Origin of the sequence: Chitinophaga hostae (genome assembly GCF_018224885.1) — a bacterium.
Taxonomy (GTDB): Bacteria; Bacteroidota; Bacteroidia; order Chitinophagales; family Chitinophagaceae; genus Chitinophaga; species Chitinophaga hostae.
On the sequence record NZ_JAGTXB010000016.1, the window covers coordinates 1 to 181989 of the forward strand.

A 181989-nucleotide genomic window follows, 5' to 3' on the forward strand; every position below is an offset into this window, starting at 1 on the left:
GCTTTTTTCGGCTATCTGATCAATGTAATCGTTCCTTTAAATTCAAAGCTTTCCCCGCTTTCGCAAATCGTTTTGAGAGAATAGATGTAAGTGCCAATAGGCGCTACTTTGCCCCTGTTTTTTCCATCCCAGCCGGATACCGGTGCATTGACAGGGAAGTGCAGATTTTCAAACACCAGCGTACCCCAGCGATCATATATTCTCAGGTATTCAATTTCTTTCACGCCCCTGCCTTTGGGATAACAATACTCATTTTGTCCGTCGCCATTGGGTGTAAAGGCATTGGGCATAAATACTGCACCCTGGTTGCAGGTAACATGAATAATAACATCATCGCTGGCTTTGCAGCCGAAGCGGTTCTCTACCTCCAGCACATAACGGGTGGTGAGGTTAGGAATTGCTTTTACAGACGGACAGGTACTGCAATCCAGGTATTCCACCGGCGACCAGTTCCAGCGTATCACATCATTGCTGACAGCTGCGCCAAGCGATACCGGCACACTGGCCATGGCCTGCAAATCGGCGCCCAGCTGCACTGTTGGCAGTGGATTTACCTGCACCTGCAGGCTGGCATTATCAGAAAAACATCCATCCTTATCATACCCGGTAACCTTGTAAGTGTAATTGCCTGCATTTGTCAATGTAGCGGTTGGCCTGGCAATGTTTGTATTATCCAGCCCGGGGCCATCCCATACATAGCTGTCCGTTCCTGTTACCCACAGCGGCAGTTTATCATTTATACAAAGCCCGGTGTCGGGTGTAGCGCTAATAGTGAAGGGTTGTACCACCCTGATGTTGACGTCGCCGGTGTTAATGCAGCCGTTGTTATCGGTCACCTTTACCTGGTAGGTAGTAGTAGTCGTCGGGGTAGCCTGCGGACTGGCAGCAGAAGGATTGTTAAGTCCTCCGACCGGTGTCCATTCATATTTAACACCGCCACTGGCCTGCAATACAGTGGTATTATGCAAACATACAAAATCACTGAGGGCGGTAGCCTTTGTATCGGGCAAAGGCAGGATATTAATGGGATGATGTGCCGTATCTGTACAACCTTCCCTGTTGGTTACTGCAAGCGTTACATCTACCATACCCGGTGTGGTAAACGCCTGTTCGGCTGGTTGCTGTTTATTATCGGTGCCCTGGCTGCCAAAGTTCCATTTCCAGGAAACCACGTCGCTGCCGGATGTGCTTCCGCTAAAAGCTACCGGCACATCCTTACAGGCTTTATCCGGACCGCTGATCGTTGCCGGCGCCACAGGCAGCACCACCACGGTGGATGATACTGTTTTTTCACAATTATAGGCCGTTGTAGTCGTTAATGTAAACTCGTAGGTGCCTGGTTTAGTGACGTGGAATTTAGGTTTAGCCGTATTAGTTCCTGTGGCTATTACGGAGGGATCATAAGTCCATTTATAGGTAGCCGGCATTCCCCGGCTCATAGAATAGCTGGTGAATTCCGGGGCAAAGGTAACATCGCCTTCACCGCATAACTGTGTGGCAGACGGATTCATTTTTACCTCCAGTTTATCTATAATGATAGGATCTTTGAGGAAGGCCACTCCCCGGCAACCCAGGTTATCGGTCAGCAATAAACGCGGGTTGTATATTCCCGGTGTTTTAAATGTATGTGTGATCACCGGATCTTTGGTTTCCTGCACAATACCATCCGTAAAGTCCCAGCTGAATGTGGCCGCTTTTGCAGCGCTAATATTAAATACTACCTCCTGTTCCTGGCAGCCTCCCTGCGTGTTAGGTGTTATTGCAGCAAAAGGCCCGGTTACAGAAATGATTTCTTCTACCTGGTCTTCCGTGCCGTCACTTCCTTTTACTTTTAAGGTCACTTTATACTGACCGGATAACGTGTAGGTGTGTACGGGGTTGGTCTGGTCTGAGGTACTTCCGTCGCCAAAGTCCCAGGAAGAACTGATATAGTTGAAGGACTTATTGGTAAAGCGGAACAACATCGGCGCACAATTGCTGCCATCCACGAAGGACGAAGTATAGCTGAATGCGGCGCCGGTTTTGGTCACCTTGATCTCCTTTTTAGCGGTGTCTTTACAGCCATTGTTGTCCGTAATCTGTAATTGCACCGTATATAAGCCCAATGCAGCGTAATTAACAACGGCGTTAGCCGGGTTTGAAGAAGCCGTACCATTACCAAAGTCCCAGCGTACGGTTGCTATGGTACCGCCAATATCAGTAGACTTATTGGTAAAAGTTACGTTGCTGCCAGGTTTCACCACGTATTTATCGGCAATGAAATCTGCGTTGGGACCATTTACCTGCAGGGTTTTGCCGGAGTACACGTTCGCGCATCCGTCTTTATCCGTGACCTTTAATACCGGTTTGAAACTTCCGGCGGTATCATAGGTATGTGTAAATGGTTTTGCAGTGAAGGTTTGCGATGGTGTACCATCGCCGAAGTCCCACTCCCATTTTGCCACGCCGCTGCTATACGTCAGGTCAGTGGCATCTGTGAGGGTTACTACCGTGCCGCGGCACTGTGCATTTGCCGGAATATTAAAACCGGCTAAGGGGCCGCGTACCGCCACGTTTACCACGTTGCTGCTGTCGGCGCAGCCAACATTGTTAGTGGCCACCAGTTGTAAAGCCTGTTTACCGGGAGCCAGGTTGGTAAAACGGTAGCTGGTGAGCGTGCTGTCCGGCCAGGCGTTGCCGTTAGCCTGCCAGGAGTAGCTGCTGGCGCCGTAAATGTCCGGATTGTACTTACTTATTTTTGTAACAACAGTATCGCTGCTGCACAAGGTATTTTTATCTGCCGTAATTACCACGGGTGAAGCGGCAATTACCTCCACTATCCTGACTAAATTGGTAGTACAGCTGCCATCGGAAACGGTGAGGCTTACCTTGTATTTTCCTGTTTTAGGATACACATGCGTAAGGGTGGCGCTCCGGGTGGTGTAAGCCGTATCTTTACCGTCGCCCCACTCCCATTTCCAGGATTTCACCTTGGTAGAGTTTTCCATAAATGTGACCTTCAGCCGGTTGTTACAATCTGCATTGGCCACGCTGAAACGCGGGAAAGGATCGGTTGCTTCTATGTATTGCTTTTTAGTAAGCACATTACTACAGGTACCGTTCCATACCTTCAGGGTAATATCATATATAGCCGGGGCGCTGTAGCTGTGTTTGGGCGCAGGGCTGTTATCCTGGCTGGTGGTATGATCACCGAAATCCCACTCCCATCTATCGCCAACGTCCGACAGGTCTTTGAAACTTACCGTGGTATTACCGCAAACTTTCGGGATATCCGGTGAAGAAAAATCTACTGTGGGTTTGCGGTACACTGTTACATCCTGCTGGCATTTTACCGTGCCTTTGCAGCCGCTGACAGTAGTATAGGTAAGTGTAACCGGGTACCGTCCTTCTTTGGGATAGGTATGCGTAGGACTGGCCTGCGTTGATTTAGCAGTGCCATCTCCGAAATCCCAGCTATAGGTGGCGATCAGATCGCTGCTGTTGCTGGTAGCCACAAAGCCGGGGGCAATTCCTTCACATCCGCTGGCGCCGCGTGCAGTGGCAGTAATAATTGTTTGCACTATGGGAACATCGGCCTTGCCTACGGCAATACAGCCGGCGGCGTTGGTAGCTACCATGGTAACCTTATAAGTGCCGGCAGCGGTATAGCTATGTGCTGGATTTTGTTCCGTAGAAGTTTGCTGATCACCGAAATTCCATTGCCAGCTGATAGCGCCAGAGGAGTTGCTGTTATAATTAATAGCAGCGGGCAGCGCGCAAACGGGTTTATTGTTACTGCTGATAGCGGCTGTTGGTGAAACGTTTACTGTCAGCTGTTTTTCCACCACCTGCGTACAGCTTCCATAGGTAGCCGTCAGCTTTACGGTGAGCGGACCTGCAGCAGCAGGTGTATAAGCAATAGCTGCATCGTTTCCGCCAAAAGGCTGCCCGTTGATTTCCCAGGTATATTTATCCGGTTTGGTACTCGTAGTAACGGCTGCAAATTTGTGAGGAACGCCAGCGCAGCTCAGTGGCGGCACCTCCATGCCTGTGCTGAAATTGGCCACATTAATGTCGCTGACCGTTTTCGTTCCGGAGCAACCCAGGTCATTACTCACGGTGAGTGTGATCCTGTGTTTACCGGGTGTGGTAAACGTATGTTTGCCGGGATCTTTTGCTGTGGAAGTGGAACCATCATCAAACTCCCATAGATAGCTGAGGTTACCGCTGCCGGTAGATGTATTGGTAAAAACAACATCTGCCGGCGCCTGGCAGAGTGTTTTACTGGCAATAGTGAAATCGGCTTTAATCGCCTCCAGCGCTTCCACTGCTTTTTCCAGCCGCAGGAAATTCGTGCAGCCATGACTGTTAGTAACGGTTAACGTTACCGCATAAGCTCCGGGCCTGTTAAAAGTGTGGGTAATGCTGCTGCCGCTGCCATCAAAACCATCCCCGAAATCCCATGCAGCTTTAGCCATAGTGCCACTTACCGGGTCCGATTTATCCGTAAGGGTGGTTGTAAAAGGTGCGCAGCCACTGGGCGGGGTAGCGCTGAATTTCACATTAGGCTTGCTCCATACATTGATGTAGTTGGTCTTTGTAATAGTATTGGTTCCACCGGCAGCGTCCGTTACGGTAAGTTTTATGGTGTAACTGCCTGCGGTGACATAAGAAGCATTTGGATTTTGTTCGGTAGAAGTAAAACCATTGCCCAGGTCCCATTTCCATGATACAGGATTACCTGTGGAATGATCAGTAAAAGTAGTGACCAGCAGCCCGCAATCACTGGTATTGCTGGCCGTAAAATCAGCTTTCACCTGTGCACCGGCGGTAAAAGCCATAAGGCAACAGGATAGCATACACGTAAAAAACAAAGCAATAATATTGCTTCTGACAGTTACAATTAGGTTCATGTTTCTCAGATACGGATACGGATAGATATTGACTCTCGATACGGTTGTGACAACCAAAGTACAACCTTTTTGGGGAAATATGGGTAATAACTTTAAACAAAGTGTCCGTAATACACAAAGGAGGGCACTTCATGAATGAAATGCCCTCTTTCCTGAGATGCTTTATGTATAGCCGATCCGGCTGCTAATTATACTTCAGTTTGATGGTCACTTTCCAGACTCCCTCCTTGAGTATCGACATATCGAACCAATAGTTGAAATAGTCCCCGTTAATATCCCCGTTATTATACATATCAATTCTCAGCACCTGCCCGGAAACAAAGGGTAGCGGGAAGCCCGCTATTTCCAGTTCCAGGTGATCCGGGAATTCGGTATATTTTGTAGGATTATTCAGTCCGAGGTTATGCCAGTCTTTCAGATCCGTAACGCCGGGCGTACTGGAATAATCATATCCCAGCAGCGTTTTCGGGTCTACCGGCGAACCATCTTTTTTCAGCACATATACCAGGATTTTGTTACCGGTGTTTACCTGCCGGTCAAAGGTAACGTCCAGGCCGGTGATGTTGCCATCCAAGCCTGAAAGCCTGTAGGTATATGGCAGGGCATAACTTACATCAATGGTCAGGGCTCCTTTCAGCAGTCTTTCTCCCCCGCTGTTTTTTACCCTTACGTCGATGATATACTTTCCTTTGGTAAATATAGTGGTATCAGTAGCTTCCGGGTAAATCAGGATGTTTCCATTCTCCGGGTTGATGTCAACCGCGGGGCGATTCACTTTTGTACGTTTCTTGTTAAGCTCCTCCACTGTTTTTTCCTTCGACGTATATTCCGCCTGCCAGAAATAGGTATCTACCTTATAGTTCATCAGCTTATCAGCAATTTTCCCATCTTCATAATGTATCGCGTCGATGGTAAATTCCAATGGCTTGGTGGATTCATCGGTTACCACTGCACCCGACTGGATGAGGGAAGCCCCCACTGCTATTTTAATAGAGGGGTTGGTATATTTGAGCGCAGGACTTAAAAAGCCATCCGCACTGTCTTTCTTACACGAAAACATAAACAGCGTCAGGGACAGCCATGACATCCATTTTATGGTCAATGATTTTTTCATGGTAAAATGATTTAGACTATCTGTTATATTTTTGTTTCAAACCTGCCGCAAAGCTGGATCCGTTGGTTAGTACATGCACAATAGCATTGGCAGTAATAAGGTTATGTGTTTGAATGCTGGCAGAATATGCAATTGTATCTACACCGGGTATTTTTAAATGTGTATATACGATTCTATAGGCAGATGTTTGTAATGAACTGCTGGCGCTGGTACCTCCGTCAACACCGCTAATTTGCAGACTGTCCTTGTTGGCAGCAAAGTAATATCGCTGTTTATCCTTCACCGCTGTTTCCAGGTCTACTTTAGCATTGGGAACTATAAACCGGCCAAGCAAAGCTGCCAGGGTATCTTTTCCGATATCGGCCAACGGCTTTGGCGTTTGCCTGTCGTCCGGATTATAATTCATCTGCAAACGCAGCACCGCATTATTGGGCGCTGCAAAAAAAGTGATGTTAGCGGTATTGACAGCGGCTTTGGCGTTCGTGAGGTCAATGATCTTAACCAGGGAATCGAACATATGATTTGGTCTGCTCTTCAGGAAATCATATACCGTCATTCTTTTTTCTTCCTCTGATTGTTTAGACAGACCACCATCCATGTAATAGTTATCTTTCCGGCATGCTGAAAATATCAGCATACCAACTGCTGCCAGGAGCGCTGTTTTCTTCAGTGAAATATTTTTCTTCATACAATAAGTTATTTCCAGTATTCATTCTGAGTGATCAAAAAATTGCTTTTCGCGATAATACCCTGATCTATTGGCAGCAGATATGCGCCTTTCTGGTACCAGTCGGCCGCTGTAATTTTTGAATCTTTGTCCAGCTTTCGTGTTCTTACCAGGTCAAAGAAGTATTGTCCTTCCCCGATCAGTTCTTTTCTGCGTTCGAGCAAAATGGTATCCTGAATATTTCCGCCGCCGGCATAAGGGGTGGCAAATGCGCGCGCTCTTACTTTATTCAGTAATACAGCAGCTTCTCCTGCCCTGCCTACAGAGGTGCTGGCGAGTGCTTCTGCTCTTAACAGCATGATGTCTGCCAAGCGGGTAATAATGATATTTGATTCGTTGATATTCTGTGAAGCAGTATCTCCTTTCAGCTGCAGCGTCCTGTATTTTCCCAGGAAAATACGGTCATCGTTTACGCCTTTGAGATAGGTTTCGCGTACAAACCAGGTAAACAGGCGGGCATCCACTGCGCTTGGCGGGAACATATTGTTGAGCTGTGGTCTGCTGGGGCAAAGTATAAACTTGTCCGTACCGCCACCACCATCTGACTGGTCTTTATACCAGGGGCGGCCCAGCGTCCTGTTAAAAACGCGGTTCCGCTGCACTTCTCTCAGGTTGGCATCAAAATTTAATTCAAAGATGCCTTCATTAGATTTACCCACGAAGATGCTGATGAGGTTTAAAGTATCTGTAACAAGACTGTACGGTCCCTTGGTGATCACACTATCACACAATTTTTCACATCCTGCGTAATCCTGCAACCATCCCAGCACATGCGCTTTAATAGCCCATGCCGCTCCTTTGGTGGCTCTTACCGCCTTATCGCCATCACCGTAGTCAAACTGCAGGTCTGCAATAGCCACATCCAGATCCGCTCTGATCTGTTTAAAAACATCTTCCTGCGGGGCTCTTGACAGGTTATCAATATTTACGCTCTTTAAGTTCATCGGTACATCACCCCAGAAACGCACCAGGTAAAAGTAGGTGAGCGCCCTGATGAAACTGGCTTCGCCGATATGGCGTTTTTTGAGTGTTTCATCGTAATTGGGGATAGATGGAATTTTTTCGAGTACCAGGTTGCACTGCGCGATGACCGTGTAAAACTGGTTCCAGTTACCTCCCCCGTTGTTGATCAGAGCTGACGCCGTATTGGTAGCGATAGGCGTTTCAGGGCGAACGTTGGAACTCTGGGAATAGCTGGAAAACACGTCTGCACGAACATCTCCCATCAGGAACACTTTATCCGGCACTACTGCACGCAGGTAAGAATAGGCGGCCGCCAATCCTTTTTCTATATCGGCAGATGTGGAAAACGCATTATCCGCAGTAGGCAATTCAATAATTTCAGGATCCAGTATTTTTTTGCAGGAAAATAACAATGCGATGCATACCAGCAGCAGGCACATTTTGTATTTCCATTCAGTTATTATCTTCATAATCTTAGAATTCAAAGTTAAAGCCGCAGTTAAATTTATAGGGAATGGGATACCCATTACCCAGGTCATAACCATAAGAGTCCACATTTTCGGGATCTACACCGGTGTATTTGGTAAGAATAAATACGTTACTCATACCCGCATACACCCGGAGTCTCCTGATGTTGTAGCGGTTGAGTCCTGCCGGTGAAAAATCGTAGCTCAGGTTCACGTTATTTAACCTTATGAAGCTGCCGCTTTCCAGGAAGAGATCTGTATTGGTTTCGTAGTTACCGATAAAATCATAGCTGGAAGTGCCATAGTATCTCCATGGATTGAGCACAGGATATTTGGCGTTGGTATGTGTAGGTGTCCAGAAATCCAGGTCAGATACATCCAGCAGGTTTCTTTGTCCGCCGGGATAATTCACGTTTTCACTGGCGGTCCAGCTTACGCCTTTGATACGGTCAGCCAATACCTTATTCATCACCTTATTCCCAATAGAATAGTTGAAAAACATATCCAACTGCAGTGCCGCGTTGTTTTTAAAGCGGTAGCTAAAGGAGTGGGAAATACTTCCTGTAAATTTAGGATTGGGATCTCCGGAGTACACCCTGTCGGTATTATCGATTACACCAATGCGGCCATCACCGTTTACATCCAGCAGCATAATATCACCGGCCCTGTATGGGTCCTGGGATGTAAACCCGCTGGTATTGGGGTAAAGACGCTTACCGGTGTATTTATTTACCGGAACAGATTCGTCTGTTGGATATACGCCGAGATATTTCATCAGGTAAAAGCCGTTCAGCGGACGGCCTATCTGCAGGTATGGCTGTCCTACTGCATAACCACCCCTGGAAACGCTTCTGCCAAAATCGGGCAGCCTGGTGAGTTCATTACGGTTGATGGCGCCGATAAATGTAACGGAGTATTGAAAGTTTTTACCTGGTTTGGTAATGTAGCCGGTAATGGCGGCTTCGTAGCCGTGATTGCGCACCGCGCCGCTGTTAATGTAGCGGGAAGTATACCCGCTGGTGCCATTGAGTGCATCCGGGAACAGGAAGCCATCGGTGTTTTTATTATAGTAGTCCAGCGCCATGGTCAGGCGGCTGTTAAAAAATTCGAGGTCTAGTCCCACACCCTGATCTTTTGTGGTTTGCCAGGTGAGGTTAGGTAAAGCCATACCATTGCCGCCGGCATAATTCGGGGCCAGCAGGGGTATGCCGTTATAGGTAGCATTATCGCCGCTTTTGGTCTGATAAGCACCCACAGCGAGGTAGTTGTCTTCGTACTGCGTACCGGATTTACCTGTACTTGCGCGGATCTTACCGAAGTTCAGCCAGCTGCCAATGTGATTATGGATAAATTTTTCTTCGGTGAATACCCATCCGGCAGACAGCGACGGGAAGTAACCCCATTGATTGTCTTTACCAAATTTGGAAGATCCGTCTGCGCGTACCACACCCTGGAGCAGGTATTTTTTATTGAAGTTGTACGACAACCTTGAGTAGTAAGATAACAGACCGTACTTGATGTTATGTGTTTCCAGCTGGAGGTTGGCCTGCGGATACCCGAGGATCACCTGTTGTGCATCACTGGGGCCGCCATATGCGCCACCGAAGATGCTGTTGTTTTCGCTGGTGTTGATCGTATTACCTAACACCAGGTCGAAAGAGTGTTTGGAAGCAAATGTGTGGTATAAACGAAGAAAGGTTTCACTTAACAGGTTCACCTTTTCCTGTGAGTAATAGGAAGCCGCCGCTTTTTGATCTGTCCTGGTAGCAGATGGTTCGAAGGTGCGGGTACGATAAAACTCATAGTTGCCAGATGCCCTGGATGTGAGGTTCAGATACGGAGTAAGATCGTAGCTGAGTTCCAGCTGGGCCAGGGCTCTTCTTGTCAGGTCTGTGCTTACGCCTTTGCTGTAGGAAGCCAGGAAGGCATCATAGAAACCGCTGTTGGGTCCCGGACGAAAGGAGGATGAGAAATTGTTACCAACTACCGCAGCATTGTAGGTGTCGCCTCTTTTCTGGCTGGCATCCGTCTGGCTTAAATTTGCGCGGCCGGTGATGGTCAGTTTGGAAGTAGGTTTAAAAACGCCGTTGTAGGTTAGTGAAAACCTGGTAAACCCGGAACCGAGTACAATACCTTTTTCGTTATAATAATCCACGCCCAGGCGATAGCTGGCAGTTTCCGTAGCGCCGCTGATACCGAGGTTGACATTCTTCAGGTCTGCATCACGGAAGTACAGTTTTTGCCAGTCGGTGGAGTTGTTATAAAAACTATTCAAACTGTCGCTCAGTTCAATAGGCATATCGGTATAACCGCCGCCTACTTTGGAAGACTTATACTGGTTATATAGATCAATTTTAAAATCGCGCTCCGCTTTACCGCCAAGCGTTTTACGTAATGATGGGTAATAACTCAATCCATATTGTGTATTTAAAGTAACGATTGGTTTTCCTATTTTGCCTCGTTTGGTGTTGATGATGATAACGCCGTTGGCGCCTCTTGAACCATAGATAGCCGTAGCGGATGCATCTTTCAATACATCCACAGATTCCAGGTCGAAGGGACTGAACCCGGCCAGTACGCTGGTAATGGCCTGGCGCGGATCGGAAGGATTGAATACATCCTGTTCCAGCGGTACGCCGTCGATGATGAACAAGGGTGTGCTCACCACGTTAGAGTTGGCGGAGTTGGAAAAGGAGGCCAGCCCTCTGATCTGCACCATGCTGCGGGCTCCCGGCATACCGGAATTATTCTGTACTACCAGCCCGGGCGCCAATCCCTGGAGTAATCCTTCGATAGAGGCGGCTGGTTTATTCTGCAGTTGTGAAGCTTTAATGGAGGATATCGCCGCGGTGGTTTCCCTTCTTTTCTGGGTACCATACCCTACGGTTACATTTACTTCCTGGAGTTGTGAAGCAGAAGGCTGCAGCGTTACCAGGATGTTCTGTAAGGTATTTCTGACCAGTTGGTTTTTAAACTCCCGGGCTGCCACAGTTAATACACCATTATTTAAATGGAGCATCAGTGAATTAAAACCGATGGAAGTGATGAGAATGTTGGCGTCTTCCGGTACACCCGTAAGGGTGAACCTTCCGTTCTCATCTGCGGTAGCGCCCTGGCGGGATCCCTGCACAATGATGGTAGCACCGATGATGGCCTGGTTATCCGGGCTGACGATTCTTCCGGACAAAGTAACTACCGCTGCATTTGTTTTAGCGGATGCCAGTACAGTTACAATTTTGTCGTTCACTTCATAGGTAAAGGGTTGTCCTTTGAATACCTGCGGCAATGCGGTTTCCAGCGGTTCGTCTTTCAGGTTAACGGTCACCGGTTTTGCGCTTTTAGCATAGCGGGCATCAAAGATAAAGGAGTACCCCGTCTGGGTTCTGATGGACTCGAGCACCTGCTCCAACTTTGCATCGCTTACACGCAGCGTTACCTGTTGTGAGAAGCCGATAGCAGATGTTGCCAGGTAATGGAAGACCGTAAGCGTTATGCAGCAGACATAGCGCTTCCAATGGCCCAGACGATGGCCATACTTAATACTCATAAGTGTAGTTTTTACTAGTGTGAAATGATCTGGTTGATAAATTCCGGTACTATTGCTCTACATATAGCCGGTTGTTGCTCAGTTTTAATTTTATATTGGTTGTTTTCTCAATTACTTTCAAAAGCTGCGGCAGTGGTGTGCTGCGCGGTAGCTGGCCATAAAGCTTCTCTGCCGGAAGCGTTGAAAAATCTACTTCAATATCATACCAGCGTTGCAGCTGGTAGCCGACATCGCGCAGATCGGTATTGGAAAAATAAAACAGATCGGATTTCCATGCTACATCTTCCCGGGTATCCACAGCTTTTACCTGCAGCCTGTTTCCATCCAGTATGGCTTGTTCCCCCGGTTTTAAAATACTGGTGTTGTTTCCGTCCGGTGATGCCAGTTTTATGCGTCCTTCAATCAACGTAGTTTTAATATAGGGCTCATCCGTATATGCCTTTACGTTAAAGGCAGTGCCAAGTACAGCAATGGTTTGTTTTCCCGCTACTACTGTAAACGGTTTACGGTCATCTTTTACAATGTCAAAGTAAGCTTCTCCTGATAGTTCCACTTTTCTTTCTCCGTCAGGAAAACGGGTTGGATAATGAAGGGAGGAGGCGGCATTCAGCCAAACCTGGCTTCCGTCCGGCAATACCACTTTATATTGTTTCCCCCTCGGTATGGTAAGGGTATTAAAAACAATGTCGGCTTTCCCCGCAGGTTCTTCAGCGGGCGCCGAATAACTAAGCATACCTTTTTCATTGTTCACTGCACTGGATCCTTTTTGTTCGAATGTTTCCCCTTTCTTTGCGCTGTCCAGGGCCACTTGCCGGCCATCGGCCAACGTAAGCATGATGCTTGCTGACGGCCTGGTGGCAGGCATTGCCTTCGCTATTGTTCCCTGCGACGTTTCCCGTTCGCGGAGAATAAAAAAACGATAGGAAAGCAGCGATACCAATAACAGCATACAGGCGGCAGCCCAGGTTATTACGGGCTTCCATCTGAATATTTTGGGGCTAACAACCGGGCTTTGTACCCTGATTTCTTCATTAATTTGCCGGAGCAAACCAGCCGCTTCCTGCGGCGAAAAAATATCTTTACCCTCAACAGATTGCTCCGCCAGTTGCTCAAACAGGTCATCATATAATGGCCTCGCTTCCGGCGTTGACAAAAGTGCAAACAACTCCTGCCGCTCTTCGGGAGCGATGGTGCCATCAATGGCTTTGTTCATTAAATCATTTAACCGGTTTGGCAGTTGCATCATCTGGCGACTTAAAAAGTGCTTCTATATATAAAGACAGTGGAGGGGGTAAAAAAGGAGATATGCGCTGAAAAAAAATTTTATTTAAGAAAATGGAGGGTCGCCAAAGTAAAGAGAACGGTTACACGCACTTTTATAAAGCGGTGGATAGATTTGATTGCGAGTTGGTTGTATTTTTTTACCGAATCCGTGGACAGATTCATACGGGTGGCTATTTCGGGGTTTCGGTATCCTTGTGCGCGGAGCAGGAATACCGTTTTTTGTTGCAAAGGCAGTGCGTCTATCGCTTTATCGAATACTTCCAGGCGCTTGTCGGGTTGTTCGTCGCCCTGCTCCTGCCGCATCAATTCGAAACGGGTATACTGTTCCTCTTTTTTCCTGTTTGCCACCATGGTGGTCAGGTAATTGAGGGTATGATTACGCAGGAGAATAAAAAAGTAGGCATTAAAATCTTTGATATCGGTCAGCTTCTCCCTGTCTTTCCAGAGTTTTACAAACAGGTCCTGCAGGATCTCTTCGGTTAGTTCCCGGGAACCGATAATGGTAAACACAATCCGGCCAGCCTGATTTAAATAACCATGAAAAAGCTCCGAGAATGCATGTTGGCAGCCACCAGCGACGAGCTCCAGTATTTCACGTTCATTATCAATACGCTTTAACGCCATAATGCATTAAAAATTTGGTTGACAGATACCACGACAGGTTGGTACACTTGGAGTAATGATAGCAATATTAAATATACTTATCAATATTTCCTTATAAAATTTTAGCAAAATACTATAGTAAGTTAACAAAAAAACTATTTGCCGGCGATGATCCAGAGGTCGGTGATGGTGGTGCCATCCGGCCCCGGGTATACTTTGCGATCCATTGCAATAACGTGGAAATGATGTGCTGCGAGCATTGCGGTTAAATCGGCTGCTTCATAGTAATACATGTAGAGCTGATTACCGGCGGCTGTTTGCTGCAAGCCTGATTTGCTGTAATGATCTTCCATGGTACTCATATAAAATATTCCGTTTGCAGTAAGTATACTGCAGGCATCGGCTATTAATTTGTTTAGTTCTTCTTTTGAGAGATAAGGTAAGCAAAAGCCACACATGATCGCGTCATACATTTTCCCGATGCTGCCAATATCTTTGGCATCCATCAGCCGGAAAGCGGCGGCAGGATTATTGAGCGCTGCCAACCGGAGCATATTGGGCGACAGGTCAATGCCCAGGAGCTGAAAGTCGGGGCGCTTTTCCAGGAGGTACTTTGTAATGTTGCCGGGACCACAGGCGATTTCCAGGATGGCTGCACCGGGCCTGACATTACTGCAAAAAAGATCGAAGGAATCTTTATACAGGCTAATATCCATAAACTTATCCTGGTATTGGGCGGCGCATCTGTCGAATACTTCAACGGCCATTTGGGTGATGTCTGTCATGGTGCTGTTCAATTTTAGGATCAATCAAATTACCACATTTTCTAAAAAGGGCCGGTCGCTATTGCAGCGCCGGCACGATGTATTTACCAATAAGGTCTATAGACTTCAATAATTTTTCATGGGAAAGCCCTGCATTATCCATCTGGAAGGTAACCCTGGCAATACCTCCCAGCGACTCGCTGTGACGGCGTATTTTCTCAGCCACTTCCTGCGGATCGCCCACCAGTAATGCTCCACGGGGCCCTGCCTGCGCATCAAACTGGGGCCTGGTAACAGGAGGCCATCCGCGCTCCCTGCCTATTTTAGTAAACGTTGCTGCATAGCCGGGGTAATAATCTTCCATTGCCTGCTCCCTGGTTTCGGCTACATAACCCAGTGAATGCAGCCCTACCCTGAGCTTTTCAGGGGCATGGCCTGCCTTCTCCCCGGCTTCGCGGTACAGGTCTACCAGCGGCCGGAAACGATGGGTTTCACCCCCTATGATCGCTACCATGAGGGGCAGCCCCAATGTACCGGCCCTGACGAAAGACTGCGGCGTACCGCCTACTCCGAGCCAAACAGGTAACGGATCCTGTACGGGCCGCGGATAAATAGCCACGTTATTCAGCGCAGGACGGAACTTCCCTTTCCACTGCACCACTTCCTGCGCCCTTATCTGCAAAAACAGGTCGAGCTTTTCTATAAACAGTGCGTCATAGTCTTCCAGCTTATAACCAAAGAGCGGGTATGCTTCTATAAATGATCCACGTCCTACCACTACTTCCGCCCTGCCCCGGGAAATAATATCCAGTGTGGCAAAGTTCTGGAATACGCGTACGGGATCAGCCGCGCTGAGCACTGTTACCGCGCTGGTTAACCGGATCTGTTTAGTGCGGGCTGCAGCTGCTGCCAGTATCACGGCAGGCGCCGAGTCCAGGAACTCTTTCCGGTGGTGTTCCCCGATGCCAAATACGTGCAGACCTGCCTGGTCTGCAGCTTCTATCCTCGCCAGGAGGTTGGCCATTTCATTCATATTATCCTTTGCATCCAACCGGGTATCCCCGGCGCCGGTGGCGGCAAAGCTGTCGATTCCTACTTCCATAAAATGTTGTTTTATATCCCTGTAAGATATCCAATTTTCCGTTGGTGTTGGAAAGTCGAAAATAAATCCTAATTTAATCAATATCGATCCAAAACGATCATAAACGATCATTTAAAAAAATGAATTTTATGAAAAAACAAATGCTGACGGTATTAATTGCCGGCCCCTACCGCTCAGGCACCAACGATGATCCGGTACTGATGGAACAGAATTTAAGAAAACTGGAAGACGTGGCCCTGCCCATATTCAGAGCAGGACATATTCCGGTGATCGGTGAATGGTTTGCGTTGCCGCTGTTAAGAGCAGGCGGATCCACCCGGCCCGGCGACGCCGTATATGAAGAAATATTATACCCGGTAGCCGGTCGGCTGATTACAAAATGTGATGCCATACTAAGGATAGCCGGCGCTTCCAAAGGGGCCGACGAAGATGTTAGGATTGCCAAGGAACTGGGGCTGCCGGTATACTACCGTCTTGAAGATCTGCTCATGGAAAAGAGTACCGCCGGTTAAATCATCAATCGGTATATTGTAGAAAATTGGCGCAATGAAATTTTTTATCAACGAAGTAGATCAGATTGTAAATGAAGCCATAGACGGATTACTCACCAACCCTGATCTGGCCAGGCTGGACGCAGCTGCCGGCATCAGGGTGGTGATCCGTAAGGACTGGGACAAATCAAAAGTGGCGATTATTTCAGGTGGCGGATCGGGGCATGAACCGGCCCATGCAGGCTTTGTAGGCAAAGGGATGCTGACCGCCGCAGTATGCGGTGATGTTTTTGCTTCTCCTACCGTAGATGCTGTGCTATCCGCTATACTGGCGGCAACGGGCCCTGAAGGCTGTCTCCTGATCATAAAAAACTATACCGGCGACCGGCTTAATTTTGGTCTTGCTGCCGAACAGGCCCGTACCCTGGGTTACCGCGTAAAAACGGTTACCGTAGATGATGACATTGCCCTTGGCGCTGATGTAAAAAAACGGGGAGTAGCAGGTACGCTCTTTGTTCATAAAGTAGCCGGGCAACTGGCAGAAGAAGGAAAATCACTGGATGAAGTAACAGCTGCTGCCCAAACGGTGATTGACCGCACGGTATCTATCGGTCTTTCGCTGACTTCCTGCCGTCACCTGGGACAGCCCTACGTTCCCCGCCTGAACGACCAGCAGGTGGAGCTGGGGTTAGGCATTCATGGCGAACCCGGTTTGAGGGTGATTGCATACGACAAAGCCAACGAGCTAATGAACATCGCGATGACGCAACTGGCCGGCAGTTTGCCGGATACAAACGGGCGCTATGCTATGCTCTTTAACAATATGGGCAGTGTGAGTCCTATTGAAATGAATATCCTGGTACAATCATTCTGCAAAACATCCCTGGGAGATAAGGTAGATTATATGATAGGTCCGGCCGCGTTGATGTCGTCTATTAACATGAATGGGTTTTCGGTATCGCTGTTGTTGCTCAACGAATCCATAAAACGGGCGTTGCTGGCGCCGGCAGCACCTGCAGCATGGCAACTGCAGGCATTTAAAAAACCCGCCACCGTTGCCGCCCCGGTATTGCCTGCAACCATGCCGTTTGCGCCATCGGCTAACGTATACGTACAAACGCTGTTGGAAGAAACAGGCAGATTACTGGTTGCTATTGAAAAAGAAATCAATGACCTCGATGCGAAGGTGGGCGATGGCGACGCCGGCTCTACGTTTGCACTCACAGGCAAACGTATCCTGGCTGTAAATGGCCAGCTGCCGCTCGACAATACCGGGCATTTGCTGCTCACCCTGGGGCGGTTGCTGGCCAGAGAGGCCGGGGGATCCAGCGGTGTGTTGTTGTCCATCCTCTTCACTGCCGCGGGTAACGCTTACGCCCATACGCCGGAATTGGGCGGCGCCTTGCTCAGCGGATTGCAAACGGTAAAAGCTCATGGCGGGGCGCAGGTGGGCGACAGAACCATGATCGATGCGCTGCAACCTGCGTTCGAAGCACTGGCAGCAGGAGCACCTATTGCGGTGGCGGCGGCAGCGGCGCGCAAGGGCGCAGATAATACCAAACATATTATCCGCACAAAATTTGGCCGCTCCTCTTACCTCCCCGAAGAGGTACTAAAAAATATTCCCGACCCCGGTGCTGAAGTAATTGCCAGGGTGTTGGAAAATATGGCCACGCTGAAATAAAGGCAAAGCGGCTTATTCAGTGTCGGTCTTAAATGTGATGGTTTTAGTAAGGGAAGAGGTTACTACTTTTTTACGTCCGGCTGTTTCCAGTCTAATTGTAAGGTTTTACTTGTCCATGTTCTTACCTGGTAACACAGTTCCGGATCATCTTCCAGGTGTGTGCCATATGACGGGATCATGGTCTTCAACTTCTCTTTCCAAACTCCTTTTACCTGTTGAGGGAAGCAGGTGTTAAGCAGATCCAGCATGATGGATACCGCGGTTGATGCACCTGGTGAAGCTCCCAGCAAGGCCGAGATGCTGCCATCTTTTCCGGCTACTATTTCTGTCCCGAAACGCAACGTGCCTCCTTCTCCGGGATCATTATAGATCACCTGTACACGCTGGCCTGCTTCCTGTAATTCCCAGTCATCGCCTTTGGCATTTGGATAAAATACCTGCAGGGCTTCTATCCTGTCTTCAAATGATAAACTTAATTGTTCTACCAGGTATCTTTCCAGGCCAAAATTCTCCAGACCCACCCGCATCAGCGGTAAGATATTCCAATATTTAATGGATTCGAACAAATCAAGGAAAGATCCTTCCTTCAGGAATTTGGTGGAGAAGGTGGCAAAAGGTCCGAACAAAATAGCTTTTTGTCCGTCGATGATCCTGGTGTCGAGATGGGGAACGCTCATGGGTGGAGCGCCTACTGATGCCTGCCCGTATACCTTTGCATGATGCCGGTTTACGATCTCTTCTTTTTTGCAGACCAGCCATTCGCCTCCCACGGGAAAGCCGCCATACTGCCGGCCTTCGGGGATACCTGATTTTTGCAACAGTTGGAGCGATCCGCCGCCGGCGCCTATAAATACAAAATCTGCTGTTACATAAGAGGTTTCGTTGGTCAGCCGGTTTTCTACTTTTACTTCCCATTTGCCATCCCGTAATTGTTCCAGGGTTTCCACTTCGTGTGCCAGGTGCAACTTAAAGTTGGGCTGCTCCTGCAACTGTTCGATCAGGGCTCTTGTCAATGCGCCATAGTTCACATCCGTGCCCAGTTCCATATGTGTGGCCGCCGTTTTCGCGGCAGGCTCCCGGCCTTCCATGACCAGGGGAATCCAGTCCTGCAGCACCGCAGGATCTTCAGAATATTTCATACCCTGGTAAAGCCGGTATTGCTGAAGTGCGTCAAATCGTTTACGGAGGTAGGCCACATCATTATCGCCATGCACAAAACTCATGTGCGGCGTGCTTCTTATAAAGCCGGATGGATTGCCCAGGTGGCCCTGTTCCACCAGGTACGACCAAAATTGTTTGGATACTTCAAACTGCTCAATGATATGAATAGCCCTAGAGGTATCGATACTGCCATCTTCCCGTTCAGGCGTATAATTCAGTTCGCATAACGCAGAGTGACCGGTACCTGCATTATTCCAGGCATCGGAGCTTTCGCCCGCCACCCGGTCCAGCCGTTCGTAAACATGTATAGACCAGGCAGGTGACAGGCGTTTGAGCAATGTTGCCAGCGTTGCGCTCATAATGCCCGCCCCTATCAGTAATACATCGGTATGTAACGTTTGCTTTTGCATGATGATGTCCGGTTTAAAGGTTATCACCAGATAAAATAAACTTTCTTACCAAATGTTTACTGACATGCTATAAATTTTAAGGATTTATTAATTTATAATAAATGAAAAACAAACAGCCCGGGCCAGCAGGTAATCAGCTTCTTTTCCGGGCTGTTCTACTTAATCACTACGATATACTACCTTCCTCTTTTATCTTTGTCAGTTGCGCCAGGGTGTAGGCGCCTATTGCCATTACCAGGTCCCTTACCGCCACATCGAGATAATGGCCTGTCAGCAATAACTGCAGCGCAATACATATCAGCCAGGCCATCACCACGTACGCCCCGATCCGGGGCCGCAGCAATACCAGTACGCCGGCTACAATTTCGATGACACCCACAATTTTCATAAATGTGTCGGGGGCAAACGGGATCAAAGCCGCGTTACTGCCCAGGTAGTCTGCCCAGTGGGTCAGCAGATTCGTGAATTTGTCCAACCCGGCTACGATAGGTACAATACCAAACGTCAGCTGCAGGGTGCTTTGAAGTTGTTTTACTGTTGCCATAATACATTATTTTAATTATGATGGTTAGAGCGGACAGTCAAAAAAAGGTTACAAAAAAGCACAAAAAAGCAGGGGCAGAAATATTACCACAAAATTGTAACCAATTCCATCCTGTTTCATCTAATTAATATGACCACACAACAGGAAGAAATAGTCAACCACATTACCAATGAAGAGCTCATCCGGCTGATACTGGCGGGTGACAAAGCAATGTTCGGCGTACTCATCAGGCGATATAACCAACGGCTGTACCGGATCGGGATGTCTATACTGGAAAATAGCGCAGAAACAGAAGATGCAATGCAGAATACTTATCTCAATGCCTATCATCATCTTTCGCAGTTTGAACATCGCGCTTCCTGGGAAACCTGGCTAACGAGGATTATGCTTAACCAATGCTACGAGTTGAAGCGAAAAAATAAATCTGCCCTTACCCATCTACCAGCACCAGATAAATTTATTGACATGAACACCCCCGCCAGAGATTTAGCCAACAAGGAGTTAAGCCAGGTATTGGAACGCGCCATCGGCGTGCTGCCAGACAAATACCGGCTGGTTTTTGTGCTACGCGAAGTAGAAGAAATGTCGGTTCGTGAAACAGCGGAAGTGCTTGAGATAGGAGAAAGTAATGTAAAAGTGCGGCTCAACAGGGCCAAGGCTATGCTCAGGGAGCACTTAAACGACTATATGAAAGATCATGTTTATCATTTCCATTTAACCCGCTGCGACAGGATCGTTCAGGCTGTTTTCCAACAGCTGGAAGATGAAGAATAAGTTTTACATGACCAGGTGCTTTTTGAATTCACCGGGCGTCTTTCCCTTGATCTCTTTAAAAAAACGGTTGAAGTTTGAAACACTATTGAAACCGCTTTTATTGGCGATAATATGAATATTTTCTTCGGAGCTTAGTAACCGTTTGCAGGCATGTCCGATGCAGACCTGTGGCGCCTTGAGTTTAAATATTCCCTCCATATGACGGCTTCACCGGATGGTTTGGCGCCGCCAAACCATCCACCCCAATAAGGATAACATGTTCATACCTTACAATTTGCCAATATCTGCATCATTTTAGCAAAAGGCAGGCATTTCTATAAAATAATCTTTATATTAATAAACAAATCCCGGGTAGCATTTGGTGGGTATCACACTTTTGAATTTTAATATCAACAACCAATGAAGAACTTATTATCTGTATTTTTCCTGCTATGGTCCTGCACATTGCCGGCACAATCGGATACCAGCACTCTCCAAAAGCAGGATGCAGTAACGGCTTTGAAAAAAATCGGCATTAAAGCATCTGTGGAAAGTGTAAAAAAGTTGACGGAAGAAAGGATTACCAGCAAACAACGGATTACCCTGGATCATATGCGCACTGTTAACCAGCAGGCAAAAATATTTTTAAAGAGAGGCATAGATACCCTTTCCTTCAATAAATTTCTGGCAAGCGCCAAATATTCGCTGGAAACCGTGAAGGATGGTATCCTGATCAACAAAGGCACCAACCAAACACAACGCAACCTCGATGTTTCGGCCGCAATACTGAATGAACTGAGCACACGGATCGCCGCGAAAAAACTGCTGCTCCAAACCTATGCTGCTAAAGTAACTGCGCTGAACCTCCTGATCGATTCACTTTCCAGCGATCCTTCGCTCTTTACTTTTCCTGAAGACTCGGCCGACGTTATAAAACATGCCAAACGCATGATAGTAACCGCTATGGAAGTTTCCCCCATAGACAGCGCCCTCGATAAAGCCACCACGCTGATTGAAGAACAGGAGTTAAAAACAGATCTGCTGTTATTCGATATTAACTCCACCCGGGAAGATATTGACATCTACAGCAATCACCTGGCCAGCCAATCGCTCGAAAAGGAATTTCCTTATATATGGCAGGCGCCCACCTATTCAAGACCCTTACCGGATATAGCCAGGTTTTCTATCGCCAAAGAAATGATCCTGCTGCGGTTTTATGCAGAAGATCATCTTATCTGGATTCTCTTTATGCTGCTGTTGCTGTCCGGGGCGTGGTACTTTTGTAAATCGTTGAAGAAACAACTGCAGGCTGCTGCGCCGGCAGCTGATCCCGAAGTAAGGAATCTTGTCAGCATTCATCCGCTGGCGGTTTCGATCGTTATTACGTTTTCTGTTTTCCAGTTTCTGTTTGCGGCGCCTCCTTTTATTTTTAGTTTCTTTCTCTGGCTGGCTACGGCCATCAGCCTGTACATTATCTTCAAAAATCACATCAGTACCTACTGGCGGAGATTCTGGTTGTTTACCACCCTTCTTTTTATTTTAGCCGGCATCGACAACATGATCCTGCAGGCTTCCCGACCGGAACGGTATTACATGCTATTGATTGCTGTTACCGGCAGCATTTACATGACCATTGTGCTCATCACCAAAAAGAAGGCAGAACTGAAAGAAAAAAAGATCCTGTATTTTATTTCTATCGTCCTGTTGTTCGAAGTCAGTTCTACCCTGCTGAACCTTTTTGGCCGTTTTAATATGGCCAAATCCCTGATGGTAGCCGGGTATGTAAGTTTGATCATGGGCATCGTTTTTCTCTGGACGATCCGGCTTATCGACGAAGGCCTGACGCTGGCTTCCAGTGTATACAAGCAGCCCAGCCGCCGGCTATTCTACCTCAATTTCAACAGGGTAGGAAAACAAACGCCGGTCATCTTCTATATTATACTGGTAGTAGGCTGGATACTGATAGTTGCCAGGAACTTTTATCACCTGCGGATCTACTCTGCTTCGGTCAATAATTTCGTGACAATGGAAAGAACCATTGGAGATTATAAATATTCCATTACCAGTCTTTTCGTTTTCGTATTTGTAATATTCTGCTCCCTGCTGCTTTCCAAACTGGTATCCTATTTTTCCGCAGAACATGAGCCGGTAAATGCAACCGGTACCACCGGTAAAAGATTTTCCTTCGGCAGCTGGCTGTTGGTGATCAGAATCGTGATCATTACTGCCGGATTACTGATTGCCTGCGCCGCGGCGGGCATCCCCCTCGACAAATTCACCATTATTATCGGAGCCTTGAGCGTAGGTGCTGGTCTTGGTTTGCAGGGCCTGGTCAACAACCTCGTCAGCGGCCTGATTATCTCCTTTGAGAAACCGCTGAATGTCGGCGACATCATCGAAATCAACGGAGGCTTTGCCACCGTTAAATCAATCGGGTTCAGAAGCAGCGTTGCCAGAAGTGTAGACGGCGCCAACCTGGTTATTCCCAATGGCGATTTGCTAAGCCGGCAGGTAACTAACTGGACGATGAACAATCATTTCAGAAGATGCCACCTGGCGGTGGGTGTGAGCTATGACACGGATATAGAACATGCTAAAATATTATTGCTCGAAATATTGAAAGCAGATGAAAGGATACTCAACTACCCCGCGCCGGATGTATTCTTCCAGGCGTTTGGCGACAGTGCTATTGAGATAGAATTGATTTACTGGATAAGGGATATCAAAGAGTTTCTCGCGGTGAAGAGCGATCTTATAGCTAAAATATTCACTGTTTTCAAAAAGGAAAATATTACTATTCCGTTTCCCCAGCAGGACCTGCATATCAAAAGAACATAGAAATCAGTAATTTTGACGCAAATAATCATATATTATGCTGTACCGTTTTTCTCTTAAACCAGTATTCCTATTGCTGTTCACTGTTGCATGTTACGTGACCTCATTCGGACAAGTAGAAAAAAAACACGATGTTATCTTAAAATTAAATGGCGATCAACTCAGTGGGGATGTACTTGAAATCACTGATAGCACGATCCGGTTTACCTATACCGGCGAAAAGCTAGTTTATAATATTAAAAAATCTGAGATCCAAAAGATTACCTTTGCCAGTGGAAGGGTTGAAACGATCAATGCAGCAGCGCCTGCACAAAGCGCCCCGGCAAATAATGCGGCGACCCCTCAAAAGAGCGCAGAAGAACGGCGTAACAAAGTAGCTGTTCTGCCATTTGCATTTGTAAAAGATGGTCAAAATGCGGCGCAGGAAGTAAGCGACGAAATACAAAATGAGCTGTACGCCATGTTGAGTAAACACTCCGGCGTATATACCGTTGTTAGTCCCCGTGCTACAAATGTATTACTCAATAAGGCGGGCATCACCAAAGCCACCATGCTCAACTATACCATGGCTGAAATATGCCAGGCGCTTGGTGTAGAATATATTGTAGACGGTATGATCACCCAAAACCGCACCACCCAAACCAGCTACGGGAATACTTCCTACAATGAAAAGACAAAGCAAAAGGAAAATTCCGACGATAAAAAATCCAGTGGCTATAGCAGCAGCTCTTCTACGAGCGTTCAAAACTACCAGACCACGATGGATATGAAGATTTACAACGACAAAAGTGAAATTATCTATAACCAGAACAGGAAAGCTTTCTGGAATACTGCCGACGCCTACAAGAATACCATGGAATACCTGGTAAAACGCTGTCCGCTTTATACTAAATAATCCTGTCGTCTTTGCCCGAATGCAACAACAACCGTTGCGTTCGGGTCTACACCCTCAACCAGCCACGGAAGCCCCTGGCAGCGTAATAGGATTGCACGCCATTGTGATAGGTGAAGACCGTATCATAGCGGCGATCGCCAAACAATGCACCGCCAAGTTCCCTGATTTCGGCCGGTGTTTTCAGCCAGCTCGAGGTTTTAAGATCATATTCACCCAGCTGCTGCAACTCCTGGTATTGCGCCGCTGTTAAAAGCTCTATGCCGATGGCGTTTGCCATATCAATGGCATTATGCTCCGGGCGGTGTTCCTTCCTCGCCTGCTGTGCTTCGTAATCGTAACAGGTATTTCTGCGGCCCTTGGGGGTTTCTGCAGAGCAATCGTAAAAAATATATTCACCTGTCTTCTTATCATATCCAACCACATCCGGTTCTCCCCCGCTTGCCTCCATTTCATTGAGCGACCAGCATTTTTCAGTATTATCATCCAGCCTGGCTTGGACTTTAGCCCAATCAAGCCCTTTGTGGCGTTGCATATTTTTCTCAAAACGGATCTTCAATACGCGAAGCAATGCTTCCCGTTGATCTGACGACAACTTTTTTTTGGTGCTGTTAGCGGCTTTCATACGTTGATGTTTAAGGTGCTATGGGCTGTTGGCAGCCCGTTATTCATCTTACTAAATTTAACCCAATTGATTAAAATTAACTAAAATGATTTGAATAGCTGTTACCACGCAAGCGCATGGTAACAGCTATTGGCACATTAATATCCTTTTGTGGGTACCAGGTTAGGATTGTTTCTCAGCTCCCTGCTGGGTATTGGAAATAACAATTCTCTTTCTTTTAAAACCGGTCCGTAAGAAAACTGATGACCTACATAATTATCAAAGCCTTTGGTAGCCAGGTTAAATGCTTTACGAAGACGTACCATATCAAACCAGGTAACGTTTTCAAAACATAGCTCATACCAGCGCTCCCGCCATATAGCTTCCCGCAGTTGTTCTTTGGTGAGCCCGGTTAGTGCCGGCAACTTTGCCCTTGTCCTTACCTGGTTTACCGCATCGTATGCTTTTGCACCCGGGCCGCTTACTTCGTTGACGGCTTCTGCATATACAAGCAGTATATCGGCGTAACGGATAAGCGACCAGTTCAGATCGCTGTTCGCAGTGGTTGTTTGTGCAGTTACGTCAAAAAGTTTGTATAAAAAATATCCTCCGAGGTCCACTTCCAGGTTCCTGTTATCCTGGTTAGTGAATTTGGTAAAAAAGAACTGGCCTTCTTTTGCGCGCAGATCTCCTGCTGCATATGATTTTACAAAGTTGGCGGTGGCATAGATCCCGCCTGTTTCTGCAGAGTAAGCAGAAATATTTTTATTGTAAGGAATGATAAGCGATTGCCAGCTGCCGGGAATCACCTGCGTTTTATATTGGATCATAAAAATATTCTCCTCTATATTTTTCTTTGCCGGGTTATGCAAGTCGCCATAAGTATCAAATAATTTAAATTGTTTTGAATCCAATACTTCTGCCGCCTTTTTTGCGGCCAGGTCAAAATAGGCATTTCCTTTTTGCAAAGGATATCCTGCCATGGTCAGGTAAACCTTAGCCAGCAATGATTTCACGGCGCCCAGGCTTGCTTTTCCGCCGGCGTCCGTCCAGGGGAGCCCGGATTGTTCTGCGGTTGTTAAATCATCCACAATCAGTTTGTATATCTCTTCCGGCGCTGCCTGTTTGGGTCTTAACTGTTCCGATTTCAAATCGACCGGGTCCGTAATCAGCGGGATATTGCCGAACATCTGCACCAGGTTGAAGTAATACCAGGCCCTCAAAAAGCGGGCTTCTCCCAACAGTCTTTTAGCCTCTGCTCCATCCATCACAATACCGGGTATTTTGGCTAAAGACAAATTAGCGTTGCTGATGCCCTTGTAATAGTTTTTCCAGTAATTTTCTCCATACACATTATCGGCTGTGTTATGCAGATCTTTTATAAAGTAGCTGTTAACGGCCTGGCCCAGATCTGTGGCCGCCTGCCCTGTAGCAAATTCCGTCATTGTCCAGGCGGCGCCGTTAAAATCGCCGGACATAGGATCCCGCAAGCTTGCATAGATGGCATTTACAGAACTCCTTGCATGTTCCGGTTTGGTGAAATAGGTATCTTCCGTATAATTGCTGGGATCTGATTCATCCAGGAATTTACGGCAGCCTGTTGTTAATAGTGCACCGGTTGCTACTATCAGCAGTCCATATTTTATAATTAATGCTTTCATAATTTTCAATTAAAAATTTGCACAATATTATAACCCAACATTAAGTCCCAGCATGAACACCCTTGGCTTTGGATAATCGTACAAGGTGAGTCCCTGATCGAACGGTGAACTGGAATTGGATACTTCCGGATCATATCCTTTAAACTTCGTGACCAGGAAAAAATTCTGCACGGAGGCATACACTCTCAAGCGGCTGAGTTTTAAAGCAGACACTGTTTTTGATGGGAATACGTATGCCAGCAACAAATTACGTCCGCGGATAAATGATCCATCTGTTACTTTATGGCTGTCGTTATTAGTTGTGTAGTACGCATTAATCGGGCGTATCTGTGCGATAGGTGTATGCTGATTGGTTTCTGTCCAGGCGTTGAGTACCGTTTTATAACTGTTGGCAATGCCTTGTCTGTCTTCCGCTGAGTGGATGCTTCTGTCGAGTACGTCATTTCCGTACATAAACTGCAGATCTACCGTCAGCGACCAGGCTTTATACTGGAAGGTATTCAGGAAGGTACCGTATCCATCGGGGATACCTTTCCCGATAATCACCCTGTCGAGGTCGTTTATTACGCCATCGCTGTTGATGTCTTTATATTTTACATCTCCCGGAAGCATGTTATACTTCTTTGCTTCATCTGCTTCCTTGCTGCCCCAGGTGCCCAGATGCACTCTTCCAAAGAAGGAACCAACCGGTTCTCCCACCCGGATGATACCGTTTCCGGAGGTGATATCACCGTTCGCTAAAGCAAGCACCTTGTTCTTATTGATGGAAATGTTGAAGGTGGTGTTCCATGAAAAATTATCGGTTTTGATGTTGGTGGAGTTAATCGCAAATTCCACCCCTTTGTTCTCCATGCTTCCCACGTTGGAGAAAATCTTCTCACGGCCGCTGGTGTAGGGTAATGGCGCGTCGAGCAGCATCCCATCCACCTTTCTCCGGTACAGATCGAACTCCAGGTTGAGCCGGTTGGAAAATAAACCGAGCTCCAGTCCGAAATCGACCTGCTTTGTTTTTTCCCACTGCAAACCGGGATTGGCGATACGATCGATACCAACACCGGAATTGCGGGCGCCATTAAATACAACCGTATAATTGCCCAAACCAGCAAGCGCCCTGTAAGCCGGGATTTCAGAGTTACCGGTAGCGCCATAACTGGCGCGTACTTTCAGGTTTGAAATAACCGCGATGCTCTTCATAAAATTCTCTTCTGTTACTCTCCAGGCAAGAGCGGTAGAAGGGAAAAATGCATACTGGTTATCTTCCCCGAATTTCGAAGATCCATCCAAACGACCGGTGAAGGTGACTAAATACTTGTTCCGAAAACCGTAGTTGATACGGCCAAAATAAGAGTTCAATCCATTTGCCGTTCCTACTGAAGAGGGTGGCTGGGGACTGGATCCGGCGCCAAGATTGTAATATTTATAGTAAGAATCGGTGAAGCCTTCTGTACTTGCCTGGTTTTCAAAACGGTCGATATGCTGCCAGGAAACCCCTGCCATGGCATTTAAAGCATGCACCTTTGCAAACTGCCGGGTATAGGTCAGGTAGTTTTCAAACTGCCAGGAGTTGTACCTGTTATTATTAATATAGGCATTACCGTTATCTGAAATATATTGCATTCCTTTTGCGGCAAAATAATCTTCCCGTTGATTGATGATGTTGACACCAATGGTCGATTTCATTTCCAACCCGGGCGCCAGGTGAATATTTGCATACATGTTGCCCAGCAGGGTTTGGGTATGCAAAATAGAGATCCTGTCGGCGGCTACCCTTAAAGGATTGTCGCCGCCTTCCATTCCGGGATAGTCCCTGTTGCTGGCCCATGATCCGTCTGCATACTTCACCGGGATAATAGGCAACGCTTCCAGCACCTGGCGCATCATGGTAATGCCGCCGCCATCCAGCTGATCTACCTGTTTCTCGCGCTGATCGGTATAGCTCATCGTACCACCCACCTTTAACCAATCTTTTACCTGGCTGTCGTACACCAGCCGACCGGCATAGCGGTCCTGCCAGGAACCCCGTGCCAGTCCATCCTGGCTGCGATAATTTAAGAAAGCGCCCATGCTTCTTTTTTCATCTCCATCCGTAAACCCAAGCTGGTGGTTTTGTGTGAAAGCTTTCTGAAAGGTTTCGTCCTGCCAGTCGGTATCGTATAAAGGATTGCCCTGCGAATCGAACAGTTTGGGGTTGGTGCGTTTGGTTCTGGGGTCTGTATATTTTGTTCCTGTTGCCCATCCAACGGGGTCATATTTCTGCGCGTTTGCATAAGCCAGGTCTTCCACGGCTAAAAACTCTTTTGCATTGAGTAATTCCAGTTTCTTAGGCAGTACGCCTATACTAAAGTCCGGATCGTAGGTGACCCTGCCCCCGCCGGCATTCCCTCTTTTAGTGGTAACAAGGATCACACCATTTGCTCCTCTTGCGCCGTAAATGGCGGTGGAAGAAGCATCCTTCAACACTTCAATGGAAGCAATATCATTAGGATTGAGGTAATCAATCGGCGTGCTGCCGTTTCTCAGGTCCACGGGATTCAGTATCACACCATCTATTACGTACAGTGGATTATTGGAAACGCTCAGGGAGCTTGATCCGCGGATACGGATATTGGTTCTGCCACCAGGGCGTCCCGAGTTGGAGGACACATTCACGCCGGATACCCGGCCGGATAAACTTTGGTTTAAGGAAGAAGCAGGGCGTTCCTGTAACGTTTCTGCTTTAACCGTACCAACGGCGCCGGTAAGATCTGATTTTTTTGTAGTACCATAACCCACTACCACCACTTCATCTATCTTTTTCACCTGTGGTACCAGCTTAATCAGCATATCGGCAGCAGTAACATTAACTTCCTGTGTAACATAACCTATATAAGAAATAATCAACACCGCATCATTATCAACACCTTTGATGCTAAAGTTTCCGTCTCCATCTGTTGTTGTTGCCTTATTGGCATTTTTTACTTTGATGCTCACCCCTGGTACTCCAACACCGTTTTCTTCCAGCACCTTACCCCGCACATCCATGAGTACTGTGGCGTGCGGGGAGCCGGCTATCACCGGATTTTTCGCCTGGAGCTGCATTGTTATTCCCATAAATAATACGAGGGCAGCATAAATGATTTTTTGGCGCAAGGCCGGCATTTTAGAATTCACCGTGGAAAAATGTTTCATAGTAAAATAATTATCAGGTTAAAGATGATCGTATACCATTACTCCGGACATATTTATTAAGCAGCAGATTTTAAGGACAGGAAAAGTGGGCGCTGACGGCACAGAAAGTGGCGACCACCGGCAATAAGGGGCCAGTACCCAGGCATGGATCGGGTGGCAACAATGGCATGCTGTACTCCCGTACAGCAGCATACCCCGATATGATTTGTTTATTATTTAAAAATCAGCACAGTATTTTGGTTGATATTTACATATTAAATATTAATTAGGTTCCCTAACAATATTAATCATATCAACTGAAATTTCCTTGTAATATTTTACCCAAGTGATATAGTAAATTCTCTTTAGTACCTGTCGTTAAATAAATGACCGGGCGTTTATCATTTTTTCTCCATAGGATGTTCTTTCAGCAGTTGCTCAGGGGAATAGAAATCCTTTTTACTTTCTATGGACTTTCTTATTTGTTTTACTTTTTCGGGAGAAATGGCCTTTCCTTTGTTGCCGAATGAATTCCGGACATAGGTCAATACCGCGGCGATTTCATCATCTTTTAACAGCCCGTCAAAAGGTGTCATGGGAACCTGGCCGGGATACTTTTTATTATTTACCTCTATAGGGCCCAGCATTCCTTTCATTACCACTTTGATCAGCCGTTCATCGCTTCCTGTTACCCAGTTGGAGCCGGCAAGGGGCGGAAAACCGGAATCAGGAAGTCCTTTACCGTCTGCCTGGTGGCATGTTTTACAATATCCTTCTATCGAATAAATTTTCTTTCCCTGGTTAAACAATGCCAGTTCAGCACCTTTCAGATGGGTACGGTCATTTTCTTCTTTTCCCATTTTCACATTTTCACCATTCAGGTGAGCTACTGCGGTCTCATATGCATGGATCATCCATTCGTCGAGCGGCATTTTCTTTGCCGCTGCTAAAACGGGCAATCCTTTTTCCTTACCGATCCACGATGCGGCCACAATAGCCATCAGGCGCACACGGCTATTTTCATCCTGTGCCGCCTGCATCAATAGGGCGGCCTGATCGGGCACCTGGTGCCCGGTATAGCGCACTACCTCTACTGCTGCTGCTCTCGCATGATAGTCGCGGGCTTTCAGCACCTGTTTTAAAAGGTCCTGGTCTACTTTATTCATTCCCCAGCTTACCCAAAGGCCTTCGAGCAGGTGATGTTCGTAACGCGGGTCGTTTTTATCCAGGTGGGCTACCCAGGTTTTCAATTTTGACAGTACTTGTGAAACATCGCGCCCTCTCAGCTCGCGGCGTGTTCTGTAGCGGGTTCTGTACTCGGGCAATTTCAGGTTGTCCAGGAGTTCTTCAATAGTGGCGCCTGCTATATGTGCCGGTTTTACCAACGGCCTGGACGGATAAGTAATACGGTATATTCTTCCATGAGAGTGATCGCGCAGCGGATCCCTTGCATTATGTTGCATGTGTCCGATCAGGATGTTGTGCCAATCGATCACGTACAGCGATCCGTCGGGTGCGAACTCCAGGTCTACCGGCCGGAAGTTGGGATCTCCGCTTACCAGCAGATCCATGCGATGGTGGCTTTTATAACCGGTGCCGTCATCCTCCAGGGTATGCTCCTTGGTACCCAGGAACCCGATGGTATTGTTGATCAGGAAGTCGCCCTGCACTTCATCCGGGAAGTGGCGGCTGGAAACAAATTCCAGTCCTGATGTTGGCCGTACCTTATGTTTTTCTTCAATCAGCTGAATCGACTTATGCGTTGCCTGCCCGTACCTGGGCAGTACTGTTCCGGGAAGCATCCATCGCATATCCGGGCTGGATGTTTCTGCAAAGAACGGCTGTCCCCAGTCGTCGAACGCAATACCCCATGGATTTGGAATAGACAGTTGTGCTGTACGTTCCAGTTTCTTGCGTCGCGGGTCGTACCTGTAAAATCCGCCGTTGGTGGCACGAACGGTTCCGTAGGATGTTTCCACATTTGTATGAAGGAAAACGCCTTCGCCCGAATAGATAGCCCCGGAAGGATCTGCTGTAAATGCGTGACTGCTGTGGTGTGTATCATGATCATCGAATCCGCTGAGCAGGATCTCCACTTTGTCGGCTTTATCATCCCCGTTGGTATCTGTAAACAATTTAAGATTGGTGCCCTGGGCTACATATACTCCTTCTGCTGCAATTTCGAAGCCGATTGGCAGGTGCAGGCTATCTGCGAAAACAGTTTCTTTGTCGGCCTTACCATCGTTGTCGGTATCTTCCAGGATAATAATTTTATCATTAGGCTTGGCATCCCCCGGCTTATAATGCGGATAGCTTGGCATTACTGCCACCCATAGCCGGCCTTTGTTATCGAACGACATCTGCATCGGCTTAGCCAGGTCTTTGAACTGCTCTTCCGAAGCAAAAAGTTCTACCTTATATCCCGGTGGCACTTTTAGCTTGGTCACTGCTTCCTCACCGCTGAGATACCGGAGACTGCCATTTTTTGCGGGGTTATAGTTGGTTTTAACAATGGGTAATACTTTGGTATGTTTATCTGCTTCCGCAACATCCATTTTCGTTCCTTTCGAGGCCGCCAGCCACACCGCGGTGTCCCTGATAGCCGTCATCTCCCGGATCTTTTCTATTTCAGCGGGATAATTATCCGGTCCGTAAGGATCGTACCGGCGCCCGTATACATGTACGCCATTTGGAATTTTGTAATCATTCAGCCACATCCAGTTCTTTTCCATTACGGCGGCGTGTACCAGGTTACGGTTGGTTTCAGCCTTGGCTGGTGCTTCCCCAAAAATTTTGTTTACCAGTAAAGTTCCCAGCTTTTTATATCCTTCTTCATTCAGCTGGGAGCCGTCGATGGTCAGTGGTTCCTTCGTATCCTTATACCATTTTTGTGAAGGGGTAAATGCATCTACAAAAAGTACGTTATTATGACCGGCCACTTCTTTCATAGCTTCTGTATACATGGCCAGGTTTTCATTTTCTTTACGGCCATCGGGCAGATCATATTTATCAGACAGATCTTCGAAGGCAATGGGTGAAACGATGGCCAGTTGCGGCGCTGAGGTACCGTTATATTTTTGCTGCAGCGTCCATTTTATAAAAGCGTCCAGCTCTGCTTTATAGTTGGCTAATCCTTCTTTTCCCGCGAAGGATTCATTATAGCCAAAAAAGGAAATGATCACATCTGTTTTGAGCCTGGTGAGCCATTGATCAGGTGTTTCAAAGCGGCCCTGGCTGGGATTATCCATCGCCTGCACCTCGCTTGCCAGTTCCGGGCAGAATTTTTCTGCGCCCGGAAATGCCCAGGGAGAATTCCTGCTGGCATGCGGCCGGAAGCCGGGAGTTTCGCCTCCATCGCACATATTGCGGATGTTGAGTTTATACTCCGGGTAACGGACGAACAGTTCCGTTTCAAAATTGTCGTAATTTATCATTCTCGACCCCAGGTTATTACCGATCAGGGAAATATGTGATGTTGCGGTAATCGTAAGCGGGGCGGGTCCTTTGGGTTGGCAGGCATTTAGCAATACTATGGGAATAAGGATAGCATAAATGCCAATTTTTAATAGTTTGGACATCTTTGATAAATTTAGCTGAATCAGGAAACGTTATATATTTATTTCGCTACGCGATAGGGCACCTGTATGTTTATTTTACCTTTCCACTTTTGCGGAATTTTGAGTCCGAGTTCATAATGTACCGCGTTGATCACCAGGCGCTGAAAGGGTTCCTGGGTGAAGTCTTCCGGGTGGCCCATGGTGGTCATAAACACCCGTCCGCCGAAAGTGTTGGTGCCGGTCCAGGCAACGGGATTTTCGATGGCTTCTTTATCAGGATTTACTGCTTTCCCCATGAGCAACCAGGTAGACCCTTTCACGGGATAATCCGGTAGTACACGGTACAGCCATGAGCGAACGTGAAAGTTGCCGGCTACGCCTGTGAGTATGGGATTGGCTGCCTGTTCAGGGATGATGCTTACATCTGTGCTGCTTTCATGACCATAGTGGGTATGCTTTGCAGCACCGCCCCATCCGGGAGGAGCATTCAACGCAAATTCGCCGAAGGCATTCCATTTTTCACTGGCATGTCCTTCAGGAAAGTGAAAGGCATGTGTAGTGGTACGGAAACCCATCACAGGTTTACCGGATTTCAGATAAGCGTCGATATAAGCCAGTTGCCCAGGTGGCAGGCGACGCCAGCGTAAAAAGAAGACTGCCAGGTCGGCCTTTTCCAGTGCCTCGAGGCCGGGAATATTTTCTTCGCTGTTATAATCAGGAGATGCTTTGAGCACGATCGTTTTCATGCCATAGTCTTTCTCCAGTGCAGCAGCTATTAAAGGCATGGTTTCCTCACTGCTGTATTCATGATCGCCGGTTACGAACACCACCAGCGGTTTTTTATTTTTTTTTGACGACTGCGCAAAGAGGGAGCTGGCACTTGTGACGCTGGCAATTACCAGGCACAATAAATAGGCAAAAAATTTTTTCATTTGAACAATGATTTTTGATGACCGTTTTTATATACGATACAACCTGCCACATTTCGTGAAGCATGACGGGTAACATTAAAGCAGGCGATGGCATACCTTCGTTTTGGTGTGGCATCACCGTATTGAATCGGACAATGCAGCTTCATTCCTGAAAGATCAACAGTAGCAATTATTGAAGCGCACTGCGGTTATATATGCTGTTTGGTTCCGGTTGTTTATCCGTCAGCACTGCCACTACATTGTTGATAGTAAGCAGGCATATTTGCCGGTAGGTAGCTGTGGTAAGGCTACCGGAGTGCGGCGTAACGATTGCCCGCGGATGCTCTACAATCGCGCGACTCTGCACCGGTGGTTCATCCGGCAATACGTCTGCCGCAAAACCTGCAATCGACTTTGAATTCAGCGCCTCCAACAACGCCGCATGATCAACAAGTGCGCCTCTCGCCGTATTAATCAACAGCGCGCCTGTTTTCATCAGCCCCAGTTGTTTTTCTCCGATGATCCTGTCTGTTTCGGTATTAAAGGGAAGATGAAGACTCACTACATCTGCATATTGCAGAACATCTTCCAGTGCCATGTATTTATAAGGCAGGTCCTGGGCAGATTTACTCCAATACAGCACTTCCATTCCAAAAGCTTCTCCCAGGCGGGCAACCCGTTTTCCTATATTTCCCATTCCCAGCACGCCAAGGGTTTTGCCATTCAGTTCATCTCCTGCGTATTGATTCCGCCAGTTCCAGTTATCCTGCTTCACCTGTGAAACAGATTCGTACATATTGCGCATGCCCATCAGCATCAGGGCCAGGGTGTGCTCCGCAATAGTGGCGGCATTGCTGCCGGGTGCGTTGATCACTTTGATCTTTCTTTCGGTGGCACGGGCCACATCTACGTTATCCAGTCCAACGCCGCAGCGGGCTACTGCCTGCAGATGCGGGCACGCATCTATCAACGGTTTATTGATCAGCCCCTTCCCTCTCGTGATGATGGCATGGATATTTTCATTGTTTAAAACGTTTTTTAAACTGGCTTCATCATATCCTGTGAATACATTCACATTCTCGTGGAGAATGGCTAATGCTTCCTCTGCAACGGTTTCGAGCAGTAATACGTTTTTTCTCATCTGTTATTTATGATATAAGGTGGCATCATCCGATCTGTATCCTCTGAAATCATTTCTATTTGATACATACAAGCCTTCCTCATAGAGTTCATCTGCAAATATCCGCGGATCTATTTCAGCGCCGGGTATGGAAGATATTTCCACCAGGTTACCGGCAGGATCGCGTACAAACATCTGCATGGCGCCATCTGGCAGCTTCCTCACCTTTCCCCAGGGATGGATATCAATAATATTCAGTTCTTTCATGCGGAAGAAGAGACTGTTAAAATCATCTACCTGCACACAGATATGTCCACGGAAAGAGGTTTTGTCTTCCCATTCGGAAATATGCAGTTGTTCCTGTTCGTTGAATTTGAAAAACATGACGGGATAATCAAACCGGAAGGCGGCGAGCGGCTCCAGGCCTAATTCATGTTGATAAAACTGACCTGCTTTTTCCAGGTTGTCTACAATCAATGTTACGTGATTAATTTTTAGTGCTTTGGCCATAGATAATTATTTACAAATATCACGTTTAAACTTTTTGTTTATAGTCCCGTACAAAATCCCAATCCGGTGTAACTCCTAATCCGGGAGCCGTGGGCGCCGGGATCACTCCATTCGTAACGGTTATCTGTTCTTTCACCAGTTCATACATCATAGGGTTTCCGCCCAACGAAAATTCAATAATGGTTGCCGAAGGTGATGCAAATGCTACGTTTAGTCCGGCCATAAAAGAAAAAGCAGAGCCCCAGCAATGCGGCGCCAGTTCCAGCTGATGCACCGTAGCCAGATGTGCTACCCGCATTGTTTCTGAGATACCGCCAATGATGGCAGCATCCGGCTGTATCACATCAATAGCCCGTTTCTCCAGCAGTTCATTAATATCGAAGCTGGTATATTCGCTTTCACCAGCCGCGATGGGAATATACGTCGAAGCCCTTACTTCTGCAGTACCCTGTTTATTATCCGGGCTGATGGGCTCCTCAAACCAATACAGGTTACAGTCTTCCACTCCCCGGCAAAATTGTTTGGCCTCCGGCACACTAAAGGTGCCATGCGCGTCGGTCATCAATTTAATATCAGCACCCAGCGCGGCTCTTGCCGCTTTCACTCTTTCGATGCTGTTTTGTACTGTTTTATCCATTACACCAACACGCATCTTAACGCTTCCAAATCCTTTGTCTACATACCCTTTCAGTTGCGCTCCGATATTGTCAACATCTGCCCAGCCGCCGCTCGCGTAAGCCGGCATTATATCCCTGCAGGCGCCACCGAGCAAATCCATCACCGGCACATTCAGCATTTTGCCTTTCAGGTCCCAGAGGGCGGTATCAATACCACTCATGGCTGATACCGAGAGTCCTCTTCTGCCGAGGACCGGAAATTTCCGTCCTCTTGATAAAGCGTAATGATCGCGTGTACCATTATACATTTCTTCCCAGAGGCGGGTGATATCTTTCACCTGTTTACCCAGTAAAACAGGCTTTAATTCATTTTCGATGCAATTTACGATGGAGGCGCATACGCCCGAAGATCCAACTGCAGCTTTAGCTTCTCCAAATCCCTGAAGACCATCTTCTGTGGTGATCACAACAAGCGTCATATCAAAATTGGCCAGTAATCCATAGTCAGAAGTATGTTGTTTCTCTTTAGGAACGGGACAGCGTAACCAAAATGCCTCTACATTAGCTATTTTCATCTGTTAGCAGTTGACTCTTTAAATAAGTTTTGATAAGGTATTAAATGATTTAGTGGTGAGCATCGTATAAAACTCTTCCGTTACCGAGCTGCTGCCATGGTCTACCAGGAACTTCTCCTGCTCGGGCGACAGGTTTTCCGGGTTGGCGTCAATCGCATCCGGGTAAGGATTGGCCGGCGTACGATCCAGCGGGGCACAGAACTCCACGGAGAGTACGTCGTTATAGTTTATCTCTTTTAATGTATCTATAATCTTTTTCCAATCGAGGTTGCCCATTCCCGGCGCCATCCTGTTGTTGTCAGCCACATGAAAGCCTCTGAGTTTCCCTTTGGCTTTTTTAATCGCCTCAAACATATCGGTTTCCTCGATATTCATATGAAAGGTATCGAGGCAAACGCCGCAATTGGGTCCTACCGCTTCCGCCAGCGCCAGTGCCTGATCGGCCCGGTTGATGAAATAGGTTTCAAAACGGTTGATCGGTTCAATGCCTATCAATATGCCCGCAGCCTCGCTATAGTCATATATTTCTTTCAGGGCGCCTACGGCCCATTGCCATTCTTCATCCGGCCGGCCGTCGGGTGCAATTTTCCCTACGGTGCCTGGTACTACAGATACCATATGTCCCTCCAGTTCCTTTACCATTTTTATGATGTCTTTCACATACTGTACTGATTTTGCCCGCTGCGCCTCATCCCTGGCGAGTAGGTTGCGGTCGCCCAGCATCAGCGTTACAGATCCCCAGCAGGACAAGCCGTGGTCTTTCATGAGTTTCCTTATACTTTTCGTGTCGTATTGCTCCGGGCTGCCGGCGATTTCGAGTTTGGTATATCCCAGCGCAGCTACCCTTTTTATAGTAGTTTCAATAGTTTCGGACCTCATCCAGTTGTGTATCCCTAATTCCATAACGCATTAATATATAAAAGTGGTTTAATATTTCTTGTTCATCCTGGAAGCGAAGCAGCTGTTGACTTCATAACGGGAAGCTGTCATCATATCATTGTCTTACAAACTTATTCAGACTTCCATTGAAATAAAAGTACTTCATTTGCAATATATCAATACTATATTTACCATAATTCTACATTTCCGCGTCATAAAATAAATAGTGTACCAAAAACAATATTATGAAAGTCTCCTACCGACATATATCCACTCCGGAAGATGCCAGCTTTGTAGTGAAAGAGTTCTGCCAGCCTAAATTCACCAATACCTTCCACTTTCACCACGGGCATGAACTGATCCTGATGGTAAAAAGCTCCGGGAAGGTATACGCCGGCAAGAAAGTGATGAACTACAACGAAGGAGAGGTTTATATGTTTGGGCCAGGCCTGGTACATTGTTTCTGCAACGACAATGCTCCCATAGACCCCAACGAAACAGTACACGCCATCATTGTACAGTTTACAGAAGACTTTCTTGGTAAAGATTTTTTCGATAAACTGGAATTGAGGAAGATAAGAGAACTGATGCAGCTATCTGAACAAGGGATCAAATTCAGCAAACTACCTGCCGCTATCAGCAACCTGTTTTTCCAGTTCCAGGTAAATCAGCAGATGAAAAACCTGATCATCCTGCTGCAGCTGCTGGATGAATTGTCGCATCAGGGCAAGGAAAACGCGCTGCTGCTGACGGACGATCCACGAAAAATACATTACAAAGACGTAGATTCTAAAAAGCTGGAATCTATATTTAAATATGTACTGGAGAATTACCATCAGCAGGTAGACAGTAAATCTGCCGCCTCACTGGCATGCATGAACGAAGCTGCATTTTGCCGGTATTTTAAGAGAAGGACACATAAAACGTTTTCACAGTTTGTAAATGAAACCAGGATTAGTCATGCTACTAAATTGCTGATCGGCACGGAGGATGGCATCTCTGAAATATGCTATGCCTGTGGCTTTGATAACATTTCTTACTTTAACAGGCAGTTTAAGATTTACCAGGGGAAGTCGCCCCGGGACTACAGGAAGGCGTTTGTGGAGAGTAATGTGGCGTCGCCGAGTTTGAGAGAAGTTGGGGAGTGAGTTTCATCGCTGTCACCTATCCATTTCTTCACATATTCTTAATATTTACTTCATACTGCGGAAATATTACAAGTTGATCTTGCCGGAAATTTGATAAGCATGTACTTATATTCTGTAGCACTCCGCGTTTGCCCGCTGTTGGCCGGCGTAATGTTAGTAGCGTCTTGTAACAAAGATAAAAATGAAGACACGAATCAACCTCAAACTGGCATTGAATTAAAGACCAGGTCTGTGACCCCTTCCCTGATAAAACCCCTGGAAGGATTTAATGGTTTAAACATTTATCCGCTTATCAGCAGTGATGATAAGCTGGCCGGCAGCCCTGCATTTGTGTATGGCGCGCAACCTGATGGAGCCGGCATCATCAAAAATGAGGCAGGCAGTGGTTACATTATGATCAACAACCACGAGATCCTTTGCTCTGTATCCCGGGTATATCTCGACAACAACCTGCAACCACTGAAAGGAGAATACATTGTAGATAAAGTAGGCGGCGCCAAAAAACGGCTTTGTTCTGCTACAATGGCCACTGTACAGGAACATGGTTTTGGTCCGCTGTTCCTCACTGCCGGTGAGTCTGGCGAAGAGTCTATGATCCATGGTATTGATCCCTTAGGAGATGTTAATCTGAAACAAACAGACCGGACCCTGGCAGCATTAGGTAAATGTAGTGCAGAAAATGCAGTGCCTTTAAACAAAAATGCCTACCCGGGTAAAACAGCTATCTTCATCGGCGAAGATGATACCCCCGGCCAGGTAAACCTGTATCTCTCCAATACTGTGGGAGATGTGAAAGGCGGTAAGCTGTATATGCTGCGTAGAACTGATGGCAGCACCATTGAAACAGATATGAAAGTTGGTACTTCCTACGACGTAGAGTTTGTGGAATATGATAATGTTGCCGGCAGCACCGGTAAACAGCTGGCAGTACAGACCGTAGAAAAAAAGGCGATCCAGTTTGCCCGCGTGGAAGACCTGGATTATGGCAAAGGGTCAGCAGAAAATAACCGCAAACTTTATTTCACTGCCACCGGTATCAGCCAGACCGATAAAGTGACACCCGTAGACGGCTATACGATGTGGGGACGTGTATACCAGCTGGTACTGGACCCTGCCAGTCCACTCAAAGGAAAACTCACGCCACTGATAGATGGTATCGTTGATCCGGGTAACAGCATCGTGAATCCGGATAACCTCTGTGTAACAGAAAATTTTGTGTATATCCAGGAAGATGGAGATTCCTACTACAAAAACAATAAACACGATGGCCGCATCTGGCAGTACAGTCTTGCCACCAAAGGACTGAAACCAATGCTGGAAATGAACCATCGCCGTAATGACGCCGATTTCAACAAAAAATACAATCCGGATAATGACCTGCGTACCAGCAGCTGGGAATTTGGTGCGATGTATGACATTTCTGACCTCATTGGAAAGCCCAACACTTTTGTGGTAAATATCCATCCACATACCTGGAAAGATGAGAAATTCAAAAATGCCGATGGTAGTGGTCTGAATGACAATATCGAAGGCGGACAAACCGTGATCATCACCGGTGTTGAAAAATAATCCGGCTTATTCTCTTTACATAAAAGATAAAAGTTACCCCTTCGGGAAAAGGGGTAACTTTTTGCATATACTGATGGCTTATGATGAAGCATGACTGGAAGATATGGGTAGCCGTTATACTGAGCGGCCTCGTTACCTGGATCTCTTGCCACAATACCCCAAACAATAGCACCTTTGACCAAGCAGTCCATCAATGGTTGGAAGCGCATACGGATTCGCTGGAAGCCAGCGCCGGCAGGTTGTTGGCAGTGGCTTCGGGGAATGATAGCACCGCCTTACAACAGGCTTTTGAAGATTGCAGAAAACGATATAAGCAGTTGGAATGGTGCAGCGAATATTATGCGCCTGCGACCTCACGATTGCTCAACGGTCCTCCCCTGCCGGAAATAGAAGTCGCGGAACACCAGGCCAGCGAACCATCCGGCCTGCAGGTAATAGAAACATTTTTATATCCTTATGATACCGCCAGCAATGCGAGTCTCCGAAAAGAGATCAGGTCTTTTACGGCCAGTGTCACCGCTTTAAGACAAGTGATTGCCCATACCCGGTTTGACACCGCACATGTATTTGATGCCTGTAAGCTGGAAGTGTTCCGCGTGGTAACATTGGGTATCAGCGGTTTTGATACACCGCTTTCAGGACTGGCCATACAGGAATCGACCATATCGCTGGGAGCAGTACAGGACCTTTGCCGGCTGATGGCCGCACCGCCAGCACTGCTCACCACTTTCGACAATGCTATCGCAGTAGGTCATATGTCCGTTGATACCAATGGTTTTGACTATGCCGGCTTTATTACCGGTCACCTGAACCCACTCACCAAAGCGATGATGCACTGGTACCGCCAGGAAGGGCTGCCACTCGTGAAAGAACAAACGGCTTTAAAACAAGATGCCGCCACACTGTTTGACACCGCTGTATTGAATATCCGCCATTTCATAACATCGCCGGAAGCCTTTCCCACACCGGAAAAGGTAGCATTAGGTCAGGAGCTGTTTGGCAACACCCAATTGGCAGGGAATGGAAAACGGAGTTGCAAAAGTTGTCATCAACCGGAAAAAGCATTTACAGATGGACTGAATCAAAGTCTTACTATCAGTGGCAGATCCCGCGTATTGCGCAACGCGCCTACTATGCTGTACGCCGGATTGCAACTGTCGCAGTTCTACGACATGCGTTCACCTACCCTTGAAAACCAGGTATTGGATGTATTGAATAATAAAGATGAAATGCACTCCTCCCCTGTAGCCGTGGCCAGCTGGCTAAACAAAATACCAGCAATGCAACAACGTTTTCGCAAAGCATTTCCCCAGATGCCGGACACCATCCGGGCAAGAGAAGTGATGATGGCAATTGCCAGCTACATCCGGGAACTGCGTCCTTTTAATGCCTCTTTTGACCGTTATATGAGAGGAGATAAACAGGCTATGGATGCCATGGCCGTCAAAGGATTCAACCTGTTTATGGGTAAAGGGCGTTGTGCCACCTGTCATTTTATACCATTGTTTAATGGCACCTCCGCCCCGGATTTCTCTACCACTGAATCAGAAGTACTGGGGGTATTACAGCAACCCGGGGTCCCGGTATTGGATAGTGATTTAGGGAGATTTATCCATACAGAGATGGAAGAATTGAAATATGCTTTTAAAACGCCCACATTGCGGAATGTTGCATTAACGGCTCCCTACATGCATAATGGCGCCTATCGTACCCTGGAGGAAGTGATAGACTTTTATGACAAAGGTGGTGGGGTTGGATATGGGATACACTTACCTAATCAAACCCTTGCACCTGATGCGTTGCATCTTCTAGAGGCGGAGAAACAGGCGCTGATTGCATTCATGGGGGCGCTGAGCGATGAGCGGTAGATAAATGAGTGGGGAAACCTTGATAAGGGAGCGATTGCCAGGGGAAGCTGCCAACAGTAATACATTTAAAGATCCAGCCATGTTGCAGCGCCTTAATGAGATCAGCTCATTACCTGATGTACTCATTTATGATACTTCTACTAACGTTATTAATCCAGTCAAGGAAAGTAAATATGCAATAAACTAACTTGCGGCTTAATAATAATTTAAGCCACCCTACATGTCATCTTTTTATCGTAGTTATCATTCCGACCTGAAAATCCAATATGCCAACGGCAAACTACATTCCGATATTACCCGTTCAATTCCGCGATCTACAAAACAGAGATGGAAAGGAAAAAATATACAATCCTTCTGGGCACCATATCCTTTGAAGGAGAATCTACCAGATGAAAACCAACTCCAAAAATTGAGAAAAGAAAATGCACGTTTAAAGGTGCTGATAAAATCGCTTTTTTATCTGGTCTCTATCTATAGGGAATTAGTTATTCTATCTCCCGTCAAATCTGCCCATGTTTTAACAGTTAAAAGAAATATTGAAGTGCTTCTGCACTTCTGCAATAAAAATGAATTAGAAAGGGTTATTTGGAGATATCTTCCTTTTTCCTTTAAACAATGGAAATCCTGGAGCCATCAAAAGTATTGTTTCAACTCACTACAGGGGCATTGCCGCAGACAAAATCCACAACAGCTTTCTATCAGAGAACAGGAAATGATTAAGACACAATGCGCCAAAAGGGAATATGATAATTGGCCACTCAGCGGCATTTACTATCAGCTACTACGGGATAGGAAAATTAATTGTAGTCTTAGCACATTCTATAAATATTGCAGGTTACTGAACATTACGAAAAAACATCTCAAAATATCCAGGAAATATACTCCATACCGTGCAAACAAGGCGTTGAAAGTTTTGCATCAGGATATTACATTATTCAAAACCATCAATGGCGTAAAACATTACATTTATGTCATCCGCGATAATTTCAGTAGAGCGATTCTCGCATGTAAGGTAGCCAATGAATACAGTAGCAATATGGCCCGGCAAACATTGGAAGAAGTATTACAAAGATTTAGCCTGATGCGGGAGGAAGGCAAACTCATTACAGATGATGGCATGGAGAATAAAGGAAAATTAGAGGATTGGCTGAATAAGCCTGGTTTACTTTGGAAGAAACTAATAGCCCAGCTCGATATCATACAAAGTAATAGCATGGTAGAAGCCGCGAACAAAATACTTAAGTATCGGTTTCTATATACCAAACCTATTGCTGATACCAGGGAACTGATTATCGCGATTGAGCAGGCAGTAAAAAGTTATAACCAAATGCCTAATAGCCAGTTATATGGTTTTACCCCAAATGAAGTTTTAGCAGGAGCAATACCAGATAAATGTCATTTCAGAACTCAAATTTCTTTGGGCCAAAAGCAACGACTAAAATTAAATCAGGACTTTCCTTGTAAAATGGTTTGTCAAATATAAGTCGCTAATATCAAAAGTTCTTTTACATATCTGTTTTCCAACCTGAATCATGTGAAGGATAACTATGCGTGAACAGGTTCAACTATCTTAGATTTGAACGCTTCCCTGTTTGTAAAATGTACGCAAATGGGTACATATTATGGCGAAATCTCCGTGGAGTATGCACGGCTTACCAGTATCTTAACTGCATCTCCTCCGTTAAAACTATCTCCATTGTCGGAACCCGGATATGCTTTTGATGGGAGATTTAGTTTGAGGAATTGCGAAGCTACTTTTAATAAGGGGCTGATAGGCCCCCCTTCATTACCGAGTTTATCGATACCCTTCAATTTTACCCAAATCGTTTTACCTCCATTAAAAAAGCCATATCCAGCACTGGCATCCAACCTGGCATAACAGGGAACATACTCATTTCCACTACCAAATTTATCAGTAGGCATTTTAACGGACAGGCGGAAGTACAATTTTTCTATACCGTCCAGGTACCTGGAAAGCACCTCTGCATTGGATTTTACCGCGTAAGGTACATTAATGGCCACATACATATAATCCCGTGCCGGGGTATAACCATAAAGCTCATTGGTTACATCCGTAAGCGCCGTAGGCTTTGCGCCGCTGAAACCTGCAATGCTGCACATGGACATAGCACGTTTGTTTTGTACATATGCGTAGTCATCGCTTTCATAATTGATTTTGATACGCCCTCCTGCCGGGAGTAAAATCGAGTCAAGCGCCCAGGCTGCAGCATTGGTAGCCGCAAGCGTGCTATCCTGCACAGGGTAAGGATAATCCGAATTTGTAACTCCACCGGGATTCTGCGCAAAATCTTTATAATTACCCCATCCATCATATTTTTTAGAAGAATAAGCCGGATTCAATTTATTGTAATTGAATACATACGCATTCTTCCTGCCTTTCTCATTCCCATTATAGCTGAACCAAATCTTTTTTAATGTCAGTTTACCGTTTGCATTTGGCTTTCCCGTCATATCATTTACACCGGGACAAAGCTCGTAGGTATAATCAAAGTGAACTGATTTTACCGGCCTGGCGCGGGCGCTGTCTTTCAAGAAATCAGCCTTGCTATACAAATCAATCTCCACAAGACGTTTGGCGCCACCATCGCTCTTGTTTCCTTTGGCGTCGATCTGCAGCAGGTCTTCCCGCTTATCCAGCCTGAATACAGCAATCATATTCCTGGATTCAACAGAGTTGAGATACCATAGTTCTTTCGCTCCTGATACATAACTACCTTTATCATCCCGGTCGTCTGTTTTCAATCCTTCGTTATAAGTCGCCTTTTCATTATAAGGGATTTTCCATAAAAAAGGATTTGCGATACCTGCCGTCTTCGTGTAATTAAACCTGATGGCATTACCAGGGTCATCATCAGTAATCCCATTTCCGGTAAGATCGGTATAGTCTGGTGACAGGATACCTGTTAGCAGATAGGAATGCGCATAGGCAGGGAATAGCTCTCCATTATAATAACGGTCACGCCCTTTCGTATTCGTAAGACTGTCATCTACCCCGGGAACATAACCCGTCAATCCCTCTGCAATATTTCCGTCGCTTTTATTTACGGAGAAACTAGCTTCCTTTTGTTTTAAATTGTATACCGGGATACCATACACATATCTTCTGCCATCAGCATTGAGCACGTCTATTTCAGAAATGTGATCGGCTTTCCGGAAAGTATTTATTCGTTTTTCATAAGATACCTGGTCCACTAAAAAAGAGTCAACGTCTTTTTTCAGGTAAAATTTATTACCCGGAATCAGTTCGTAGTCCGGATTAGGCCCTAATGCAGCAGACTGCCAATTCATAAATAATCTTGCATCTTTTCCCGCGTTAAAATATTTTACGCGGACATCATATTCTCTTCCTCCTTCGATATTTACTTTTACTACACTGGAGCCATTTTGTCGGTAGTCCATATTACCGTAGATGTATTCATCGTTCAGGTAAAATTCATATCCGTCATCTTTATCAAACCGGAAATAGTACACACCCGACTGTGGGATCCGCAGTTTCCCGGAATAGATACCGGAAAAGTTTTCATTCAGGGGTATCTGTCCGGCCTGTTGGCCATTATTAAAAGACTGGTTATCCGGGAAATTAATAGCAGGTACCACCCTGTTAAATGCACGGTCCGTAAAATATTTATCTGAGAAATAGGTAGCCATTAACCCATCTCCGGCGCCTATATACTCACTATTGAATTTTACGGCGCCCTTCTTTACCGGGTATTTATTCAATCCATAACTCTCAATATATTTAGACAAACCTGCTTCGCTGGCTTCCCGGGCAGTAAGGTAGGTAATAACCTGTGTGCGTTTTTCACGCGCAGGTTTCATCGTATTCGTGGTATTCAGGCTGATATCGTTTAGCGGCGACCCGCTTTTATAGGGCGTTAGTTTGTTGGTAGTACTGATAATACTGCTGGTTTTGCTTGCCTGAAATAACTTCGGCGTCACCACATTATCTCCGCCTATTGCATCATAGAACGACTTTGCATTGATCGTCATTTCTGATGGATTTCTGAAATAGGCTGCTTCGAATGCATTATTCGTATTCCGGAATGATACCAGGTCTGCCAATGGGTTTTCGTCTCTCCATACAGCAGAACGAGTAAAAGAACGTACACTGGTAACATCGACTCCTCCATGGGCTACAGCGCCATATCCTAATTCTCCCCCAAGACTAAGCGATTTATCACGAGTGGTCATCTGGTGATCAAAAACATATCCGATATCATTGCGGTAAGCTCTGAAATTGCCGCCGGTTCCTTCGCCGGAAATAGAAAACACATCATATGTATAGGACGGTATTGCTATATTAGGTACGGCAGGTTTTTCCCGAAAGATGATTTCTTTTTCACGGTTAAAATCCAGCAGGGCGCTTTCGTTATTGGCTCCTGACTGGAAATTCAAATAACCGAATGCAGGTAAACTCAGTATCTTGTCCTTGGGCGCTATATACTGCCTGGCAACATAACCGCTCACAAACGCGTTGGCATAGATCGTATAGAATTCACCTCCCAGCTTAAAAGCTACAGAAGTCATTTCATTGGTATAGGGAATGTTTATAGTGGGTGTATATCCGGGAAATGCGAAGGAAATACCAGCTCCGTCGCCACCGGATGTTCCTTGCATTTTGAATTTTTTGTCTTTATCTGTTAAATTCGTCTGCCGGTATAGCGCAATCCCGGTTGACATCTGCAGCCCTTTTAAACCTCCCCGCGAATTATATGAGGTTCCCATTGAGACACTACCCGCAAAGCCTCCGTTTTCGCTTGCCGTTTTACCTGCATACTGATATGAAAGCGTAGGACTGAGCGTAACTCCTTCCTGGGAGTTGTTGGAAAGGGATAGGCCTGCAGTGAGCGGACCACGGGTTTTACCACTCGAAGATATTCCTGCAGCAACGGTAGTTTCCATTCCCCATCCCCGGTACGTATTCTTGAAAACCCCGAGGCTGGCAGACAGGTCAATCGTCTTGCCCGCTATTTTGGTGACTTTCCCCGCAAGCTCCAATCCTGCACCAATAGTTCCTCCCACCGTCTTATTTTCATTTATTGTCAGTTCTTTCGTAATAGAATCCTTCCCGTTAAAATCGTCCGGAATACCACGCAGGTTACGCGTGATAGTACCCGGATTAATGTTCCATCCAAACCCTACCCAACTGGCTTCCTGGTCCATGGTTCCCCCGCTGTTATAACCGATGGTAATCGGGTACCCGCCAACATCCAATAACGGTACATTATAGGTCATATCTCCTGTAAACAGATCTACCATATCTACATTGCCTGCAGAGTGGAATGCCTGCATTTCCGGTTGGCTGGGGCCTCCAAAATCAGGATGTTCTTCCTTTAAACCGGTGGTTTTTAATAACCGAACCTTATTGTTAGCCTTTACTGTGGCCGTAATAGGTAATGATGATATAAGTCCTCCGGAAGCTACTGTCAGCGGAATATTCCGCGACAACAACTTCTCTGGGGTAAAATGAGCATACACCGGAATAGGGGCTCCAAACAGGTTTAATGGTACTATTATTTCAAGATAGACAACTGCAAGCATCAGGCTTGCAAATATTTTCTTTCCTCTCGCTGCTAAGGCCAGTATCATGTAAAATATATTTGATAAAGTAAGGGATCGGTTAAGGTCAGGGATAATTTATGGCGCCGGGTGATAAACAAATTTGATTTCCCAGTTCTCAGATCGGCCGTTATGTAATCTGAACATATATAGTTTTCCGGCAGACAAACGACTCCCGCGGCTCAGCGATAACTCAATCATATTAGTGCCTGGCTGCAGGGAAATATTCCCCTGCCGGACAATATGGTTATCATTCTCCAGTGATGTTATTTCGTATTTCACCTGCTCGTCTCCCGCATCATTTACATAGCTGCATTTCAGCACATCGCCACAATTCATTACATCATTACTATTTCTTTTCAACTGAACGTAGGCCGACAGATCTTCCTGCGACACCATCCCGGATTGCTTCATACGAAAAGTCCAGGTGTTCGTTTGCGCGGCAAACTGTCGCCCGTTATTGGCAGTAACCATCCAGGCATAAGTAATGCCTGTATCCAGCGCGGGCGCTCCTGCCGGATAATTCATAAATGGCTGCCGCAAATTGGAGACGCGGTATACAGGTATATTTACCTGTACTGCTTCCTCGGCAGATTGATCGACCCCCATTTCCACTAATACCAGGTCGTAATTCAGGTCGCTGAACAAATTCAACGGCGCTGGCGGAATCCATGTAAATTGCGGCAATAATGCATCCAGTAAAGCCTCATTCACGGGAGTATTCAACATGGGAGGACTTACAGGTTCGACGGTGAAATTCCGGCAATCTTCTGTTGCGGGCTGGCCGGACTTATCACCACTTACTATTACGCTGTAACAAACGCTGTAATTTCCGGGCATTAACAATGCATTTTCCCGTCGGTCCGCCACAGGCGATAAATACTCATAGGATACCGGGATCAGATCTTTCAGCTGAATTTGTTTGGCGCCTGCCGGCAGCTCTATTTCGTTGGAAAATCCTGTTAGTATACCCTGACCGGTATTGACTTCCGACAAGCGCATGATCACGCTCACCCTCACCGAACCAGGATACAGGTTGGTCAGTACCATATTCCACAGCTGCGATTGCTGTATAATACCTGCCGGAGGTACCTGGGCGGCCATCACCACCTGGGCGTGCAGTTTCATAGATGCAAGCAGACAAAATAAAAAGCCTCCTGCCAATAGGGATCTGAACTTGTTCATATAATTAAAATATCCTTGTATAGGTTAATCTTCCTGTATTATTGGACACCAGCTGCCGGCCAGCACCCGGCAAATAAATTTTCTCTCCACGCAGCTGGATCTCCCCTACGTGAGGAATGTTTACCCTGGAATTAAGGCCATATCCCCACTGACGGATATGATACACCGTTTGTTCGTTATACTTTAATGAGCCACCGGCCTCCAGCCAGGGCAATGCTCTCCAGTTTACATCTCCTGACAATCCATACAGGGCATAGTCCTCTGTAATTGCAGCAGAAGCCTGAGATCCCAATGTGAATTTTTTCAGGAAAACAGTATGGCTGGCCATGATGTTCCGGCTGTTAAAATAAACGAAGGCGGTATCGGTTTGCCTGTTATAAAACCGGGAATAAGTCAACATACTGTTCATCATAATCCCCCTGTACTTATAGGCATAGGTGGCGGTGCCTGTGAGCATATTAAAAAGCTGCTCCGTAAAATGGTCATCATTCAATTTTACCAGTTGAGAAGATGGCTGATAGCCAAGACTCACTACCGGCCAATGGGGTATTCGCAGCGATACCTGCAAACTTTTAAAAACCGTGTTGCTTTCATAGTTAGACGGCTGGTAAAAAGTAGCAAAGGTGTTTTTCTGTATGGCGCCTGTAACCAACAACTGTTGCCGGAAAAATGGCTGCTCCGCCTGGATGCTCCACGCCGTCTGCCGCGAACCGGTGGTATAAAGACTGAAAGACTGAAAATCGCTTCCCATCAATTTATACATACTCCTCAAACGGGTTTTGCTGCTACTGATCACTGTATTAAAAGACGCGGTATAGGCTTCATTTGTATGCCCTGTAAAATTGAGCATACTATTAAAATTGGTTTCGCCATGAACTTTTCTTGTATTATATGGTGACGATGATTTTGCCGCTTCTGCTACCAGGTAGGTATTCTTCCCCAGTCTCCATTGTGCTTCCAATGCCAGGCCCATAAGATGGTTATCTACAGGTTCCTGTCCCTGCGGCATTGCATTAGCGCCATATAATTGTTTTTTCCCTGTGTAATAGGTAAGAAAAACATGGTTATCTTCTTTCATACCTATACCAGCCCGTACCAGGTTTATATATTGCGGTGACCTGTTTTCTTTAACTATAAAATTGCGAAACCGATAATCCACTACCCCGCTTGCCACTGCCAGATAATAAGAAGGGTTATACTCCACCTGTACGCCGGTAATACTTATATTCTTTGCCGTTAATTCAGAATAATCAGCCATTGTTCTGCCGATTCCAAAGCTACGGATGGCCAGCAAGGTCCGGAAACCTTTGGGAAGAATACTATCAGGCAGATTCATGCCATCCAGGGCGTCAGACAGTTCCCTATTATTCCTGCTATGCTGCAGTACATCCATTAGATTGGCTTTCTGCCGGTCCAGCTTCTGCGTCAATACCAGGTATCGTTGCTGCACCTTATCTGAAATCCGCTGCAGGGAGTCAATTGTTTGTTTGCCTGCTTCTGTTTTCGCTACAAGATCATTATATAACGAATCCACGCTCCCAGGAACTGTTATGTTGCCTGCTATTGAATCCCTCTGCCGTTTCAGTATCATCTCCCTCGCCTCAATCAACCGTTGCATATAGGAAGGTGTATTCATCAACGATCTCAAATCCGCTATTTTCTCCTCCAGTCTTTGCTTGTAGGCCCTGAGCGTATCCAGTTCATGTTGCTGTTTTAATTTCAGGGCGCCCCAGTTTCTGGCATTCGCCAACAGTTGTTGTTTAAAATCACGGTTAGTATAATATAGTCTCGCCCCGGTTAGATTTCTGAACAACGACGAATTTCCTGCCTGGGTGCTAAATGAAAAGCGAAGCGGGTACTTGTTTCTAACGGTAATACTTAAATTGGTTTGTACCGTATGCTGATAAATATCTTTCTCGGTGTAAGGGGTATCGATATTTGACTGGTAATAATAATCATACATTACGTTTCCATGTATGGTGAGGAAAGGTACCTTTGCCGGAGGTATATATGCCACGGGCTTTTTCCTCGCCCAAACCCGTACTGCCTTAACATCTGCAGAATCAGGCCTGTCATAAAGTGCTACCGATATTCTTATTAGTTGTTTACAGCCTCCGTGAATATAAAAGTATCCTGTGTCATTTACATTGCGCTCTCCCATGGACAAACGCTGCCCTATGACAGTTTTCGCCGCAAAAAGTGTAACAACTAAAATATAAAGGGATATTTTCACAAAGTGATTATTAAAAAGGTAACAACGCTGGTATAGCACATGATTGCTTCCCGTTTCAGTTCCTGCATTTGTCTATATCCCTCATCTATCCGGCTTGACTCCAGAAAATGAGTTAGCAATAAAGCAATACAGACGACCTGCCTTAACAGGAATTTGCGGGATGGCTCAAACCCGATTGCTGAATAACGAAGGCTTTATTTCCGGCATTAGCGACATCTCCAGTGGTACCGATAACAACCTACAGAAAATGTTATTTGAAGCGCGACTTAAAAGGATTAACAATAAATATTTCATAGTACTTCACTTATACAGGGTCCTTAATTTTCCATTGTGACTCTTCCAGGTAAAAAATATATTAATAACTATTATGGCTACACCCGAACAATGACAACACAACATTGCTACATACTCTTTCCAGAAATTGGCTGCAAGATATATCTACAGACAGATAATTTCTATAACACTTAGGTGTAATTTTCATTGATAATCAAATCTAATCACGCCATACGCATTCTATCTGCGTAACAATAAATAAGGCTGCAAAGACTCCAACTATTCAAGTAGGCCATATTTCCCCCAGGGCTTTCGTGTATTAAGATACACCTCCATAGTCTTCCCGCCTTCATTCCTGTTTTAAATTTCTATTACCAATAGCCTCTACCTCTTCTATCAACAACTGCATCAACACCCCGGCTTTCCTATGCTTTAATATCGGCGCAATTTGTCCGCCCCAAAACAATATCATATCCCATTTCTCCTTGTCCAGTGCTGCTTTCCTTAAGGAAGACATCAACTGCGACTGTAACGGAAATGGCAGCAACTGTGCATCCTTTCCTTCCAGGTCTTTTATCATTTGAGAAGACAACCCTCTTCCCAACCGGCCGGTAAAAGCGCTTGTGAGTGCAGTATATTTTGCGCGGTCAGAAAACAACATTTCGCGATGAACGGGCAGCAGGTTGGATTCTTCACAGGCGAGAAAGGCGGTCCCTATCTGTACCGCATCTGCCCCCAAAGTCAACGCAGCAGCAATACCCGCTCCCGTTGCGATACCTCCGGCAGCAATAACGGGTATTTTCACTTTTTCCCTGATCAGCTGTAATAAAACAAAAGTTCCTGCTGTGACGACTCTGCCGCATCCAGGAATGATGGCCGGTGACCTCCTGCTTCAAAGCCCGATGCGACGATCATATCTGTTCCCGATGCTTCCAGAACTATCGCCTCATCAAGCGTAGTGGCGGCGCCGATAGTGACGATCCCCCGCCTGCGGCATTGCTCCAAAACATCCTGCGACAGCGTACCAAACAGGTAACTGAATACCTTTGGCCGTAGGTCCAGCACCGCCTGCAACTGGTTTCCGAACCTGGAATGGAACGGGAGCGGTTCTCCCGGTAATGGAATGCCCAGTTCATCAAAATAAGGCTTGAACAATTTTGCAGTTCGTTCGTATTGTTCCCTGGTAACAGTTCCGCTGCCCCCGGGAATATCGGTATCCGACACCCAGAGATTAAGATTGTATGGTTTGCTGGTAGCTGCTTTTATCTGCCTGTCTGTTGCTGCAATTTCCTGAGCCGTATGGGTGTAAGCGCCGTAACCACCCAACCCGCCTGCATTAGAAACTGTTGCTACCAATGCCACAGAGGACAGGTTTCCGCCAAATGGTCCCTGTAAAATAGGATACTCAATTCCCAGCAGTGCTGTTGACTTTGTATTGTTCCACATGTTTGAAATATTTGTTTGCTATACAAAGTAACGACAGGATCCGGGAAGATCAGGTGACCTGCATCACATTTTTCAGGCTCACTGAATATATGAAAGAAAGGCAAAAAACAATACAAGCAACAGCATGATCGCCAGGAAAGCAGGGATCATCAACAGCTTCTTCCTGCCGGAAATAAGTGTTGTCTTCACCAATCCTATTAGCCCAACTGCCACATGTGCCCCCCTACTTATTATACACCGGGCTCCTCTTCAGCATATAAAACAGCGCATCATGATACGAGCCCTCATCACTTAAAAAAGCTGTCCTCCGGTTCGCAAATATCTTTTCATTCCGTTGATTGAAAATCCCCAATGTAACTTCATTCTCATACTGGTTTTCAACGGTAGTGCTACTGGAATTATCATGCTTTTTTTTATTACCCTCATATTGGGTAGTACCGGAATTGGAAGAGTTAACACTTTCTTTTACACTGCGGGATAAAGTACCCTGTAATACAAATTCAGCCCCTAATATCCCGCAAAGTTCGTCATAGGTATATCCCTTAATCGTGTTGTTGTCGATACCTTTTTTATACAACAGCGCATTGGTGGTGTTAGGTTCCTGGAACTTATACTGCCCGTTTCTTTTGCTCAGGTACACATAAGCATCATTCTGTAACTTCTCCCCTTTTTCATTGACTTGTTGCAAGGGTTCATTTATGGAAATATATTTAAACGGCAGGATAGCTACTAAACCGGGCTCAATGGGGCGACCACTTTCCACAGGCTGCTTGCCTGTGTTACCGGAGGGAGCGCTGATCACCTCTACCCTTCCGCTGGAGAAGGTAATTTTGTTGATGTCTGACTTTTTCAGGTCATATACAAGTGTTTCCCCGGTATGGATAAATTTAATGGTGTTTGCCTGCATCTCGGTAATCTTACCATGTTTTTCTTCTCCGTTCAGCATGAGTATCACATCCTCTTTACCCGGAGACGCTTTACCTGTTTGCGCTTGTAAAAAAGAAGCACAGCTCAGCGATGCCAATAAAATGGCGACTAAAAATTTTATTGCTTTGGTCATGATAAAAATTATTTTACTTTTTTTCTGTTTTAACCCTTTGTTGTTCTGCGGTTGCACCGCTCTCACGTTTATCCGTTGCATCTTTCTTATCGTTTTTATTAAAGCGATAGGTGAACGCCAGCTTCAATACCTGTGATTGCCATTGTCCGCGGATATGAATATCAATGTTCTGATAGCGGCTCACCCCATTATACCTGTTCCAGCCGAAGATATCAGAGGCACTCAAACGGAGAGCACCCTGTTTGCCCAATATATCTTTTTGTATGCCTGCGTGCAGTGTGCCGACAGGCTGTTGCAGGAAGGTACCATCTATGCTCCGGGAAGACCAGGTACCCATAAACTGGAGGCCCCAGCCGTCTTTCAGCTTCACCTGTTGCATCAGCTGGCCCGTAAAAACACCTGCTTTCAGCTGAAAGGGTTCGTTGTTGATCGTACCTGAATAATCATAATGATTATAATCGACGTAGATAATGGTCGTCAGGTTATCGTTGATCGGTAGCTGGGCATTTATATTGGCGCCGAGTACTTTCCGGGTGTTCAGGTTTTCCGGACGCTGATACGTTTCATTCCGCACGGCGTCCTGCAGTATTACTTCCTGGATAATATCTGTTGTCCGGTTATACACCAACGTGGTGGTTAACGCACCCTCCCAGATACTGTAGCTCAGCTCTACGTTATGGCTGTATTGCGGGTTCAGGTACGGATTTCCTTCATCATAGGTATACTGATCCAGGTAAAAACGGAATGGATTCATACTGCGGTAGTCCGGTCTTTCTATCCTGCGTCCGTAAGTCAGCGTCACTTTACTCTCCTTATCCAGGTCATAGGCCAGGAAGGCAGTGGGGAAAAACTGCAGGTAGCTGCGGGAAAATGTTTGCCCGCTACTTTTTTGTTCTCCTTTCAGCCAGGTTTGTTCTGCACGAAGGCCCGCCTGAAACTCCCAATGATGAAGCTTATGGCGGAGATTCACATAGGCTGCATTGATATTTTCTTTATACAGAAAATGATTACTCAGGGTATCATTCTTTATCCAGCCACTATTCACACCGTCGTAATACTGTGCATTATTATCGGTATTTACAAATGAGGTTTTCGCACCGAGTTCCAGGCGTGTATTTTCAGAAAACGGATGGGTATAATCCGCTTTCAGACTGTAGATATTAATTTTCCCGGGCAGATCTGCCAGGAATAGCTTGTGCGGCGCCGCTTCACTGCTGTCTGGTTTATAATAGCGATTATCAAAATACTGCTCGCTGGTACTGTTGTAAGATAAATAATCAGCATTGATCAGCAGTTCATGCTCTGCGGCATTAAATACATGTTTCAGGCTAACATTCGCTTCTATATTGTCCCATTTACCTTTTGTGGTGGCAGGCGCGTCTACCCTGGTGGTCATCACGCCTTCACCGGTTTTCAATAACGTGTTATTGGTACTAAAGGATTCTGAAGGATTATGAAAACCACCCAATGCAACGCCTACAGTTGTTTTAGCGCTCGCGTAATAATCCAATCCCAGTTTTCCGGTGATACTTTGTCCGGTTGTTTTGGTATAAGTATGCTGATCGTAAATACTGGAAATTTCCTTGCCGCCGTTACGGAAGTTGCGGATAATATAATAATCTTCAAAACTCTTCCGGTAGCTGTAACCTGCATTACCATAGAAATTAATATGCTTATTGCTATAATTAAAATTGAGGTTCTGCGCAGTACCGGGGTATCTTCCCTGCAGGGCCGTGACAACAATATTCCCGTTGAAACCACCGGTTTTCAGTTTCTTTCTTTTGATATTAATAACCCCATTGCCGGCGGCATCATATTTTGCCGGCGGGTTAGACATGATCTCTATCTGGTCCAACTGCGAAGCGGGCATATTCCGCAGGAAAGCGGTCAGCTCACCACCGGAGAGATAGGCAGGCCTGTCGTCTATCATCACCTTTACCCCTTGTTTACCTTTTATGGAGATGTTACCATTTTTATCGACTAACACACCGGGCAGTTTTTCCATTACTTCCATCGCGCTGCCGCCCGCCGCCATAATAGATGATTCCACGTTTACCACGGTACGATCCAGCTGTTGCTCTATAAAAGGTTTTTTAGCCGCTACCGTCACCCCTTTCAGGTTATTGGCGTCTGTTTGCAGGATGGCGTTTTCCAACGGCGCCAGGGACTGATCCAGATTAAAAACCGGGCTATTCCATTCTTTGTATCCTATATAGGTAACGGTGATAAAATAACGGCTGAAAGGGATGTTATCCAGCTGCCAGCCGCCGGTAGTATCAGATAGTGCTACCTTCACCAGGGAAGAATCTGTCGCTTTTTTAAGCAGCACGGTGGCGGCAACAACGGGTTGTTGCGCTTCATCGCGTATCTGGCCGGTTACTTTACCGGTTTGCGCTTTCACGGTGGCCGATAAAATCAGCAACACCAACAGCAGCATCCATTGTTTCGTCGGGCACTTCCGGGAACTGGGTCTCATAATAGTGTTTTCTATAATGGTATACATCTTATAAAAAGGATTATTTTCAGCTATGCTGCGGGGTTAACGCGGCCTCACGGATGAGCATAGCTATTTTTTGAAATTGATGGAGAATAAAGAAATGATTTCCCGGATAACGAAGTATACGGATCTCTTTATCTGTTTCCTCCGCCCATCCCGCTACCTGGTTGGGAGCGATTTCTTCCGCAGCCCCGGTGATAGCGGTAATGCCGGTGCTATACCTGCCCAATGACTGGTACTGATAACCCTCCACTGCCCTCATATCTTCCCGGATCACCGGTAGAAAAAATTCCATCATGTCCAGGTCTGCCAGCAAAGCGTCGGGCATCCCACCCATATTCTTCAGTTCTGCTATCAGCTGGTCGTCAGGCAAAAGGTGCAGCTGCCGGCGTTGGTCATTAAAAACAGGCGCAGCGCAACCGGTAACAAAGAAATGCAAAGGAAGCGCCTTCCCCTCCTTTTTCAGCCGGTGTATCAGGAGGTTGCCGAGCACGGCACCCATAGAATGACCATACACCAGGTAGGGAGATCTTATATGCGGCAATAGCTGCTGGTAAAGATCATCTGCCATCGCATGCATATCAGACAACAACGGATCTGCAATTCTCTTGCCGCGGCCCGGCAACTCCAGCGTAACAATATCCATATGCCGGCCCAAAAAAGGCTGCAGATCGCGGAAAGAGTAACTATTCCCGCCTGCATACGGGATACATATCAGTTTGGTTTTCTGTAACATCTCCAATACTTTTTTGACGTTATTTTCTTATTTAGCATAGTACAGATCACTGGCTGCATTTACAAGCGTATCACTGACAATATTGCCGTAATCGAATTTTATCAATCGCTCCCCGCAATCAAAATAGGTATCATCATGTGTTACCACGATAACTGTTTTACCCATCTGTTTTAATTCAGGAATAATTTTCTTGTAGAAGTAGGCCCTGAATACGGGATCCTGTTCTGCAGCCCACTCATCAAGCACAATTACATCCTTGTTCTCCAGCATGATATAGATCAGCGCCAACCGCTTTTGTTGCCCCTTCGACAAATCGGCTTTGATAGATTTCTTTTCGTTATCAAAAGTGACAATATTGTCCAGTTCCATTTTGCGGAGCCAGAACATTAACCGTTCATTATCCGGTTCCAGATCCAGACCATTATAGTTTTCGCTAAAAAGCCCGCTATCCGTGAAAATGGCGGCAATTCGGTTACGATAACCGGGATAGGTTTTTTCCGTTATCACCCGGTCGTTCAATGCTATAGTGCCGCTATGCGGTACATATAATCCTGTGAGCAGGTTCACAAAAGTACTTTTACCACTGCCATTACCACCAGTAATAAAAATGCTTTCTCCTTTCTTGATATCGAGGGTAAGCGGTTTTAAACGGAAGGTTTCTGCCCTTCTTTCATCATAATATTCAAACGTAACATTTTCAAAACGTATGCCTTCGAACACTCCGCTGGTGGCCGCCAGATCGCCATGCCCGATAGCGATAGCCCTGGAGGCATTGATCTTATCATGGAATTGTTCCAGGCGGTCCACCGCAATCTGCATCTGCGTAAACTCACTGATGTGGGCTACTACAATTCCTACTGGTCCCATCAGGTATAACAGCGTTACTACGAACTGGTTATTGACCACGTTTGTCATGTGCAGGATCACCGGCAACAGGAACACGATAATGCCGATTAACAGGTACCACAAATAACTTCCCATGAGCTCATTACCCATAAATTTGATCAGGGTTTTGATGGTTAGCTCCTTTACCCGGTTCCTGTTTTGTGAAATATATTTATGGAAGATATTATCGCTTCTTGTGATACTCATTTTCACATCTTTGAATCCACGCAGAAAATCGTTGACGTTTTGCTGGTATACATTGGCCAGATCACGTACGGTATTCAGATCACGGCTGATAGACAAATTCCTGATGAAGTATACAACTGCCAGCGAAGTGAGTATACCCAATATCAGTAAGGCGCTCAGCCAATTGGTGTAAAACAGGTAACCTAACCCGATAGACACCATGACCATGGCGTTAAACACTTCTATAAAAACATTCGGGAAACGCTGCAGCGTAGTTACATCCGCGGTAGCGGTGCGTACTTTTTCTTCTCCCAGTTTTATATATTCTTCATAATCGGCAAACCGCAGTTTTTCAAAAACAGATAATCCAAGGTCATTACCCAGTTCATAGGTAAGGCGGATCGTGTAGGATTGAAATGCCCTGGCAGTAAAGAACGATACAAGGATCAGCACCGCATATATCTGCCAGTCATATCCCTGTACAAACGGAAGGGAAGTGCCGGCAATCCTGTTGTTGATCAGCAACAGCAGCCCCATGGACCAAATGCTATTAATGAGTCCAAGCAATAGCAACAGGACATAAAACAACTTCGATTTTTTCTGAAGCAAACTTATTAGTCTCATACGATCCCGGGTTCTAAAATTTAGTTGAATAATACATATCAAAAAGGAATGCTGCCCGGGCCGTAGCCCGAGGCAGCGTATTCCGCCTAGTGTGATAACTGTTCGGCGAGATATTGTGCCACTGCTACGGCATTGTCCTCCGTTAACATGGAGTGGTGATCGCCTGGTGCGGTAAACAGTTTTACCGTTTTTCCATGAGCGGCCCAACCAAGCTCGTTTGATTCACCGGGCCATTTGGAGGAGGCAGCTTTTATAATATGAAAATCTGCCTTCACCTGTCCTTCCACCTGGTAGCTGTTCAGCACTTCAATATTACTCACCTTGATATCGGTTAACCGCATGATAAAATCTACATGCGCCTGCTTATCCACACTCATCCTTCCTTTCAGATAACCGGAAATAAACGGCACTACTGCGGTCACCTCCAATGGCAGCACCAATGGTTTTAATTCCGTTACCCATGCAGGTGGTGCGGTGGTGATAACATTAATTTCCTCCAGTACTTCTACTACCGACTGATAGTAGATCTCCTGGTAGCTGAGTGTACCGCCATTCAACACATCTATGTGTTCCGGATGTGCATATGCATCCAGTATGGCGGCAAAGGCAACCGTCTCTCCTGCCGCTTCGAGCTGCTTCGTCATTTCATACAATACATACCCGCCAAAGGAATGCGCGACGAGATAATACGGACCATCAGGCTGCTGCTCTTTCATCCAGCGGATATTTTGTGCAGCGATACCGGCCATCGTGTAAAGCGGTCTTTCTCCTTCAAATACACCCGGCATTTGTATACCATATACAGCGGCGGTATCTGTCAGTGCTTTGGCCAGTTCATCATAACCATCACTCAAACCATCCTGTCCGGGTATGATGAATACAGCAGTTTGATGCTTGCTCTTATTCAGCGGTATGATATGATGCACTCCGGCGGCAGCTGTTTGTTCACTGTTATCCGATGTCAACAAACTGGCGGCCAATCCTGCAATGGTAGGTGCATCGAAGATGTTAGTGAGGGCTATTTCCTTACCCAGCTTCTTACGGATAGCGGCTATCAGGCGGATAGATAACAGGGAGTGACCACCCAATGCAAAGAAGTCGTCATGAATGCCTACCTGGTCTATTTCCAGCAACTGCTGCCAGATCTCTGCCAATGCGGCTTCCATTTCATTACGGGGAGCGGTATACGTAGTTTCCGACAGTGTGCCGGCGTCCGGATCAGGTAATGCTTTCCGGTCTACTTTACCATTAGGCGTTACCGGTATTTTATCAATTTTTATAAACAGGGACGGCACCATATAATCCGGGAGTTTACCTTCCAGGTAGGTACTGATCGCCTGCCGGTCGAACGTTCCATCCGGTAAGATGTAAGCGATCAGCGACTTGTTATCGGTGGTGCCTTTCGCCACTACTACCGCCTGGCTTACGCCTTCAAGCTGCTCGAGCGCATTTTCTATTTCGCCCAGCTCAATGCGGTAACCGCGTATTTTCACCTGGTCATCGATTCGTCCCAGGTATTCAATGCTGCCATCGGGTAACCAGCGACCCAGGTCACCGGTTCTGTAAAGGCGCGCCTCCGCTTTACCGCCGAAATGATCCGGTATAAATTTCTCTGCTGTCAGTTCAGGGCGGTACAGGTAACCACGCGCTACCCCTTCACCACCGGCACATATTTCCCCGGTTACGCCTACCGGGCACAGCTCCCCGTGCTGATCCAGTATGTATACCTGTACCTGTCCGATCGGACTTCCTATCACAATGGTGTCGCCGCGAAGCGGGTCATCGGTAAGACTGGTACAAACGGTATTCTCCGTAGGGCCGTAGGCGTTAATAACGCGGATACCTTTCGACTGGAAGTATCTGGCATCTTCCCGGTTCAATGGCTCTCCTGCAGAAACAATTGTTTTGATGGTACCCAGCTCTTCGCGGATGGTGTGTTGGTAAGACGGCGGCAATACCACTAATTCTACCTGTTGCTTCCGCACCATATCCCCGAATTTATCAGCTGCCAGCAGGTCTTCTTTCCGGGGGAGTACCAGGCAACCGCCACTTAACAGGGTATTAAAGATCTCGTAACAGGATGCATCAAAGCCGAAAGCTGCAAACTGCAATGTTCTCATACCAGGTATCAATCTTAGGGATGCTGCCTGACTGAATGCCAGGTTTACTACACTTTTGTGTTCAATCATTACGCCCTTGGGGTTGCCTGTACTGCCGGATGTATAAATAACGTATGCGAGGTGATGCGGAGCAGGCGTAACTGTCGGCGCCTCTGCCGGCTGCTGGCTGATCACCCTGCGCTCTGCATCTGTTCTGATGATATGAATATCCGCAGGAATATCCAGTTCGGCTATCAGCGAATGGCTGCTGATCAGCATCGTAGCGTGACTGTCTTCCAGCAGGTAAGTAATTCTTGCCGCCGGGTAGGATGGATCGATAGGAAGATAAGCCCCTCCTGCTTTCAGGATGCCTAATATCGCAATGATCATTTCCGGTGAACGTTCCAGGCAAACAGGTACCAGCATTTCCTGCTGTACTCCTTTACTGCGCAGGTAATGCGCCAGCTGGTTGGAGCGGATGTCCAGTTCCTGGTAGGTTAGTTCCTGTTCTTCAAATACCAGCGCAATATCATCCGGTGCTGCGGTGACCCTTTCTTTGAACTGGTCAATAATAGTTTTGCCGGTGGTGCTGTAATCTGCCGGTGCATCGTTGAAGTCAACAGCTATATGTTCCCGCTCCTGTTCAGTCAGCAGTATAATATCGCTTGTTTTAGCCGCCGGATGCGCGACAATAAATTCCAGCACCTGCTGGAAATGTCCGCGCAATGCGGTGATATAAGCGCGGTCCAGCAAAGCAGTATTATATTTAAGTCTCACTGCTACCGATTCGCCTACTACTGCCGCAATCCCTAATGGATAGTTGGCGTGATCGCGCATCTCAATGTTATCCATCTGCAACTTCCATTGGTGGGTGTTCAGCAGATCACTTACCGGGTAGTTTTCAAATGCCAGGAAGTTATCGAACAGATCGCCCGGAATTTCCATCCAGCGTTGCATATCATTAAGCGATGTATACTGATGTTCACGGCTCTGCACCTGTTGCTGCTGTATTTGCTGCAGCCATGCGGAAATGCCCTGTTCTCTGTCTATCGTGGTATGGAAAGGCAGTGTATTGATATACATCCCTACCCTTTTTTCCACACCCGGCAGATCGTCCGGACGACCGGAAACCGTTACGCCGTAAGTCACCTGTTGCTGACCGGTGTACCGGTATAACAGGTACGCCCATACGCCCTGGATCACCGTGTTCACCGTGATGCGATGCTGCTGTGCGTATGACAACAGCTGCTTCGCTTTGGCGCCTGTGAGCTGCATTTCCTGTACTTCGTAGGTTCCCTTTCCTTTGGTACGTTCTGCGGTGGCGCTGATGAAAGGTAACAATGTTCCACCGCTTACTGATGCCAGGTAGCCTTTCCAGTACAACATATCTTCCTCCGGATCACGACGTTCCAGGTAGCGGATATAATCTTCGTATTTCTCTTCTTCCGCAACGGCCGGTTTTTTGCCTGCCAGCAGCAGCTCGTATGTTTGTAACAATTCTTCCACCACTACTGATCCGGACCATCCATCCAGCAAAAGATGGTGGAAAGTCCATACCATGCGGTATTGCTCATCCGTTAACCGTATCAGGGCAATACGCATCAGCGGAGGCGTGTTAAAATCAAAACCCTTTACCAGGTCGGCCGCTTCATAAGCCGTCCATGCTTCCTCCTGCGCGGTGGCACTTAAGTGGCGATAGTCCAGTTCTTCAAACGGAATGGTCACCTGCGCATGCACACACTGTACCGGTATACGGAATACATTGGCAAAGAAACTGCTGCGCAATACACTGCGATGTTGCAGCAACTGCTGCCAGCTGTCTTTTAATACCGCAATATCCGGAGCATCCAATGCACAGCAGAGCTGCTGCATATAAACACCCGTGTTGCCATCATACAATCCGTGGAACAACATTCCTTCCTGCAGGCTGCTTAACCTATACAAGCCGGTGATATGATCCCTGCGGGTGCCGCCGCCAGCATATGGCGCATCCAGGAACTGATCCAGTTCCGCATTGGCAACTATCTCTCCCAGGCCATAATCAGATGGTGTAAATACCGGCTGCAGGCCTGCCTGGGCTACGGCATGGGTAATCAGTTGCTGCAGCTGTGCCAGGTAATTTCCTGCCAGTTCCTGTATAGTGTCTGCGTTGTAATGAAGGGTGCTATAACTCCAGTTCAATACCAGCTCCCCGTTTTCCACGGAGCCGTTCACGGAAATCTTATGGCGGATCTTAACATCTGTAACAGCGCCTGTACCTGCCGCTTCCGGAGCGCCGCTGAACCATTTACTGCTTCTTCTTGCAGCATCTACCTGGCCGAGGTAGTTAAAGGTAATATCCCATGGATCCCTGCCCTGTAGTGCTTCTTCTTTATTGATATACTTTAATACGCCATAGCCGATGCCCTTAGCAGGCAGCTGTCTCAGTTGTTCTTTTACTGCTTTTAATAAAGCAGGTGCAGCTGTGTCTGCGCTGTTGTTCAGCCATACCGGGTAAAGACTGGTAAACCAACCAATGGTATTGCTGATATCAATGTTGGCGGCAATGTCTTCACGTCCGTGTCCTTCCAGTCCAACTACCACACCGGAGCCATTCCAGGCATGCAGTGCTGCTGATAGTGCAGCCAGCAATACATCGTTGATCTCTGTATGATATGCCCTGGGTACTTCCTGTAACAATAGTTGTGTTAAGTCAGCGTTCAGGTGTATTTCATGCGTATCAATATCCTTGTCGGTCAATGCACCGTTGTACACTTTATCCACTTTCAGCGGATGATACCACTGCACGATATTTTGCCAGTATTCACGTTGCTGCAGCAACTGTTTACGCTGACCATAATCTACCAGCGCCTGTTGCCATTCGCGGTAAGAGCTGGTTTTATGCGTCGGTGCTACCGCTGCGTTTTGCTGCAGGTTATCCACCATTGTTTCCAGGTCGTCCTGTATAATCTGCCATGACACGCCATCTACCGCCAGGTGATGCACAACGATGAGCAGGCGGTTGGCTGCTTCCGCAGCAGGTGTTAAGAACAACACAGCGCGCACCAATATCCCTTCTTCCGGTCGCAGGCTCGCCTGGTACCGGTCGCAATAAGCGGCGAGTGAACCGGCATAATATGCGCTGTTGATCTCGCGCAGATCTACTACTTCCAGGTCGCCAGCGTAGCTGCCATAATGTTGTTGCCAGCTGTCACCGGTACGGGTATACGTAAACCGGAGACTATCATGCCGTACCAGCAATTGCTGTACTGCTGTTGTTAATACAGCAGCGCTGACTTGTTTATCTATGCCAACAAAGAGTTGCTGAAAGAACTGTTTCGGGATGGTTTCGTCTTCCAGGTACCAGTGCTGAATAGGCGTCAACCCGCTGTTCCCGGTCAACGTTCCCTGTTCGCTGACAACCACCTTTTCTTTCCTGGCTGCGAGCGATGCTGCCAGTCCGGCGATGGTCTGATGTACGAACAGGTCTTTAGGCTTCAGATTGTATCCGAAGCGTTTAGCCCTGCCTACCACCTGGATGGTGATAATAGAATCTCCGCCGAGTTCGAAGAAGTTATCGTTTCTGCCGATATTTTTAACGCCCAGTAATTCTTCCCAGATAACTGCCAGTGTTTGTTCCACTTCGCCGTTTAGGATAGCGCGTGTATTGGCAGATAAGGTGTATGGTTCCGGCAATGCGGCTTTGTCTACCTTTCCGTTGGCGGTTACCGGTATTTTTTCCAGTGATACCAGTAAGGCTGGCACCATATATGGCGGCAGTTTGTCTTTCAGCGAGCCCAGTATCTGGTCTTTTTCGAAAGCTCCCTGGGGCACTACGTAAGCGACTAAACGTTTATGTCCGTTATCATCCGCTTTCACCAGCACCACTGCCTGGCTTACAAAGCCGCTCTGCAGTAAGGCGTTTTCAATTTCCCCAGGTTCAATACGGTAGCCACGGATCTTCACCTGGTCATCTATTCTTCCCAGGTATTCAATGCTGCCATCCGGCAGCCAGCGACCAAGATCGCCGGTGCGGTACAGGCGGGCGCCTGGTTCTCCACTGAAATGATCCGGTATAAATTTCTCTGTTGTCAGTGTTGGACGGTACAGGTAGCCGCGTGCCACTCCTGTGCCGCCGGCGCAAATTTCGCCGGCTACACCTACCGGGGCAAGTTCGCCCTGCTGATCAAGGATATATACCTGGATGTTTGCCAGCGGTTTACCAATCACCACGGTATCGTCCTGTAAAGGCTGATCGGTAATACTGGTGATCACGCTGTTCTCCGTAGGTCCGTATGCGTTAAATACGCGGATACCTTTAGCCTGGAAATACCTGGTATCTTCCCGGTTCAGTGCTTCACCGCCGGAAATAATTGTTTTGATAGTACCCAGTTCTTCCCGGATCGTATGCTGATAGGAAGGCGGCAGTAACAGCAGTTCCACCTGGTGTTGCCTTACCATCTCACCAAATTTTTCTGCTGACAGCAGGTCTTCCTTATGCGGAATCACCAGGCAGCCGCCACTTAATAAGGTGCTGAAGATTTCGAAGCAGGATGCATCGAAACCAAATGCGGAGAACTGTAATACGCGCGTGCCCTGTTTCAACGGCAACACGGTTTCCATATTCAGCGCCAGGTTCACCAATCCTTTGTGCTCAATCATTACACCTTTCGGATGGCCTGTACTACCGGATGTATAGATCACATAGGCCAGGTCATTGGGTGCAGGAGTAGTACTGAGTATAATAGCAGGCTGTTCTGTAATGGCCTTCCGGTCATCATCTGTTTTTATGAGATGAATATGAGCGGGTATATCCAGCAATTTCACCACATCCTGGCTGCTGATCATCATGGTAGCGCGACTGTCTTCCAACAGGTAGCTGATACGTGCGGCCGGGTAGGAAGGATCAATCGGAAGATAACCTCCGCCTGCCTTCAGGATGCCCAGTATCGCAATAACCATCTCCGGTGAACGTTCCAGGCAAACAGGTACCAGTGTTTCTTTCTGTACGCCTTTTTCTACCAGGTAAAGCGCCAGCTGATCAGAGCGTTTATCCAGTTCCCGGTAGGTAAGCTCCTGCGTTTCAAATACGAGTGCCGTAGCATACGGTGCGATGGCTACCCGTTCTTTAAACAGGTCTACAGCAGATTTACCGGTAGTGGTTTGCGGCAAAGCAGGGGTATTAAACGTAACGGCTATACGTTCGTGTTCTTCTGCATTCAGCAATACAATATCGCTTGTTTTTGCTGCAGGATGCTGGGCGATATATTCCAGCACCTGTAAAAAATGCTCACTGATCTGTGTAATATAAGCAGGCGACAACAATGCCGTATTATATTGCAGCAGGATGGTGATTTCTTCTCCCACTCCTATGGCAATGCTCAGCGGGTAATTGGTATGTTCCTCTACATGCAGTTGTTCTATCTGCAGTTTCCATGGATAGGCAAGTGCTTCCTCATCCACGGGATAGTTTTCATATACCATCAGGGTATCGAACAGATCACCGGCGATGCCTGCATAGCGCTGGCTTTCGCGCAGCGGCGTATATTGGTATTTACGGCTTTGTACCTGTGCTGCCTGAATCTCGCGCAACCAGTCGGTAATAGGCTGCTCCGGTGTTATTGTTATATGCACCGGCAAGGTATTAATATACATACCCACTTTTCTTTCTATGCCTGGCATATCGTCCGGACGACCGGATACAATGGCACCGTAAGCCACCTGCTGATTACCGGTATAGCGATATAAGAGGTATCCCCACACGCCCTGCATCAGTGTATTGACTGTAAAACGTTGCTGTTGTGCGTAGGCGGTAATGATGCGTGTTTTGGCAGCATCCAGTACCACCGGCGTAGTTTTATACAGCCCCTGGCCTTTTGTTCTGTCCGTAGTGCTGATAAAAGGCAATAATGTGCTGTTGCTGATACCCGCAAGATGCGCTTTCCAGTAAGCACTTTCTTCCTCCTTATCCCTGCGTTCCAGGTAACGGATATATTCTTCGTAGTGATCTGTGGCTGTTTCTTCCGGTTGCTTTCCTGATGCCAGCAACTCATAGGTACGCAGCAATTCTTCAAATAATACCGGCATTGACCAGCCATCGAGCAACAGGTGATGATAAGTCCATACCATACGGTAGGTGTCGTCCTGCAGCTGCAGGAGACTCATTCTCATTAACGGCGGCGCTGTAAAATCAACGCCCTGCTGCAATACTTCCGCTTCATGTGCCGTCCATGCAGCTTCCTGTTCCGCCTCATTCAGATGACGGTAGTCCAGTATGGTTACCGGTAGTTCCACATTCCGGTATACACACTGTACCGGTACATGGAAGGCATCGTGATAAAAGGCACTGCGCAAAATGGTATGTTGCTGCAACAGGTGCTGCCAGCTGGCGATGAATGCTTTAATATCGGTTTGATGCAACAGGTAGGTAAACTGCTCTGTATAAGCGTCCACGGCATTGTCGTACAAACCGTGGAACAGCATTCCTTCCTGTAGTCCGCTCAGTCTGTACATCGCCGTAATTTCCTGCCTGCGGGTGGTGTTACCTGGCAGCGGCGTATCCAGGAAGTGATCCAGTTCCGTATTGCTTACCAGTCCGCCCAGTCCATAATCCGATGGCGTAAGCAGCGGTTGTTTGGCTGCCTGGGCAACGGTATGCAGGATGATATTTTCCAGCGCTGCAATGTATTGCTGCGCCAGCGCCGCGATGGTGGCGCCATTGTAATGTTTATTACTATAGCCCCAGTCCAGTACCAGCTCTCCGCCTGTCACCATACCGTTCACCGCTATTTTACGACGTACGGTGTAATCATCACCGGCTTCTGCACCGGCTGTTTCATCGGTGATAGCAAACCACTTGCCTCCGCGGGTTACCGTATCAAACTGCCCGAGATAGTTGAAGGTGATATCCCAAGGATCATTGCCCTGCAACTCCGCCAGCTTATTAATATATTTCAATACGCCGAAACCAATTCCTTTATCGGGGATCTGGCGTAACTGTTCTTTGATGTTACGCAATAACGCGCCGGTATCTCCCGTAATATTTCCTGGCAACAGCACCGGGTAAAGACTGGTAAACCAACCAACGGTGTTACCTACATCGGTTCCTTTATCGATATCTTCCCTGCCATGTCCTTCCAGGCCAATCAGCACATCCCCGCTGGTCCAGCCATTCAGTGCCAGGGCAAGTGCAGTCAGCAGTATATCGTTTATTTCTGTACGATAGGCTGCCGGCACTTCCTGTAACAACTTTTGTGTAAAGAACGGTCCCAGTTTCACCTGACAGCTCTCCATATCGTTTATCCGCAGTACACCGTCATACTGTTTATCCGCAGGCAAAGGCCGGTATTGCTGCACCATTCCGGACCAGTAATCTGCCTGTTTCAACAAACGGTTTGTTTGACCGTATCTTACCAATGCCTCATACCATTGTTTGTAAGAACTGCTTTTATGGCCCAGTGCTACCGGTTCATTGCGATGTAGTCCATCCGTTAAACGTTCCAGGTCTTCCAGCAGAATACGCCATGACACGCCATCTACAGCCAGGTGATGGATGGCCAGCAGCAAACGGTTATGTGTATCACCGGCTGGCGTCAAAAATAATACGGCGCTGATGCAATTACCTTTTGTTACATCAATGCTGCGTTGATAGCTATTACCATAAGTGTTCAGCATATCCGGCAGCTCATGCAATGATTCCGTTTGCAGATTCACTACATTCAGCATGCCCTCCGTAGTGCTGTATGCCTGTTCCCATCCACCAGGTCCATATGTATATTTGAAACGCAGGCTATCGTGGTACTGCACCAGTTGCATCAGGGCGGCAGACAAAGTAGAAGAATGGATACGCTTATCTACTGTGAACAACATGCTCTGGTTAAAATGAGAGGGCGTATTGCCTTCTTTCTCAAAATACCATTGCTGTACCGGCAACAGGCCGCAGCTGCCGGTTTGCATTTCCTGGTCTGCCGACAGGGCCGTAGCGGCGCCTTTACGGGCAGACATCACTGCATACAACATCGCGATGGTCTGGTAGTCGAACAAATCGCCTACCTGCAGTTCATAACCACTTCTTCTTACCCTGCTCACTACCTGGATGGTGATAATGGAATCGCCTCCCAGTGCAAAGAAGTTATCGTTGATACCTACTCTTTCCACACCCAGCAACGTTTCCCAGATACCTGCCAGTGTACGCTCCACTTCATTGCGGGGCGCTACGTAACTATCTGTTTCCAGGTTTTGTCCGTCCGGATCCGGTAATGCTTTTTTATCGATCTTACCATTTGCCAGCAATGGGAAATAATCCAATACCATCAACAGGGAAGGCACCATATAATCCGGCAGCTGTGCGGTAAGCTGTTGCAATATCTCATCTTTATCTACATCCTCTTCCGCTACTACATAGGCTATCAGCCGTTTATTGTCGAGATGATCTTTTTTGACAACCACCACGGCCTGTTTTACTGTAGCGCAGCTGTTCAGCGCCCTTTCTATTTCTCCCAGCTCAATACGATAACCACGGATTTTCACCTGGTCATCCACACGACCCATGAACAGGATATTTCCATCAGGAAGATATTTCACCATATCACCCGTGCTGTATAACCTGGCGTTGCTATTAAAAGGATCTGTTATAAATTTAGCAGCGGTTAGTGCGTCATTGTTCAGGTATCCTTTGGCTACCCCTTCCCCACCAATATACAGCGCTCCCGGAACACCTGCCGGGCATAATTGCAACTCTTTGCTGAGTACATATACCTGCGTAGCAGAGAAGGGCTTACCAACTGGAATGCTCTCGCCATAACTGGCTTCTCTATCGACAATATGTAACAATTTACCGATCGTGGTTTCAGTAGGCCCGTAGTGATTCACCACGGTGCAGGCAGTACCCGTTGCATAAATGGATTTTACTACGGTCGTTTCCAGTGCTTCTCCACCAAAGATCAGCAGCTTTTCAGGCAACAATAACCTGTCTGGTAAACACAATGCTCTCCAGTGGGAAGGCACTATTTTTATGCAGTCTATCGGATGCTTGTCCAGGTAGCTATACAATATATCCGTATCCTGTACCGCCTCTTTTGAGAAGATATGTAAAGTACCACCATTGGCCAGTGCGCCAAAGATCACGGTATTACCAAGATCAGTTGCCATACTGGACACAAGTCCGAAAGAGCGGCAATCCCTTACAGGCAGGGTATTTGTCAACCCTGCAATATAATCCGCCAGGTTGCTGTGTGTTACCACTACACCTTTAGGCTGACCGGTACTACCAGAGGTATAAATCACGTATACCGGTTGATCGGCGCGGGTAACGCCCGGTACATTATCTTTTCCGTTTACTTTGATATCGTTCCAGTCGTCATCCAGCAGGATAATATCCGCAGGGTTTGCGTTCAATCTGTCGGCATACTTGCTGAGTGTAATGATATTGGAGGCATTGATGTCTTCCAGCATAAACCGGATGCGTTCTTCCGGGAAATCCGGTTCTACCGGTACATAGGCGCCACCTGCTTTCAGGATACCCATAATACTGACCATCATATCCAGGGAGCGTTCCATGCAAACCGGCACCAGGGATCCCGTCATTACTCTTCTGCCTCTTAAATAGTGGGCCAGGCAATTGGCGCGTTCATTGAGTTCCCGGTAAGTGAGCGAGTCGTTTTCAAATACGATCGCGGCAGCATCCGGTGAACGGTTTGCCTGTGCTTCAAACAGGTCTACAAAAGTGATCTGTTTGGTATATTCTTTTTCGTATATGCCTTTTACAGACAGCAGTTGTTGTTCTTCCGCCGGTGTGAGCATCTGCAGCAGCGCAATATGTTGCGCCGGCGATGCAACTACCGCCTGCAGCAATTGCTGGAAATGCGCGATCATCCGTACAACGGTCGCTTCTTTAAACAGGTCGGCACAGTATACCACCGTTCCATTCAAACCATCATCGTCTTCATCCATGCTGAATACGAGGTCAAACTTGGCAGACGTATGTGTTATGGTTTCTTCAGATAACACAATATCACCAAACTGAAGATCCGGTTGGTTTACATTATTCTGCAACCCAAACACCACCTGGAATACAGGTCGGTGGCTCCTGTCGTTATCCGCTACCACCTGGTCTACTATTTTTTCAAATGGTACTTCCTGGTGTTCAAATGCGTTCAGAGTAGTTTGTTTTACCTGGTGCAGGAGGGTACGGAAAGAAGGATTATCCCGCAGATCCACCCGCAGCGCGAGCATATTGATGAAGAAACCGATGAGGCCCTCTATTTCCTGTTGTGTTCTGCCGGCTATCGGGCTGCCTACACAGATATCTTCCTGGCCACTGTAACGGTACAGCATTACATTGAATGCGGTGAACAGTGTCATGAACAGGCTCACGCCTTCCTGCCGGCTAAACTGCTGCAATTGGGCGGTAAGGTCAGCTGGTAACTGGAAGCCAAGGGCGCCTCCTTTTGTGCTTATTACCGGCGGTCTTGGATAGTCCAGCGGCAGGTTCAATGGGGTAATGCCGGACAGGTTGTCTTTCCAATAAGCCAGTTGTTTATCCAATATATCACCGGTGATATAAGTTCTTTGCCAGATCGCATAGTCTGCATACTGGATATCCATTTTATCGAGATGCGCCTCGCCGCCGGTGGATGCTGCCACATAAAAAGCGACAAGCTCTTTTACCAGGATGCCGGTAGACCAGGCATCGGAGGCGATGTGGTGTGTGGTGATGATCAGGATATGTTCATTGACGCCCTGTACTACCAGGTCGGCACGCAGCATATGATCTGTTGATAAATCAAACGGTGTATCGGTAATGGTTTTTATAAAAGCATGCAAAGCGGAGACATCTCCTTTATAAGCCGGATGATCAGTAATATTCAATGTCCATTTGTCCTGATCCATGATGTATTGATAGCCGCGGCCATCGTTCTGGCGGATCACGGTTCTTAATACTTCATGACGGTTTACCACGCTGCGAAGGGCGGTTGACAAAGCGTCCACATCCAGTGCCCCGCGAAGGCGTAATACGGCAGGTATATGGTACTGCACACTGCCTTCCAGCTGATCAATAAACCAGAGACGTTCCTGGCTGAAAGAGAGCGGAATACGTGCGGGCCTTTTAACCGCTTTTACTTCAGGTAAGAATATTTGCTGCGCTTCTCCCTGTAAAAAGGCTGCGAGCTGATCGATCACCGGGTACAGGAATATAGACCTGACTGTTGCTTCCACGGCTATTTTGTTCCGCAGGGCCGCTACCATGCGCATCGACAACAGGGAGTGTCCTCCCAATTCAAAAAAGTTATCGTAAACGCCTACACGCGGCAGTTGCAATAATTCCTGCCATACGTCCACCAGTATCTGCTCCATTTCATTGCGTGGTGCTACATATGCTCTCTGCGGCGCCAGGTCTGTAGGTAACGCCTGCAATGCTTTCCGGTCTGCTTTTCCATTCGCCGTTAACGGTATCTTATTGATTTCAGAGAAGAAAGACGGAATCATGTATTCGGGTAATCTGCTGCGGAGATAAGCGATGATCTCCCCGCGCTCAAAGCTGCCATCCGGTATAATATACCCAATGAGCGATTTGTTACCATCAGGTCCTGTTTTGGTTAATACAACCGCCTCCTTTACCTGTGGGGATTGCCTCAGCACATTTTCTATTTCTCCTAATTCTATGCGGAAGCCACGTATTTTTACCTGGTCATCAATGCGTCCAAGGTATTCAAGCGTTCCGTCCGGTAACCATCTGCATATATCTCCTGTACGATATAATCTTCCCCCGGTTAATGAAAACAAAGGATGATGGATAAACTTTTCTGCTGTCAGCTCAGGACGGTTCAGGTAGCCCCGTGCCACCTGTATACCACCAATATGCAGTTCTCCCGGTATGCCTGCCGGCGCTAAATTTCCGGCTTTATCAAGGATATAGAGCGGTGTATTGGCCACCGGCTTACCAATGGGTACAATGCCACTTGCCGGTAAACCATGTGGGGCATGCCAACAGGTAACATCAATGGCTGCTTCTGTAGGGCCATATAAATTATATAATTCTGCTGTCTGGAACTTCTCATGAAAACGCACTACCTGATGAGGCTTCAGTGCTTCCCCACTACAAAGCACCCTGCGCAACGATTCGCCCGTATTTACCGGTATATCCTCCAAAAATGCATCTAACATAGACGGCACAAAATGGATGGTAGTGATATGATGCGCTGCAATTACCTCTCGTAAATATCCGGCTTCTTTGTGTCCACCCGGCTTTGCAAACACCAGCCTGGCACCTGCAATCAATGGCCATAGCAATTCCCAAACGGATACATCAAAGCAGAAAGTAGTCTTCTGCAGTACCGCATCACCTTCATCCAGTTTGAAATATTCCTGTGTCCATAACAAGCGGTTAACTACACCACCATGTTCATTCATCACACCTTTAGGCTGGCCGGTAGAACCGGAAGTATAAATCATGTAAGCCAGGTGCTGAGGAGTTAATGCTGTTTTAACGGGCTTTACTGGTTCCTTCGAAATGATATCCCATTCTGCATCCAATGAAACAAGTGAAATATTATCTGTAATGGCCGTCAATTTGCCGGCGCTGGCGGTATCAGTCAACAGGATATCTGCCTGAATATCGGTCAGCATAAACCGGATCCTTTCTTCCGGATATTCAGGATCAATAGGAACATAGGCGCCGCCGGCCTTCTGGATACCCAATATAGCAATGATCATTTCCGCACTACGTTCCAGGCATACAGGGACCAACCTATCTTCCCGGACTCCCTTCTTTCTCAAATAATGACCCAGCTGGTTCGTTTTCTCATTGAGTTCGCGATAGGTTAACTGCGTAGCTTCAGCTACCACGGCCACTGCATCGGGTGTCAGCAATACCTGTTTATTGAACAGATCAATAACTGTTTTATCCCTTGGATAATCGGCAACGTGGTTATTAAATGCTGCCTGTAACTGCTCGTCTTCTGCCGTAGTGGTAATACGCAGGGTATTGATTTTCGTGGCCGGCGCAGATACAATGGAACGCAGCAGCTGCTCAAAATGCTTCATCATTTGCTTAATCCTCTCGGCAGTAAACAAATCAGTGCAATACTCGGCATAACCACGGATACCATCTCCCTGTTCTTCCAGAGAAACAGTGATGTCAAACAAGGTAGTTTTATGCTGCAGTTCTTCATATGAGAGGTGCAGATCACCTAATAATAATTCCGGTACCGGAGGTGTATTCTGCAAAATGAACATCGTCTGGAACAGCGCACTGCGGCTCATATCGCGATCTTTCACCAGCTGCTCTACAATTTTCTCAAAAGGAACCTGCTGGTGTTCGTATGCATTCAGCGTTGTATTTTTCACCTGTTGCAACAGGGAGGTAAAAGAAGGATTGTCGCTCAGGTCTGTTCTTAATGCGATGGTATTCAGGAAGAAACCGATCAATCCTTCTATTTCCAGTTGCGTTCTTCCGGACACTGGTGAACCTACACAAATATCATCCTGACCACTATAGCGTTGCAGCAATACGTTGAAGGCGGTGAGCAGCGTCATAAACAGGGTAACGCCCTGGTCGTTCGACAGCTGCTGCAATTGTTTAGTTAATTCCTGATCAATATGGAACCAGCTGATAGCGCCATTGAACTGCTGCACTGCAGGGCGGGTGTAATCAGTAGGGAGGTCTAACGCAGGTACGTTGCTCAGTTGCTGACTCCAGTATGCCATTTTTTCATCGAGGATAGCACCGTCAAAACTATTACGCTGCCAAAGTGCATAGTCAGCATATTGAATTTCCGGTGTTTCCAGTATGGGGCTGCGTTTTTCTGTGTATGCACAGTACAGTTCCACCAGTTCCGTCACCAATATGGATATGGACCATCCATCACAGGCAATGTGATGGATATTGAGCACCAGTATATGTACATTCTCTGACAACATCAGCAAGTGCGCGCGCAACATATGGTCCTTGCTCAGGTCAAATGGCATGTCTGCCAGGTCGGCTATAAACTGCTGTAGTGTTGCCTCATCAGATAAATCAGTGGCCGGTGGCACAATAGTTAGTTGCCATTGATCCTTGTCCATAATATGCTGCCAGGGCACACCATCTTTTGGCGCAATGACTGTACGCAACACTTCATGTCCGTTTACAATGTTGCGAATTGCATATTCCAGGCCCTGTATATCCAGTTTACCTTGTAATCGCAATATTACCGGCATATGGTAAGGCACGGTTCCCTGCAGCTGATCAATGAACCATAAACGCTCCTGACCAAACGACAGCGGGATGTTGGCGGGTCTGGGTCCTGCAACCACCGGTGGCAAATGCGCACCTTTCTCCTGTTTTTGCAGGCATCCTGCCAACAACGCAATGGTGGGATAAATGAAGAAGTCTTTTACTGACAACTCTACATCCAGTTCTTTACGAACTGCGGACACCACACGTGTAGCTAATAATGAGTGACCACCTAATTCAAAAAAGTTATCCTGAATGCCCACGCGATCCATACCCAGCAGATGCTGCCAGATTTCAGCCAGTCGCGCTTCCGTTTCGTTGGTCGGAGCTACGTAATTGATCAATCGTTTACGCTGTATATCTTCCCATGCTGACAGGAATTTACGGTCTACCTTGCCATTACCGGTTAACGGCAGCAGCTGCAATGCTACGAAAGCGGAAGGTACCATGTATTCCGGCAAGCGCTGTTGTAACTGTACACGGATGTCTTTTTCCAGTACTTCGCAGATATCGGGGAACAGGGGAATATTTGTTTTCACCCTGTCGGTATACTCCGTCACCTGGCTGTAAGATGATTTCACAAAGCCATTAAACGGCGTTTGTTCCAACAGCAGGTTTATTTTAAACGGATCTTCATTCAGCAGGAAGCGGCAATGATAACCGGCAGCTTTTGCAGCAGCCAGTAATTCATTCACAGCCAGGGTATCGTTGTCCGGTGTCAGAATATATTCTGACAGATCTCCCACCTGGTTGATGGTCCTGTCAGAAAGTGCCTGTTCCAGCAATCTTTCTTTCCATAATCTTGGATTCGGTACATGCTGCAATGCTATTCTGGGATTGCCGGCAGACAAACGGGATAGTATGCTGCTCTTATCGGCAATATCATCCCATGATTGCCATTGTGGTTGCAACACCGGTTTTTCGATATCTAAAGATAATACTACCGTGTAGCGGTAGAGGGTAAGCTCATTGATGTAGTCGCCCTGTTTCCACTGGATTTCCACATGGGTAATTTCAGGATACAGCGATTGCAGCCGGAAGAAATAAGCAGGTGAGAAACACAATTCTTCTTCTTTCCATACCTCCTGGTCTACATTCCATTCAAACTCCCGGAGACTGGTTTTGCTTTGCAATTTGTCCAGCTGGAGCCGGCGTTTGAAAGAAGGGAGCAAACGGAGGTCTCTCACGTCGCCAATTACAATATGACCTTTTCCTTTGAGCAGGGAAATGGCGTTAGCCAGTACATCAGACATATATTGCGCGCCGGGGAAATACTGCACGATAGAATTTAAGATCACCGTATCGATGGTTTCCCCTTCCTCCAACGTTACTTCATGTGCAGCGCAAATGTTCAATTTGGTTTCCGGATAGCGGCGCAATCCTTTATTGATATGTTGCTGCAGCTGCCGGGTAGATACCTGCGAAAAGTCGGTACCAATATATTTTTCGATATGGCCGACCAGTTGAAAATAGATCAAACCTGTACCAGCTCCTATTTCCAGTACATTGCGCGGTTTGGTAGCTAACACTACGCTGGTAATATCCTCCAGCCAGTCGCGCATATTTTCGGCGAGTAGTGCTTCGCCCGTGAAGCTATCGTTCCAACCCGTGATGTTAAACTCTTCGTCCAGGTCTTTTACTTCATCTGCTTTGCTATACGCTGTTTCATACAGTTCTTTCCAGGTGGCTACCTGTCGTAGGTACAGCTCCTGTTCTATGCGTAATACCGCCTGCTGATCCGGCACATAATAGCTCACCAGTCTCTTTTCTGCTGCCTGTTGTTCCTTTACCACTACACAACTGGCCGCTACTGCTTCCAGGTTGTTCAGCGCTCTTTCTATTTCTCCGGGTTCTATTCTGTAGCCACGCAGCTTGATCTGGTCATCCATGCGGCCCAGGTATTCCACGGTACCATCCGGCAGCCATCTTGCGCGGTCGCCGGTACGGTACAGCTTTGCACCACGCAGCTCACTGAATGGATCGGTTACAAATTTCTCTGCCGTTAATTCCGGTTGATTCAGATAACCACGGGATACGCCGTCACCACCTACATACAGTTCTCCGGGTGTACCAAGGGGTAGTAACTGCATGGCGTTATCCAGGATGTAGGCAGTGCGGTTGCCTAATGGACGGCCAATAGGAATACTTCTGCCGGGAACTACCGCCGTAATATTCCAGGTGAGAGAGAAAGTAGTATTTTCCGTAGGGCCATAACCGTTAATAATCTGCGTAGCAGGATAAGCGGCACGGAATTTACGGACATGTTCTTCCGATAATTTTTCCCCACCAGCCATCACGGCGGTTAAGCCTTCAAAAATAGTAATATCATCATCTACCAGCTGATTAAACCAGCTGGCAGTAAACCACATTTTGGTAACACCTCTCTGGCGGATTTCCCGTTTCAGCAACTGGTTGTCCAGCAACTTTTTTTCCGGACATAGTACCAGCTGACCTCCATTTAGTAACATGCCCCAGTATTCAATGGTAGTGGCATCAAAAGAAGGGGAACCGGTAGATAATAAAGTGTCTCCGGCGCTCAGTTCCACAAAGTTTCCGCCCCGCGCCAGGCTGGTAACGTTGCGGTGGATTACCATCGCGCCTTTAGGCCGGCCGGTAGAACCGGAAGTATAAATAACATATGCCAGCGAATCCCGATCAGTGGTTACCGCCAAAGGATGTGCAGGCATAGCTGCAAGTAAGTCCGGGATGTTGTCTATAAAGATCAGGGTAGCATGCTCAGCTTCCACCGCCAGCAATGCCTGCTGATCGGTAGTGGTTAATACCAGCTTACTACCGGTATCCTGCAGCATATAAGCAATACGATCTTTAGGATAGGCCGGGTCTACAGGCACATAAGCACCTCCTGCCTTCAGAATGCCCAGGATACTCACCATCAGTTGAAGTGAACGCTCCATACATAAAGGGACCATTACGCCTTCCTTTACGCCCTGTTTACGCAGGTAATGGGCAACACGGTTCGATTGTTCCTCCAGCTCCCTGTAAGTGAGCTGCTGCTCTCCAAATGAGACGGCAATTGAATTAGGTGCATGGGCTACTGTTTCTTCAAACAGTGCCGTGATGGTTTTATTCAGCGGATAAGGTACCGCAGTATCATTAAAGGTTACCAGCAGCTGATGTGTTTCTTCTGCACTGAGAATATTCAGTGACCCGATTGATTCCGCCGGATTATCCACAGCAGATTGCAGCAATACCAGGAAATGCTGCACCATACGCTGTATGGTATCCTCCCTGAAAATATCCATGTAATACTCCACATCTACATCAATACCATCCGGACCCTGCTCCATTGACCAGTGAAGGTCAAACAGACTGGTGGTGCGCACGACTTTTTCGTCCTGCATCACCACGTCTCCCATCGTCAGCTCTTTTGCGGGCGGCACGTTCTGCAATACAAAAATCACCTGGAATAAAGGATTTTTACTGATATCCCGTTCTCCCATTAACGCTTCTACCACTTTTTCAAAAGGGACTTCCTGGTGCTCATAAGCATCCAGCATTGTATTTTTCACCTGCTGCAGGAAATTCACAAAAGTAGGATTGCCACCCAGGTCAGTACGTAATACCAGTGTATTAACAAAGAAACCGATGAGACGTTCCATTTCTGTTCGCATCCTGCCGGCTACCACGCCGCCAATACTGATATCTTCCTGGCCACTATACCGGTATAACAATACTTTGAAAGCTGCCAGCAAAGTCATGTATAAGGTAGCACCATGCTCCTGTGATAATTTCTCCAGCTGTGCTGTCAGTTTCTGATTGATATGAAAAGAAACCAAAGCGCCGCGGGTACTTTTAACAGCCGGGCGTTCATAATCTGTAGGGAGATTCAATAAGGAAGCACCATCCAGCTGCTTTTTCCAGTAGGCCAGCTTTTTTTCCAGCATACCTCCAGCGAGGTATTTACGTTGCCATACAGCATAGTCGGCAAACTGGATATCAAGATCATCCAGTACCGGCTCACGTTTGGTAGCGGCAGCAGTGTACAATTCATTCAACTCATTTACCAGGATGGCCGTAGACCAGCCATCGGAGGCAATATGGTGCATTACCAGCACCAGCAGGTATTCATCTGCTTTCAGTTTTATGAGGTGCGTACGCAGCATATGATCCTCAAACAGGTCAAATGGGATCTGCACCAACTCTTCTATAAAGGTTTGTAAGGCAGCGGGATCTTCATAACCGGAAGTGCCGTCGATGATATCCAGTTCCCACTTATCTTTTTCCAGCACGCGCTGCCAGGCCTGTCCGTTTTCGAGTTGTATAACTGTACGCAATACTTCGTGACGGTTTACTACCGTACGCAAGGCATAGTTCAATGCCGCAATATCCAGCTTTCCTTTCAGTCGCATTGCCGCCGGAATATGATATTGTACACTACCTTCCAGCTGATCAATAAACCATAGACGTTCCTGGCTGAATGACAGTGGTATTGGCCCATCGTCATTGTTGCGGGCTTCCTGTATGCTACCGGAGAAATGTTTCTCCTGCACGCCGGATTTATGTTTCTTAAAATATTCTATCAGGTAATGCTTGTTGTCTCTTAATTTATCCAGGAAAAAGGCATCAATCTCTTTATCTTCATCCGCCTCTACCAATAAACTATCATTATCATAGGATACTTTTATTCCGCTATCGCTGGCTTCTTCTAACAGATCAATTATTTCGTTCAGATTAAAATCAAACATCTGGAATGGTTTAAAAAAGTTGGATTATAAAATAATTTTTCTTTGTTTGGAAGTGGGGGTAACAACCTCCGTTTTATTGATGGCGATATACTTTGCTAATGCTGCGATGGTGGTCAGCTGAAAGAACGTCCGCACGGATACCTGCAAACCGAACTCCTCATGCACAGTGGCAGCCAGCCGCATAATCAGCAAAGAATGCATGCCAATTTCAAAGAGGTTATCGTATATGCTTACACGTTCGGCTTCCAGTAGTTTGGCACAAATAGCTGCCAACCGTTCTTCCCGTTCATTGGTAGGGGCTACATACATATCTTTCGATACCGGTGCCATATCTGATTCCGGCAATGCCTTCCTGTTAATCTTTCCATTGGCGGAAAGCGGCATCTCCGGTAATATCATCCACTGCATCGGGATCATGTATTCCGGCAGTTTTGTTTTCAGGTATGCCAACAGTTCATCTTTATCAAAATTCTCCTGTCCTACTACATAACCTACCAGTTGCTGTTGGTGATGATGATCTGCTTTAGTGATCGCCACCACTTGTTTTATCATGTCGCTTTTCTCTATCACTCTTTCAATTTCACCCAGCTCAATACGGTAACCGCGGATCTTCACCTGATCATCTATTCTTCCAAGGTGTACGATAGTGCCATCCGGCAGCCATTTGCCCAAATCGCCGGTACGATACATTGGCACAAGACCGTTTTCGCTGTAGGGATCTTTCACAAATTTCTCCGCCGTTAATTCCGCCCGGTTAAGATAGCCCCGGCCTACGCCAATACCGGACACACAAATCTCTCCGGCCACACCCAAGGGACATAGCTGCAGGGAAGTATCCAGAATATGTATATGCAGGTTTTGTATGGGCTTACCTAAAGGAACATTGCTATGCTCCGGCGTTTCATACATGAAATGATGGGTAATATCATCGGAGGCTTCGGTAGGACCGTAGGCATTTACTACGGGAATGGTCCGATAATTTTTGTGATGGAACCATTCCGCCAGTAACTGCCGGGGCACCGTTTCACCGGTTACCAGCAGGTACTGCAAGTGTTGCAGTGCTACTCCCTTTACGGTAGCCAGGATAGCGGAAAGATAAGAAGGTACTACCTCCAGGATCGTTACCTTATGCTTTTCCACCGCCTGCATCAGGGCGCCTGGTTCTAAAATGGTATCTGTTGGGTAAATAATCGTATAGCCACCGCATAACAACGCGGAAAACATCTGCCATACAGAAATATCAAAAGTAAAGGCAGCGGTGAAAGCAACAATAGTATCTGCATTCATCCTGAGATCATTTACTTTGGCAAACAAATGATTCAGCATACCGGCATGTTCTATCATAGCGCCTTTAGGCAAACCGGTAGAACCGGAAGTATAGATCACATAAGCCAGCTGCGATGGCACCGGTAAATTTATCAAAGCAGTAACAGGATACCCACTGATAATAGCACGTTCCTCATCCAGGGAAATAATACGCACAGTATCGCCATTTTGCAGCTTTTGTTTATCAACGCTGCTGCTGCTGATCACAATATTTGCCTTACTATCGTTCAGCATATATGCGACCCTTTCTTCCGGATAACCCGGATCGATGGGCAGGTAGGCGCCGCCGGCTTTCATAATACCCAAAATAGCGATGACCATCTCAGGAGAGCGGTCTATGCAAACAGGTACCAGCGAAGTATTATTCACACCAGCCCCCCGCAGGTAGTGCGCCAGTTGATTGGAACGCTCATCCAGGGAGGCATAGGTAAATAGCTGGTCTTCCATTACCAGTGCAGTGGCTCCCGGGGTACGGCGGGCCTGACTGGTAAACAGGTCAATCAATGTGCTATCGTGAGGGAAATCTACGCTTGTATTGTTAAAGGTAACCAGCTGCTGATACTTTTCCCTATCGGTCAGCAAAGGCAAAGTGTTAATTCGTGTATCCGGTAACGTGATAACCGTTTTAAGCAATTGCGTAAAATGCGTCATCAGCTGTGAGATAGTTTCTTCCCGGAAGATTTCCGTTCCATATTCCACATAACCGGTAAGTCCGTCCGGTCCTTCCTCCATAGACACTACCAGGTCAAACTGGGCAGTATTATATTTTACGTCTTCTTTGGTAACGGTCAGGGAACCCAGTTGTACACTATCCACGGCCGGAGTGTTCTGTAATTCGAATAACACCTGGAACAGCGGCGTTCTGCTCAGATCCCGATCGGTATTCACTGCCTCTACTATTTTTTCAAATGGTACATCCTGGTGATCATAGGCGGCCAGCGTAGTTTGCTTCACCTGTTGTAACAAGGTGATAAACGAAGGGTGCTGACTCAGGTCACTGCGAAGCGCCAGGGTATTGACAAAGAAGCCTATCACCCCTGCTACTTCTTCCGTTGTTCTGCCGGCAATGGAAGAACCTACACAAATATCTTCCTGGCCACTGTAACGGTAAAGCAATACTTTAAATGCTGTTAGCAGCGTCATAAACAAGGTAACATCCTGTTGCAGCGAAAACTGCTGTAACTGCTGCGACAATGCAATATCCAGCGTAAACCGCTTTACGGCCCCTTTTGTGCTCTGGATAACAGGCCTGGAAAAATCAGCCGGAAGCTGCAATACTTCCACCCCTTCCAGTTGTTTTTCCCAGTAAGCCAGTTGCTTGCGCAACCGGTCGCTTTCTGCGATGCTACGTTGCCATATTGCAAAATCCGCAAACTGAAGGGTTAACGGCTCGAGTACAGCAGGTCGTTTTTGAGTGTAAGCATTGTATAACTCAGCGATGTCGTTGATGAGCAGGGTAACAGACCAGCCATCAGTAGAAATGTGATGCTGGGTGATCAGCAGTACATGTTCATCTGCCGACAGGCGGATTAAATTCGCACGTAACATATGATCCCGGGCCAGATCAAAAGGTGCATTTACCAGTTCTATCAACCGGGCATGCAACAGTTCCGGATCTTTATATTTTTCTCCTGCAATAATATTGAGTTGCCAGCCATCTTCTTCCATTACCTGCTGATAGGGGACGCCATGCTCCTGCCGGATCACAGTACGCAGCGCTTCATGCCTGTTCACCACAGTACTCAGTGCATAAGACAATGCGCCTTCATCCAATGATCCATTTAACCTGATGACTAATGGAATATGATAAGCAACGCTGCCATTCAGCTGGTCAATGAACCACAAGCGTTCCTGGCTAAATGCCAGCGGAATACGTGATGGCCGGTTACCGGCGGCAATAGCCGGCAACAAATTTTCTTTATCCTTACCGATAAGATAGTCTGCCATTTTGGCGATAGTAGGATTTCGGAAGAAAGCCGTAATACTCAATTCTATACTCAGCGTACCGCGAATAGCTGTTACCACACGGGAGGCCAGCAATGAATGGCCTCCGAGTTCAAAGAAGTTGCTGTTGGTACTGATCTGTTTTCTTTGTAAAAACCTTTCCCAAATATTTGCCAGTTGTTGTTCTGTTTCATTGGCGGGGGCTACATAAGCCATCACTTCCAGGCTATCACCCTCCAGTGCCCGCAGTGCTTTTTTATCTGCCTTACCATTGGAGGTGAGCGGAATTTTTTCCAGGGATACCAATTGAGAGGGTATCATGTATGCCGGCAACCTGCTTTTCAGATAATCTGTCAACGCTGCTTTATCAAAAGCACCCTGCGGTACAATGTATGCTACCAGGTACTTATCGTCCGTTGCTTTTAGCTGCATTAATACCACTGCCTGTTTTACATCGGGGTATTGCAGCAATATGCTTTCTATTTCGCCTGGCTCAATACGGTGGCCATGTATTTTCACTTGGTCATCAATACGGCCCACGTATACCACTGCGCCATCCGGCTGCCGACGTGCAAGGTCGCCTGTACGGTATAGCCTCGCACCAGGCGTATTACTGAAAGGATCCGGAACAAATTTTTCGACGGTTAAAGCCGGCTTATTCAGATAGCCAAGGGCTACGCCTGCACCGCCTACATACAGTTCTCCGATTACGCCTGCCGGCAATAATTGCCCCTCACTGCTGAGGATATATGCGGTACGGTTTCCCAAAGGGTGGCCGATAGGAATGGTACTGCCGGGTTCCACGGTAATTATATTCCACCTGAGGGAAAAACCGGTATTCTCCGTAGGGCCGTATACGTTAAGAATCTTCGTAGCCGGATATGCTGCCTTGAATTTTTGAATATGTTCTTCAGATATTTTTTCCCCGCCTACCATCAGCGCATTTAATCCTTTAAATACGCCTATCTCATCATCGACCAACTGGTTAAACCAACTGGTGGTAAAAAACATTTTGGTGACACCCCGCTGCCAGATTTCCTGTTTAAGTAACTGGTTATCCAACATTTTTTTCTCCGGGTATAGTACCAGTTGTCCGCCATTCAGCAACATACCCCAATACTCAACAGTGGTAGCATCGAAGGATGGAGAACCGGTAGACAATATAACATCAGCGGCACTCAATTCCACGTAATCACCTCCCATGGCCAGACTGGTAACATTACGATGCGTCACCATCACTCCTTTGGGCTGACCGGTAGAACCTGAGGTATAAATAATATAAGCAAGAGATTCCGGATTGGTGGAAATGACGAGTTTGGGAATGGGTGTAGCTGTCAGCAGCTCCATCATTTCATCCACACACACCAGTTCCGTAGCAGGCACTTCTTCCCGCAGCATTAATAATTGTGCGCTGTTAGTGAGTATCAGCTCAGACCTGGTATCTTCCAGCATATACCGGATGCGGTCTTGGGGATAAGCCGGATCTACAGGTACATACGCGCCTCCGGCCTTTAGTATAGCCAGTATGCTGACGATCAGCTGTACAGAACGTTCCATACACAGTGGTACCATGGTACCTTCCTTCACGCCTTTGCTCCGCAGGTACCAGGCCAGCTTATCCGATTGCTCGTGCAGCTCCCGGTAACTGAGTTGTTCTTCTTCGAAAAGAAGTGCAGTCGCTTCCGGCCTCTGCAATACCTGTTCTTCAAATAAGGCAGTGATGGTTTTATCCGCAGGATAAGGCACATCGGTCGCATTGAAACTTAACAGCTGCTCTTTTTCACTGCGGCCCAGGATTTCCAATATCCCTACCGGTTGTGCAGGGTTTTTCACGATAGCTGCCAGCAACGTTTCGTAATGCGAAAACATTTTCCGGACAGTGCTTTCCATGAACAGGTCCGTACTGTATTCCAGGTAGATACTGATCCCTTCCGGGGATTCTTCTGCAATCCACGTAAGATCAAAAAGACTTGCATTACGGTTCGCCGGTTCTTCAGTGATAACCACATCGCCTATACGAAGTAACGGCATAGCCGGTACATTCTGCAATACAAATATTGACTGAAACAATGGGTTTTTATTCATATCCCGTTCTTTCACTACCGCTTCCACTACTTTTTCAAAAGGAGCATCCTCATATTCATATGCATCCAATAACGTATTCTTAACACGTTGTAGTAAGGTGATGAAAGAAGGATTACCACTCACATCGGTGCGCAACGCCAGTGTATTGACAAAAAAGCCGATCAATGGCTCCAGTTCTGTGCGCATCCTTCCCGCTACCACGCCACCCACACAAATATCTTCCTGTCCGCTGTAGCGGTATAACAATACTTTAAACGCCGTTAGCAACACCATGTACAGTGTTGCCTCTTCCTGCTGCGCCAGTTGTCGCAGCGAGGAAGAGAGTACATGATCGATCTTAAATTCCACAAAGCCGCCTTTGGTACCGGCCGTAGCAGGACGTTCAAAGTCGGCGGGTATTTCCGCCACCGTTACGCCTTCCAGTTTACTTTTCCAGTGAGCGATCTTTTGATCCATTGCTGCACCGGTCAGGTAATTACGCTGCCATACCGCATAGTCTGCATATTGGATGTCCAGCGGCGTATAAACGGCGTCGCGCTTTTCCACAAAAGCGCTGTAGCCTTCCATCAGCTCATTGATTAATATGGAGGAAGACCATCCATCGGACGCGATATGGTGCATTGTCAGCACCAGTATATATTCTTCTTTTGTGAGCGTGATCAGTTGTGCACGTAACATATAATCTCCGGCCAGATCAAATGGTTTGTCGATCAGTGCTCCAATACGTGCCGGCAAAGCGGCAGGGTCGTTCACGTAGTCGGCGCCGGTTATTCTTTCCAGCTTCCAGTTATCACCGGGCACGGTTTGCTGCCAGGTTCCTTCCTGATCGGCGCTGATGACAGTACGCAATATTTCATGGCGGTGTACAATGCTGCGCAGTGCATGTTCCAGGGCTGCCACATTGGGAATACCCTTCAATCTTAACACAGCGGGTATATGGTACTGAACAGAACCATGCATCGCATCAATAAACCACAAACGTTCCTGGCTAAACGACAGCGGGATACGGGTGCCGTCATTTTTTTCCGCTACACGGATATTTTCCGTGGCAGGCGTAAAGACGGTGGGTCCTGCAGACGATTTAAAGTAGGCAATCAGCTGCGCTTTATTTTCCTTCAGGGTTTGCAGGAAAGAAGATGCGAATTGCTTTTCCTGGCTTGTTTTCAACAGCAATTCTTCTCCGTCCAGGGAGAGGCTTATTCCCAAATCCTGTGCTTGTTCCAATATCAGTACTACCTCTGACAAATTAAAACCTGGCATATACTTAAATAGTTAAATGATGAGAGAAAAAAGAGCCGTTACAATCTCATTTCCTGCAATCCTTCCGACGTTTCCAACACCGCGGCCTGGCTGATCTTAATATAAGCTGCCAATGCTTTGATGGTAGTCAGTTTGAAGAATGTTCTAACAGGTAAATGCAATCTGAATTTTTCCTGCACCGCTGCTGATAAACGCATCACCAGCAGGGAGTGCATTCCTAATTCAAAAAGATTATCATTCATGCCGATCCGGTCTGTTTCCAGTAACTTTTTGCAGATATCTTCCAATACTTGTTCTGTTTCATTGCCAGGCGCTTCATACCGGGTTAACAATACCTGGTTATCTGCTTCCGGCAATGCTTTTTTATCCACTTTGCCGTTAGCTGTCAGTGGTATTTCATCCAGTGTAATGAGTTGCTCCGGCACCATATATTCCGGTAACCGCTCTTTCAGATAAGCTACTACCGCATCACGGCTGTAGCCATTTCCGGCTACGATGTAGCCTACCAGGCGACGATTGCTGTTATCTTCCTTATCATCACCTTTGGCCAGTACCACTGCCGCTTTCACACTATGGAACTGTTGCAGTACGTTTTCAATTTCGCCCAGTTCAATTCTGTATCCACGAATCTTCACCTGCTCATCTATTCTGCTCAGCATTTCAATGCTGCCATCAGGCAACCATCTACCCAGATCACCAGTGCAATACATGCGTATGGCGCCATCTGCCTGGAAAGGATCCTTGATGAATTTAGCCGCTGTTCTTTCCGGATCATTCAGGTAACCTCTGGACACGCCAATACCGGAAACACATATTTCACCGGCTACGCCAACAGGACATAACTGACGCGCGGCATCCAGTATATAAATGCGGAGGTTTTGTATGGGTTTACCCAACGGCACATTGTTGCGGACAGGTGCTACATGCATGAAATGATGGGTAACATCATCAGAGGCCTCCGTTGGTCCGTATGCATTTACCACCGGAATGCTGCCATATTCCGGATGACTGAACCATTTCGATAACAAAGTCTGGCTTACTGGTTCTCCGGTCACCAGCAGGTATTGCAGGCTTTCCAGCGGAATATTACCATCTTCCCGCAGTATAGCCGCGAGATAAGAAGGCACCAGCTCCAGTACAGTAATACCATTGCTGCTGATGCTGCGTAGTAATGCAGCCGGATTGTAGATATGCGCGTCTGTATAAACAACAGTACGTCCGCCGCTCAGTAACGCTGCAAACATCTGCCATACAGATATATCAAATGTATAAGAAGCGGTATAAGCCAGGATGGTATTGGCATCCATTTTCAAATCATTTACTTTGGCAAATAAATGATTAAGCATGCCGGCATGTTCTACCATCACGCCTTTGGGCTTACCTGTTGATCCGGATGTATAGATCACGTATGCCAGCTGATGAGGGGTTGGTGGTATTGCAGGTGATTGTACCGGCAGACTGCCCAGCAACTCCTGGTCAGTATCGAGTAAGATCACGGATATATCCGCTGCGCCGGCGATCTTTTCACTGCCATAGCTACTGCTGACTACTAACTTTGCCTGGGTATCTTCCAGGATGTACCGGATGCGTTCTGCAGGATACTCAGGGTCTACGGGCACATAGGCACCACCGGCCTTCAATATACCGAGTATACCCACAATCATTTCCAGCGACCGCTCTATACAAACTGGTACCAGTGTATCTGCTGTCACTCCCTTGCTGATGAGATAATAAGCCAGCTGATTGGCCTGTTCATTCAGTTCCTGGTAAGTCAGGAAGGTATCTTCCAGCACCAGCGCAATAGCAGCAGGGGTAAGCGCCGCCTGTTCCTCAAAGAGGTCTACCAGTGTATGGCTCTGCGGATAACTAGTTGTTGTATCGTTAAAGGTGATCAGCAATTCCTGCTGCTCTGTAGCACTCAGCATCATCAACGCACCGATATGAGTGGCCGGGGATTTGACAACCGCATACAACAGCTGCTCAAAGTGTGCCATCATACGCGTAATGGTCTCTTCGCTGAACAGATCTACACTGTACTCTGCATACCATTTTAACCCATCCGCACTTTCCTCCATGGAAACAGTCAGATCAAACTGGGTAGTCGTGTGCGACATTTCTTCATTTACTAACTGCACATCGCCAAGGTCTATGCTCGGTACTTCAGGTGTATTTTGCAACTCAAACATTACCTGGAAGAGCGGGTGCCTGCTAATGTCACGGGTTTTCACAACGGCTTCCACCACTTTCTCAAAAGGTACATCCTGGTGCTCATAAGCGCCCAGCGTAGTCCGTTTTACCTGTTGAAGTAAGGAGATGAAAGAAAGCTGACTATTCAGATCACTGCGCAGGGCAAGTGTGTTCACAAAAAATCCGATCAGTCCTTCTACTTCTTCCCGGGTTCTGCCGGCAATGGAAGTACCTACACAAATATCTTCCTGGCCGGTATAACGGTATAACAGCACTTTGAAAGTAGCAAGTAAGGTCATGAACAACGTAGTACCCTGCTGTTGTGACAGTTGCTGCAACTGGCGTAACAATGCCTTGTCAATGGAAAACCACTTCATTGCACCGTGCGTACTTTGAACAGGGGGCCGGCCATAGTCGACAGGCAGGTTCAATACTTCGGTGCCCGATAGTTGTTCTTTCCAGTATGCCAGTTGTTTATCAAGCACATCTCCGTGTAGCCAGCGACGTTGCCATACAGCATAGTCGGCATACTGCACGGGCAATGGCTCCAGTACAGGTTCCCTGTTGTTGATCCGGGCGCGATATCCTTCTACCAGTTCTTTCACGAGAACGGATACTGACCAGCCATCAGAAGCAATATGATGCATGATGATGATCAATATATATTCTTCGGCAGACAAGCGGATCAGGTGCGCCCGCAGCATATGTTCTTTCGAAAGATCGAAAGGGGTATGGACCAGGGTGGAAATATAAGTTTGTAATGCAAAAGGATCTGTCTTATAGATATCTTCTTCCGTGGTCACTAATTGCCAGGTATCTTCGGTCAGCACGCGCTGATAGGCAGCACCCTGCTCCTGTTCCAGCACAGTACGCAATATCTCATGCCTTTGCACGATGCTTTGCAATGCATGCTGCAAAGCGGAAACATCCAATGTGCCCTTCAAACGGAACACTGCAGGCATATGGTATTGCACACTTCCCTCCAGCTGATCAATGAACCATAACCGTTCCTGACTATAAGACAAGGGGATCAGTGCAGGTCTTTCTTCTGCTGTAATGGCCGGTAATATCAGTCCTTTCCTTTGTGCAGCAAGGTAGGCCGCCAGTTGACCTACGGTCGGGTAAACAAAAAAGTCCTTCACACTTATTTCTACTTCAAGCTCTTTACGCACCGATGATACTACCCTTGTGGCCAACAAAGAATGTCCACCCAGCTCGAAGAAATTATCATGCAATCCCACCCGCTCTATGCCGATCAGACGCTGCCAGATAGCGGCCATCTGTTGCTCCGCCTGGGTAACGGGGGCTTCATAATTAATCAGCCGCTTCCGTTGTATATCTTCCCAGTCACTCAGGAACTTCTTGTCCACTTTTCCATTACTGGTCAGTGGCAGATATTCCAAGGCTACTAAGTCGGCAGGGATCATATAGTCCGGCAGGCGCTCCTTTAACAGGAAACGGATGTCTTTCTGCAGATGGGTACATATATCGGGAAACAATGGGATATTAGTCTTGCTGCCAGCGGGAAGCTCTCCATCGCTGTAAGCCTGCTCTACAAAACCGGCAAACGGCGTACGTTCCAGCAACAGGTTGATCTTTAACGGATCCTCATCCAGCAGGAAGCGGTATTGGTAACCATTACGGGTTGCTTCTGCCAGCAGTTCATTCACCGCGCGGGTGCCATGATCAGGCGTGACTATATAGTCGACCAGGTCTCCCACGGTATTAATAGACACAGGCTTCTCGGCCAGGGCCTGGGCAAGCAGGCGCTCTCTCCATAATCTTGGGTTAGGTACATCTTTCAGCGCTATCCTGTCATGATTTTTACTCAGTTGCTGGAAGATATTGCTCTTATCAGCGATTTCGTCCCAGGCATGCCAGCCAGGATGCAGCACAGATTGCTCCATACCTACATATATCACCACGGTATAGCGATACATGGTCAGTTCGTTGATATAGTCTCCCTTCTTCCATTGAATATCTACATGTGTAATTTCCGGATACCGGGATTTCAATTGGTAGAACCAGGCCGGAGAGATACAAAGCTCTTCTTCTTTCATCACCTCCTGGTCTACATTCCACTCGAATTCACGAATCCGGGTTCTGTCCTGCAACTTGCTCAGCTGCAAACGGCCCTTGAAGGACGAAAGCAATCGCAGGTCACGTACGTCACCAATTATAATGCGTCCATGGCCATTCAACAAATGCATGCATTTTTCCACTACAGCAGATAAATACTGCTCTCCGGGGAAATATTGTACAATAGAATTCAGGATAATATGATCGATTGTTTCATTAGCATCGAGCACCACTTCATGTGCGGCACACAACTTTAGATCGGTATCCGGATAGTCCCGCTCTTTCCTGTTGATCCGTTGTTGCAACTGCCCCATAGATACCCGCGAAAAGTCGGTACCGGTGTACTTCTGAATATGCCCCACCAGTTGATAGTAGATCAGACCTGTACCACTTCCGATCTCCAATACCCGCTGCGGTTGTCCGGACAGGATCACCTGACGAATATCATCCAGCCATTCCCGCATTTGTTCTGCCGGGATAGCACCACCTGTGAAGCTGTCGTTCCACCCGGTAATATTAAATTCCTCATCCAGGTTTTCTACTTCCTCCGCTTTACTGTAAGCAGTTTCGTACAGCTCATTCCAGGTTTCTACCTGCTGCAGGTAAAGTGCCTCTTCCCGCTGCCGGATCACTGTCGCTTCAGGAATAAAGTAACCCATCAGTTTTTTACCTGTGCCTGGTTGCTCTTTCACCAATACACAACTGGTGGCTACTTCGTTCAGGCTGTTGAGCGCCCGCTCTATCTCTCCGGGTTCTATACGGTAACCGCGGATCTTTACCTGGTCATCTATACGGCCCAGGTATTCGATCGTGCCATCAGGCAGCCAACGGGTACGGTCGCCGGTACGGTATAACCGCGCACCGGGAATTTCACTGAACGGATCGGCTATGAACCGTTCGCTGGTCAGTGTATCCTGGTGAAGGTACCCCCTCGATACACCAGCGCCTCCTACATACAGCTCACCGGGGATGCCGATCGGCATCAACTGCTGCTGACTGTTCAGCACGTATGCGGTACGGTTGGCCAGCGGACGTCCGATAGGAATCCGCTGCCCTTCTTCCAGGCTATGAATGGGATGTGTAAGAGAGAAAGTAGTATTCTCCGTAGGGCCGTAGCCGTTAATCACGGTAATCTCCGGATGGATACTCAAAAATTTACGTATATGCGTTTCAGAGAGTTTCTCCCCTCCTACCAGTATCGCCTTCAATCCTTCAAATATGGTGACGTCGTCATCTGTCAGCTGATTGAACCAGCTGGCAGTAAACCACATCCTGGTCACACCCCGCAGACGGATTTCCTGTTTCAGCAATACAGGGTCCAGTAATTGCTGCTCCGGTAAAAGCACCAGCTGACCGCCATTCAGTAACATACCCCAATACTCAAATGTGGTCGCATCAAAGGACGGAGAGCCTGTAGACAGGATCACATCACTGGAACTTAATGCAACAAAGTTGCCGCCCGTTGCCAGGCTGGTCACATTCCGGTGCGTTACCAACGTACCCTTCGGCAGGCCGGTAGAACCGGAAGTATAAATGACATAAGCCAGTGAATCCGGACCCGGCTGTTGACCTATAGCCGTCAACGGTTGACCGGCCTTCCATCCGGCATCGTCAATGCAGACCAGCTCTACATCTGGCATAGCTTCCTGCAGCAACGTGGCATGTGTGCGATGTATAACCGCCACGGTACCTCCTGTGTCCTGCAACATATAGGCGATACGGTCTTTCGGATAACCGGGATCTATGGGCACATACACACCGCCGGCTTTCAGTATACCCAGTATGCTGACCAGCAGACTGGCAGACCGGTCTACGCACAGTGGAACCAACACCTCTTCCCGCACGCCGCTGGCACGCAGGTAATGAGCCAGCTGATTGGATTGTTCATCAAGTGCTTTATAGGTCAGTTGTTCCTCTCCAAATGCAAGTGCAATGGCATGCGGTGTACGGGCCACCTGCGACTCAAACAACGATACAATGCTATCTGAGGCCGGATACGCCAGTGCTGTATCATTAAAGGATATCAGCAACTGTTGTTCTTCTTCGGGGCTCAGCATACTGAGATTGCCTACCGTCTGTTCAGGCTCTTTCACCACCGCCTTCAGCAACGCCACATAGTGCTCGAACATCCGGATAATAGTACGCTCATGGAACAGGTCTACACAATATTCTATTTCTACCTCTATATGACCCGGGCGCTCACGGATAGACCAGAACAGATCAAACAGGCTGGTGGTATGCAGCACCGGCTCATGCACCATCAATACTTCACCTATCCTCAACTCAGGTATCGGCGGTGTATTCTGCAAAGCAAACATTACCTGGAACAACGGATTCTTGCTGACATCACGCTCACCTACTACCGCTTCTACCACCTTTTCAAAAGGTACTTCCTGGTGCTCATAGGCGTCCAGGGTAGTATTACGGACTTGTTGCAGTAAAGAGATAAAGGAAGGATTACCACTCAGGTCACTGCGCAAAACCAATGCATTCACAAAAAATCCAATCAGCAACTCCACCTCTACCTGCATTCTTCCCGCAATAGCGCCGCCCACACACACATCTTCCTGCCCGCTGTAACGGTACAATAATATTTTAAAGACAGACAGTAATGTCATGAACAACGTTGCGCCCTGCTGCTGCGATAGCTGTTGCAGCGAGGTAGCAAGTGTCTTGTCTATGGTAAATGTTAATAATGCACCTTTGGTGCTCTTCACCAATGGCCGCTCAAAATCGGTTGGCAGACTTAACAACGTGGCGCCTTCCAGTTGTTTCTTCCAGTAGGCCAGCTTCTTGTCCAGCAGGGTGCCGGAAAGATATTTACGTTGCCAGATAGCATAATCCGCGTATTGTATCTCCAATGGATCGAGCACCACTTCCCGCTTGCCGGTATGGGCACTGTACAGCTCTATCAGCTCGCGGACAAGCACCGACAAAGACCATCCGTCAGAAACGATATGGTGCATCATCAGCAACAGCATATGCTCCTCATCAGTCAGGCGGATCAGGTAAGCACGCAGCATATGATCTTTTGACAGCTCAAAAGGAGTATGGATCAGGGTAGACAGGAAACTTTCCAATGCTTCCTGTTCAGCAAAACCGGATCCATCTACTATTGTCATCTGCCACTGATCGGGCTCCAGTATACGCTGGTACACCGGACCATCTTCCTGTTCCATCACCGTTCTTAATACTTCATGACGATTCACGATAGATTTCAGGGCATAGGCCAGTGCCTCTTCATCGAGTTTTCCTTTGAGTCTTAATGGAGCAGGCACGTGATATTGTACGCTTCCTTCCAGCTGATCGATAAACCACAGCCGCTCCTGGCTGAAAGACAAAGGAATCCTGGTGGGCCTTGGACCTGCTTCTATGGCAGGCATCAACAGGCTCTTATCCTGCACCTGCAGATAAAGGGCCAACCGCCCTATCGTAGGATAAAGGAAGAAATCTTTTACAGTCAGCTCTGCTTTCAATTCCTTTCGGATAGCAGATACTACCCGGATGGCCAACAGTGAGTGACCACCTATTTCAAAGAAGTTATCGCGCACGCCTATACGCTCCAGGCCGAGTAGCCCCTGCCAGATATTGGCTAACTGCTGTTCCATTACCGTTACCGGCAACTGGTAATTCAGCAGCCCCTTACGTTGTACATCCTCCCGTTGCAGCAGGAACTTACGATCCACCTTGCCGTTGTTCGTCAGTGGCAAATGTTGCAACGCTGTAAAGTCGGCAGGGATCATATAATCCGGCAATCCTCCCTGTAAATACCGGCGTATATCCTGCTGCAGCAGTTCGCAGATATCTGCATACAGCGGAATATTGGAAGTAACCGGGCTTAAGTTCGCCTGTTCACTAAACACGTCCCCGATGAAGCCCTCAAATGGCGTCAGTTCCAACAGCAAATTAATTTTTAACGGGTCTTCGTCCAACAGGAACCTGCATTCATATCCGTTGGCGCTGGCAGCGGCCAGCAATCTATCCACCTGTGCTGTTTCCATATCCTGGTGTGCAATGTAATCTGACAGATCACCTACGGAGATAACAGCAGTATCTTTTAATCCATTCTCCAGTAATCTTTCTTTCCACAACCTCGGGTTGGGTACATCTTTCAGGGCAATGATAGCCGTACGCTGCCGGACCTGCTCCAGCAACACCTGCTTATCGGCAATATTATCCCAATATTGCCATTCAGGTTGCAACACCGGCTGTGTGATACCCACAAACACCACAACGGTATAACGATACAGTGTCAGTTCATTAATATAATCACCCTTCTTCCACTGAATATCCACGTGGGTCACTTCAGGATACAACTCTTTCAGCCGATAGAAGTAGGCAGGTGTCAATAACAACTCTTCTTCTTTCAGCATTTCCTGATCCACTCCCCAGCTAAATTCTTTTATACTCGCCCGTTCCTGGAATTTTGCCAGGCATAACCGGCTCTTGAATAATTTTAACAACCGCTGATCACGGATATCACCGAGCAAAAACTTCCCTCCTTTCCGCAACATCGGTATGCATTTAGAAAAGATATCGGACAGGTACTTTTCTCCCGGGAAATATTGTGCTACAGAGTTCACGATCACCATATCGATTTCTTCGTCAGCTACCAGTTCGATTTCATGCGCTGCACCCACCTGTAAGATGGTCTTAGGATAAATACGCTCTGCTTTGCTGATCTTCTTACGGATCTCACCAATGGAAACACTGGAGAAGTCAATCCCCACATACTTCTGTAGTTGGTCTGCCAGTTGATAGTACAATAACCCTGCACCGCATCCCAGCTCCAGCACCTGGCGGGGTTTTTCTGTGCGGATAACTTTTATGGTTTCTTCCAGCCAGCTACGCATCTGTTCCTGAGGTATCGCTTTACCCGTAAAACTATCATTCCAGCCGGTCAGGTTGAATTCATCTTCCGACACGCCTTCTTCCTGTGTCCTGGTATACTCTGTTTCCCATAGCTCATGCCAGTTTTCACGCTGTTGACTATAAAGTTCTTCTTCTTTTCTTCTCACCTTCTGCTGATCTGGTACATAAAAACTAACCAGCCGTTTGGTGTCACCTCCATCCGATTTAGCCAGTACCACTGCCTGACTAACTAACTCACTCTGTAGTAATACACTCTCTATTTCACCCAGCTCAATACGGTAACCTCTTACTTTTACCTGATCATCTATCCTCCCCAGGCACTCTATCGTGCCATCAGGAAGCCACCGGCCAAGGTCACCGGTACGATACATGCGTACCGCCATTTCCGGCTGGAACGGATCCTGTAAGAACCGTTCTGCAGTGAGTGCAGGACGTTTCAGATAACCACGTCCAACTCCCACGCCGGATACACAGATTTCCCCGGCCACGCCAACCGGACATAATTGCTGTGATTGATCCAGTATATAGATCCGTAGATTCTGTACTGGTTTACCCAATGGTACATTCTTCCGGGTAGGTGCTTCATACATGAAATAATGGGTGATATCATCTGATGCCTCAGTAGGGCCATAGGCATTTACCACCGGGATCGCACGATAGTCACGATGATTAAACCATTGCGTCAGCACACGCTGGCTTACTACTTCTCCGGTCACCAGCAGATAACGCAGGTGGTTTAGCTTTACACCCGTTTCTTCCTGCAGTAAAGAGGCCAGGTAAGAAGGCACCAGCTCCAGTATTGTCACCTGATCGCGGTCTATTGTTCCAAGCAAGGATATCGGATCAAATATCAGATGTTCAGCATAGATGACCGTACGCCCTCCGCATAACAAAGCAGAAAACATCTGCCATACAGAAATATCAAAAGTATAGGCAGCTGTATAGGCCAATACGGTGTGCTGGTCCATCTTCAGGTCGCGGATCTTGGCATACAGGTGATTCAGCATCCCCGCATGTTCTATCATAGCGCCCTTCGGCTTGCCGGTAGAACCGGAAGTATAAATTATATAAGCCAGGTGTGCGGGCAAAGGCCGTATAGCCGGCGCCGTTACCGGCTGCATGTCAATTTGCTCCGCATTTATATCCAGTAATACTGTTATTACACCATCAATAACGCCGGTTTTCTGACGGGCAAAACCAGTGGTCACCAGCAATTTGGCATCACAGTCTTCCAGCATATAATTGATCCTGTCAATTGGGTATTCCGGATCTATAGGAATGTAGGCACCGCCTGCTTTCATGACACCCAGTATACCGGTGATCATTTCAGGCGACCGTTCTATACAAACAGGTACCAATGTTTCCGTTGCCACCCCTTTGCTGCGCAGGTAATGCGCAATCTGGTTGGAACGTTCATCCACCTCCCGGTAGCTCAGTTGTTGTCCGTTGAATACAATCGCGGGGGCATCGGGTGTACTTGCTGCCTGAACAGAGAAGAGACTGATAAAGGTTTCCTGGTCAGGATAAGGCTGTATATTATTATTAAAGTCAACAAGTATCTGTTGCTTTTCTCCTTCCTGCAGGATAGGTAAGGTGGCAATATGTCCTTCCGGTTGCTGAATAATATAATGCAGCAGCTGTTCAAAATGTCTGGTCATCCGGACTATCGTTGCTTCACTGAACAAATCCACACAATATTCCACATAACCAAGCAGCCCATCCGCATCTTCCTGCAAACAGAAACTCAGGTCAAATAAGGAGGTGGTATGTTCAACTTTCTCCTCCGTCAATTGAAGTTGACCCAGTTTTAATTCAGGTACATCAGGTGTATTGAACAACTCGAACATCACCTGGAAGAAAGAGGTCCGCCCCATATCCCGCTCCTTCTCCACTACTTCCACGATTCTTTCAAACGGTACTTCCTGGTGGTCATACGCATCCAGCGTTGTTTGCTTCACCTGTTTCAACAGGTTCACGAAAGTAGGATCATCGCTCAGGTCGCTGCGCAAGGCAAGTGTATTGACAAAGAAGCCGATGAGGTCTTCTACTTCTTCATTCATTCTTCCGGCAATAGAAGTACCTACACAGATATCTTCCTGTCCGCTATAACGATATAATAATATTTTGAAAGCAGTCAATAACGTCATGAACAAGGTAGCTCCCTGCTGCCCGGAAAGCTGGTGCAGCTGGTTACGCAGTGTCTTGTCCAGCCGGAACCAGTACATAGCGCCACGAGTACTTTGCATCACCGGGCGGGCAAAGTCTGTAGGCAGATTCAGGGGAACAATGCCATTCAGCTTTTCCTCCCAGTAAGCCAGCCGCCTGTTCCAGGTATTACCTTCCAGGTGGGTACGCTGCCAAATTGAATAGTCTGCATACTGAATAACCAGCTCCTTCAATTGAGGAACATGTCCCTCCATAAAGGCTTTATAATACTCCATCAATTCCCCTACCATCACCTGCAGCGACCAACCGTCTGCCACAATATGATGCAGGACCAATAACAGTATAGATTCTTGTGCGGATAAGCGGATCAGGTGTGCCCGGAAGAGATGATCTGTTGCCATATCAAAAGGCTGACCGATCAGCTCCATCATGTAAGACTGAAGGGCAGCCGGATTGTCAGTATAAACAGTACCATCTACGATGTTCAGCTCCCAAAGATCCTGATCAAGAATCTGCTGATAAGGCTGTCCGCCATCCTGTGCGATAACGGTACGCAATATTTCATGACGGTTGACGATCGATCTGAGGGCATGCGAAAGTGCGTGGACATCCGGAATACCTTTTAGTTTGAGTATATGTGGCAGGTGATATTGTACACTTCCTCTCAATTGATCAATGAACCATAAACGCTCCTGACCGAAGGATAAGGGGATCTGCGCCGGCCGGGTTGTCTGTACAATCCCGGGAAGCAATTGCTGCTGATCTTGCAGCGTGATGACAGACTTGTCCGGAAGAGGCAGGAATCCTTCTCTTTGCAGGGTCTTAATACTGTCTTTGATAGCAGTAGTGATGAAAGCGATATCCTCATCAGTATGTGCCGTGGAAAGGAAACAGGTTCTACCCTCCCATACATACACTCCTCTCTCCACCAGATGATAGAAAAAGAGGTCCATATTGGTATTGATCGCAAAATAAAATAACGATCCGAAATGATGCACCTGCATCGGTACCTGCTCCTGTTCAAAGAAGGTACTTATGTCTTTTATAAAGACCGTGGTGCGGGCATTCAATCGCTCCTGCAACACAGGTCCATGCTTTTGCAGTTCTTTCAATAATGCCAGGGAAGAGGCCAGGCTTAGCGGATGCTTACAGAAAGTACCCGCAAAGAAAGTGGTATCAGCAACGGGATAAGACTGATCCCCATACTGCCAGTTACCACCATCCAGCGCATTCATATAATGCGCACTTCCCGCAATAACGCCAATGGGTAATCCACCGCCGATGATTTTGCCATAAGTGGCAAGATCTGCACGTACACCGAAATAAGCCTGTGCGCCCCCCGGATGTATCCGGAAACCGGTGATCATCTCGTCAAAAATCAGTGCAATGCCTTCAGCAGCTGTCATATCACGCAACGCATGTAACAAGGCTTTGGGCTGATAAGCAGGACGGCGGCTTTGTACCGGCTCCACGAGTACTGCTGCCAGTTCATGCGCATGTGCCCTGATCTGCGCAACAACACCCGGATTCGTGTAGTCAAAAACGATGAGATCAGCGACCATGTTTTGTAATATACCGGGAGCAATTGGTACGCCGGTCTTACGATCGTTCTCCATATCTTCGGCTACTGCAAGCGTGCCATCAAAATGCCCATGATAAGAACCGGCAAATATGGCCACCTTGGTCTTGCCGGTCACCGTACGCGCCAGCCGTATGGCTGTCATCACAGCCTCCGTTCCGGAATTGTGAAAACTAACCCGTTCCATGCCCGTGAGCTCAGCTACCAAAGTGGCTACTTCACCAGCCATGATAGTTTGCGGGCCTAACTGATAACCGGTTTCTATTTGCTGCTGCAAAGCTGAGGTAACAGCCGGCGGGCGGTGTCCCAGCAGGTTCACGCCAAAACCCATTGCAATGTCTACATAGGTATTACCGTCTACATCCGTAATGGTAGGGCCACTGGAAGACACGCCAATGATAGGATACAATACTTCTTTCGTGGAAAAACGGAACCCTGCAGAAGCCCTGTTGTCTGCCAGTATTGGTCGGAAATCCTGGGTCAGTTGTTTAGACTTCGCGGTCTTCCGGTTGTAGCGCTGTACAAAGGCTTGCAGATACTCCTCCTGTGCCGGCGAATAACCGGTTTGTACAGGCCTGGTCTCCATTTTCGGAAAAATAGTTTTGTGTTTTTTACTTGCGGCCGGGGTTGGCGCACTAAGTTGTACCCCATTAACAGGTGCAACAGTTGCAATGCCCGCCGGCAATGCGGAAATACCTTGCAGGGAATGACCATTGCCAAGTTGCTGCGACAACCATTGAAACTGCTGCGACATAATATTGAACTGCTGCTGCATCACCTGGAAATGGCCCTGTATTCCGGCAGTATTGACTTGTACCGCTTCTGCAACGGGTGTTGCAGGTGCGCTGATAGGTACTGCAGGAACGCTCACCACAACAGGAGGCGCTGTGTTTGCCGCAATATATTGTGCCATCAAATGCAGTGAAGTCAGGTCCTCATACAACATTTTGATAGTGAAAGTCAGGCCATAATTTTTTTCCACTCTGCGCACCGCACTGGACAACACCAGAGAGTCTGCACCCAGTTCAAAAAAACGGGCATGTATGTTAATATCGGCAGGCGCCATCTTTAGTAAGCTGCCAAATATCTGGGTCAGATAATTCAATATATCCTGCAACTGGTGTCCGCTGGCGATCACCGTTTCATGATGAGGTGCTGCAGCAACAACAGGTGTTGCAATTGCAGGTGCGGATACCCGCGCATCGTCCATATCGATCCAGTAGCGCTGCCGTTGGAAAGGATATACCGGTAAATCTATTTTGTGGTAAATACCGGACGCAAAAAATTGGTCCCAGTCTATAGCGTATCCTTTGATATATAATGCCATCAGACTTTGCAGCATTGTACTCCAGGAAGATTGTCCCTGTCTCATACTAGGCAGCAGTTGATCTTCTTCATGGGGTATGCTCAGCTGCGCCATAGAGAGCAGACTCGATTGTGCCCCCAGCTCCATCAACACCTGTCCGCCCAGCTCACGTATACTCTTGATGCTTTTGCTGAAAAGTACCGGAGAGAGAATATGACGAATCCAGTAAGCAGGAGTTGCAATATCATCACTGATTACGTCCCCGGTTACATTAGACACCAAACGCAACGCCGGCACATGAAAATCGATACCTTCCGCTACCTTCCGGAAGGCATCAATCATAGGCTCCATCAGTGAGGAATGGAATGCATGTGACACGGCGAGCTCTCTGCTGCCGATACCTGCTTCTTTGAGTGAAGCAATGACTGCTGTGACTGCCGCGCGTTTGCCCGATATCACACTCAGTTCAGGACCATTGACAGCGGCAATGGCGAGATCCCTTCCATACGGACGTATCATCTGGAGTATCAGTGCTTCCGCACCGAATACAACAGCCATGGCACCTGGCTCCTGCAGGGATTGCATCAACAGGGCACGTTCGGAGATAAGTTTCAACCCATCCGTGATACTGAATACACCTGCTATGCAGGCAGCAGCATATTCTCCTGCACTATGCCCGGCAACAATGCCAGGCCATACACCCCAGGACTTCCATACCTCAGCCAGGGCGCAACTGATCGCAAATAAAGCAGGTTGAGCATACCCGGTTTGTCGCAGCAAGGCGGTAGCCGTCTCCTCCTCCGGCCCATATAACAACGACACCAGTGATACTTCCCAACGGGTTTGCAGGTAATTATCACAACGGTCTATTATGGATTTGAAAACAGCACTGCTTTCATACAACTCCCTACCCATTTGCCAGTACTGCGAGCCCTGCCCTGTAAACAGCCATACCAGCTCTCCCCGTTGGTCCGGAGTAGTGCCTTCCAGCAAAGTTTTTTTCGTTCCCCCGCCAGCGTACGCCTGTAATAATTGTCGAGCGGCAGGCACGGAGGCGGCCTCAAAAGCCAGCCGGTGTCTGAACGCATCTCTGGTTACTGCCACGTTATATGCGAGATCAGGTAAATACGTAGTGCCATCGTTCAGCAAATGAATATACTTAGCCACCAAAGACTGTAATGCCTGTGGTGTTTTGGCTGACAGCACAAAAGGGTAAGATGGCCATCCCGGCTGCAGGCCGCCACCGGCTTTTTCTTTTACAGGAGCAGCGGCTTCCAGGATTACATGTACATTAGTACCACTCAACCCAAATGCGCTGATGGCAGCACGGCGGCTGCCACTGTAAGCAGGCCATGGCATCAAACGGTTCGCCACCTGTACATGGATGTCCTTCCAGGGAATAAATCTGTTCGGCGCTTCAAAATGAAGGCTCGCAGGTATCTGTCCATGATGAAGACTTAAAACCGTTTTTATGAATCCGGCGATACCAGCTGCCGCCTCCAGATGACCGATATTGGTTTTAAGCGCACCAATCACCAAAGGTTGCTCTGCGGGCCGGTCTTTCCCGTATACCGCGTGAAGGGACTGTACTTCTACAGGGTCGCCTAACCGCGTACCGGTACCGTGTGTTTCTATATATTGTACGGTAGATGCTTCAACGTCAGCGTGCAACAACGCCTTCTCCAGCAATTGCTGCTGTGCCACGCCATTAGGAGCGGCCATCCCGTTGCTTTGTCCGTCATGATTTACTGCAGATCCGCTAACTACTGCGAGTATAGTATCCCCGGCAGCTACAGCGTCGCTGTAACGCTTCAGAACAACCATCCCGGCGCCTTCTCCTCTTACATAACCATCTGCTTTATCATCAAAAGTTTTGCAGGATCCGGTAGGAGACAACGCCTGCATCCGGCATAATTTAATTGTTGTATCAGGTGACAACATCAGGTTTACACCACCTGCCAAAGCCAAACTACACTCTCCGTTCAAAAGACTCTGCGCGGCCTGATGCACGCTCAGCAACGAGGAGGAGCAAGCCGTATCCAGCTGCATGGCCGGACCATGAAAATCCAGCAAATAGGCGATCCGTCCCGCCGCCACACTTCTTTCTATACCCAGCCCGCTGAACACGTCCTCGTAATGCCGGCGTCCTTTGTGCTCTTGTATCAGGTGCTGATAGTCGTCTGTACCCAATCCTATAAAAACGCCGGTATCTGTTCCTCTCAACCTGGACGGTGCAATACCTGCATGCTCGAGCGCTTCCCAGCTTACCTCCAGCAACAACCGCTGCTGCGGATCTATACCCGCCGCTTCTCTGGGAGAGATGCCGAAAAACAAAGGATCAAACTGGTCTGGCTGATCAATGAAACCACCCTGCAGCGTATACATCTTGCCAGCAGCCATAGCATCTTCATCATAAAAAGCAGTGGCATCCCACCGGTCAGCAGGTATCTGACTGATGGCATTCCGTCCCTCACTGAGGAGTTCCCAGAAAGTGGCGGGTGAATTTACCTCTCCGGGAAACCGGCAACCAATCCCGATTACCGCAATACGCTTATCAGACGATGAACGTACAGTCGTTTCCGTTATTACAGCAGGCTGATTTTCTTTAACCGCTGCCGACACACCTGATAAATGAGAGGATAAACTCTCTATAGTAGGAAAATTGTAAACAATAGTATTACTGACAGGTGCCTGCAGGAAGACTTCCAGGTCCGCGGCCAGCGCGACGGTCTGCATGGAAGTCAGTCCGTATTCCGCAAACGTTTTGTCTGTACCCAACTCTTCTGCACTCAACTCCACCCGTTGCTTCAGCCAATGTTTCAGCCATCGGCGGATCATTTCTACACCAGGTAAATGAGTCTGCTCATTACCACCAACTGCCGCGGCAATGTCCGCACTGGTGGTAAGGGCTGCTATCTCTTGTATAATGTCATTATAAACGCCATTGATATATTCTTCTACGAATAAATGTCTTCTTACTTTTCCACTGGTCGTTTTGAACACTTTCCTTACCGGAATCACCTGCTTTACCTCCAGTCCCAGCCTGGATGCCACAGTCCTTTTCACCAATGATATCATTGGCAGGAATTTTTCCGCTGACAATTTATGTACTACAAAAACAACAATAGATTCCGATCCGCTTACCTCATCCGGTACACCACAGGCCACTACTTTACCGGTATCAATTTCATCCAGTGTTTCCAGTGTATGTTCAATATCGTGCGGATATACATTTCCGCCATTTACGAAAATGATGTCTTTTACCCGGCCCATGATATACAGGGTATCATCCAGCACAAAGCCGGTATCGCCGGTGTTCAGCCATCCATCTTTGAATGTATTACTGGTTGCGGCCTCATTATTGTAATAACGGCTGGCCACACATGGTCCTTTTACCCAGATCACACCTGCATGGCCGGGGCGCAGTGTAGTTCCTTTTTCATTTACAATCCTCAGCTCAAGTCCATCTATGAGCGTTCCCACCGCTACCACTTCCAGTGTATCCGGTCCTCCTTCTTGCTGCAATGATTTGTTGGTAATACTTTTACCGATGGTCAACGACTCCCTTTTTACGAATACGCTTTTAAAGGGTACATGTACTCTGGGAAAAGTAACTTCCAGTGTAGCTTCTGCCAGCCCGTATACAGCGCGCATGGCCATCGGGTTCAGTTTATATTTTGCCAGCCTGTCGGTAAAAACCCTGGCGAGGTTAGCAGAAATTGGTTCGGCACCGTTTAATATGATCCTTACAGCAGATAGATCCAGTGTCTGGCCCTTCTCTTCCGTAAACTGGTTTAAGTAATATTTATAGCCGAAGTTGGGGGAACAGGTAATACTCGCCTTGTAATCAGATACCTTTTGCAGCCATAGTAACGGATGCCTGATAAAGAGATCCGTAGGCATGATATACTGCTGTACACCGGCTGCCAGTGGGTTAATATGATAACCAATCAATCCAAGATCGTGCGTTAGCGGCATCCAGCTTAAAAATATATCGTCAGGCGTACACTCATAGGCATCCAATACCGGGAACGTGTTAGCGATCAGGTTACGATGCCTGATTTCTACGCCCTTGGGATTACCGGTAGAACCGGATGAAAATTGCAGAAATGCAATATCATCCGGTGTTACATCCGCCATAATTCCTTCGGGCAGGTTATCTTTATCTTCATCCAGGAACAGTACCTGGTCAAAAAAAGTTTTGTCGGCAGCACCATCACTATAATCCTGTTTACACAATTTCTCAAAATGTGCGGGCGTAGTGATTAAGTAGGGGTTCTTCAGGTATGCCCTTATTTTATACAGCTTCCTGGCATTTTCGCTGTAATGCGTAATAGAAACCGGTACAGGTATGATCCCGCCTAAGATACAGGCCCAGAAATACTGAATAAACTGCTGGCCGTCGTCCAGCTGTAACACCAGTTCATCGCCGGGTTTCAATCCTTTATGCTGCAAGTATCCGAGCAGCGACAAAGCGTCGTGATACAACTGCTGATAGGATAAAAAAATTGTCCTGGTTGCTGCCACTATAAAATTGACTCCTTTCTCTGATTGGTCTTTTTGGCTAATCAGCAGATCAAATAGGGTTTTCGAGGAGAGCTCATTTCTCATTTGTGCTCAGTTATTTATTCAGTAATAACAATAATTTAACCTGTAGAGAGATGGGATCTCCACCTGACTACTTTCATACGCTAATGCCGGCCCGGTATTAGTAATGCTTATTCTGCAGCGGCATACTTCCGTTCGTACAGTAATTCTTTTTCACCAAAAAGGCGTTCAGCAATCATTCCCTTCTCTTCACAGTGCTTCACAAGCTTATTAGACTGGATGATAGGATTGGAAGCGTCTGTATATTTAATGCTGCTGATAAACTCCAGCCATGGCTCCATACCCATTGCATAAACGTATACCTCTCTCGGGTTAAAGATCTCCACCAGCGACATTCCTTTCATACAATCAGAACCTGCCAGGCGGCGGCTGCTGTCCTGCTCCCGGGTAATCTTCTTTGTCATCAGCGGGCCGTACAACCAGGTCAATGGTGCACCATCGCATTCCATGCCAAGGAACATCACGTCCACATCACCGATGCTGTTATGAATATGCTTGTAAAGTGCCGGTTCGCTGATGCGGGAATCCGCCAGGAACAATAATTTGAAGCCGCTGATCTGTACCAGGTAGCAGGCCTTTGACAGGATATTCAGGTCACTGTGTTCTCCTGTAAAAGGTAATCCTGTGATCGTGGTATTTGTAAACTCGATGGTTTCCATTTCTTCAATGGCTTCCACCTGGTCGAACCCGATATTACTGAACATCAGTCGCAGGTCAGGGTTCTCCAGCTGGCCGGAGTTGGTACGGGGCACAATCAGGTGCTTGATTTTATGGCGAAGTGGTAACAGTGTTTCAAACAGGATATGATCCTGGTGATTGTGGGTGATGAGCACATAATCGATAACATCGGGAAGATCTGCATCAGAGAAATGTTCGATATCGCTGTCGTATCCGTAGTAGCTGATCAGCGGATCTACGAGTATGCTCACATCTTTGGTTTCCACCAGGATGCAGGCATGTCCGAAATAGCGCATGCGGATTTTATCACCGGTGTATTTATTATAAACAGGAGGCGGTGTGGTGGTAAAAAATGTATCAAAGAGGGCCTCGTCTGCGGGGGATATTCCTAATAAAGTTTTGATATACTCCAGGCTCTGCGGGTTGCGTTTCATTTTTGCCAGCTCATCGATACCTGCATGATCGAAGGGTATTTCCAGGTGCAATACACCTGGCTCGTCCAATCTTGGAGTACTCAAACAGAAAGGACGATGATCGTTTTCAGTTACCCACAGGGCAATGCTTTGAGAAGATTTATTATAGAACTGGCTCTTATATAATAAAGATTCAAAGAAACGAAAATCAGCATTGTTATTGCGGTCGTAAAACAGTTCCACATATCCTTTGAGAATCGAAGGAACTTTTTCGTACAGCGTTTCCATACCCATCCCTTTTCCTTCTGCTTCCAGTAAACGATCCAGCTCCTTTACCGCTTTTGAGAACTTCACGGCATTTTCCTGGTGCTTTACGGTTTTATCGTACAGGGCGCTCACTTCATCTACGCGGTTAACCGGTATATCCATGAAAGGACCGCCTTTCATTTTTGGATTCAGTACTGCTTCTGCATGGATAAAAGGTTCTATGATAAAGGAATCCATGATATCAAGATGTCTGCCAACCACATTCATGGCGGCGGTTGCCGGTGATATCAGGTGGCTCCAGGCATACCATCTGTCAAATAATGGTTCTATTACTACGTTAGGCTTTAAGTAAAATTTATTACCACTCATGATTGTCAGGTTTCGCATTAACAAATGTGTTGAGCATAAAAAGTGCTCCCTCCAGGGTGCAGCTGTCCTTATCACGACATAAGAGCAACCTTCCCCCGGCGGGAAACACTTGTGTATCATGAATGTTACAAGAGACGTTGTTGTTCCGACAACCTGGCAAGTTCCACCCGTACCGGTGGCTGTCGGTGACAAAAAGAAGTCTTCCTGCAAGCATCCAGACTCTTTAATAAAAAGATCTATGATCTGGTGTTGATCTGCTACTTTTAATCGGCAAGCACAATACCGACGCCGGCTGATTTTGCTTTTTCATAAAAATAGACGGCGGTAGCAATGTCAAACACGGCCATTCCCATTGGATTGAACATGACCACTTCTTCCTTCATCGCGTGCTGTAGTTTATCTTCACAGATAATATCTACAAGTGACAACGTACCTGATTTAGTGAGGCCCTGAGTTTTATGCATTACCTCGATATCTGTGTTTTCCCGGCATACCTCTTCCCAGTCATCAACTACGATATGGTTTGTGTAATTGATAAATTCCGGTACATAATCTCTCAGGGAAATATTTAACTGCAGGGATCCCTTCTTGGGAGCTTTGTTGATGTATGGTTTTTTAGATACCGTACAGGTCATCATTATATCAGCCTGCTCAAATGCTTCTTCCCAGCTATTCACAATATTTACTTTCCGCTTCAGCGAGGCAGGAATCAGTGAAACATCCGGCGGATTAAGATCGTAGATGTTTACCTGGTCCAACCGGCTTCCCAACAGCGTGCTGATCATGTCCAGGTGCTGCTGGCCGATAGGTCCGAAACCGATAATTCCCACACTCAGTTTTTCCTGTTGGTTGCGTTGCAGATATTCTTTCACGACCAGTCCGGTTACCGCTGCTGTGCGAACGGCGCTGACGTGGCTGGTATTGATGATACAGGCAGGAACGCCGGTATCTGCTTCATTCAATATGGTGACAGAATTAGCACGTGGAAGATTTTTCCTGATATTATCCGGAAAGCTGGCGATCCATTTTATACCAGAAAAAGATACTTTACCTCCTACAAAAGCCGGCATAGCGATGATACGGTTAGTGACGTCCCGGTATCTCAGGTAGGGTTTGATGGGTTGGGCGAAATCACCATCTTTCAGGGTGTAAACGGTTTCCCTGATCTTTTCGATCACTTCGTCCCAGTTGATGCCCAGGTGTAACAGATCGGACTTACTTAAATAGTACATGTTTATTATGCTTTTATTGTGGATAACTTTTCCATCATGTTATGCACCCATTTCTTGTCGTATACATTGTTGATATAGGAATCTCCGCGGTCGGCGCAACAGAAAAGTGCAACCGGCGTACCTTCAACGGCATGTGAGCTAAAATAATTTTTGATGGCAGCGTAAACCGCGCCGGAAGAGGCTCCTGCGAAAATATTCTGTTCTTTCACCAGCTCGTGGCAACCGGCTACCAGTTCTTCGTGAGACACAATCATTACGTCATCAATGATGGCGTGTTCCAATATGGAAGGAACTTTGCTGGATCCCAGACCGGAAACATATCTTTTCTGCGGAGGAATATTAAAAATAACAGAGCCTTCAATATCAACGGCAACGATGGTGATGTCGGGAAATTTTTCTTTTATCTTCTGGGATATGCCGCTGATAGTACCACAGGAGCTTACGGCAATAAACATATAGTCCAGGTGGTCGAATCTCTCGCAAATTTCTTTTCCAAGGGTGTTATAATATCCTTTGAAATTATCGGGGTTATCGTACTGGTTAGTCCAGAAACTGTTGGGGTGTTGTGCGCAAATTTCTTTTACGGTTTCAATCCTGGTGAGGAGATATCCACCGGTGCTGTCTTCCTTTTCTACTTTCACTACCCTGTCCGTAAACAGGCGCAGCATTGCTTCATTTTCGCGGTTAATATTAGGATCAATTACCGGGATAAAGCGCAGGCCAAGATCTTTACAGATGCGTGCCAGCGCGATGGCAAAATTGCCGGAACTTGATTCAACGATGAGCGTATCGTTGTTTACTTTGCCATTACGGATGGCGTTGGAAAGAATACTAAAAGCAGCTCTGTCTTTAATGCTGCCGGAATAATTCCTGTATTCCAGTTTTGTGAACAGTGAAACACCTGGCATATTGAGCTCTACCACAGGTGTATTCCCGATTAGGGCACTGATTTTTTGGAGGGAAGATAACATCATCTCATCTTAGGTTTTCGAATGAATTATTAAAAATGGTACGTCAGGATAACAAAATGTTTTCCGTTCATCTATCGGTTGCTATTGTCTACTTGCTACGTTTTGTTGCGCTCATATTTTACGTTGGCTGACACAATACTTCTCCTACACCTCAGGGAAGAAAAAATCTTCTACTGGCGTGACAGTCATTCGTTCATATGAAAGGGAAATCCAGGTTAACAAAAGGGCAATAACATTGACTGTAGTATTGAGGGGCATGTTTATTCAACAGCCTTCTACAGCATAACCTGTATGCAACTTTTACTCCCTGGTGTGACAATTGTAGGGTAGCGATAGCTATATCAGCACGGCTTTCCGTTCCTGCTTCAAAATAAAATAGTAACCAGTATGCAGTCCAGATCCAGTAAAATATAGTTACACCGGTCCGGAAACCAGACGCACAGTTTCTTTCTTAAATTCATTTGTGGAAACGCTCTCTTTCCGACATACATAGTGGCAAATCAAGTTTTTACAACTTGACTTAGGGTTGTTCTAAACAGGTGTTAAGGATTACTAAACAACAGTATTTATACACTAAGCGCATAAACCCGGTGCTGGTATCTCCTATTAGTTTTTAAACGTTCATGGGATTGAAAAATAAGCAATTAATAGGGTTCAAAGGAAATACAGTTGTGGTGGAAACAACCTTTAATTATTCATAAATACTTTTCAGTTCGTGGTAGAATTGTATTCGTTAGTAAAGTAAATGAATAATTCTGAAACAACAAAAACTCTTATCAAGAAAAAAAGAAAAATTAATTTTCCCGTAATACAAAAAAGTCGCCCGGAAACGTCAGTAAAATAACACTTCTACGAAAACATCATGCAATATTACTTCACTGGAAATGTCGGCATAACTACGCAAACCAGCGTCCATAATGGATGTTCAAACAGGTATTATTTACATTTAACAAAAATAATAGGATACCAAACAATGATAGTTGCTGAGATAATATTGCAGTGTACGCCGGCAAAAAAATTTATAACTAGATATAAATATTATAAAAAGACCTTCACACAGGTCGCGCGAAGGTCTTTCTATTATGTCACTACGTTCTGTAAGCTTTTAATACATTCATTACCCAGGATTTCCCCCATTGCTCCATCTGCTCTTCGGTCCACAGGTATGGATAGAAAATCCTTTTCTGGAACCTGGGCGGCAGGTATTTCTGCCAGTTGGTACCACCTGTAGCCGCAATGTCTACCGGGTCGCGCTCCAGGTACCGCACTGCCGACTTATAATGCGACAACGGCCACTCCACATTTACAAACAGGTCCAGCTTTCTGAGCTCCTCTTCCACCGCGCTCATATCTTCTCCCCGCTCCCGCAACATTTTGTATAATGCGGAAAAATTGCTGTTAATATTATGTTGCGCCAGGTGCAGGAGTTGCCCGGCATATTTTATAATGAACTGCTGCAAGGTAAGCGTTTGCTTACCGGTAGCTAATTCGGAAGCGCCATATTTCCAGTAAATAAACTCAAATTGTGCTGCCACCGGGGCATCTTTCAATTCCGTTCTTTTATCCAGGTGCACCAGCTGTGCGAGGTCTGTTGAGTGGATCTCTATCATACGGTACTGTGCCGATTGGAACCCGCTTGCCGGCAGCAGTGACATCCTGAATTTCAGAAACTGTTCTTTATCCATACCATCCACCATAATATCGAAAGAGGATACCAGCGCAGTGAAATAGGCATTGATTCTTTTAAGCCTTGCAGCAAAAAAATCAGGCGTCAGCGACTTATGGATGCTTATCTGTTTGCATTCGTGCAAGGCGAGTTTAAAATAAAGCTCCGTGATCTGATGATACATGATAAAAATCTCCTCATCAGGATAGGAGGTTTTCGGATGTTGAAGACTCAGTAGCGTATCCAGGTGAATATAGTCCCAATACGTCAGGTAATCTGCGTAAAGAAGTCCGTCCAGGTACGCGGTTATTTCCTGCCCCATAGCGGCATACTTCTCCTGCAACCGGGACAGTCTGTCTTTTATTTCAGGTGTTATTTCCATTGCTGATGTTATTGTTTTGGCGTGATCAGTTCTTTACTTATGGTCAGCATTCGTGCTGCGGTCAGGAAAACATCCTCAAAGCTGTTATATAACGGTACCGGGCTAAGCCTGATAACATTAGGTTCGCGCCAGTCGCCCAGGATATTGTTAGCCACCAGTGCATGAAATATTTCTTTTGCTTTGTATCGGGCAATGATAGACAACTGGGCGCCTCTTTCCCCTTCAGCAGCAGGTGTAATGATCTTGTATTGTTCGAAGCCTAATGCTTTGTTCACTTCGCCGACCAGGTAGTACAGGTAGGCAGTTAGCTGAAGACTTTTTTCCCTGAGCGGACCAATAAAGCCGGCGCTTTCAAAAATTTTAAGTGAGGCGTGATAGAGCGCCATTGGAACAACCTGTGTGCAGCTTACCTGCCAGCCATCGGCGCCCGCTTCCGCCATAAAACCTTTCTCCATTTTGAACCGCTGCTGTTCCTGGTAGCCCCACCATCCTGCAAAGCGGTGGAGTGATGTGTCGGAAAAATGTTTTTCATGTACAAAAATACCGCTGATCCCGCCCGGACCTGCGTTCTGATACTTATAAGAACACCAGCAGGCAAAATCAATGTCCCATTCGTGCAGTTGCAATGGTACGTTGCCCGCAGCATGCGCCAGATCAAACCCTACCACGGCGCCTGCGCGGTGACCAGCCTCAGTGATGGCCGGCATATCAAACCACTGGCCGGTAAAATAATTAATACCTCCAAACAATACCAGGGCAATCTGTTCGCCGTTATCGGCAATAGCAGCCAGGATATCTTCTGTTCGCAGCGTGCTTTCTCCATTCCGGCCAGCTACTTCAATAATCGCGTCCTTAGGATCGTAGCCATGGAACCTCACCTGGCTCTCTATCGCGTACTGGTCGGAAGGAAACGCGCCCGCTTCCATAATGATTTTAAACCGCTTTGCTGTGGGCCGATAGAAACTAACCATTAGCAGGTGCAGGTTCACGGTAAGGGTGTTCATCGGGCATACCTCCTGCGGGCCGGCGCCAACAATATTTGCCATCAATCCCTTCAGTTCTTTGTGATAGTACATCCAGGGGTTTTCACCTTCAAACCATCCCTCCACTGCGAGGTTTTCCCAGTTACTCAATTGCTGATCAACATAACTGCGCGCTGCCTTCGGTTGCAAACCCAGCGAGTTTCCGCACAGGTAGATGAAAGGAACACCATGCTGCTTGGGAAAAAGGAATTCATCCCGCAGGTGATGTAACGGATCTTGCCGATCCAGGCTTTGTGCGAAAGCCTGATTGTTTTCGAAAATCATAACTATAAGTATGTTAATGGTTGGAAACGGCGCCCACGGACATTGCTGTCAATAGCGTCAAAAAAAACAGGTGATTACGTTGGATTTGTTACAGCATGAAGCTGCCTGCAGGAAGAGTTCCTGCTAAGAAGGACGGTTGATTATATTTTTATAAATATCTATCATTGGCTGTAAAGCGTGACAAAGCAAATATAAATTATTTACACTGCCAAATAATTTTAGAAGCCGAAGGTAAAAGCCGGCCATATAAGTAAAGAAGGCATCTCAAAAGCAATTGAGATGCCCTTAACTGTTTTAATTTGCTTGATGACACTCATCTCCGGAAAATGCCTTTACACCACAGTTCGGGCTTGTATAGTCATTTATGTGTCCATTATTCCATAAGACAAGGCGTCATACATGTTTGTAATGGTCCGGAATTTTCTATATTAAAATTGTATAGCTTAAAGAATTATTCCTATATTTATCGAAGCCCTGTTGCCTGCTTTAGTAATTAACAGCAAGCACTAATAGCCAAATGCTCTGCTCAGCATTCCACCTGCACAGCAAGCCCCAGCAATTTTTATAACATCATTTTTCTGTTTGCGTTGATGTACATTTTACATGCCTCCACGAAGCATATAACTTATACACCTATACGAAACAAAAACCTATTTTTACCGCCGGCAATTTTACTATCCGGCAAAGAGCGCACTATTTTTAGTGAATCCAGGCCTATCCTGTATGCGCTAAAAGTAAACCATTGAATAAACCCGGTACCCAAATCTGTTATCCTTTTTTCTATTTTTTATAATCATTTAATTCTTACAGATGAAAACTTCTAATTTGCTGATGACCGGAGTGATGTGCCTTGCATTGTTCTCCTGTCGAAAAAATGAAAACTCCCAAACAGGTAACATTTCAGATGAGAAAAATCCTGTAGCTGCAGTTCCCAAATCTGCGATCAATCGTTTTATCCGTGAAAAATTAGCCGACAGCGGATACTTTAAATGGGCTATGGCCGGTAATGATATTGCCTGGAGCGCCCTGGTGCAGGGAGATAGCATTCTCTCTGTCGGTTATCAGCCGGCGGGTTTCAATGATCTCAGTCATAACATTCATGCGATTGATCTTAATAATGCAAACTGGAAGGAAGCAAAACAGCAGGTAATTAACCTGATCCTGGAAAATGAAAAAAAGGACAACCCTGCGTTAACAGAAAAGGATGTTGTGGTACTGTCGCACACCAAGTTGCCGAGTATTAATGTAAAGGTTAGTCGCATAGCTACCTTAAAATCATTGAGAGGCTCTAAGTTGGTACGCTATGCCGAGCCTATTGGTTATGGCGCCTACATGGCGGGCAAGGCCCCTTCCGGCAAGGCCGGCGTGGAATCTACACTGCTGAATTTCGGATGCGGCAGCAATAGCGCTGAACCAGGCCTGGTAGCAGGTACCGACTACACGAATATTACACCCGGTGCAAAGCAATCCTGGAATTATGCCTATCATAATATCCCCCAAGCCTGGACAAAGTCTACCGGCAGTGGCGTAAAGGTAATGATCATCGATACCGGTGTTAGTCCTGATCAGCCGAATTTTGGCAGTTTGTTTAACCAGGGATCTTCTTCCGGCAGAACTATCCAGAAGCTGGTAACTTACCCGGGCGGTACTCCTGACGATCTTTGTGGACACGGTACCAGCATGGCAGGTGCGTTGGCAGCCCCAAGAGGCACCAGTGGCAGCGCAGCAGGCATTGCCTATAACAGCAACCTGGTAACAGTGCATGCTGCTGAAAACGTGGTAATCCTTTCACAGGAGTCTGTAACCGGTGTAACAAATGCTTATATACTTGGCGGAGATGATCCGAATGTAAAGATTATCAGTATGAGCCTGGGTACCATTATTGACGTCAGTGTAATCATAGATGCTATCCGTTATGCCTATAACAAACAGAAACTGATCTTTTGTGCTGCCGGTACTTCCAATAGCTTTTTCGGAAGTTTTATAGGCGTTATTTTCCCGGCAAATCAACCGGAAGTATATGCCATCACCGGTATGAAAGATAACCTCACAGAACGCTGCGGCAGCTGCCATGTGGGAAGCAAGGTAGCGTTTACGGTAGTAATGGAAAAGGCTTCCAATGGCCGCCTGGCGCTTTCCACTGCTATGACGGGCAATGACCCTTCTACTGTTGGCGGCTCCTCCGTAGCCACCGCCAGCTGTGCAGGTATCGCTGCTTTGGTATGGAGCAAATATCCTTCTTATCCTAAAGACAGTATCGTGGCCCGTATGATAAGAGCTGCCAGTCTGAGCCAGAATAAGAGTAACCAGTTTGGTTGGGGTAACGTTGACGCCAACGCAGCGGTAGGGCAATAAAGCTTTTAGCTATTAGATGTTAGCTTTTAGTAAAAATGCAGCGAAGACTAATATAACGCTTCGCTGCATTTTTACTAAAAGCTAACAGCTAATGGCTAAAAGCTATTTTCGATACCGCCTCTTTGTATTCAAAGCAGCTATTTACTTCACTACTTTCGCCGTACGGTGTTCTTTTCCGTAAGAGATATCAATGATATACATGCCCGCTGGTAGGGCCGACAAATTATTCAGCAACAGCGTATTGGTCCCCTTCACAATTTGCATTTCCTGTTCCTTCTGTATGTTGCCACGGAGATCATACAGCCGGACCAATGCCATGGTGCTTACCGCCGACTTAAAGCTAACATTGATGCAGTCTGAGAAAGGACTCGTAGCATTCAGCTTGTATACCGGAGCGGGCGTCTTTTGCATCAACCCCATTCCGTTAGTTACCTTTATCGTATAGTCTTCTACTTCTCCCTGGTAATTATCGATGCCGCAAGGCCGTACATTACTGCCGTATCCCATTCTTACACGGAGAAGCGTAGCACCGGTTTTTGCATTGACCGGCACCGCGATTGTTTGTGTAAACGGACCAGTACCGCGTCTTACATATATTTTCTCTGTCGCGTCATCCAGCTGTTTGTCGCCGTTCCAGTCTACCCAGGCAGCCACCGAGATGTCGGGCCAGTATTCCACCGCCAGGTTAACCTGCAGCTGATAGGAACCGCCTGCAACCACTGTGGCTGATTGTGCGGTGAAGTTTTTGTAACCATCCCATTGGGAACTATTATCCAGGTTTGCAAAGCGTACCCGTGTAATGGTATTATAATTCAATGCTGTACTGGCAGGGCAATAGTCCTGTACATTTACGCTGGTATCAGCTGAAGGCAATGCAGTTTGTCCGGCCCTGATGCTGCCACCGGGCAATGTATTATAGGCGTAATCCATCAGGGTATATCCGCTGCCATCTGCGGCTACTTTAAATCTGAACCAGCCATAGAATTTTTCTCCGCCGGTAGTAAAAGAGAAACCTGCATAACCTGTTCTTCCCAGCCATGCGGTATAAGCAAGGACATTCAGATTATGTTCATCCGGATAAGCACCTCCGGCCACGAAGTTGGAGGTATCGCTGATATTCGTATTAAGTGGCAGTAACGAAATATTTTTGGTAGCGCCCTGGCAAACCATTGGCTGCTGGTATGTTTCCAGTCTCAGTTTACCACCGTCCGACCACAATCCATAAGCCGCATCGGTAATACTATCTACCCGGAAATAATACCAGTTGTTAACGGCATTGATCGTAAACACCGTATCATTTACATCCACGTATTTAATCTTATACGGATCACGGAAGCTAATGGCCAACTGTTTCTGACTGCTGTCTGCTGACTGTTGATTAGTAAAGGCAGCAGGCAGGATATTAACCGTAACAGCGGCACTGTTGGCAGCAGCATTACTGCCAGCGTTACCGGTGAAGCGGAGCCGCGCCGTGGTGTTGTTCAATGCAGTCAGTTCCACATTCAATCCGGCAGGAAGACTACTAACGGTATACTGTACATTGCGGGTAAAGTTGCCCGAGCTGATAGCGAAGGTGTTTCCAAGAATGCTCACCTCTGCCGTATCGCTAATGGCGCCGGTATTAGCCAGTGTTTCCCGGAACTGTATCCGTGACCACGACAATGTTGGTGTTCCCGCGTCTCCTGCCCTGATACTGCCGTTGGGGGCCTGGTTCCAGGCATAATCCTTTATAATGTAACTGCTGCCATCGGCGGCTACGGTAATACGAATCCAGCCATAACGGAGTTTACCTGCCAGCGTAAACCGAACACCGATGTAACCCGTTCTGCCCGCCCATTTCGTATATGCGTTGCTGTAAATATCATGTTCATCCGGGTAAGCGCCACCGGCCATCCAGGAAGAAGTATCTGCGATGAGGGTATTCACAGCCAATGGTGAAATATTCCGGGTGCCATTTTCACAAACCGCTGCTTTCTGGTAGGTTTCCAGGCGTAGTTTGCCATTGTCGAGCCATCCGCCGAATTGTGCGTCTCCGGTATTAAAACTGATAAAAGTCCATGTATTGGAAGGATTGATCACGATATCCGGGATGTCGTTGTAAATGATTTTATAAGGATCCAGGAAACGAATGCCCAGGCTGATATACGGGCGGAACAAGCTTGCAACGCCCCCTTGTATGGCGGCATCCAGGAAAGTAATGCGGAGACTATCGGTATTGTTGACACTATTGTTTTGAGTAGCATTACCGGTAAAAGACAATACTGCGGTAGTATTGTTAAGCACGCGGATACTGGCCGAAAGCCCCGCGGGTAACCGCTGCATGGTAAAGTGAGTGCCCATAGTAAGATTGCCGCTATTAAGCGTAAATGTTGCGCCGCCCAGCAATTTCAGCGTATCTGCCATTGTCACCGCGCCATTATTCACATCGCTTTCATTGAACACAGTAAAGCCTGGTACGATCCTGTGGGTGGAGTCCGACAACAAGGTAGCTGCCAGGTTAGCGGCAGACCAAATATTGTTGCGGTGTGCAACGGGGCTGGTGAGCGCCGCCAGCGCCCTGTCGCTCTGGCCGAGCGTGAACATTTTAGTACAGGAAGAATAGTCCATGTAATTTTCCACATTCGCCACCGCACCACAGGAGTTAGCATTCAGATTACAGCCGCCGTAGTTAGACAAGGTAGGCGGTGTATCATCTACTTCATCGCCGGGTGCATTGCAACCATTTTCAAAAGTATGCTGCAGGTTCAGGTAATGGCCTACCTCATGGGTCAGCACACGTTTCATATTGGGGTAACTGTTCTCTGAACTGCCTACGCCGGGCAAACCAAGATAACGCCAGTTATATACTACGCCATCGAGGTGGTTGGCTGATACCCAGTCGTCCGGAAGGTAGGTCCAGCCCGAGTTATTGTATACGCCTTTTTGTTCTACTTCACTTACGATCCAGATGTTCAGGTATTTTTCAGAAGGCCAGTAAGAAATACTTTTCACTGCCGCACCGGTACCATCCGGAGAGCGGCCATCCAGGTCGTTATAGTGATATGTAACGCCCGTAGTGGCATTCCCCTGTGGGTCAATATCTGCGAGGCGAAAAGTAATATGCAGATTGGCGGCGAGACCGATGAAGCGCGGGTCAACCTGGTTATGATCCGCATTCGCCAGGTTATAGTCCTGGTTAAGGATATCAATGGCAGAACGAATCTGCTCCATTGTTACCTTATAGGGATTGACGGGGTCATTGATATGAAAAACCACCGGTATGGTGTATTGCACGGGTTGCAACGGCGCCATTTGCCTTTGCATACGCAATGCGGATATCATCTTCCTGATCTTTACTTCCTGATTTCGGGCCGCCTGCAGGGATGCAGGATGTTTCTTATACAATTCCTGCATAGCACGGGAAGAAGAACAGTGATCCGGCAACGGCGCCGGTTCATTTTTTTGCTGCGCCGAAACACCCAGGCTCATTGCCGCGCATAGCAAGGCCCCTATTATCTTTCGAGATAAATGTAACATACAAGGATTTTAGGAATGAAAATGAGTATAACAGCAGGTAGCAGTACGCTACCGGCTAAGAGATCAATTAACAGGCAGTAAAGCCCGGGATGGCATTAATGGTAAAATGGTCTAGTACATAAAATGTAGTTTATGAGTGAGGAGATAAGGAACCGGAAATATTGTTTTGGTACAAAATTCAGGATAGTTGATTCAATGTGATTTTGGTTGAATTACAAGAGTCCACAAATGGTCTTCATAAACGGGATACCGGGCGCTGCTTCGATTTTGATTTTGTTGTATTACGAATTTAATGTAACCCCTGCTGACTATCTATGCTGAAATTGACAGCTTCTTTGCCGATATTAACCTTTCTCAAAAACAGCTTGCTACAACCGGGTTAAAATAAGTGCAGTTATAGTTAATTCCTGCAAACAGTAGTCAGGCAAAGAATAGCATATTTGACAAAGTGCTCTTTACATCACGCACTGGAAAACATTTTACTATGCCTGTAAATTCCCGGCAAGCGCCGCATCCTAAAGGACTCTATATCCTGTTTGCAACAGAAATGTGGGAGCGGTTTAATTACTATGGTATGCGTGCCGTACTAATCCTTTACATGACCAAAGCTTTGTTATTCAGCAAAGTGTTTGCAGCTAATCTGTATGGCAGCTATACAGGTTTGATTTACCTTACTCCCTTACTGGGCGGCTATATCGCCGACCGCTACTGGGGCAACAGGCGCGCTATTATTGCAGGCGGCATCGTAATGGTGGTGGGAGAAGCTATTCTTTTTTGCAGCAGCTCCTGTTATCACAGCGCACCGCAGGTATCGCTGTTATTGTTTTTCTCCGGTCTGGGTTGTATGATTGCCGGGAATGGCTTCTTTAAACCAAACATATCTTCGTTGGTAGGGCAACTATATCCGGAAGACGATAAACGAAAAGATACGGCCTATACCATCTTCTACATGGGTATTAATACCGGTGGTGCGCTGGGGCCTTTAATTTGCGGATTAGCCGGCGACACCGGCGATCCTGCTGATTTCAGGTGGGCCTTTCTTGCCGGTGGGGTGAGTATGATTATCAGTGTAATTGTGCAAAGCATCTTTCATCACCGGTATGTAACAGATCCGGCGGGAAATGTACTGGGCCTCACACCGCAACAGGCGCCGGTAAATCTTTTGAAGCCCCTGGTGATGATCAGCGGACTCGCGCTCACGTCCTTGTTGATGATTGGTTTACTATACCTGGATGTGGAGGTTGTGAATTACTTATCGTACCTGTTGCTGGCAGCGGTATTGTTGATAGCGGTAATTATTTTCAGAGATCCGTCACTTACCCGGATGGAGAAACAGCGGGTCAAAGTAATTTTTATCATTTCTTTTTTTGTGATTTTCTTCTGGGCTGCTTTTGAGCAGGCAGGCGCATCGCTGACTTTTTTTGCAGATGAACAAACCAACAGGCATCTGAACTGGAGAATACCGCGGTGGTCTGTACAGTTGGTATCGGTATTGCTGCTCTATGTATTGTTCCGGTGTTTCCACCGCGCCGGGAAACGGTTAGGTTCCGCGCAGGATCGGTTACTACAACACACAGTATATGGCCTGTTACTGCTATTCCTGTTGGGTATTACCGGGGTTAATGCATATTTTCTTTCCATGCATAAAAATTTCATTTTATTGGATGAAATACCTGCCAGCCTGTTTCTTTCATTAGGCTCGATCTGCATCGTTATTTTTGCGCCATTCTTTGCGTGGTTATGGCCACAACTGGGAAAGTATGAGCCGCCTGCTCCTGTTAAAATTGCACTGGGATTATTGCTGCTGTCGCTGGGTTATTTATGGATCACCTTTGGCGTACGATCTGCCGGAACAGGTATCAAGGTAAGCATCATCTGGATTACCGGGATGTATGCGCTGCATTCTTTCGGAGAACTCTGTTTATCGCCGATAGGACTTTCGCTGGTGAATAAGCTATCGCCGCTTAAATTTTCATCGCTGCTGATGGCGGTATGGTTTCTGGCTACAGCAGCGGCTAATAAGCTGGCGGGTGTATTGAGTACTTTATATCCTGAAAAAGGCCGGATCATTAGTTTAGCAGGATATGCTATTCATACTCCTTATGATTTCTTTTTGTTGTTTGTTGTGATGGTTGCGGCGGCCGCCGTGATTTTATTATTGTTTTCAAGATGGTTGTCGGGGCTCATGCCGGTCCGGAAATAAAAAGAGGCCTCCTATACGCGGTGCTGTATGGAGGCCTCCCCTGTTATTTTGCTTTGATCAGATCGGCGGGTGTAATTTCGTTGCTTAACAAATAGCCAAAGGTATCCCAGCGTTTATCCGGATGCCCTGCGGTATTTACATCAATGTATTGTTTGATCAGGTCCTGTCCATAGTTATAATTGATCACATAACTGCGGTTTTTCTTAATGAACAATAATCCTTTGGCGGCAGACTCGCGGTTGAGCAGCGTATAGTTCAGCAGCCATTGTGTGGCAACGGAATCGGACATGGCGCCACTCAGCAGGCCCCTGGCTACTTCGTTACGTGCGTAGTTAAGCTTTCCTTTTATGGCCAGTGCTTTAAAATAGGTATCTGTTCCGGTGGTATCCAGTCCTGCCAGTGGCAATAGTACATTCTTAGTGTACACTGCTTTTTCTTCCCCGGGAAAAGCCATTTCAATGCCGTAATTGGCGCTACCTTCTGCAATCAATGATTGGGGACTGAACAATGGGTACAAGCATATTTCCACCCATCCCTTGTCGCGATAAAGGTTTTTCTCCAGCAGCATATTATAAACATGGTGACCCGGATACCCTTCATGACAGGCCAGGTCTATTGCTTTTTCGATAAAGATCTGCAGATCTGCGCTCACCTGGATCAGGCTGTTGTAATGCCCCTTATACCAGTTATAACCCATCCATGATTTACCACTTACATATTCCAGGGTGAAGTGTTCTGTTTCCGGCAAAGCATAATGTTCCAGGGTGCGCTTACGCGCTTCCGCAATGGCGGTTTTAAAAACAGTATCCAGTTTATCATGGGGAATAATAAAGCGGTTGGCAAATTGCTGGTAACGCTCTACTACCGGCCCTTTCCCTGGCAACAGGCTATCCAGTTCAGCTATCAGCGACTGGTAATACTTTTCCGGGTAGGCCGGCGCCACGGCGCCAAACAAATCTTTTGATTCTGCATCGAAAGACTCATACTCCCCGGAAAATATTTTTATGCGTCGGCCAAAAGCGGCGAGTTGCTGGGTGATCCAGTTTGTCCTGGTGCGGACCGTATCATTCTTTGTTTCCGCTGCAATTTGTTGCAGCGATTTCTTCAACGCAGCTACTTCCGTCAGAAAGCTGTCTTTGGGAAAGGTGGACTGCTTAGAAACGGGTTTTAATGAATCCGGGCCATAATAGGCATCTACAAAGTCTGTATCATATTGCCCAATGGCTAGTCCGAGGCGTACATATTTTTCGGCCAGGTCATTCAACGAGGCACTTTCCTCTTTCCGGGCAGTACAGGACAGTATCAATAAAACAGGCAGTAGTAACAATAGTTGTTTTTTCATGTAACGGGCAATTTTATAAAGCGATCAGGTTTTCGATATCGGTGGCGGTAGTAGCGAAAGGCCGGCCCAGCTTGCGGCCGCCGTTGGCCGTGATGAGGAAATTATCTTCTACCCGTACACCTCCGAAATCGTTATAGGCCGCCAGTTTCCCGTAATTGATAAACTGTTCATGTTTACCCTCCGACTGCCAGGCGGCGGTGAGGAGCGGATTGAAATAGATACCAGGTTCTATGGTAAATACAAATCCTTCTTCCAGCTCCCGTCCAAGGCGCAGTGATTTTAGTCCGAATTCCGTGCTCTTTTTCAGAGAGTCGGTATACCCTACATATTCTTCTCCCAGGTTCTCCATGTCATGAATATCCAGTCCCATCATATGTCCCAGACCGCAAGGGAAAAACAGGGTATGTGCGCCTGCGTTCACCGCTTCTGCGGCATTGCCTTTCATGATGCCTATCTCCGTAAGCCCCTGTACCAGCTTTTCGCAGGCCAGCAGGTGCACGTCTTTATAGCGTATACCGGGACGAATGGCATCAGCCGCCGCCTGGTAGGCGTTGTGTACAATGTCGTATATTTCCTTTTGCACGGTGCTGAACTTCTTATTCACGGGATGTGTGCGGGTAAGATCACCGGCATAATGCATGGCATTTTCGGCACCACAATCACATAATACCAACTGGCCGTTTTGCAAAGGCGTATGATGCGGGTGATTATGCAGGAACTGTCCATTTACGGTAAGAATTACCGGGAAAGAAATATTACCGCCTCCGGCGATGGCTACCGCCTGCAAGCCGCCTGCTATCTCCGTTTCTGTAACGCCTGCCGCTGCCAGCTCCATTGCTTTCAGCTGCATATCGATGGTAGTATTTACCGCAGCTTCTATTTCACGCAGTTCCTCGTCCGTTTTCACCTCCCGTTGGCGAACAATAGCTTTGATCAATGTTACGGACACACTTTGCGGGATCAGCGCAACGGGAATATCCAGCCATGCACTCAGCTTCACGGTAATACCGGCCAGGTAGGGCGGCAGAAAATGAACAGGTTGACCGCTGTTTCTGCAGCGCAGCAAAAAATCCGGCAACGCAGCAGCAGGCCTTACCTCTGTAATCCCCGCCTTTGCCGCCTGGGAAGCTAAGGAGTCCGCAGGCCCCATCCACATGATCTCTTCAATGGTGTATTCATCGCCGAACAATATCTCCCGGTTATTATCTATATCAATAACAAACGTAAGGCCCGGACGGTCAATACCGGCAAAGTATAAAAAGCAGCTATCCTGCCGGAACGGGTAGATATTATCCTTGTAGTTCATACTGCTATCATCGTTTCCGGGCAGTAGAATAATGCCGCTGCCAATATCTGTTTGCAGTTTGTTTCTCCTTTTGGTGTACGTTTCTTGTGAAAACACTGGAATATTGTTTTATGATGGATGTTGCTATTACGGGTTTAAAATTAGCTAACAAACCTCAATAATAAGTCAATAGGTTAAAAAGAGCGGATAGCGGGTTAATTATTGCAAAGAACCACCCACCCCTCTCCTCCTCCGCTCAGGATACTTAGGCATTTCCTCCGGTTCCTTCTCCTCACTGCTTTTATGCGCCCCGCCAAACCGCCAATTAAATGCGATAGCAACCGACCGGTTATAGTAACGGGTAACTGACTGACTCTGGAAATTAGGCGCCATCGCTATGCTGCGCTGTTGGAGGTTAGCCTGGAAAGGGTTGACAAACGAAAGCGTAATCCTCCCCTGTTTCTTCAGCACTTCTTTTTGAATAGCCATACGGTAGGTATACTCCGAAGTATTTTTGCCTTGCAGGGTAATAAAACCATTGCTATAATCGCCGGATAATTCGAACGTGTAGCCGTTTGAAATAGTATAAGAGGTGTTTATATTAAAAGAGTGAAAGAACCCGCTGTTACCAATCTGCAAGGCCTTACTATTAAACCATACCTGGTATAGCTCCAGCCCTCCGTTAATGGTCCAGTTATCATTGAACTGGGTATACGCATTGATATTTGTACCCAGCCGTTTACCGGACGCTATATTTTGGGGTAAGGTTCGTGAAATACCGCTGCTATCAACGGTCAACAGCGACTCTATCGAATTTGAACTGAAGTTAAAATAAATGCTGCTGACTAAATTGAGACCGGAAGGGGCATTGTAAATATGAGAAGCCTCCAGCGAACGTGTAAGCTCCGGACGCAGGCGGGGATTGCCCATCGTCAGGTTACGGGGGTCGCTCGCATCCGTATAAGGATTGAGATCCCAGATGAAAGGCCGCCGAATGCGCTCGGTATAACTAAACTTGAGTTCGTGTATTTCGTTTAACTTTTTCGCTATAAGTATATTGGGAACCAGGTTGCTGAAATTCGCTTTAAACGGAGGCTTGGCTCCTTTGAAACCAGCTGCTATCCTGGTAAACTCGTAGCGGGCGCCCACACGGAAACGCCAGTTGTTTTTTGTCTGAAAATCCGTACTGATATAGGCGGCAACGATATCCTGGAAATATCTCATGGAGTCGCTGCGCTGCAAATCCGGCTTCAGATCATTACTGCCGCGATTGTCAATATTATTATAAACAGCATAATTACTTACAGCATCGTTTTTACTCAACCGCACTCCCATTTCGGCAAAACTGCTGCCCGCTTTATTGAATGGATGCGTATAATCTGCCTGGAAACTATAATCTTTACTTAGCCCTGAATTGGGGCTTATCTCACGAAAAAAATGTTGTCCGGCAGGCGTAAACTGATCGGTATTATAATTGGAGCGATCTTTAGAGCGGCTTAGGTTTCCCAGCAGCTGCAGCTCCTGTTTGGCGCGTTGATAGCGCTTCACATAGTTGAAGGAAAGGTCAAAGTAATGGTAACTTCCTTTCTGGTCGCTGCTTTGATTATACTCCGTAGCTTTTCCCATGTCGTCATAATGATTATACAAACTGTTTTTCACCGGCCATTGTTCATGCCAGTAAGAAAGTGTGACACCAATTTTTTGGGTTGAATCAGGCCGATATTCCGTTCCCATTTCCAGGCTTGCTCCTTTCGTCTTTTGCGTCATATCGGAACGTTGCGTAAGACTACCGGTGTTTTGCCCATTGTAAAACAAAAGCCGGCTCAATTCAGCATTCCTGCGCTCCTGCTCAAAAATACCACTGCCCATAAAATTAAAGTCGATCTTCTTACGCGATATATTTAAACCAACACCGGCGGTTTGTTCCCGGTTCCCGGCGCTTATGTCAATGTTACCAGCCGTGCTTTTTATCTTTTCCCTGGTGATGATATTAATAACGCCGGCGGCGCCCTCAGCTTCATACCTGGCCGACGGGGCAGTAATTACTTCAATGGACTGTATAGTGCTGGCGGGGATCATCTTTAAGGCTTCCTTCAGGTTTTTAGCAAGAATGCCTGATGGAAGGCCGTTAAGCAGAATTTTAATATTTGAATTTCCCCGCAGATTCACGGCGCCATCTGCGCTGACGGTTACCATGGGTGCCTTCCGCAGCACATCCGCCGCAGTTCCGCTCCTGTTTCCAATGTCCGCAGCCGCATTATATACCAGTTTATCCCCCTTGCTTTGAACCAGTGGCTTACGCTTTTTCACCTCGAATTCATGCAGTTGCGTGCTTTGCTTTAACAGGGGAAATGAAACAATGTCCGTTGCGGATTCCTTCACCTCCATGGTTCCGGAATACGGCTCATAACCTGTATGGGAAATGCGCAGCGAATAAGTTCCTCTTGCAGGTACTACTATAGTGAACCGGCCTTGTTTGTCTGTCAGCGTGGTTTTGACAATGGTGTTGATCTTATCTTTCAGTACGATGGTGGTCGATTCAAGCGGCCTGTTTTCAAAGGCATCAAACACCACACCTTTGACCTGGAGCGACGCTGCATCGCCGGAAACCACGGATTGCGCCCTAACCGGTATCGAAATTATTATTAAGATTAAAGCAGCGAGAAGTTTATCTTTCATCTGATATACAGTTTTCATATTGACCTTTATAATCCAGCCGCTGCAAAAGAAAATGTTTATTTTTCCCACAGGAAATGAGAATGAGCAAAGCCGCTATTTAAATGACGAACGTCTTTCATCATTTAAATTTTACAGATAGATGTAAAAATCTGACATTGGTGGTCAGGAAAACTATAGGAGAAAAAAGCTATGACAAATTGGTTCAAAAAGCGTTACCTGCAGGAGATTGGGATATTCGTAGCCATGTTCATTCTTACCATGGTGAATCAATTCTTCCAACTGGATTCGTTCAATGCTTTTCTCAAAGGGCTGGTATTTTTTATAGTAATATATGCAATGGCACAGCTCCATTGGCAGCTCATTTTCCCTTTATTCTGGAACAGGAAGTATAAGCAATATGCAATGGCTACTTTGGGTGCCTTATTTCTCGGTATCCTGATCCTTTGGCCCATAGATTACTTCTGGATCGATCCGGATACGTTTCGGCAGGAGCATATTCTTTCTATTTTACTGTACTATTTTGTTATCAATATTGCCAGTGTAAGTACCATTATCTTTTTGTTCCTGATCAGACAGCATGCCTCGCAGATCCGCAAAAGAACGGAAGATAAACTGCTGCTGGCAGAAATGAATATAAGGTTATTACATGCCCAGCTGAACCCCCATTTTCTTTTCAACATGTTTAATAACCTCTATGGTGTGAGCCTGGCCGAACCCGATCGTGTTCCCAACCTGATTTTGAAACTGTCGCAATTAATGCGATATCAGCTTGAAGATGGCCGGAAGCCCGCCGTTCCGCTGCAGGAAGAGATCTCCTTTATAGAAAATTACATCTCCATAGAAAAAGAACGGGTAGGAAAGCGCTGCGAAATTTTATTCTCTGTGCAATCCGGCAACCAGGAATCGGCAAAGGTGGCCATTGCCCCGTTAATCCTTATTACGCTGATAGAAAATGCGTTTAAACATAGCATCACTACTTCGGGAAACTCATTTGTTCATACCAATATCCTGTTAGCCGAACGGGCATTAACAGTTGACATTGTAAACTCAATGGGAGATCTCCCTCTTAAAAGCGGCTCAACGGGCATTGGTCTCGCAACCATCCGTGAGCGCCTGGAGCTATTGTATGCGGGGAAATATAACCTGGACATCACTCAAAACGAAACTGAGTTCAGGATCATTTTAAAAATGCAATTAAATTATCAGTAGCCTATGGAATCATTACGCTGTATTGTTGTAGATGACGAAGAAGGAGCCCACCTCGTACTTGATCACTATATAAAAGGAACAAGTAGCCTGGTATTGATTGGCAATTTTTACAACGCTGTCAACGCCATGGACTTTATGTTTAAAAACCAGGTGGATCTACTTTTTCTTGATATCAACATGCCCGGTATCTCCGGGTTGGATATGCTGGAAGCCATGTCAAATCCTCCATTGGTGGTATTAACCACCGCCTACACCCAATACGCCCTCACCGGGTATAAATACCAGGTAGTAGATTACCTGGTGAAGCCTTTTGAACTTGCCAAATTTATGGCGGCAATAGATCATGTATTCGCCCGCTATCAACCGCGTGTTGCCAGGAACTCCGCTCCTCCCGGGCAACCAACCCCGGATAGCTTCCTGGTATTAAAAATTGATACCGGTATAGTAAAAGTCAGGACGGCCGGTATCACCCATATACAGAGTTATGGTAACTATGTCAAAGTATTTACAGACGATAAAATGTACCTGAGTGCATCCACCACCAGCGAAATAGAACAACAGCTGGATAAACGCCTCTTCAGACGTATACACCGGTCGTATATTGTAGCACTGTCAAAGATCCGGTCGTTGGAAGGAGCACAGGTGAACCTGGAAAACGGCTTGGTATTGCCGGTTGGCAAGACTTACAAACGTGAAATTCTGGAACACTTTACGAGAAACAGCTAAGCGCATTCCCCTGTACGCGGGATTATGTATGGCCAAAATATCTCCTCCCAATCAATACAAGAAAATTTATAACTACTTAATTACAAATACATTAATTAAAATATACGCTCAACTATATTTTTTGAAATTTCTTGCATTACATTTAAAATGTTCATATGTTTGTACAAACACCCCTTTAAGATCGGGGCGATACTTAAAGTTTCAGTAAAAAACTTTAAGTATCGATTAAAATAATGCAATAATACTGATGTTGATCAATCTATCTTTGGACCGGGTTGAAACCGACAATGGCTGCTACCGAAATCCTCCATGCGCATAGTTTCGGGGGCAACCTGCTGAGGTTTTCCGATAGGAACTTTAAGGGCTGAATTTCTTACATTTAGTACAACAGTGAAAATGAATTTAGAACAACCATTCACAAGTCAAGGGCAATAGTGCTAAAGGCAATAGATTGATTATAAACGCCGAATATTTACGTTATGAAAAGGCTCCTGTTTATACTGCTTGGCGCTGTATTGTTACTTGCCGTTATCTTCCATTATTCAACAACTGTTGATTTGCCGCCTGATGTAAAGGAGGCTTACAATGCTCTACCAGGTTCACCGGACTATAACGCTGATGTAAAACCGATCCTGTCCGACAAATGTTTTGCCTGCCATGGGCCCGACAAAGCCAAGCAAAAGGCGGGTCTGCGATTGGATATCGCCGACGCAGCCTACGCCGATCTGCCCGACAATAAAGGCAAAGTAGCGATAGCCCCCGGAAATTTAGCCGGCAGCGAATTATTTCACCGCATCCTGTCGGATGATCCAAAGTACATGATGCCTTCACCTGAATCGCACCATACCCTTACTGCGCAGGAAAAAGCCATCCTGATCAAATGGATCAACGATGGCGCGGTTTACAAACCTCACTGGGCTTTTGTTAAACCGGTAAAACCTCATATACCGGGAGCGGATGGTACCATCAACAACCCTATCGATAATTTTGTACTGGCTAAACTAAAACAACAAAAATTACAACCGTCGAAGGAGGCGGATAAAGAATTGCTGCTGCGCCGCGTTACACTTGACCTCACGGGACTTCCACCTACCATAGCCGAAATAGATAATTTTTTAAAAGATGGTACGCCTGATGCCTATGAAAAACAGGTTGACCGGCTGCTGTCGTCCCCACACTATGGAGAAAAAATGGCGGTCGACTGGCTGGATGTTGCCCGCTATGCTGATTCGCATGGATATACGGTCGACAGGATCAGGGATATGTCGCCCTACCGCGATTGGGTGATCAAAGCTTTCAATACCAATTTTGCATATGATAAATTCATACAATGGCAACTCGCTGGCGATCTGATGCCACATCCCACCCGCGATATGATCATTGCCACCGCTTTTAACCGCAACCATCAGCAAAACATGGAAGGTGGAATTATTGAGGAAGAATTTCAGAGCGAATATGTTATTGACAGAACAAATACTTTTGGCAATGCGATGCTGGCCATGTCTGTAGGCTGTGCCAAATGCCACGATCATAAATTCGATCCAATATCCCAAAAGAACTATTATGAACTGTTCAGTTTCTTTAACAACGTAAAAGAAGCCGGCCAGATATCCTTTGACGACGCGCTGCCTACCCCAACCTTACTACTGCCTGGCGAACAAAAAGAGCAAATACTCCGGTTCATCAATAACAACATAAAAAAACAACTAGAAACCGTTGCTCAAACAGAAACCAAGGCTGCTGCCAGCTTTGATAAGTGGATCAATGATGGCGGCTACAAAAAACTATCTGCAGACAAAATTCCCGGCAACGGCATACAGGCATACTACACTTTTGATAAAGGGAACCTCGTTAATAACACGAACCCCAAAGATGTTGCCACCATGAAACGCGAAACCGGGCAGGCAGGTGACAAGGCCGTGTTTGAGAACAACGGTAATGGTAAAGCCATTGTACTCAATGGTGACAGCTGGTTGGATCTCAATAAAACCGGTATTTTCAGGAAATCGCAGCCATTTACCATAGGCATGTGGGTCAACATCCCAAAGCAGTTAACCGAGGGCGTTATCTTTCACAAAAGCAACGCCGAGCGTTTATATAATTTCAAAGGATATCATCTCTATCTGCATAACAACAAGCTGGAGCTGAATATGACACATACAGGTCCGTCAAATGCCATTACAAAAGTGAGCATTGCTGATGTACCGCGTGACAAATGGATACAATTGACAGCCACTTACGATGGTTCGTCGAAGGCCGCCGGGTTTAAGTTGTATATGGACGGCTCGGAATTACCGATGGAAACTACGATGGACGAGCTGACCAAAGATATCCTTTTTAACGGAGGCGGTCCTGGCCTGCAAATAGGCGCCTGGTGGCGTGGCCGTGGCTTTAAGGATGGCAAGGTGGACGATATTACCGTTTATAACCGTACGTTAACGCCGTTCGAAATTAAAGTACTGGCGCATAAAACAAGCTGGCTGGAAATTGCCGCTAAGCATAACACCGCATTAACGCCGGATGAGTTAAATAATTTAAAGGCATACTATCTTTCAGCAGTAGATCCGGATGTACAATCCGAGGAACAAAAATTAACTGCGTTGCGCACCGAGTTATCAGATTCAACAGAAAATATTGATGAAATAATGGTAATGCGTGAAATGGCCCAACCTAAAAAAACGTTCCTGCTAAAGCGGGGCAATTATGATATGCCGGGCGAGCAGGTGTTTCCCAATACGCCGGAGGCTATTTTGCCCTTTGATAAACATCTGCCAAAGAATAGGTATGGTCTGGCACAATGGGTGACCAGCCCTGATAATCCACTTGCTGCAAGGGTTGCCGTAAACCGTTTCTGGCAGAACTTTTTTGGGACAGGGATCGTAAAAACTTCAGAGGATTTTGGCAACCAGGGTGAAATGCCAAGTCACCCCGAGTTACTGGATTGGCTTGCCACCAGTTTTATTGAATCCGGCTGGAATGTAAAGCAGCTGAATAAAATGATTGTCATGTCAGCCACGTACAGGCAGGATTCCCGGGCAAGCAAAGCGGCCGTGGAAAAAGATGCAGAGAACCGTTTCCTTTCACATGGTCCCGCCTATCGTATGCAAGCCGAAATGATCCGCGATAACGCACTTCTGGCAAGCGGATTACTCGACACGCAAATAGGCGGCAAAAGCGTGAAACCCTATCAACCTGAAGGTCTTTGGGAAATCAACAACACCACCTATAAACCCGATACGGGCAAATCCGTTTACCGGCGCAGCTTGTATGTGATCATCAAACGCTCGGTACCTAATCCAACACTGGCAACTTTTGATGCCACAGCACGTAATTACTGCACCATGCGCAGGCAAAATACCAATACGCCACTGCAAGCACTGGTGACCCTCAATGATCCGACCTTTGTAGAAGCAGCCAAAGTAATGGGCGAGCAAATGGCCCGAACGGCAAACAACCGCGAGGCCATCATCACCACTTATCGTAAACTGACGGGACACAGGCCCACAGCAGACGAAATAAGCCTGCTGCTCACACTGCAACAGGCCGAGTTAAAAAAATTCAGGCAGCATCCTGAAAAACAAACGGGCTGGTTGAATACAGGACAGTATAAGATCGATAATACGCTGGACAGCGCATTGATCGCCGCCAATGCAGTAGTTGCCAGCACCATCATTAACGCTGATGCATCATTAACCAAAAGATAAATTTGTATGTCTGATTTTCACCATGATGCGGAGTTCAGGCTCCATACGCCGGAATTTAATGAGCTTAATAAAAAGCTGGACCGTCGCGATTTTTTAACCAAAACATCATTGGGGATCGGGGCATTGGCCCTGGGTTCGTTATTCGGCAACAAACTGTTCAGCAGTTCACCACATATAGCGCCTGCTTCAGGTGTAGCGACCGGCGACCTCGAGGCGGATATTTTAAGGGCACTACCCCACTTTGCACCAAAAGCAAAACGGGTGGTATACCTGTTTCAAAGCGGCGGCCCCTCTCAGTTCGAAACATTTGATTACAAGCCCATGCTGGCCAAAATGATGGGCCAGAACCTGCCCGATTCGGTACGCAAAGGACAACGGCTTACTGGTATGAGCGCCAACCAAAGCGCGCTACCCATGGTGCCATCATATTATAAGTTTAACCAGCACGGTCAAAACGGAACCTGGATGAGCGAATTGATGCCTTTTACCGCGGCAGTAGTGGATGAACTTTGTATCGTAAAATCAATGTATTCAGAAGCGATCAATCATGACCCCGCTATCACTTTTTTTCAAACCGGCAACCAGTTACCCGGCAGGCCCTCTATCGGATCGTGGATAAGCTATGGCCTGGGATCGGACAACAATAACCTCCCAACGTTTATTGTACTGGTGTCAAAAAACGGGCAAAAAGATCAGCCGCTATACGCCCGGTTATGGGGCAACGGTTTCCTGCCATCTAAATACCAGGGAGTACAGTTTAGAGCAGGGAAAGATCCCGTGCTATTTCTAAACAATCCCGACGGGTACGATGGGAAAAACCGGAAAGAAATGCTGGAGTACCTGTCGAAACTAAATCAGATGCAAAACGCTGCTTACGGCGACCCGGAAGTAGATGCCCGCATAGCACAGTATGAAATGGCCTATCGTATGCAAACCTCCGTACCGGAGGTAATGAGCACCGCAGATGAGCCAAACGAAATATTTGAAATGTACGGCCCCGATAGCAGGGATTCCGGTACCTATGCCGCCAACTGTTTACTTGCGCGCAAGCTGCTGGAAAAAGATGTAAAATTTATACAGCTATACCACCAGGGCTGGGATCAGCATAGCAATCTGCCCTCAGGCATCGCCACGCAATGTAAAGCAACAGACCAGGCTACTGCCGCGCTGATTAAAGATTTAAAACAGCGGGGCTTATTGGAAGATACATTGGTAATATGGGGCGGCGAATTTGGCCGTACCGTATATTCCCAGGGCAAGCTTACGGCAAATGATTATGGCCGTGACCACCATCCGCGTTGCTTTACCATGTGGATGGCCGGCGCAGGAGTTAAACCCGGTTTAGTATATGGAGAAACAGACGACTTTAGCTACAATATTGTAAAAGATCCCGTGCACGTGCACGATTTTCAGGCCACCCTGCTGCATCTGATGGGTATAGATCATGAACGGCTTACCTACAAATTCCAGGGCAGACGCTTCAGGCTTACAGATGTGGAAGGAAAAGTTGTAAAGGATATATTAACTTGATACTATAAGATAAAATTCATGGAAAATTCAAGAAGAAATTTCATCAAAAATGCAACTATTGCATCTGCTGCGATGGCGGTTACACCCGCAAGAAGTTTTGCCATCTTACACAAAGATGTACAGCCCGATGATCATATTATTGGTCAGGGTGAATTTACCTACAAAGCAGATAAGAACTGGGCAAAAATCAGTGTAAACACAAACCCACTCGCCAACTGCCACGAAATGGTGCAGGATAGCAAAGGCCGCCTCATTATGTTGGGCGACCATACCCATAACAATATCCTTATCTTCGATAAATCAGGCAAGTTGCTGGATTACTGGGGTACTGCCCTGCCCGGAGGACATGGCTTAAGCATCAGCAAAGAAGGTGACGAAGATTTTTTACTGCTTACGGATTGCGGCTGGGCTTTGGACAAAACAGGAAATGGCTATGGCCAATCGGGCCAGGTACTGAAAACTACGCTCGACGGTAAACTGATATTTGCCATAGGCCATCCGCGAACTATTGGTATTTACAAGGACGATGAGCCCTTTAAACCAACAGAGACTGCCGTTGCACCCAACGGTGATATTTATGTGGCCGACGGTTATGGCTCCGATTATATTATACAATACAATAGTAAAGGACAATATATACGTCACTTCGGCGGGCATCATAATACAAACAAAGACCATAACCTCATCAATGCCCATGGCGTAACAGTTGATACCCGCGATAAAAATAATCCCACATTGATTTGTACCTCGCGGGAAGAAAACTGCTTTAAAATATTTACGCTCGATGGTAAATTTATTAAGCGTATAGACATGCCCGGTATGTACGTATGCAGGGCGGTGATCAATGAGCAAAACATTTATGCCGGCGTGTGCTGGTCAAAAGATGCTGCTGGTAAACGTTTTGATTATTCCGGCTTTGTTACCATCATGAATGCCAATAACGAAGTAGTATCAAACCCGGGAGGAGCTGCACCGGTATATAAGAACGGGGTTTTACAACCCACTTTACAGGCAACAAATCCTGTTTTTCAACATGGTCATGATGTTTGTATTGATGAGGACAAAAATATGTATGTGTGCCAGTGGAATGCCTATCATACAGCCCCGGTGAAATTAACGCGTATATGACATTAGGTAACATTACTACATTTTCAGGCCATTTGCATCCGCTTATTGTGCATCTGCCAATTGGCTTTATTTTACTGGCGGCTGTTTTTAATATTTTATCATACAACAAAAAGTACGAGAATTTAAAACCAGCCGTATCAGTAACCTTACTCATTGGATTTATATCGGCAGTACTGGCCTGTTTGTTCGGCTATATTTTGTCCCTGTCGGGCGATTATGAAAAGAGCACATTACTCCATCATAAATTATCCGGTATTACGCTCACCGTTATTTCCGGCATTTTATATTATATATCTACCGAAAAAGTGATACGCGAGATACGCATGCCGAAGAAACTATTCTCCGTTTTACTCCTCGGCATGATAGCACTCATGAGCTATAGCGGGCATGAGGGAGCCAGTCTTACCCACGGCAACGACTACCTCAGTGTACGCACGCTGATGCAGCAGGTGCGCGAAAAACCGGCAAGTGTTCAAAGTGCCATGATATTCGAAGATGTAGTAGCCCCTATTTTACAAAGTAAATGTGCCCAGTGCCACCAGGGCGGTAAACAGAAAGGAAACTTTTCCGTCGAAAACCTGCAAACACTATTAAAGGGAGGCAAGACCGGCCCGGCAATAGTTCCCGGGAAATTAGCCGAAAGCGAATTGTTTAAACGTGTTACACTCGATCCTGGGCATAAAGATTTTATGCCTGCAGATGGTAAACCACCGCTTTCAAAAAATGAGATACAAATAATCAAATGGTGGATAACGAAGGCCAATGCGGTGGAAGGCAAAACATTGGCACAATTAAAGGACGCCGACTCCATACAAATGCAGGTAAGTACCTACCTGGGCTTTAATAAAAATACCGCTGAAAATGCAGACGGGAATGGGGTTACCCAGACCATTAATGCCGATATTCCCATACATGCAGACACTTTGCCGATGGCGCACCTTCGAACAAAAGGATTAATGGTGCGGGTGATGCTAAAAAAGCCAATCATGCTGGATGTTACACTCCCCGTCAATTCAGGTGTGAAAATGTCAGAGATCAGGGACGACCTGATGCCCCTGGCCAAAAATATTATCTGGCTGAACCTATCCGGTAATAACTTTACCGATAACGATCTGCATATTTTAGCATCATTTATTAATCTTGAAAAACTACGGATAGAAAAGAACCCGGTTACAGACGCAGTATGCAATGATCTTATATCTCTCAGGCACCTGGAAGCCGTAAATTTAAACGAAACTAAAATAACCGAAATGACCGTGGCCAACCTCAAAAAAAATACGGCCATAAAACGAATTTATACCTGGGGTACAGCAGTAAAGCCCGCTAATTAGTATTACAATATTAACAACCAAACTCCACGCTCTTCCCCAGCCCGATTTTTTTATCCAATAAAAATAGAGGGGAATCAGCAGTCCCGCGTTTATAGATTAACAGGAGGAATTCTTTTTTAAAAAATTTTCCTCGCTATGCACTTTAGCGGAAACACATGCTTATTAAGTATCATATTTATAAAATTCATTTGTGAGCACAGAAGGTCTTTACAGACAGTTCCAGCAAGTATTTGAGCAGTTTTACAATCCGCTTTGCAAATATGCCTTCAACTTTATAAAAGAAAGGGAGGCATGTGAAGATATCGTACAGGATGTTTTCGTGAAGATATGGGAAAACCGCAAAGACATTTTAGCGGCTGAAGGTGTAAAATTTTACCTTTTCACCGCCGTCCGCAATAATTGCCTGACCTGGTTACGCCGTGAGCAACGCCTGCCGGTATACAGTCTCGCAGAAATGGATGTGGAGGATGCCTGGCCCAATCCAGGCACTGCAACGGATGATGTAGAGCCGGTAAATTATAAAGCAATGCTGGGAAAAGGGATTGATCAGCTTCCGCCAAAATGTAAAGAAATATTTTTATTAAGTCGTCTGGGGGATTTCAGCAACCAGGAGGTAGCCGACAACCTGGGCATATCCATTAAAACCGTTAATAATCAGCTTTGGAAGGCATTGAAATTCCTGAGACACTTCGTTAAAAATACCCTATAAACCATCCGTTGGTTATTTTCTTACTTTCCGTAGGAATTTCACAAATAATTATGTTTTAGTAAATGGGAGGAGTAAACAAATGGAAGAACTACCTGACTATATAAAAAAGATACTACTCAGAAAGCTCCACGGAGCTTCAGCCAAAGTAGACGAAAGAATAATCGCGGATTGGGTAGCGCAGCGGCCGGTACGCAAAGAAGAGATCGATCAAATGGATGCCACATGGCAGCAAACGGATGAATGGGTTGCGGAAACAGCATTTGATACTACCAGCGCGTGGTCAAAAGTAGACCAGCGTATTACAATGGCAGCAGAGAAAGGCACAGGCGCTCCCGTCGCCCTTTTCCGGATCAGTTACCTTTTAAAAATAGTAACGGCCGCTGCAATAGTAACAGGGTTTATCTTTGGCGGCTGGTGGCTGCACAACCAACGCCAGGAGCGTTTCAACACCATCACCGCCACTGCAGACCAACATATTACACTGGCGGAAGGCACTACAGTTTGGTTACGGAAAGGAAGCACGATCCGCTTTCCAAAATTTTTCTTTAAAAAGCAACGTAAAATATCCCTGTCGGGTGAAGCATATTTTAATGTAAAGACAGCTGTACATCAGCCATTCTCTATTGAAACCCAAAAGGGAATGATCACCGTACTCGGCACCTCCTTCCTCGTAAACACCGGCCGTCAGGAAAGAGTGGCCGTTATCACAGGGAAAGTATTATTTGCCGATAAAGGTCATCCGCAAAACCAATGTATACTGACGGCCCATGAAGAAGCGCTTTTTTCAGAAGGAACTTTCGAAAGAAAAACATTTACCAGTCCTCAGCATCTTTGGCAAGATGAATTAAATTTCAGAAGTACGCCATTAAAAGAAGTAATTCAAACACTTACCATTTTTTATGACAGTGCTGTTAAAATTGATACCACACAATCGCCCCAAGCTGGCGAACTATTGATCACCGCCAGCTTTGGAAAAGAATCACTGTTACAGGCCGTAGATGAATTAACAAAGCTAACAGGGCTTCATTACAAACGTCAACAAGACACTATTATTCTGTACTAAATTTCTATTGAACTTATTGTAAGATATTTTCAACATAAGGCATACTATATATTTGACGGTCTACGATCGTTATGGCGCTCTCATTCCAGCAACTGTCACACTACCCGTTTCCTTATAGCGGTGATGCTATGCTTCACCGGCATTTCCAGGCTCCATGCCCAGCAATCCCTGACAAAAAAAATATTTACCTGCCATGCATCCACCGGTAATATTCCTACGCTGCTGACGAAGATCAGCGGCTATAGCGGCACCATCATCGAATATTCCACCAACTACCTGACCACAGACAGTACCTTTTCCATCGAAGAGGGTAATACCATGCTGGGAACGGTACTCCGCAAATTATTAAGCGGTCAGCGGGTAACCATTGAAGAAATAAACAATAAGATTATCCTGTTACCATACCGGGAAAAAAAATTACCCGAGAAATATTCCCTGTACGGTTTTACAATAGAGGAAGGCAGCATGGAACCACTGGCCTACGCCACTATAAGAGACCTCGCATCCGATGAGGTTTGCCAGGCCAACAGGTTTGGGTATTACAACATAGCGTTAGCACCTGGCATACATTACCTGGAGGTCAGACACAGAAGTCTGCCTCCCAAAACGATCACCGTTACATTAGATGCCTCTACCAGGAAAAATCTTGTTATCTCCCCCATCAAACTGGCGGAAGTAAAAATCGATGCGGGTAATGTGCTCCAGCAGGATGGCGGCTCAAGAATGGACAAATACCAGGCTGATGCCTACAATAATTTTTTGGGAGAAAGTGACCCTGTCAGATCCTTATACCTGCTGCCAGGCAATGTGGAAACACAGGAAACCACGGGGAAACTGGTGGTCAGAGGCGGTGATCCGGATCAGAGTATCTTCCTGCTGGATGGTAACCAGGTTTTTAATCCCAGCCATTTGCTGGGTGAAATTTCTATCGTCAACAATACGCTCGTTAAATCCATCAGGCAATATAAAAATGATTTCCCCAGCCGCTTTGATGGGGCCATCTCCTCTATTACGGAAGTCAACACGAAAGACGGAAGCATGGAAAAGTGGACCGGCGAGGCCAGCGCGGGACTGCTGGCCGGCGCCATGGCCGTAGAAGGGCCCCTACGCAGGAAAACTACCGCTTTCATGTTCTCTATGCGTCATAGCTGGTCTGATCCGCTTCTTAATATCCTCGATGATAACTATCGGCTCCGGTTCTACGATCTTCATTTCAAACTAACACATCTCATCAATGCAAACAATAAATTGATGTTTACCGGCTATATAGGTAAAGATCGTCTCAACCTGCGCAACCAGGACTATCAGCATTTGCAGGTCTGGGGAAACCGGCTGGGGACTATTAACTGGCTTCATTTGCTCGGCGCCCGTGCATTTGTAAGCACTACTTTCAATGCGAGCAATTACAACAACCTCGCAGGGATCAAGTTTTCTATATTCAATGATAGCACCGGCCAAATGGAGGATAGCAAAGCATTTAATAACTATGCATCTATTGAAAAACTGGAAGCAAAAACCCAGTTTGAATTCAACCCTTTTCCAAATGCAAGGTTCCGGTATGGCGCCAGGTATACGCATACCACCATCAGACCTTTTAACACCAATATCACACCGGAGTTCCTGGAGCAAACGGACTATTATCAACCTATGCAGCCACTCCGGTTCAGGGAATTTTCCAGCTATGTTGAAACTGAGCTGGGCTTTGGCGCCAATATTTTAGTGAGACCCGGACTTAACTACGCCGTGTATAAATTCAGGGACTATTCCCATTGTTCCCTTCAACCCCGGTTATTTGCGGCGTGGCGCATCAGCAAATACCAGCAGCTCACCTTTTCGTATGCCCGTATGGTGCAATACCTTCACCAGGTAAGCAGCCCGTTTATGGGTGTTAACAGCGAGTTTTGGGTGCCAAGTACGGGGTTATTGCGTCCTGTTGAAAGCCATATGGTAAATGCAGGATATAATTACAATGATAAAAAAGGACTATTCCTCTCCGCAGATGTTTATTATAAAGCGATGAGAAATAATACCAACTTCGCAGAAAAGGGAAATATTTTCTATGATGAAGATTCCTGGGAAACGGATATCCTCGCAGGAAAAGGCTGGAGCTACGGACTTGAATTACTTTCCCGCAAGGAAATTAAGAAATGGCAGTTCCAGCTCTCTTATGCGCTCACCAGGAGCGAAAGACAATTTGCCGGCATCAACGAAGGGAAAAGATATCCCTTCCGCTATGATCGTCGGCATAATATAAATGCCACTATCAACTATTCGCCCTTTAAGAACTGGGATCTTGGGCTGGTATGGTATTTCAGCTCAGGTGATGCTATGTTTCTGCCTCCCGGTACAACAGATGATTTTGATAACCCCGCACCGGCAAATCCCGGTAATAAGAACCCGGACAATAAAACCCCTTTCATTTATGACAGGAGAGGCTACCAGCTCAGGCGGCTTCCCCCCTATCATCGTCTGAATTTTAATACCAGTTTCTCGTTCCCGACCGGCAAACAACTCACCCACAAAATATCCGCGGGTCTTTACAATGCCTATCAGGCCCACAATAAATACATACCAGACGTGTGGAACCTCGAGGATAGCGGTTATAACACCACCGTATCAGGAAGCCGTGTCTTTGACCTTACCTTTTATTTATCTTATACACTCAAATTCTGATTTTTTTTATTGCCGCGTAGGAGGTTTTCACTTTTTGCTGTTTTCCCTGCAGATATGGTTATGTTAACCCCAATGACATTTTTGGCTCATATCCTACCTACAACTTGGGGGCGCTTTACAGCGCCTCTTTTTTTTGCACGATACAAACATCGCTATAATAATAAAATGTTAAAGATCCTCTTTTGCTTTGAAGGCAATAGGAAGATAACCACCATTTCATGTTTATAGAGCATACAGATCATCGTATCACATTTATCAGCAAATTAAAAATGAGAAAAAATGAGAAAAATGAACACTTCAAAAGTTGTCTCCGCATGTGTATTAATAGGTATATCAATAGCTGCCTGCAAAAAGAAATCAGACAACACACCTGATGCGCCTGTATCTTATCTGCAGGTGATACACACCTCTCCTAAAACAGCAGAGCTGATGGTGAATGTAAACGAAAAGAAAATGCAGCAGAAAGTACAATACCTGTCTGTCCAAAAACCATACGTATCACTAAATTCCGGCAAAGACGTTCCCGTTAAATTAACACTGGGAAATAATATAGTGGGAGAAAACAAGTTCACTTTCGAAAATGCTACGAGCTACAGTTTATTCATTTATGATACACTAAAGAATAACAAAGTAAAATTCATTGTACTAAAAGATGTGCTCAGTAATCCCGGCGCGACTAAAGCAAATGTCCGTTTCCTTCATCTTTCTCCAAACACTACACCAGTGGACATTGACGTATTTAAAGGTAACGATAGTATCAGGCTGGTAAAAGCAACCGCCTATATCGGCGATAATCCCGACGCAGCTGCACTCGCACCATTTAAAACTATTATCGCAGGTACCTATCGTGTAAAAGTAAAAATACAGGTGGGCGCAAAACCTGTTACCCTCCTGGATATCCCTTCGCTCAAACTGGAAGGACAAAGAACCGCTACCATATTTTTGAAGGGTCTTACCAACGGCACGGCAGATGCTGCCACCGGCTTACAATTATGGTTGCATAAATAAATACAACAGCTCCTGCACTCACGGCTATTAACAATGGTATAATGAAACATATAAAGGCTTTACTTTACAGCACACTATTACTGACATCATGCGCACAAAAAACTGTACGGACACCCGTTAACAGCTGTGAGTTACATGGCGATACTGTAATTGTGCATCCGCAATCCGTTCTGGCAAAAAAAATCCATATCGATACGATTACCACAAAGCTGCTGTGTCAGAAGATGCCCGCGGTAGGTCTTGTAAAACTGATTCCGAACCAGTTTGCAGAAATAGCGCCCACCTTTTCCGGCAGGATCATTTCGGCCTACTTAAAACTGGGCATGCGCGTCACCCCCGCCACTCCCCTGTTTGCGATGAGCTCACCGGATTTTATCCTGGCACAAAAGGCTTTTTTCCAGGCAAAAGAACAACTGCTCCTGGCGGAGAAAAAATTAACACGGCAACGTAGTTTGGTCGCCAATGGCGTTGGTATTCAAAAGGAACTGGAAGAAGCACAAATGAATTACGACGTAGAAAAGAAAGAGTATGAGAGTGCCCGGTTGAGTATCCGCCTATTTAAAGCAAATCCTGATGATTTAATACTGGGACAACCGCTTATCATTTACGCACCTATTGCCGGAGAGATAGTGGAGAACAAGGTAGTGGTAGGGCAACTCATCAAAAATGATGGCGCCAGTGTAGCTGCTGTGGCCGAGCTATCCAAAGTATGGGTAGCAGGCCACCTCAAGGAAAAAGATATGGGTGCTATACGTCAGCTGCATCAATCCCAGATAACCATTGCTGCATTGCCGGATAAAACGGTAAAGGGGAGAATTTTCCATATCAACGAATTGATCGATGAAAGCTCGCGGAGTGTGGAAGTACTGATGGAATGCGAAAATGCGGATCATTTGCTCAAGCCGGGTATGTTTGTAAATGTTAATTTTGAGAACACACCTCAGCCAACCATCCTCATTGCACCCAAAGCTTTGTTGCAGCAAAGTAATACCTCCTTCGTGTTCCGGCAGATAGCTGCCGGTAAATACGTACGCCAAACAGTGGAAACCAATGGTATCCAGGACAACAAAGTGGTCGTAAAATCCGGGCTTTCAAAAAACGATACGATCATCAGCGATGGCGCCTATTATCTGCTGGACGCCAGATAGCAATCACGCACTAATCCAAGAACAACATGATGAACCTGATTTATTTAACCATCAGAAAAAGATGGTTACTGATAGGCTTTTTTCTAATGCTGGCATTGTTTGGCTACTATTCCTGGAAACAATTGTCTATCGAAGCATACCCGGACATAGCCGATGTAAGCGCCCAGATTATCACGCAGGTGCCAGGTTTGGCCGCAGAGGAAATGGAGCAACAGATCACCATCCCGGTGGAAAGGGTGTTGAACGGCCTTCCCGGCATGAGCGTTATGCGCAGCAAAAGTACTTTTGGCTTATCTATCGTCACCATTGTTTTCCAGGATGGCTATGAAGATTACTGGGCACGGCAACGCATCAACGAAAGATTGAATGCGCTTACGCTGCCCTACAATGCAAAGCCCGGGATGGATCCATTGACGTCGCCCATAGGTGAAATTTTCAGGTATGTTATTGAGAGCAAAGGGCATGACCTGCGGGAACTTACCGACCTTCAAAACTGGGTAATTGTGCCACGCCTGAAACAGGAAGCGGGCGTTACCAATGTCACCAATTTTGGCGGCATCACTACGCAGTACCAGGTGGAACTGGATCCTGCCCGGCTGGAACAGTACCAGCTGTCGCTCAGTGATATCCAGGCCGCCATCACCAATAATAATGCAAATGCCGGCGGAAGCATTCTTAACCAGGGTGATCTTGGCTATGTGATCCGTGGCATCGGGCTGGTGAAAACACTGGAAGGACTTGGTGACCTGGTCATTAAAACAACCAACGGTGTACCTATACTGCTGAAAGATGTAGGAGAACTCAAATATGGCAACCTGGAACGAAAAAGCATCCTGGGTTTTACAGACCGGGAAGTAAATTATAATGAAAGTATTGAGGGTGTGGTACAGTTGCTAAAAGGACAGAATCCTTCATTGGTACTGCAGGGAGTACACAACGCTATTGATGATCTCAACCAGCACCTGCTTCCTGAAGGCGTCCGTATCCGGCCGTATATGGATCGGACAGACCTGGTGAATACTACGCTGAATACCGTTTCACACACACTGATAGAGGGAATGATGCTGGTAATTATAGTCCTCATCGTATTCCTGGGCAGCTGGCGCGGTGCGCTGATTGTGGCAATTACAATACCATTGGCATTATTGATCGCCTTTATACTGATGTATTTTACCAACATCCCGGCCAACCTGCTTTCGCTGGGGGCTATTGATTTCGGGATCATTGTGGATGGGGCTATCGTTATGATGGAAACGATCCTGAAAAAGCGGGAAGAAAATGAACTGGTACCACTGGAAGAACGTTCAGTGGCAGAGCGGGCAGCGCTTGTTGGCAAGCCGGTGTTATTTGCCACCATCATTATCATTACCGCCTACCTGCCTTTGTTTGCATTTGAAAGAGTGGAACGCAAGCTGTTTACACCTATGGCATTTACGGTCAGCTATGCTTTGATAGGCGCCCTGATAGTAGCGATGTTGTTAATTCCGGGGCTGGCTTATGCGGTTTACAGAAAGCCGCGTAAACTATATCATAACAAATGGCTGGAAAAATTATCGGTGATTTACCTGGCCCGGATCAAAAAGATCATGCAAAAACCGGCGAGGGTGTTGTGGCCGTTATGTTTGGTACTGATCAGTGCAGCTATACTGTCCGTTACGGTGGGGAAAGACTTTCTTCCCTCATTGGATGAAGGTTCCATCTGGTTGCAGGTACAGCTCCCTACAGGCATCTCGCTGCAAAAGTCAAAAGAAATGAGTGACTCGTTACGAACGGTAACCATGAAACACAGGGAGATCACCTATATGATGGTGCATGCCGGCAGAAATGACGATGGAACAGATCCCTGGTCGGCCTCCCATTTTGAATGTTCCATAGGACTCCAGCCTTACAAAGAATGGCCGAAAGGGAAAACCAAAGCAGATCTCATTGATGAACTGGTGGCGGACTATGCAGCTATGCCAGGCTATACCGTCGGGTTTAGCCAACCCATGATCGACAACGTAATGGACCGTATATCCGGCGCCCATAGTGAACTGGTAGTAAAAGTTTATGGAGATGATTTTGCAGAAACCCGGCGGATAGCACAACAGGTGCTTCAAACGCTCCGGAAAATAAAAGGCGCCGTTGATCTTTCCATTGACCAGGAGCCGCCGTTGCCACAACTGCAGATTAAAATAGACAGGGCTGCTGTAGCCCAATACGGACTTAATGTAAGTACTGTTTCTGAGCTGATAGAAGTAGCTATTGGCGGAAAAGCCGTGTCACAGCTTTTTACGGGCAACAAAGTGTATGATATCACCTGTCGTTATAAAGAGCAAAGCCGGAACACGCCGGAGAAAATTGCCAACCTGATGCTCCCAACTCCCACCGGCGCCAGGATTCCTTTGTCGCAGGTAGCTACTATCAGCACTACCACCGGGGAGGGTACTATCACCCGGGAAATGAATAAAAGGCATTTAACAGTGAAACTAAACCTGCGGAATGTGGATCTCTCCTCTTTTATGGAGCAGGCCAGGAGCAGTATTGAAAAACAAGTTCCCTACGATCACGGTAAATACCGGGTTGTTTGGGGCGGCCAATTCGAGAATCAAAAACGTGCATATGCAAAACTTGCCGTAGTGGTTCCGGTAACGCTATTGTTTATGTTCTTCCTCTTATATGGCGCATTTGGCCGGTTCCGGCAAGCCGGACTGATACTCAGTATTGTACCACTGGCGCTGTTTGGTGGCATGCTTGCGCTCAACATCCGGGGCATGACACTGAACGTATCTTCCGCAGTTGGCTTTATCGCTTTGTTTGGTGTAGCTATTCAAAATGGCGTGATCATGATTTCCAATTTCAATGAACTGCGCATGCAGGGAGCTACATTGTTGGATGCCGTGATAGCCGGTGCAGCTAACAGGTTCAGACCCATACTGATGACTGCTACAGTGGCTATTCTTGGTTTGTTACCGGCATCGCTGGCTACCGGTATTGGCTCAGATGTTCAGCGTCCACTGGCAACGGTAGTGGTATATGGGTTGCTGGCCGCTACCGCTATTACACTATTTGTATTGCCGGCTTTATATTATTTGTCTGAAAGCAAATGGGGCGCTGCAGACTATCAGAAAAAGGATGAAAAATAAAAAACAGATGGTTATCAGATACAGCAGTATTTTATTACTGTTTTTTTCAACAGTACAGGTGAATGCGCAAACAAAAGATTCGCTGACCTACACCCGCTTCCTGGCTGGGGTAACAAATAATAACCTGGCATACGTAACGGAGCGATTCAATGTTAGCCTGGCAACAGCAAGGTTTGCGGCGGCCAAAGTGTTTCCCGATCCCAGCCTCTCGTTTGGCTGGATAGATAACGGTCAGAAAAGAATGAAGATGGGATATGGATTTAACACGGGTGTGAACTGGTTGCTGGAGCTGGGTAACAAAAGGCAGGCCAGGACCAGCGTTGCGCGGAGCCAGCTGGAATTAACCACCCTGCTGTTGGAAAATTATTATCGCAATCTGCGCGCAGATGCCACGCTGGCCTATCTGCAGGCAATACTACAGGAAAACCTGCTTAAAGTAAACCAGGAATCTTATCAAAGCCTTTCCTTATTTGCCCGCGCTGATAGTATCCGCTTCAAATTGGGAGAAATAAAAGCAGTCGATGCCCGTCAGAGCAAACTGGAAGCCGGCAACATGCAGAATACCGTATACCGGAGCGAGGCCGGCTTTCAGGCAGCCCTTTTACAACTGGGCATGCTGATGGGGAAAGCAGCTGATACGCTCTACTACCCTGTTGTTGCCAAACCCAGCTTTGACCGGGAATTCAGTTTAAAGGAACTGATAAATTCCGCTGTCAGCAACCGGGCAGACATACTGGCTGCCGGAAAGGATAAGGAGGTGGCCGGCAATATGGTGAAGCTGGCGCAGGCAAACCGGATGCCGGACCTCGGATTAAACCTGGGAATGGCGCAAAACACCGGCGCCACCAATGTAATAGCGCCTACCCCTTCTACCAATGTTATTTCAGCAGGCATTTCCATACCATTGAAATTTTCCGGCAGATCCAGGGCAGAATTACTTTCAGCACAATACAGTGCCGCCCAGGCAGCAGCCCGGTATCAACAGGCTGCCCTGCAGGTGCAAACCGAAGTAGCCACCAGTTACTATAACTACCTCTCCGCCCGTAAACAGGTAACCCAGTTTCATACCGGGTTATTACAGGAAGCAGAGAAAGCACTGGAAGGTAAAATATATAGTTATCGATCCGGTGAAATTAACCTGCTGGAGGTTTTAAATGCGCAACGCACCTATAATAGCCTGAAACAAAGCTATTACGAGGCATTGAACGGGTATGCCGTTGCATTGGTAGAAATGGAAAGAACTGCCGGTATCTGGGACATTAACCTATAAAACATCTGATATGAAATACATTTGGGTGATGATATTTTTCCTCTCACTATTCCAACCCACACAGGCCCAAAAAGATAGCAGCGGATACAGGGAAGTATCATTCGGTATGAAGGCTGGTTTTTTGTCCGGCTCATTATATGGCAAAGATCTTCACCTGCTGTCGGCCGGCGGCTATGTAAAACCATTACCTGGCATATTTGCCGGTATTACGATACAGTCCAGGTTAGGCAAATATTTTGGTCTACAGTCCGAATTATCAATTGGACAAAGTGCAGTCATGCTGCATTTGTTGGACAGCAACAGCAACCAGCTATACAACAGTCGCTTTAAAAGCACCTACCTGGTCATAGCTCCCATCACGCCTACGCTATACTTTCACGGATTCCGGTTGTCTGCCGGCCCTTACGTAAGTGGTTTGCTTCATAGCAGTGTGGAATACAAAAACCAGGATGGGCAGATATCAGCAGATAAAAGTATTTTCGGCACCGCCACTTCCCCGGGAAAATTCCGCTATAAAATAGATGCCGGCATCGCGCTGCAGCTGCGCTATGAGTTCAAAAACGGCTGGAACCTGGGAGCTGCCTATACCAGGGGATTTATACCGGTAATAGAAGATCCCCGTGTACAGCATCAATGGAAAATATACAATCAGCAGTTCAATCTTTTCCTGGGTTATCAATGGCGAAAGAGATAAACAGGAAAACAAAACCTTAGCAGCGCAATTTACTTATCAACCTCGAAGAAAAGTTCTTTAGGCGGTAGGATGTAGACAATACCGACATGACCGAGCAACTTTTTCTGATTCAGGTGTCTTTTTAATATGCCGGCCGGCGTTAACCAAACATGATAAGTACTGCTATGAAAAAAAACTATCTGTCTGTCTTATTATTCCCGTTTTTGTTACCTGTTATCCAGGGCTGTTACAACAAGCCTAAAAAGGCGGTGGTGCAACCACTGCCCAAAAGCAATTATATTTTCACTGATGTAAAGGAGCTGGAGGCCCTGCCCGTTATTGACCAAAATGCCTCGGGAACATGTTGGAGTTTTTCCACCAGTTCGTTCCTGGAGTCGGAGATCATCCGGCTAAAGGGCGAAAAGATAGACCTTTCAGAGATGTATTTTGTAAGATGTGCCTATATGTTAAAGGCCCGTAATTATATCCTCCGGCAGGGCACTGCACGGTTTACCGAAGGTGGTCTCAATCACGATCCGCTCATTAGTTCCGTCACCTTCGGGCTGCTGCCACAATCAGCATATACCGGGCTAAAGGATGGAAAGGCCCGGCACAATCATTTCAAACTGTTCAACGAACTGGATACCGCCGTAAAAAGATGCGCCAATCCGGCCAATAAGCAGGGCACAGGATGGAAAACGCAGGTCCCGGATATATTGGATCGCTTTTTAGGGAAAGTGCCGGATCAGTTTCAATATAACGGACAGATGTATACGCCCTTTAGCTTTCTTGCCTATACGCAGTTAAACACTGCCGACTACCTGACCATTACTTCTTTTACAGATGCCCCTTTCTATCAACGCTTCCAGCTGAGCATACCCGCCAACTGGGCCAACGAGCGGTTTTACAACCTTCCCCTGGATGAATTTATGGAAAATATTGATCATGCTGTAGACGCCGGGTTCTCCCTGGCCCTCGACCTGGATGCTACCGAGCCAACATTTTCTCCCGATCAGGGAATAGCCGTTCTGCCGGAAAAACAGGAAGACAACACCCTTATACTTACCGATGTCCGGCCCGAAAAGAAAGTCACCCAGCAAATGCGCCAGGATGCTTTTGAGTCTTTCGAAACCACCGACGACCATCTCATGCATATTGTTGGCAAAGCAAAAGATCAGTATGGCAACAGCTATTATAAAGCAAAAAATTCATGGGGCACCAATGCTCTCAGACGCGGTTTCATCTACCTGAGCATTCCCTACATGAGAATGAAGGGAATCTCGGTTCTTCTTCACAAGGATGGGCTAATGGACACAACAAAGCATAAACTTTTGAACGCGCCTACCTAACCTTCTCGTCATACTCCTTTCTTATCTCCTTCAATATCTTCTCATAGGCTTCCCTGTTTGTAAATAAACCCGGGTTATAAGGCGTATTCTCCTTACGCATCGTGTGCAAATCAAACTGACTGGCATGTGCAGCCACCCAGATGTCAAACTGAATTTTAGGCATAGTGTCCAGCGTGTATTTATAGTCGGCGGCGATTTGCGGATAGGTGGTCACCTTGGGGAATTTCTTCTCTGTTATAATAGTAGGAATATTTGCCAGCAGTACTTTATAAGTCCTGCTACTATCTTTCACATCCATTAAAAAGCTGCAGGAGCCTTTCGTATGGCCGGGGTGATGAAGCACCAGCAGTTTAGTATCTCCCAAACTAATTACATCCTTATCATGCAGCAACCTGGAGATTTTAACCGGCCTGAAAAAGCTGACCCCGCTGCCCATCTCGTAATCCGTTTTGCCGCCGGACTTTATGACCGATTCATCGGCAGCATCTACCATGAACCTGGCGCCGGTCATTTCCCGCACGGCTTCCATGGCGCCTACGTGATCATAGTGGACCTGGTTGGTAAGCAGAATTTTGATATCGCCAAACCGGAAACCGAGTGTTTCCACATTCTTTTTGATAACGGCCGCGGAAGAAGCAAGCCCCGTATTCACCAGGATATGCCCCGAAGTTGTGGTAACCAGGTAGCTGGCAAGATCATAGGTACCTACATAATACAGGTTGCCCACAATACGGAATGGTGCATATGCCCTGGTCCATTCCTCACTGTGATTGGTGGGTTCTGCCACTTTCTGCGCCTGGGCATAGTGGCCCAGGCAGCAGCACAGGACTACAGGCATTAATTTCTTGAGAATACGTTGACGCATATACGATTTTCGGGTTGAACGAGAAATGATTGTTCCGCAAATTAATGATTATACGAATGCTAAAACATGCTGGTACAACTTCGGCAAGAGTTCATTTTGAGAGAATTCCGGTGCAACAGGTCAATCACGATGTATTGCTTTTTTAAATATTCTGTGTTACAACTCTTATTAAAAGAAACGGAAATTATCACTGCTCATATCCTTTTTTTTGTATTTTGGCCGGCAAATGGTGACTCCCAATATTTAAATAATGTCTACGTTAAATATGATCGCTGCACTGAAAGAAGGAAATACTACTGTTTTCAAAGAATTGTTTAACGATTACCATCTGAAGGTATATTTGTATGTCTTGTCCAAAACGAATTCCCAGTATATTGCAGAAGAGACTACGCAGATCACATTCATTAAACTATGGGACTACCGCCTACAACTCAACGAATCCCAGGAGGTAGGGAAACTGTTGTTCCATATAGCCCGAACCACGTGTATTGACTTACTCCGGAAAGATATGGTGAGAGACCGGTTGCTGAAGCAGGAAAAGCTAACAGGAAACGATACCCTGCATATTTCTGATACGATAGAAGTAAAAGAGCTTCAGCAAAGGATAAGCCACGTGGTCGATAATATGCCCCCTGTCAGGAAGAGAGTATTCGAGCTCAGTCGCTATGAATTTAAATCCTATAAAGAGATTGCAGAAATGCTCTCCCTGTCTGTTAAAACAGTAGAAAATCATATAGCCCTTGCGATCAAACACCTGAAGAAATCTTTGATCCTGTTAATCCTGCTGTTCCTGCACTAAAAAAAATTTATCTTCTCATTAGGGGATGCGCTATTTTCAAACGATATTATTGCAAGCGTCTCCATTATCCACGCTAAAAGATGATCTCAAGAGAATTAATTGCCAAATATTTCAGGAATGAATGTAATGACAATGAAAAAAAATTAGTGCTGGAATATTTTCGTGATAACCCGGAGGAATGGAACATGTACATGCCCGAGGAGGAATGGGATAATTTTGTAGTGAACCAGGAAGTGGATCCTGACCTTTCCAGGAGGATGTTTAAAACGGTAAGCAGCCAGTCTTTCAGGAAAGGCAGGAGGCTGCAGATCGCATGGCTGGCAGCTGCAGTATCGGCCGGCGTGATCATTGGCCTGTTATGGATGTACAGACCTGCCGCCAGGACGCCTATTGTAGCAAGCGAAACTTCTTCCGGAAGTTTGGAGCGGATGACGGAGAAAAAGAATATTTCCAATGCGCTGATGCGCATCACACTGGCTGACGGTTCTGAAGTCTTGTTGTCGCCCAACAGCAGTATACGGTTTGCCGATTCGTTCCTTTCTGATAAAGGCAGGGCTGTATACCTGTCAGGACAGGCTTTGTTTAAAATAGCCGGAGATAAGGGCAACCCTTTCATTGTATATGCAGACAAGCTGGCTACCACCGTGCTGGGTACGTCCTTTACCGTACAGTCGTTTACAGAAAGTGATGTAATAAAAGTGAAACTGCATGAAGGTAAGGTACAGGTATCCGCTGCTGATCCCAGCCACACAGCATGGAAAGACAAAGTAGTCCTGCTGTCGGGTGAAGAGCTGACATATAGTAAAAACAGGATGCAGGCAAGTATCAGGCACAATGCGCCTGCAGAGCATTTGGTAAAAGCCGGTCCTGCAAACACTAAAACATATACTGTTCGCAGGCCAGACTGGTATACTTTCGATGCATCACTGCTTTCAGAAGTGCTTGATCAGCTCAGCAGCTACTACCAGGTGGATATTTATTACTATCCTTCTGATCTGCGTAATAAATATTTTTCAGGCAAACTACATAAAACAGATTCATTAGAAACAATATTAAAAGATATAGCATTGCTCAACCAACTTACTATCGAGAAAAAACAAGACGGCTATATCATCAGAAAAACTGATTGACCAAATAACAAACAGACATCAATTTCCACCAACGTTGATAGATCAACGGGGTTTTTTATTCCCTAAATAAAGACAGTCTACATGAAAAAATGGAATTCCTCCTATGCCCTGCTGGGCGTAACGGTGATGCTTTGCCTTTTCCCACTGTTCCTGCATGCCCAAAAACGAGCGGATGTAGCGGGCATCGTAAAAAATGAAACAACAGGAGAACCACTATGGGGCGTTAACGTTACCGTTAAAAATGCTGCCAACAATTTTTCTGCTTCTGTACAAACAGACAATAAAGGGGTCTTCTCTTTCAATCGATTGCTTTCAGGCACCGGGTACTCTTTTACCTTTTCTTTTGTTGGTTTTGAATCCCAAACACTGAGCGGGTATATCCTGAAACCGGGAGCTGATTTCTCCTTGCTGGTAGGCCTTAAAAGCCGGGAACAGCAGATCAGTGAAGTAGTGGTGGTAGGATATGGTTCTATGAAGAAAAAAGACCTGACAGGCGCTATCAGCCAGTTGAAGACAGCCAGGTTGGAAAAGGAAAGCCCGCAATCAGTGCAGGACCTTCTCCGAAGCGGGGTTCCGGGATTAAATATCGGGCAGAATACCTCCGCAAAAGGCGGCGGAGATATGCAGATACGCGGACAACGTTCCTTAACTGCCAGCAACGACCCACTTATTGTGCTGGATGGTGTCATATTCTTTGGAGAGCTATCTGAAATCAATCCCCAGGACATTGACCATTTTGATGTACTGAAGGATGCCTCGGCAGCCGCCATTTATGGAGCAAAATCTGCAAACGGTGTGGTGATCATCACCACCAAGAAAGGTGTGACAGACAAACCTGTTATCCGGTTTAGTGCCAATACCGGTGTGGCTACTATGGGCAGCAAACGCCGGGTATACGATGCACCCGGTTACCTGAACTATCGCACCGATATGTTCAATAGTACCACGAGGTGGGCCACCCCCGCGAAATATGTACAACCTACAAATGAGAATCTCTCCAAATACAACATCACAATGGCCGACTGGCTCGCCTATGATGCGCAAACAGGTGATCCAAACGATATATGGCTGCGACGCATCGGCCTGTTCGATAAAGAGCGGCAGAACTACGCCCGGGGCAACACCTATGATTGGTTTGACAACTCCTTTCAACGCGGCTTACAACAGGATTACGATGTAAGCTTTTCAGGAAGAAATAAAAATGTGCTGAATTACTATCTGTCCATGGGATACCTGAACAATGAGGGCATTATTGTAGGCGATAAATACCGCGCCTACAGGGCAAACATCAAGGTCGACGGAAAAGTTAACAAATGGATGCATACCGGCGTGAACATCAACTTCCAGGATCGCTCCGATGGTAACTTCGCGGTAGACTGGGCCGGGCAAATCATCAGCAATACTCCCTTTGCACTTCCTTATGATGAAAACGGGAAACTGGATCCCTACCCCATGGGAGCCAGCGTAAGTCAGGGCATTAACTCCGCATTCAATAATCAATACAAGAAGCTGGAAAAAGGATATACCGTTTTAAATACCACTATTTACCAGACGATCAAACTGCCATTTAATATCAGCTATCAACTGAACTTCTCCCCCCGCATGCAATGGTTCTACAACAGGTACCAGGAATCATCGCAGAATCCCTTATGGTCGGATAACGGAAAGGCCATCCGGGAAAACACAAAGAATTTCGATTGGCAGATAGACAATATCATTTCATGGGATTATACTTTCGCTAAAAAACATAACGTGAAAGTAACGCTGCTGCAGAATGCCGAAGAGCACAAGTCATGGAATGAAAGTATCACTGCCAGGGATTTTTCTCCAACTGACGCATTGGGCTTCCATAATGTAGGCGCCGGTAATCCCTTAAAGACGACCATCAGCAGCAATGACCAGCATAGCACCGGCGATGCCCTGATGGCCCGGTTGTTCTACTCTTACAACAACAAATATATGCTCACAGCTTCCATACGCAGGGATGGATACTCCGCCTTCGGTCTGTCCAACCCGAGAGCCACTTTTCCTTCGCTCGCCTTTGCGTGGAACTTCGCCGACGAACGCTTCTTCCACTGGAAGCCAATGAGCAGCGGAAAACTGCGCTTATCCTGGGGGATGAACGGCAACCGTTCCATCGGTATATACCAGGCATTATCCAATCTCACTACCGGCGCAGGGCGCTACGCTTACGTGCAGGCAAATGGCTCGGTATACGAACTGTCACAACTATATGTGGACAGGATGGCCAATCATAACCTGAAATGGGAAGCCACCTCGTCATGGAACATGGGACTCGACTTCGGCTTCCTCAACAACAGGATCACCGGTAATATAGAGGTTTATAACATGCCTACCACCGACCTGCTGATGAACCAATCCCTCCCCGACTTTACCGGCTTCAGCACCGTCACAACCAACCTGGGCGAAGTAGTCAACAGGGGCTTCGAATTAGGTCTGACCTCGCGGAACATGGAGCGAAAAAACATGGAATGGTCTACCACACTGGGATTTTTCTTCAACAGGAACCAGGTCAAACACCTTTATTACACTTACCAGGATGTGCTGGATACCGACGGTAAAGTGGTAGGCTCCAAAGAGATCAATGACATATCGAATGGATGGTTCATTGGTCATGATATCAGCTCCATATGGACCTACAATGTATTGGGCATATGGCAGGAAAGCGAAAGAACCCAGGCTGCCAGATACGGCGAAATACCCGGGGACGTGAAAGTAGAAGACGTTAACAACGACGGAAAATACACCAATGACGACAAAAAATTCATGGGTACTACTACCCCACGCTTCCGTTGGACGCTGCGCAATGATTTCACCCTATTCAGGAACTTTGATTTCTCTTTCAATATATACTCGAACTGGGGGCATAAACAAACCTCTTCAGACTATCTCAACAATTTCGGCTCAGGTACAGACAGAAGTAATTCCTATGTCAGGAATTACTGGACGCCGGAAAACCCATCCAATAAATATGCACGGCTGAACTCCACCAATGTGCAGAACATAACACCTTCACGCGTCATTGATAAGACCTTTATCCGCCTCGACAACGTTTCCGTTTCCTATTCGTTGCCTGCAAATATTGCGGGAAGGCTGGACATGAGCCAGTTCAAAATATATGCAGGCATACGAAATGTTGCCGTATGGGCAAAAGATTGGGAGTACTGGGATCCGGAAACTACCTCCCTGATGCCCAGACATTACACAATTGGTATGAATGCTACTTTTTAAAAGACTAAACCACTGTACAATGAAGATCACCTTACATAAAACTATAAATATCCTGTTACTGGGAGCTGTCATGCAAGTGCCGTTAAGCTGTTCTAAAGACTGGCTAAAGCCGGATCCGCTATCCTTCTATGAGCCTTCCATTACCTTTACTTCCAAAGAAGGATTGCAGGCTGCCATCAGCAGTTGTAACCGGAACCTTACCTATGTGTGGACCGGCGAAGGAGCTCCCCTGCTGACAGACCTTCTTTTTTCAGAAGCAGCGGTGAATGGCACTACCGATAAATCCGGGCCGGCACAGGATCTGAATGCCATGATCACACCGATCTCCGATAACAACAGTGTCAATACCAACAAGATTAATTTCTTCTGGTATGAAGGATATAAAGGCATTAAATACGCCAATACCATCATATCTAATCTTGACAGGGTGCCAGGACTGGATCCGGCCCTGCGGAACCAGATGATGGGAATGGCCTATTTTCACCGGGCCTTCCGCTACTTGTGGTTAATATTCGACTTCGGGGATGTGCCCTTGCTGACCAAAGAAATAACTTCTCCAAAATTCAATTTCCGTACCACCAAAAGAGAGGTGATCTTACAACAACTGATAAGTGATATGGAGTTTGCGGTGAAATATGTGCCGGCTAACAGCGATTTCGGGATGGTCAACAAAGGCGCCTGCCAACAGCTACTGATCAAATGCTACCTGGCCGCCGGACAGTTTGACAATGCAATAGCAGTTGCCAACACACTGATTAACGGTTCCGGCTATTCGCTCATGACAGCACCCTTCGGCACTTTTGTCAATCCGATGCCCGACATTCATAATATTACCCGGAATGTAATATGGGACCTGCATCGCGGGCCCAATAAATCCATCGCGGCCAACAAGGAAACCATTTTTAATGTCATTAGCCGGGAAGATCTTGTAAACAGCCGCCAGGATATGCTCACCATGAGAAATGCAACACCTTTTATTTCCGGCTCCGGCAATCAACTGATCAGCACACCTTCCGGTAAACCCGGTCTGAGCACCAGTTATATACTAACGCATGATAAAATAGACATGCGTAAAACCTATGGCAGAGGAGTTGCCATCAGCAGACCCACCTGGTACAGCACCAATACCATCTGGAACGATCCGGATGACCTGCGCCACAGCGTTAGCACAGGAAACTGGATGCGTATGGAAGACATGGTATATAATAATCCCGCCCTGCTCACCGACCAGGACCTCTATTACGGAAAGCCATTGCAGAAGTATAACAGCGCCGGAAAGGTATTGGTTATGGATACCATCAGGACCTGGTTTGAATGGCCCCACTATAAGTTATGGGTTGAATCACCCAGAAGCGAAACGGTAGATAATTATGCCGGTGGCGCCAGCGACTGGTACATCTACCGGCTGGCAGAAACTTACCTGCTGCGGGCAGAAGCCTATTTTTGGAAAGGTGAGCTGGCGCTGGCTGCCGAAGATGTAAATATCATCCGGCGTCGCGCGCATTGCACGAAGATGTATGGCGCCGGCGAGCTTACCATGGGAGCCATCATGGATGAAAGAGCCAGGGAGCTTTTTTATGAAGAGCTGAGACATATGGAGCTGAGCCGCGTATCCTACATCTTTGCACTTACTCATAAAGCTGATGAATTCGGTAAAGCATATACCATAGAAAACCTTTCCAAAAGCAGCTACTGGTATGAGCGTGTGAGCAGATATAATAATTTTTACAACAAAGGTGTGAAGACCGTATACGGCGCCATATTCACAGCCAGCCCATATCACCTGCTATGGCCGGTACCTCAGTCGGATATAGATGCTAACAGGGAAGGGCGGCTTAACCAGAATTTTGGCTATTCAGGATATGAAATGAACCAGCCGCCAATAGATAATCTTAAAGATGCTATTGCGGCACAGCAATAACATTATGGAGAAAAACGGCAGCAGGTTTGCTGCCGTTTTTTTTTATGACAGGCGATCGGCTGATAACATACAAAACAAAAACCTACTGTTGTATTCCTGACAAAAGTCAGCACTATTACTAATGAATATCATGTTAATCACGAAAAGCGGCCGGTATCTTTGGTTTATTTCTAACTATCATGAAATTAAATTTAGCAGCTATGTCCCGGATTGTCACTATTACATTGAATCCAGCAATAGACAAAAGCACTGCAGTACCGGTATTACTGCCAGAGCGAAAACTACAATGCAGCATACCGGTCTTTGAACCCGGGGGAGGCGGTGTTAACGTGGCAAGGGCTATTGTAAAATTAGGTGGCAGTGCTAAGGCCGTTTATCTTGCAGGCGGCCATTCCGGTAAATTTTTTGATGCCCTGTTAAGTGCAGAACGGGTTCCGGCGTTATCCGTTCCCATTGCCGGACATACAAGAGAAAACCTTATTGTTACGGATACCAGCAACGATGCCCAGTATCGCCTTGACATGCCAGGTCCGGTAGTTGATACCCACGAATGGCAGCACTTACTGGAAGTCATCAGGGGAATCGATAATATAGATTATCTTGTTGCCAGCGGTAGCCTGGCTCCTGGAATACCACCTGATATATTCGCTTCTTTCAGTGCTATTGCAGCTATTAAGGGGGCCCGGTTTATTGCAGATACCTCCCGGGAAGCATTAAAACAGGTGTTACGGGAAGGGACTTACCTCATCAAGCCCAACGTGCGGGAACTGGCTGGCTTTGCCGGTGTAAATACACTGAATACGGAGGAAATTATAAATGTGTCAAAACAGATCATCAGCAAAAAGCGCTGTGAAGTGATAGTAGTGTCTATGGGGAAGACAGGTGCAATGTTAGTGACAGCAGATCTTTCACTAAAGATCCCTGCACCGGGAGTCACAAGGGTAAGTACAGTTGGCGCTGGCGACAGCATGCTGGCCGGCATTGTTTACAGTTTATCCATTGGTAAGGAAATACTGGAGGCTGTGCAATATGGAGTGGCCTGCGGTACCGCTGCTACATTGAACCCCGGTACCGCTTTGTGTAAAAAAGAAGATGTGCAGTTGCTTTTTGAGGAAGTCTGTAAAAAACAGTCCTTAACAGTTAGTCTTTAGGAATGAAAGTAACCAGTATCAGAAAAGTAATTAAAATTTTGGGGCCCGGACTTATTACCGGCGCCAGTGATGATGACCCCTCCGGTATTGCTACCTATTCTCAGGCCGGCGCTCAATTCGGGCTTGCTACGTTATGGACCGCATTAATCACTTTTCCGTTGATGGCGGCAATACAGGGAATGTGTGCCAGAATAGGGCTCGTAACATCCCAGGGGCTGGCTGCAACGCTCCGGCAGCATTATCCGAGATCATTTCTGTACGTGATGTTGTTTTTAAGTTTTCCCGCTATAACGCTGAATATAGGCGCTGATATCCAGGGAATGGGAGCCGTTTGTCATATGATATTCCCTGCTGTTTCCGTGTCCGTTTTCTGCATTATTATCACGTTTCTGCTGATAGTCGTCATTATCCGGTATCCTTATCAGAAAATTGCCGCCATTTTAAAATGGCTTTGTGCTTCCCTGTTACTATATATCATTGTTCCCTTTTTAGTGGAGCAGCATTGGGGACTGGTTGCCAGAAACACCTTCATTCCGGTTATCCATTTCGATAAGGCGTTTGCATCAATTATCGTGGCTATCCTTGGAACCACGATTTCTCCATATCTTTTTTACTGGCAAGCCACGATGGAGGCGGAAGACAGGATACATCACCACATTATCGTGGTAGATAAAAAAATACTGAATAGCATGAAAGTAGATGTAAACACTGGTATGCTATTTTCCAATATTGTCATGTTTTTTATTATTCTCGCCACCGGTACTGTACTCTACCCGGCGGGTATCAGGCAGATTGACACCGTAGATCAGGCTGCCAAAGCGTTGGAACCACTGGCAGGCAAACTGACCTACCTGATCTTCGCCACCGGTGTACTTGGCACTGGTTTGCTGGCGATCCCGGTGCTGACAGGAGCACAATCATATATGTTAGCGGAAACATTGGGATGGACAGAAGGTTTGGATAAGAAATTCTCCCAGGCAAAGCCTTTCTATATTTCTATTATCATTTCCCTGCTGGTAGGTTTACTGTTGCAATTTTCAGGAATCAGCCCACTGAAAGCATTACTATATACCGCGATTTTATATGGCGTAACAGCTCCCGTGCTAATAGCAGTTATTTTACACATCGGCAACAACAAAGAGATCATGAAAACAAATACCAATTCGTGGTTTTCTAATCTTTTGGGCATTTTAACGCTGATAATCATGACCACAGCGGCTGTGGCACTGATCTGGTTCCAGCTGAATTAGCTCATGCTGATTTAAGAAAGATGGCGTGAGATAAAGGGAAGCGGATGCGCTGAGAGGTAGCTTGTTTTAAAAAGCAATATAATAGCAGCTGTTGCCAGCAACAACGTGGATGGAAAAGCTGAGCCGGCACCGAGTGGGGCTATTGCTACCAGGAAAACCGCGGCAGCAATTAACCCCAACCTCAGCACCGTGCCTCTGGCAGCAATGAAAATTCCTGTTACCAGCTGACATATTGAAATAGACACGACAATAGCAGTAATGTTGTCACGGAACGCACCATAAATAAATTGCTCGTAAGCAGGGGAAGCAGTCATCCTACCGTATACCATGAACAGCTCCGGTTCCCGGATTGCCATAAAAGCATTAAAAAAAGCAGCCCCGATGAAAATTACGGATAACAAAAACCGCGCAACAGCAGGCCGGAAAATAGCCGCTATCAAAACTGCCAAACTAACTCCATTTGCCACCAGGTAAGTAAGGGAGAAAATATTTGCGTGCATGATATTAAGTTTAAAGTAATCAAACAGAATCAATTTCCTTATTCAATAATAAAATTAGTTGAGCGCTGACTTTAAACTAATGACACCGGTCATCTCTGTTCTTGATTCAGATCATACCTATGACACTGACGATAATCAGGGTTTATGCTAATATGGATCATATGTCATTTTCCCAACCGGATTTAATTTTGAGTAAAATGATCCATGATGCAAAAGATTATAGCCATATTGGATGGCCTTCGATTTTCAGAGAGCACGCTTCATTACGCTATACTAATAGCGCAGCGCCAAAATGCGCACCTAACCGGAGTTTTTTGCAACGATTTCACATATAATAGTTTTAACCTATACGAGTTACTAAAAGCGGGAACTGACCAGGCAGTGATCAGGCAGCTTGAAGCCGCTGATGAAGTAAAGCGAGAAGTATCTGCCGCCACATTTGAAGCTAGCTGCCAAAAAGCAGGGATCGCTTACAGTGTTCATCGCAATACAAATATTTCCCTCCAGGTTGCACTGGAAGAAAGCATTTATGCAGATTTGCTGATTATAGATGCGCGCGAAACATTTGTGCATGATAAAATAAGCCCTCCCACCCGTTACATCCGGGACCTGCTGGCAGATGTACAGTGCCCGGTACTCATAGTACCAGGTCAGGTTTGGGTGCCTTCCGCCTTCAATAATATCACTAATATCGTATTGTTATATGATGGAGAACCATCTTCCGTTTATGCTATAAAAATGTACAGCTATCTGCTGCCCTTCCTGCAAACTCTCCCAACAACCGTACTATCAGTTAATGCTGAAGGTAATCATCTGGTGAATAAACACCTGGTAAAGGATTTCATTGAAAAACATTTCCCCGATGCGGTATATAAAGTAATGGAAGGGGTACCGGAAAAGGAAATTCTGAATTATATGATTCATCAGCAAAAAGGAACTGTTGCGGTGCTTGGGGCATATAGGCGAAGCACCGTTTCCCGATGGTTCAGGGAAAGCATGGCTGATGTATTGATGCAGGAGCTATCCTTTCCATTGTTTATCGCTCATAATAAATAATAACCATGACCGTAAACAATCAAAATCCTGATCATAGTCATGTTCTGTTGCCTCATTTGCTGATACCTTAGTTCGATTTAACATTAAATAAAAAGATGATGCAAGATAATTTGAACGGCCATTTACCACAACATGAATCCTGGAAGTATATTCTGAAGGTAATAGAAGATGAAACCATTTTTTTCAAAACAAAACTGGCTCATATTCTTTCAAATGATTTTGAAAAAAGTTATTTGCACCATCTGGAAATTTTCCAGCATAGATTCCTTAAAATGGATGAACAGGTAGCGCTGCTCCGACATGAAGTAAGAGAGCTTGAAGAAGTTCTGCAAAAAAATAATTTGGCAGCCATCCATCCGGAGAGTATTGCCCTGTTGGAAAAAACGATGGGAGCAAAGATTGACGGATTGCGGCAAAGCTTTGATACTGTTGCCGCTGATTTCAGAATATATTTACGTCAGCCTTTCTCCTGAAACTAAGACAACATATTGGCTAATTTTTTCTCATCGAGAATGATGACAATGCCGTCCTTTATATCAATCAGTTTTTCGTCACGGAAGTCGCTTAAAGTCCGGATAAGCGACTCCGTGGCAGTACCTGCAATATTAGCCAGGTTTTCGCGGCTGATCTTTATAACGAATGGAGGCTCGTTCTGAGGATTATATTTTTTATGAAGATTTAACAACGCTTCGGCTACTTTCTTTCTGAGGGAATTATATGCCAGCCCAAGCAACTGCTGTTCCCTGGAAGCCACATTTTTAGCCAGCATCCGGATAAACTGCAACGCCACTTCATAATTGTTATGAAGCAGCTCTTCAAAATCTGCCAGGGGAATAACAGCAATTTCAGTTTCTTCCATCGCCACCGCCGTGTCTTTATAAACAGATCCTTCCAATAACGCAGTATACCCCAAAAAATCCCCGTCGCTATATAGCTCTGTTACCAATTCTTTACCCAGATCATTGCTTTTGGAGGTCTTTACTTTTCCTTTTAGAACAAAAAACAATCTCGAAGGATGGTTTCCTTCCGCATAAATAGTTTGCTTTTTTTTGTATTTGTCAATATTCCGTCCTTCGGCGAGCGCTTTAAGGGATTCTTTCCCGGTTGCTTCATACATTAGCTTGTTTAGCCCCTGCAAGTTGGGTGTGTATTGTTGTTTTTTGATAGCGGCTTTTTTTAACCTGCTTGATATCGCATCCCACAACTCCGTTCCGGTAAAAGGCTTGGTAATATAATCATCAGCTCCCATGCCCATCCCTTTTCTGAAATCGGCCCTTTCCGTTTTCGCTGTCAGAAAAATAAACGGGGTATCCTTTACTTCTTCATGCTGCTGCATAAGATGCAAAACGCCAAATCCATCCAGTACAGGCATCATGATATCGCAAACTACCAGGTCAGGATGATGCTGAAGGATCATTTCCACCCCTGTTTTTCCATTGTCGGCTGTAAGCACGCTGTATCCGGCTATGGCTAAGATGTCTACAGTATTCTCACGTAGCTCTTCGTTATCTTCAATCAACAGTATTTTTTTCATATTAATAGGGGGAGTTTTCTTTATCAATGGGGAAAACAATCGTGAAAGTAGTACCAATATTCAATTCACTACTACATAAAATATTACCATTCATCATCTCACTGTATTTATGAACAATATGTAATCCTAAACCGGTTCCCTGAATGTTAGTGACATTACTCCCACGATAGAAACGCTCAAAGAGATGTTGCTGATCTTCTTCTGACATACCAATTCCATTGTCTTTAACAAGAAGTGTAAACTTATCTTCGTCTTTGATGGTTTCGATTTCTATTACGCTGCTGGTCTTTGAAAATTTTATTGCATTCCCCAACAGATTCATCACAATGTGCTTTATCAGCGAAGGGTCCAGAACCATTTTTTTTCCACCAATATGTTTGTACTGTATTACCTGGTTGTCTTTGATGATACCCTGCATTTCCTGTATAATGGTATTAAAATGCTCCTCGATGTCAAATTCAACGCTTCGCACTTGTACTTTACCCTCTTCAATTTTACCAACAGAAAGAAAATCATTCAACGTATCCGTTAACAGGCTGACATTGTTAACAATTCTTTGGATGTGTTTATTACGAATTGGTTGATCCTGATCCGTGTCATAATGTTTTACCAGGAATGCAGAGGAAAGAATTGTACTTAATGGCGTGCGGAATTCGTGGGAAGCCATCGAAACAAAACGTGATTTAAGGTCACCCAGCTCTTTTTCTTTTCCCAATGCAATAGTTAGCTCTTCTTTGGATGCCTCCAGCTCTTCCAGCGCCCGACGAAGTTTTATGGTACGGTCCTCTACCATATCTTCCAGTTCGCTATAAAGCTTTTCTACCCGTTCCTCCGCTTTTTTACGTTCAGTAATATTACTGATGTAGGCGATTACAAAATTGCCTTCCTCATTAGCGTAATGACTAAGACTGATCTCTACCGGAAATTCCGTTCCATCATTACGAACTGCATACAGATCAAGGCCAATCCCCATTGGCCTGCTCTGCGGATCGGCATTATATCTTTCCCTGTGGCCTACATGACGATGGTGAACACGTTGAGGGATGAGAATTTCTACTTTTTTGCGCAATAAACCTTCCCGCTTATATCCAAACTGTTGCAGCGCAAAATCATTAATGAGTACAATTTCTCCTTCTTTATTCGCCACCAATATTCCAATGCTTGCATAATCAAATAAAGCACCAAAACGTTCCAGTTCTTTGTTGAGTTGCTGCTTATAACGCCTGTCTGCTAAAATATCGGTAATCCTGAAAAAACAGTAATCCTTATGATCATGTTTAAGGAAAATTTCTTCGTATACGCCCCGGAAAGTTTCGCCCTTGATGTTTCTAAACTCCCGTTCCGCAATCAGGTTATCTGCGGCCGCCTGCGTCATTCCCGATGCAATGCCCAACTTGTCCTGATCCATCACCAGTTCCAGTGCCGCATAATCCTCTGTTCCCAACATCTGCGTACCTGTCTCGTTGATATAAATCAATTTACCATTTTTGAGATCTCTTACAGCAACAAGCCCGGGAACGCGTTCCAGTATTGCTGCAAATATGCTCAGTTGAAAGTTTGTGTCCAGATCACCAATTGATAAACTCATAATATCTGTCAGTAAGGTTGTATGATTTTTAAATCTCCTATTCTCCCAAAAGCACCAGTCGGCGGAATTCCTGCTTCCGCTTTGCGTGGTATTGTTCAACAGCATATTTTTGAAAGTGTTCCATCGCTTCTTCAACGGAATCTGTTAACAGTATATACTGCATATCACTTGGAGATATCATATAATTTTCAATCATTTTGTGAAATAGTGGCATCAACGGCTCCCAATAGCCCCGGTTCATCAACACCAGCGGAAAGTTAAGAATTTTATGAGTTTGTATCAAAGTGAGCGCCTCGGAAAACTCATCCAGGGTTCCGATCCCACCAGGCAATATCATAAATCCATACGAATATTTGAACATAAGCACTTTACGTACAAAAAAATATTTACAATTAAATTGCAGGTCAAGATACCTGTTAGCGGCTTGCTCCCTGGGCAAACTAATATTACATCCCACTGATTTCCCCCCTGCTTCTTTCGCTCCCCTGTTAGCAGCTTCCATAATCCCGGGACCACCACCGGTCATAACTGTAAAACCAAGTTTCGCAATACCTGCCCCTGTTTTTCGTGCTAATTCATAATACTCGAATCCCGGATTTACCCTTGCTGATCCAAATACCGCGATACAAGGCCCGGCAAAATGCAATATCCTGAATCCACGGATAAATTCAAACAGCACTTTCAATGAAAAGAAAAACTCCTTTGTCCTGGACCGGGGTCCTTCCATGAAATATTTTTCTTCGTGTCCCGGCAATCGCGGAATGGCAGCGAAACGCTGTTTGTCCGTATTATCAATGTCCATAAGTTAAATATTAAGAAATCAATTTCCAATTATCTTTTCTCCGGGATTATGACCGCTATCATATCACCGCGTGATTATGCTCATTTTCCGGTATCCGGAACAACGCTATACTTGTATTTGAATAAAATCTTTTTTTATGCAGATATATATTAGCGAAGAAGCTGTAGTAGCGGATATACAGGACAGGTTCCAAACCTTATATCCGTACCTGAAACTGGAGTTCTTCAGGAAGCCACATACGAAAGGTGAATGCTCCTCCGGGGAAGAAAAAATATCACCGGAAACACCCATAGAAAAAATACGCATAAAACATACCTTCGGCTGGATCGACATCAGTTACTACCGGACCGCCGCCGCAGTGGAACATGATTTCAGTTACATCTTCGGGTTGAGCACACAAATACTCCGCAAAGCAGGAACATTATGGCTGGAAACCACCAGCACAGATAGCTGGACCCTCGAAGAGCTGAATAATGCAGGCAGACCGGCAAAGAGCCATACATTCCAATTACCGGAGCAGCCGGACAATGATGGTGAATAAGATAGTATAAAAATGGAGGTTATGAACCGGATGGCCGTTTCTATTTCTCTGCTCTTTCGGCCAGATCATGGCCTTCCTTTTTTGTAGCCATTTCCCTTATGGCATCTCGTATCCCTTAATTTCTTTTCCAATTTTTGCCTCTAAAGATCCCGCTGTTGAAGAAACAAAACTATGATGCTGATCAGGATCAGGTATGATTTCAGGCAGTCTCATATTTCCTGATTTCAATCAGCAATTGCAGTGAGGCAAGTCATTTTTTTCATATAGCGCACAAGCTAGTTTAGCATAAAAATGCTTCACCAAACAAAAAGGAGGTTTTTATGACACCATTACTCCTGGGCAACCGTAATGCTTCACAACCAATAGTTTTTGATAATTTCTTCAATCCCAGGAAGGAAGGAATGAGTAGCGTCTATGACAATCAGACTCTCTAAAAAAATTCTTATGGAAAAAATACTATTTATATCAGATGCGGTTAGCATGAGCAGGGAATGTCTTGATTTCTCCTGTTACCTCGGTAATCTAACCCATTCCAAAGTTACCGGCGTATTCCTGGAAAACCAGGAAATGGAACTCAGATCAAGCGAAACGCTGCAGGAAATAGCCGTTTGTGCCCCTGTTCCCGGGGCTCCCCCTGATATGCAAAAACAACTATACAGCGATAAAAATATTTCATGCTTTAAAGATATCTGCGAATCCAACGGTGTAAACTGCGAGATACATAAGAACTTGGGGATGCCGGCAGCCGAAGTAATAAAAGAAAGCCGGTACGCCGATATGCTTGTAGTCGACGCTGCCACCAGCTTTTCATGGAAACCGGAGGCCAGTCCAACAGCCTTCGTAAGGGAAATCCTGGAGAAGGCCGAATGCCCGGTTATTATTGCACCAGCTGAATTTAACGGCATACATGAAGTCATATTTACCTACAATGGCAGCATGTCTTCTATGTTTGCCATTAAACAGTTTGCCCATTTATTCCCGGCATTACGCCATTGTAAAATTACGGTACTCACCATCATGGAAGCTGATGAACAGCTAAAGGGAAACAAATCCAATTTACAGGAATGGTTGGACATTCACTATGAAAATGTACAATTATTAATCCTTGAAGACACGAATATCCGCGGGCGATTACTCGAATACCTGTTTGGAAGAGAGAATGCCTTTATTGTAATGGGAGCATATGGCCGTAGTTTACTCTCCAAAGCCATAGTTCCTAATCCGGCAGAAACGGTTATAAAACTGATAAGTCAACCTATTTTTATTTCTCACTATTAATAAACTGTTCTATGAAAAAGATTATAGCAGTCATCGATGCTTTACATTTCACTGAAGACCAGATAGCAGGCTTCAAATATTTTGCCGGAGAAACAAATAGCCTGCTAACTGTCGTTTGTCTTGATACGCTTACTACCGGTGCTATTCCGGTTGCAACCATGTTCCCCGAACCTGCCATTATCGGGTACGATCAGATCAGCGTTGAGGGAAGGGCAGCCCTTCAATGGCAGAGAAATGAAAATATAAAACAGCTGCACCAGATCTGCGATAATGATCATGTTAATATAGTGATAAGGGAGTCGGTTAATTCCCCTATAGAGGAAGTCGTTGCCGCCAGCCGGTTTGCAGATCTGTTACTGGTTAGCAACAGCACCTCTTTTGCGGCCCTTATTGATAGCAACCCGCCCAGATTTTTGAAAGATGTGCTGGCAGAAGCAGAGTGCCCTGTAATGGTACTTCCGGATGTCCTCTCACCTGTTAAGGAAATAATATTTGCCTACAATGGCACGTACTCCTCCATATATGCCATAAGGCAGTTTACATTACTATTTCCCTATTTTACGAATATCCCCGTAAAAGTGGTATATGTGGCAGAAGATCATCAGAAAGTGCTGCCATTTGAAGTCAAATTAAAATCTTACCTGGAGCAACACTATGCTAACGTTGAGTATGTTATCATGAATGGAGAGCCGGCAACAGCGTTCCTGGCGCTATTAATACGCAGAAACGATTGCATCGTCACCTATGGCGCCTTTGGCAGAAGTGGCGCATCACGTTTCTTCCACCGGAGTGATGCCGAAAATATATTACGCACTACTAATATTCCTATTTTCATCACGCATCCTTAAAATCTTATTTATGAAAGGTATTATCATTTATAAAGGAAAGTATGGCGCTACCCGGCAATATGCAACCTGGCTGGCGGCAGCATTGAACATTCAGGCCGTGATGGCCGGCAAAGAAACGAAAAGCCAGCTGAAAGATGCAGATTATATAATAATGGGAACCAGCGTCTATATAGGAAAATTGCAGCTTCGTCGTTGGGTAAAATACAACCAGAAGCAGCTGGCAAATAAAAAACTATTTCTCTACCTGGTGGCAGGTACGCCTTTATCAGAAAAAGAGAAGCTGCAAGCTTACATTACTACCAATATCAGCAGTGAAATCAGCACCAGGTGTACCTGCTTTTTCCTGCCCGGCAGGCTCGTGTTCAAAAAGCTTTCATGGGTAGATAGATGTTTGCTGACTATGGGAGCACACTTAGCGAAGGGCCGTGGCGAAAACATTGTAACCGCAGACTACAACGACGTGCAAAGAGAACATCTTTCCGACATAATAAAAATGGTACGTGACCTTAATAAAGTACCCGCTTAATGAAAGCCTTCCTTTTTATAATCCAAATCACTATACCCCCAGGCTGATAAGTAAATTGACAGACAATAGCTACAAAATACCCGCGACCCCGGACACCATAAGCGCCAGTTTACGTATAACCAAAACGGCCATACGTTTAGTGATATAGCGTATGGCCGTCAGAAACCTGTTAAATACATCATCAGACTTTCTTTTTAACATCGGAAATCTTGCCTTTTTTCAGTTTTTCAACGTCCTCCCACTTACGAGTATTAAGAATATCAGTATTACAACATCCTCCTTTTCTGGCCATCCATATACCCAGTTGCATAAAATCAAATTGTGCTAATTTATGCGCATCGGTATTAATCACCAGCTTCACGCCCCGGGCCACTGCTTCTCTTATCAATGTGTCATTTAAATCCAGCCTGTTAGGACGGGCATTTATCTCCAATGCAGTTCCGGTCGCTGCAGCCTTCTCAAGTACCAGATCCCAATTTACAGGGTATGGCGCCCTGGTACCAATGAGCCGGCCACTTGGATGTCCGATACAATGAACATAAGGATTTTCACACGCCTTGATTAACCGGAACGTATTATCTTCAGTAAAGTGACTGTGTATAGACGCTATCACCCAATCAAATTGTTTTAGCAATTCATCAGGTAAAGACAGCCGGCCGTTTTCTAAAATATCGACTTCCACCCCTCTCTTTACATAATCGCATCCCAAAGTATCATTGATACGTTTTATTTCAGCGCCCTGCCTTGAAATATCATCTGGCCGCAAAACATGGCCTGTTCTATCGTTGGAAGCATGATCGGTAATAACTATATATTGATAATGCGGAAATACATCAAACATATAGCGGGCAATATGTTCAATACTTTCTTCTCCATCACTCCACTCACTATGTATCTGCATATCGCCTCTTAGCCGGTCGAATGTAACCAGCGATGGTAGCTTGTGTAAAGCAGCGGCCGAAATGCCCTCCTGTTCTTCTCTCAGCTCAGGAGGTACATAATCCATCGTCATATACTGAAATATTTCTTCTTCAGTTTCAGTGGCTATATACCGGTTAATTTTATGATCATACAATCCCATAGGATCCAGGTGGTATCCTTTGGCAGATGCCATTGTTTCCATGAAAGCATTGTAGTTCCTGGATCCGGTATAATACAACAGTGCTGCTCCATAGTGTTTTTCATCGGTCAGATAGAGGAATACCAGCGCTTGATTATGTAATACTATACAGATTTTATTTTTCCCGGCAGCAATGACGCGCTCCGTAAACGGCATACGATCAATTTTGTAAAGCAGTTTTTTGCTCTCCGGTCCACTCACCTGTACTACTATATCGAAGTCCCCGATAGTATCTTTACCCCTCCTGAGACTTCCGGCCAGGGATGCTCTTTTTACTTCCGGAAATTGCCGGATTGTCTGCAGTATCTCATTTCCCTGCCGCTGTGCCTCCCACAACTGAATACGGTTATTGGGGCCTTTATCAAGTTTTAAAGCCCTCCTGATATCCTTCCTGTTTTCAGGCGTTAAGGCTTGGATGCGTTCAAGCTGTTCCAATACCACAGCAGTAGTAAGCTCTCTGAGATTTCCTACCCCGAGCGTTTTACAGATGGCAGCTACTTTATTTACTGTAATCCCCCTGATATCCAGCAATTCTGCAAGTGATGGAGGAATTGTTTTGCGGTTCACATGCGTTTTCATATAACTTCATTTTTGTTGTACATTAATCAGACCCATTCCAGTTTTCTGATATGTTCACATAAATGCCGCGCCTCCGTCAATGCTATTTGATATCTGAGTCCGGTGATGTTAGCGGCTGACAGATGTGCGGGCTTTTCTATCAGTGTACGACACAGTACTACTCCTTGTTGTAACAGCATATATTTTTCGTGATGACTTAATGTTGCGAGACAGGTGATCGGGTAAAGACCAGTTTTATCAATCACATCTTTCAGCCCTTTGCCCGCAGGGTAATCCCACGACAACATATTCAACCCTATACAAGACGCATATTGGGTCGCATCCGATGTAATACGCGTATTTGTTATCAACCATCCCTGATACGCTTGTTGCTGTTTATTGCTCATTTCTTTTATTTTCCATTCAATGTCTTTAAATCGCGACTGTATATATAGCGGGATCTTCACATCACAGTGCGTACCCTGCAGCTGATGATATTTACACTCTATTATGTATGTTCTTTTGCCTTTAACGGCGTAAATATCAACTTCATGCGCAATACAATGCCCGGTCATCAATTGGTTAGTGGTCGCGGAATACCCTGCTTGTCTGAAAAGCTCAGCTATATATTGTTCAAATGGGAACCCCGATGGACCTAGTTCGAAGATGGCCTGCTTAAGTCTGTACCGCCCTGCCACCTGCCCGGAAGATTTCTTTAATATATCGTACGCAGCTTTATATATCAGGTGGGTTGACATATCAGGATATACCTGTTTATACAGTTCATTGAGTATTTGCTCAATTAATTCAGGCGCTGCCCCTGATCGCTTCAATGATTGTTTTATCTTTTCCGATGAGAAGGGCACGCTGGCTCCATTGGACTTCGTTACAAATATTGCTGGTTGCTTGTCTTCCATGATCAAAATCTTTCTGTAACTAAATTACGTCTATACCAGGCCGCATTATGTGATATTCATTATCCTTTGGGGTGATTGTTGTCATGTATTCGTATTAAAGCAATTAAATCCTGATCATAATCAATATGACTATTGAGCAACATCATTGCCGGCAGGTACAGGAATACCTAATTTGAGTAAGATTAATTCGGCTGGTATATATCCGGAAGACAAAATCTTATTGTATGAAGATCATATTTAATTTCGTGAATGGCGTACTGGTTTCCGCAGTTCTTTTGTGGTCAGCCGCCTTGATATTGTATATTTTCACAAATATTGATTTATTATCTTTCCAGCGCCGGGAAGATATAAAACGGATTGGCCGATCCCGTAAGGACATAGTTTCCCCTGTGGATACTATTATGAAAGCTAAAAACGCCGGCAATATGCTTACGGATACATCGCAGTGTCATCATCTGACGTTTCATCCGGTTCATTAAAGCCAATTGCCAAATAGCCCTGTAATCTGCTCGATGCTTCAATATGCTGCTGTTAAAAATGGATCCTGGCGAGCGCTAACCTCTTACAGCACCTGACGATAAGAGATCTTATCCATGAGCAGCCATTTCCCGTCTAACTTTACCAGGTTAAACCGGTCAATAAACCGAAAAGTGGAGAAAGTCAATTGTACATGGGCAGACGCGGTATCCCCGTCCCAGGTATAGGAAAGAATTTCGGGCTGGCACTCCTGTAAGGCAGCCTTTTCAACGGCCTCGAGGTATTGCGGTACCGTCCACTGAGCCAGTTTTCCGTCCACCACCATTCTTATATAAGCATCCGGATGAAAGGCCCGCCGGAGTCTTTCGATGTCTTTAACAGGACGGCCTTCAAGATAATCGTTTATGGGAAGAAGGATCGACTGTTTTTCCGCTTCTATTTCTATTTTGTTTGCTATAGTTTCCATGTATGTTGAATTTACAATGATGAAACAAAATTAGTCAGACGCACCATGGCAAAATAAAACTATTCAAGCGGATACTTCTAATATTCAAACAACCTGTTTCCTTACTTCATTTGGCGTTGTACCGGCATGTTTCTTATAAAAGCTATTAAAATAGCCTGGGTACTGGAATCCAAGGCAGTACCCGATCTCCGAAACAGGCCAGTCTGTATAGAGCAGCAAATTGTTGGCCTCCAACAATATCCTGGCGGCTATATGCTCCGTAGTTGTTTTGCCGGTGAAGTCTTTAACCATCCTGTTTAAATGGTTCGTATGCAGCGAAAGCTGTTTGGCAAAATCTTTTGCAGAACGGAGTTGAAGTTCATGCTGACGCGAATCGATGGGGAACTGCCTATTCAAAAGCTCTAAAAACAAATTGGTTATCCTGGCAGCTGCATTCAAATCGCGGTCATAGTTCCGGGCCGGCTGTATCTTTAAGGCGTGGTGAACGATCAGATGAAGGTAATCTCGTAATATCTCATTTTTATAGACATAGTTCTCCATATTCTCTCTCATCATCGCTTTAAAAAAAGTCGCTATTTCGGCTACACTATCTGCATGAGGGAAAAAAACCTTATCGGTATCAATCTGGAACATCGGCAGATTAATAAGCAAGCCCTCCCTTTGTTGAACGAAAGCCTGGTTGAATATACAAAACCATCCACCCTGATCAGTTGAATCAGGATTCCAATTATAAGGAATCATGGGATTTGAAAACACGAGCGCCGGCCGATCAATATAAATGGACTGATTAGCATAATCGAGTCTTCCGGTTCCCAATATCAAAGTCACTTTATAATAATCCCTCCGGGAAAACGGAACGGCTCCTATACAGGATGCCCGCTCAAAAACGTTAATATGAGGCTTGTTGGCCCCGATTTTTTCCGGTGCCAGGTAATGAATACGCTCATAAAATCCTGAAATATCTTCCCGCTTCTTCATCGTACAAAATTACACAATACAGATAATAATGTAAGTCTCTGGTTATATTCTCTTCTTCAATGATTCGTATCAGCGTTAAATTATCGGATGAAGGAGGTTAATTTCATAAACGTGTTCCGGTTCGTAATTTTTCTTTTAATTGTTCCTTAACCTCCTTAGGCATACCGTATTGATAATCTTTCAGCAGTATCCCGTAAAACTGAATCCATTTTGCGTCGTCACCAGTTAAAAATTCATCTTTGTGTTTTCTTAAATAAAACCAAATATCATAGACCATATGAAATCCATTGATCGCCTGCTCTGAATTATTAAATGCAATAATTGCACCTGATATATCCTTATTCAGCAATGCCTGAAACCCTTTATACTCCCATTCCATAGCGGTATTATCCGGCCTGGCTGTTCCTTGTAACGAAACATTAATTTTTTGAATTTTTGCATCAATCTTTGTTAAGGAATCAGCTTTCTCCGCAGCTGGTAGTTTACTTTGTTCCACCAGCTCTCTCTTTGCTTTTAAGGCGTTGTAAATAATATAATCTTTATTAATAGTATCATAGAATATCTGCCATCTTTCCCTAAGCCGGTCAGTAGGCGTTACACATGCAAAGTACCTTGCAAGCGCCCATTGTTGCTCAATACTATCAGTATGGAGTACGATATTAACATACTTATCGTATACAACCATCTCTTTCATACCTGTTTCCCTATCCTGGATGCTTAATTCAATCATTTTTCCCAGGAAAACTGCGGCAACGGAAATCAAGTACCATTTAGCCAAATCGATGATCCCATCCCAATTTTTTATTTTCTTACCTATCAGGTAGAGTATACCGACCACCACAAGAAATAGAAGAGGCAGACTGATGTAAATAATTGCCAGTACGTTAATAATGTCAGAGGCATGCTTCATACTATAATTATTTTTTTATTTAAAAAGTCCCAACATACTTATGTATCCATCTCGATCCATACTTATCATTGAGGGCCAGTTACATGCACTATGCATTCCGGAAACGCTGCTTCATGCTTTTCTTTGCATCCGTCTGCTGTTTGTTCTGTCGGAAAATTGCCTAAATGCCTATGTCCCTTGGTTTCACAATCAACTGACCAGGGATTGGCCCAAGCCTCTACATTGATCATGACGGTATCTTTTAAGTTCAAACCGCTTCCCTTTTTGAAAGATGTCTTCTTCGGAACTATTTTCTTTGGGAGCCGTTCTTTTGCAGAAGCAACGTTCCCGGGATTCATTTTTTTCTTTGACTTTGCCATTGGAATATTATTTTAAGGTGTTATCTGAAGAATACTTTCTGAAAAGGTACTGTTGCCGAGATACCGATCTGTTTTTGTTGCCATACGGATTTGCCCAACTGCTGTGTATCTGTCATATCGTCAAAGGCCAAAAACAATTCAAAGTTTACATTTGATTTATCATCAGAAGAATCCAGGAACCGGAACAGCAGTCCCACATGTGTGTTATAAACAGGGAGCCGCGTTTTTGCAAATTCGCTGTGCGCAGTTATGTTTACTCCCCAGAATTGGCTACGGCCCAACATGCCAGTCATCTGAAGACCGAATTTATGCACCCAGAGCCGGGAGAAAGTGGTTCCGCTTATATCCCGTAACTTCTTATCAGTGGAAAACTGATAGATCGTATCATTCTGGGTATTGTTATGTAAAGTCGTTAAAGTAGATTCTCTCAGGTCATCAAAATTATTAGTATTGGCTGCAGTATAACTTATATTCCAGTAAAAGGAGTTGAGGCCGTTAAGCCCAATGGCTTTTGTCCATGATGGCAGTCTTTGCCAGAACCAATTATATCCAACACTAATTGAAAATCCATCAAACGGGCGATTTTCAACTCTCTTTGAAAAAACCAAAGTGCTATCATAAGTACTGTAATCAAAATGCTGGTAAGCTCCACTGGTAGTAAGCCAGCTTAAAGTGAAACTTGTCACGCCATCAGTCAGTAATTCCCTGTTCACTATCATATCATCGGCATTGCTTATAACTTTCTTAGCCCGTTTGTTGATAAGGGATCGTTTTGTAGTTGTATCTATTTCTTTGAGTTGTTCAATTAACTTATCGCGCTCGTCCAGCATATCCAGTAATTGTTGTTGCTGAGCCAGGGTGCGTTGCGTATCGGGCGTGGCACGCATCTCTGCATTGAGCCTGGCAACTGTTGCTTTGGCTTGCTCCAGCTTAATTAATGTAACACTTAACAAAGCCGGATTTCTTTCCGTGTACAAGCTGCCTATACTATCCCAAAATTCTCTTCGCTTTTGCAGATTGAGGTCTCTTGCCTCTGTGTCATACCTCAGGTGTTTCTGCGTGGCAAATAAATAGGAATGCGTAAAAAAGAATTGTGTTCCCGCAGTTGGCTTTTTGCCGGAAAACAAGGTACCGGTATTATCGCTGATATTCAAGGCTGTTCCTATGCTAAAAATCGAATTACTTGTCTTTTTTGATAACGTAAGATTCAATTTCGTTTGATTATCACTAATCTTTATCGAAGCTGAATTACCTTGGATAAAGGATTCCTGGCCATTGGCAAGAAGCGTAAAATACCTGTCAAAGAAATGGTCAAAGGCCTGGGGAGAAAAAATATGTTGAGAATCCCTTGCAATCTGGGCGTACTTACCAGGAAGTTGTCCCTGAATTTTTTGCGTCAGGTTATCCATACTCTTTTCAACCAGGTCTGCTCTTTCCTGTGCCTTTACATGCAGGCAAGAGATAACTATTGCGGCAAAAAAGTAAATCTTTTTCATATTGGTTATTATGGGATAAGTGTTAATAATCTGTTCATAGTTGAAAAATTGGGGTACATCAAACCAGGGGCACATTCTTCTGCAAGAAATTCAGTTTATTTATTCCCCAAACAAAAAGTTCAGTGAAAATCAGTACCGGGAAAACACTGTTTTTCTACCCAAGAAACGGAGGACTCCCCGTAGGTATGCCGTTCAATAACATCAAAGGTTGTAATAGGATCATCTGAAATCTTTACCAAAACTACTGCGGTGCTAGCTAGCCGACAATGGGATTAACCTCATAAATCAGGGGGGTGATTTCCCCCCTGCCAACAGATATTTTTGAAATTTATTATAAAGGTCTTCCGAACATCCTTAGGAGTTAAATAATTGGAGTTAAAAAATCGTCGGAACTGACTGTAACTGCATTCAAGATGCCTTAACCAAATTCAGATCACGTTAACATATTCCAGCCCTCACCTTCCTGTTTCCCTGCGGAACTCCCCGGGTGTCATACCTGTGGTAACAGAAAAGAGGCGGGAGAAAGAAGCCAGGTCGGAGTATCCCACCCGGTAGCAGATTTCAGAAATACTGAGCGCCGTTTCTCCTAATAATTTCTTTACTATTTCTATTCGTTTTTCCTGTATCCATTTACCGGGACTCGTATCCAATTCTTCCCGAAACTTGCGTGATAGCGTCCGGGACGACATGCCCATTTGCCGGGACAGGAAATCCAGGTTCAATATGTCCAGGTCGTCTTTCAGTATCTTGTTGAGCTGTTTTTCAAAACTGCCGTTCACGTCAGTAGCCGGAATCTCATAAGGGCTTTGAAACTCGCGTGCAGGAGGGAGTACCATTATTTTCCGTACACGTTTCAACTCCTTTGCAAAACCCAGATCCGTTAGCAGGGTAGTAATCAATTCCAGCCCGGCAAAGCCGCCACCGGAAGTGTAGATATTTCCCTGCTTCACTATAATCCTGGATGGCTCCCAGCGTACTGCCGGAAATTGTTGTTGTACTACTCCTTTCAACCACCACGAAATAGTGGCCCGCTTGCCATCCAGTACACCATTGGCCGCTAAAAGATAAGGGGCGCCGCAGGTAGCCGCTATAACAGCGCCGCGCCGCTGCGCAGCTTTAATAAATGGCGCTGCCTGTTTGGCCTCTGCAGCCAGTAAATGAATTCCGGGAGTAACCTGCGCTCCTGCGCCTGTTAATAAGATCAGGACATCTGCTTTTTTTGCAGGTTTTGTTCCTGCATTAAAAGAGATGGCAGAACGTGAAACAGCGTGTGCATGTTTGGATACAAACTCAAAAGTAAAAACCTCTGATCCGTTCACCTCATTCACCGCCTGCAATATTTCAACGACGCTGGCGGCAATCGCCGCATAAAAACCGGAAGGTAAGTAGATCACAAAATGCATATGTCCATTTTTGCATAGTATTTGTCAGATAAGACATATCAAAAATAGGAAATGTCTGGTAATATTGCTGCTCAAACAATCAGTTATGCAAGCAATAACATTTAACCGCATCGGTGCGCCGGAAGAAGTGCTCCAGTTATCTGAAGTATCTATACCCGCTATAAAAGATAATGAAGTATTAATAAGAACGACCGCCGCCTCCATTAATCCGGGAGATTTTCTATTTATTCAAAACCTGTACCCGGAGCCTAAAAAACCTGTATTTCCATTGCAGATTGCCGGCAATCACGGCTCCGGTATTATTGAAAAAGTGGGGAAAGATGTATCGCTGCAACCAGGCAGCCATGCAGCATTCAGCTATTACAACACCTGGGCGGAGTATGTGGCAGTTCCGGCGGAGTGGTTGATTCCATTACCAGCAGAGTATCCAGCTGAATTGGGCAGCCAGTTTGTAAATCTCATCACGGCATGGGACCTGCTGAAGCAATCAGGTGTTAAGCCAGGACAGTGGTTGGTACTGACTGCCGGTAATGCTGCCGTATCAAAATTGGTGGCTCAGCTGGCGAAACAACAAGGCATACCTGTTATTTCCATTGTGCGTAGCGTTAAACAAGCGCAGTTACTGGAATCGCTGGGCGCCACTGTAGTAATAGATCTTTCGGTAGAACGGGAAAATGTCACACAACGCATTATGGAAATCTCCGGCAATAAAGGCGTAAAGGGTATCATTGACAATGTGGGCGGCCCGGTAACCGGAGAATTGCTCAGGTGCGTTGACTTTGACAGCAAATTAATTATCAATGGCGGTATGAGCGCAGAGAAATATACACTTCATAATTTCGACGTGCTGTTAAAAGGTCTCCAGATTCAATCACACGTATATCGCTACTTTTTCACACCGCCGCTTCCTGAAGATGTTGCCACACTGAAAGAAATCGCAGCAATATCTGCCAATTTTGCCTCAAATGTTTCGGGGATACATGCGCTGGAAGATTTCAAAACAGCCATCGAAGAGAGCATCCGCTTTCCAGAGAAAGGAAAACAAATTTTCAAAATGTAGCAAAAAAAGACCTTGGGCTTACCACCGGCTCACTCATTTCCTCCGTCCGCTAAACGGCGTTTCCCTATATAGTGTTGTTTTATAGCTTTGACTCAATATCATTCGGCACACCTGTAATAGGTGCCTTATTCCGGTAGTCAGCTCCAATTTCACCCCTGTATAAATGCGCTCATATGAAAACAAGTTTTCTTTTTGGTATATTATTGCCATTAACCTTCGCCATAGCGGGTTGCAGCAAGAAACCGGCTCCCGGGCCAGACCCTGGTCCTGGCCCGGGTTCAGGAAACGAAAAAATTGAACATGTTGGCACAACACAGCTTTCAGCGCCCAGAAAAGAGCTGAAGGCTGCAGCAGCAGGCACTAAAATCCTGTTCGCCGGAGGAACTTATAGTCTCAATCAACCGAATACGGTTGATATTTATGATGTAACCACAAATACCTGGACAACCTCAACACTCACCACACCGAGAATAGAACACGCCATGACTGCTTTTGGCAACAAGATATTCATTGCCGGAGGATGGGCGCCTTATAGCGGTATCAATGTAACTAACAGTGTTGAAATATATGATGTAACTACCGGAAAATGGGCATATCAGGCGCTGAGCAGTCCGCGTATCTCCCTGGCTGCAACAAGTCTGCAGAACAAAGCATTCTTTGGCGGAGGTGGCACCCTTGATAAGGACGGAGTTTGTTGTATTGTTTCAGACAGGGTGGATATTTATGACCTATCTACCGGGAGTTGGTCAAAGTCAGCGCTAAGTATTCCCAGGGATCACCTGGCTGCAGCTGCCATTGGTAATAAGGTCTTATTTGCCGGAGGATATGGCCACTCAAATCAAACAGGTGGCTTCTTCTCCAGCAGGGTCGACATATACGACATCACCACAGGAAAATGGTCTATTGCTGAATTAAGCGAAGCCAGAGATCATCTGTACGCGGCCGCCGCGGGAAACAAAATTTTATTTGCCGGAGGACGGAATTCCAATTCATCCACCGCCGAATCCAAGATCGTCGATATCTATGATGTATCTACCGGTAAATGGTCCACGAGTGCGCTCAGTGAAGACAGACAAGGCACGGCAATAGCAGTCATCGGCAACAAAATCCTGGTTGCAGGAGGCTATTCCAACAAATCAGCGAAGCACCTGAGCAGCGTTGATGTTTATGATGTTTCTAGCGGCAAATGGGACAAGCTTGAGCTCAGTGAAGCCAGAATGGATGGCGCCGCCGCCGGCATTAAGAACAAACTACTTGTAGGTGGTGGATTCGCAGAAGTCGGCTTTTCCAAAACAGTGGATATCTTTGGGTTGACTGATTGAAAATCGGAACCATAATAAACAACATCGGTATCCAGGCCTGACAAAACCGGTCTTTTCTACTGCCGACTTCGAACATATCCGGGCTGAGCGTATCTGCAACAGGAGCATGATAACCATCGGAGGATAGTTCAACAGAAAACAAATAACTTGATAGTTATATTTTTTTTAGCTTAGCGTTATATATTATAAAACATAACGCTAAAATTTTTTCATGAGAATATTTTTTACGCTATATATCTGCATTGTTACCGTTTCGCTTTATGGCCAGGATAACCTATCCAGGAAAAATGAAGGAAATGATACGTTAAAAACGAAAAACCTGGATGAAGTAATTGTTTCGGCGTCAAGAATGTACGAGAAATTATTGGAATCCCCGGTAAGCGTGGAAAAGATCAATCGGCAATATTTTAACGCCAATGCGGCGCCTTCATTCTTTGATGCGCTGCAAAGTATAAAAGGCGTACAGATGATTGCGCCAAGCATGAGTTTCCGGGTGATCAATACCAGGGGATTTACCAACACTACCAATGTGCGTTTTGCCCAATTGATTGACGGAATGGATATCCAGTCGCCTCACATAGGCGCACCAGTAGGAAATGCATTAGGTCCCACAGACCTCGACATTGAAACCGTGGAGATAGTGCCAGGTTCAGCGTCTGCCTTGTACGGCATGAATACCATCAATGGTATGGCCAATTTTTTTACCAAAAATCCCTTTAACAGCGAAGGAATAAGTATTCAGCAAAAAACCGGGATAAACCATCTCAACGATGCCGGGACCGGCGCCAAATTATTTTCTGAAACGACCATCCGGATTGCACAGGTACTTTCCAGGCAATTTGCATTTAAAGTAAATGCCGCATTGAGTAAGGGTTATGACTGGGTTGCAGATGATCATAGCGACCTCAATGCTACTGCTAACAGCAGTATTGGATTAACCGGTGCTACCAACCCGGGCATGGACCCTGTAAACAGTTACGGAAATGAATCCTCCAACAGACGGACGTTACCATTGCAAACCAAAAATTATGTTGTGGCCAGAACTGGCTATTACGAAAAAGAGATAGCTGATTATTCATTGCAGAACATAAAAGCAGATGTCGGATTGTACTATAAATTAAAAGAAGATAAAAATATTACCTATACTTATCACGTAGCCGATTTCAATACCGTTTACCAACGGGCTAACCGTTTTCGGCTGCAGAACTATATTTTGCAGCAACATGGTTTGGAATACGCTTCTCCATCTATAAAAGCTAAGGCATATATTAATATTGAAAACACCGGCGATTCTTATAATATTCGGTCAATGGCAGAAAATATTGATCGCTCCTATAAGCCTGATGATAAATGGTTTACCGATTATACCACAAGCTTCAACAACGCTACTGCCCAGGGAGTAGCTACTGAACAGGCTCTCCACACAGCCCGTTTATTCGCAGATCAGGGAAGACCACAACCGGGTACGCCGGCATTCAACAATTCGCTTGACAAGTTACAACATATCAATAACTGGGATAGTGGTGCTGCATTGGAGGTGAAAGCTAGCTTATTGCACGCTGAAGCCCAAGTGGACCTGACAGAACGTTACTTACCTGTTATAAAAAAGAAAGCAGGTATAGAATTGCTTACCGGAGTAGACACGAGGACATATTTAATCAAGCCGGATGGTAATTATTTTATTAATCCGGTTCCCGGCAAAGGTGAAAAAAATCTTATTTATAAAAGATATGGAGGTTTTTTGTCGGTTAGCAAGAGTTTGTTGGATAATAAGCTAAAAGTGGGTAGTGTTATACGCGTTGATAAGAATGACTATTTTGATATCAAAATGCACATGCGCTTTAGTGCTGTGTATTCAGTTTCATCTGACCAGCATATCCGGTTGTCATACCAAGATGGCTACCGTTATCCCAGTATTTTTGAAGCATTTTCCAACGTAAACAGTGGAGGCGTAAAAAGAGTAGGCGGGCTACCTGTGATGTCCAGCGGTATTTTTGAGCATTCCTGGCTAAAGTCCTCTATTGACAATTTCCAGGCGTCTGTTAACAAGGATATTAATACCCTGGGCCTGACGAAAAATGCTGCTATAGAAAAGAACAGAAATCTGCTCAGGAAAAATGACTACACTTATCTTGATCCGGAACATGTAAAATCACTGGAAACAGGCTATAAGGGATTCTTTGATAATAGAAGACTATTTGTGGATATCGACTTTTATTACAACAAATACAGTTCATTCATTGCACAGGTGGAGATGAGTGTTCCTAATACGGGTACGCTGGATTCTGTTCCTTATGCACTGTATGATAAAAAAACACAGGGCCGCTACCGTATGTGGACTAATTCCAAAACAACTGTTTACAATTATGGAGTTGGAGCCAGGTTAAAATATGATTTCAACAAAGGTTATACGGTAGATGGCAATCTATCTTATGCAAAGCTCAACAAAAAAAGCGCAGATGATGGCCTGGAAGATGGATTTAATACACCGAAATGGGCATCCAACATCTCAATTACCAATGCACATCTCTTTGGGAATATAGGTATGGGTATCAGCTACCGGTGGCAGGACAGCTATTATTGGCAATCATTTCTGGTAAACGGGGATGTACCTGCAAATTCTGCACTTGATGCGCAGGTGGGTTACCTGTTTCCCAAACTGGCATTTAGCATAAAAGTCGGCGCCACTAACCTTCTGAATCACTATGCTACTTCCTTCCTCGGAGGTCCGCAGGTAGGCGGCTTTTATTATACAACAGTTACATACGGTCTAAAATGAACAATGTACTCACATTAACGAAAAATATGGCGATAAACATCACGTTATTCGGTAGACTCACAGGCATAACCGGCACAGGAAGCTTTACTGATATACGTGACACAAATGAATTAATAAGTAACTGAAAGAAAAATCCCGCTTTAGTTGAATAAACTAAAGCGGGATTTTTTTGTTTATCAACTAACTAAAAACATTATTACAAATAAAAGCACCAAAGCCCTTGCCAGCAATACTTACATGAATATTTAGTAACTTCTTATCTAAAGTTCTTTATAAG

At 46.1% G+C, this 181989-nt stretch carries 96 protein-coding genes; 41 read left to right on the forward strand and 55 right to left on the reverse strand.

The features are described from left to right. Positions 1–11: 11 nt before the first annotated feature. From KE626_RS34935 to KE626_RS25035, 9 genes are all read right to left on the reverse strand, one after another. Entirely contained in the window at positions 12–4820 is a 4809-nt protein-coding gene (locus KE626_RS34935; RefSeq protein WP_211975747.1) for a PKD domain-containing protein, read from the reverse strand. A 256-nt stretch (positions 4821–5076) separates the two neighbouring features. Further along, positions 5077–6006, reverse strand: a complete 930-nt coding sequence (locus KE626_RS25000) for a DUF5007 domain-containing protein (protein WP_211975748.1) — start codon at positions 6004–6006, stop codon at positions 5077–5079. A gap of 16 nt (positions 6007–6022) precedes the next feature. Next, entirely contained in the window at positions 6023–6694 is a 672-nt protein-coding gene (locus KE626_RS25005) for a fasciclin domain-containing protein (protein ID WP_211975749.1), read from the reverse strand. 8 nt (positions 6695–6702) lie between these two features. Continuing rightward, entirely contained in the window at positions 6703–8166 is a 1464-nt protein-coding gene (locus KE626_RS25010) for a RagB/SusD family nutrient uptake outer membrane protein (RefSeq protein ID WP_211975750.1), read from the reverse strand. Between the two features lie 4 nt (positions 8167–8170). After that, the gene (locus tag KE626_RS25015; protein ID WP_211975751.1) at positions 8171–11710 is read right to left on the reverse strand and encodes a SusC/RagA family TonB-linked outer membrane protein; all 3540 of its coding nucleotides are present in this window, start codon (positions 11708–11710) and stop codon (positions 8171–8173) included. Positions 11711–11759: 49 nt separating this feature from the next. Then, complete coding sequence (locus KE626_RS25020) at positions 11760–12923, reverse strand: FecR family protein (protein ID WP_211975752.1); 1164 nt, start codon at positions 12921–12923, stop codon at positions 11760–11762. Positions 12924–13033: 110 nt separating this feature from the next. Beyond that, the gene (locus tag KE626_RS25025) at positions 13034–13618 is read right to left on the reverse strand and encodes a sigma-70 family RNA polymerase sigma factor (RefSeq protein WP_211975753.1); all 585 of its coding nucleotides are present in this window, start codon (positions 13616–13618) and stop codon (positions 13034–13036) included. A gap of 134 nt (positions 13619–13752) precedes the next feature. Beyond that, on the reverse strand, positions 13753–14382 hold the full coding sequence (locus KE626_RS25030) for a class I SAM-dependent methyltransferase (protein WP_211975754.1): 630 nt from the start codon (positions 14380–14382) through the stop codon (positions 13753–13755). Positions 14383–14440: 58 nt separating this feature from the next. Next, positions 14441–15463, reverse strand: coding sequence for an Atu2307/SP_0267 family LLM class monooxygenase (locus KE626_RS25035; RefSeq protein ID WP_211975755.1), 1023 nt, complete (start codon positions 15461–15463; stop codon positions 14441–14443). Positions 15464–15591: 128 nt separating this feature from the next. Here KE626_RS25035 and KE626_RS25040 point away from each other — a divergent pair, with 128 nt between their 5' ends. Next, positions 15592–15975, forward strand: a complete 384-nt coding sequence (locus KE626_RS25040) for a hypothetical protein (protein ID WP_211975756.1) — start codon at positions 15592–15594, stop codon at positions 15973–15975. A 34-nt stretch (positions 15976–16009) separates the two neighbouring features. Continuing rightward, on the forward strand, positions 16010–17638 hold the full coding sequence (locus KE626_RS25045) for a dihydroxyacetone kinase subunit DhaK (protein ID WP_211975757.1): 1629 nt from the start codon (positions 16010–16012) through the stop codon (positions 17636–17638). Positions 17639–17700: 62 nt separating this feature from the next. Here the strand turns inward: KE626_RS25045 and mqo are convergent, their stop codons facing one another. Further along, positions 17701–19209, reverse strand: a complete 1509-nt coding sequence (gene mqo / locus KE626_RS25050) for a malate dehydrogenase (quinone) (protein ID WP_249207683.1) — start codon at positions 19207–19209, stop codon at positions 17701–17703. Between the two features lie 166 nt (positions 19210–19375). After that, positions 19376–19753: a hypothetical protein gene (locus tag KE626_RS25055; RefSeq protein ID WP_211975758.1), complete on the reverse strand. Its 378-nt coding sequence runs from the start codon at positions 19751–19753 to the stop codon at positions 19376–19378. A gap of 129 nt (positions 19754–19882) precedes the next feature. Between KE626_RS25055 and KE626_RS25060 the strand changes: the two genes are divergently transcribed. Beyond that, positions 19883–20527, forward strand: a complete 645-nt coding sequence (locus KE626_RS25060) for an RNA polymerase sigma factor (RefSeq protein ID WP_211975759.1) — start codon at positions 19883–19885, stop codon at positions 20525–20527. A 3-nt stretch (positions 20528–20530) separates the two neighbouring features. Here the strand turns inward: KE626_RS25060 and KE626_RS25065 are convergent, their stop codons facing one another. Then, a complete protein-coding gene (locus KE626_RS25065; RefSeq protein ID WP_211975760.1) occupies positions 20531–20725 on the reverse strand; it encodes a helix-turn-helix domain-containing protein in 195 nt (64 codons plus the stop codon). 201 nt (positions 20726–20926) lie between these two features. Here KE626_RS25065 and KE626_RS25070 point away from each other — a divergent pair, with 201 nt between their 5' ends. Beyond that, on the forward strand, positions 20927–23344 hold the full coding sequence (locus KE626_RS25070) for a mechanosensitive ion channel family protein (RefSeq protein WP_211975761.1): 2418 nt from the start codon (positions 20927–20929) through the stop codon (positions 23342–23344). Positions 23345–23378: 34 nt separating this feature from the next. Beyond that, the gene (locus tag KE626_RS25075) at positions 23379–24236 is read left to right on the forward strand and encodes a hypothetical protein (protein ID WP_211975762.1); all 858 of its coding nucleotides are present in this window, start codon (positions 23379–23381) and stop codon (positions 24234–24236) included. Between the two features lie 46 nt (positions 24237–24282). Here KE626_RS25075 and KE626_RS25080 read toward each other — a convergent pair whose 3' ends face one another. The 9 genes from KE626_RS25080 to KE626_RS25120 all read right to left on the reverse strand — a co-directional run bounded on the left by KE626_RS25080 (position 24283) and on the right by KE626_RS25120 (position 37838). After that, complete coding sequence (locus KE626_RS25080; protein WP_211975763.1) at positions 24283–24858, reverse strand: DUF4256 domain-containing protein; 576 nt, start codon at positions 24856–24858, stop codon at positions 24283–24285. A 137-nt stretch (positions 24859–24995) separates the two neighbouring features. Then, a complete protein-coding gene (locus tag KE626_RS25085) occupies positions 24996–26498 on the reverse strand; it encodes a RagB/SusD family nutrient uptake outer membrane protein (protein WP_211975764.1) in 1503 nt (500 codons plus the stop codon). Positions 26499–26525: 27 nt separating this feature from the next. Next, entirely contained in the window at positions 26526–29666 is a 3141-nt protein-coding gene (locus KE626_RS25090; protein ID WP_211975765.1) for a SusC/RagA family TonB-linked outer membrane protein, read from the reverse strand. 380 nt (positions 29667–30046) lie between these two features. After that, a complete protein-coding gene (locus tag KE626_RS25095; protein WP_211975766.1) occupies positions 30047–33223 on the reverse strand; it encodes a PVC-type heme-binding CxxCH protein in 3177 nt (1058 codons plus the stop codon). Positions 33224–33261: 38 nt separating this feature from the next. Further along, on the reverse strand, positions 33262–34134 hold the full coding sequence (locus KE626_RS25100) for a ThuA domain-containing protein (RefSeq protein WP_211975767.1): 873 nt from the start codon (positions 34132–34134) through the stop codon (positions 33262–33264). 169 nt (positions 34135–34303) lie between these two features. Next, positions 34304–35254 carry an NAD(P)-dependent oxidoreductase gene (locus KE626_RS25105; RefSeq protein WP_211975768.1) on the reverse strand — a complete coding sequence of 317 codons (951 nt, stop codon included), beginning with the start codon at positions 35252–35254 and terminating at the stop codon, positions 34304–34306. A gap of 3 nt (positions 35255–35257) precedes the next feature. Next, a complete protein-coding gene (locus KE626_RS25110; RefSeq protein ID WP_211975769.1) occupies positions 35258–35743 on the reverse strand; it encodes a VOC family protein in 486 nt (161 codons plus the stop codon). 25 nt (positions 35744–35768) lie between these two features. Then, positions 35769–36935 carry a mandelate racemase/muconate lactonizing enzyme family protein gene (locus KE626_RS25115; RefSeq protein ID WP_211975770.1) on the reverse strand — a complete coding sequence of 389 codons (1167 nt, stop codon included), beginning with the start codon at positions 36933–36935 and terminating at the stop codon, positions 35769–35771. A gap of 18 nt (positions 36936–36953) precedes the next feature. Continuing rightward, on the reverse strand, positions 36954–37838 hold the full coding sequence (locus KE626_RS25120; RefSeq protein WP_211975771.1) for a sugar phosphate isomerase/epimerase family protein: 885 nt from the start codon (positions 37836–37838) through the stop codon (positions 36954–36956). A gap of 221 nt (positions 37839–38059) precedes the next feature. On the opposite strand from KE626_RS25120, the gene KE626_RS25125 reads away from it, so the two are divergent. The 4 genes from KE626_RS25125 to KE626_RS25140 all read left to right on the forward strand — a co-directional run bounded on the left by KE626_RS25125 (position 38060) and on the right by KE626_RS25140 (position 43882). Further along, on the forward strand, positions 38060–38962 hold the full coding sequence (locus KE626_RS25125) for an AraC family transcriptional regulator (RefSeq protein ID WP_211975772.1): 903 nt from the start codon (positions 38060–38062) through the stop codon (positions 38960–38962). A gap of 99 nt (positions 38963–39061) precedes the next feature. Further along, entirely contained in the window at positions 39062–40531 is a 1470-nt protein-coding gene (locus tag KE626_RS25130) for a hypothetical protein (protein WP_211975773.1), read from the forward strand. Between the two features lie 80 nt (positions 40532–40611). Next, a complete protein-coding gene (locus KE626_RS25135; protein WP_211975774.1) occupies positions 40612–42399 on the forward strand; it encodes a cytochrome-c peroxidase in 1788 nt (595 codons plus the stop codon). Positions 42400–42619: 220 nt separating this feature from the next. After that, complete coding sequence (locus tag KE626_RS25140; RefSeq protein WP_211975775.1) at positions 42620–43882, forward strand: DDE-type integrase/transposase/recombinase; 1263 nt, start codon at positions 42620–42622, stop codon at positions 43880–43882. Positions 43883–44019: 137 nt separating this feature from the next. On the opposite strand, the gene KE626_RS25145 is transcribed toward KE626_RS25140, so the two are convergent. The 17 genes from KE626_RS25145 to kynU all read right to left on the reverse strand — a co-directional run bounded on the left by KE626_RS25145 (position 44020) and on the right by kynU (position 112800). Beyond that, complete coding sequence (locus tag KE626_RS25145; RefSeq protein ID WP_211975776.1) at positions 44020–48009, reverse strand: PA14 domain-containing protein; 3990 nt, start codon at positions 48007–48009, stop codon at positions 44020–44022. Positions 48010–48057: 48 nt separating this feature from the next. Further along, positions 48058–49164: a hypothetical protein gene (locus KE626_RS25150; RefSeq protein ID WP_211975777.1), complete on the reverse strand. Its 1107-nt coding sequence runs from the start codon at positions 49162–49164 to the stop codon at positions 48058–48060. Between the two features lie 4 nt (positions 49165–49168). Then, positions 49169–51397, reverse strand: coding sequence for a hypothetical protein (locus KE626_RS25155; RefSeq protein ID WP_211975778.1), 2229 nt, complete (start codon positions 51395–51397; stop codon positions 49169–49171). A 622-nt stretch (positions 51398–52019) separates the two neighbouring features. Continuing rightward, complete coding sequence (locus tag KE626_RS34940) at positions 52020–52475, reverse strand: nitronate monooxygenase (RefSeq protein ID WP_346344474.1); 456 nt, start codon at positions 52473–52475, stop codon at positions 52020–52022. 11 nt (positions 52476–52486) lie between these two features. Next, the gene (locus KE626_RS34945) at positions 52487–53116 is read right to left on the reverse strand and encodes an NAD(P)H-dependent flavin oxidoreductase (protein WP_283093176.1); all 630 of its coding nucleotides are present in this window, start codon (positions 53114–53116) and stop codon (positions 52487–52489) included. Positions 53117–53339: 223 nt separating this feature from the next. Continuing rightward, positions 53340–54176 (reverse strand): hypothetical protein, encoded by an 837-nt coding sequence (locus tag KE626_RS25165; RefSeq protein WP_211975779.1) that lies wholly within the window; start codon positions 54174–54176, stop codon positions 53340–53342. 13 nt (positions 54177–54189) lie between these two features. Continuing rightward, complete coding sequence (locus KE626_RS25170; protein ID WP_211975780.1) at positions 54190–56652, reverse strand: TonB-dependent receptor domain-containing protein; 2463 nt, start codon at positions 56650–56652, stop codon at positions 54190–54192. Positions 56653–56698: 46 nt separating this feature from the next. Beyond that, the gene (locus KE626_RS25175) at positions 56699–57409 is read right to left on the reverse strand and encodes a thioesterase II family protein (RefSeq protein ID WP_211975781.1); all 711 of its coding nucleotides are present in this window, start codon (positions 57407–57409) and stop codon (positions 56699–56701) included. 27 nt (positions 57410–57436) lie between these two features. Then, positions 57437–59104 (reverse strand): cyclic peptide export ABC transporter, encoded by a 1668-nt coding sequence (locus tag KE626_RS25180; RefSeq protein WP_211975782.1) that lies wholly within the window; start codon positions 59102–59104, stop codon positions 57437–57439. Positions 59105–59190: 86 nt separating this feature from the next. Further along, positions 59191–80103 carry a non-ribosomal peptide synthase/polyketide synthase gene (locus tag KE626_RS25185; RefSeq protein ID WP_211975783.1) on the reverse strand — a complete coding sequence of 6971 codons (20913 nt, stop codon included), beginning with the start codon at positions 80101–80103 and terminating at the stop codon, positions 59191–59193. 24 nt (positions 80104–80127) lie between these two features. Then, a complete protein-coding gene (locus KE626_RS25190; RefSeq protein ID WP_211975784.1) occupies positions 80128–86718 on the reverse strand; it encodes a non-ribosomal peptide synthetase in 6591 nt (2196 codons plus the stop codon). Between the two features lie 38 nt (positions 86719–86756). Next, a complete protein-coding gene (locus tag KE626_RS25195; protein ID WP_211975785.1) occupies positions 86757–105518 on the reverse strand; it encodes a non-ribosomal peptide synthetase/type I polyketide synthase in 18762 nt (6253 codons plus the stop codon). 107 nt (positions 105519–105625) lie between these two features. Beyond that, positions 105626–107260, reverse strand: coding sequence for an MBL fold metallo-hydrolase (locus tag KE626_RS25200; protein ID WP_249207684.1), 1635 nt, complete (start codon positions 107258–107260; stop codon positions 105626–105628). Between the two features lie 245 nt (positions 107261–107505). Beyond that, a complete protein-coding gene (gene sbnB / locus KE626_RS25205) occupies positions 107506–108474 on the reverse strand; it encodes a 2,3-diaminopropionate biosynthesis protein SbnB (RefSeq protein ID WP_211975786.1) in 969 nt (322 codons plus the stop codon). A 5-nt stretch (positions 108475–108479) separates the two neighbouring features. After that, a complete protein-coding gene (gene sbnA, locus KE626_RS25210) occupies positions 108480–109448 on the reverse strand; it encodes a 2,3-diaminopropionate biosynthesis protein SbnA (protein WP_211975787.1) in 969 nt (322 codons plus the stop codon). A 1085-nt stretch (positions 109449–110533) separates the two neighbouring features. Next, positions 110534–111493 carry a tryptophan 2,3-dioxygenase family protein gene (locus KE626_RS25215; protein WP_211975788.1) on the reverse strand — a complete coding sequence of 320 codons (960 nt, stop codon included), beginning with the start codon at positions 111491–111493 and terminating at the stop codon, positions 110534–110536. Positions 111494–111501: 8 nt separating this feature from the next. Then, on the reverse strand, positions 111502–112800 hold the full coding sequence (gene kynU, locus KE626_RS25220; protein ID WP_211975789.1) for a kynureninase: 1299 nt from the start codon (positions 112798–112800) through the stop codon (positions 111502–111504). 810 nt (positions 112801–113610) lie between these two features. Between kynU and KE626_RS25225 the strand changes: the two genes are divergently transcribed. Next, positions 113611–115155: a S8 family peptidase gene (locus KE626_RS25225; protein ID WP_211975790.1), complete on the forward strand. Its 1545-nt coding sequence runs from the start codon at positions 113611–113613 to the stop codon at positions 115153–115155. 141 nt (positions 115156–115296) lie between these two features. Here the strand turns inward: KE626_RS25225 and KE626_RS25230 are convergent, their stop codons facing one another. Continuing rightward, entirely contained in the window at positions 115297–118671 is a 3375-nt protein-coding gene (locus KE626_RS25230; RefSeq protein ID WP_211975791.1) for a M43 family zinc metalloprotease, read from the reverse strand. A 484-nt stretch (positions 118672–119155) separates the two neighbouring features. Between KE626_RS25230 and KE626_RS25235 the strand changes: the two genes are divergently transcribed. Next, positions 119156–120874, forward strand: coding sequence for a peptide MFS transporter (locus KE626_RS25235; protein ID WP_211975792.1), 1719 nt, complete (start codon positions 119156–119158; stop codon positions 120872–120874). Between the two features lie 43 nt (positions 120875–120917). On the opposite strand, the gene KE626_RS25240 is transcribed toward KE626_RS25235, so the two are convergent. From KE626_RS25240 to KE626_RS25250, 3 genes are all read right to left on the reverse strand, one after another. Next, positions 120918–122216 carry a hypothetical protein gene (locus tag KE626_RS25240; protein ID WP_211975793.1) on the reverse strand — a complete coding sequence of 433 codons (1299 nt, stop codon included), beginning with the start codon at positions 122214–122216 and terminating at the stop codon, positions 120918–120920. A gap of 13 nt (positions 122217–122229) precedes the next feature. After that, positions 122230–123618: an aminopeptidase P family protein gene (locus tag KE626_RS35100; RefSeq protein WP_346344476.1), complete on the reverse strand. Its 1389-nt coding sequence runs from the start codon at positions 123616–123618 to the stop codon at positions 122230–122232. Between the two features lie 102 nt (positions 123619–123720). Further along, the gene (locus KE626_RS25250; protein WP_211975794.1) at positions 123721–126180 is read right to left on the reverse strand and encodes a TonB-dependent receptor; all 2460 of its coding nucleotides are present in this window, start codon (positions 126178–126180) and stop codon (positions 123721–123723) included. Positions 126181–126369: 189 nt separating this feature from the next. On the opposite strand from KE626_RS25250, the gene KE626_RS25255 reads away from it, so the two are divergent. From KE626_RS25255 to KE626_RS25325, 15 genes are all read left to right on the forward strand, one after another. Next, entirely contained in the window at positions 126370–127389 is a 1020-nt protein-coding gene (locus KE626_RS25255; RefSeq protein WP_211975795.1) for a sensor histidine kinase, read from the forward strand. A 3-nt stretch (positions 127390–127392) separates the two neighbouring features. Further along, the gene (locus tag KE626_RS25260) at positions 127393–128115 is read left to right on the forward strand and encodes a LytR/AlgR family response regulator transcription factor (RefSeq protein WP_211975796.1); all 723 of its coding nucleotides are present in this window, start codon (positions 127393–127395) and stop codon (positions 128113–128115) included. 479 nt (positions 128116–128594) lie between these two features. Beyond that, positions 128595–131819 carry a DUF1553 domain-containing protein gene (locus KE626_RS25265; protein WP_211975797.1) on the forward strand — a complete coding sequence of 1075 codons (3225 nt, stop codon included), beginning with the start codon at positions 128595–128597 and terminating at the stop codon, positions 131817–131819. A gap of 6 nt (positions 131820–131825) precedes the next feature. Beyond that, positions 131826–133349, forward strand: coding sequence for a DUF1501 domain-containing protein (locus KE626_RS25270; protein ID WP_211975798.1), 1524 nt, complete (start codon positions 131826–131828; stop codon positions 133347–133349). Between the two features lie 18 nt (positions 133350–133367). Beyond that, positions 133368–134477 carry a twin-arginine translocation signal domain-containing protein gene (locus KE626_RS25275; protein WP_211975799.1) on the forward strand — a complete coding sequence of 370 codons (1110 nt, stop codon included), beginning with the start codon at positions 133368–133370 and terminating at the stop codon, positions 134475–134477. Continuing rightward, a complete protein-coding gene (locus tag KE626_RS25280; RefSeq protein ID WP_211975800.1) occupies positions 134474–135808 on the forward strand; it encodes a c-type cytochrome domain-containing protein in 1335 nt (444 codons plus the stop codon). The genes KE626_RS25275 and KE626_RS25280 overlap by 4 nt, the downstream gene beginning before the upstream one ends. A gap of 190 nt (positions 135809–135998) precedes the next feature. Further along, positions 135999–136517, forward strand: coding sequence for an RNA polymerase sigma-70 factor (locus KE626_RS25285; RefSeq protein ID WP_211975801.1), 519 nt, complete (start codon positions 135999–136001; stop codon positions 136515–136517). A 79-nt stretch (positions 136518–136596) separates the two neighbouring features. Beyond that, complete coding sequence (locus tag KE626_RS25290; protein ID WP_211975802.1) at positions 136597–137580, forward strand: FecR family protein; 984 nt, start codon at positions 136597–136599, stop codon at positions 137578–137580. A 123-nt stretch (positions 137581–137703) separates the two neighbouring features. After that, positions 137704–140253 (forward strand): TonB-dependent receptor plug domain-containing protein, encoded by a 2550-nt coding sequence (locus KE626_RS25295; protein ID WP_211975803.1) that lies wholly within the window; start codon positions 137704–137706, stop codon positions 140251–140253. Positions 140254–140541: 288 nt separating this feature from the next. Continuing rightward, positions 140542–141261 (forward strand): DUF4397 domain-containing protein, encoded by a 720-nt coding sequence (locus KE626_RS25300; RefSeq protein WP_211975804.1) that lies wholly within the window; start codon positions 140542–140544, stop codon positions 141259–141261. Between the two features lie 41 nt (positions 141262–141302). After that, entirely contained in the window at positions 141303–142409 is a 1107-nt protein-coding gene (locus KE626_RS25305) for an efflux RND transporter periplasmic adaptor subunit (RefSeq protein ID WP_211975805.1), read from the forward strand. A 26-nt stretch (positions 142410–142435) separates the two neighbouring features. Then, positions 142436–145534 carry an efflux RND transporter permease subunit gene (locus KE626_RS25310; protein ID WP_211975806.1) on the forward strand — a complete coding sequence of 1033 codons (3099 nt, stop codon included), beginning with the start codon at positions 142436–142438 and terminating at the stop codon, positions 145532–145534. Between the two features lie 7 nt (positions 145535–145541). Continuing rightward, complete coding sequence (locus KE626_RS25315; protein WP_211975807.1) at positions 145542–146804, forward strand: TolC family protein; 1263 nt, start codon at positions 145542–145544, stop codon at positions 146802–146804. 10 nt (positions 146805–146814) lie between these two features. Beyond that, positions 146815–147498 (forward strand): porin family protein, encoded by a 684-nt coding sequence (locus KE626_RS25320; RefSeq protein ID WP_211975808.1) that lies wholly within the window; start codon positions 146815–146817, stop codon positions 147496–147498. A 164-nt stretch (positions 147499–147662) separates the two neighbouring features. Continuing rightward, positions 147663–148826, forward strand: a complete 1164-nt coding sequence (locus tag KE626_RS25325; RefSeq protein WP_211975809.1) for a C1 family peptidase — start codon at positions 147663–147665, stop codon at positions 148824–148826. Here the strand turns inward: KE626_RS25325 and bla are convergent. Beyond that, positions 148819–149691: a subclass B3 metallo-beta-lactamase gene (gene bla / locus KE626_RS25330; RefSeq protein ID WP_211975810.1), complete on the reverse strand. Its 873-nt coding sequence runs from the start codon at positions 149689–149691 to the stop codon at positions 148819–148821. The genes KE626_RS25325 and bla overlap by 8 nt on opposite strands. A gap of 250 nt (positions 149692–149941) precedes the next feature. Between bla and KE626_RS25335 the strand changes: the two genes are divergently transcribed. The 6 genes from KE626_RS25335 to KE626_RS25360 all read left to right on the forward strand — a co-directional run bounded on the left by KE626_RS25335 (position 149942) and on the right by KE626_RS25360 (position 159194). Next, entirely contained in the window at positions 149942–150490 is a 549-nt protein-coding gene (locus KE626_RS25335) for an RNA polymerase sigma-70 factor (protein WP_211975811.1), read from the forward strand. Positions 150491–150570: 80 nt separating this feature from the next. Then, positions 150571–151620 carry a FecR family protein gene (locus KE626_RS25340; protein WP_211975812.1) on the forward strand — a complete coding sequence of 350 codons (1050 nt, stop codon included), beginning with the start codon at positions 150571–150573 and terminating at the stop codon, positions 151618–151620. An 81-nt stretch (positions 151621–151701) separates the two neighbouring features. Next, positions 151702–154872, forward strand: coding sequence for a SusC/RagA family TonB-linked outer membrane protein (locus KE626_RS25345; protein ID WP_211975813.1), 3171 nt, complete (start codon positions 151702–151704; stop codon positions 154870–154872). Between the two features lie 19 nt (positions 154873–154891). Beyond that, a complete protein-coding gene (locus KE626_RS25350; protein ID WP_211975814.1) occupies positions 154892–156793 on the forward strand; it encodes a RagB/SusD family nutrient uptake outer membrane protein in 1902 nt (633 codons plus the stop codon). A 200-nt stretch (positions 156794–156993) separates the two neighbouring features. Then, positions 156994–157944 (forward strand): 1-phosphofructokinase family hexose kinase, encoded by a 951-nt coding sequence (locus KE626_RS25355; RefSeq protein ID WP_211975815.1) that lies wholly within the window; start codon positions 156994–156996, stop codon positions 157942–157944. Between the two features lie 2 nt (positions 157945–157946). Continuing rightward, a complete protein-coding gene (locus tag KE626_RS25360; protein ID WP_211975816.1) occupies positions 157947–159194 on the forward strand; it encodes an NRAMP family divalent metal transporter in 1248 nt (415 codons plus the stop codon). Positions 159195–159205: 11 nt separating this feature from the next. Here the strand turns inward: KE626_RS25360 and KE626_RS25365 are convergent, their stop codons facing one another. Then, on the reverse strand, positions 159206–159694 hold the full coding sequence (locus KE626_RS25365) for a hypothetical protein (protein ID WP_211975817.1): 489 nt from the start codon (positions 159692–159694) through the stop codon (positions 159206–159208). A gap of 207 nt (positions 159695–159901) precedes the next feature. Between KE626_RS25365 and KE626_RS25370 the strand changes: the two genes are divergently transcribed. Further along, on the forward strand, positions 159902–160750 hold the full coding sequence (locus KE626_RS25370) for a universal stress protein (protein WP_211975818.1): 849 nt from the start codon (positions 159902–159904) through the stop codon (positions 160748–160750). Positions 160751–160845: 95 nt separating this feature from the next. Further along, entirely contained in the window at positions 160846–161223 is a 378-nt protein-coding gene (locus KE626_RS25375; protein WP_211975819.1) for a hypothetical protein, read from the forward strand. A 2-nt stretch (positions 161224–161225) separates the two neighbouring features. Here the strand turns inward: KE626_RS25375 and KE626_RS25380 are convergent, their stop codons facing one another. The 3 genes from KE626_RS25380 to KE626_RS25390 are packed head-to-tail and all read right to left on the reverse strand — an operon-like array spanning position 161226 to position 164551. Beyond that, positions 161226–162284, reverse strand: coding sequence for a response regulator (locus KE626_RS25380; RefSeq protein WP_211975820.1), 1059 nt, complete (start codon positions 162282–162284; stop codon positions 161226–161228). A gap of 1 nt (position 162285) precedes the next feature. Beyond that, positions 162286–163971 (reverse strand): sensor histidine kinase, encoded by a 1686-nt coding sequence (locus KE626_RS25385; RefSeq protein WP_249207685.1) that lies wholly within the window; start codon positions 163969–163971, stop codon positions 162286–162288. Then, a complete protein-coding gene (locus KE626_RS25390) occupies positions 163910–164551 on the reverse strand; it encodes an LOG family protein (RefSeq protein ID WP_346344477.1) in 642 nt (213 codons plus the stop codon). The genes KE626_RS25385 and KE626_RS25390 overlap by 62 nt, the downstream gene beginning before the upstream one ends. 259 nt (positions 164552–164810) lie before the next feature. On the opposite strand from KE626_RS25390, the gene KE626_RS25395 reads away from it, so the two are divergent. The 4 genes from KE626_RS25395 to KE626_RS25410 all read left to right on the forward strand — a co-directional run bounded on the left by KE626_RS25395 (position 164811) and on the right by KE626_RS25410 (position 167867). Then, a complete protein-coding gene (locus KE626_RS25395) occupies positions 164811–165215 on the forward strand; it encodes a hypothetical protein (protein ID WP_211975822.1) in 405 nt (134 codons plus the stop codon). Between the two features lie 444 nt (positions 165216–165659). Continuing rightward, positions 165660–166493, forward strand: a complete 834-nt coding sequence (locus KE626_RS25400; protein WP_211975823.1) for a universal stress protein — start codon at positions 165660–165662, stop codon at positions 166491–166493. A gap of 11 nt (positions 166494–166504) precedes the next feature. Next, positions 166505–167341 carry a universal stress protein gene (locus tag KE626_RS25405; protein ID WP_211975824.1) on the forward strand — a complete coding sequence of 279 codons (837 nt, stop codon included), beginning with the start codon at positions 166505–166507 and terminating at the stop codon, positions 167339–167341. Between the two features lie 10 nt (positions 167342–167351). Next, the gene (locus KE626_RS25410; protein WP_211975825.1) at positions 167352–167867 is read left to right on the forward strand and encodes a flavodoxin domain-containing protein; all 516 of its coding nucleotides are present in this window, start codon (positions 167352–167354) and stop codon (positions 167865–167867) included. 181 nt (positions 167868–168048) lie between these two features. Here the strand turns inward: KE626_RS25410 and KE626_RS25415 are convergent, their stop codons facing one another. The 8 genes from KE626_RS25415 to KE626_RS25450 form a co-directional block, all read right to left on the reverse strand. Beyond that, a complete protein-coding gene (locus tag KE626_RS25415; protein WP_211975826.1) occupies positions 168049–169566 on the reverse strand; it encodes a DNA polymerase III in 1518 nt (505 codons plus the stop codon). 26 nt (positions 169567–169592) lie between these two features. Further along, positions 169593–170462, reverse strand: a complete 870-nt coding sequence (locus tag KE626_RS25420; protein WP_211975827.1) for an ATP cone domain-containing protein — start codon at positions 170460–170462, stop codon at positions 169593–169595. A 562-nt stretch (positions 170463–171024) separates the two neighbouring features. Beyond that, complete coding sequence (locus tag KE626_RS25425) at positions 171025–171405, reverse strand: nuclear transport factor 2 family protein (RefSeq protein WP_211975828.1); 381 nt, start codon at positions 171403–171405, stop codon at positions 171025–171027. An 84-nt stretch (positions 171406–171489) separates the two neighbouring features. Continuing rightward, positions 171490–172221: a helix-turn-helix domain-containing protein gene (locus KE626_RS25430; RefSeq protein WP_249207688.1), complete on the reverse strand. Its 732-nt coding sequence runs from the start codon at positions 172219–172221 to the stop codon at positions 171490–171492. A 265-nt stretch (positions 172222–172486) separates the two neighbouring features. Then, positions 172487–173293: a hypothetical protein gene (locus KE626_RS25435; protein ID WP_211975830.1), complete on the reverse strand. Its 807-nt coding sequence runs from the start codon at positions 173291–173293 to the stop codon at positions 172487–172489. Between the two features lie 65 nt (positions 173294–173358). Beyond that, entirely contained in the window at positions 173359–173652 is a 294-nt protein-coding gene (locus KE626_RS25440) for a hypothetical protein (protein WP_211975831.1), read from the reverse strand. A 20-nt stretch (positions 173653–173672) separates the two neighbouring features. Next, positions 173673–175148: a hypothetical protein gene (locus KE626_RS25445; protein WP_211975832.1), complete on the reverse strand. Its 1476-nt coding sequence runs from the start codon at positions 175146–175148 to the stop codon at positions 173673–173675. 455 nt (positions 175149–175603) lie between these two features. Beyond that, a complete protein-coding gene (locus KE626_RS25450; protein WP_211975833.1) occupies positions 175604–176551 on the reverse strand; it encodes a GlxA family transcriptional regulator in 948 nt (315 codons plus the stop codon). An 85-nt stretch (positions 176552–176636) separates the two neighbouring features. On the opposite strand from KE626_RS25450, the gene KE626_RS25455 reads away from it, so the two are divergent. From KE626_RS25455 to KE626_RS25465, 3 genes are all read left to right on the forward strand, one after another. Then, positions 176637–177611: a quinone oxidoreductase family protein gene (locus tag KE626_RS25455; RefSeq protein WP_211975834.1), complete on the forward strand. Its 975-nt coding sequence runs from the start codon at positions 176637–176639 to the stop codon at positions 177609–177611. A gap of 173 nt (positions 177612–177784) precedes the next feature. Next, on the forward strand, positions 177785–178933 hold the full coding sequence (locus KE626_RS25460; protein ID WP_211975835.1) for a Kelch repeat-containing protein: 1149 nt from the start codon (positions 177785–177787) through the stop codon (positions 178931–178933). Positions 178934–179144: 211 nt separating this feature from the next. After that, positions 179145–181712 (forward strand): TonB-dependent receptor, encoded by a 2568-nt coding sequence (locus KE626_RS25465; protein ID WP_211975836.1) that lies wholly within the window; start codon positions 179145–179147, stop codon positions 181710–181712. The last annotated feature ends 277 nt before the right edge of the window (positions 181713–181989 follow it).

What these genes read in the sequence shown, in the direction of transcription:
- KE626_RS34935 (WP_211975747.1), bottom strand. Translation starts at nt 4,820, where the DNA reads ATGGCTTTTACCGCCGGTGCACAGGTGAAAGCTGATTTTACGGCCAGC.
- KE626_RS25000 (WP_211975748.1), bottom strand. Translation starts at nt 6,006, where the DNA reads ATGAAAAAATCATTGACCATAAAATGGATGTCATGGCTGTCCCTGACG.
- KE626_RS25005 (WP_211975749.1), bottom strand. Translation starts at nt 6,694, where the DNA reads ATGAAGAAAAATATTTCACTGAAGAAAACAGCGCTCCTGGCAGCAGTT.
- KE626_RS25010 (WP_211975750.1), bottom strand. Translation starts at nt 8,166, where the DNA reads ATGAAGATAATAACTGAATGGAAATACAAAATGTGCCTGCTGCTGGTA.
- KE626_RS25015 (WP_211975751.1), bottom strand. Translation starts at nt 11,710, where the DNA reads ATGAGTATTAAGTATGGCCATCGTCTGGGCCATTGGAAGCGCTATGTC.
- KE626_RS25020 (WP_211975752.1), bottom strand. Translation starts at nt 12,923, where the DNA reads ATGAACAAAGCCATTGATGGCACCATCGCTCCCGAAGAGCGGCAGGAG.
- KE626_RS25025 (WP_211975753.1), bottom strand. Translation starts at nt 13,618, where the DNA reads ATGGCGTTAAAGCGTATTGATAATGAACGTGAAATACTGGAGCTCGTC.
- KE626_RS25030 (WP_211975754.1), bottom strand. Translation starts at nt 14,382, where the DNA reads ATGACAGACATCACCCAAATGGCCGTTGAAGTATTCGACAGATGCGCC.
- KE626_RS25035 (WP_211975755.1), bottom strand. Translation starts at nt 15,463, where the DNA reads ATGGAAGTAGGAATCGACAGCTTTGCCGCCACCGGCGCCGGGGATACC.
- KE626_RS25040 (WP_211975756.1), top strand. Translation starts at nt 15,592, where the DNA reads ATGAAAAAACAAATGCTGACGGTATTAATTGCCGGCCCCTACCGCTCA.
- KE626_RS25045 (WP_211975757.1), top strand. Translation starts at nt 16,010, where the DNA reads ATGAAATTTTTTATCAACGAAGTAGATCAGATTGTAAATGAAGCCATA.
- mqo (WP_249207683.1), bottom strand. Translation starts at nt 19,209, where the DNA reads ATGCAAAAGCAAACGTTACATACCGATGTATTACTGATAGGGGCGGGC.
- KE626_RS25055 (WP_211975758.1), bottom strand. Translation starts at nt 19,753, where the DNA reads ATGGCAACAGTAAAACAACTTCAAAGCACCCTGCAGCTGACGTTTGGT.
- KE626_RS25060 (WP_211975759.1), top strand. Translation starts at nt 19,883, where the DNA reads ATGACCACACAACAGGAAGAAATAGTCAACCACATTACCAATGAAGAG.
- KE626_RS25065 (WP_211975760.1), bottom strand. Translation starts at nt 20,725, where the DNA reads ATGGAGGGAATATTTAAACTCAAGGCGCCACAGGTCTGCATCGGACAT.
- KE626_RS25070 (WP_211975761.1), top strand. Translation starts at nt 20,927, where the DNA reads ATGAAGAACTTATTATCTGTATTTTTCCTGCTATGGTCCTGCACATTG.
- KE626_RS25075 (WP_211975762.1), top strand. Translation starts at nt 23,379, where the DNA reads ATGCTGTACCGTTTTTCTCTTAAACCAGTATTCCTATTGCTGTTCACT.
- KE626_RS25080 (WP_211975763.1), bottom strand. Translation starts at nt 24,858, where the DNA reads ATGAAAGCCGCTAACAGCACCAAAAAAAAGTTGTCGTCAGATCAACGG.
- KE626_RS25085 (WP_211975764.1), bottom strand. Translation starts at nt 26,498, where the DNA reads ATGAAAGCATTAATTATAAAATATGGACTGCTGATAGTAGCAACCGGT.
- KE626_RS25090 (WP_211975765.1), bottom strand. Translation starts at nt 29,666, where the DNA reads ATGAAACATTTTTCCACGGTGAATTCTAAAATGCCGGCCTTGCGCCAA.
- KE626_RS25095 (WP_211975766.1), bottom strand. Translation starts at nt 33,223, where the DNA reads ATGTCCAAACTATTAAAAATTGGCATTTATGCTATCCTTATTCCCATA.
- KE626_RS25100 (WP_211975767.1), bottom strand. Translation starts at nt 34,134, where the DNA reads ATGAAAAAATTTTTTGCCTATTTATTGTGCCTGGTAATTGCCAGCGTC.
- KE626_RS25105 (WP_211975768.1), bottom strand. Translation starts at nt 35,254, where the DNA reads ATGAGAAAAAACGTATTACTGCTCGAAACCGTTGCAGAGGAAGCATTA.
- KE626_RS25110 (WP_211975769.1), bottom strand. Translation starts at nt 35,743, where the DNA reads ATGGCCAAAGCACTAAAAATTAATCACGTAACATTGATTGTAGACAAC.
- KE626_RS25115 (WP_211975770.1), bottom strand. Translation starts at nt 36,935, where the DNA reads ATGAAAATAGCTAATGTAGAGGCATTTTGGTTACGCTGTCCCGTTCCT.
- KE626_RS25120 (WP_211975771.1), bottom strand. Translation starts at nt 37,838, where the DNA reads ATGGAATTAGGGATACACAACTGGATGAGGTCCGAAACTATTGAAACT.
- KE626_RS25125 (WP_211975772.1), top strand. Translation starts at nt 38,060, where the DNA reads ATGAAAGTCTCCTACCGACATATATCCACTCCGGAAGATGCCAGCTTT.
- KE626_RS25130 (WP_211975773.1), top strand. Translation starts at nt 39,062, where the DNA reads ATGTACTTATATTCTGTAGCACTCCGCGTTTGCCCGCTGTTGGCCGGC.
- KE626_RS25135 (WP_211975774.1), top strand. Translation starts at nt 40,612, where the DNA reads ATGATGAAGCATGACTGGAAGATATGGGTAGCCGTTATACTGAGCGGC.
- KE626_RS25140 (WP_211975775.1), top strand. Translation starts at nt 42,620, where the DNA reads ATGTCATCTTTTTATCGTAGTTATCATTCCGACCTGAAAATCCAATAT.
- KE626_RS25145 (WP_211975776.1), bottom strand. Translation starts at nt 48,009, where the DNA reads ATGATACTGGCCTTAGCAGCGAGAGGAAAGAAAATATTTGCAAGCCTG.
- KE626_RS25150 (WP_211975777.1), bottom strand. Translation starts at nt 49,164, where the DNA reads ATGAACAAGTTCAGATCCCTATTGGCAGGAGGCTTTTTATTTTGTCTG.
- KE626_RS34945 (WP_283093176.1), bottom strand. Translation starts at nt 53,116, where the DNA reads ATGTGGAACAATACAAAGTCAACAGCACTGCTGGGAATTGAGTATCCT.
- KE626_RS25165 (WP_211975779.1), bottom strand. Translation starts at nt 54,176, where the DNA reads ATGACCAAAGCAATAAAATTTTTAGTCGCCATTTTATTGGCATCGCTG.
- KE626_RS25170 (WP_211975780.1), bottom strand. Translation starts at nt 56,652, where the DNA reads ATGAGACCCAGTTCCCGGAAGTGCCCGACGAAACAATGGATGCTGCTG.
- KE626_RS25175 (WP_211975781.1), bottom strand. Translation starts at nt 57,409, where the DNA reads ATGTTACAGAAAACCAAACTGATATGTATCCCGTATGCAGGCGGGAAT.
- KE626_RS25180 (WP_211975782.1), bottom strand. Translation starts at nt 59,104, where the DNA reads ATGAGACTAATAAGTTTGCTTCAGAAAAAATCGAAGTTGTTTTATGTC.
- KE626_RS25185 (WP_211975783.1), bottom strand. Translation starts at nt 80,103, where the DNA reads ATGTTTGATTTTAATCTGAACGAAATAATTGATCTGTTAGAAGAAGCC.
- KE626_RS25190 (WP_211975784.1), bottom strand. Translation starts at nt 86,718, where the DNA reads ATGCCAGGTTTTAATTTGTCAGAGGTAGTACTGATATTGGAACAAGCA.
- KE626_RS25195 (WP_211975785.1), bottom strand. Translation starts at nt 105,518, where the DNA reads ATGAGAAATGAGCTCTCCTCGAAAACCCTATTTGATCTGCTGATTAGC.
- KE626_RS25200 (WP_249207684.1), bottom strand. Translation starts at nt 107,260, where the DNA reads ATGCGAAACCTGACAATCATGAGTGGTAATAAATTTTACTTAAAGCCT.
- sbnB (WP_211975786.1), bottom strand. Translation starts at nt 108,474, where the DNA reads ATGTACTATTTAAGTAAGTCCGATCTGTTACACCTGGGCATCAACTGG.
- sbnA (WP_211975787.1), bottom strand. Translation starts at nt 109,448, where the DNA reads ATGATGTTATCTTCCCTCCAAAAAATCAGTGCCCTAATCGGGAATACA.
- KE626_RS25215 (WP_211975788.1), bottom strand. Translation starts at nt 111,493, where the DNA reads ATGGAAATAACACCTGAAATAAAAGACAGACTGTCCCGGTTGCAGGAG.
- kynU (WP_211975789.1), bottom strand. Translation starts at nt 112,800, where the DNA reads ATGATTTTCGAAAACAATCAGGCTTTCGCACAAAGCCTGGATCGGCAA.
- KE626_RS25225 (WP_211975790.1), top strand. Translation starts at nt 113,611, where the DNA reads ATGAAAACTTCTAATTTGCTGATGACCGGAGTGATGTGCCTTGCATTG.
- KE626_RS25230 (WP_211975791.1), bottom strand. Translation starts at nt 118,671, where the DNA reads ATGTTACATTTATCTCGAAAGATAATAGGGGCCTTGCTATGCGCGGCA.
- KE626_RS25235 (WP_211975792.1), top strand. Translation starts at nt 119,156, where the DNA reads ATGCCTGTAAATTCCCGGCAAGCGCCGCATCCTAAAGGACTCTATATC.
- KE626_RS25240 (WP_211975793.1), bottom strand. Translation starts at nt 122,216, where the DNA reads ATGAAAAAACAACTATTGTTACTACTGCCTGTTTTATTGATACTGTCC.
- KE626_RS25250 (WP_211975794.1), bottom strand. Translation starts at nt 126,180, where the DNA reads ATGAAAGATAAACTTCTCGCTGCTTTAATCTTAATAATAATTTCGATA.
- KE626_RS25255 (WP_211975795.1), top strand. Translation starts at nt 126,370, where the DNA reads ATGACAAATTGGTTCAAAAAGCGTTACCTGCAGGAGATTGGGATATTC.
- KE626_RS25260 (WP_211975796.1), top strand. Translation starts at nt 127,393, where the DNA reads ATGGAATCATTACGCTGTATTGTTGTAGATGACGAAGAAGGAGCCCAC.
- KE626_RS25265 (WP_211975797.1), top strand. Translation starts at nt 128,595, where the DNA reads ATGAAAAGGCTCCTGTTTATACTGCTTGGCGCTGTATTGTTACTTGCC.
- KE626_RS25270 (WP_211975798.1), top strand. Translation starts at nt 131,826, where the DNA reads ATGTCTGATTTTCACCATGATGCGGAGTTCAGGCTCCATACGCCGGAA.
- KE626_RS25275 (WP_211975799.1), top strand. Translation starts at nt 133,368, where the DNA reads ATGGAAAATTCAAGAAGAAATTTCATCAAAAATGCAACTATTGCATCT.
- KE626_RS25280 (WP_211975800.1), top strand. Translation starts at nt 134,474, where the DNA reads ATGACATTAGGTAACATTACTACATTTTCAGGCCATTTGCATCCGCTT.
- KE626_RS25290 (WP_211975802.1), top strand. Translation starts at nt 136,597, where the DNA reads ATGGAAGAACTACCTGACTATATAAAAAAGATACTACTCAGAAAGCTC.
- KE626_RS25295 (WP_211975803.1), top strand. Translation starts at nt 137,704, where the DNA reads ATGCTATGCTTCACCGGCATTTCCAGGCTCCATGCCCAGCAATCCCTG.
- KE626_RS25300 (WP_211975804.1), top strand. Translation starts at nt 140,542, where the DNA reads ATGAACACTTCAAAAGTTGTCTCCGCATGTGTATTAATAGGTATATCA.
- KE626_RS25305 (WP_211975805.1), top strand. Translation starts at nt 141,303, where the DNA reads ATGAAACATATAAAGGCTTTACTTTACAGCACACTATTACTGACATCA.
- KE626_RS25310 (WP_211975806.1), top strand. Translation starts at nt 142,436, where the DNA reads ATGATGAACCTGATTTATTTAACCATCAGAAAAAGATGGTTACTGATA.
- KE626_RS25315 (WP_211975807.1), top strand. Translation starts at nt 145,542, where the DNA reads ATGGTTATCAGATACAGCAGTATTTTATTACTGTTTTTTTCAACAGTA.
- KE626_RS25320 (WP_211975808.1), top strand. Translation starts at nt 146,815, where the DNA reads ATGAAATACATTTGGGTGATGATATTTTTCCTCTCACTATTCCAACCC.
- KE626_RS25325 (WP_211975809.1), top strand. Translation starts at nt 147,663, where the DNA reads ATGAAAAAAAACTATCTGTCTGTCTTATTATTCCCGTTTTTGTTACCT.
- bla (WP_211975810.1), bottom strand. Translation starts at nt 149,691, where the DNA reads ATGCGTCAACGTATTCTCAAGAAATTAATGCCTGTAGTCCTGTGCTGC.
- KE626_RS25335 (WP_211975811.1), top strand. Translation starts at nt 149,942, where the DNA reads ATGTCTACGTTAAATATGATCGCTGCACTGAAAGAAGGAAATACTACT.
- KE626_RS25340 (WP_211975812.1), top strand. Translation starts at nt 150,571, where the DNA reads ATGATCTCAAGAGAATTAATTGCCAAATATTTCAGGAATGAATGTAAT.
- KE626_RS25345 (WP_211975813.1), top strand. Translation starts at nt 151,702, where the DNA reads ATGAAAAAATGGAATTCCTCCTATGCCCTGCTGGGCGTAACGGTGATG.
- KE626_RS25350 (WP_211975814.1), top strand. Translation starts at nt 154,892, where the DNA reads ATGAAGATCACCTTACATAAAACTATAAATATCCTGTTACTGGGAGCT.
- KE626_RS25355 (WP_211975815.1), top strand. Translation starts at nt 156,994, where the DNA reads ATGTCCCGGATTGTCACTATTACATTGAATCCAGCAATAGACAAAAGC.
- KE626_RS25360 (WP_211975816.1), top strand. Translation starts at nt 157,947, where the DNA reads ATGAAAGTAACCAGTATCAGAAAAGTAATTAAAATTTTGGGGCCCGGA.
- KE626_RS25365 (WP_211975817.1), bottom strand. Translation starts at nt 159,694, where the DNA reads ATGCACGCAAATATTTTCTCCCTTACTTACCTGGTGGCAAATGGAGTT.
- KE626_RS25370 (WP_211975818.1), top strand. Translation starts at nt 159,902, where the DNA reads ATGCAAAAGATTATAGCCATATTGGATGGCCTTCGATTTTCAGAGAGC.
- KE626_RS25375 (WP_211975819.1), top strand. Translation starts at nt 160,846, where the DNA reads ATGATGCAAGATAATTTGAACGGCCATTTACCACAACATGAATCCTGG.
- KE626_RS25380 (WP_211975820.1), bottom strand. Translation starts at nt 162,284, where the DNA reads ATGAAAAAAATACTGTTGATTGAAGATAACGAAGAGCTACGTGAGAAT.
- KE626_RS25395 (WP_211975822.1), top strand. Translation starts at nt 164,811, where the DNA reads ATGCAGATATATATTAGCGAAGAAGCTGTAGTAGCGGATATACAGGAC.
- KE626_RS25400 (WP_211975823.1), top strand. Translation starts at nt 165,660, where the DNA reads ATGGAAAAAATACTATTTATATCAGATGCGGTTAGCATGAGCAGGGAA.
- KE626_RS25405 (WP_211975824.1), top strand. Translation starts at nt 166,505, where the DNA reads ATGAAAAAGATTATAGCAGTCATCGATGCTTTACATTTCACTGAAGAC.
- KE626_RS25410 (WP_211975825.1), top strand. Translation starts at nt 167,352, where the DNA reads ATGAAAGGTATTATCATTTATAAAGGAAAGTATGGCGCTACCCGGCAA.
- KE626_RS25415 (WP_211975826.1), bottom strand. Translation starts at nt 169,566, where the DNA reads ATGAAAACGCATGTGAACCGCAAAACAATTCCTCCATCACTTGCAGAA.
- KE626_RS25420 (WP_211975827.1), bottom strand. Translation starts at nt 170,462, where the DNA reads ATGGAAGACAAGCAACCAGCAATATTTGTAACGAAGTCCAATGGAGCC.
- KE626_RS25425 (WP_211975828.1), bottom strand. Translation starts at nt 171,405, where the DNA reads ATGGAAACTATAGCAAACAAAATAGAAATAGAAGCGGAAAAACAGTCG.
- KE626_RS25435 (WP_211975830.1), bottom strand. Translation starts at nt 173,293, where the DNA reads ATGAAGCATGCCTCTGACATTATTAACGTACTGGCAATTATTTACATC.
- KE626_RS25440 (WP_211975831.1), bottom strand. Translation starts at nt 173,652, where the DNA reads ATGGCAAAGTCAAAGAAAAAAATGAATCCCGGGAACGTTGCTTCTGCA.
- KE626_RS25445 (WP_211975832.1), bottom strand. Translation starts at nt 175,148, where the DNA reads ATGAAAAAGATTTACTTTTTTGCCGCAATAGTTATCTCTTGCCTGCAT.
- KE626_RS25450 (WP_211975833.1), bottom strand. Translation starts at nt 176,551, where the DNA reads ATGCATTTTGTGATCTACTTACCTTCCGGTTTTTATGCGGCGATTGCC.
- KE626_RS25455 (WP_211975834.1), top strand. Translation starts at nt 176,637, where the DNA reads ATGCAAGCAATAACATTTAACCGCATCGGTGCGCCGGAAGAAGTGCTC.
- KE626_RS25460 (WP_211975835.1), top strand. Translation starts at nt 177,785, where the DNA reads ATGAAAACAAGTTTTCTTTTTGGTATATTATTGCCATTAACCTTCGCC.
- KE626_RS25465 (WP_211975836.1), top strand. Translation starts at nt 179,145, where the DNA reads ATGAGAATATTTTTTACGCTATATATCTGCATTGTTACCGTTTCGCTT.